Raw genomic sequence first — 230,686 nt, 5'->3', positions numbered from 1 at the left:
TCAAGATCAACATGGTGGTCAAGCGCGGCCAGAACGAGCACGACATCGTGGCCATGGCCCGGCACTTCCAGGGCACGCCGTACATCCTCCGGTTCATCGAGTTCATGGACGTCGGCTCGAGCAACGGCTGGGAGATGGGCGCCGTGGTGCCCTCCCGCGAGGTGATCGACCTGATCAACGCCGAGCTGCCCCTGGACGAGGTGGCGCCGAACTATGACGGCGAGACCTCGAGGCGCTGGCGGTACCGCGACGGGAGCGGCGAGATCGGCGTCATCTCGAGCGTCACCCAGTCGTTCTGCCATTCCTGTTCCCGGGCGAGGGTCTCCACCGACGGCAAGCTGTTCACCTGCCTGTTCGCGACCGAGGGCCATGACCTGCGCGCCCTGATGCGCGGCGGCTGCACCGACGAACAGCTCGCCACCGTGATGGCGCAGATCTGGCGGGAACGCACCGACCGGTACTCGCAGCTGCGCAGCGCGAAGACGATCCAGCTTCGTGCCGCAGGCAAGAAGAAGATCGAGATGTCCTACATCGGTGGTTGAGGCCGGGGCGGTTGAGCCCGCGGCACTCGAACGACCGGCACGACGAAGAAGGGGCAACGACTGATGAGCAGAATCACCGCGCGACGCAAGGTCGTCCGCCTGACCGTCGGGCACCCACCCACCACCCGCGAAGACGTGCTCGCCGTGGAGGAGCCGCTGGAGATCCGGGTGAACGGCCGTTCCCTGGCCGTGACCATGCGCACCCCGGGCAACGACTACGACCTCGCGGCCGGCTTCCTCGTCTCGGAGGGGGTCATCACCAGGGGCGAGCACTTCTTCACCGCCCGCTACTGCGCCGGCGCCACCGACGAGGGCCTCAACACCTACAACGTGCTCGACGTGTCCCTCGCGCCGGGGGTCAGGCCCCCCGACCCGAGCCTCGAACGGTCGTTCCTCACCACCAGCTCCTGCGGCCTCTGCGGCAAGGCGAGCATCGACGCCGTGCGCACCAAATCCTCCTTCCCGGTAATGGATGACCCGGTGCGGGTCGACGCGGAACTGCTCACCTCGTTCCCCGACCTGTTGCGCACCCGGCAGACCGTGTTCGAGAAGACCGGCGGACTCCACGCCGCCGCGCTGTTCGACGGCGCCACCGGGGAGATGCTCGTGCTGCGCGAAGACGTCGGCCGGCACAACGCGGTGGACAAGGTGATCGGCTGGGCGCTGAAAGAGAACCTGCTGCCGCTGACCGGCACGGTGCTGATGGTGTCGAGCCGGGCCAGCTTCGAACTGGCCCAGAAGGCGATGATGGCCGGCATCCCGGTGCTCGCCGCCGTCTCGGCGCCGTCGTCGCTGGCGGCCGAATTCGCCGCGGAGGTGGGCATGACGCTCATCGGTTTCCTCCGCGGCAACTCGATGGTGATCTACGCCGGGGCCGAGCGGATCGTGGAGCCTGCTGTGGACCAAATAGAGACCGAGCGCGGCGAGGGTCAGCGCACCACGGCGTAGCGTTCCTGGACCATGCCGCCGCCGATCTGAGCGACGCCCAGGGTCTCGAGCCGGACATCCGCCGGGGGCGCCCCGAACAATGGAATGCCCTCGCCCAGCAGCACGGGAACCCGGGTGATCACGAGGTCGTCGATGAGGCCCGCCGCGAGGCAGGACTGGATGACCCGGCCGCCGTCGGTGTACACGCGCCCGGCGCCCGCGGCGGCGAGGGTGTCGATCGCCTCGGGGAGGCTGCGCACCACCGTGATGCGGTCGTCGGCCGCGGCGAGGGTGCTGCTGAGCACGATCACCTTCATCCGGGTGTACGGCCACAGATCGAACGCCGCCACCGTTTCATAGGTGCCTCGGCCCATCAGCATGTGGTCGATCGTCGCCGTGAACTCGGTGTAGCCGCCGTCGCCGGAGGGCCCCGGCCGGTCGGTCAGCCAGTCGAGGCCGCCGTCCAGCCGGGCGATGTAGCCGTCGACGCTCGTCGCGATGAAGACGTGGCCGGTCCAGGGGCGCTGCTCGGTCATCGGCGACACCTCAGCTCAGCTGCGGCACGCCGGCCGGTTCGTGCGCGATGAAGCGCACGGCCATCGCCTTGTAGCCGGGGGTGTTCGACTCCCGGGCCACGAGCTCCCGGTGCATCAGGGCGTTCGCCTCGGGGAAGTATGCCGCCGCGCAGCCCCGCGGCGTCGGGTAGACGACCAGTCGGAACTCGTTCGCCCGGCGTTCCTCGCCCCGGAACGTGCTGATCACGTCGACGAGGTCGCGGTCCTTGAACCCCAGCTCGGTGACGTCGTCCTCGTGGATCAGGATGACCCGGCGGCCGCCGGAGATGCCGCGGTAGCGGTCGTCCAGCCCGTAGAAGGTGGTGTTGTACTGGTCGTGGCTGCGCATGGTCTGCAGGATCAGGTGCCCGGGCGGCGGGGTCAGGTACTCGAGCGGGCTGACCGTGAACCGGGCCCGGCCGATGTCGGTGGCGAAGCTGCGGGTGTCGCGCGGCGGGTTGGGCAGCACGAAACCATTCTTCGTCTTGAGCCGCGTGTTGAAATCGGAGAAGCCGGGGATCACCCGGGAGATGCGGTCACGGATGACGTCGTAGTCGTCGGCCATGGCCTTCCAGTCGATCACGTGGTCCTCGCCGAGGGTGGCGACGGCCATCCGGGCAACGATGACCGGCTCGGCCAGCAGGTGCTCGGAGACCGGGTCGAGGCGCCCCTGCGTGGTGCGCACGACCGACATCGAGTCCTCGATCGAGAGCACCTGGCGACCGCCGGGGTGCTTGTCGTCGGTGTCCGTGCGACCGAGAGTCGGCAGGATCAGGGAGGTCTTGCCGTGCATGATGTGCGACCGGTTGGGCTTGGTCGACACGTGCACGGTCAGGCCGACCCGCTGCATCGCGGCCTCGAGGGCCTCGGTGTCGGAGCAGGCGAGGGCGAAATTGCCGCCCATCGAGACGAACACGTCGACGTCGTCGTTCTCGAACGCTTCGACCGTGTCGACCGAGTCGAGGCCGTGCTCCCGCGGGGACCGGATGCCGAACTCAGCATCCAGCGCGGCCAGCATCGACTCCTTCGGCTTCTCCCAGACGCCCATCGTGCGGTCGCCCTGCACATTGGAGTGGCCGCGCACCGGGCAGGCGCCGGCACCGGGCTTGCCGAAGTTGCCCTGCAGCAGGAGCAGGTTGATGATCTCCTTGAGCGTGTTCACCGAGTGCGGCTGCTGGGTCAGGCCCAGGGCCCAGCAGATGATCGTGGCCTTCGACTCGGCCATCATGCGCGCCACGGTGGAGATCTGCGTCACGTTCAGGCCGGTGGCCTTCTCGGTCTCGGCCCAGTCGATGGTCTTGCGAGCGGCCCGGTACTCTTCGATTCCCTGGGTATTCTCCGCGACGAACTCCGCGTCGACGACCGAGCCGGGCACGCGCTCCTCCTCCTCGAGCAGCAGGTGGCCGAGCGCCTGGAACAGGGCCAGGTCGCCGCCGACCCTGATCTGCAGGTATTCGTCGGCGAGGGCGGTGCCGTCGCCGATCAGGCCCGACACCGACTGGGGGTCCTTGAAGTTGAACAGCCCGGCCTCCGGCAGCGGGTTGACGGCGACGACCCGGCCGCCGTTGTCCTTGCACTCCTTGAGGGCCGACAGCATCCGCGGGTGGTTGGTGCCCGGGTTCTGGCCGACGACCAGGATCAACTGGGCCTGGTGGATGTCCTCGAGCGAGACGGTGCCCTTGCCGATGCCGATCGTGGGGTTCAATGCCGAACCCGACGATTCGTGACACATGTTGGAGCAGTCCGGCAGGTTGTTCGTGCCGATCGAGCGGGCGAACAGCTGGTAGAGGAACGCCGACTCATTCGCGGTGCGACCCGAGGTATAGAACACGGTGCGGTCCGGAGTCGTCGCCCGGATCTTCTCGCCGATCAGTTCGAACGCGTCGTTCCAGGTGATCTGCGAGTAGTGCGTGTCACCGGGGCGGATGACCACCGGATGCGTGATCCGGCCCTGATTGCCCAGCCAGTACTCGGTCTTGGTGGCGAGCTCCTCGATCGAGTGCTCAGCCCAGAACGCCGGGGTCACCGTGCGCAGGGTGCTCTCCTCGGCGACGGCCTTGGCGCCGTTCTCGCAGAACTCGGCCGTCTTGCGGTGGCCCTGCGACTCCGGCCAGGCACAGCCGGGGCAGTCGGTGCCGTCGCGCTGGTTCAACCGCAGCAGCGCGCGGGCGGTGCGGGTGACGCCGGCCTGGGCGATCCCGCGTTCGAGGGCGACCGCCACCGCTTCCAGCCCGGCCGCGGACTTCTTCGGCTTCTTGACGCGCAGGTTGTTCTCGTTGATGTCTTCGATCGGTGCACGACGTGTCATGCATCCATCCTGCCCCCTGAGACCGGCAAGTAAACCCGTCGGCGGAGTCTCGGCGGATTCCCAGCCGGTATCTGCCCGCTGGTCAGGCCTATAGCGTTGACTCGACCGGGAGCGGATTCGCCGCCGGCGATCCGGACGGTTTCGCGTTCCGAAGTATCATCGGCAGCACGCAGACCGCACGTGACGCCCGCCCGCCCCGACGACAGGGAGAACACCCCGTGGGAACCCATACGACCCTGGACACCATGCGCCAGTCGCGTTCGATCCTGGACGGCATCCGGGCCGCCGATGACCTGACCGTCGCCGCGAGCCGGGACGGCGGTGTGCGGGCTGTGCGCCTGCTCGCCCAGGCCGCGGTCGACCCGGGAGACCAGCTCACCGCGATCGCGGCGATCCACTCGCTCGCCCAGGTCTTCGACGAATCGGCGGACGATGTGCTGGTCACCCTGCTCGGCCATGACACCCTGTTCATCCGCGAGCACACGGCCTGGGCCTTCGGAGCCCGCCTGCCTCGCCTCGACGCCATCTCCGGGCTGGTGACCATGGTCGTCGCCGGCGGCTTCCCCGGGATGATCGCCCAGCGCACCCTCGAGCAGTGGGCGTCGTCGGTGCCGGAACATGTGGGGCTCGCCCTTGAGGGTGCCCTGGTCGGCGTCGTCGATGCCGGGGCCCGGTCCCGCCTGGTCGAGACGATCGGCCTGGTCGCCGGCCGCATCCCTGAGCGCCTGCTGCGCCGCATCGCCGTCGACCCGGCGGAATCGACCGAGGTGCGCGTGGCCGCGATCGCCGCCCTCGGCGACCTCGGCCCGAACGACGCCACCATCGCGATCGTCACCGAGCTTGCCCGGGGTGACGACGTGCTCGCCGCGGTGGCCCGGCTCGCCCTGGTCGACCTGACCGTGCCGAGCTACCCGCGCGCGCCGTGGAGCCAGGGAGCGACCATCGCCCAGCTCTTCCTGCACGCCGACATCGACCGTGAACTCAGCCAGGTCGGCGCCGGCGACAACGGCGGCATCGCGACCCTGCTCGTGCGCCTCGGCGACGCCCTGGTCGCCGGCCCGACACCGGGCGAGCACGCCGTCCTGCCCGGACGCGAGGATGCCCCCACCGAGCAGCGGGTCGAACGCGTGCTCACGCTCTCCCGGGGCGGGTTCGAAGGTGCCCTGGCCTGCCTCTCCGAGGTCGGCTCCACCCTGGCCGGTCACGCCTTCGCGACCGTCCCGTTCCTCGGCGAGCCGGTCGCGTCGGTCGACGCCTGGCCGCGCCGGATCGCCACCCAGCGCGGCATCCGGCGCATCCTCCGCGCAGCGGGAACGGTCGACGCGATCCACCTGCGGATGGCGGATGTCGGCACCCTCGCCGCCTCCACCGTCGCCCGCGAACTGGACATCCCCATCGTGTTCACGGTGGCACCCGACCCGCACAGCGTCATCCACTCGCTGGATGCGGCCGGCGCCCTGACCCGTGCGAACTTCGGCACGGTGGACGAGGCCGAGCATTTCTGGTTCCGGGTGCGGCTGGTGCAGCGGCTGGCAGCGGATGCCGCGCACACCGTGCTCTTCCCCCGGCCCGAACTGCAGCGCGACATGCGCGAGCTCGTCGGAATCGACATCCGGCAGCACCCGGAACGCCACTCGGTGATCGCGGAGGGCATCGACCTGGCCGTGATCGAGCGTTCCCTCGCGGACGCCACGGCATCCCTCGACGGCTCCGCCGCCGTTGACCCGGATCGGCTGACCGCGGCCGGCGCGGTGGCGTTCGCCGAGCTCGACGACCTGCTCGCTGCCCTCCCGCCCGAGCGACGCGGACTGCCGCTCGCCGTCACCGTGGGCCGGCTGCACCGGGTCAAGGGCATGGCCGCGCTCGTCGAGGCCTGGTCGGCCGACCCGGCGCTGTCCGCGGCCTGCAACCTGCTCATCGTCGGCGGGGACCTGCTCACCCCGTCGGCAGACGAGCGCGCACAACTGGACCGAATGAACGCGGCCGTTCCGCCCGACGGGGCCGCCGAACGGGGACTGCTGCTCGCCGGGCACCGCAGCAACGACACCGTGGCCCGCTGGCTCGCGGCCGCGCGCACCGGCCGGCCGGGCCTGGCCGGACCGAACGGCGTGTATGTCTGCGCGAGCGTGAAGGAAGAGTTCGGGATCGCCCTGCTCGAGGCCCTCGCCACCGGCCTCGCCGTGGTCGCGCCGCACTCGGGGGGACCGGCCACCTACGTGGAGGAAGGGGTGACGGGTTTCCTCGTGGACACCGGCAACCCGGCCGCGCTGGCCGGCGGGATCACCGCTGCCCTCATGGTCGCCGCCGGCCCGTTCGGACCGGAGTTCGCCGGCCGTGCCCGCGAGATGGTGGCCCGCGGTTTCACGATCCAGGCCATGGCGTCCACCCTGGCCGCCGTCTACCGGGAGGTCTCCGTCACCGACGGACCGAACGCCTGGGCGCTGAGCCTCTCCTGATGCGAGACCTGACCTGAGGAGGAACCTGATATGACCCTGCTGATCATCAGCCCCGACTACGCCTCCCACCTCTTTCCCCTGGCCACCCTCGGCACCGCCTGGCAGGAGGCCGGCGAACGCGTCGTCGTGGCCAGCGGCCCGGCGACGGCCGACATCGTGCGCGCGTTCGGTTTCGAGCGGGTCAACCTGCAACTGGGCCGCGGCTCGAACCCCGGCACGATCCGGGCCGAGCAGCAGCCGACCGGCGAAGACGACGCCCTCCGCGGATTCTTCGCCGCGACCCGCCGCGGCATGGTCGAGACGCTCCTGTTCCAGGCCGAGGCGCGCAGCAACGACCTGCTCTGGAACCCGGTCGAGGTCGCCCGGGAGGTGCAGCGGATCGTCGCCGAGGTGCAGCCCGACCACGTGATCGTCGACCACCTCGCGTTCAGTGCGAGGCTCGCGCTGCAGAGTGCGGGCATTCGTCACGCCGACGTCGTGCTCGGGCACCCGTCCGCGCTGCCGGTGGGTGACGAGGTCTACGGTTATCCGCCGGAATGGCCGGTGGCGTTCCGGCCCCGCCCGGCCGCGCTCGAGGCCCTGCACCTGGCCTGCGACGACGTGAGCGCCGCATTCACGGCCCAGTGGAACGACGCCCTGATCAGCCTCGACCCCGCGGCCACCCCCAGCGGCGACGCCTTCATGGAGGCGGGCGATGTGCTCCTGCTCAACTACCCGGCCGAACTGCACGACCCGGCGCGCACCGCGCTGCTGCCGCCGCACGCCTTCCTCGGCTCCGCTGTGCGCGAGGAGGCCGCCGACGACGAGGTCGACCGGTGGCTGGCCGCCGGCGAGTTGCCGGTCGTCTACGTGAGCTTCGGCAGCTTCCTCTCCGTGCGCGGCGACGTGCTCGCCCGGGTGGCGGAGGCCCTGCACGGGCTCGACGTGCGGGTCGCCATCGCGACCGGCGCGACCGACCCGGCCGAACTCGGAACAACCCCCGGCTCCTGGCTCGTGCGCGCTTTCCTGCCCCAGGTCACCCTGCTGGGCCACGCAGCCCTAGCCGTCACCCACGGTGGCAACAACAGCGTCACCGAGGCGATGACCGCCGGGGTGCCGCTGCTGGTGCTCCCGTTCTCCACCGACCAGTTCGCCGGCGCCGCCGCCGTGGAGACGGCCGGTTTCGGGCTGTCCCTCGACCCGAACGTCGTGACGGCCGACGAGTTGCGCGTGGCGGCCGAGGCCCTGCTCGCCCTCGACGGCGCGGCCAGGCTGCGCCTGGACCGGCTCCGGGCATCCCTCGCCGACGGCGAGGGGCCGCGCCGGGCCCGGGAGGCACTGCTGGCCGTTCCCGTGGTCGGTTGAGCTCCCGCGCGCTCGCGTGAGCCGGCGCGATCAGACGTCGATGGCGTAGACCAGGGACTCCTGCACCATCCCGAACCACTCGTAGACGTCCCGCAGGAACGGGGTCTCCTCGTCCTCTCGCTGCGGCCGGCCGTCCGGCCCGATTTCGAGACGCTCGGCCAGCGTCAGGCGCAGGTCGGTGAGGGTGCGCAGCCACGACTGCACGTCGGGCGGGTCGAGCACGATCGCCAGCGGGGCGTCGTCCGGCGCGTCGTGGAGCAGCGCCTCGTCCGGTTCGTCGGAGATCGGGTCGAGCGGCTCCTCGCCCAGGGTCGCCAGGACCACCTTCGCATTGAGCACCTTGCGGTCGAGGAGATCGCCGGCGGTGAAGCGACGGAACTCCGCCGCGGCCCCCGGGTCGTCCAGGTAGGCATCCGGGAGCAGCCGTTTCAGGGCAGGGTCGGCGGCCGTGCCGGGCGTGGGGGCATCGGCGGCCTCGAGCAGTTCCACCAGCTGGCTGGTGGCCAGGCGGAGCAGGCCCACCTCGACCAGTTCGAAGTGCGCGGACACGCGGCCTTCCGCGGACGGTTCAAACTGCATCACGAGTCTGCCCTGGTCAGCGTCGCCCACAGGCCGTAGCCGTGCATGGCCTCGACGTGGCGCTCCATGGCTTCCCGGTTGCCGGTGGCGACCACCGCGCGGCCGGTGTTGTGCACCTGCAGCATCAGGCGCTCCGCCTCCTCGGCGGTGACGCCGAAGTAGCTGCGGAAGACGTAGGCCACGTAGGACATCAGGTTCACCGGGTCGTCCCAGACGATCGTGATCCACGGACGGTCCAGTGACACCGCCTCCTGCAGATCGGGGCGTTCGACAGTCTTCGGCACCCCTCAAGGTTCCCACGACGGGGACCGGAATTCCACCGGGTCCGGCCCGGTCAGCCCCGCGGCGTCGGGGTCGGGGCCGGTCAGGGCGCGTGGTGCGGCCGGCCGGCGGCGTGCCCGAGCGCGGTGACGACGAGGGTGATCACCGCCGACAGGGCGACCCCCCAGCCGATGTGTGTCATCAGCAGCAGCGCGCCGACCGCGGCGCCGGCGCCGATCAGCACGATCGCGGCGATCCGGCGGAACCAGGGCTGCCCCTTGCCGCCGCCGAGCCGCGAGTCGGCGGCGAAGCCCGTGATGGTCGAGGTGACGACCACCGTGGTCACGTCCTTCACCCCGATGTGGCGGGCGATCGACGCCTGCAGGCCCATCACCGCGGCGAGGAAGCCGGTGATCACGAGGTCGAAGGGTGCCGGTGGGCGGCCACCGCCGAGGAACAGGGCGACCGAGAGGGCGGCCATCACCAGTCCCTGCACGCCGAAGAGCACGCTGGCGTGAGTGGTCCAGCCGATCGCGACCGGGCGCAGCACCCGCCCCCCGACGGCGGCGCCGAGCATGAACGTGAACAGCGCCAACAGCGGGCCGGCCACCGGCAGGTTGTTCGCCCCGGCGAGGGCCATGCCGAGGATCACGACGTTGCCCGTCATGTTGCCGGTGAACACCCGGTCCAGGCCGAGGTAGCCCACGGCATCCGCCACGCCGGTGGAGAAGGTGAGCGCGAGCATGAGCCCCAGGTGCAGGTTCGCGGGGTGGCGGCGGAGTGTCTCGAGCACGGGATCCTTCGGAAACGGTGACGGCCGGTGGGCGGCGGAGGGCGCGGAAACCCCATGATTCCACGGATGGCGCTCGGCGGTCACCGATCGGGCGGATGCCCGGTCGTCCCGCCGCGGCCGGTCTCCCGTGCGACGCCGGCGTCGGTGTTCACGTCGGTGTTCACGTCGATGTCGGCGCCGGTCTCCAGGTCGCCGCATTCCACCGGCCCGGCCTGGTGCGCGAGCAGGTAGGGTCTGGCCCCGGTGTCCCCGCTGACCGAGGCGATCAGGCCGGCCCAGTGCGCGCGCCCGATCACGACCGGATGCCCCGGCCGCCCCTGGAAACAGGCCTGTCTCAGGGTGTCGGGCCCGAGCTCTGCCGGGCCGATCAGCCGGCGGACGGTGGCCTCGGTCAGCCCGGGCACGTCGACCGGGACGACGGCCACGGCGAGCGGACCGGGGCCGAGCGCCGCCGCCGTTCGCAGCCCCGCCCGGAGTGAGGCGGAGAGCCCGTCGGCCCAGTCCTCGGCCCGGGAGACCACCAGCTCGCCCGGATGGTAGTCGCCGAGCAGCGCCTCCGCCTCGTCGGCGCCGGCCCCGAGAACGACGATCACCGGGTGGCAGCCCGCGGCGGCCAGGGTGTGCACGGCCCTGACCAGCCAGGACGTGCCCTCAGGGGTTGTGGCGAGCGCCTTCGGGCGGCCGTACCGGGAGCCGGCGCCGGCCGCGAGCACGAGACCGGCAACGGGGGGAGGGAGGGGCGTCATGCCTGCCATCGTAGGGCGACCTGCCCGTCGCCTGCCCGGACCGCGGCCGGAGAACGGTGGCAGACTGGCTTCATGCCTGAGCGCACGCTGATCCTGTTGCGGCACGCCAAGTCCGATTGGTCGGGTGACGAGGCCGACATCGACCGCCCCCTGAACGGCCGGGGCCGCCACCAGGCGCCGCGCGCCGGGAAGTGGCTGGCCCGCAGCATCCTGGGCATCGACCTCGCCGTCGTCTCGTCGGCGAACCGGGCGCGCAGCACCTGGGACCTGGCCTCGGCGGAACTCGACGCCGTGCCGCCGACCGTGGTCGAGGACCGCGCGTATGCCGCCTCGGCCGGGCAGCTGCTCGGCGTGCTGCGCGAGCTGCCCGACGACGCGGGCACCGTCGTGCTGGTCGGCCACAACCCGGGGATCGAGAACCTCGCGGCGCTGCTGACCGGGGAGTCCGTGCCGATGCCGACCTCGGCCATCGCGGTGATCGGCCTGGCCGGCCCGTGGTCGGACGCCGGTCGTTCCCCGGCGGTGCTGCGCGCCGCGGGCAGACCCCCGGCGGACTAGAGTCGGCACCAGCGTCGGCGGTGGCCGGCGCAGTCGAAGGGGGAACACATGCTCAACAACCTCACCGGTTGGCACGTCCTGATCATCCTCGCGGTCGTGGTCGCCCTGGCTGGAGTCGCCCTGCTGATCGTTGTCGTGGCCCTGCGCCTCAGCCGAGGATCGTCGCGGGCGGGGCAGCCCGCCCCCGGCACGGATCCGGTCGCAGCGTTGCAAGCGCTGGCCGGGCTCCGGGACGAGGGCCTGCTCTCCCAGACCGAGTATGAGGCGAAACGGCAGGAACTGCTCGGCAGGATCTGATGATCAGGAGCGGGGCCCTACGCCCTGAGCCTCACACGCTGAGCCTCAGGCGCGTTCGGTCCGCCCGGCCAGGCGCGCGGATGCCGGCGACCGGTACTCGGGTTCCGGCGCCACGACCCGGCGGCCGCGCACGAAGACGCCGGTGATCGCCGGCTGGCGCAAGGCCAGCAGGAGGGCGAACAGGGTCTGGTCGGTGGCCATCTCCGCGTCGTCGGCGCGGATGCCCCGCTCGAGCACGCTCGCGAGCGGCTCCCAGCGGTCCGGTTCGATGAGCAGGAAGTCCGCGTCCTTGCCGACGTCGAAGTTCCCGAATCGCGCCTCCATGTCGAGGGCGCGGGCGCCGGCCAGGGTGCCGGTGAAGAGCAACGCGGCCGGGTCGATCGACAGCCCGGCGTCGCCCGGCTCGGACAGGTGCACCTTGAAGCAGTCGTTGAGCACCCGGGAGACCAGCCACTCGTCGCCCGCGCCGATGTCCGAGCCGATCGCCACGTTCACCCCGAACCCGGTGGTGCGCAGCCACGGCATGGTGCCCGAACCGAGGAATTGCTGCGAGGTCGGGCAGTGCGCGACGGAGGTGCCGGTTTCGGCCAGCCGGGCGAGTTCGGCATCCTCGCAGTGCACGGCGTGGGCCAGGATGCTCCGGCGACCGAGCAGGCTCGACCCGCCGCGCACCGAACCGGGCAGGAACCGGCCGTCGTAGGTGTCGAGGTAGGTGTCGACCCGGTAGATCGCCTTGACCGCGTCGATCTCACCGGTGCCCGGCCGGTTGTTCTCGTTCAGGTGGCTGTGGAAGTACACGCCCCGGCCGCGCACGTCGTCGTAGAGTTCGCCGAGCCCGGCGAGCGTGGTCGGTGTGACAGACAGGCTGAACCGGGGAACGACCGCGACCTGCAGCAGAGCCGTGGCCGGGTCGCCGGTATCGACCGCGTGCCAGCGGTCGATCTCCGCCGTGACGAGGTCGAGCGCCTCAGCCTCGCCGGTGAGCAGCGCCCGCGACGACTCGGAGCCGATGGTCTGGATGCCGCGCCCGCTGACCAGGCGCAGGCCGGCCCGCTCCGACTCGGCGAACAGGGCGTCCTGCGCGGGCGGGAACGCCGACCCGAAGACGAGGGCGCTCGTGGTGCCCGCCGCAATCCGTCGGCGGGTGAAGTCCCGCGCGATCCGGGCGCCGAACTCGGGGTCTTTCAGCCTGGATTCGGCCGGGAAGACGCAGTTGTCGAGCCACTCCAGCAGCTGCCCGCCGCCGTAGGCATCCGTGGAATAGGTCTGCGGGAAGTGCAGGTGGGTGTCGACGAAGCCGGGCAGGATGAAGCCGCCCCGGTTGTCGGTCACCGGCAGGCCGGCGAACTCCGAGGGGAGATCGGCGAAGTCGCCGACCCAGTCGATCTGGCCCTCCCGGCCGGTGACGAGGGCGCCGTCGGGCAGGGAGACGAGATGGCGCCTCGCCTCCGACACGGTGGGCGAGCCGGCTATGTGGAAGACGTGACCGCGATAGACCTGCGCGGCTCCACGAATCGAAGTCATGCCTCCTGTTTAGCACCTCTGTCTTGGAAGAACTGTTGCAAGCGTTTACACAGCGGGGACCGGTCCGATCGGAACGATTTGGCTCTCCAACGAGGGTGGTTTTGGGGCACTTCGGCCGATCGAGCCCGATTGACGCCAAATTGTGTGTAAACGCTTGCAGGAATGTCGGGGCGCGGAGTAGCGTCTCAGCTGTTGTTCATCGCGCGACACCGCGCGGGACTGGGGGAGTCAATGCTGACCGAACGCACCATCGCACGCCGCATCCTGGCCACGATCGGCGCCGGGGCGATCATCGTCTCCGGGCTCGTCTTCGCCCCGGTCGCGGCGGTGGCGGCCACGCCGACCGTCGCCCTCGTCGGCAGCCTCCAGAGCGAGCTCGGCTGCTCGGACGACTGGCAGCCGGCCTGCGCCGCCACCGAACTCGCCCCGACGGGCGTCGACGGCGTCTGGTCCGCTGATTTCACTCTCCCGGCCGGAAGCTACGACTACAAGGTCGCACTCGACGACGGGTGGGACCAGGCCTACGGGCTCGACGGCGGGGCGGACAACATCCCGCTGACCATCGGCGGCGAGAGCACCCTGCGGTTCACCTTCGACCTCGCGAAGAAGCGCGTCGGACTCGAGGCGCTCAGCCTCGCCGGCCCCTACTCCGAGGCGGATGCCGCGCTCGCGGCCGACCCCATCCGCGAACCCGGCAGCGACGAGCAGTTCTACTTCGTGATGACCGACCGGTTCAAAGACGGCGACCCGTCCAACAACACGGCCGGCCTCGGCGCAGATCCCCAGGTCTCCGGCTTCGACCCGACCAACAAAGGCTTCTACAACGGCGGCGACCTCGCGGGCCTCCGCTCCTCCCTCGACTACATCCAGGGGCTCGGCGCGAGCGCCCTCTGGCTCACGCCATCGTTCATGAACAACCCGGTGCAGGGCGTCGGCGTGAATGCCTCGGCCGGCTACCACGGCTACTGGATCACCGACTTCACGAAGATCGACCCGCACCTCGGCACGAACGCCGAACTCGAGGCGCTGATTGCCGACGCGCACGCCCGCGGCATCAAGGTCTACTTCGACATCATCACCAACCACACCGCCGACCTGATCGACAACGCGGAGAAGAAGTACGGCTACATCGACAAGGCGACCTCGCCCTACACGACCGCGGCCGGAGACGCCTTCGACCCGGCTGACTACGCCGGAAAAGCCGACTTCCCCGCGCTGGACACCACCTCGTTCCCGTACACGCCGACGCTCAGCGCCGAGAACGCGAACCGCAAGGTGCCGGCCTGGCTGAACGACCCCACGCTCTACCACAACCGCGGCGACTCGACCTTCGAGGGAGAGAGCGCCCTCGACGGCGACTTCTCCGGCCTCGACGACCTGATGACCGAGAACCCCGCCGTCGTGAACGGCTTCATCGACGTCTACAAGACCTGGGTCGACCTCGGCATCGACGGCTTCCGCATCGACACCGTCAAGCACGTCAACCTCGAGTTCTGGCAGACCTGGTCCACCGCCGTGCGCGACTATGCCCGGGCCAACGGCAAGCCTGACTTCTTCATGTTCGGCGAGGTCTTCGACGCGGATGCCGCCAAGACCTCTCCCTACGTGCGCAAGACCGACCTCAGCTCGGTGCTCGATTTCGGCTTCCAGTCGCAGGCCACAAGCTTCGCGGCCGGCAACTCGGCCAAGGGTCTCAGCCAGCTCTTCGCCAGCGACGACCAGTACACCACCCCCAACTCCAACGCCTACGCCCTGCCCACCTTCCTCGGAAACCACGACATGGGCCGGATCGGCTCGTTCCTGAAGAGCACCGATTCGCCGGTGCAGCGCGACAAGCTCGCCCACGACCTGATGTATCTCACCCGCGGCCAGCCCGTCGTCTACTACGGCGACGAGCAGGGCTTCGCCGGCACCGGCGGCGACAAGGACGCCCGCCAGTCCCTGTTCGCCAGCCAAGTCACCGACTACCAGAACCAGCCGCTGATCACGGGCGAGACGGCCGGGTCGGTCGACCGGTTCGGCACGGACGTCCCGCTCTACACCCACATCAGCGCCCTCTCCGCACTCCGCAAAAACAACCCGGCCCTGGCCACCGGCGCCCAGATCGAGCGCTACACCGATACCGGAGCCGGCATCTACGCGTTCAGCCGGGTCGACCGCACCGCGAAGATCGAGCACCTCGTCGCCGTCAACAACTCGGCCCTCGCCAAGACCGTGACCGTGCCGACCCTCACGGACAACGCGGCCTTCTCCGTGCTCTACGGTGCCGGAACGCCGGGCACCGCGTCGGCAACGGGTGACCTCTCGGTCACCGTTCCCGCGCTCGGCTCGGTCGTGCTCGTCGCCGACCGCCCGGTCACCGCGCCTGCCGCGGCCACCGCGATCACGGTCGCCGCCCCGAAGGCCGGCGCCGGTGTATCCGGAGTCTCACCCGTGGCCGCCACGGTCGACGAGGGTACCTGGGCCGAGACCGGTTTCGCCTGGCGCGTGGTCGGCTCCCCGGACTGGACAGCCCTCGGCACCGCGGAGGACACCACCCCCCGGGTCTTCCACGACACCGCAGGCCTGGCCAAGGGCACCCTGGTCGAATACCGCGCGGTGACCACGGATGCCGCCGGCCAGCGCGCCGCCGCCTCCACCTACGCCTCGGTCGGCAACACCGTTTCCGTTGCCGACACCGCTCCGCCGACGCCGGCCATCGACCTGGTCACGGTCGCCGGCAGCCTCGACTCGGAGATCGGCTGTGCGGGTGACTGGCAGCCCGGCTGCGAGGCCGCGAAGCTCACCAAGCGCGCCGACGGCGTCTACGCCGGCACCTTCGATCTGCCGGCCGGCGCCTACGACTACAAGGTCGCGATCAATGGCTCCTGGGACATCAACTACGGCGCCGGCGGAGTGCCGAACGGCGCGAACGTGGCCTTCACCGCGCCCGGCGGCCCGGTGACGTTCTATTTCGACCCGCGCAGCAACTTCTTCCAGAACACCGCGCAGGGCCCGATCGTCGTCGCCGCCGGCTCCTTCCAGGAGGAGGCAGGGTGCCCCGGAGACTGGAAACCCGACTGCCTCGCCACCTGGCTGCAGGACGTGGACGGTGACGGCATCCTCACCTGGAGCACCAGCACCCTGCCCACCGGCAGCTACGAGGGCAAGGTGGCGCACAATCTCAGCTGGGACGAGAACTATGGCGCGAACGGCGTGCCGGGCGGCGCCAACATCGGCTTCAGCGTGACCGAAGGCAAGCAGACCACGTTCAGCTACGACCTGGCCAGCCATGTGCTCACGATCGAAGCCACCGACCCGCCGCTCGCCGGAACCGGCCAGCAGCGCGCCCACTGGCTCGGCGAGAAGACGCTGGCCTGGCCGCGCGACCTGCTGCCGGTGAACATTGACCCGGCCGACCTCGGCTACGCCCTGCACTCCTCACCGAATGCGACCCTTTCCCTCGTCGACGGCGCCGTCACCGGCGGCGACACCGTGAAACTCGCCTACGACAAGGCCGGGCTGACCGATGCCCAGAAGAAGGCGTTCCCCGCTCTGGCGAACTCCGTCGTGCTGCGCCCGGTCGGCACCGACCGCGCCGCAATAGAGCGGTTGCTCACCACCCAGCTGCAGGTCAGCCAGGCCGGCGACGTGCTGACCGCGCTCACCGGGGTGCAGCTGCCCGGCGTGCTCGATGACCTCTACGCGGATGCCGCCGCCGCCCGGCCGCTCGGCGTCTCCTGGTCGAAGAAGCGGCCGACCGTCTCGGTCTGGGCGCCCACCGCGCAGAAAGTGGACCTGCTCGCCTGGACCGCCGGGGACGCCGCCGAACCCGAACGGGTCGCGCTGAAGCGCCAGACCGACGGCACCTGGACGGCGACGGGCCAGAAGAGCTGGGCCGACGCATCCTTCGCCTTCGAAGTCACCGTGTTCGCACCGACCACCGGCAAGATCGAGGTGAACCAGGTCACCGACCCCTACTCGGTGGCCCTGACCACCAACTCGACCCGGTCGGTGTTCGTCGACCTCGCGAACGGGGACTTCCGGCCGAAGAAGTGGGAGCGGGCCGAGTCGCCCGAGATCGAGAACCCCGTGGACCGTTCGATCTACGAACTGCACGTGCGTGACTTCTCGATCTCCGACCAGAGCGTGCCGGCGGCGCTCCGCGGAACCTACGGCGCGTTCGGCGTGGACAGCGCCGGCACAAAGCACCTGAAGGAGCTGGCGGATGCCGGACTCAACACTGTGCACCTCCTGCCCACCTTCGACATCGCCACCATCGAGGAGGACCGCAGCAAGCAGGCCGTTCCGGCCTGTGACCTCGCCTCCTTCGGGCCGGCCTCGCCCGAGCAGCAGGCCTGCGTGCAGGCGGTGGCCGACACCGACGGCTTCAACTGGGGCTACGACCCGCTGCACTTCCAGGCGCCGGAAGGCTCCTACGCGGTGAACGCGCGTGGCGGAGCCCGGGTGGCGGAGTTCCGCAGCATGGTCGGCGCCCTGCACGACGACGGCCTGCAGGTCGTGCTCGACGAGGTCTACAACCACACCGCGGCGAGCGGCCAGACGGCCAAGTCCGTTCTCGACAAGGTTGTGCCCGGCTACTACCACCGGTTGAACCCGCTGGGCGCGGTCGAGACCTCGACCTGCTGCCAGAACGTGGCGACCGAGCACCGGCTGGCCGAACGGCTGATGGTCGACTCGGTCGTGCTCTGGGCCAGGGAGTACCGGGTTGACGGCTTCCGATTCGATCTGATGGGTCACCACTCCAAGGAGAACCTGCTGAACGTGCGGAAGGCGCTGAACACTCTCACCGAGAAGAAGGACGGCGTGGACGGCAAGGCCATCTACCTCTACGGCGAAGGCTGGGACTTCGGTGAGGTGGCGAAGAACGCGCTGTTCGAACAGGCGAAACAGGGCCAGCTCGGCGGCACCGGAATCGGCACCTTCAACGACCGGCTGCGCGACGCCGTGCACGGCGGCAGTCCCGTCGACGGCGGCACGGTTCAGCAGCAGGGCTTCGGCACCGGTCTCGGCACCGATCCGAACGGCGCGGCGATCAACGGCACCCCGGAGCAGGCCCTGGCCAAGCTGGCCCAGACGACCGACCTGGTGCGGCTCGGGCTGGCCGCGAACCTTCGGGACTTCAGCTTCGTCACCGGCGACGGCACGGTGAAGCGCGGCGACCAGCTCGACTACAACGGGTCCCCGGCCGGCTACGCCGACCAGCCGGCCGAGGTGATCAACTATGTCGACGCTCACGACAACGAGACGCTCTTCGATCTGCTCGCCCTCAAGATGCCGGCCGACTCCGCGATGACTGACCGGGTGCGGATGAACACCCTCTCCCTGGCCACCGCGACCCTCTCCCAGGCACCGTCGCTCTGGCACGCGGGCACCGATCTGCTGCGCTCCAAGTCGCTCGACCGGGACAGCTACAACTCGGGTGACTGGTTCAACCGGATCGACTGGACCGGCCAGACGAACAACTTCGGGGTGGGTCTGCCGTCGGCGGCCTCGAACACAGACAAGTGGGACATCCAGCGGCCGCTGCTCAAGGACCCGGCGCTCGCGCCGACCCCGGCCGACATCGCGTCCGCGTCGAGCCAGGCGCAGGATCTGCTTCGGCTCAAGCAGTCGACTGAGCTGTTCCGGCTCGGCGATGCGAAGCTGATCAAGCAGAAGCTGACCTTCCCGGCGGGTGGTCCGACTGAGATTCCCGGTGTCATCGTGATGCGCCTCGACGACACCGTCGGTGCCGACGTCGACCGCAAGCTGGACGGTGTGCTCACAGTGTTCAACGCGAGCCCCGAGCCGCAGACGATCGTGCTGAAGGAGCTGGCCGGCAAGACCTACAAGCTCAGCCGCACCCAGGCGACGGGCACGGATACCGTGGTCAAGACCACGACCTGGGACAAGGCCACCGGCACGGTCACCGTTCCCGCCCGCACCGTGGCCGTGCTCGTCGACGACCAGAACCGGCGGGGCAGGTAACCCCAGTCCATCGCACCCCGAGCGGGCGACCCCTTGCCGGCCTACCCTGTTCCGAATTCAGGAGAATTGCCTGAGTGAGGGGCGCCGGCTGGCATCCGTCGCACTGGTCCGGGCTGCGCTCCTGAATTCGGAACAGGTTCACCGATGGTCGGAGCTGGTGGTTTGAGCTCGGGGGCAGAGCTCGGGGGCAGCGCTGAGGGCCAGGGGGATGCTCAGGCGCCGGGGTGCATCAGCCGCCAGATCCGGTCGCGCGACATCGGCAGCTCGTAGGGGCGGATGCCGATGGCGTCGCGCACCGCGTTGGCCAGGGCCGGGGCGACCGGGTTGTAGGGCGACTCGCTCATCGACTTCGCGCCGAGCGGGCCGAGCGCATCCGTCGTCTCGGCGAAGTACACCTCGGTCACCGGCAGGTCGGCGAGCAGCGGGATGTGGTAGTTGCGCAACACGCTCGTGGTGACCCGGCCGACCCCGTCGAGGATGACCTCCTCGAACAGCGACGAGCCGATCGCCTGGGCGACGCCGCCCTCGATCTGGCCGCGGCACTGGTCGGGGTTCATCACGACCCCGGCATCCGCGGCCTGGATCGACTGCAGGATGCGCACCTCTCCGGTGAGGGTCGACACCGCCACCCGGAACGCCTGCACGTTGAACGCGACCGAGCGCCTCGCGCCGTACTCGTCGGCTTCGGCGCTCACGGGCGCCGGCCCTGCGGTCCCGGCGCGGAGCTTCTCCGCCAGCAGCGTCGCCGCACGCAGCACGGCCTTGCCGGCGACGACGACCCCGGCCGAGCCGTACGCGCCCGTGTCGTACCCGGATGCGTCGGTGTCGGAGTGCAGGATGTCGATCAGCCCCGGGTCGATGACCAGCGCCGTCGCCGCGAGCTGGGCGTGCACGGTGGTCGTGCCGTTGCCGAACTCGGCCGTGCCGACCCGCACCGTGTACCGGCCGGTCGGTTCCAGGGTCACCGAGGCGTGCGCGAAGTGCCCGCGCGGCGGCATGGTGGCGATCATCGCGGTGGCCATTCCCTCGCCGATCTGCCACTCCGGGCCGTCGGGCGCCGCGACGCCGTTGCCGCGCGCGAGAGCGGCCTGGGCCAGGTCGAGGCACTGGTCGAGGCCGTAGCTGCCGAAGATCAAGTCATCGCCCTCCACCTGGGTGACCACCAGCGGGTCGGTCGGGCCGACGCAATTGAGTCGCCGCAGGTCGAACGGGTTCATCCCCAGGTCGCGGGCGAGGTCGTCGACGGCGGACTCGATCCCGAAGATCACCTGGCCGAGGCCGTAGCCGCGGAACGCGCCGGAGGGGAGGTTGTTCGTGTACACGCTCTGGGCATCCACCCGCTTGTTCGGCACCGAGTAGAGGCTGACCGACTCCGAGGTGCCGTGGAACATCACCCCGGGTCCGTGGTTGCCGTAGGCGCCGGTGTCGGAGAGCACGCCGACCTTCAGTGCGGTGAGCCGGCCCTCGTCGGTCGCGCCGAGGGTGACCTTCACCCGCATCGGATGGCGCAGCGGTGCCGCGGTCAGTTCGTCGGTGCGGCTGAACTCGTACTGCACCGGCCGCCCGGTCTTCAGCACGGCGAGCGTGACGACATCCTCGGTGAGGATCTCCTGCTTGCCGCCGAAGCCGCCGCCGACCCGGGCGGTGAACACGCGCACGCCGGCCGGATCCAGGTCGAACAGGCGGCAGATCTCCCGGTGCACCAGGAAGGGCACCTGGGAGCTCGTGCGCAGCACCAGCCGGTCGTCCTCGAGCCAGCCGATCGTGGCATGGGTCTCCAGCTGGGTGTGCGCCACCCGCTGGGTCTGCCAGTCGCCGGTGACGAGGCGGGTGGCCTCGACCAGGCCGGCTTCGAGGTCGCCGTACTCGCCGTGTAGTTCGGCGACGAGGTTGCGCCCCGGGTCGGCCAGGCGGCTTTCAGCGGCGTTCTTGTCGCCGTGCACGAGGGCGGCGCCCGGGAGGAGCGCCTCGGCGGGGTCGAAGACGGCGGGCAGCAGCTCGTACTCGACGGAGATCAGCCGGCAGGCGGCCTCGGCGATCGCCACGGTGTCGGCGACGACGGCCGCGACCCGCTGGCCGCGGAACCGCAGCACCCGGTCGAAGACGAGGGTGTCGTCCGGGTCGTCGAGCCGGTCCTCGTGCCGGCCGGTGGAGTAGAGGGTGGCGGGGGAGTCGGCGTGGCTGAGCACGGCGTGCACGCCCGGCAGGGCGTCGGCCTCGCGGGTGTCGATCGAGCGGATGCGCGCGTGGGCATGCGGGCTCCGCAGCACACTCAGGTGAGTGAGGCCGGGCACGGCGACGTCGAGCGTGTACGGTTCCTGCCCGCTCACGATCCGTTCACTCGCCGGGGCGCGCAGCGAGGTGCCGACCTTGCCGGTGCGGATCACCCGGCCCAGAGTGGCGGCGGGGGCGTCAACGGGAGTGCCGACGGGGGCGCACGCCGATCCGTCCGCGGGGGTGTGCGTGCCGCGGATGGCGTCCGCGATCGAGCGGTAACCGGTGCAGCGGCAGAGGTTGCCCTTGAGCAGGCGCGGCAGGTCGTCGTGGTCGTGCTCGGTCAGGGTGGAGGCGGTGATGACCATGCCGGGGGTGCAGAAGCCGCACTGGAAGCCGCCGGCGTCGACGAATCGCTGCTGCACCGGCGCGAGGGTGCCGGGCAGGCCCAGCCCGGCCGCCGTTGTGACGTCCGTGTCCTCGGCGCGGAAGGCCGGGAAGACACAGGAGTGCACCGGGGTGCCGTCGACCAGCACCGAGCAGGCGCCGCAGTCGCCCGTGTCGCAGCCCTTCTTCACTTCGAAGTGCTCGTGCTCGCGAAGGAAGGAGCGCAGGCACTGCCCGGGGGCGGCCGGGGCTTCGACCGGTGACCCGTTCACGGCGAGCCTCATGCCCGCACCTCGTCGCGCGCGTCCTCCCAGGAATAGCCCGGGTTGGACTGGCCCTGCGCGAGTTCGGCCCGGATCTCCTCGCCCAGCACGCCGCTCACGGCGCGGCGCCAGTCGGCGGCGCCATGGGCATCCGTGAACCAGGAATCGATCGCGGCGATGTCACGGGCGAGCGCGCTCGCCGAGGGCGCGGAGTCGTAGCGGAGCTGCACCGGGTGCACGGTGCCGGCCGTGACGGTGAGCACGAAGCCTCCGTCGGCGTCGGCGCGGCCGATCAGCAGGGTGCCGGAGCGGCCGAGCGGGGAGAGGGCGATCCGGCGGAAGGCCGTGCGGGAAACCAGTGTCGACCCCGGGAGGAAGATCGAGCGCAGCACATCGCCGGGTTCCAGCCGGTTGGCCTGGTTGCCCGTCACGAAGTCCACGGCCCGCAGGCGCTCGTCGCTGCCGTCGGCGCGCCAGAGGAGCACCTCGCCGTCGAGGGCCCCAGCCAGCGCCGTCATCGGCCCGGCCGGCAGCGATGCGCACAGGTTGCCGCCGACCGTGGCGACGTTCCAGATCTTGAACGAACCGTAGAGCGCGGCGGCGCACTGGAAGAAGAGTGGATGCGCGGCCAGGCCGATCGCTTCCGGCAGCCGGGACAGCTCGGCGATGGTGCAGGTGGCGGCGATGTCGAGGCCGTCGGCGGTGACCGTGAGCGGTTCCCAGCCGAGGGTCTGCAGGTCGACCAGCCCGGTCAGGTGGGTCTGCGGTTCGCCGAACAGGTCGCTGCCGCCGGCCAGCGGCACGACCGTCGGCCCGAGCGCGGCCAGGTCGTCGCGGCTGCGGGCAGAGCTGACAGTCAGAACGGTGTTCAGATCCATCGCTTATCCCCAATGAACTAAGTTGCTAAGTTTCCAAGATAAAACCTAGCGGGGGTCACGCTCGGTCGCCTACCCCACAGGCATCCTCACGGGCTCTTCACACCAAAGGCGTCGGAGCCGGCGGTGTGCAGGCACGATAGCGCGAAAGTCAGGCGGAGTGGTCGACGCCATGCAATTGATCCAGGATGTGGTCGAGCACGTCGCCGAGGAGGGTGAGGCCGTCGCGCACCCCGCCGCTCGAGCCCGGCAGGTTGACGATCACGGTGCGGCCGCGGGCGATGCCGGCCCGGCCGCGGGAGAGCACGGCCAGGGGAGTCGAGGCGGCGCCCCGGCGGCGCAGCTCCTCCATCAGGCCCGGCAGCTCCAGGTCGAGCAGCGGTGCGGTTTGCTCGGGGGTGTGGTCGTGCGGGCTGACGCCGGTGCCGCCCGTGGTGATCACGAGGTCGTAGCCCGCGTCGACGGCGGTTCGCAGCGCAGCTCCGACGGGGTCGCCGTCCGGCACGACGTGGCGGCCGAGCACGGTCCAGCCGCGGTCGATCAGCCAGGCGTCGAGGACGGGGCCGGTGCGGTCGGGATAGATGCCCGCCGCCGCGCGGGTGGACGCCACGATGACCTGGGCGGTGCGTTCCGGATGCGGGACGCTGATCGGGGTTGTCGCGGGTGCGTTCACGCCTCCATCCTGCCCCACCGGCCCGGCCTGACCACTCCGGCCGGTCCGAACGGGCATCGACTGGGCAAGCGAAACCGTAAATACGGTAATAAGATGCGTTTCATGTCGCAGATACGGATCAAAGACGCCGCCGGGTATCTCGGGGTGAGCGATGACACCGTGCGCCGCTGGATCGACAACGGCACCCTGGCCGCGTCCACCGACGACGCGGGGCGGATGGTCGTCGACGGCCTCGACCTGGCCACCCTGGTCCGGGAGAACGCGCTGGCGCCGGCCGACCCGGCCGACACCGCCAGCTCGGCCCGCAACCGTTTCATCGGCCTCGTGACCAGCGTGCTCAGCGATCCGGTCATGTCCCAGGTCGAATTGCAGTGCGGCCCGCACCGGGTCGTCTCGCTGATGAGCACGGAGGCAGTGCGGGAGCTGGGCCTCGTGCCTGGATCCGTCGCCGTCGCCGTGGTCAAGGCGACCACTGTCATCGTCGAGACGCCGAGGGGGCACCAGTGAAGGTGGGTCGCCGGCCGGCCGCCGCCCTCGTGCTGGTCCTGGCCACCGGCCTCACCGCGGGCTGCGCCGGTCAGGCCGGCTCGGGTGCCCAGGCCACCGCAGGTGCGCCATCCGACACCTCCGGAACGCTCACCGTGTTCGCCGCGGCGTCCCTGACCGGCACCTTCACCGCGCTGGCCGACCGGTTCGAGGAGGCCCACCCCGGGGTCACCGTCACGCTCAACTTCGCCGGCTCGGCCGACCTCGTCACCCAGATCACCGAGGGTGCCCCGGCCGACGTCTTCGCGTCCGCGGACACGAAGAACATGGCGCGGCTGACCGACGCCGGCCTCGTGACCGGGAAGCCGGCCGTCTTCGCGACCAACACGCTCGAGATCGCGGTCCCTCCCGGCAACCCGGCCCGGATCGAGTCGTTCGCCGACCTGGCCCGCCCCGGAGCCGCCGTGGTGACCTGCGCGCCCCAGGTGCCGTGCGGAGCCGCGGCCGCAATGATCGAGGCGGCGACGGGCGTCAACCTCACCCCGGTCAGCGAGGAGAACGCCGTCACCGACGTGCTCGGCAAGGTCTCGTCCCGGGAAGCGGATGCCGGGCTCGTCTACGTGACCGACGTCGCCGCGGCAGGCGACTCCGTGCAGGGCATCCCGTTCCCCGAGTCCGACCGGGCCGTGAACAGCTACCCGATCGGGGTCGTGGCCGGCAGCACGCAGGCGACGCTCGGGGCATCCTTCGCCCGGTTCGTCACCGGCGCGGCCGGCCGGAAGATTCTCGAGGCGGCCGGTTTTGGCGCTCCCTGAGCTGTCGGGCCGACCGGCCCGCGGGTCTGGAACTGCTGGGCCGACTCGGCCGACCGGGCCGGCCGGGCCGGTCACGCTCGGCGTGCCGCGCTGGATCCTCGCCATCGCCGCGCTCGGCGCGCTCTTCATCGTGCTGCCGATCGCCGGCATGACGGGCCGGGTGGACTGGGCACACTTCGGCAGCCTGGTCACCTCTTCGTCCGCGGTCACCGCTCTGCTGCTGAGTCTTCGCACCGCGGCCGCGAGCACCGTGCTCTGCCTGGTCCTCGGGGTGCCGATGGCGCTGGTGCTGGCCCGGAGCCGGTTCCCCGGCCAGCGGCTGGTGCGCGCCGCCGTGCTGCTGCCCCTCGTGCTGCCGCCCGTCGTGGGCGGCATCGCCCTGCTGTCGACCTTCGGCCGCCGGGGACTGCTCGGCCAGAGCTTCGAGGTTCTCGGCGTGCAGATCGCCTTTTCGACCACCGCCGTCGTGCTCGCCCAGACCTTCGTCGCCCTGCCGTTCCTCGTGCTCAGCGTCGAGGCCACCCTCCGGGCCTCCGGCGCGCGCTACGAGGCCGTCGCCGCGACCCTCGGCGCCACCCCCAGCGTCGTGTTCTGGCGGGTGACGCTTCCGCTCGTGCTGCCCGGGCTGGTCTCCGGCGCTGTGCTCGCCTTCGCCCGCGCCCTCGGTGAGTTCGGGGCGACCCTCACCTTCGCCGGCAGCCTCGAGGGAGTCACCCGCACCCTGCCGCTGGAGATCTACCTGCAGCGGGAGACCGACCCGGATGCGGCGGTGGCGCTGGCACTCGTGCTCGTCGCCGTGGCCGTGGTGGTCATGGTCGCGACGCACCGGCCGCGGGTGCTCTCGTGACCTTCGGGCCGGCGGGCGTGGCCGTGGTGGTCCTGGTCGCGACGCACCGGCCGGGGTTGCTCTCGTGACCTTCGAGCTGGCGGCCGTGGTCGCCCGGCGTGGCCTCGACGTCTCGTTCGCCGTGGCCCCGGGGGAGACCGTGGCCCTGCTCGGCTCCAACGGGGCCGGCAAGTCCACCGTGGTCGAGATCAGCGCCGGGTTGCTCCGGCCCGATGCCGGACGGGCCGGCCTGGACGGCCGGGTCCTGTTCGACCTCGGCCCTGGCCGGCCGGGCGTCTGGCTGCCGCCGCACGCCCGCGGCACGGCGCTGCTCGCCCAGGAACCGCTGCTCTTCCCGCACCTCTCGGTGCGGGACAACGTGGCGTTCGGCCCGCGTAGCGCGGGGGAGTCCCGGGCCAGGTCGCGGGAGGTCGCCGACGAGTGGCTGGTCGCGGCCGAGGTCGCGGATCTCGCCGACCGCCGGCCGACCGCACTCTCCGGCGGGCAGGCGCAGCGGGTGGCCGTGGCCAGGGCCCTCGCGGCGGACCCACGGCTGCTGCTGCTCGACGAGCCGATGACCGCGCTCGATGTCGCCGCGGTGCCCGCGCAGCGCCGGCTCCTGCACCGGGTGCTGGCCGGCCGGTCGGTCATCCTGGTCACCCACGACCCGCTCGACGCCCTGGCCCTCGCCAGCCGGGTGATCGTGCTCGACCGGGGCCGGATCGTGGAGGAGGGCCCGACCCGCGCGGTGTTCGCGCAGCCGCAGACCGAGTTCACCCGCGCCCTGACCTTCGGCCTCGACCTCTCGGCCGGCCCGGCCACCTAGTTTCCGGCTCCCGCCCTGTCTCCCGCCTCCCTGTGTCCCGATTCCCTGTGCCGAATTCAGGAGAAAACGGATGCCCGCGGCCGGGCTTCCGCGTGATTCCGGGGGCCGGCCCGCGGCATCCGGTCAGTTCTCCTGAATTCGGCACGGTGCGGAGGTGTGACGTCACGCGGTGCGCAATCCGCGGGCAAAGGAATACGCTTAAAGAATGACCGTTCCCGCAACCTTGTCCACCCGTGCGACCGCTCGCCCGTTGACGGACGAGGAGGTGGCCCGGATCCGCAACGACTTCCCCATCCTGGAAACCCGGGTCAACGGGCATCCGTTGAACTACCTGGACTCGGGGGCCACCTCGCAGAACCCGGTGAGCGTGATGGAGGCGGAGCAGGAGTTCTACGAGCAGCGGAATGCCGCAGTGCATCGCGGGGCGCACACCCTCGCCTTCGGCGCCACCGAGACGTTCGAGGCCGCCCGGGCCACGGTCGCCGCCTTCATCGGCGCCCGGGCCGACGAGGTCGTCTGGACCTCGAACGCCACCGAGGCGGTCAACCTGGTCGCCTATTCCCTCTCCAACGCGTCGCTCGGGCTCGGCGGTGAGGCTGCGAAGCGGTTCCGGCTCGGCGCGGGCGATGAGATCATCGTCACCGAGATGGAGCACCACGCCAACCTGATCCCGTGGCAGCAGCTCGCGCTGCGCACGGGTGCGACCCTGCGGTTCATCCCCGTGCAGGATGACGGCACCCTCGACCTGGCGGCCGCGGCCACCGTGATCGGGTCCCGCACCCGACTGCTCGCCTTCACCCACACGTCCAACGTCGTCGGCACGATCAACCCCGTCGCCGAACTCGTCGCCCTGGCCCGCGCGGTCGGCGCGCTGGTGCTGCTCGACGCCTGCCAGTCGGTGCCGCACCTGCCCGTCGACGTCGCCGCGCTCGACGTGGACTTCGCCGTATTCTCCGGCCACAAGATGCTCGGCCCGACCGGGATCGGAGTGCTCTACGGCAAGGCCGGCCTGCTCGCCGACCTGCCGCCGTTCCTCACCGGCGGCTCGATGATCACGACCGTCGATATGCACACGGCCGAGTTCCTCGCCCCGCCGCAGCGGTTCGAGGCCGGCACCCAGCGCATCTCCCAGGCGATCGCCCTCGCCGCCGCCGTGGACTACCTGACCGAGACGGGAATGGAGCGCATCGCGGCCCGGGAGGCGGAGCTCGGCCAGCGCCTCCTCGCGGGGCTCAGCGACATCCCCGGCGTGCGCGTGCTGGGGCCGGGCCTCGGCGTGGAACGGATCGGCCTGGCCAGCTTCGACCTGGCCGGCGTGCACGCGCACGACGTGGGCCAGTACCTCGACGAGGCCGGAATCGCGGTGCGGGTCGGTCACCACTGCGCCCAGCCGCTGCACCGGCGCCTCGGCGTCACCGCGTCCACGCGCGCGAGCACCTATCTCTACACGACCACCGACGAGGTGGACCAGTTCCTGGCAACCCTGCGCGAGGTTGCGCCGTTCTTCGGAGTCCGTTCATGACCAGCACCGCGATGCAGCAGCTCTATCAGCAGATCATCCTCGACCACGCGAAGGCCAGGCACGGCGCCCCGGCCGAGGGACTCCCGGCGCTCCTGGCCGTGCCTGCGCCGACCGTGAATGGGCCTGACGTGACTGGACCCGACGCGCGGCGGGTGGGCGAGTCGCACCAGGTGAACACCACCTGCGGCGACGAGGTCACCGTGCGGGTCGGCGTGCGCGGCCCCGGTGACGAGGCCGTGATCGAAGAGTTCGCCTGGAGCGGCGACGGATGCTCCATCTCGATGGCGTCGGCATCCGTGCTCCACGACACCGTGCGTGGCGTGACCGTCGCCGAGGCCAGGGCAATGCTCGACCTTTACCGGGAGATGCTGCGCTCCCGAGGAACGATCGAACCCGACGAGGAGATCCTCGGTGACGCCGCCGCCTTCTCCGGTGTTTCCCGTTACCCGGCACGGGTCAAGTGCGCGATGCTCGCCTGGGTAGCATTCGAGGCCGCCCTGCTTTCCGCCGCCGAATAGCATCGCCTGCCCGGGCGAACCGGTGGTCGAGTCGCCCGGTGGTCGAGTCGCCCGGTGGTCGAGCCAGCCCGGTGGTCGAGCCGACCCGTTGGTCGAACCTGTCGAGACTCGGGAATGAATCTTCGAATAAGTTATCCACAAGACGTGACAAACGCTCACATTTGTGTTCATGTTTTGGTATCTTCGTGGCATGAACCCAGCAGAGCAGCTCAGAGAGGCGGCGGAGGCCGTCGCCCGACTGGGCTGCTCCAGCGCCGAGTACGAGGCCCTGACGGATGCCGCGGCGCTGGCCGGTCAAAAAGACATCGCCACCGCACGCCGGCTCCTGGAAACCCGGGCCGCGTGGATGGCCGCGACCATCGCCCGCCGCTCCCGCCCGGAACTGGGCCACTCCGGCCTGGCCGCGCAGCAGGGTTTCCTCTCCCCGGAGGCGATGATCCAGAAAGTCACCGGCTCGAGCAAGAACGAAGCGTTCAAGCTCGTCGCGGTGGGCACGATGCTCGCCCAGGCGGAGGCCGCCGACCGGCAGACCGCAGAGGCGCGTGGGACGCTCGGTACTGATGGAGGTGACGGGACTGGTGTCGGTGTGGGTTCGGGCGACGACTCGGGCGGCCTCGGCGGCGGCGCTGACGATTCCGGAGCCGGAGCCGGAGCCGGAGCCGCGAACGTCCCGTCCGATCCGGCCGGGGCCGGGTCGTGGCAGGCGCCGATCGCCCGCGCCGTGACCGCCGGAACCCTCTCCGTCGACGCCGCCGAATCCATCCGCAAGGGCCTGGGCGACATCGACACCGCCGTCACCGCCGACAAACTCGCCACCGCCCTCACCCAACTTCTCGCCGAGTCCGCGACGCTCAACGCAGACCAATGCTTCACCCGGGCCCGACGGATGCGCGACGACCTCGACCAGGCCGGCATCGCCGCCCGCGAGAAGCAGGCCTACGACGACCGGTTCCTCAAGGTCTACCGCCTCCCCGACGGCAAGGTCCGCCTGCACGGCCTCTTCGCCCCCGAAGACGGCGAGTTCGTGCTCTCCACCTACGACTCCATCACCAGCCCGAGACGCGGCGGGGTGCGCTTCGTCGACAAGAAGCGCACCGCCTGGGCCAAAGCCATCCAGGACGACCCGCGCAGCACCGCGCAGATCGCCGCGGACTCCTTCGTGCAACTACTCAAAATCGCCGGCGAAGTCGACCCCGGCCAGATGCTCGGCGGCCGCCGCCCCGCCGTACGCATCATCGTCACCCAAAAAGACCTCACCGACGCCGCCGCCCGCACCAACGCCGGTACCGGCAGTGCACCCCCGGTGCCGGCTGGCAGAGCCCCTTCCACACCATCAACACCCCACGCCACCGGAGCACCTGAGGCACCGAGAGCGCCGGAGACTTCAGATGCCCGGACCATTGGGGCGGGCAGAGCTGACACAGCCGCTCCCTCGAGTCAACCCGGCCAACCCGGCAATCCAGGCCAACCCGGACAGCCCGCCGAGCCCGGCCCGCCCGACCAATCCAGCCGACCAGGCCAACCCGACCTGTTCAGCCGACCCGGGCAACCCGCCATATCCAGCAGACCAGGCCAACCAGGCCAACCCGGTATATCTGGCCAACCCGGTATATCTGGCCAACCCGATCAACCCGATCAACCCGATCAACCCAGCCAACCCAGCCAACCCAGCCAACCCAGCCAACCCAGCCAACCCAGCCAACCCAGCCAACCTGACCGGCCGGGGACGGCCGTGGTCCTGGCGGCCGGGCACGGGTCCATCGAAGGCAGCCCTGCCCCGATCTCCATGGCCGCTGTCAAACGGCAGCTCTGCGACACCGGCTACGTCGGAATCCTCTTCGACAACACGGGCCAACCTATCGACGTCGGCCGCGAACAACGTCTCTTCACCCCGGCCCAACGCACCGCGATGGGCGCCCGCGACGGCGGCTGCGTCTGGCCAGAGTGCGACCGGCCCCCGTCCTGGACCGAAGCCCACCACCTCAAGGAGTGGCTCCTCGAAAACGGCTACACCGACCTCGCCGACGGAGTCTGCCTCTGCCACCCCCACCACCTGCTGCTCCACAACAAGGGCTGGACCATCATCCGCGACGGCGACCAGTACTGGCTGAAACCACCCGTCTCCGTCGACCCGGCGCAGACGCTCATTCCCCTGCCCAGCAAGACCTCACGGCAACTCGACCCGGGCACGCCGACACGGGACACGGACTGACCGGCCGGTCCTGCGGGGCCCGACCGGCAGCGCCGCCGGCGAGTGAGCCCGCTGAACTCATGGCTCCGGGTCTCGACAGGCTCGACCACCGCGGGTTCACGGGGTCTCGACGGGCTCGACCACCGGGGCGCGCTCGACCACCGCGGGTTCACGGGGTCGCGACGGGCTCGACCACCGGCGATTGAGTTTGCCGAAATCGTGCCGCCCGGTCTCGACAAAGTCCACCACCGCGAGTTCTGAGGTCTCGTCGAGCTCGAGCACCGCAAGTTCCGGTTTCGGCGGACTCGACCTCCGGAGCCTGCCCTAATCCGCGTTCGAGGAGACGGAGACCGCAACCCGGTCGCGGAGGGCGCTCTGCGGGGAGAGGCGAGGGAGGAGCGCGGCGCTCTCGAGCGCGGTGGCCAGCGGCGGGCGGATATCAACGGCCGGCCAGAGGGCACGGAGGCCTTGCTCGAACGGCAGGCTGATCTCGGGGGCCCGCAACACCCCGCCGAGGCCGCAGACGACCGGAGACTCCCCGGATCCCTCCCCGACGCGGCGCAGCCCGGCCGCGACCGAGAGCACCAGTTCGGCGGCCGCGGCGGCGCAAATGGCGGCGGCGATGGCATCCGTCGGGGCCAGTGCGGTGACGTGCCGGGAGTACGCCGCGATGCGGCTCACCCGGCCCGGATCGCCCTGCAACTCGAGGTAGGCCGTCTCCAGGTTGGGGAAGTCCTCGCGCACCGCGTCGGTCAGTGCCGAGCGCGGACCGCGCCCGTCGTAGTCGCGCATGACCGCGTCGAGGGCGGCGCGGCCGATCCAGTAGCCACTGCCGGCGTCACCGATCAGGTTGCCCCAGCCGTCGATCCGGGTGACCGCGAACTCGCCGACGGCGAGGGTGACCACGCCGGTGCCGACCGCGATCACGGCGCCCAGGCTGTCGCCGAGCGCGCCGAGGTAGGAGGTGACCGAGTCGTGGGCGAGGCACACCTCGCGCACGCCGAGGGCGTCGGTCGCCGCGCGCAGACCGTCGGCGTCGGCGGGGGAGTAGGTGAAGCCGGAGATCCCGGCGCTGACGGTGTGGATGGACGCACCGGATGCCCCGGCCACCCGGGCGACCACGTCGACCAGTTGCGGGATCAGGTCGGTGTCGGTGAGGATCCCCGCGAACTCGAAGGTCTCCTCGGCCGTTTCCGGGCCGCTGAGCAGCGCCCGGATGCCGGTCTGGCCGGCATCGATCGACAGGGAACGGGGTCGGTCACTCATGAGAGGTCAGTCCTTGCAGGGCACGGTAGTGCTGGGTCAGGAACGCCCCGGCCGGTTTGCCGTAGACGCAATAGTCGTCGTTGCGGGATGCCTCGGCGGCCGGGTAGAGCCGGGCCGGCCAGTCCCAGAGCATGAAACCGAGCATCCACTCCCGCTCGTCGGCGGCGGCGAACATGTCCTCGTAGTATCCCAGTTGTTCTGCCCCGCTCGGGGAGCCGGGCAGCGCCCAGTCGTTCGGCCTGGCGGCGGAGCCGGTGCGGCTCGGACAGCCGGCCTCCATGAAGAAGAACGGTTTGCCGGCCCGGGCGACGACCCGTTCGATCCGGTCGAGTTCGGCCGGGAAGGAGCCCTGCGGGTAGTAGCCGCTCGAGCTGATCACGTCGACCGCGTCCCACCAGTCGATGTGATCCTCCTGATACTTGTCGCAGTTGTAGGTGACCAGCCCCGAGTAGACCTCGCGCACCGCTGCGATCAGGGTGCGCCAGCGGGCACCCTGGCCGTCGGCGCGCACCATCTCGCAGCCGATGCAGAGCATCTCGCAGCCCTCGGCCTCGGCCAGCCGGGCCGCGTGCAGGATGAACGCCGTGTACGACTCGAACCAGTCGGCCCAGCCGGGCTCGCCGGGCACTTCCCAGTCGAAGAAGCCGATATAGGCCCGCCAAGTGCCGTCGGCGCAGTTGACCACGGGCTTCAGGCAGACCTTGAGCCCGAGGGCCTTCGCCTCGCGGATCGCCCAGCGCACCTCCTCGTCGGTGACGGTGGGTTCCCGGTTGAACGGGATCTCGGTCGACTGCGCGTTCTTCTGCACGGCCGCGTAGGCCAGGGCGGTCCAGTTGACGCCGTGCTCGCTCATCCGGGTCATCGAGTTCCGGGCCTCGTCGGTGGCCCAGTACCCGCGCACCCCTGTCCAGCCCCAGGTCATCCCGCAGACCGGGCCGTCGAGCGCCGCAGCGGGGGCGGCGGCGGTCATGGCTTGACCAGCTGGTTTCCGCTGCGCAGCACCGTCGGCGCCGACAGGGCCGCCAGGTCGAGTTCCGCGGCGGAGGTGACGGTGAAGACCGCGCTCTCGCCCGGCAGCAGCGTCACGAGCATGTCGTCCACCGTGCCGCCCGGGTCGACCTTGTCGACCAGCAGGGCCAGGTCGCGGGTCAGGGTGTGTGCGGTGACGGTGAGCCGGTAGCCGCCCTCGACCCGGTCGAGCCGGGTGTCGAGCGCGGGGGCGCCGAGGTGAGAGTCCCTGGCTTCGGCGAAGAACCAGTGGCCGCGCACGCCGGCGAGGTCGGCGCGCAGGAGCTCGGCCGCGGCATCCGCCGGCCGGCCCACGGATGCCGGCAGCGGCACAGTCACGGCGGACCGCGCCGGCAGGGTGACCTGCTCGGTGTGCTCGGCGAGCACGGTGCCCGTGTCGGTGAGCCGTGCCACCGCCAGTGGACCGGTCCAGGCCTCGGCCGAGTCGTTGACGACGATCACGGCGAGCCCGCCGTCTCGCGGCTGGACCGTGACGAGCCGGTCGGCGTAGGCGTGCCGGAGTGCGTAGAGCAGCGGTTTCGGCCGGCCGTATCCGTCGACGGCCGCCCAGGAGGTGACCGGCCAGCAGTCGTTGAGCTGCCAGACGATGCTGCCCATGCAGTGCGGCTGCAGCGACCGGAAGTGCTCGATCGCGGTGCTGATGGCGTTCGCCTGGTTCAGCGACATCGCCCAGTGCCAGGCGTCGATCTCGTCCGGCAGCGGGTAGTGCGCGAGCAGGCCGTCGGTGAGCTTGACATTGCCCTCAGCCGCCTTCTGGTGCACGAGCATGCCGGGCGACTCCGGGGTCAGTGGGGAGTCGCCGATCGAACTGGTCATGGTCGACCAGGTCGGCGGGCCCTGCCAGCCGAACTCGGCCACGAACCGCGGCGTGTACTCGCGGTAGTCGGGGTAGTCGCGCTGGTTCCAGAGGTCCCAGATGTGCATGGTGCCGTGGTCCTGGTCGTTGGGCGTGTGCCCGCCGTCCTCCGGCGCGGGGCCGGGGGAGAACGGGCTGCCCGGCGTGTAGCCGATGTGCGGGGCGAGCTCGGCGACGATTCGCGGGAACACCTCGTAGTAGTAGCCGGCACCCCAACTCTTGCCGTCGAGGCGCTTCTTCCAGTTCCACTCCTCGTGGCCCCAGATGTTCTCGTTGTTGCCGTTGAAGATGACCAGCGACGGATGCGCAGCCAGCCGGGCGACGTTGTCGCGGGCCTCGGCCTCGATCTCGTCGCCGAGCGGCGCCTCCTCGGCGTAGGCGGCGCAGGCCAGCAGGAAGTCCTGCCAGGTCAGCATGCCGCGCTCGTCGCAGAGCTCGTAGAAGTCGTCGGCCTCGAAGATGCCGCCGCCCCAGACCCGGATCAGGTTGATGTTGGCGAACTCGGCCTGTTCGATCCGGTCCAGGTAGCGGGCCCGATCGACCCGGTGCGGGAAGGCGTCGTCGGGGATCCAGTTTGCGCCGCGCACGAAAACGGGCGAGCCGTTGACCACGATGGTGAATGGCGTGCCCGCGTCATCGGGCGTGGTGTCGAACTCGACCGTGCGGAAGCCGATCCGCTTGCGTGCGGCGTCGAGTTCGGTGGCGCCGCCGCTGAGGGTGACGTCCACGTCATAGAGCGGCTGCTCGCCGTAGCCGCGCGGCCACCAGAGCGAGACCTCCGGCAGTTCGAGGCGCACGACCGCGGTCGTCTCCCCGGCCGCGAGCTCGACGGTCGCCGACACTCCGGCGACGGATGCCCTGACGGCCAGCGGCTCGTCGCCGGCCCGGGCGACCTCGACGTGCACGTCGACCATCCCGCCGGTCGAGCTGCCCACGGTGGCCGAGCTTGTCGAGACCCGCCCGACCGTGGCGATCGGCCGCACGCTCTCGATCCGTGCCACCGACCAGCTCTCCAGCGTCACGGGGCGCCAGATTCCGCTGGTGCTCGTGTCGATGCCCCAGTCCCAGCCGAAGCTGCAGGCCATCTTGCGGATCGAGTTGTAGGGGTGGTGGTTCACGTGCGGGCGGTAGCCGAGGTCGAGGCTGGCGGCATCCGCTGCGCGCACGGGGGAGCGGAACGTCACCGTCAGCTCGTTCAGCCCGGCCTTGAGTCTCGGCCGCAGGTCGAAGCGGTAGCGGCGGTGCATGTTGCGGGTCTCGCCGATCGAGTGCCCGTTGAGTTCGATCGAGGCGATGGTGTCGAGGCCGTCGAAGACCACCTGGGTCTGCGTGCTGCCGCCCGGCTGCCACGCGAACGTCTTGGTGTAGCGCCAGTCGGTCAGGCCGATCCAGGCGAGCAGGTGCTCGTTGTCGTCGAGGTAGGGGTCGGGGATCAGCCCGGCGGCCAGCAGGTCGGTGTGCACCGAGCCGGGCACGGTGGCCGGGATCACGGCCTGGCGCACCTCGCGAGGCACCGGCCCGTCCAGGGCGGCGACGGTCCAGTCGGTGCCGAGCGAACGGCGGATCGGGTGGGCCTGCGCCGGGGCGTCAGTGGCCACGGTCTGGTCGATGTGGATCGTCATTACTTGGTAGCTCCCGAGGTCACGCCGTTGTAGATGAATCGTTGCAGGAAAAGGAAGATGATGAGCGTCGGCAGGATCACGATCATGATGCCGGCCGCGATGACCTCCCACTGGGCGCCATACGGGCCCTGGAAGCGGAAGAGCGAGGTGCTGATCACGGCCAGGTCCTGGCCGGGCATGTAGAGGTAGGGGATGTAGAACTCGTTGTAGATCGCGATCCCCTTGATGATGACGACCGTGGCGATGGCCGGGCCGAGCAGCGGCAGGATGATCCGCCAGTAGATGCCGAGCCGGCTGGCGCCGTCGAGCATGGCGGCTTCGTCGAGCGAGCGGGGGATCGACTGCATGAACTGGATGAAGATGTAGATCGAGAGGATGTCCGTGCCCATGAACAGGATGATCGCCGCACCGTGGGTGTTCACGAGGTGGAACCAGTTGACGACCTGGTAGGTGGCCACCTGGGTGGTCACGGCGGGCACGAGGGTCGCGATCAGGAACAGGGCGAAGACGAGCTTCTTGAACCGGAACTCGAACCGGTCCAGCACGTAGGCGGCCATGGTGCCGATCAGGATGGTGCCGGTCACCGAGACGACGGCGATGAAGGTCGTGTTGAGGAAGCCGGTCAGCATCCGTCCCTTGACGAACGCGGTGACGAAGTTGCCGAAGTTCAGCCAGTTCTCCGGCGGCACGAGTGGGCCGGAGGTGGCGTATTCGGTGTTGGTCTTGAGCGAGGCGAACACGATCACCACGATCGGCACGAGGGCGACCAGCGAGCCGAGCACGAGGGAAGCGTACTTCCCGGTGGTCCAGAGGGTACGGATCATGAGGACAGGGTCACTTTCTCGTCGGGGACGACCTTGCGCTGGATCCAGGTGACGAGCAGCACGATGATGAGCAGGATCACGGCCATCGCCGAGGCGAGCCCGACCTTGCGGAACACGAACGCCGTCTGGATCGTCTGGATCACGAAGGTCGTGCTGCCGTTGGCCCCGCCGGTGATGATGAACGGCAGTTCGAAGGCCGACAGGCTGCCGGCGATGGCGAGGATGAAGGACAGGCTGATGATGCGCTGGATGCCGGGGGCGATGATGTAACGGAACTGGTGCCACTTGTTGGCGCCGTCGAGGTCGGCCGCCTCGTAGAGTTCGCCGGGGATCGACTGGATCGCGCCGAGGAAGAGCACGAAGTTCAGGCCGATGTAGCGCCAGATGGCGACGCCGGCCAGGGAGTAGTTGACGACATCCGGGTTGCCGAGCCACTGGGTGGACAGGCCGCCCATGCCGAGGAAGCCGAGGACCGCGTCGAGGGTGCCGCCGGGCCGGAAGAAGAACAGGAAGATGAACGCGATGGCGACCGCGTTGATCAGGTACGGGAAGAACAGGATGCCCTTGAACAGGCTCCGGAACCGGGTCTTGAAGCTGAGGATGGTGGCGAAGTAGAGCGCCAGGGCCATCTGCAGGAACGACGCGGCGAAGTAGTAGAGGCTGACCGCGAACACCTGCCAGTACTGCGGCTGGGTGAAGATGCGGAGGAAGTTGTCGAAGCCGACGACCTTCTTGGTCTGGTCTAGGCCGTCCCAGGAGGTGAAGCTGTACCAGATCATGTTGCCGACCGGGACGTAGGTGAAGGTCAGCAGCAACGCCAGCGGGATGGCCAGGAACAGCCAGGGCATGACGATGGCCGTGTGGGTCCGGCCGCCGCGCACTTCGGTGCGTACGAAGCGGCTGGTGATGGTGCGGAGAGTATCCCCGGGCGTCCGGCGAGCCAGTTGTTGCGACATCCGGTGTCCTTTCTTCGGGGATACTCCCCACGGTGCTGCTGGGTGGAAACGGTCGTGCTGGGGTGGAAACGGTCCTGCAGAGTGCTGCTTAGCCGATCGACTTGACCGCGTCGGCCCACTTCTTGTTCAGCTCGGCGAAGTAGGAGGCCTTGTCGCCCTGGGCTGCGCCGCGGGCGATGTCGACGAGCTTCGCCCGGTAGATGTTGCCGGTGAGGTCGATCTCGGAGGCGCTGACGATGTCGTTCTCGAGGGTCTCCTTGCCGGCCGGGGCCGGGGTCAGCTCGAGGTACTCGACGCCGGCCGTGGTGAAGTCGGCGAGGATCGCCGGCACTTCACCGTCGACGAGCGGGGAGAGCCCGCCCTGAGCGGCCGCGTAGCCGGACTTCTGGGCGAACCAGTCGATCCAGGCGCGGGCGGTCGCCTTGTTCTCGGATTTGGCGCTGATGCCGTTCTTGTAGTCGCCGGCAACGGTCGAGTGGAACTTGCCGTCGACCTGGTACGGGAAGGGCATGTAGCCGATGTCTTCCTTGGCGCCGCCGGCGGTCACCGCGGCATCCTGCATCTGGGTGATCGACCAGGAGCCGAGCACCATCGAGGCGACCTTGCCGCTGCCGAGGGAGCCCTTCGAGGTCTCCCAGTCGGTCGTGGTGGGGTCTGCCTCGCTGAGGCCGTCCTTGACGATGTCGAAGAGCAGGCCGTCGGTGATCTCGTGGTACTGGCCCTTGGCCCAGGGGGCGTCGGAGGCGATCAGCTTGTTGGACTCGTCGGCGTCGCCGGTGATGGCGCGGTTGCCGTCCCACTGGCTCAGCGGCCAGCCGTCCTTGTAGTTGGTGTAGTACGGGACGGCGTCGGTCTTGTCCTTGATCAGGGTGAGGTCGGCGAGGAACTCGTCCGGCGTCTTCGGGAGGTCGGTGATCCCGGCCGCCTTCCAGACCTTCTTGTTGTAGACGATGCCCTGGGCGTTGCCGGTCTGGGCGACGCCGTAGGCCTTGCCGTCGTAGGCGGCCTCGTTGACGAACCGGTAGGTTTCGCTGAGCTTCTTCACGCTGTCGAGGGGCTCGAAGAACTGGGGGAGCTGCGCCTTCGTGACGGTGTTCGGGATGAGGAGCACGTCGCCGTAGCTGCCGCTCGACATGCGCGTGGCGACGTCGGTCTCGTACTTGGCGATCGCCTCGAACTTGACCTTCGTGCCCGGGTACGCCTTCTCGAACTGGGCGGCGTAGTCCTTGAACGTGGTGTCGACGATGTCGGTGCGGTTGGTCAGCACGGTGATTTCGCCGGTGACCTTGCCGGTGCCGGCCGACCCCGATGCGCCGGACGAGCATCCGGCGAGCAATGCGGTGGCCGCGAGAACGGCCACTCCTGCGATGAGCTTCTTTGCCATCTGTTTTTCTCCTGTTCGGTGTCACCCTTGACCCGCTGAGGCACGACCGCGACTTCGCGACTCGTGAATCTCCGGTGCTGCTGTTGGGCCTACGTTAGGTGACTTAAGAAAGCCCTGTCAAGCACGAATGTCAGCGCTGTCTTATCGTGTCCCCTCTGTGCTCGCCGCCCGAGAATCCAGTCATTCATTGGGGGGCAGGGGTGCGCATCTCCTCGGATGTACGGAGAATGTCTACCAAAATGTCCTACGTTGACATAGGGTGTTTTCGTGCCCAGGAATCCCGAATGACCACCCAGTCCCGCGCCACCCTGGCCGACGTGGCCCGGCTGGCCGGGGTGAGCTCGAAGACCGTGTCCCGGGTGTTCGCCGGGGCAGGCAACGTCAGCGCGGAGACCAGGGAACGCGTGCTCGGCTCGGCCAAGCGGCTGCGTTTCCGGCCGAACAACCTTGCCCGGAGCCTCCGCCGCGGCGGGGTCTCCAACACCGTCGCCTTCGTGATCGGCGATCTCACCAACCCGTTCTACTTCCACGTGGCCGCCGGGATCGAGCGAGAACTTGCCGCGAGCGGGCTCACCATGGTGCTGGCGACCACCGACGACACCCCCGAGAGCGAGGAGGTCGTCGTCGACGCGCTGCTCGCCCAGCGGGTGCGCGCTTTGCTGCTCATCCCGGTCGCCGACGACCAGTCCTACCTCGACGGCGAACGGCAGCTGGGCACGCCCGTGATCAGCGTCGATCGCCCTGCCCGCAATCTGCTCGCCGACTCGGTGGTGCTGGCGAACCGCCAGGGCATGGCGGATGCCGTGCGGTCGTTGACGGCGCTCGGTCACCGCAAGATCGGCTTCGTCAGCAACCCGTCCGCGATGTACACGCTGCGCGAGCGGCTGGGGGGCTACCGAGAGGCGCTGCAGGAGGTGGGGGTCACGGACACGGCACGGTGGGAGCGGGTCGACGACGACCCGGCCATCTCGGCGGAGCAGGCCGTGCGCGACCTGCTCGACCGGGCGGACCCGCCGACGGCGATCGTCGCCGGCAACAACCGGGCGAGCGCCGGGGCGGTGCGGGTGCTCCGCGACCGGGAACCGGCGGTTGCCTTCATCGGCTTCGACGACTTCGAGCTGGCGGATGCCCTCGGCATCACCGTCGTCGGCTACGACACCATGGAACTCGGCCGCACGGCCGCCCGGCTCGCGCTCGAGCGGCTCGCCGACCCGTCCGACTTCACCAAGCAGCTCGAGATCCCGACCCGGTTGATCCACCGCGGGTCAGGCGAGATCCGGCCCCCGCTCACCTGATTTCGACAAGCTCAATCACCGGTGGTCGAGCCTGTCGAGACCCCGTGCCTGCCGTGATGTCGGCAAGGTCGGTCACCGGGCCAGCACGCGCCCCAGCCACGCGGCCTGGCGCACCCAGTGGTGCCCGCCACCGCCCTCGTGCTGGTTGAACGGGTACACCTCGATCTCTGCGTCGCCGGCGTAGCGGTTGAACGCGGCGAACACCGTCGACGGCGGGCAGACCGGGTCGAGCAGCCCCACCGAGAACAGGGCGGGCGCCGTGGCCCGGGCGGCGAAGTTCACCCCGTCGAGATAGGACAGGGTGCGGAAGACCTGCTCCGTGGCGTCCCGGTGCACCGAGAGGTAGCGCACGATCTCCTGGTACGGGTCCTCCTCGGTCATCCCGACGGCCCGCTCGAAGTGGGAGAGGAACGGCACCTCCGGCAGCACGCCGACGAGCCCGTCGGCGAGCCCGGCCGCGGCCAGGGCGATGCCGCCGCCCTGGCTGCCGCCGCAGACCGCGACGAGAGCGGGGTCGACTCTGTCCAGGGTGCGGATCGCGTCGATGGCGCGCACGGCATCCGTGTACACCCGGCGGTAGTAGTGGTCCTCCGGCCGCTCGATGCCCCGGGTCATGAACCCGGGCACGGATGGCCCGGTGCCGTTCGGGTCGGGGGTGTCGCCGCCGGAGCCCCAGACGCTGCCCTGGCCGCGGGTGTCCATGAACAGGTAGGCGTAGCCCGCGGCGACCCAGGCCAGGCGCTCGTGGGGGAGGCCGCGCCCGCCGCCGTAGCCGTTGTACTCGACCATCGCGGGCAGGCGCCCGGTGGTGCCGGCCGGGAGCAGGTACCAGGCGTGCACCGGCTGGCCGCCGAAGCCGGGGAACACCAGGTCGTAGACCTCGACCTGGGTCAGCGGTGACTCCTGCCGGGTCAGCCGGGGTTCGGTGGGGAAGCGACGGGCCTCGGCGAGCGTGCTGTGCCAGAACTCGTCGAAGTCGGCCGGTTCGGCGACCTGGGGGCGGTACTCCCGGAGTTCTGGGAGGCTGAGGTCGAAACGGGGCATTGCGGGGCCTTTCAACGGGGTGGGCAGGGTCAGGTGGTCTGGCGGGAGACGATGCGGGCGTAGCGGTTGCCGAGGGCCATCAGCTCATCGTGGCTGCCGAGCTCGACGATCCGGCCCTTCTCGATGTAGGCGATGCGGTCGGCTTCCCGGATGGTCGAGAGCCGGTGGGCGGCGATCAGGGTGGTGCGGTCCCGGAACAGGGTGGCGAGGGCATCCTTCACCCTGCCCTCCGAGTCGGCGTCGAGAGCGCTGGTGGGCTCGTCGAGGATGAGGATGCGCGGGTCGCGCACGAGGGCGCGGGCGATCGCTAGGCGCTGCCGTTGCCCGCCGGAGAGGCCGGAGCCGCGGGTGCCGACGATGGCGTCGAGGCCGGCCCCGCCTTGGGAATCGGCGGGGCCGAGGATGTCGAGCGCGTTCGCGCCGCGCAGGGCGCTGAGGATGCGCTCGTCGTCTACCCCGGTGAGGCCGTAGGCCACGTTGTCGCGGATCGTGCCTTCGAAGAGCACGGACTCCTGCGGCACGATCGAGACGTGGCTGCGCACGCTGCGCATGTCCAGCGTGCTCATGTCGTGGCCGTCGAGCAGCACCCGGCCGGTGGTCGGGCGCACGAAGCCGAGCACGAGGTTGAGCAGGGTTGACTTGCCGGAGCCGGAAGGCCCGACCAGGGCGATGGTCTCGCCGGCCCGGATCGACAGGGAGATGTCGGTGAGGGCCGGGCGCCCGCCGAGATATCGGAAGCTGACCCCGTCGAGCTCGACCGCGCCGGAGACGGAGGCGACCAGGTCGCGGCCGTCGTTGACCTCGACGTCGGGTTCCTCCATGATCTCCGCGATCGAGCGCATCGACTCGAGGCCGCGGGAGACCACCGGCGTGACGTTGAGCAGGTTGACGATTCCCCCGGTCAGCACCGTGAAGTAGGTGCTGAGCAGCACCACCTGGCCCGGGCTGATGGGGATCAACTGGGTGATCGAGGCAGCGGATGCCCCGACCAGGCAGGCCACGCCGAGCACCTGGTAGGAGACCCAGGAGAACGCGCCGAACCGGCCGTTGAGGGTGTCCAGTTCCTGCCCGGCGACACTGACGCTGCGGGCCTGCCCGGCGACCCGCTTCGAGGCCACCAGCTCGAGCCCGTGGCCGCGGGTGATCGGGATGAGCGCGGCCATCTCGCCGACGCCGGCCGAGAACCGTTCCACCTCGAGGCGGAAGTTCTCGTTGCGCGCGCCCGCCCTGGTGCGGATGTAACGCACGAGCAGGGCGGCAACGGGCACGGTGATCGCGAAGACGCCCACGAACGCGGGCACCGCGATCGCCGTGATCACGATCGCCCCGGTGAGGGTGAACACGGTCGACAGCACGGTCGGGAACGCCTGCTGCATCATCAGCTCGAGGTTCTCGACGTCGCGCACCACCTTGGTCTGCACGATCGAGGCGCTCTGCCGGTTGTGGAACCCGATCGACAAGCGCTGCAGCCGCTCGGTGAGGGCGTTGCGCACATCCACGGCCATCGACCGGGTGGCGCGGCTGGATCCGCGCACGTAGAGCATGTGGAACGGGTAGTTCAGGGTGAGCAGCACGGTCGCCAGCCCAGCCAGCGACCACAGGCTGGGCAGGGGGCCGCGCGCGACGACGATGTCGATGATCGCCGCGGTCAGCGGCGGGAGCACCCAGGCCGGGCTGTCCTTGACCAGGAAGGCGAGGGTGGAGAGCGAGAGCCGGCCGCGGTAGGGCCGGAGCAGGCGGAGGAACGACCGGAACGGCTCGGTCTTGACGACACCCTGCTCGATCGCGTTCGTTCGGGACGGGTCACCCATGGCACACCTCTTCGACGGCCGCGCGGGGGCGCGGCGATAACGACTCGGCCGTCGGCCTCAAGCGGGCGGCGGTCGAATCGTTGACGGGGTGCGTCCTCTGCCCTGGCGTGTTCGGCACGCCGGGGCTGTCGCGGTGCGAGGTCGCTGACACCGGTGAGGGTGTCAGCGACCAGCCTAGCGGCAGCGGCGTGCGCCGGTCAGCGCCTGCGGTAGTAGTCCCGCCAGATCAGCCGGTGCACCGGGATCCAGCGCGGGATGTCCCGGAGGCCGGGGATGAACGGCACCAGCGTCAGCAGCACGCTGAGCACGAGCATCATCAGCACGACCAGCAGGTCGGCGTTCGGGGCGGAGGCGAACGGCTCCACCTGGTACCAGAACGAGAACAGCCACAGCCAGGACTGGCCCGGCGTGTTCCCGGTCTCGTTCATCATGCCCCACTGGTCGCCGGTGAGGTGCTGGGCGGTGGCCAGGTCGCCGAAGTACGCCCCGTCGCCGAGGAACAGCGTGCCGCGGGTGTAGTCGAAGTTGTAGAACTTGTCCTTCGCCGTGAGCACGCCGTCGAGCGCGCCCTGCTTCGCCGTGGTGAGCAGCGAGTCCGTCAGCACCGGCACCGGTCCGTAGTCGCCGGCCGCCACGTTGGCAGGGTCGTTGTCGGTGGCCTTGGTGAGGGCATCCGAGTAGGCGGTGGTCCAGGTGGTGCGCTGGGCGTCGCTCGCGGTGACCCAGTCGGCCAGTTCGGGCGGCGGCGAGTTGAGGGTGGTGAGCGGGTCGATCACAAGGTCGTTGGCCGTGTCGATCGGGAGCTGAACCCCGGAGAAGCTCTGCAGGTCGAGCGGGCCGAGGGTCTGGGTCGCATCCGCGGTCTTGTTATAGGGCGGTCCGTAGCCGGCGGTCTCACTGGTGCCGCCGAGTTCGGCGGTGGCGGTGGCGACGAAGTCGGCGGGGGCGGCGATCGCCCAGGACTTCAGGGTGACGCTCGGCTCGTCGGGCGACCCGAAGACCGCGGACAGGCCGAGGGTGATAATGCCCATGACGACGAGGGCCACCGTGAGTTCCTTGAACAGGTCGTATTCGCGCACGGTGCCGCGCCAGGGGCGGCGAGCCAGGCCGTCCTTGTCGGCGCGGGATGCGCGCAGGTTCGTGGTGCTCATCGCCCGGCCTCCCCGGTGTCGCCCTGCGCGCCGCGTTGAAGCTGCGCGTCGGTCTCAGCGGCCTCGAGCGGCGGAACCACGCCGTGCATCCGCACCAGCACGACGTGCAGGGCGACGACAGCGCCGACGGCCAGCGGCAGCAGGATGATGTGGAACATGAAGATCTGGCCGAGGTTGGCCACGTTGAACCAGGCGCCGATGCCAGCGGCGTTCAGCGCATCCTTGCCCTCGAACGCGATCCACTGCGAGTCGAAGTTCGTCTGCAGCAGGTAGCCGGTGAACGCGGTCACGATCGAGACCAGGAACGCGCCCATCCCGGTGATCCAGGTCAGTGCGCGCCCGCCGCGCCAGGCGGCCATCCAGTATTTGCCCCAGAGGTGCACGACCATGGTCATGAAGAAGAGCTCGACGCTCCACAGGTGCACGCTGTTCACGAAGTGGCCGAGGTCCGACACGTGGTACCAGGCCGGGCCGTTCAGGCCGAGGATGACGCCGGAGGCGAGGATGAAGACGAGGGAGACGATCGCGCCCATGCCGAACACGTAGATCCAGGATGCGACGTAGCTGGGCTGGTCCTCGGGGAGGAGCTTGTCGGCGGGGAGGCGCCGCAGCAGCCAACCCCTCGCCTTGCCGGTCCAGGTGTGGTAGTCGGCATCCTCGGGGGTGGCGCCCGGGTCGGTGTTCGTGCCCGGGTGCTCGCGGAGGCTCATTTGCGCTTCCGACCACTCGGGAACGGCAGGAAGAGGGCCAGGACGAAGAGCAGGATCATCACGAGGATGACGATCAGGTTGCCCAGCTGGATCTGGAAGGCGCCCCACCCGAGGTAGATCCCCGGACTGTCGAGACTGGCTAATATGCTGACGAAATCGTGCATGATCGGCTCCATTACCTGGAGGACCTGCCCCGGCGAATCGTTCAGCGGCACCTGGTCCTATACCCGCAACGGTATTCCCGTCATGGGCATCGGACGCCATGGTTGACCCCGAAAAACTCTGAGACTATACACAGGGAAGCGGCGCCGGTGGTCGAGCCTTGCCAGTGGTCGAGCCTGTCGAGACCCGATCGAGCAACCTAGGCCGAGCGAGCCCCCAGCTCGGCGCGGAGCGGCCAGTCCTGGCCGTCGAGGATGATCTGGGCGCAGCGTCCGGTGAGCGAGTTGACCACGATCGGAGCCATCAGGTTCACGGTGGTGCCGCTCTCGCCCGGGTTGGTCACCACGAGCACGAGGGCGTCGGCCGGGTCGGACAACTCGAGCGAGCCGGCCTGGTCGTCGCTGATCACGGGGGAGTAGTCGGGAAGGTAGACCGAGGCATCCAGCACGAACAGCCGGGTGCGCTGGTCGGTGGCCGACTGCAGCGTGAAGAGGCCGGCCGCGCCGGGGATCTCGATCAGCGCGAACTCGGTCAGCGGCGCGAGCCCGGGAGGCGGGGAGACGAAGGTGAGGGTGGCGTTCATCGTGGCTTTGCTCGCTCGGTTCGTAGTCATCGGAGGAAGTCCATCAGGGTCGGCTGGAGCACCTTGGCGGTCACAGCGAGGGCCGACTGGTAGGTGACTTCCTGGAGCTTGAGGTCGAGGATCGCCTGGCCGAGGTCGACGTCCTCGATCGAGGCGCGCTGCACCTCGAGGGCGCCTTTCTGCTTCACTAGGGTGTCGCCGGCCTTCTGGATCTGGCCCTGGCGCACGCCGACGTCGGCCTGGGCGGTGAGCACGGTTTTCATCCGGGCGTCCACATCGGTGAGGAAATGACCGATGTTGGACGGCAGCGTGGGTGGCGTGGTGGCCGTGCCAGGGGTGCCGCGCAGGGCGGCGCTGATGTTGTCGATGAGCGTGAACACCGAGGTCGCGTTCGTCGCGTTCACGCCGAAGACCTCGCCGCCGTCGACGTCGACCTTGATGGTCGTGTCCGCGTCGATCCGGCGCCCGACGGTGGAGCCCGCGGCGCCGTTGAACGTGGCCACCTTGGTGGTCGGGTCGACGGTGAAGGCGACGCCGGCATCCGAGTTGCCGGCGAACACGGTGCGGCCGAGGTAGCTCGAGTTGGCCTGGCTGAGCAGGTCCTGCTTGAGGCCGTCGAGGCGCACGGCGATCGCCTCCTTCGCGGTCTGCGAGAGGGAGCCGTCGTTGGCGCCCTGCACGGTGAGGTCGCGCACCTGGTTCAAGATGTCGGTGCTGTTCGAGAGGGCGGAGTCGGCGGTGGTCAGCCAGCTGTTGCCGTTCTCGGCGTTGCGGCTGTACTGGGCGACGGCACGCTGGTCGGCGCGCACGGCCAGGGAATCGGCAGCCTTGGACGGGTCGTCCGAGGGCCGCTCGATGGCCTTGAGCGAGGATGCCCGCTCCTGCAGCTGGGCCATCCGGGCGAGGTTGGTCTGTAGATTGCTCTGTGCCGAGCGCATCTGGGTCTGGGTGGTGACGCGGGAGATCATGGCTTACCTTCCTACCAGTCCGGTGCGGTTGATCAGGGTGTCCAGCATCTCGTCCACGGCCGTCATCACCCGGGCGGCGCCCTGGTAGGCGTGCTGAAACATGAGCAGGTTGACGTTCTCCTCGTCGAGGTCGACCGAGGCGTTCGAGAGCTGCGCGCCGACGGCGGCGGTCGACGTGATGTCGGCGAGCGAGGCGTGCTGGAGTTCGGTGCGCGTGGTCACGGCGAGGCTCGTGACGAAGTTCGACCAGTCGGTCGAGGGCGATTTCACGAGGACGGGAGGCGGACCGGCGGATGCGACGGCCTTGCCCGCGCCGAGCTGGGCGAGCTCGTCGGCGACGGAACCGTCGAGGGCGCCGATCGCGGCGAGGCCGGTGGAAAGCTCGGACGCGTTCGTCGGGATCACGCCGAGGCCGAGTGCCGCGGGGACGCCGGCCGCGACCCGGAAGAAATCCCCGCCCGGCAGGGTCGAGTTGGTGCCCTTGTTGTAGATCAGGTTGACCTTGGTGGCCAGGTCCGTGGCGAACCGGTTGTACGACTCGGCGGTCTCGGCCAGGGCGCCGCCGGTTCCCGCGCCGGCACCGGAGGTTACGGCGGGGGCGAGCAGGGAGATCGCACCGGCCAGTTCGCCGCCGTCGACGGCGACGGCGCTGCCCGGGTGGGCCGCCCATTCGACGTGAGGGGTTGCGCCGGCTTCGGTCATCGACTTCGCGCCGATGGCCACGAGCTTCTGGGCCGAGTCGCCCGTGACGAGGGCGTTGCCGCCGACCAGCACGTCGACGGTGCCGTCGCCCCGGTCGACGACGGTGCCGCCGGTGAGGGCGGCAAGAGTCGTGGTGAGGGTATTGCGCTTGTCAAGGAGTTCGTTGGCGCCGCCGCCGGCGGTCTGGGCGTTTCGGATCTGCACGTTGAGCGCGGCGACCTGGGTGGCCGTGCTGTTGATCTCGCTGACCATGCCGTCGACGCTGGTGCGGGTGGTCGACCACTGGTTGGCGACGGCCTGGTAACCCTGGGCGATCTGTGTCGTGACCACGGCGGCCTGGCCGAGGAGCACTCCGGCGGGGGCGGCGTCGCCGGCGGAGTTGGACACGTCGTGCCAGCCCGCCCAGAATTCATCGAGCTGGGCGGAGAGGCCGTTCTTGCCGGGCTCATTCATCGACGCTTCGACCGCGGTCAGCGCGTTGGAACGAACGGCGGAGTATCCGGCGACGGCCGCGGAGGAGCGCACCTGGGCATCCAGCTGGGCGCTGCCGAGGCGGGCGACGCCGTCGACGTTGACGCCCTGGCCGGCCTGCACGCCGGCGCTCATCAGGCCGACCCGGCTGATCGCGTCGACGGACGATGTCGTGATGCGCTGGCGGGTGTAGCCCTGGGTGTTGGCGTTGGCGATGTTCTGGCCGACGACTTCGAGGCCCTTGCGGGCGGCGATCAGGCCGGTGTACGCGGTGTTCAGTCCGCCGAAGGTGCTCATCGCGGCATCCTCACAGAATCTGGTCGAACAGTCGGGATGCGGCGGTGCGCACGTCGGACGTGCCGCGGGAGTCGTAGGTGTTCGTGCTGGTGCGCACGTCGGCAAGCGTTTCCTGGCTGGAGCGTGCGGCGGCCCGGAGCAGCTGCTCGTTGACGTCGCGCAGCTCCTTGATCTGGGTGGTCAGCTCGCCGAGCGCCTTGAGGTGCGAGGCCATGATCTCGGTCCAGGGGCCGACGGGGGCGTGGGCGACGAGTTCGCGCAGGGTGGCGTCTTCGGCGGTTCCCCATTCGGCGGCCAGGGCGGACACCTCGACGGAGCGGGCCAGGCCGGCCTCGCGCACGTGGCCGAGAACCTGTTCGACCTCGCGGGTGCCCTGCTGGAGCCAGCGGGTCTTGCCGTTGGTGAGCAGGAGTTGTTCCTCGTCGAGCTTGAAGATCAGCAGTTCGAGGAGTTCTCGTTCGCGCCACAGCAACGCTGACAATTCATTGGCGCCCACGTGTCCTCCACCTGCCTCTCGATTCCGTGCCGGGTGACACGCTTCAACGCGTGGACTCCGGCTTCTGAGAGGCACTATCGGCACGGTGGCAGCCACGGTTAGTGATGAATGGGAAACAGACTGTCAGCCCGGCCCCGTGCGTGTCCACCAAAAGGAGGACAAAATCCGCGGACCAGCGCGGCGAATGTGCCCCGTTACGGGGTGATCCGCCCCGTATTGGGGGTCTTTTTTCCCATAGTGGGGGGAGCCGCTCCGGTTCTCTGACGTGCCGCCCCAATACGTTTTAACCAGCGGGAGAGAAATCCTCTCGCCGGGGCCCCGAAACCCCGCTCCACAGCTCCATACAGTCCCCGTGCTTACCCGGCAAAACGCGCTCGACCTGGCCCGCCAGTCTCGATCCGTACCCCGTCCGTTTGAGCATCCAGGGAGGTCCGTTGTGAATCGGGCAGAACGCAACCAGCTGGTGATTGAGAACCTCCCACTCGTGGGCTACCTCGTCTCCGAAGTGTGGGCCAAGGCGCGCCACCTCTCCCGTGACGACCTGGCCTCGGCCGGAGCCCTCGCCCTCATCACCTCAGCGGATGCCTTCAACACCGAACTCGGCGTTCCCTTCGGCGCCTTCGCCCGTCGTCGCATCATCGGCGCCTTCGCCGACGAGATGCGCTCGAACGACTGGGCCACCCGGATGGCCCGCCGCCGCATCAAGGAAACCCGCGCCGTTCAGGAGACTCTCGCCGCCGCCCTCGGCCGCGCCGCCTCGGTCGACGAGGTCGCAGCAGCCCTCGGCGTCGACCGCGAGACCGCCGCCGCCGGCCTTGCCGACTCCGAGCGCACGCTCTCCACCCTCGACGACGCCACGGCCGAGTTCCTGGTCTCCGGCACGGAACTGCCCGAGGAGTCCCTCCTCTCCGCCGAACGCCTGGCCTTCCTGCGCGCGGCGATCGACGCCCTGCCGGAGAAGATGCGCGAGATCGTCCAGCAGGTCTACTTCGATGACCGCTCGGTCAAGGAGATCGCCGCCGAGCTGGGGATCACCCACTCGGCCGTGTCCCAGCAGCGCGCGGAGGCCATCCGTTTGCTCCGTGACGGCATGGGCACCCATTACGCCGACGACGCCGACGCCGAGTACGTGCCGGAGTCCCGCATCGCGCCGGCCCGTCGCAGCGCCTACCTGGCCCGCCTCGCGGACCAGTCGATGTTCGGCCTGGCCACCTCGGCCGGCTCGCTCTATGCGGCCGAGTCCGCGTAGCCCGAAAGTTTTTTCGCTGAACGGCTAACGCGATCCCGCCCGGGGCCGATAGCTCAAGGTGTCAACCCATGGATGGGTCGGCGCACCACCACCCACATCACGGAGGAACTCATCATGGGTATGCAGATCAACACCAACCTCGCGGCAAACAACACCTACCGCAACCTGGCCGCAACGCAGAACGACATGTCCAAGTCCCTGGAGAAGCTCTCCAGTGGTCTCCGCATCAACCGCGCAGCGGATGACGCAGCAGGCCTGGCCATCTCCGAGGGCCTCAAGTCGCAGGTCGGTGGCCTCACGGTCGCCAGCCGCAACGCCCAGGACGGTGTGTCGGTCATCCAGACCGCAGAAGGCTCCCTGAACGAGGTCACCTCGATCCTGCAGCGCGTTCGTGACCTTGCCGTCCAGGCCGGTAACGACTCGAACAACGCTGACTCTCGCAAGGCGATCGCCACCGAGGTCACCGCGCTGGGCAAGGAGCTCACCCGGATCAGCGAGTCCACGAACTTCAACGGCACCAAGTTGCTTGCAGCGCCGGTGGCTCCTGCGTTGAAGACGACGCTGACCTTCCAGGTTGGCGCCGGAAGCTCCGCAACCGCGGACCAGATCGCGGTGGACTTCACCGACGTCGCCGCAATCGGCACGACTGTCTCGGGCCTCGCTGCCGCGGGCTTTGCAGACAGCGCCGCGGCACTGACGACCATCAGCACCTTGGACACGAACATCAAGGCAGTCTCCACGTCTCGCGCTGAACTCGGTGCCAACCAGAACCGGTTTGAGAGCGTCATCAAGAACCTGGCCGTCTCCAAGGAGAACCTCACCGCTGCCGGCTCGCGAATCCGCGACACCGACATGGCCGAGGAAATGGTCAAGTACACCCGTTCCAGCATCCTCTCGCAGGCCGGTACCGCCATGCTCGCGCAGGCCAACCAGTCCGCCCAGGGCGTTCTGTCGCTCCTCCGCTAACCCGGCGTAGCTGAACCTTTCGGGAAACCGCACGGTGAACTATGGCTGGTGGTGACCGAGAGATGAACTGGACCTCATCCCTCGGCCACCACCAGCCATTCACGTTTGCACCAGTACAACGCACCACAGCATCATCCCAGCAGGAGAGGACACCATGACCAGCGGAATCGACGGCCTCGTCAGTGGGCTCGACACGACCTCTCTCATCAACAGCCTGATGAAGATCGAGGCAGGACCGCAGACCCAGCTGAAGGCGAAGGTCGCCACTTCCCAGAACTTCATCACCGCGCTCCAGGGCCTCAACGCCCAGGTTGCGTCGCTGGCCACGAGCGCCACGAGCGCCACGAAGCCGGCAGCCCTCGATCTGTACTCCGCCACCAGCAGTTCCGCCGGCGTCGTCGTCACCACTTCGACCGGTGTGCAGGCCGGCCAGCTCGACCTTGTCGTCGGCAAGCTCGCCCAGAACCAGGTCACCGTCTCCGGCGCGGTCACGGCGTGGCCCGACACAAACTTCACCATCACCGGTACCAACGGCACCGTCACGACGGTCACCGCCGCATCCACCTCGCTCGACGACGTCGTCTCGGCGGTCAACCAGGCCGGGGCCGGAGTGACGGCAACCAAGGTCGCAGTCGGCACGGCGGGTTTCCGCCTCCAGTTCACGGCGACCGCGCCGGGAGCCGCGGCGGGCTTCACCCTGTCGGGTACGACCGTGCCGATGACGGAGATCAAGGCCGCGCAGGACGCCGAGATCACCCTCTGGGCCGGCACAGCGGCCGAACAGAAGGTCACCTCGGCGACGAACACGTTCGCGGGGATCCTCCCCGGAATGTCGCTCACCGTCTCTTCCGTGTCGGCCACGCCGGTGAGCATCACCGTCGCCCAGGACGACGCGAAGATCAGCACCGTCGCGAGCGACCTCGTCGGCTCCCTCAACGCAATATTCGCGAGCATTTCCACGAAGTCCGTCGTCGTCAACAGCACCAATGCCTCGGGCGCTGCGGTCGTGTCGGCCGGCGTGTTCACGGGCGACACCGGGGTGCGCGACGTGAAGCAGAAGCTTCTGACGGCCGCATCGGCTCCGATCAACGGTCACTCCCCGTCGGAATACGGCATCAGCATCACCAAAAGCGGCACCATGGAATTCGACCCGGCGAAATTTGCCGCGGCCCTGGCCAAGGACCCCGTCACCGTCAAGGCGGCCGTTCAGGAGATCGCGACCCGCGTCGCCACCGCGGCCACGGATGCCTCAGACAAGTACTCCGGGCAGCTCACCACCAAGATCACCGGCCAGCAGACCTCGGTCCGTGACATGGGCAATCGCATCGACGCCTGGGATCTCAGTCTCGCCAGCCGACGCGCCACCCTGCAAAGCACCTACACCGCTCTGGAAACCCAGCTCAGCGCCATGAAGGCCCAGTCGACATGGCTGAGCGCACAGGTCGCCGGGCTCAGCAGTTCAACTTCGACAGGATGATGATGGCCGTAATGAGCATGATGGGCGGAACCCAGGCACGGCGGGCGCAGTTGAACCGCGAGGCTGTGCTTTCCGCGACCCCCGTTCGACTGCTGACGATGCTCTACGATCGTCTCCTGCTCGACCTGAACCGCGCGGAAGCCGCGCAGGTGGTCGAGAACTGGCAGGTCGCATCCGAGAACCTGCTGCACGCGCAGGCGATCGTCTCCGAGCTGTCCACGTCGTTGAACGTTGCGGCGTGGGAAGGCGGCGAGGGCCTGTTCGCGATCTACACCTACGTGTCGAACTCGTTGATGAGCGCGAACATCCACCGCGACGTCGACCGCACCCGCGAGAGCATCGCGCTGCTCGAGCCGCTGCGCCAGACCTGGCACGAGGCAGCAGAACTCGTTCCGGCCCAGACCATGTCCGCTCACCTCGGTGGGGAGCTCGGAATTGCCTAGGCAGTCGAGCAGCGCCGACGAGTGGCTCGAGGTGCTGAACCAGCTCGAGACGAGCCTCGGTTCCGGCGCCCGCGACGCGGTGCTCGTCGCGCCGGGGGAGAAGCCCTACCCGGGCGTGCAATGGCTCGCCCCTGAGCACCTCGGCCAGATGCCCGCCGAGTTCGAGGCACGCGCCCGGCGCCTGCTCGCCGGCCAGCTCGAACTCATCCGCGAGCTCGAGGATGCCCGGCGTTCGGCCAGCGTGCACCTCGCCGCCGTGCGCAACATCCTCTCCACCCAGCACACCGAGCACGCGGTCTACCTCGACGTAGCCGGCTGACCCGCCGGCCCATCCCGCTGGTGACGCCTCTCGGCGGTCACGCCTCTCGGTGGTCGAGCCTGTCGAGACCAGGTGTGTCCCGCGAGCCGTGCCGGTGGTCGAGCCTGTCGAGACCAGGTCCGGCCCAGCCCGCACCCGTTTCCGCAACCCGCACCCGCGGGCGCGGTAGCGTGCTGCCGTTCTCGTAGCGGCGACGGCGGCCCTCCGCGGAACACCGGATGTCGCCCCGCGGCCGCGCCCTTGTCCTCCACATTATAGGTTTGATCAGCTTATCCACAGTTGATCCGTGGTGATTTTCCACGCCCGGGAATGTCGGTGGGTGCCCGTAAAGTGACTCGCATGACAGCAGCATTCATTGCCCGGCAGGAGGCGCTCGGCATCCGTTTCGATGCCATCGCGGCGGCCGAGCGTGAGATTGCGGCCGCGTGTGCGCGGCGGGCGGCGCTGGTGGATGAGGCACGTCAGTTCAGCGAGGCCACGGCCGCGAGTCGGGCCGTGCCGGGCGGCCGGTGGTCGGCGGCGATGGTCGCGCAGCGGGAGTTCGTCAGCGAGCTGGCGGTGACCTTGCGGTTCCCGCAGCGCACCGCGGAGAACCTGATCGCGGAGAGCCGCGCCCTGGCCAATGAGTTGCCGGCGACCCGGGCCGCGCTGCAGTCTGGGGAGATCAGTTACCGGCACGCGCAGGTGCTTATCGGCCAGGCGTGGACGGTACCGCCTGCCGGCAAACCTGCGTTCGAGGCCGCACTGCTGCGCACGGCCGGGCACCTGACCGCGTCCAAGCTCAAGTACAAGGCGCGGGTGCTTCGGGAACGGTTGCACCCGGAGACGGTCCTGGCCCGGCACACGGTGTCCGTCCTCGACCGCGCGGTGATGATCGAGGCCGAAGCCGACGGAATGGCATCGCTCTGGCTCTACGACTCCGCCGAACGAGTGCAGGCTGCCTACCTCCGGCTCACGGTCGCGGCGCTCAGCCTGCAAGGCGCCGAAGAAACCCGCACTCTCAGCCAACTCCGGGCGGACGTGCTCACCGACCTGCTCCTCGACGGAGTCACCCCCGCCGGCGTGGGTGCCGGGATCCGGGCCACGGTCAACGTGACCGTGCCGGTGCTCACCTTGATGGGCCGGTCAGAGGAGCCCGGCCACCTCGAGGGGTACGGGCCGATCGATCCCGACACGGCTCGGCGACTCGCCGGCGGAGCGGCCGGGTTCACCCGGCTGCTGACCCACCCCGAGACCGGCATCGTGCTCTCCGTCGGCCGGGACCACTACAAGGTGCCGAAAGCGTTGAAGCGGTGGCTCCGACTTCGCGACGAGACCTGCCGATTCCCCGGCTGCAATAAACCGGCCGCCCACTCCGACCTCGACCATTCCCTCGATTGGCAATTCGACGGCCTCTCCGCGCACGATAACCTCGCCCACCTCTGCCCCGGCTGCCACGGCCTCAAGAGCGAAACCGGCTGGACCGTGACCCACCTGGAGAACGGGAACCTGCAATGGACCTCTCCGACCGGGCGCACCTTCACCACCGAGCCCGCCACCAACATCCACACCACACCTTCGCCCACGGATGCGTCGACACCGGCCCCGGCCGCACCCGCTGCCTCGGAACCGCCACCGAACGAGCCTCCCGAGCCAGATCCCGCCCCCTTCTGACCCGGCCGGTCGCCGCCGGGGTGCTGGAACAGGTTTCGAGGCGCCTCTCACACATCCCCCAGAATGAGGCACACCGCCCAATGAAACAGCGGGATCGGGGTATTGTCCACAATTTCTTCCTAAGAATCCCCTTACTTTGCTAACGCGGTGGTCGATAGCTAGGAACGAGCAGGGATAGCTCAACCTCAGGCCACGGATCGGCCGTCTTCATTTGACGACGAATCGGGAAACCGTGCTCGAATCCGTGACCGCCACCGCGCTCTCCAGCGCACTGGACGGACTGGCCCTGCGCCAGCGCACCATCGCGAACAACATCGCCAACGTCAACACCCCCAACTACCACGCCAAGCGCGTCGCCTTCGAGGCTGCCCTGGCCAAGTCGGTCGAAGCGGGCGACGGTCGCACGAACGCGACCACGGCGAGCTCGCTCGAGCCCACCCGGCTCGACGGCAACAACGTCAACCTCGACACCGAGACGCTCTCCAACACGGAGACGGTGCTGCGCTACCAGTTCGCGGCCCAGGCCGTCAACACCCCGTTCGCCGCCATGCGTTCCGCGATGCGGACCAGCTGATGGCCATCGACGCGATCGGCATCGCCGGCACCGGCCTCACCCTGCACCGCAAGTGGCTCGACGCGGTCGCCGACAACATCGCCAACGTCAACACGGTCACGCCCACCAGCGGCAAGGCCTTCCAGGCCCGCTACATCGTCGCCCAGGAGGGCCAGGGGGTCACCGGCGCCTACGTCTCCGGCACGGCGCTCGGCTCCGAGACCGGCATTCTGACCAATGACCCCAGCAACCCGATGGCGGATGCCGATGGCAACGTCCGTCGCCCCGACATCGACCTCGGCGAGCAGATGGGCGAGCTGATCATGGCCCAGCGCGGCTACCAGGCCAACGCCGCCGTCGTCGACCGCGCCAAGACCAGCTACGAGGCAGCACTTCAGATCGGACGTGGCTGATGGCCATCGGCGCAATCCCCATGGTGCAGTCCGTGGCCGGCACCGGCTACCTGCCCAGCGTGCAGAACAGCCAGCCCGCCGACGGCGCGGGCTTCGGCTCCGCCCTTGCCGGCGCGGTCGACAACCTGCAGGCCCTGCAGTCCAGCTCCAACACCCTCGCGGTGCAGGCGGTCACCGGCAACCTCAATGACATCCACTCCGCCACGATCGCGTCGACCAGGGCGCAGGTCTCCCTCGAACTGGTCGCCGCCGTGCGCAACAAGGGTGTCGACGCGTTCAACGAGATCATGAGGATGCAGGCCTGATGCCCCGCCCCATTACGTCGGCCTTCCAGAACATCGCCCGCAACATCCGCGAATTCACCGTCGCCCAGCGCACGGTCGCCATCATCGGGGTCGCCGTGCTCGCGCTCGGCATCGCCGCCCTCACCATGTGGGCCACCAAGCCGGCCTACACGCCCTTGTTCTCGGGCCTCAGCGGCTCCGACGCGAACACCATCGTCGACCAGCTGCGCACCGACAACGTGCCCTACGAGCTCAGCGACGGCGGCGCCACGATCATGGTGCCGCAGGAGAACGTCTACGACGAACGCCTCAAGAGCGCCGCGGCCGGCCTGCCCTCCTCGACCACCGGCGGCTACTCACTCCTCGACAAGATGGGCGTGACCGCCTCCGAGTTCCAGCAGTCGGTCACCTACAAGCGGGCGCTCGAGGGCGAACTGGCCAACACCGTGCAGGCCATGAAGGGCGTCAAAACCGCCTCCGTGCGCCTTGCGATCCCCAAGGACACCGTGTTCGCGTCGGAGAAGACCGACCCCACCGCATCCGTCTTCGTCGAAACTCAGACCGGCGTCACTCTCAACTCCGACCAGGTGCAGGCCATCGTGCACCTGACCAGCGCCTCGATCGACGGCATGAAGCCCACCGACGTGGCCGTCATCGACGCCAAGGGCGTCGTGCTCTCCGCCGTCGGCGTCGGCGCCACCGGCTCCTCCGACCAGCAGGCCGGCGACTACGAGCAGCGCGTGCGCGGCGCAGTGCAGGCCATGCTCGACAAGGTCGTCGGACCGGGCAACGCCACCGTCGTCGTCGCCGCCGACATGAGCACCCAGTCCGCCCAGCGGGTCGAAGAGTCCTTCACGACCCCCACGGGCGCGCCCGCGCTCAACGAGGCCGTCAAGACCGAGACCTACTCCGGCGCCGGTGCCAGCGGTGCCGCGGCCGGAGTGCTCGGCCCCGACAATATCGCCGTGCCGGCCGGCACCGGCAAAGACGGGTCATTCACCTCCGCCGACACCACCAAGAACAACGCCGTCAACAAGGTCACCGAGACCCGCACCATCCCGGCCGGCCAGATCAACCGCCAGACCGTCTCCGTCGCCGTGAACGCCGACACCGTCGGCAAGCTCAACGTCGCCGACGTCACGTCCCTGGTCTCCTCGGCCGCCGGCATCGACGCCAAGCGCGGCGACGCCGTCACCGTCGAGGTCGTCAGCTTCAACGCCGCCGGCGCCACGGATGCCGCCACCGCCCTGAAAGCGGCCGACGCCTCCGCCGCCGCCGATCGTTTCGCGGAGATCGTGCGCATCGGCATCATCACCGCCGGCATCGTCATCACCTTCGTGCTCGGCCTCATCCTCTATGCCCGTCGTTCGCGCCGGCAGAGCCGGGAAGCGATCGAACTCGACGAACTGCTCGAGGCCCGTCCGGTGCTCGCCGCGGCGAACGTGCCGTTCGGGATCACCGCCCAGAACAGCCCGATCATGATCGACCCGACCCCCACCGTCGCCTACGGCGTCAGCGGCGCCACCGGCGAAGCCGACCGGATGCGGGTCGAGATCGACTCCCTCGCCCAGCGCGACCCGGCCCGCACCGCCGAGTTCCTCCGCGGCCTGATGGATGACCGGCAGCCCGCATGATCGAGGTGAAGGTTCCCCTCACGGGAACGCAGAAGGTCGCCGTCGTCCTGATGAACATGGACCGCCAGCGCGCCTCCGAAGTGATGAAGCAGTTCACCGAGGCCGAGGCCGCCGACATCGCCGCCGAGATCGTGCAGCTGCGCCGGGTCGACCCCGAGGTCACCGAGACGACGGTGCTCGAGTTCCACGACATCACCGTGAAGGGCGCCCGCAACCCGCGCGGCGGCCATGCGTTCGCGGTCGGCCTGCTCGAGGCATCCTTCGGCGCTGAGAAGGCCGCCGGCGTGATGACGAGGGTGGCGTCGTCGATGGCCGGCAAGGCCTTCGAGTTCCTTGACACCGCCGAACCGCTCCAGGTGCTCACCCTGCTCGACGGCGAACTGCCGCAGACCATCGCCCTGGTGCTGGCTCACCTGCGCCCCGAACACGCCTCCGCCGTGCTCGCCGGCCTCGACGGTTCCCTGCCCGCCGAAGTCGCCCAGTGCATCGCCACCATGGGCACCGCCACCCCCGAGGCGATCAAAGTCGTCACCGACACGCTCAAGGGCCGGGTCGGCGCCATCTCCTCGTCGAGGGACACCACCGCCGTGGTCGGCGGCATCCAGCCCCTCGTCGACATCATCAACCGCGCCGACGTGGCCACCGAACGCGCCCTGCTCGAGGCACTCGACGCGAGCGACCCGATCCTGGCCGAAGAGGTGCGGTCCCGGATGCTGACCTTCGCCGACATCGTCAAGCTCGAGAGCCGCGACGTGCAGCAGGTTCTCCGCGGCATCGACGCCGCCGTGCTCGCCGTCGCGATGAAGGGCTCCACCGAGGGAGTCGTCGAGACCATCCGCACCAACCTGTCCGAGCGCAACCGCGAGATCCTCGACGACGAGGTCAAGGCCATGGCGCCCGTGCGGGTGTCGCAGGTCGAAGAGGCCCGCGCCACCATCGTTCGCGCCATCCGCGACCTGGCCGCGCAGGGCAGCATCACCGTGCAGCGAGCAGACGAGGATGACTATGTCGTCTAACTCCGGATTCTCCACCCTGTCGTTCCCCGCCCTCCGCGACGTCAACCGGGACACCACCGGCAACCAGGACGACGATCGGTCTCGCGCCCGCGGCCACGCCGCCGGCTACGCCGCCGGGCTCCGCGCCGCCGCGGAGGAGGTCGCCGCCAGGGCGGCCCGCCTCGAAGCCGAGCACGCCGCGGCCGTGAGCCACGGCCAGGCCCGGGTCGACCACGCCGTCGCCGTGCTCGGTGCCGCCGCCGCCGCCCTCGACGAGCGCACGGTCCCGGTGCTGCGCGACGCGGAGAACACCCTCGTCAGCACCGCCCTCGACCTCGCCGAAGCGATCATCGGCCACGAACTCGACGACGCCGAGAACTCAGCCCGGTTCGCCCTGGGCCGCGCCCTCGACCACTCGACCGCCGCCCAGCCGCACTCCGTGCGGATGAACCCCGATGACCTGGCCGTACTCGACCCGGCCACCCGCGCCCAGGCCGGCGTCGACTTCGCCGCGGACCCCACCCTTGCCCGCGGCGACGCGATCACCGAGTTCCCCGACGGGTTCCTCGACGCCCGCATCGGCACCGCCCTCGCCCGGGCAAAGGCCGTGCTCCTCGGCGGCGCCTCATGACCCTCACCTGGCAGCCGCACGCCGCCAAGCTCGGCTCGGCCCTGGCCGCGGCCCGGCCGCAGCGCGTCGGCGTCGTCTCCTCCATCGTCGGCCTCGGCCTCGAGGTGCGCGGCCTCAACTCCGCCATCGGCGACCTCGTCACCATCGGCGAGCACGGCGAGGTCGATGCGGAGGTCGTCGCAACGACCCGTGAGGGCATCCGCTGCATGCCGCTGGGCCGGATGACCGGCATCCGGGTCGGCGCCCCGGCCCGTTCGGACGGCGCCCCGAACTTCGTGCCGACCGGCACCGGCCTCTTCGGTCGCGTCATCGACGGCCTCGGCCGCCCGATCGACGGCAAGGGACCGCTCGTCGTCGCCGGCCGGGTCTCCCTCGACCACGACAGCCCCTCCGCCATGGCGCGCTCCCGCATCGTCACGCCGCTCCAGCTCGGCGTGCGCGTGCTCGACACCCTCACCACCGTCGGAAAGGGCCAGCGGATGGGCCTGTTCGCCGGCTCGGGCGTCGGCAAGTCGTCGCTGCTGTCCATGATCGCCCGGGGCACCGATGCCGAGGTGTCCGTCATCGCCCTGGTGGGGGAGCGCGGCCGCGAGGTGCGCGAGTTCCTCGAGGACGACCTCGGACCGGAAGGCCTCGCTCGCTCGATCGTCGTGGTGTCCACCTCCGACGAACCGGCCATGATGCGCCTGCGCGCGGCCTTCGTCGCCACCCGCATCGCCGAGTCGTTCCGCGACCAGGGCGCCGACGTCATGCTGATGATGGACTCGCTCACCCGCGTGGCCATGGCCCAGCGCGAAATCGGCCTGTCGGTCGGCGAACCGCCGGCCACCCGGGGCTACCCGCCCTCCACGTTCTCCCTCCTCGCCCGGCTGCTCGAGCGCGCCGGCACCGACGAGACCGGGTCGATCACCGGCGTGTACACGGTGCTCGTCGACGGCGACGACCACAACGAGCCGATCGCGGATGCCGCCAGGTCCATCCTCGACGGCCACGTCGTGCTCGACCGCAAGCTCGCGGTGACCGGCCATTTCCCGTCCGTCGACGCCCTCGCCTCGATCTCCCGCGTTGCCTCCCGGGTCAACAACCCGCGGCAGAACGAGGTCGCCGGCTTCCTTCGCAAGGTGCTGGCGGCTCGCCGCAGCGCCCAGGACCTGCTCGACGTGGGTGCCTACCGCACCGGCACGAACCCGCTCGTCGACGCCGCCGTGGCCCATGAGGGCGCGATCAACGCGTTCCTCCAGCAGCGGATGGACGACCAGACCTCGGCTGCCCTCGCCTGGGACCAGCTCACCACCCTCACCGGGCAGCTCGGAGGCCTCTGATGGCTCGCACCTTCGCACTCGCCGGACTCCTTCGCCTCAGGCACCTCCAGCAGGACCAGGCCGCCGGCGACCTTGCCGCCGCCAACGCCGTCGCCAAGGCCAACACCCTGCGCCGGGCTCAGGCCCGCGCCACCCTCGAGGTGCTGCCCAGCAGCGTCACCGGAGCCGACACCCTCTACGCGGTCGCCGCGGCCCGCGCCTCCACCCGCAGCATGCTCGCCGAAATGGATGCCCTCGGCCGCAACCACCAGGTTGCCGTCGGCGAGGCGCAGGCCGCTTACGACGCCACCCGTGCGGAGTCGGTGAGCCTCGAGAAGCTCGAGGGTCGGCACGGCGAGCTCGTCAGCGCCGAAGACCTGCACGCCGAACAGACCATCCTCGACGAGATCGCGTCCACCTCCTGGCACCGCAACCGCAACGGTATGTTCCGATGACGATGGTCGCGATGCTGAGCCGGGTCAGTGACATCCGCGCCACCCTGGACCAGTTGTCGACGGTGGCCGCCACGGCCAAGGCGACGAGGGCCACCGCCGCGGGCAGCGCCTCCTCCAGCACGTTCGCCGACGCACTGGCCTCCGCCTCCGGCACCGCGGCGACCGGCACTGCCGCCGCGAATCCCGGCAGCGCCACCGGCGAGGGCGTCGTGAAGGCCGCGGAGAAGTACCTCGGCGTGCCCTACGTCTTCGGCGGCGAAGACCAGAGCGGAATGGACTGTTCCGGACTCGTGCAGAAGGTCTACGCGGACATGGGCATCACGGTGCCGCGGCTCGTCTCCGGTCAGATGAAGATCGGCACCGAGGTTGCCTCGCTGGCCGAGGCCAAACCGGGCGACCTCATCGTCACCGGCGGCGGCGAACACATCCTCATCTACGCCGGCGACCACAAGGTGATCCACGCGCCCTACGAGGGCCGCACGGTCAGCAAGGTCGAGGCCTACATGGACGACTCGGAGATCACCACGATCCGCCGCGTCATCCCGGATGCCCCGGCCGCCGCGGCAGGCTCGACCGATCTGGTCAACGCCGCCTTCGCCTCCCTGCTGAAGGGCGGTTCCCGATGAACACGTCCCTGCTCCGCTCGGCCGTTCCGGCCGCGGCACCCGCGCCGTCCCGCGGCCAGGCCGGCACCCCGTCCGGTGCCGCGGCAAGAGGCGCCGGCGCGTTCGCGCAGGTCATGCAGGGCACCCTCGACGCCCGCGGCGCGGCGGCCAATAGCGGCGCCCGTCACGAGCCGGCCACGGATGCCGCCCCCGACCGGTCAGCGAATCGCACTGCGGTTCGCGCTGTGGACCGCGCTGCGAATTCTGCTTCGCCGGCCAAGCGCCCCCAGCCGGACGCCGGCAAGCTCGACGCAGGCAAACCGAGCCACCGCGGGGGAGCAGCCGCTGCAGCGACGACGCCGTCCACGATCTCGCCCGCTTCCGTTGGCAGCCCAGCTCCGGACGTCGCGCCCGTGCCGGTCGCCACCGGTACAGACACGCCCGCTGACGCGGCCGCGTCCCGTGATTCCTCGGGCGACCCGGCTCTGGCCTTCCGGGCAATCGTCCCGGCGACCGTCGTGACGGTGACGCCCACGGCCGCCGACCTTGTCCTGTCCGCCCAGTCACGCCCCGCAGGCACCACGTCGGAGGACACTGCTTCGGGCACCGGGTCGGACGATGCCGGGGGCCTCGGCGCTTCCGCCGCGATTCCCGTCGGCAATGCGGGCACGAGCGCAGCCACGGCTGCAGCCACCGCGGCTGTCGCCGCCGGAGCCGTTCCGGCCCTCCGCACCGCTGCCGTCCCGACGTCCACCGCCGCGGCAACGAAATCGGCCGAAACCACGGGAGTCGACGCTGCTGCAGGCTCGACCGCAGCAGGCAGCATCGACGCGACCGCTGCCGCGACCGCGACCGTGGCCGCGGCCGGTGCGGGAACGGCTGCGCCGGGAACGGCAGCGGGAACACCGACCGGCACCGGGCCCCTGAACGGTTCACCGGCCGCGACCGGCACTGTCACCGGGGCCACGGCTCCCGGCGCCACGGCCGCCCTTGCCGGGCTCGTTCCGGCCACCGGGGCCGCGCCCTTCGGTGCGGCCGTGGCCGTCGCCACTGCCCGCCTCCGAACCGGCACCGAAGCCGCGGCTCCGGTCGACGAGGCCGCTGCCGCCCCCGCAACCGTGGCGGTTCCGGCCGGCGCCGTCGTCACCACAGCTCCGGCAGCGGCGCCCGCCACGGCCGCCGCCGCATCGGCGCCCGCCGCGCCCACCCCGGCCGCACCGCTGGCCGCGCAGGTCGCCCGACCGCTGTTCAGCCTGGCCGGAGCCGCCAACGGCAACCACGTGCTCACGATCAGCGTCAGTCCCGACAACCTCGGACCCGTCACCGTGCGCGCCCATGTAAACGGCGACAACATCCGGGTCGAACTCTTCGCCCCGACCGACCTGGCCAGGGACGCCCTGCGCGCCATCCTGCCCGACCTGCGCCGTGACCTCTCGGGAGGCGGGCTGAACGCCCACCTCGACCTGTCCGCACACGACTCGCCCTCCGATCCCTCCGCGAACCGGCAGGACCGGCCGCAGCCCGAGGCTCGCACCGAGCGCGGCCGAGGCGCCGGCGACAGCACCCCGAACCAGTTCCGTGCCCCCGTTTTCGGAAGCACGCACACCATCGACATCCTGGCCTGAGCAGAAGAGAGACCATCGTGACCATCGACGCAGTTGCCGCCCCGGCAGCCACCGGCATGTACACCACCACGCCCACCCGGGCGCCGAAGCAGACCCTCGACTCCGAGGCGTTCATGTCGCTCCTGGTCACGCAGCTGCGCAACCAGGATCCCAGCTCGCCCATGGACACCAACCAGATGATCTCCCAGACGACTCAGCTGGCCATGATGGAGAAGCTCTCAGCCCTGTCCACCACAGCCGACGAGAACTTCTCACTGCAGATGCGCGTGGCCGCGGCCGCCCTGGTCGGCCAGGACGTCACCTACACCAAGGCCGACGGCACGAGCGCAACGGGCACGGCCTCTGCCGTCTCCTACGCCGGGAAGGTTCCGCAGGTCACCATAAATGGCACGAGCATCGCCCTCGATGCGATCTCGGGCGTGACCGCGCATCCGGCGGCGACCCCCACGGCCACCGCCTGACCTCGGCCCGCACGGCCGGGCCCCTCACACTGCACAGCTCTCCACCCCTTTTCCAGATTTCTCAGGCTCACTCCCTTTCAGAAAGGCAGCATCCCATGCTTCGCTCCCTGTACTCCGGCATCTCCGGCCTCCGCTCGCACCAGACCATGCTCGACGTCACCGGCAACAACATCGCCAACGTCAACACGACCGCGTTCAAGGCCTCGGCCACCCAGTTCCAGGACACCCTCTCGCAGCTGAGCCAGGGTGCCGGTGGCCCGCAGGCCGAAGTCGGCGGCACGAACCCGGCCCAGGTCGGCCTCGGCGTCAAGGTAGCGGGTATCTCGACCAACTTCGCCCAGGGTTCCTCGCAGGCCACCGGCAAGGCGACCGACATCATGATCTCGGGCGACGGCTTCTTCGTCACCCAGCTCGGCGGCGAAACCCTTTACAGCCGGGCGGGCGCGTTCGACTTCGACGCCCAGGGCCGACTGGTCTCCCCGGCCGGCGCGATCGTGCAGGGCTGGAACGGCGTCAACGGGGTCATCAACCAGGGCGGTGCCATCGGCAACATCACGCTGCCGCTGCAGTCGATCATCCCGGCGAACCCGACGACGAAGGCGTCCATGGGCGGAAACCTGCCGTCCGATGCCGCTACCGGTACCACGCTCCTTCGCGACGTGAAGATCTACGACGCATCCGGAGCCGCCAGCACCCTGTCGCTCACCTTCACGAGTGCCGGCGCGGGCGCCTGGAACGTGTCGGGCGTTGCCGGCGGCGCGACAGCAACCGGATCAATCTCCTTCACCGATGGCAAGCAGACTGTTCCTGCTGCTGACCTGACTGTCACGACCGCAACCGGGGCAACCGTTGCGGTCGAGATAGGCAAGCTGGAGGGCTTCGCCGGGCTCACCACCGCCACGATCAACTCTCAGAACGGCGCGGAGGCCGGGACCCTCAAGTCCTTCACCCTCGGCAAGGACGGGACCCTGGTGGGCCTGTTCAGCAACGGCGGCCAGGCATCCATCGGCCGGATCGCCCTCGCCACCTTCGCCAACCCGGGCGGCCTCGAGAAGGCCGGCTCGTCCGAGTACCGCGCCACGTTCAACTCGGGCAACGCCGCCCTCGGCGCCCCCGGCAGCGGCGGCCTCGGCTCGCTCACTGGGGGAGCGCTCGAGATGTCGAACGTCGACCTCTCCCAGGAGTTCACCAACCTGATCGTCGCCCAGCGCGGCTTCCAGGCCAACGCCCGCATTATCACCACCTCCGACGAGGTCCTGCAGGAGCTCACCAACCTCAAGCGGTAGCAGGGAATGATTGGCGGGCCGGATCGGTCCTCGTGAGAGGATCCCGATCCGGCCCGCAGTCTGCCCCCCCAAGTGTGAATCCTCGCCGAGCTGTGAGTTCTACAGGGTTTTCGGGCGGCAAAGTCAAGTGGTCGAGGCAACGCAGGGGTTTATGCCGCGAGAAGCAGCTGGTTCAGCCGGTTGGCTGGGGTCTCGAGATCGAGGGTGGGGCGAGGCCGGCGGTTGAGGGTGGCGGCGACGCGACGGAGGTCCTCGGGGGTGTGGATGGAGAGGTCGGAGCCTTTCTCGAACCAGAACCGCAGGAGACGGTTCGTGTTCTCGTTGCTGCCGCGTTGCCAGGGTGAGTGCGGGTCGCAGAAGTAGAGCGTCGTCTCGAGCGCGGTTTGGATCCGGGCGTAGTCGGCGAGCTCTGTGCCGCGATCCCAGGTGATTGAGCGCCGCAGGTGGCCGGGAAGGTCACCCATCTCGCTGATCATCGCGGCAGCGACCGTATTCGCGCTGTGATCGCCTTCCAGGTGGAGCAGAATCACGAACCGGGTCGACCGCTCCACGAGGGTGCCGATCGCGGTGCCATCACAACCGATGATGAGGTCGCCTTCCCAGTGGCCAGGGACGGCCCGGTCGGCCACCTCGGCCGGCCGGTCACTGATCTTGAACGCGTCCTTGTAGGGGCTGTTCTTGCGGCGGTCCGCGCCGTTCGAAACTCGCTTCTTCCGCTTCAGACTGAGCTTCTCGGCCAGGTCCGCCCGCAAGTTTCCGCGGGTTTGGACATATAGCGCCTGGTAGATCGTCTCGTGGCTCACCTGCATAGTCTGATCCTCAGGGCAGTAGCGCGCCAACATCTTCGAGATCAGTTTCGGGCTCCACCCGTCATCCATCCAGACCGCGATCAGCCCGCACAGCACCTCATTCTCGACCAGCTTCAACGGCTTCGGCCAATGCCGGGCCTGATGCGCTTTCGTATGCGCGACCGACGCGTAATACACCCCGTCCGAGCTCGTGTTCCGGTTCACTTCGCGCCAGACGACGGACTTGTTCCGGCCGATCGCCTCGCCGATCTCGGCATAGCTGAGCCCGCTGCGCCGACCCATCTGAATCATGCCTCGATCCGCCAAGCTCAACGCCCGACCCGGCCCCTCCGCAGAAGGAGCCGGATCGGACAGGCCACCCTCGTGGCCCATATATACTCTCATCTGACCAGACTGGGACCACCAACTCGTCCCAGTCGCTCCAGCCGCTCCAACACGCCGGGCGGCGCGATCAACAGACATCCCCCCACACACCAGATCCAGGAACTCAGTACGGGTATTCGGGGGAAACAACTTGACCATGAAACGCTCCTTGAATCAGAGCGTTGCTACGACCGTATGACTTTGCCGGCCGGAAATGGTGCTCAAGTCACCGTTCGGCGAGGGGCACCGCTCCGTGCGCGGGCAGACGGCCCCGGCCGGCAACTAACGGCCCGGGCAGGGCGACCGACAGTGGTTCACGACGGTTACTTGAATCGTCCGGAGACCATGGATGGGCCCGATGATTGTTGTGACGCGGCTGAACGACAGCCAGTTTGCGATCAACCCTGATTTGATCGAGCGGATCCACGCCAGCCCCGACACGACCCTGGTCATGGTCGACGGCGCGAAATTCATCGTCACGGAGGGCCTCGATGAGGTCATCGAGAAAATCGCCCGCTTCCGGGCGCACGTGATCTCCCTGGCCTATCTGACCTCGGATGCCGACTACAGCAGCGGCGCCAGACCGCTCGAAATCGTCAGCGGTCCGCACGCGATTGAAGACCCCCCCGCGCCGGGGGCCGTGCAGCCCCAGCGCCCGCGGAGGCTTTGATGGATCCCGCAACCTTGATCGGAATCGCCCTCGCCTTCGGCTCGCTTTTCGCGATGATCACCATCGAGGGGGGCCACGTCTCCTCGATCCTGCTTCCGGCCCCGATGGTGCTCGTCTTCGGTGCGACCATCGCCGTCGGCATCGCCGGCGGAACGATCCGGGACGCGATCTCCGCGTTCAAGGCCGTGCCCGGCGCGTTCGTCGGCAAGACCACCCCGCCGCAGCAGGTCATCGATCAGATCGTGGGTCTCGCCGAGAAGGCCCGCAGCGCCGGCCTGCTCGCCCTGGAGCAGGAGGCCGACAACGTCGACGACCCGTTCCTGCGCGGCGCGCTGCAGAACATCGCCGACGGCACCGACGGTGACGAATTGCGCATCCTGCTCGAAGACGAACTGGCCACTCGGACCAAGGCCAGCCGCAACGCCTCCAAGTTCTTCACCAGCCTCGGCGGCTACGCACCCACCGTCGGCATCATCGGAACGGTGATCTCGCTCACCCACGTGCTGGAGAAGCTCGACACACCCTCCACCCTGGGCCCCCTGATCGCCGCTGCGTTCGTCGCCACCCTCTGGGGTCTCCTCTCCGCGAACTTCCTCTGGCTCCCGATCGGCAACCGCCTCAAGCGCCTCTCCGACATCGAGGTGGAGCGGATGACATTGCTCCTCGAAGGCGCCCTCGCCGTGCAGGCCGGAAGCCAGCCTCGCCTCCTCGGCGAACGGCTGCGGGCCATGGTGCCGGCGGAATCCTCGAAGTCGACGAAGGCGGGCAAGGCAGACAAGGCGGCCAAGTCCCTGCCGAAGGCGGCATGAGCGGGCACGGCCGGGGACGCGGCCGCAGCCGGGGCCTCGAAGAGGAGCACGTCGAGCACGTCGACGAGCGCTGGATGGCGTCCTACATGGACATGGTCACCGTGCTGATGTGCATGTTCATCGTGCTGTTCGCCATGTCATCGGTTGACCAGTCCAAGTTCGTGCAACTGAAGAACTCCCTCGCGACCGGGTTCGGCGCCACCGACGTCGGCAAGGTCGACACCGCCAAGGGCGTCGTCGTCACCAAGGACAAGGTCAAGCAGGGCGAGGCGACCGGCTTCACCAACCTGGACCTCGCCGTCGCAGAGGTGAAGAACCTCAGTTCGGCGCAGAAGGCGATTCAGGATGCCGTGGACGCCAAGGGGATCGGCAGCATGGTGCAGTTCGTGATCGACTCGCGCGGCCTGACCGTCGGCCTGGTCGGTTCGGAGGCCTATTTCGCGCCCAACCTCGCCGACCTCAGCCCCCAGGCCCTCCAGGTGCTCGACACGATCGCGCCGATCCTCGCCTCGCAGCCCAACGAGGTGAAGATCGAGGGTCACGCCGACCGGCACGGCATCACGGTCAACTACCCGACCGACTGGGAGCTGTCCTCCGCCCGCGCGACCGCGGTGCTGCGCCGGCTGGTCGAGTTCGGCGGGATCGCCCAGGAACGCATCTCGTCCGTCGGCTACGGTTCAGCGAGGTCCGTGGCGACCGGCTCAGACCTTGCCGCGATGGCCCAGAACCGCCGGGTCGACGTGGTGATGCTCTCCAGCCAGCCGGAGGCCGTCCGGGCGCTCATCCCGTCGGTGCTCGACGGCACGGCGGTCATCCCCGCCCCGGCGGCCTCGGCCGAGCCCCCGGCGGCACCGGCGGCATCCGCAGATTCGACGACCACGACCACCAGGACGCCGACGTCCACCACGACCACCACGACGGGGAAGACCACCACCAAGACGGGGCACTGATCACGCAAGCCGGCGGGGAGGACCCCGCAACACAAGTTTCGCGTCGGTACTGCTAACGCGCGCAGTCCGTCGACCGATAGTCCTTGTCGTGACGGTCCAGGAACAAGCAGTGATTGGTGTGCCCGCTTCGGCGGCGCGCACGGTCGAGGTGTACGACTTTCGTCGCCCGACGACGCTCGCCCGCGAGCACTCGCGCGTGCTGGAGCTCGCCTTCGAAACCTTCGCCCGCCAGTGGGGCACCCAGCTCACCGCCAAGGTGCGGGTGCTGTCGCAGGTCACCTGCGAACACGTCATCATGCGCACCTACGACGAATACGCGTCGTCCCTGCCGGCGACGACGGCGATGGTGCTCTGCCCGGTGACCGGGTTCAGCGCCAAGGCCGTCATCCAGTTCCCCGCGGCGGCCGCGCTGTCCTGGGTGAGCCACATGCTCGGCGGCTCGGGCAGCACTTTCGCCCCGGAGCGCGTCTTCACCCAGATCGAGCAGGCCCTCGTGCGCCGGCTGATGGACGACGCCCTCGAGGACCTGCGCTACTGCCTCGGCGCCCTGCTCGTGGCGCCGATCGTCGTCGGCGGCATCCAGTACAACTCGCAGTTCGCCCAGGCCGCGGCCACCGGCGACCTGATGATCGTCGCCACCTTCTCCATGCGGGTCGGCGAATCGACCGCCACCGCGACCCTCGCCCTGCCGGCAGACACGCTCCTGCCCCAGCTCGGCGAAGCCAACCCGACCAACAACGCCGCGAACCCCGAGGACCTCCTGCACGCGCAGCTGGCCTGGGTGCCGGTTGACGTGTCCCTGCAGCTCACCCCGATCCGGGTGCTGCCGAGCGTCATCCTGGGCCTCGCCGTCGGAGACGTCCTCGCCATTCCCCATTCCAAGCACCGCCCGCTCGACGTCGTCGTCGACGGCCAGCCGCTCGCACGCGCCGCCGTCGGTTCCAACGGCTCCCGCCTGGCCTGCATCGTCATCGACACCGAGGAGACCTTCGCATGACCCCCACCTCCACCGCCCTGCCCGCCGCCGCCGTCGACGCCCTGATCGGGCTCCTGCCGACCCCGACGTCGCTGCAGGCCTTGCCGTGCTCCGGCGCGACCCTGGCCGGCCGGCTGGGCGCCGCCGTCGTCGCCTCCTTCGTCGGGGCGACCTCGGCGGACATCGCCATCGTGCTGGCCGACCCGGCGTCGCTCGACGCCGCGGCCGGAGCGGAATCCGCCCTGGTCTCCAGCCAGGACGTGTTGCGCCCGGCGCTCGAGGGTGCCTCGGGCGTCTTCGGGGTCGGCGTGCTGGGGGAGACCAGGGTCGAGGACGCGACCGCCCTGTTCGCGGATGCCGAAACCGTCGTCTACGAACTCAGCGGCGGCGGCGCCGTCACCGGCTGGTTCGCGATCCGCCTGCGCGACAACGGAACCATCGGCTCCACCGGCCGCGGGACTGGCTCGGTGGTCGGCAAGCTCGGCCGAATCAACAGCGTCGAAATGGCCCTCACCGTCGAAATCGGGCGCACCCGGATGTCCGTGCGCGACGTGCTCGCCCTCGAACCCGGCGCAGTCATCGAGCTCGACCGCTCGGCCGGGGCCCCCGCGGACATCCTGCTGAACGGCCGGCTGATCGCGCACGGCGAGATCGTCGTCGTCGACCAGGACTACGCCGTGCGCATCACCCAGATCCTCGACGTGGCCGAGAGCCTGACCTAGGTGGACACCCTCCTCGTCGCTCTCCGGGTTGCCCTCTCCCTGGCCGCCGTGCTCGGGTTGCTCTGGGCGCTCCAGCGACGCCTGACCCGCGGCTCCCGGGCGACGCGCAGCCAGAACCTCGTCACCGTGGTCGGCCGCCAGGGCCTCGGCCAGAAGGCATCCGTCGTCGTCGTCGACATCGACGGCCGCCGGTTCGTGCTCGGCGTGACCGAGCAGAACGTCAACGTGCTGCACGACTGCGACGCCCCGCCTGCCGACGCCGATGCCGCGGCCGGCGACTCGGTCTTCGCTCGGTCGCTCGACGCAGCGGCCACCGGTGCCGTCGTGAACGCGGTAACCGACCCCGACCCCGAATCCGAGCTGGCCCCGCCGCTCATCCTGCGCCCGCGCCACGGTGTGGCCGCCCGGTCCGCCCAGACCCGCACCGGCCAGGCCAGGCCGAACCAAAGCCGCCTGGGCGGCTCCATCCTCTCGCCGGCGACGTGGCAGCAGACCGCAGCCGCCCTCCGGCAGGGACGGTGAACCCCGCAGCCCTCCGGGCAGACCGGCGGTGGCGCATCGCCAGGGCATTCGTGATGGCGGCACTGCTCGTCGTGATCGTGGCGGCGATCGTGCTCGTCATCGCCCCGGCCGGGCACGCCGCCCCGGTCGACCCCACCCCGCCGACCGACCCGGCCGCCCCGGCCACGCCGGCCGGCGGCGGACTGAACGTGTCGATCAACGGGCCGGACGGTTCACCGTCCTCGGCGATCGTCACCCTGATCGGCATCACGCTGCTGTCGGTCGCACCGGCGCTGCTGCTGATGATGACCTCGTTCACCAAGATCTTCGTGGTGCTGGCGATGACCCGCAACGCCCTCGCGCTGCCGTCCATCCCGCCGAACCAGGTGCTCGCGGGCCTGGCCCTGTTCCTGTCGCTGTTTATCATGGCGCCGATCCTGACCGACATCAACGAGCACGCCCTGCAGCCCTACCTGAACGGCACGCTGTCTTTCGATGACGCGGTAAGCATCGGTTCCGGACCGTTGCGCACGTTCATGCTCGCGCACACCCGGGAGGAAGACCTCGCCCTGATGACGAGGGCCGCCGACCAGGCCAACCCGGCGAACGCCGACGCGGTGAACCTGCTCACGCTGATCCCCGCCTTCATGATCTCCGAACTTCGCGCCGCGTTCATCATCGGCTTCGTCATCTTCGTGCCGTTCCTCGTGATCGACCTCGTCGTCTCCGCCGCCCTGATGTCGATGGGCATGATGATGCTCCCGCCGGTGATGATCTCCCTGCCGTTCAAGATCCTGCTTTTCGTGCTCGTCGACGGGTGGGGTCTGATCATCACCACCCTGATCAGCAGTTACCGGGGTGGCTGATGGACACCAACGCCGTTCTCGACATCGGGCTCCAGGGCATCCTCGTGGCCGGCATGCTGTCGGCCCCGATCCTGATCACCGCCCTCGTCGTGGGTTTCGCGATCTCCCTGCTGCAATCGATCACCCAGATCCAGGAAGTGACGCTCTCCTTCGTGCCCAAGGCCATCGCCGTGGCCGTGGCCCTGATCGTCTCCGGCCACTGGATGATCTCCGAGATCGTCTCGTTCACGCACATGCTCTTCGACAAGATCCCCTCCCTCATCGGCGGAGGCTGATGAACATCACCCTGGACTTCGCGTGGATCGAAGCGGTCATGCTCGCCGGGGTGCGCATGGTCGCCTTCCTCGTCGTGGCGCCGCCGTTCTCCTACAATGCGATCCCGCTGCGGATCAAGGGGATGCTGGCCCTCGGCCTGGCCCTGGCCGTGTCGCCGAAGGTGACCCCCGGCTACGTCTCGCCCGACACGGCCGGTTTCATCGGCGCCCTGATCCTGGAGATCCTGGTCGGCGGGGTGCTCGGCTTCCTGGTCCTCGTCGTCTTCTCCGCCATCCAGTCCGCCGGCAACCTGATCGACATGTTCGGCGGGTTCCAGCTGGCCCAGGGCTTCGACCCGCAGGCGATGGTCAACGGCGCCATGTTCACCAGGCTCTACCAGATGACCGCGCTGGCGCTCCTGTTCGCCTCCGGTGGCTACCAGCTGATCATCGGCGGACTCGCCCGCACCTTCGCCGCGCTCCCGATCGGCGGCGGCATGAACCTCGCCGTGCCGATGCAGGCCGTGACCACCGCGGTCGGCCAGATGCTGCTCGCCTCGGTGCAGATCGCCGGACCCCTGATCGTCGTGCTCTTCCTCGCCGACGCCGGCCTCGGCCTGCTCACCCGCGTGGCGCCCGCCCTCAACGCGTTCGCGCTCGGCTTCCCGCTCAAGATCCTGATCACCCTGTCGCTGGGCGCCGCCGGTTTCGTCGCGCTCCCGCGCATCGTCTCCTCGCTGACCGGCGACGCCGTCGGCACGATGATGGGGGTGAACTAGATGTCGGACTCCGGCGAAAAGACCGAGCAGGCGACCGACAAACGGATGCGCGAGGTGCGCTCCAAGGGCCAGCTCTCCAAGTCCCAGGACCTCACCGCGTGGCTCGGCATCGGCGCCGCCGCCATCATGACCCCCGTCACCATCTCCCTCGGCGCCCAGGCCGGAACCAGCCAGATGATCAGCATCCGCTCGCTCGTCGCCCGGCCGGACCCCGAATTGGCCGTGCAGATGCTCGGCGAATCGCTCGGCTCGATGGCCGGCGTGCTCACCCCGATGCTCGCAGCCGTGTTCGTCACCGTGCTGGTCGGCGCGGTCGCCCAGGGTGGTGTGCACTTCAAGAAGGTCGCCGGAAAGTACGAGCAGTTCAACCTGGTCACCGGGTTCGCCCGCACCTTCGGCGGCCAGGCGGTCTGGCAGGGCGTCAAGGCGCTGCTGAAGACCGTCGCCGTCGGGCTGGTGCTCACGATGGTGATCCAGGGCCTGATGCCCATCCTGATGACCGCGGGCGGCCTGCCCGTGATGGCGCTGATCGGCGCGGCCGGCGGGGGCGCAGCCTCCCTGGTGCAGTCCGCGGTGATCGCGGGCCTCGTGCTCGCCGCCGCCGACGTGTTCGTCGTGATCCGCCGCAACCGCAAGCGCACCCGGATGACGAAGAAGGAGGTCAAGGACGAGAACAAGAGCTCGGAAGGTGACCCCCAGGTCAAGTCCCAGCGCCGGTCCCGGCAGCTGGCCATGAGCCGCAACCGGATGATCGCCTCCGTCGCCACCTCGGATGTCGTGCTGATCAACCCCACCCACTTCGCCGTCGCCCTGAAGTACGAGCCGGGCAAGTCAGCACCGCGCGTCGTGGCGAAGGGCGCCGGAGTGATCGCCGCCCGCATCCGCGAGCAGGCCGAGACCGACCACGTCCCCATCGTGCGCGACATCCCGCTCGCCCGCGCCCTGCACGCCGAGTGCGAGATCGGCCAGGAAATCCCGGTCGAGCTCTACAACGCCGTCGCCCGGGTGCTGGCCTTCGTGATGGCCCTGAAGACCCGTGGCTCCGGCGCCGGGTCCGGCGTGCACACCGTAACCGAACCTGCCCTGACGGCCGGAGGCCACCGATGAACCGCAACCTCGCCAAACTCGCCGTGCCGATCGGCGTCGTCGGCATCATCCTCCTGCTCGTCGTGCCGGTGCCGGCGGTGCTCCTCGACTTCCTCATCATCATCAACATCCTGCTCGGCCTGGTCACGCTGCTGACCACCATGTTCGTGAAGAAGCCGCTCGACTTCTCGGTCTTCCCCTCGCTGCTGCTGGTGGCCACCCTGTTCCGGCTCGGCCTGAACGTGGCCTCCACCCGTCTCGTGCTCGGCGACGGTTACGCCGGCCAGGTCATCGCGTCCTTCGGCCAGGTCGCCGTCGGCGGGTCGATCATCATCGGCGCGGTGATCTTCCTGATCCTCGTCGTGATCCAGTTCGTGGTGGTCACCAAGGGCGCCGAGCGCGTCGCCGAGGTGGGGGCCCGGTTCACCCTCGACGCCATGCCGGGCAAGCAGATGGCGATCGACGCAGACCTGAACGCCGGCCTGATCACCGACACCCAGGCCAGGGAGCGCCGCGCCGAGGTCTCCGCCGAGGCCGACTTCTACGGCGCCATGGACGGCGCCTCGAAGTTCGTCAAGGGTGACGCGATCGCCGGCATCATCATCATCATCATCAACCTGGTCGGCGGCATCGCGATCGGCATGATCCAGCGCGGCCTCGAAATCGGCGAGGCGATGAGCACTTACTCGCTCCTGACCATCGGCGACGGCCTCGTCACCCAGATCCCTGCCCTGCTGATGGCCGTGTCCACCGGCATGATCGTGACCCGCTCCAACGCGGAGTCCGACATCGGCTCCACCGCGTCCGCCCAGCTCACCCAGTCCCGCAACGCCCTGATGATCGCCGGGGCCGCCGCCCTGCTGATGGCGCTCATCCCCGGCATGCCGATCATCCCGTTCGTGGTGATCGGGGTGGCCCTGATCCTCTTCTCCCGGCGGATCAAGGCCGGCGAAGAGCGCGACCAGGCCGGAAAGGATGCCGCGGTCGCCGCCGAGAGCCTCGCCCCGCGGTCGGACACCGCCGAAGACCTGATCGAGACGATGCGGGTGCACGCGCTCGAGATCCTCCTCGCGCCCGACCTCGTCGACCTCGTCTCCGGAGCCCAGGACGACCTCCTCGCCCGGGTGCGATCCCTGCGCCGCAAGATCGCGATGGACCTCGGCGTCGTCGTGCCGCCCGTGCGCACCAGGGACAGCGTCGACCTGCCCTCGGCGACCTACGTCATCCGCATCGCCGGTGTCGAGGCCGGCCGTGGCACGGCGCCCGCCGGCAAGGTCCTCGCCCTCGGCGATGCCCTCGACCTGCTGCCCGGCACTGCCACGGTCGAACCGGTCTTCGGGCTGGCCGGCAAGTGGGTGCCGAGCGAGATGCGGCACAGCGCGGAGATGACCGGCGCCACCGTGATCGACCGGGTTTCCGTGCTCGTCACCCACCTCTCCTCGATCATCACCGGCAACGCGGCCCGGCTCCTCACCCGGGAGGACGTGCGCGTGCTGACCGACGGGGTCAAGCAGGTCAACCCGTCGGCCGTCGACGACCTGATCCCCGGCCTGCTCTCCCTCGCCGAGGTGCAGCGCGTGCTGCAGGGGCTGCTGGTGGAGCTGATTCCGATCAATGACCTGCCCCGCATCTATGAATCCCTCTCGCTGCGGGCCAAGGTCTCCGCCGACCCGGAGGGCCTCGTCGAGGCCGCCCGCCAGGCGCTCGGCCCGGCCCTCACCGCCCAGTACCTCGACGACGGACTGCTCCGCGTGATCATGATCGAGCCGGGGCTCGAACAGTCCATGCTCGAGGGGATGCGTCCCTCCGAGCAGGGCACCCAGATCATGCTCGACGCTGCCCGGATCGACGCCATCCTCGGTTCGCTCAAGGAGGCGCTGGCGAACGTCGAGGCGAGCGGGCTGACCGCGGTGCTGGTCTGCGCGCCCGCGCTGCGACCGGCCATTCGCCGTCTCGTCTCCGCGCACGCCGGTGGGCTGCCGGTGCTCTCCTACCAGGAGGTGACGTCCGCGAACGTCGCCATCGAGACGGTGGGAGTGGTTCGTGGAACCGAATCGATTTCTGCTTGAGGGTGCCACGCTCGAGGAGCTGAAGGCGCGCATCCTCTCCGAGCACGGGGCGGATGCGCGTATCGTCGCCGCCGAACGCGTCACCGTCGGCGGCATCCGGGGCTTCTTCGCCAAGCGGCACTTCGAGGTCACCGTCGAGGTGCCCGAGCGTCGGCGACGCGGGGCCCATTCCCGACTCGACCTGCAGGCCAGGCTCGGCATCGCCGCCCTCCTCGACGACGCCGACGCGGCCGAGGCCCGGCTCCAGGCCGACCTGCAGCCGACGCTGTCGACCGACTCCGCCGACTTCGCCTACCTGATGGACGAGCTCACCTTCCAGGCCGAGCCGGAACCCGCCCCGATCGTGCTCACCTCGACGCGCGTGCGCGACGCGGACACCGGGCCGATGCCCGTGCAGTCGGCGATGCCGCCTTTCGTGCCGTCGGCCCCGAAACCGGCGCCGGCGACCCAGGTGCCGCGGCCCCTCTCCGGGCACGGCGACCTGGTCGTTCTGGTCGGGCTCCCGGATGCCGCGCTCCAGGTGGCGCGATCGATGGCGCTCACCGGGGCCGGCGAGGTACTCGTCGCCGGGGCGGCCCGTTCCGGTGATGCCGAACGCGCCGACGACCGCCGCACCGCGCTCTCGGCCAGGGCCAGGGGAGTCGAACGCGGCCAGACCGGTTTCGTGGCCTTCGGCCTGGGCGGCAACCTGGCCGACTCGATGGCGCTGGTCGCGGCCCTGGCCGACACGCTGGCGCCGATCGGCGCCGACCAGGTCTGGCTGGTGGTGGAGGCCGGCCGCAAACCGTCGGACACCGGTCGCTGGGCGGCCGCGCTGGCCGCCATCACGCAGATCGACGCGGTCGCCGTCGTCGGGGCAGCAACGACCGGCACGCCGGGCACGGTCGACGAGCTGGGCCTGCCGATCGGCTGGGTGGACGGAGCCCCGGCGACGGCCACGACGCTGGCGGCGGTGCCGAGCCTCCCGGGCCTTGCAGACGGGTCGCGCTAGGCTGGGCTGGTGCTGGTACTTACACGCAAACAGGGGGAGAAGATCCTCATTGGTGACGACATCGTCATCACCATTCTCGACGTGCGCGGCGACAGCATCCGGATCGGGATCGACGCCCCGCGCGGGGTCGGGATCCAACGGGACGAGGTCGTGCGCGCGGTCACCGAGGCGAACATCGCCGCCAGCAACGCCGACAGCGAAGCCGAGGCCCGGATCAAGGCGACCCTCGGCCTCCTCGCTCCCGGCACACCCCCGGCACCTCCGGCCCCTGCCCCGGCCCCGTAACCCGTCCCTCGCCCGTCCCGGTCATCGTGCCGGTCGAGACCCTCGCCTGCCCGTCCCGGTCGCCGAGCTTGTCGAGACCCTCGCCTCCCCGTCCCGTTCGCCGAGCCTGTCGAGACCACGCCCGCCCGGTCCCGGTGGTCGAACTTGTCGAGACCCCGACTGCACCAGGCCCGTGCTCGTCGACGACCAAAACCGACCGGGGGCAGTAGCCCCCGGTCGGTCGCAAACGAGCAGTCATGCCTGTTCCGAATTCAGGAGAACAGCCCGAGTTCGGGGCGCCGGCGGGCATCCGTCGCACTGTTCTGGGCCACGCGCCTGAATTCGGTACGGGGCCGGGCTCGACCCCCGGGGTCGGGTTCGACCCCGGGGTCAGCGCCGCGGGTCTCAGGCCGGGACGTGGTCCAGGCGGGCGACGCCGATCTTCGAGTCGGCCATGCCGTAGAACACGAAGCGCACGCCGTCGATCTCCTCGATCGCGGTCGGGAAGACCACGTTCGGAACGATTCCGCTGATCTCGTCCGGCGTCTCCGCCTTGAGCAGCGGCTCGCTGGTGCGTGCCAGCACAATGGTGGGGTCGTCGGCGTCGAGGATCATCGCTCCGGCCGAGTAGTTCACCTTCTGCTGCTGGGAGAACGCGCCGTCGATGGTACCGGTGACGCCGTGGTGCATCAGCAGCCAGCCCTCGGGGACGCGCAGCGGGGCAGGCCCGCCGCCGATCTTGAGCGCCTCGAACGGGAACTCCGGTCCGGCGAGGAAGCGGTGACCGCTCCAGAAGGTCAGCTTCGTGATGTCGGCCAGCACGTCGGCGACCGGGATGTAGCTGATCCAGATGCTCTGCCGGGTGTCGGTGACACCGGCCGGAACGCGGATGCCCTCGCCCGGCTTGACCTCGCCGAGGTCCCACATCGGGCGGTGCAGCACCGCGAAGCTCTCGACTCCGTCCGGGCCGGTGACCGGCTCGGGGAAGAAGACGGTGTCCTTGTTGTGGAACAGGTTGAGGTCCATGTCCAGTGCCTCGTCGTACTTGAACAGTACCGGGCCGAGCCGGCGCCAGTCGCGCAGGTCGCTGGAGACGGCGACCGCCGTGCGGGGGCCGAGCGGGCCATAGGCGACATACGTCATCACATGCAGTCCGAGCCGGGGGATGAAGGTGACCCGGGGGTCTTCGACGCCGGCGTTGTTCGCGCCGCGTTCCCAGCCCTGGTGCGGTTCGAGCACCACGCCTTCACGTTCGACGCCGGTGGGCACGCCGTCGGTGATGACGACCTTCGCCAGGCCGACCCGGGAGACGTTTCCGGTGGCAACCAGGCGGGGGAGCAGGTACAGGGTGCCGTCGGGGGTGTGGCCGCTGCCCGGGTTGAGCACGCCTTCGGCCTCGAGGTCGTTGCCGTCTTCGGGCGTCATGATGACGCCCATTCTGGTCAGGGTAAAGGGGAATTTCACGGGGGTAGACATTTCTAACCTTTCACGCCGGAGCCGATATCAGTGGAGACAAAGTGTCGCTGGAAAACGATGAAGAGCAGGACTGCCGGGGCTGCGAGCACGCAGGCTCCGGCGAGGACGGCTCCGAAGGGATTGGCCGCGGTGGCGGCCACATTGCTGATGTAGTTGGCCAGCGCAACCGCGAGGGGCTGCATCGACGCCTCCTTGGTGACGAGGAACGGCCAGAGGAACTCGTTCCACGGTCCGATGAACGTCAGCAGCACGACGGTCAGGATCGCCGGCCGCACGAGCGGGATGGCGATCTTCGTCAGCACGGTGAGCTCGCCCGCCCCGTCGATCCTCGCAGCGTCGAACAGGTCCCGGGGAACCTGGAGGAAGTACTGGCGGAAGATGATGACGGCGGTCGAGTTGATCGCGAACGGGAGGATCATGCCCAGGTAGTTGTCGGCGAGGCCGTAGTCCCGGGCGATCATGACGTAGAGCGGGATCATCAGCAGCTGGAACGGCACGACCTGCACCAGGAGCACGAGGGCGAAGGTGACTCCGCGACCGCGCCACTGCAGCTGGGCCAGCGCGTAGCCGACGAGAACCCCGAACACGAGGGTGCCGACGATGACTCCGCCGGTGAAGATCCCCGAGTTGAGCAGGCCCCGCATCAGGTTGATCCGGCTGTTGATGTCGGTGTAGTTCTCGAGGGTCAGGTTGGCCGGGTTCGGGAACGCACCGCCCGGGGTCGAGTCAGGCGAAGCCTGCAGCGAACCGATGATCATGTAGTAGAACGGGAACAGGAACGCGACCGCGCCGACCGTCAGGACGACGCCGCGGAGGATGTTCTGACCGCGGCTCATGACTCGTCACCGCCCGCGAACTTACGCTGGAGGAACGCGATGATGAGAACTCCGATCACGAGCACGATTCCAATCGCCGAAGCAGTGCCGGGGTGGCCCTGCTCGATGCCCTTCTGGTACATGAGCAGCACGGGCGAGGTGGATGCCCCGTTCGGGCCGCCGCCGCCGGTGAGCAGGTACGGCTCGGTGAAGAGGTTCGCGCCGGTCACCGTCGAGAGCAGGAGAACGAGCACCGTCGCGGGTCGCACACCGGGGATCGTGACGGAGAAGAAACTGCGCACGGCGCCGGCGCCATCGGTCGACGCGGCTTCGTAGAGTTCCTTGGACACGCTCTGCAGTGCGGCCAGGTAGAGCAGGATGTAGAAACCGAGCTGCTTCCAGGTGACGAACAGGGCGATCGTGGGCATCGCCCAGGTCGGGCTGATCAGCCAGGACGGATCAGGGGCGAGCGGGCCGAGCAACTGGTTGACCAGGCCGCTCCCGCTGAACAGGAACAGCCATACGCCGACGACAGCGACGCTCGCCGTCACGTACGGCACGTAGTAGGCCACGCGCAGGAACGTGCGGCCGTGGACGGCCTTGTTGAGGGCAGTCGCGAGCACAAGCGAGAGCACCACGGTCAGCGGCACGTTGATCAGCAGGAAGACGCCGACGTTGCCGAATGAGCGAATCACGGCCGGGTCGGAGAGCACCTCCTGGAAGTTGGCGAGGCCGACGAACGGGCGGTCGACCTGGGCGCCGGGGGCGGCGAAGAAGTAGTCGTGGAAGGCCATGTACACGGCGAAGACGAGCGGATACGCGAAGACGACGATGACGAAGACGAGGTACGGCGCGCTGAGCAGGAGCCCGATCGGGTTCTTGCCCAGGAGCGCGCGGCGGCGGGGGCCCCGCCCGCCGGGAGATCGAGTGGATCTCCCGGCGGCCGGGTTCGCTGTTGCGGTGGTGGACATTGGCAGACGCTACTTCGTCGCGACCAACTGGTTGATCTTCTCGGCTGCGCCGGCAAGGGACTTCTTCACGTCACCCTCGCCGAAGATGACCGACTTGGAGTAGGCGTCGCGGAAGTCCTGCCACACCTCGACCGAGTTGGACACGTTGGGAACCTCGACCGTGCGAGCGGCCTGGTCACCGAACTGCAGGTAGGCCGGGTTGGCCTTGAAGTACTCCGGGTACGCGGTCGGCAGGTCGGCGCGGATAGGCATCTGGCCGGTCAGGTCGAGGAGCTGGCCGTCCTGCGCCTTGCTGGTCGAGAACTTCAGCACGTCCCAGGCGGTGGCCTGGTTCTTGCACGACGAGTACATCGCGACATTCTTGGCATCACTGAAGGTGTAGGTCTTGTCTGCCGCAGTGCCCGCGCTGGTCGGAACGGGAACAGCACCCCAGTTGACCTTGTCCTTGTAGACCGGCACGGCCCACGGGCCGACGATCGACATGGCGGCGACGCCGTCAGCGAAGGAGTCGCTCTGGTACTTCTCCTTGCTCGCGAGACCCTCGGTGTACAGGGTCTTCCAGAACTCGGCGACCTTCACGCCGGTGGCGTCATCGAAGGTGGCCTTGCCGTCCTTGACCAGCTGCTTGCCGCCGCTCTCGGCGGCGTACAGCGGGTAGAAGTCAAACCAGCTCTGGTAGAACTCGCTCGTCGGCGACGGGAAGATCGCGTTCTTGGCCGCGCCGCTGGAGACGAGGGTGCGGGCAGTGGCCAGGAATTCGTCGTAGGTGGCCAGCGACGGGTTCTCGGCGTCGAGCCCGGCCTTGGTGAACATGTCCTTGTTGTAGAAGATCATCACAGGGTTGGACTTCCACGGCATCTGGTAGAACTTGCCGTCATCGCTCTTGTACTGCGCGGCGTTCTCGCCGCTGCGGTCCTCGATGTAGGAGGCGCCGTCCTTGAAGCTGCTCAGGTCGACGAGTCCACCCTGCTTCTGGAACTGCGGCACGGCCACGGGGGCGGTGTTGTAGATCAGGCAGGGAGCGTTCCCGGCGGTGATCGCAGCGCCGATGACTTCCTCGCTGCTCTTTCCGGCCGGGATCTCCTGCGCCTTGACCTTTTCGTCCGGGTGGTCGGCGTTCCATGCCGTCACCATCTGCTTGCCCCACTCGATCTCGCTCGAATTGTTCGAGTACCAGATCGTGATCGGGCCGCGCGCCGTGCTGGCGTCGCCGCTCGTCCCGCCGGAGGCGCAGGCGCCGAGCGCCAGCACCACGGTGGCCGAAGCGGCCGTGACGGCGAGGATCCGCCGGGTCAATCCCTTGCTGTGCATTTCTTTCTCCATTTCCTAGGATCGCAGCAGCCCTGCTGCGGGTGAGTTCTGGCAAAAAATCGGTCGGTCAGGGGCGAAGGGGCGGGGCGGCCGAGCCTCGGATGATGAGCCGGGCTGCCGGCAGGTCCACGTCATCGGCGTGGCCGTGCTCCATGAGCTGCAGCAGGGTCGTCGCGGCGGCGCGGCCCCACACCGCCGGCGCCGCACTGACGGTGGTCAGCGGCGGGAACACGTAGCGGCAGAAGTCGATGTCGTCGAAACCCGTGATCGAGAGATCCTCCGGAACCCGGATTCCGAGCTCGTGCGCCACGCCGAGCCCGGCGATCGCCATGGGATCGTTGGCGTACACGATGGCGGTCGGCCGGATCGCCTGGCCGAGCAGTTGACGGGTGGCGTCGGAGCCGGCCCCCACGGAGAAGTCCGTCTCCACGGTCTGCCCCTCAGGCAGGCCGGCCGCTGCCATCGCTGCGGCGAACGCCTCGCGGCGGCGGGTGCCGTGCAGCAGGTTCGGGCTGCCGGCGACGTGCGCGATGCGGCGGTGACCGAGCTCGGCGAGGTAGCGAACGGATGCCGTGACCCCCGGCGTGTCATCGACCGTGACCGCGGGGAACGGGCTGTCACCGTCGGGGCGGCCGAGGGTGACCGCGGGCAGGCCCAGTTCGGTGAGAAGCGGGATGCGGGCGTCATTGTGGCGCAGGTCGCTGAGGAAGACCCCGTCCACCCGCCCGTCGGCGACCAGCGAGCGGTAGGTCTGCAGCTCGGTCTCCTCGTCGGGCACCACGCTGAGCACGAGCGCGCGGCGTTCGGCGGCGAGGATCGATTCGACGCCGGCGATGAACGACGGGAAGAACGGGTCGGAGGCGAGAACCTCCGGGTTCCGGGCGATCACGAGGCCGAGCGCGAAGGAACGCTGGGTGGAAAGCGAGCGAGCTCGGAGTGACGGCTTCCAGCCGAGGTCCTGGGCAACCTGGAGGATGCGCACCCGGGTTTCCGCGCCGACGCCTGGCCGGTTGTTCAGAGCGAAGGAGACGAGGCCCTTGCTCACGCCGGCCGTCCTGGCCACATCGGCGATGGTCACCTTCTCAGCACTCACGGGGGTCTCCTCATTGATCGCCAGCCGCGGATTGCCACCGCCAACTGAACCGGTTTAGCCAACTATACCGGTTTAGTCAGTTGAGTCAATATATTTTCGGCAGTCGTCGCCCACGGGAGGCCCATGGTCGCACCTGACGATTTCTCAGTGTATTTTCATGGGCAGCCATCACGGTTTTCCCATCCATCAGAACCTCAGGAGTCAAGATGAAAACCACTGTTCGCTCTCACCCGGTACATCGATCCACGCCCGGCCGCATCGCCATCGCTGCGGCCGCGATCGGGCTCACTTTCGCCATCGCGTCCCCGGCACGTGCCGACGATTCGAACGACTCACCGGCGCGCTTTCCCGAAACCATCACCCTGCCCAACGACGCCGTTGCCGGCGATCTCGGCTTCCAGCCGGAGGGAATCGTGGTGAAGGGGAAGACGGCCTATGCCGGCTCCCTGGTCGACGGCACGATAGTCACCGCGAACCTCCGAACCGGTCAAACCGCACCCCTGGTCGCGGCCGACGGCGACCCGGCGGTCGGCCTCAAGATCGCCGGTCCTCTGCTCCTCGTCGCCGGCGGGCCCTCGGGCGAACTCCGCGCCTACGATCGCCGGTCCGGCGCGGAGGTCGCCGTTCGCGACATCCCGGGAGCCGGATTCGTGAACGACCTCACCGTCGCCGACGACACCGCCTACTTCACCGACTCCCAGCGGGCCGTGATCTATGCGCTCCCGGTGCACGGAGACACCGTCGGCGAGCCGCGGGAGATCCCGCTCGGCGGTGACTTCGTGCTCGCGCCTCCCGGCTCGTTCAACGGCAACGGCATCGCCGCGTTCGATGACGACACTCTCGTCCTTGGACAGTCCGCTGATCCGGACGGGTCGGGCAGCGCCCTGTACCTGGTCGACGTGTCCAGCGGTGAGGCCACCCGGATCACAATCACGGGTGGTGACGTGACCGCCGCCGACGGGTTGCTGCTCAAGGGCCGCACGCTCTACGTCGTGCAGAACCGCGAGAACAGCATCGCCGAACTCCGCCTGTCCTCGGATGGAACGGAGGCGACGTTCGTGCGCACGCTGACGGACCCTGATTTCGAGGTCCCCACCACCATCGACTTCGGGCCGTGCGGTGCCCTGTACGCCGTCAACGCTCGGTTCGGAACCCCGGGCACAGACGCCGTCCCGTACAAGATCGTGCAGGTTCAGCGCTAGGGCCCGCCCGGGCGGGACCAGGGAGTACGCCCTCGACCCGCCCGGGCCTCGGAACCCATTGAAGGCCGGTGCGGGCGGGCCTATGGTGAATCCACCATGGACTGGTTCAATGCGGGAGATTACGAGATCGCGCGGCAGGTGCTGCAGCGCGGCGTCGCCGCGTGCTACCTGATCGGCTTCATCTCGGCCGTCAACCAGTTCCCGGCCCTGCTCGGAGAGCACGGTCTGCTCCCGGTGCCGGCCTTCGTCGCCCGCATCAGGTTCCGCCAGTCGCCGAGCCTGTTCCACTGGCGGTACTCCGACCGGATGCTGCGGATCCTGGCTTGGTCGGGCGCGGCCCTGTCCGCCGCGCTGGTGGTCGGCCTGCCGCAGCTCGGACCGCCCTGGCTGCCGCTGGTCGCCTTCCTGCTGCTCTGGGCCGGATACCTGTCCATCGTCAACGTCGGCCAGACGTTCTACTCGTTCGGCTGGGAGAGCCTCCTGCTCGAGGCCGGCTTCGTGATGGCCTTCCTCGGATCGAACGAGGTCGCCCCGCCGATCACCATGATCATCTTCTGCCGCTGGCTGCTGTTCCGGCTCGAATTCGGCGCCGGGATGATCAAGATCCGCGGCGGGCGGGAGTGGCGGGACCTGACCGCACTGTTCTACCACCACGAGACCCAGCCGATGCCGAACCCGGTCAGCTGGTACGTGCACAACCTGCCGAAATGGTTCCACCGCGGCGAGGTCATCGGCAACCACTTCGCGCAACTCGTGGTGCCGTTCTTCCTCTTCGCGCCCCAACCGGTCGCATCCGTCGCGGCCGTGATCATCGTGCTGACCCAGCTCTGGCTCGTGTTCACCGGCAACTTCGCTTGGTTGAACTGGATCACGATCGTGCTCGCCTTCTCCGCCATCGACGACAACGCCTTCCGGGCCGTGCTGCCCGGGATCCCGGCGGCGGGGCAGTCCCCGGCCGCACCGATCTGGTTCGAAGTGGTGGTGCTGGCCGCGACGCTCTTCCTGCTGGTACTCAGCTACCGGCCCTTCCGGAACCTCTTCGCCCAGCGGCAGCTGATGAACGCGAGCTTCAACCGCTACCACCTGGTGAACGCCTACGGTGCCTTCGGCACGGTCACCAAGGAACGGTTCGAGGTGGTCGTCGAGGGCAGCGACGCGGCCGACCCTCGCGACGAGGCCGGCTGGCTCACCTACGAGTTCCGGGGCAAGCCGGGCGCACCGGGGCGGCTGCCGCGCCAATTCGCTCCCTACCACCTGCGCCTGGACTGGCTGATGTGGTTCCTCGCCCTAGGCGCACGCGACACCCGCTGGTTCGAGACGTTCCTGGTCCGACTGCTCGAGGGCGACCGCCCCACCCTGCGGATGCTGCGGGTGAACCCGTTCCCGGATGCCCCGCCCCGGCAGATCCGCGCCCGGGTCTACCTGTACCGGTTCTCGACCCCGGCAGAACGCCGGGCCTCCCACGACTGGTGGATTCGATCGGAGGTAGGCCTCCTCGTCGCGCCGGTGTCCCTCGCCGGTCGGGCCCGTGCCTGACGTCAACGTCGTGGGGGCCGGGCCCAACGGGCTCGCCGCGGCGGTCGTGCTGGCCAGGGCGGGACTCTCGGTGCACGTCACCGAGCTGGCCGGAACGGCCGGAGGGGCGCTCCGCACCGAGGAACTGACGCTTCCCGGGTTCCGGCACGACGTCGGCTCGGCGGTGCACCCGGCCGCGCTCGCCTCCCCGTTCTTCCTGGCGTTCGGGCTCACCGCACGGGTGCCGTTCATCATCCCGGAGGTGTCCTACGCGCATCCCCTCGACGGCGCGCGGGCTGCCGTCGCCTATCGGAGCCTGGACCGCACGGCGGACGGCCTCGGCCGGGACGGCCGGGCCTGGTCCCGGTTGTTCCAGCCGGTGCTCAACCGTCTCGACGGCGTCGTCGCCCTGACCGGGAACCAGCTGCTCCGCTGGCCCGACGATCCGGTCGCGGCCCTCGTCTTCGGACTTCGGGTCGCGGGACTCGGCACGGAATTCCAGCGGGGGATCCTCCGCGGCGAGCCGGCGCAGGCGCTGTTCGCCGGGGTGGCCGCGCACGCGCCCGGGCGCCAGCCGTCGCTGGCCACCGCCGGCGCCGGGCTGCTGCTCGCCGCCCACGCCCATGGGGCCGGCTGGGGCTACCCGGTCGGCGGGTCGCAGGCCATCGCCGACGCCATGGTCGCCGACATCATCGCGCACGGCGGCCGGCTCGACCTCGGCCGGGAGGTGCGGGTCCCCGGCGACCTGGAGCCGGCCCGGGTGACCCTGCTCGACACGTCACCGGCCTTCCTGGACCGGTTCGCGGGGGACGCCCTGCCGACCGGGTACCGTCGGGCGCTGGCACGCTTCCGCTACGGCAGCGGGATCGCCAAGCTCGACGTCGCCCTGTCCGGCCCGGTGCCGTGGGCGAACCCCGAGCTGGCCCTCGCACCGACGGTGCACCTCGGCGGCAGCCGGGCCGCGGTGATCGGAGCGGAACGAGAGGTGGCGCTGGGGCGGCTGCCGGAGCATCCGTTCGTGCTGGTCACCCAGCCGAGCGTGCTCGACTCGACCCGGGCGCCGAACGGACAGCAGGTGCTCTGGGCGTACACTCACGTTCCGCCGGGGTCGGACGCCGACCGGTCGGAGGCCATCGTGCGGCGGATCGAGGAGTTCGCACCCGGGTTCCGGGACACCATCCTGGCGACCGCATCCTCCACAGCGCGGGGGATGAGCCAGGTCGACCCGAACCTCGTCGGCGGGGACATCCTCGGCGGGCAGGTCACCCTGCGGCAGCTCGTCAAACGGCCCGTCGTCTCAACCCGGCCGTGGAAGACCCCCGTGCCCGGCCTCTACCTCTGCTCGGCGTCGACGCCGCCCGGACCGGCTGTACACGGCATGAACGGCTGGCACGCCGCCACCCTCGTGCTGCGCGACGAGTTCGGCATCCGGGAACCGCCCGCCCTGGCGCCCTGAGCAGCCGCGCGCCGGTCGTCAGCGCGCAGTCGTCACCGCCCAGCCGTCAGCGTTCAGTCGTCGTCGGGCAGCCAGGAGGCCTCGCCCGGCTCGCCGTGCCGGGTGGCGCGCAGTTTGTCGATGTCCCGCCGCTCGCGCTTCGTCGGCCGCCCGGCGCCGCGGTCGCGCATCGGCACCAGGGCCACCTCTTCGCGGGGCGGCGGCGGGGGAGTCTGGTCGACGAAGCACTCGGCGGCCACCGCGGCGCCGACCCGCTTACTGACGATCCTGGAAACGATCAGGATGCGGTCGAAACCGTTGCTGCGCACCCGCACCTCGTCGCCGATCCGCACGGGTTGCGCGGACTTGGCGCGGTCGCCGTTCACCCGCACGTGCCCGGCTCGGCAGGCGGCCGTGGCCGAGGAGCGGGTCTTGAACATGCGCACCGCCCAGGTCCAGCTGTCGACGCGGGCGGTCATCACGGGGTCCATCCCTCGACTCTACGACCACGGGCTCTGCGACCCTGCCGAGGGGCCGCAGCGGGCCGGTTCAGCGGCCGACCAGCACCCAGCCGATGAGCAGCATCGTGACGAGGAAGCCGGTGACGAAATTGAGCCAGAGGAACCGCTTCCAGCCGGCATTGGCGGCCTCCGCGCGGGCGTCCGTGATCGACCGGAACGGCCAGGCCGCCACGATGTAGGGCACCGCGAGCACGACGGCGAGGGCTCCCGGCCAACCGGAGCCCAGCATCAGCAGGCCGGCGACGGCCCAGAGGGCGATCGCGAGCCGCACGGTGCGAGCCGCCCCGAGGGCGGTGGCGATCGAGGCGATCCCGCCCTCCCGGTCCGGCACGACATCCTGCACCGCGCCGAAGGCGTGGCTGGCCATGCCCCAGAAGAAGAAGGCCACGAGGAGGGCCAGCAGGCCGGGGGTGACGGTGGCTCCGGCGACGACGAGGCCGTACACCGCCGGGCTCACGAAGTGCGTGCTCGAGGTCATCGAATCAACAAACGGACGCTCCTTGAACCGAAGCCCGGGCACCGAATAGGCCACGACCGCGAACAGGCTGATCGCCAGCACGAGCCAGGACCACGGATGCTGCGCCCCGGCGAGCACGAGCATCGCGCCGAGCACGGGCACCGCCGTCAGCACCCCGGCCGAAAGCACGGTGCGGTGCAGGCCCGGGTCGAGCATCGCCCCCTCGACACCGCCCTTGCGCGGGTTGCGCAGATCGGATTCATAGTCGAAGACGTCATTGATGCCGTACATCAGCAGGTTGTAGGGGATCAGGAAGAATAGGGTTCCGACCATGAGGAGGGCATCCACCCGCCCGGTCGTCACGACGTAGGCGGCCGCGAACGGGAACGCGGTGTTGATCCAGCTCAGCGGGCGGGAGGACAGCAGCACCTGCCGGGTCTTCCACAGCGTGGACGTGGCCATCTCAGTCATCCGTTCTCCCCAGCAGTGCCCAGAGCGCCGGCAGCAGGAGCGCCGCGGCGACCGGGTAGGCGAAATCCTCGATCGGGGCAAGGCCGAGGCGGAGCCCGTTGATCCGGTCCGGATCGTAATCGACCAGCCCGATCCCGATCATAATGTTGTCGAAGACCGCGGTGAGCACCAGCACGCCGAGGAGTGCGATCCCCAGCGACGGCAGGATCCGCCGGTACGCCGGCCGGAACCGGACGGCGAGGGCGGCGACCGCGGCGGAGACGAGGAGGAACACGGCGTTCAGCAGCAGGTAGGTCACCGGTGCGGCCTCACCCTCGCGGTGCGCGCGTCCCGGAGCAGCCGCGCGCCCTGCACGGCGTTCATCGTGAGGTAGCAGAGGAAGGCGAGGAAGAAGAACTCCTCCAGCGGCAGCTCAGGGGCCAGCTGCAGGCCCGTCATCAGCGTCGTCTCGCCGCGGTAGAAGATGCCGAGGCCGATCCCGGCCAGGTCCCAGGCCAGGAACAACGCCAGGCCGGCGGCCAGCACGATCGCGGCGCGTGTCGGTCCGCGCCAGAAGAAGAGCCGGAAGCGCCGGTCGAGCAGCACCATCGCCCCGAGCGACACAAGCAGGGTGAGCAGGTAGGCGAACGTCACGGCGTTTTCGACGGCGCCTTCGGCACCGCTGCCGGCCGAGACTGCGCGAGCGGTTCCGGCAGCGGCCCCGTGCTCGTGTCCGCCCGAACCCGCTTGAGCAGGATCTCGGCACTGATCAGGCACATCGGCAGGCCGATCCCGGGGATCGTCGTACCGCCGGCGTAGAACAGGCCGTCGATCTTCGAGGAGGCGTTCGAGCCGCGCAGGAACGCGCTCTGACGCAGGGTGTGCGCGGGGCCGAGTGCCCCGCCACGCCAGGAGTTGAGGTCCTCCGCGAAATCGCCCGGGCCCACCGTACGCCGCACCACGATCCGTTCGGCCAGGTCGGGGATCCCCGCCCACTCGCTGAGCTGGGCGATCGTGTCGTCGGCGATCTTCTCGATCGCCGCGGAGCCGGCGCCGTCGACGCCGCCGCGGCCGAGGCCGGGGTCGGCGGGGATCGGCACCAGCAGGAACATGTTCGAGTATCCCTCCGGGGCCACTCCGGGGTCGGTCACGCTGGGCAGGCAGGCGTAGAACGACGCCGGCGAGGCGACGCTCGGCTTCTTGCCGAAGATCCGGCCGAAGTTCTCGCCCCAGTCCCTGGTGAAGAAGAGCGTGTGGTGCTCGAGCTGGGGCAGTTCGCCCCGGATGCCGAGCATCACCAGCACGGCGCCCGGCCCCGACACCCGCTTCTGCCACCAGCGCTCGGGGTAGGTCTGCTTGCCGGCCGGCACGAGCTCGGTCTCGGTGTGGTGCAGGTCGGCGGCGGAAATCACCTGGTCGGCGTCCAGCTCGATGATGGTGCCGTCGATGGTCTGATAACTGACCCCGGCCACAGCGCTCTTCGCGCCGGCGGTGGTGCGGATCCGGGTCACCCGGGCGCCGGTGATCACCTGGACCCCCTCCGCCACGGCGATGTCGGCGATGCTGTCGATCAGCCTGGTGAAGCCGCCCTGCGGGTAGAGCACCCCGTCGGCCAGGTCGAGATGGCTCATCAGGTGGTACATCGACGGGGTCTGGTCGGGGGAGGAGCCGAGGAACACGGCCGGGTAGCCGAGGATCTGCCGCAGCCGCGGGTCCTTCACATAGCCGGCCGCGAACTTGTCCAGCGGCTGGAGGAGCAGGTGGGCCAGCCGGCCGAGCCGCGCCAGCACATCCGGCACCAGCAGGGGCCGGAACGACGCGAAGCTCGTGTAGAGGAAGCGTTTCACGGCCATCTCGTAGGTTTCCTTCGCCGAGACGAGGTAGCGGTCGAGCGCCGCGCCCGCGCCGGGCTCCAGGCGTTCGAAGAGACGGATGTTGTCGGCCCGGTCCGCGGCGATGTCCACCGGCTCCGGCTGGTCCTCGAAGTAGACCCGGTAGCCGGGGTCGAGCCGGGTGAGGGTGAACTGCTCGGCCGTGCTCGTGCCGAAGAGGCGGAAGAAGTGGTCGAACACCTCCGGCATCAGATACCAGCTGGGCCCGGTCTCGAACCGGAAGCCGTCGACGTTCCAGGAGCCGGCCCGTCCGCCGAGGCTGTCCTGCGCCTCGAGCAGGGTGACGTCGTGGCCGTTCCGGGCGAGCAGGGCGGCGCTGGCGAGCCCCGCGATGCCACCGCCGATGACAACGGTGTGCGGGGTACCTTTCGTCATCGTTTCCACGCCTGGGGGCCGAACGACGCGCCGAGGGCAATCATGAACTTCTCCGGATCCGGCACCCGCACGCGGGCGCTCATCAATTCTCGTGCGGGGGTTGCCCGCAGTTTGGTGGACAGGCGGGCGAAGAGCCCGTGGGCCGCGGTCACGGCGCGCCGGCTTCCCCGTGGAAGCATGGGGAGCACCCGTTCTGCAGCGGCGAGGTCCGCGTCCATGTCATCGAGGAGCATGTCCTTCTCCTCGTCCGTCATCGTGAGCATGCTCACACCGGGAAAGTAGTTGCGGCCGAGGGCGTCCCGGTCCGCGGCCAGGTCCCGGAGGAAGTTCACCTTCTGGAACGCGGCGCCGAGGCTGCGGGCGCCGGTCTCCAGCACGGCGAGGTCGGCCTCCGTGCGCGGCGTGTCCTGGATGAAGCAGCGCAGGCACATCAGTCCGATCACTTCGGCGGAACCGTAGATGTACTCGGCCACGCCGGCCGCGTCGAACGGGGTCTGGTCGAGGTCCCGGCGCATCGATGCGAAGAACGGGGCGATGAGACCGGTTTCGATCCCGGCCTCCCGTGCGGTGGCGGCGAACGCGTGCACGACCAGGTTGGTGCTGAAACCGTGGCTGATGGCTTCGGTCGTTTCCCGTTCGAGGCCGTCGAGCAGCGCCCGCTGCTCATCGACGCTCAAGCCGGCCTGGCTGGCCGCGCCGTCGACGATCTCGTCGGCGATCCGCACCAGGGCGTAGATGGTTCGGACCTGGCTGCGCACGCGGGGCTCCAGCAGGCGGGCGGCCAGGCCGAACGAGGTGGAGTAGTGGCCGATCACTGTCGCCGAGCTGGCGCGGGCCGCCCGGTTGTAGATGCCGATCTCGGTCTTCGGTGCGGGGATGCGGCGGTTCATCGCGTGCGATTCACTGCCGTGCCGGCCAGCTTCGTGAGGTGGCTGCGCAACGGCTCCGGGATGACCGGGGTGTTGAGGACGGCGACGGCGCGGTCGGCGTGGCTCCGGGCCAGATCGTCCGCGGCGTCCAGCGCCCCGCAGTCCCGCAGTCGCTGCCTCACTTCGGCTCCCTCCTCCTCGGAGAGGTCGGCTTTGCCGATGAACGGCGCGATGTCGGGCCAGGCCGAGGTCGTGCCGGCGTGGGCGATCAGGGCGGTCTGCTTGCCCTCGCGCAGGTCGGAGACCACGCTCTTGCCTGTCTTCGCCGGGTCGCCGAACACGCCGAGGATGTCGTCGGTCAGCTGGAAGGCCACGCCGATCAGCCGGCCGAAGTGCCCGAGCACGTTGACAGCCTCCGTCGAAGCGCCGGCCAGCACGGCCCCGGCCTGCAGCGGCGCCTCGAACGAGTACACGGCCGTCTTCTGCTCGAGGGTGAACACAACCTGTTCGACCGACAGCGGCACCTTCGACGTCGTGTTCGTCACGTCGGCGAGCTCGCCCGCGGCGCTGACGAACACGGCGCGGTCGAGCAGGTCGAGCAGCCGGCCGCGCAGTTCCCGTTCGACCGGCAGCATGGCCAGGGCCCGATGTGCCTCGCTGAGGGCGAGGTCGCCGGCAAGGATGGCGGCGGTGGCGGCCCAGGTGTCCGCCTGGGTGCTCGCGGCCCCGTGGGCGATCGCCCGTTCGGTGAATCGCCCGGCGACGTTGGCCACGCCGCGCCGGGCCAGGTCGCGGTCGATCACGTCGTCGTGGATGACGAAGGCGGTGTGCAGCAGCTCGAAGCTCACCGCGACCGGTGTGGCGAGGCTGAGGTCGGTGCCGCCGAGTCCGGTGAACGCGGCCAGGACCAGTGCTGGTCGCACCCGCTTTCCGCCCGTGCTGGCCTGCTCCAGGCAATCCCAGAGCGCGACGTAGTGCTCGCCGTAGTCGCTCGCGCGCAGCCGGGACGCGGCGAAGAACCTCTCCAGTTCCGTGCCGACCCCGATGGTCGCGATGTCAGGTACCAAAGCCGGTCAGCTCCTTCAATTGGAGTCCCAGCCAGGGGCTGAACGCCCACGGAAGGTCAAGGACCGAGCGGCGGAGTGTGGCCGGGTCTACCCAGGCGAACTCGACGACCTCGTCGGGGTTCGGTACGGGGTCCCCGCTCACGGTGGCGAGGTAGACCGGGCAGATCTCGTTTTCGACGATTCCGCTGCTGTCCACCGCGCGGTAGCGGAAGTCGGGCAGTGTCACCGTGACCTCGTCGAGGTCGAGGCCGAGTTCGAACCGGGCACGGCGGTCGATGGCGTCGGGGATCGATTCATCGGGGAGCGGGTGGCCGCAGAAGGAATTGGTCCACACTCCAGGCCAGGTCTTCTTGGCCAGGGCCCGGCGGGTGATGAGCACCTGTCCGAGCGGATTCAACACGTAGCAGGAGAACGCGAGGTGGAGCGGGGTGTCGGTGCCGTGCATGGTGCTCTTCGGGGCCGTTCCGATGGCTGATCCGGACTCATCGACGAGCACAACGTCTTCCGCGAGCAGTTCGATCTGCGCCATGACCGCCCCTTCTGTCCTTGGATCCACGATACCCGGAAAAGTATCTAACTAGGTTAGCTAGTTCTGAGGCTAGCATGGAGCAATGTCATCCCCAGCAGCCTCGCCACCGCCGGGCGCCTATTGGGACGGAATGCACGGTGACGGCCCCGACAGCGCCACTGCGGTGCTGAAAGCGGTTCGCGATTTCCGCGGAAAGGACGCCTCCATGCGTCGCCGCACGCAGGCCGCACTGGCCATCAACGAGACGGATCTGCTCGCCATTCGCCACCTGATCAGGGCCGAGCGCGCGGGAGAGTCGATCGGCCCGACCGAGCTGAGCGCCCGCCTCGGGATCACCTCGGCCGCCACGGCGAAGCTCCTGTCCAGGCTGGCAAGCTCCGGTCACATCAGCCGTGAACCGCACGCGGTCGATCGGCGAGCCCAGGTTGTGCACGTGACGCCGCGGGCCCACCAGGAGGTCAAGCGGGCGCTGGGTGAGGTGCATCAGCGGATGATCGAGGTCGCCGACGAGTTGAGCGTCGCCGACCGGCGTGCCGTCATCCGTTTCCTGCGGGAGATGAGTGCAGCGATGACGCCGACCGAGTCCTCCGCGCCCGCGCGGCCGCACCAGCCCGACCGGCATCGCCTACGCTGATCCAGTGCCAACTCCCGCAGCAACCCATGTCAATACCCTCCTCGCCTCCTACCCGAACTTCCCTCAGCCGGGCATCCTGTTCCGCGACCTGAACCCCGTCTTCGCCGACGCCGCCGCATTCCGCGCCCTCATCGATGAACTCGCCGGCCGGTTCGCGGGGGAGTTCGACGCCGTCGCCGGCATCGAGGCGCGCGGCTTCCTGCTTGCCGCGGCCGTCGGCTACGCGGCCGACGTGGCCGTGCTCGCCGTGCGCAAGGGCGGCAAACTTCCCGGCGCCGTCCTGACCGAGGAGTACGACCTGGAATACGGTTCGGCCTGCCTCGAACTCGAAATCGGCCAGCTCGCTGCCGGCTCCCGGGTGCTCGTCCTGGACGACGTGCTGGCGACGGGCGGCACCATCGCCGCGACCTCCCGCCTGATCGGGCGCGCCGGCTATGCCCTGGCCGGCGTGGGCGTGGTGCTCGAGCTCACCGAGCTCGAGGGCCGCGGCCGCCTCGGCGACGTCGCGGTGCATGCCATCGTGGCTCTCTGACCTGACCGGCCCCGCAGTCGTGGATACGCTGGAGGGATGACGAACACAGCGCAACACAGTCTCCACTCCGGCTTCGGCCCGGGCTCCACCGCGGCTGAGGTCCTTGACGGGATCGACCTGGCCGGTCGCGCCGCGATCGTCACCGGCGGCTACTCCGGTCTCGGCATCGAGACGGTCGCCGCCCTCGTCGGCGCCGGAGCGCGCGTGACCGTTCCCGCTCGCCGACCCGACGTGGCCAGGGCCGCCCTCGATGCGCGCGGCCTGGGCGCAGTCGCCGTCGAAGAACTCGACCTGGCCGACCTGGCGAGCGTGCGCGCCTTCGCCGACCTTTTCCTGGCGACCGGTCGCAGCGTCGACATCCTGATCAACAACGCGGCCATCATGGCGGCCCCCGAGGCCAGGGTCGGTGACGGCTGGGAATCGCAGTTCGCCACCAATCACCTGGGCCACTACGCGCTCACCAACCTGCTCTGGCCCGCGCTCGTCGCCCACGGCGGGGCCAGGGTCGTCGCGCTCTCGTCTACCGGTCACAAGCTGTCCGGCATCCGGTTCGACGACCCGCAGTTCAGCTCCGGCTACGACAAGTGGGTGGCGTACGGCCAGGCCAAGACCGCCAACAGCCTGTTCGCGGTCCAGCTCGACCTGCTCGGCGCCCCGCAGGGTGTGCGGGCGTTCGCCGTGCACCCCGGCGGCATCATGACGGACCTCCAGCGCCATCTGCCCAGGGCGGAGATGGTCGCGTCGGGCTGGATGACCGAGGACGGCGTCGTCAACCCGCGGTTCAAGTCCCCGGCGCAGGGGGCGGCGACCTCGACCTGGGCTGCGACATCGCCCCTGCTCGCAGGCCTGGGCGGGGTCTACTGCGAGGACTGCGACATCGCTGAAGCGACCGTGCCGGACGGCCCGGACGCCCGGGTGTCCGGGGTGAACGCGCACGCCATCGATCCGGATGCCGCAGCCTGGCTCTGGGCCTACTCCGCCCGTCTCACCGGCATCAACGCGTTCGCCTGAGTCGAGGCTGCAGCGGCCAGCGGGGACTGCTCGCCCGGATCCACCGTGCCTGGAAGAAAGACCCCGACGGATGTCGTTCGGCCGGCGCCGCCCTCGACTTCGACGCCGTGGCGCGCGGAGGGGCGGCCGCCGTCAACCGGATCCTGGCGAAAATCCCGGAGCAGGTCAGCTTCGCGAGTCTGTGCCGCGGGCCGACGCTCAGCAGGCGCCCCACATGCCGGATCCCGCCGTCGTGGCGGCATCCTCCGCGGCCCGAAGCAGGGGATAGTAGGCGTCGTTCGGCGGGATGACCAGGGATTCGGCGGCGCCGTCCTCGACGAGCTCGTAGTTGACGAACCGTCCGTCGTCACTCCAGAGGTAGAACAGGCTGCGGCCGAACCTGTCGGTCGGCTCGCGGTCCGCGGTGATCCACACGGTGCTCCCGTCGGGCACCAGGGCGCGCAACGCCAGCGTGGCCTCGTCGCCGTAGCACTCGGCGCCGTCGCCGACCTCCGGAGTGTCGATCCCGATCAGGCGCACCTTGACGGCATCCGTCGACGGCACGAGGGCATTGGGCTGGTCAGCGCGGAGGAAGAGCGTGTCCCCGTCGTGCACGTGCTCGACCGTCATCGCCACCGCGCCGACCGGGCGCGCCGGCACACCGGCCGGCGCCGTCCCTGCCGCGTCGGACTGGACGGAGGGGGCGACCGTCGTGCCACGGCCGGTGACATCCACCAGCGAGCCCAGTGGGCCGCCCGGCTGGAACGCCAGCAGACCGAGAGCACCGACAGCGACGACCGCCAGCAACAGCCCGGCACCGCGAAGCATCGTCCTGACCATGTCTCGAGACTAGGGCAGGAGCGCGCGGGGGCCGCAACGATCCGGGCTCCCTGTGACCGCTGTCCCCTTTCATGCCGACTGCGGCAGGACGGGGCAACTGCTAGCTTGACGGCAGACGACCTCGGTCGCCCGGCAGACGATCCTGCATGATCGGGATGGAGGAGCTGCCCCAGCACGGGGGATCCAGCCATGCACATCACCTGCCCGTATTGCCAGTCGAACGCGACCCTCGCCCCGAATCCCGCCCATGAGCTCCAGGCCACAGTGCCCCTCTACCTCCTGGACTGCACGGGTTGCTCCCAGACCACCGTGCGCCACGACAACCAGGAGCATCTGGTCGCGGCACTCGTCGGCACGCGCCACGGGAACGGCTGCCACGAGCTGACCGTCTCCGCGGACGCGATCGGCCACACGAGTTTCCACACGGATCCCACGGGCCGCACCACCCCGAGCATCGGCTATTCGGAACTGCTCGAATACGTCACCTGCCGGATCAGCGCCGCCGACACCTTCAGTCTCATGCTCCACACCGTCGAGATGGGCACCCGCTACCTGTCGCCGGAGGGCGGCGTGCCCTACCAGGCCGTGCGCGGCTGGGTCGTGACGAACGGAGAGATCCACGCCCTGTCCGGGCAAGAGGTCTGGGAGGCATCCTGCCGCGATTCCGCCTCCGGCCTGCCGCTCGACCCGGAGGGAGGCATCCACTACGTCGACGCGGACGACATCCCCCGGCCGTACCCGTGGTGACTCGCGAACCGGGCCTCTGATCTGGCAGTCTGGGTCTGTGGCGTCACCGGTCTCCTCCCCGCTCATCGTCGCCCGGCTGCGGGCGGCCGGCTGTGTGTTCGCCGAGGACGAGGCCCGTCTGATCCGGGCCGCCGCGCGCACGACGGGCGAGGCCGACGCGATGGTCGAGCGCCGAGCTGCCGGTGAACCGCTCGAGTACATCCTGGGCTGGGCCGAGTTCTGCGGACTGCGTGTCGCAGTCGAACCCGGGGTGTTCGTGCCGCGCCGCCGCACCGGCCTGCTGGTGCGGGAGGGCGTCACACGCTGCGGCGCCGGATCGACCGTCGTCGACCTGTGCTGCGGCTCCGGAGCGGTGGGGATGGCCGTGGCCGCCGTCCATCCCGAGGCCCGGCTCTACGCGGCCGACATCGACCCGGCCGCCGTCCGCTGCGCCCGGCGCAACCTCGGCGCGGACCGGGTGTTCGAGGGGGACCTCTTCGACGCGTTACCCCCAGCGATCAGGGGGAAGGTGGACCTGCTGCTCGTCAACGCGCCCTACGTGCCCACGGCAGCCATCGACACGATGCCGCGGGAGGCGCGCCTGCACGAGACCCGCACGGCCCTGGACGGCGGCGCCGACGGGCTCGCGGTGCATCGCCGGGTGGCCGCCGGCGCACCGGACTGGCTGGCAGCCGGTGGCCGGCTGCTCATCGAGACCAGCCGCGCGCAGGCCCCGGGAACGGCGGCCATCCTCGACGGGGCCGGGTTCGCCGCTCGGGTCGTGACCTCGGTGGCGCTGGGCGCCACCGTCGTCATCGGAGCGGTGCGGTGACCCGTTGGCCGGTTCAGGCGGAGTAAAGCACCACGCCGACCGCGTAGGGGAGCAGGGCGAAGACCGCCCAGGCCGGATGCGCACGGCGGGTGGTGTTCTGCGGGTCCCAGCCGAAGAGCACAACTGCCAGGCCGAAGGAGATCGTGCCTCCCGCGAGCAGGATGGCCAGGGACCCGGGCGGCGTCCTGACCCATTGCCAGGCCGGCGAACGCGTCCATCGCGTAGCCCGTCGGGAGAATCCGTGAGACCCGGGCCAGGGTGTCGGGGAGGATGCTGACCGGCAGCATGAGCCCGCCGAGGATCATCGACGGAATGAAGACCAGTTGGGACAACAACACGGTCATCCTCGTGTTCGCCGACACGACCCCGATCAGTGCGCCCGCTCCCGCAAGCGCGAAGGCCGCCGCGGCGAACACGAGGAGGAAGCCCGCCCAGTTGCGGGGCGCCGCACCGCCGAACAGGGCCGGCGCGCTCGCCGCGATCACCAGGGCCACGACCAGCGCGTGCATCATGCTGGTGAGCACGGGGATCACCAGCAGCGACAGGGCGGGCACACCGTTGATCTTGTAGGAGCGGAAGATGCCCGCGTTGCGTGCGCTCACCAGGGTGTCCGGCATTCCGAGGAGTGCCCCGCTCATGATCGCGAAGACCGACATCGCCGGCACGATGACGGCCAGGAACCCTGGGTTGACCTGGCCGAGCAGCGCCCCGAACAGCACGTAGCAGCCGAGGGGGAAGAGGTAGTTCATCAGCATCAGGGTCTTGTTGCGGATGCCGATCCGGAACTCGAAGCCGAGGTGTAGCGCGAAGGCCCTCATCGGGTGGCCCCTTCCGTGGTGATCTCGAGGAACGGGTCCTCCAGGCTCGGGCGCTCGACGCGGAGGTCGACGAGGGGATCGGACTGTGCAGCCAGGTAGGCGATCACCGCGGACACGGTCGGCCCGACATCCGTGCTGAAGTACACGGTGTAGTCGCCGCGCCGGGACGAGCGGCTGACGGCGGGGAAGACGGCTCCGGGCCGGCCGAGGGAGTCGTGCTCGGTGCGAACCGAGACCCGGGTGTGACCTCCGCCGGCCGCGGCGGTTCCAGCGGCGTCCCCGTCGCCGCGATCGCCCCGCGGAGCAGGATCGCCACCCTGGTCGCCAGCTCGGATGCCTCCGCCATGTCGTGCGTGGCCAGGAGCACCGTGGTGCCGGCAGCCTGCAGCTCCCGGATGAGCTCGTGCAGCATGGTCCGTGACGCCACGTCCAGGCCGGAGGTCGGCTCGTCGAGGATGAGCGCGGCCGGGTCGTGGGCCACGGCCAGGGCCAGGGCCAGCCGCCGCTGCTGCCCGCCGGACAGTTCGTGGTGCTGCGCGCCGCTCCGGTCGCCCAGGCCGACCCGGTCGAGGAGATCCAGCCGCGGCGCGATCCCGTGGTACGCGCAGAAGAAGCGCATGGCCTCGCCGACGCGGAAACTGTCTGGCAGGGCGGATGCCTGCAGCTGCACCCCGATCAGCGCGCTGAGCCGGCGCCCCGCGCGCGTCGGGTCGACACCGGCGACCCGCAGCGTGCCGCCGTCCGGCCGCCGCAACCCCCCCCAGACTTTCGAGGGTGGTCGTCTTTCCGGCACCGTTGGGTCCGAGCAGCCCGAAGACCTCGCCGCGGTGCACGTCGAAGCTGATCCCGTCGACCGCGACGAATCCCCGGTACACCTTGCGGAATTCCCTGACCTGGATGACGGGGGCATCCATCGAACCACCTCCGCTGCCTCGCGTGGCGATGACCCGGGAACTCGCCACTGGCTCGGAAGTGAAACCCCGCGCGGACGAGTCCACTACGGACGGAGGACCCACGGGACCTTCGTCCCTATGCCCTGCGCGCAGGGTGGAGTGCCATGGGGGCATGACGGCAGGCATAGAGTCCGGCACGCGCTGGCCCACGATCCGGAAGGACCTGGCCGCGCTGACGGTGCGGCCGAACCTGGTCGACTACGACGCCACCTGCGCCGGCTTCACCTGGGACGAGGCCCGGCGCGGGCTGTCGGGGCTTCCGGGTGGCCGGGGGCTCAACATCGCCTTTGAGGCGGTCGACCGGCACGCGGCCGGCCCGAACGCGGAACGGGAAGCCCTGCGGTTCGTGCGGGCCGACGGCAGCGCCCACTCGCTCAGCTACGCCGCGCTCGCCGAGGAGAGCAGCCGGTTCGCCGGCGTGCTGCGGGAGCTCGGCATCGGACGCGCCGACCGGGTGTTCTCGCTGATCGGCCGCGTCCCCGAGCTGTACGTGGCGGTGCTGGGCACCTTCAAGAACGCGAGCGTCTTCTGCCCGTTGTTCTCCGCCTTCGGCCCCGAACCCGTGCGGCAGCGCCTGCACCTGGGCGGCGGCCGGGCCCTGGTGACCACCCGGGCGTTGTACCGCAAGAAGGTCGCCCCGGTAAGGGACAGCCTGCCCGAGCTGCGCCACGTGCTCCTGGTCGATGCGGCGGGCGATCCTGAGCCGGGCACCCTCGACCTGGCCGCCCTGATGAGGGATGCCCCGCCCTACGGTGAGATCGCCGCGACCGGGCCAGAGGAGATGGCGCTCTTGCACTTCACGAGCGGCACCACCGGCACCCCGAAGGGCGCCATCCACGTGCACGACGCGGTCACCGCGCACTACGCGACCGGGCTGTTCGCGCTCGACCTTCACCCGGACGACGTCTACTGGTGCACCGCCGACCCGGGCTGGGTCACCGGCACCTCCTACGGGGTGATCGCGCCGCTCGTCCACGGGGTGACCGCCATTGTCGACGAGGAAGAGCTCGACGCCGATCGGTGGTACCGCTCCTCGCCGAGCAGAAGGTCACCGTCTGGTACACCGCCCCCACCGCCCTGCGGATGCTGATGAAGGCCGGCGCCGACCGGGTGGCCGCCCACGACCTCTCGGCCCTGCGCTTCGTCGCCAGCGTCGGCGAGCCGCTCAATCCCGAGGTCGTGGTGTGGGGTCAGGAGGCGTTCGGCCTGCCCGTTCACGACAACTGGTGGCAGACCGAAACCGGTGGGATCATGATTTCCAACTACGCCGCCGCGGAGATCCGGCCCGGCTCGATGGGCAGGCCGCTGCCCGGCGTCGAGGCGGCACTGGTCGCCCGCGACGTCGAGGGCAAACCGGTACTGCAGGGCGCAGACGCGGTGCTCGTCACCGAACCGGATGCCCTGGGCGAGTTGGCCCTGCGCCCCGGCTGGCCGTCGATGTTCCGCGGCTACCTCAACGAGGAGGAACGCTACCGCCGCTGCTTCGTCGGCGGCTGGTACCTCACCGGCGACCTCGCCAAGCGGGACGCCGACGGCTACTACTGGTTCGTCGGCCGCGGCGACGACGTGATCAAGTCCTCCGGGCACCTGATCGGCCCGTTCGAAGTGGAGAGCTCGCTGATGGAGCACGAGGCCGTCGCGGAGGCGGCGGCCATCGGCATCCCCGACCCCGTCGCCGGAGAAGTCGTCAAGGCGTTCGTGGAGCTGAAGGCGGGATTCGAGCCCACCGAGCACCTTCGCCTGGAGATCATCGGTTTCGCCCGCAAACGGCTCGGACCCGCCGTGGCACCCCGGGAGCTCGAGTTCACCACGGCCCTGCCCAAGACCCGCAGCGGCAAGATCCTGCGCCGCCTGCTCAAGGCCCGCGAGCTCGGCCTGCCCGAGGGGGACACGTCGACCGTGGAGGTGCCGCGATGACCGGACAGCCGACCGAGCGGAGAACCGCCGCCGACCCCGAGCACTCCCGCCGGCTGCTGCGGGACATGCTCAGGGTCAGGCGCTTCGAGGAGAAGTGCGTCGAGCTCTACAGCGCGGCGAAGATCCGCGGGTTCATGCACGTCTACATCGGCGAGGAAGCGGTCGCGGCCGGCGTGCTGGGCGTGCTCAGCCCCGACGACGCCGTCCTGGCCACCTACCGGGAGCACGGCCACGCCCTGCTCCGCGGCGTCTCCGCCGGAGCCATCCTCGCCGAGATGTACGGCTTTCAGGAGGGTTGCTGCCGGGGGCGGGGCGGATCGATGCACCTCTTCGACGCGGCCACCCGCTTCTACGGCGGCAACGCCATCGTCGCCGGCGGACTGCCCCTCGCGGTGGGCCTCGCCCTCGCCGACAAGATGGCGGGCCGCTCCCGAGTCACCGCATGCTTCTTCGGCGAGGGCGCGGTCGCCGAGGGCGAGTTCCACGAAAGCGTGAACCTGGCCGCGCTGTGGCAGTTGCCGGTGCTGTTCTGCTGCGAGAACAACCTCTACGCGATGGGCACCGCGCTGGGACGCTCCGAATCGCAGACGGACATCGCGCTGAAGGCATCCGCGTACGAGATCCCGGCCTGGTCGGTGGACGGGATGGACGTGCTCGCCGTCGACGAGGCGGCCGGGCGGGCCGTCGACTCCATCCGCGGCGGCGGGGGACCGCATTTCCTCGAGCTGCGCACCTACCGTTTCCGGGCGCACTCGATGTACGACCCCGAGCGCTATCGGGACAAGGCCGAGGTCGCCCGCTGGGTCGAACGCGATCCGATCGACCTGTTGCGCGAGACCCTGGAGGCCGCCGGAGACCTTCCGGAGGAGACCTGGACGACTATTCAGGGCGAGGTGGATGCCGAGGTGCAGGCGGCCGTCGATTTCGCCGAGGCAGGCACGATCGAACCGGTCGAGGAACTCACCCGCTTCGTCTACAGCGAGCAGGCCGGCGGAACCGACAAGACCGGCAGAACCGGGCGGGCCGGGACATGAAGACCACCTACCGTGAGGCGATCCGAGCCGCGATCCGGGACGCCATGCACCGTGACGACCGGGTGTTCCTGATGGGCGAGGACGTGGGCAGCTACGGCGGCTGCTTCGCGGTGAGCCTCGGCCTACTCGAGGAATTCGGCCCGGAGCGCATCCGGGACACCCCGCTGTCGGAGTCCGGGTTCGTCGGCGCCGGGATCGGTGCGGCCCTCGGCGGCATGCGCCCGATCGTCGAGATCATGACCGTCAACTTCAGCCTGCTCGCCCTCGACCAGATCATGAACAACGCCGCGACGCTCTCGCACATGTCCGGCGGGCAATTCAGCGTGCCGCTCGTGATCCGGATGACGACCGGCGCCGGGCGCCAGCTCGCCGCCCAGCACTCTCACAGCCTCGAGGGCTGGTACGCCCACATCCCCGGCCTGCGCATCCTCACCCCGGCGACCCTCGCGGACGCCCGCGGGATGCTGTGGACCGCACTCCAGGAACCCGACCCGGTGCTCATCTTCGAGCACGGTTCGCTCTACAACCAGGCCGGGGACCTCCCCGACGTCGCCGGGGCGGTCGACATTGACACCGCCGCCGTGCGGCGCCAGGGCGGTGACGTGTCGCTGATCACCTACGGCGGCACCCTCGGCCTGGTGCTCGAAGCGGCGGACCGGCTGGCCGGCGACGGGATCGAGGCGGAGGTGCTCGATCTGCGCACCCTCCGCCCGCTCGACGACGCGGCCATTCTCGCCACGGTTGCGAAGACGCACCGGGCCGTCGTGGTCGACGAGGGGTGGCGCAGCGGCAGCCTCTCCGCCGAAATCAGCGCCCGGATCACCGAACACGCCTTCTACGACCTGGACGCGCCCGTCGGCCGGGTGTGCAGCGCCGAGGTGCCCGTGCCCTACGCCAGGCACCTCGAACAGGCGGCGCTGCCGTCGGTCGAACGCGTCGTTGCCGCGGCCAGGGAGGCGGTGGGTGCGCATGGGTGAGTTCCGGATGCCGGCCCTCGGGGCGGACATGGAGGAGGGCAAGCTGGTCGAGTGGCTGGTCAAGCCGGGGGACTACGTGCACCGCGGCGACATGGTTGCCGTCATCGACACCGACAAGGCCGACATCGACGTCGAATCGTTCGAGGACGGCGTGGTCGCCGAGTTGCTCGTCGAGGTCGGCACGACGGTGCCGGTCGGCGGCGTTCTCGCCCGGATCACCCAGACCCCGGCGGCCGGGGTAGCGCCTGCCGGCCCCCCGGTCGCCGGTCCTGCCCATGCGGCAGCGGCACCGACGCGAGCCGGCGCCGAACCGATGAGGCCGTCGCGCCCCGCACCGAAGCATCCGCCGGCCGGCCGAACCGCCGGGGCGCCGGTCCCCGAGGCACAGCCGGTCCCCGAGGCGCCCACGGTCGCTGAGGCATCGCTGGAGCCGTCCGGATTCATCTCCCCGCCGGTTCGGCGCCTTGCCCACAGCCTCGGCGTCGACATCACCCGCCTGCATGGAACCGGCCGGAACGGTGCGGTGACCCGGGCGGACGTGGAGGCGGCGGTTCGAGTTCAGGTTCCGGGGGAGCCCTCGGTTCACCGGGTGCGCTCCTCACCCCGGGCCCGCCGGCTCGCCGCGGAGCTCGGCGTCGATCTGGCCACGGTGCGGGGGACCGGCCCGGAGGGAGCGGTCACCGAGACGGACGTCCGCAGCTCCGCCGGCGCGGCGGCCGTGCGGCCCGCTGCCGAGGAGCCCGCTGCCGAGCAGGCGGCCGCTCAGCCTGCCGCACAGCCCGCCGAGCGGCCCGCTCCGGGCAAGACGCGGCCACCTGGCCGGGAACCGCGTGAGGCCGCCGACCGGGCCGAGAGCCTGCGCCGCGCCATCGGCACGTTGATGACGCGGTCCAAGAAGACCATCCCGCACTACTACCTGAGCACCACCCTCGACCTCGGAGCCGCCCTGGCCTGGATGGAGGAGGCCAATCTGGCCCGGCCGATCTCGGCCAGGCTGGTCCCGGCCGCGCTGCTGCTGAAGGCGGCGGCGCTGGCCGCCAGGGAAGTCCCGGAGGTGAACGGGTTCTTCACCGACGGGTCGTACCACCCGAGCGCGGCCGTGCACCTCGGGGTTGCCGTGGCGCTCCGCCGGGGCGGCCTCGTCGCGCCGGCCATCCATGACGCCGACACCCTGGCCCTCGACCTGCTGATGGAACGGCTCAGGGACCTCGTCGGCCGAGCCCGCGCCGGACGCCTGCAGCGCGCGGAGATGGCCGACCCGACGATCACGGTGACCAACCTCGGCGACCTCGGGGTCGAGAGCGTCTTCGGCGTCATCTACCCGCCGCAGGTCGCGCTCGTCGGCCTCGGCCGGGTGCTGGAACAGCCCTTCGCCCGAAACGGGCTGATCGGCGTTCGCCCGATCGTCACGGCCACACTCTCGGCCGATCACCGGGTCAGCGACGGCCTGCGCGGCGGGCGTTTCCTCGCCCGAATGAATGAACTGCTGCAGAAGCCGGAGGAACTATGCGTACAGGACGCCCGCGAGGCGGTGCGTGCCGCGATCGGCCAGGTCGCGCCCGATGTCGACCTCGACGCGGAAGACGAGACGGCCAGGTTGCGCCAGGACCTCGAACTCGATTCCCTCGACTTCCTGCGCCTGATCGAGACGATCGCCCAGGCGACCGGGGTGGACACGCCGGAGCGGGACTACGGCCAGGTCGCGACGGTGAAGGGACTCGTCGACTACGTCGCCACCCACGGCTGACCCGGTCCGGGCACGTGGATCCGACGCTGGCGCACTCGTGCGAGTGGTGTCAGTATTGTTCGAGCGGAAGGACGTCCGATGCGATACTCACTCCTCGTCATCAGCAAGGAACCCGGCGACGCCGAGGTCAGCGAAGAAGCCATGACCTGGGGCCGGGCCGCTTTCGACGCCTACGCGAAGTCGCTGGATGCCGCGGGTGTGCTGGTCTCCGCCGACATCCTGCAGCCCGTGGCGGCGTCGACCACGATCTCGGTTCGCGACGGCGCCCTCCGGGTGCAGGACGGTCCGTTCGCGGACACACAGGATCGGCTCAACGGCACCTTCGTCATCGACGTTCCCGACCTCGATGCCGCCATCGACTGGGCCCGGCAGTGTCCGGGCGCGCTCTACGGCGCCGTCGAAATCCGCCCGTCCGCGATCATCTTCCGCGACGGTGAATGGCACAGCCAGCCGTGACCGCCCGAACGCCGGCGAGGGGAGAACCATGGCCAAGCTGATCTACGCCGGCATCACGTCGCTCGACGGGTATGTCTCGGATGCGGACGGCAAGTTCGACTGGAGCGCGCCCGACGCGGAGGTGCACGCCTTCGTCAACGACCTCGAGCGGGACATCGGCACCCAGCTGTTCGGGCGCCGGATGTACGAGGTGATGGCCGCCTGGGACACCATCGACGACACCGATGAGCCGGAGGCCATCAAGGACTTCGCGGCACTCTGGCGGGCGACCGACAAGATCGTCTACTCGACCACCCTGGAATCGGTCAGCGCTCCGCGTACCCGGCTCGAACGGGAGTTCGACCCTGCCGCTATCCGGCGGCTCAAGGACAGCGCGCCACGCGACCTGTCCGTGGGCGGCCCGGGGCTCGCCAGACACGCGATCGAGGCCGGTCTGGTCGACGAATACCATCAGTTCGTGTCGCCCGTTCTCGTGGGCGGTGGCACCCGGTTCTTCCCGGCCGGCGTGCGGCTGCGGCTTCAGCTGGTCGACGAACGCCGCTTCGGCAATGGCGTGGTTCACCTGCACTACCGCGCCCTGCCACCCGGCGACGTTCGGTGACGATCCACGGCTCTCTGATTTCACGGCTCTGACATCGTGGCTCTGTGACATTTCACGGCTCGGTGACGCATGCTGGGCAGATGAGCGGTAACGGCGACACCTGGGTCTACGGCCCCGACGGTCGGAAGTTCTGGGGGCGATTCGGTGCGGCCGGTCTCCTCGTCCACCACCTGGAGCGGGGCGTGCTGCTGCAGCACCGCGCCCTCTGGAGCCACCAGGGCGACACCTGGGGGCTGCCCGGGGGAGCGCGGTACGAGCACGAGACCGCGCTCGAGGCCGCCCTGCGCGAGGCCGGCGAGGAGGCCGGGGTGCCGGCCGACCTGGTCAGCGTGCAATTCAGCTCGGTGCTCGACCTCGGGTTCTGGTCCTATACCACCGTGGTGGTGCGCGCGAACCGGCCGTTCGAACCGGTGATCAGCGACCGGGAGAGCATCGCACTCCGCTGGGTGCCGACCGACGAGGTCGACGCGCTCCCTCTGCATCCGGGCTTCGCCGCGGCGTGGCCGGCGCTGCGGCTCCGGCTGGGCTGACCTCTGGGAGCGGCTACCGTGGTTCCGGAGGCACCATGAACCTGGAACCCATGTTTCTCGCCGTCGACCGGGTGGCGGGAGGCCGGAGCGTCGACTACACGATCCCGCCGGAAATGCGCGACCACCCGCGCACCCGGCGCGCTTTCGTCGCGATCGCCTGGCTGCTCGCTGCGGAACTCGTGCTCGGTGCTGCGGCAGCGGTCGTGGCGGTCGTGCTCGCCCTCGGCGGGTCCGCCGTGCCGTTCTCGGTCTGGATGCGCACCTTCGTGGTGCTCGCGATGACCCTCACGCTGTTCTACTTCGCCTGGCGCGCCCAGAAGGGGTTTTACTGGGCCTACTCCCGCCTGCGGCTGTTCAGCAAGCTCTTCCCCGTGATCACCCTGGTCCTCGCCGCGATCCCCGGTCTCTACCCGTTCTGGATGGTCACCGAACAGATCCTGTTCAGTCTGATCATGATCGGCGTCGGCGATTACCTCTCCTCAGACCACATGAGGGATGCCTTCCCCAAGCCGCCCAGGCAACCGCGCCGCGCCTGAGCTAAGACCCGGCCTGTCGGGAGCCTTCTCTCACCACGTCGGCGGGCGCCTTGTCCGGGCGCCACCCGCGCCAGACGGGGTGCCGGAGCCGCCCCGACTCCGTCCACTCCGCGAACTCCACCTCGCCGACGAGGATCGGCCGCACCCAGTTCGCGTCACCGGCGTCGGCCGAGGGAACCTCCGCGAACGGGCTCTCGTCCGTGGCGAGCGGCGCGAGCCTGTCCATGATCTCGTCCAGGTCGCGGTCCCGGAACCCTGTCCCGACCCGGCCGGCGTAGGCGAGGGAGCCCCCTTCCGGAATTCCGACCAGCAGTGATCCGATCGAGCCTGCCCGGTGGCCCTTGCCGGGGCGCCATCCGCCGACCACGACCTCCTGGGTCGCATGATGCTTGATCTTGATCCAGGACCGGGACCTGCGGCCCGGTTCATAGGGGCCGTCCAGTCGTTTGGCGACGATGCCCTCCAGGCCGAGCTCGCGGCTCGCCCGAAGGGCCGCCGCCGCATTGCCGTCGAAGGCCGGCGGCACCTGGACCTCGGCGTTGCCGTGCACCACCTGGCCAAGGATCTCCCGCCGCGCCGAATACGGCTGCCCGGTGAGGTCCTGCCCGTCCCGCTCGAGCAGGTCGAAAACGAGGTAGTTCACGCTCGTGCCGTCTGTCCGGTTCTGCAACAGACCGAAACTCGGCCGGCCCGCGGCGTCGAGGACGACGACCTCCCCGTCGAGCACGGCCGATCCGGCCCTGACGACCGACGGCAGGGTGCGCACCAGCTCGGGGTAGGCATCCGTGACGTCGTTGCCGTTCCGGGTGACCAGGCGAACCGTGGCCCCGGGGTGGTCCGTCGCAACAGGGTCGTCCATCGTCACGGAGGCGAGCAGTCGGATCCCGTCCCACTTCATCTCGCACGCCCAGGCTCGGCCGTCCGCGTCGGCCAGGTCGGCCAGGGTGCCGAGCGTGGCGAGCATGGGGGAGTGGCGGATGCGCGAGGTCGCCGCCCGAAGCGGTGCCGGCGCCACCCGCTCACGGCGGTTCGTCGCCTTCATCAAGTGGATCAGCCAGTTGTTCTCGGCCCGGTCGTGGCCCTTCGTGTGGATCAGGGCGAACCGCCGCGCCCCGCCGAGCCCGCCGCCCGGTTCGCCGTGCAGGGTGGCGATCACCTCGTCGTCGCGCCACTTCTCGAGCTCGTAGCTGCCGCTGTCCCAGATCCTGACCGTGCCCGCACCGTATTCTCCGGCCGGAATGTCTCCCTCGAACGTGCCGTACTCGAGCGGGTGGTCTTCTGTGCGCACGGCGAGATGATTCTTCGTCGGCTCGGTCGGCACCCCCCGCGGCAGAGCCCAGGCGGCGAGTACCCCGTCGTGCTCGAGCCGCAGGTCGTAGTGCAGGTTGCGGGCGTGGTGCTCCTGGATCACGAAGGAGCGACCCTCCGCTGTGCCGGTGATCTCGGCCGGCACCGGTTCCGGCGTGCGCGCGCTGTTCCTCTTGCTGCGGTATTCGGACAGCCGGTCGGCTGCCCCCGAGCCCGAGCCCGGGTCCGACCCGCCGCCGATGTCTGTCCGCACACCAGGGTGGGCGGCGAGCAGACCGGAAAGCGGGTCGCCGTTCCGTTCCACCCGGTGCATGGCCTGGCGGTAATGGACCTGGGCCAGCCCGGGGGAGGCCAGCTCGCGCCAGGTACGGGGCATGGCGACCATCGGCAACGAGGTCCCGCGCAACGAATACGGTGCGATCGTGGTCTTGGCGGCGTTGTTCTGGCTCCAGTCCACGAACACCCGGCCGGCGCGTCTGGCCTTTTTCATGTCGCTGACCACGAGGTCAGGATGGTCGGCCTCGAGCGCCCGCGCCAGTTCGTGTGCGACTGCCGATACCTGATCCGAGGTGTGGCTGAGGTCCAGCGCCGCATACAAGTGGATACCCTTGCTGCCGCTGGTCACCGGGAAGGCATCCAGGCCCATGTCGCGCAGGATGGCCCTGGCCAGCCTGGCGACGTGGGCGCACTCGGCAAGGGTGACGCCCTCGCCGGGGTCCAGGTCGAGAACGAGCCGATCCGGGTTGCGCGGATGCCCGTTTCGGCCGAACTGCCATTGCGGCACATGGATTTCGAGGGCCGCGATCTGGCCGAGCCAGGTCAGTGCGGCCAGGTCGTTGACCAGCGGATACACGTTTACGTGGTCGGAGTGCTCGATCGACCGCCGGGCCACCCAGCTCGGGGTCGACGCATCGAGATTCTTCTGGAAGAACATGTGGCCGGGTTCCGCGGCCGTGCCGACGCCGTGCACCCACCGCTTCCTCGTGGCGGGCCGGTTGGCCGCATGGGGGATCAGCACGTCGGCGACGGCCGCGTAGTAGGCGATCACGTCGGCCTTCGTCGTGCCGGTCTCCGGGTAGAGCACCTTGTCGAGGCTGGTGAGCGTGATCCGGTGGCCGTCGACAATGACGACCTGGCTGGCCGAATGGTCCGGTCCCTGATTCATGGCACCAGCATGCACTTGCGCCCCGTCCGCGGCTAGTGTTCCGATGCTGGGCCGGAACCCGCGGTGGTCGAGCCTGTCGAGACCCCGCCCGCCCCGGTGGTCGAGCCCGTCGCGACCCGGTCCCGCCCCAGTGTTCGAGCCTGTCGACACCTGGTTCCCCGCGGTGGTCGAGCCTGGCGAGACCCGGTGAGCCCGCGGTGGTCGAGCTCGTCGAGACCGGACGGCATGATTTCGGCACGCTCAATCACCGGCGGTCGAGCCTGTCGAGACCCAGAGCCATGAGTTCAGCGAGCTCACTCGCCAGCGGCACGGCCGGTAGAGGCCCCGCAGGGCGGGCCGGTCAGTCCGTGTCCCGGTCCACGGTCGGCGTGCCCGGGTCGAGCTGCCGGTGGGTCTTCTTGGGGAGGGCGATGCGCGTTTGTGCCGGGTCGACCGACACCGGTGGTTTCAGCCAGTGCTGGTCGCCGTCGCGGAGGATGATCCAGCCTGTGTTGTGGAGGAGCAGGTGGTGGGGGTGGCAGAGGCTGACGCCGTCGGCGAGGTCGGTGTGGCCGTGTTCGAGGAGCCAGGTTTTGAGGTGGTGGGCTTCGGTCCAGGAGGGTGGCCGGTCGCAGTCGGGCCAGATGCAGCCGCCGTCGCGGGTGCCCATGGCGGTGCGTTGGGCGGGGGTGAAGAGGCGTTGTTCTCTGCCGACGTCGATGGGTTGGCCGGTGTTGTCGAAGAGGATTCCGATGTAGCCGGTGTCGCAGAGTTGTCGTTCGACGGTGGCGAGGGAGACCGGGGCAGGACTGCCCTCGATGGAGCCATGCCCGGCCGCCAGAACCACGGCCGTCCCGGGCTGGCCGGATAGCTTGGAGGGAGCGGCTGTGTGAGGTCCGACCGCCGGAAGGGGTTGGGGGCCTGACGACTCCGGTGCTCCCGGTGCTTCAGATGCCGTGGTGGCGGGGGTTGTTCTTGGTGTTGAGGGGGACGTGTCGGCCGGTGCCGGGGTGGCAGTCCCGGCACCGGCGCCGGTTTCATCACCGGTGCCCGTGCTGGTGCGGGTGGCGTTGGTGAGGTCTTTTTGGGTGACGATGATGTGCACGGCGGGGCGGCGGCCGCCGAGCATCTGGCCGGGGTCGACTTCGCCGGCGATTTTGAGTAGTTGCACGAAGGAGTCCGCGGCGATCTGCGCGGTGCTGCGCGGGTCGTCCTGGACGGCCTTGGCCCAGGCGGCGCGCTTCTTGTCCACGAAGCGCACCCCGCCGCGCCTGGGGCTGGTGATGGAGTCGTAGGTGGAGAGCACGAACTCGCCGTCTTCCGGGGCGAAGAGCCCGTGCAGGCGGACCTTCCCGTCGGGGAGGCGGTAGACCTTGAGGAACCGGTCGTCGTAAGCCTGTTTCTCGCGGGCGGCGATGCCGGCCTGGTCGAGGTCGTCGCGCATCCTGCGGGCCCGGGTGAAGCACTGGTCCGCGTTGAGCGTCGCGGACTCCGCCAGCAGCTGGGTGAGGGCGGTGGCGAGTGTGTCGGCGGTGACGGCGGTGTCGATGTCGCCGAGCCCCTTGCGGATGGATTCGGCGGCGTCGACGGAGAGGGTTCCCGCGGTCACGGCGCGGGCGATCGGCGCCTGCCACGATGCGGCACCGGCAGGAGCGGGCGAGAACCCGCCCGGGCCGCCAGGGTCGCCGAGGCCGCCCGAGTCGCCGCCAGAGCCCGCCCCGTCAAAGCCCGTCCCGTCGACACCGGTCCCGTCAACGCTCGTCCCGTCGACACCGGTCCCGTCGTCACCGAGCGCCCCACGCGCCTCTGCGGCCTGCCGGTCGGCGGCCTCCGCCCGGGCGAGCATCGTGCCCACCGCGACGAGCTTGAACGCTTCGTTCTTGCTCGAGCCGGTGACCTTCTGGATCATCGCCTCCGGGGAGAGGAAACCCTGCTGCGCGGCCAGGCCCGAATGGCCCAGCTCCGGGCGGGAGCGGTCGGCGATGGTCGCGGCCATCCACGCCGCGTACATCTCGAGCAGGCGGCGAGCCTCCGCGATCTCCCGCTGACCGGTCAGCACCGCCGCATCAGGAAGGGCCGCCAGGTCGGCGCTGGAGCAACCCAGGCGGGCGACGGCATCCGCCGCCTCTCTGAGCTGCTCTGCTGGGTTCATGCCACGAAGATACCAAAACACGAACACAGATGTGAGACATTGTCACGCTTGTGGATAATTTATTCGAATATTCATTCCCAGGTCTCGACAGGCTCGACCAACGGGTCGGCTCGACCACCGGGCGGGCTGGGGCGCCGCAGCCTGCCCGGACGCTAGCCTCGCGCGGTCAACCGGTGTTCACTGGGGTGCATGAGATCGATCTGGAAGGGCGCGATCACCTTCGGACTCGTCAATGTGCCCGTCAAGGTCTACAGCGCCACCGAGGACCATGACGTCGCACTGCACCAGGTGCACGACAAGGACGGCGGGCGCATCCGCTACCAGCGCCGCTGCGAAATCTGCGGCCAGGTCGTGGACTATGCCCACATCGACAAGGCCTGGGACGACGGCGACCGCACGATGATCCTCACCGACGCCGACCTGGCCTCCCTGCCGGCCGAGCGGAGCCGTGAGATCGACGTGGTCGAATTCGTGCCGAGCGAGCAACTCGACCCGATGAGCTACGAACGCAGCTACTACCTCGAACCGGACGGTTCATCGCCCAAGGCGTATGTGCTGCTGCGGCACGCGTTGCAGGCGACCGACCGCACCGCGATCGTTCGCTTCGCCCTGCGCCAGAAGACCCGGCTCGGGGCTCTCCGCGTGCGCGGCGACGTGCTGCTGCTGCAGTCCCTGCTCTGGGCGGACGAGATCCGGGTGGCGGATTTTCCGGCGCTCGACGCGGAGGTGCGCATCTCGGCCCAGGAACTGGACCTGTCGGCGGCGCTGGTCGAATCGTTCGCTTCCGATTTCTCGCCCGGAGACTTCCGGGACGACTACCAGGACCAGCTACGGGAGCTGATCGAGGCGAAGCTCGCGGCCGGTGACACGGTCGACACCAGCGTCACCTTCGGCCGCGCGCCCGGAGAGGGCGAGGGGGGCGCGGAAGGCGGCGGGGAAGTGCTCGACCTGATGGAGGCCCTCCGGCGGAGCGTCGAGCGCAGCCGTGCAAAGTCCGAAACGGGCAGCCGTTCACGGTCGGAGCGAGGCGATGCGGAGCCCCGCACCGGCGCATCCGCGGGTTGACGGGATGCCGCGCTCCGCTTCGGGGAGCGCCTCGGTAGACTCGGGAATTGTGAGCGGGGCAGAGGAACGACAGGTCAGTTCGAGGGTGGTCACGCTGCCCAACCTCCTGAGCATGCTGCGGCTGGCCCTGGTTCCCGTCTTCCTCGTCCTGTTGATCCGTGGCGAGGATTCCTGGGCCCTGCTCGTGCTCGTGGTGGCTTCAGCCTCCGACTTCCTCGACGGGTTCCTCGCCAGGCGGTTCGACCAGGTCACCCGCCTCGGTCAACTGCTCGACCCGGCCGCCGACCGCCTCTACATCTTCGCGGCGCTGCTCGGGCTCGCTTCCCGCGGACTGGTTCCCTGGTGGATCGTGCTCGTCGTCGTCGGCCGGGATGTCTTCCTCCTCGGCCTCGGAGTCGTCCTGGCCAACTTCGGTTTCGGGCCGCTTCCCGTGCATCAGCTCGGCAAACTCGCCACCTTCTGCCTGTTCTACGCGCTGCCCATGATCATGCTCGGTCAGGCCTTCCCGATGCTGGCCTGGTGGTCCGGCCCGGTGGGCTGGGCGTTCGGCATCTGGGGAGCCTTTCTTTACTGGTGGGCGGGGATAATCTACGCAATTGAAGCTGCCAGGGTGATTCGGCTTTCGCGGGCGAAATCGTCCGCTCAATCCGATACGCTGGAGAAGTAGGAGGTGTACGGTGATTGATTCCAAAAAGACGAATGAACCCCAGCGCAAGGGCACGCCCGAAAACTTCGCCAACACCGACACGACGATGACGTTCAGCCAGGAGTTCGCGGCGCAGTTGGCCGCGCTTGACGGCGATGTCACGACCGAGGAGCAGGAGGCCATTGCGGCCCTTCCCTCGGGGTCGGCGCTGCTCGTGGTGCGTCGTGGACCGAATTCGGGGGCGCGCTTCCTGCTGGACGCCGACGTCACCACTGTCGGCCGCCATCCCAATGCGGATATCTTCCTTGACGACGTCACCGTTTCACGGCGGCACGCCGAGTTCCTCCGCCACGGTCGCAAGTTCGAGGTGAAAGACCTCGTTTCGCTCAACGGCACCTACTTCGATGGTGTCCGGATCGATTCGGCGCTGCTGCACGACGGCGCCGAGGTTCAGGTCGGCAAGTTCCGGCTGACGTTCTACGCCTCGCGGCTCGACCTTTCGCCACTGGCGAGCGACTAGTGCCCGCGTCCTCCGCCCAGGCACGGCAGCCGGGCGCGACGTCACTCTTGAGCATCGGACAGGTGCTGGCCCGGCTGACCCCGGATTTCCCCGAACTCACGCCATCCAAGCTGCGTTTCCTCGAGGAACAGAAACTCGTCTCCCCGGCCCGGACCGAATCCGGATACCGAAAGTTCTGCGCGGGGGACCTCGACCGCCTGCGGTTGATCCTGTCGATGCAGCGCGATCATTACCTGCCGTTGAAGGTCATTCGCGGCTACCTGGAAGACATTGACAACGGCCTCACCCCCACCCTGCCCGGCGGGGTGACCCCCGGCCCCTCGATGCTGTCCAGCGTGCGCCGGCTGAGCAGGGACGAACTCCTGCGCGAAGCAGGGGCCGCCGCCACGCTCTTGCACGACGCCGTCTCGGCCTCGATCATCCTCCCGGCTGACGTCTACGGGGAGGACGCGCTCGGTGTGCTGCGTGCCCTCGTGGAACTGCAGCGCAGCGGCATCGAGCCGAGGCACCTCCGCGGTTTCCGCGGCGCCGCCGAGCGGGAACTCGGCCTGATCGAAAGCGCCCTGGTGCCGTTGTCGCGCCGGAAAGACGCCTCCAGCCGGGCGAAGGCTGCCGAAATGGCGGTCGAAATCGCAGGCCAACTCGAGGTGATTCGCGGGAGTCTGATCCGTTCCGCGCTCGGGCGCCTGACCAAATAAGCCATACACTGGAGACCGACGCCGCTCACTGAGTGCCGCCGCGATCGACCCGAGTTCTCCTCGCATCCGACACGCCGATTTTGGTCGAGCGGATGTCATTGATCAGGGTGGTTCGCCTCGGTAGCGTTGACACAGCGATCATCGGCATCGCAGACACCCCCGAGAGGCGATCGTATGAGTGAGCTCAACCAACGAGACGACGCCTCCCGCTACGGACTCGGTCTCCTCTTCACCGACGGGATGCCGGAACTCGACGAACATTCCGGGTACCGCGGCGCCGTGGCAGCCCGGGCCGCGGGCATCAGCTATCGCCAGCTCGACTACTGGGCCCGCACCGAACTGGTCCAGCCGACGGTGCGTGGCGCCGCCGGATCGGGTTCCCAGCGTCTCTACGGCTTCCGCGACATCCTGGTCCTGAAACTCGTCAAACGCCTGCTCGACACGGGCATCTCCCTGCAGCAGATCCGCACCGCCGTCAACCAGCTGCGCGAATCCGGCGTCAGCGACCTGGCCCAGACCACGCTGATGAGCGACGGTGCGAGCGTCTACCTCTGCACCTCCAACGACGAGGTCATCGATCTCGTCAGCCGCGGACAGGGTGTCTTCGGCATCGCCGTCGGCAAGGTGCTTCGTGAGGTCGAGACGAGTCTCGTCGAACTGGACACCCAGACCATCGACCCGTCCGACGAACTCGCCGCCCGCAGGACCAGCCGCAAGGTCTCCTGACCCGTTCCGCAGCACGTCTGCACGCGCACGTCCCGCCGCCTGGCACCGCCGCCGGGCGGTTTTTTGCGTTCCGGCTCGCTAGCGCTGTTCGGCGTACTCGCCGATGCGCGCGGTGCGCAGCACCCGCTCGAGCAGCTGGTCGAAGTATCGCGCCATCTCCTGGGCGCTGTCACCCGGCCAGGTGTGCAGCGGCTTCGCGGCGCCCTGCGCCTGCTGGAGCGAGGTGCGCTCGGGGAGCTGGGGGCTGAGCACGAGCGGACCGAACATGTCGCGGAGTTCCTTGATCCGGAACTGGTGCTCGAGCGAGGCGGTCCTGGCCCGGTTGACGATGATGCCGAGGGGCTGGAGGCGAGGACTCAGGCCGCGGCGGATCTCCTCGATCGCCCGCAGCGCGCGGTCAGCCGCCGCGACGGAGAACAAGCCGGGTTCGGTGACGACGGCGACGCGGTCGCTGGCCGCCCAGGCGGTGCGGGTCAGGGCGTTGAGCGAGGGGGCGCAGTCGATGAGGACGAGGTCGTAGTCCTTTTCGACCGTGGACAGCGCCTCTTCCAGCTTCCAGATGTCACGGATGCTGGGGTGCGGCCCGTCGAAATTGATCGCTGACGGGCTGCCGATCATCACGTCGATCGTGCCCTGTCGGCCGCGGGTCCACCCGCTCGGCACGATGGCCGCGCGCACGACCTTCTCCTTGGGCGACGCGAGGACGTCGGCGATGTTCAGGTGGCCGGTCACCTCGATGTCCATGCCGGTCGAGACATCCGACTGGGGATCAATGTCCACAACCAGGGTTCGTACGCCGCGGGCGAAGGCAGCAGACGCCAGACCAAGGGTCACCGTGGTCTTGCCTACTCCTCCCTTGAGGGAGCTAACGCTTAGTACGTGCACAAGTAGATACGTTACCTTCACTAGTCTGGGAGAACCTAACCGTCAGCTGTGTGCGGCTCCACGCTCGAAAGGTCTGCATGTTCACGAAAATTCTTGTTGCCAACCGCGGGGAAATCGCGATTCGTGCGTTTCGTGCGGCCTATGAACTCGGCGCCAAAACGGTGGCCGTGTTCCCGTTCGAAGACCGCAACTCCCTCCACCGGCTGAAGGCCGACGAGGCGTACCAGATCGGCGAGCCCGGGCATCCGGTGCGGGCGTACCTCACCGTGAGCGAGATCATCCGGGTGGCGAAGGAGAGCGGCGCCGACGCCATCTACCCCGGCTACGGATTCCTCTCCGAGAACCCCGAACTGGCCCTCGCCGCCCGTGAGGCCGGCATCACCTTCATCGGCCCGGGCGAGCACGTGCTCGAGATGGCCGGCAACAAGGTCACCGCCAAGGAACACGCGATCGCTGCCGGCGTGCCGGTCCTGGGATCCAGTGCGCCGTCCCGCGACGTCGACGAGCTCATCGCCGCGGCCGAGGCCATCGGCTTCCCCATCTTCGCCAAGGCCGTCGCCGGCGGTGGCGGGCGCGGCATGCGTCGGGTCGCCAAGATGAGCGAGCTCCGCGGCTCCCTCGAGGAGGCGATGCGGGAGGCCAACAGTGCCTTCGGTGACCCGACCATGTTCCTCGAGCAGGCCGTGCTGCGGCCCCGCCACATCGAGGTGCAGATCCTCGCCGACACGACCGGTGCCACCGTGCACCTGTTCGAACGCGACTGCTCGGTGCAGCGTCGCCACCAGAAGGTCATCGAGATCGCCCCGGCGCCGAACCTCTCCGACGAGATCCGCCAGCGCCTCTACGCGGACGCCGTCGCCTTCGCCAAGTCGATCGGCTACGTCAACGCGGGAACGGTCGAGTTCCTCCTCGACACCGTCGGCGAACGGGCCGGCCAGCACGTGTTCATCGAGATGAACCCGCGCATCCAGGTCGAGCACACCGTCACCGAAGAGGTGACGGATGTCGACCTCGTCGTCGCCCAGATCCGCATCGCCGCGGGGGAGACCCTGGCCGACCTCGGCCTGACCCAGGACAAGATCCAGCTCCGCGGCGCAGCGCTGCAGTGCCGGATCACGACAGAAGACCCCACCATGGGATTCCGGCCGGACACCGGCAAGATCACCACCTACCGCTCGCCCGGCGGCGCCGGTGTGCGCCTCGACGGCGGAACCATCAACCCCGGCGCGCAGATCAGCCCGCACTTCGATTCGATGCTCGCCAAGCTCACCTGCCGCGGCCGGGACTTCACCTCCGCAGTGACCCGGTCCAAGCGCGCCCTGGCCGAGTTCCGCATCCGCGGAGTGTCGACGAACGTCTCCTTCCTGCAGGCGGTGCTCGACGACCCCGACTTCGCCGCCGGCAATCTGAGCACCTCCTTCATCGACGAGCGGCCGGAACTGCTCCGCGGCCGGGCCTCGAAGGACCGCGGCACGAAGATCCTGAACTGGCTCGCCGACGTCACCGTCAACAAGCCCAACGGCGTGCCGATCACGCTGCTGAACCCCGCGGAGAAGCTGCCCAAGCTCGACCTCTCCGTCGCGGCCCCGGCCGGCTCACGCCAGCGCCTCCAGCTGCTCGGTCCGGCGGGCTTTGCCGCCGACCTGCGCGCGCAGAAGGCACTCGCCGTGACGGACACGACCTTCCGTGACGCGCACCAGTCGCTGCTGGCGACGCGGGTGCGCACCCGCGACCTCGTCGCGGTCGCCCCCTACGTGGCACGGATGACCCCGGAACTGCTCTCGATCGAGGCCTGGGGTGGAGCCACCTACGACGTGGCCCTGCGCTTCCTCGGCGAAGACCCGTGGGAACGCCTCGCGTCGCTGCGCGAGGCCCTGCCGAACATCAACGTGCAGATGCTGCTCCGCGGCCGCAACACCGTCGGCTACACGCCGTACCCGGTCGAGGTGACCCACGCCTTCGTGCGTGAAGCCGCCGACACCGGCGTCGACATCTTCCGCATCTTCGACGCCCTCAACGACGTGTCCCAGATGCGCCCGGCGATCGACGCCGTGCTCGCGACCGGCACCAGCGTGGCCGAAGTGGCCCTCTGCTACACGGGCGACCTGCTCGACCCTGCCGAGCCCCTGTACACCCTGGACTACTACCTGCGGCTCGCCGAACAGATCGTGGAGTCCGGCGCGCACATCCTCGCGATCAAGGACATGGCCGGGCTGCTCCGTCCGGCGGCCGCCGAGAAGCTCGTCGGCGCCCTCCGCGAGCGGTTCGACCTGCCGGTGCACGTGCACACCCACGACACGCCGGGCGGCCAGCTGGCCACCCTGCTCGCCGCGGCCCGCGCCGGCGCCGACGCGGTCGACGTCGCCAGCGCTCCGATGGCCGGCACCACCAGCCAGCCGTCCGCCTCCTCGCTCGTCGCCGCGCTCGCCCACACCGAACGCGACACGGGCATCTCGCTCAAGGCCGTCTGCGACCTCGAGCCCTACTGGGAGGACGTGCGCCGGGTCTACCACCCCTTCGAATCGGGCCTCCGTGCCCCGACCGGCCGGGTCTACACCCACGAGATCCCGGGCGGCCAGCTCTCCAACCTGCGCACCCAGGCTGTCGCGCTCGGCCTGGCGGACGACTTCGAACTGATCGAGGACATGTACGCCGCGGCCAACAACATCCTCGGCCGCGTGCCGAAGGTCACCCCGTCGTCGAAGGTGGTCGGCGACCTCGCCCTCTACCTCGCCGCGGTGCGGGCCGACCCGGCCGACTTCGCCGAGAACCCCGGCAACTACGACGTGCCGGACTCCGTGATCGGCTTCATGGCCGGGGAACTGGGCGACCTGCCCGGCGGCTGGCCCGAACCGTTCCGCAGCAAGGTGCTCGCCGGGCGCAACATCCGCATCGGCGTCACCGAACTCACCGCCGACGAGCGTGAGGCGCTTGGCAAGGACAGCCTCACCCGGCGGGCGATGCTCAACCAGCTGCTGTTCCCCGCACCGACCCGCCAGTACGAGCAGATCCGCGAGCTGTTCGGGGACCTGTCCGTGCTCGACACCGTCGACTACCTCAACGGCCTCCAGCAGGGCACGGAGCACGCCGTCGAGATCGCCAGGGGCGTGCGGCTGTACGTGGGCCTCGAAGCCATCAGCGAGGCGGACGACAAGGGCATGCGCACCGTCATGACCACGCTCAACGGGCAGCTCCGCCCGGTCTTCGTGCGCGACCGCAGCATCACCGTCAGCAGCAAGGCGGCGGAGAAGGCGGATGCGAACCGGCCCGGCCAGATCGCGGCCCCGTTCTCCGGGGTGGTCACCCTGCAGGTCGAGGAGGGTGACACCATCGAGGCCGGCCAGAGCGTGGCCTCGATCGAAGCGATGAAGATGGAGGCGGCGATCACGTCTCCCATCAGCGGCGTCGTCGACCGGGTCGCGATCCCCAAAACCCAGCAGGTGGATGCGGGCGATCTGCTCGTGGTGGTGCGACCGCGCTAGGATTGGGGCCGATCTATCGACGAAGGGACGGGTCTTTTGTCAGATAAGCGCACAGGCAATGAGGTTTCCGGCCAGGAACCCTCTGTGTCGCCTGGCACCGTTCCCGGCGAAGAGTACAACAGCGAACTGCCGCCGCACACGATCCAGAACCTGGCGGCCGCCCTTCCGGGCAACCTGAACGGGCGGGCGGATGCGTCGTTGTCCGCCCGCCCGGCGGTCGGCACCCGTCCGGGTCTGTCCGGGCCCAGGGCGGCGGAATCCGCCGCGCACCCGGCCACGCACACGGTCGAGATCAGCACGCCGGGCGTCGCTCGCGCCTCCCGGCCGGCGACGGGCGTCGTCGCCGCGCCATCCGTCCCGGCCGCCGATTCGTCCGCCGCCGCCCACTCCCGTCGTGAGCGTCTCCGCACCGAGAGCGGCCCGGCGCCGGAGTCGGCGTCGATGCTCACCTCCGACCGCCTGCTGGCGGTCAACCGCAAGACCAAACCGCCGCCGCACGGCACCTGGAACAGCTTCGTCTACGCGGCGACCCTGCACCTGGTCAACCTCGGCGATTCCGCCAAGGTTCGCGCCCACAACGCGATGGACGAGCGCATTCGCCGCGAGTTCAAAGGCGGAACCCGGTTCGTGCCGATCCTCACCCGCAAGGGCGGCGTCGGCAAGACCACCGTCACCGCGCTGCTCGGCATGGCCCTGGCCGATGCCCGCGAGGACCGGATCATCGCCGTCGACGCGAACCCCGACCGCGGCACCCTCTCCGAACGGGTCAGCAAGCAGACCAGGTCGACCGTGCGGGACGTGGTGTCGAAGGCCGCGTCGATCGGAGGCTTCACGGACTTCTCCGCGCTGGTCTCCCGCGACGCCACCCGGCTGGACATCCTCGCCTCCGACACCGACCCGCTCCTGTCCGAGGCGTTCGACGAGAACGACTACAACGTCGTCGCCGACCTCGCCGCCCGGTACTACTCGATCATGCTCACCGACTGCGGCACGGGGATCGTCCACTCGGTCATGCGCGCCACCCTGCAGCGCGCGGACTCGATCGTCATCGTCTCCGGCGGCAGCGTCGACGAGGCCCGCCTCGCCTCGGAGACCCTCACCTGGCTGGAGGCCAACGGCTACGGCGACCTGGTGCGCAACGCCATCGTCGCCCTCAACACGGCGACGCAGGGCACCAACCTGGTCAAGCTCGAGGAGATCGAATCGCACTTCCGGTCGAGGGTGCGGGAGATCGTGCGGATCCCGTATGACCCGCAGCTGGCTGCCGGGAGTGTCATCTCCTACAACGACCTCAAGCCGATCACCCAGCTGGCGGCCAGAACCCTTGCTGCCCTGGTGGTGGAGGGTCTGCCGGCCGATCGCGCGGTCTGACCCACCTGCGGACCAGCACCAGCACCACCACCAGCGCCACCGCCACCGTCACCGCGGCCATCACCGCAAGAACCGACTTGGAGTCTTCCCTGTGCCCGAGCGCCAGATCCGACTATTCGGAGATCCCGTACTCAAGACCGTCTCCGACCCGATCGGCATCATCGATGCCCGGGTGCGTGCCCTCGTCGACGACCTGGTCGACAGTGTGCGCCTCCCCGGACGGGCCGGCGTCGCCGCGTCCCAGATCGGTGTCAACCTGCGGGCCTTCAGCTACAACGTCGACGGCGTGATCGGCTACATCCTCAACCCGGTCGTCGTCGAGGTGACCGGCGAGTCCGAGCTGGTCGAGGAGGGCTGCCTCTCGGTGCCCGGCCTGTGGTACCCCACCAAGCGCTTCCCGTTCGCACGCGTCTCCGGCATCGACCTCGACGGCAACCCGGTCGAACTGTCCGGGACCGGCATCATGGCGCAGGCGCTGCAGCACGAGACCGACCACCTCGACGGTCTGCTCTACCTCGACCGGCTCGACAAGGAGAACCGGCGGGCCGCCATGAAGGAGATCCGCCAGTCCACCTGGTTCTGAGCCGTTGAGCTGCCCGGCTCAGGCTCGCAGCGGGTTGCTCTCGGTGATCGGTGAACCCGCGTACATGCCCTCGATGACGTCGGCGAAGTCCTTGAGGATGAGGTCCCGCTTGATGCTCAGCTTCGGAGTCAGGTAGCCGTTCTCCTCGGTGAGCTCGGTGGTGAGCACGATGAACTTGCGGATCGACTCGGCCCGGGAGACGTGGTCGTTGGCGTGGTCCACCGCACGCTGAACTTCGGCGACCACCTTCGGATTCACGGCCGCCTCGGCCAGCGACATGCCGGCATCCTCGCCATTGTTGTTCAGCCAGACCGCGAGCATGTCGGGGTCGAGCGTGACCAGTGCCGCGATGAACGGCTTGCGGTCGCCGACCACGACGACCTGCCCGATCAACGGGTTGGAGCGAATCGGGTCTTCGAGGGCGGCCGGGGCGACGTTCTTGCCGCCGGCTGTGACGATGATCTCCTTCTTGCGCCCGGTGATGGTGAGGAATCCCTCGCTGTCGAAGTCGCCGATGTCCCCCGTGCGGAGCCAGCCGTCGTGGAACGTGGCGGCGGTCGCGTCGGGGTTCTTCCAGTACTCCTTGAAGACGTTGACGCCCTTCACCTCGATCTCGCCGTCGTCCATGATCCGCACGGAGACGCCGGGCAGGGGCGGGCCGACGGTGCCGATCTTGAACTTGGTCGCGAGCCCGACGCTGGTCGGGGCGGTGGTCTCGGTGAGGCCGTAGCCCTCGAGGATCTTGATCCCGAGGCTGTGGTAGAAGTGCCCGAGGTGCGCGCCGAGGGGCGCGGATCCTGACACGGCGTACTTGACGTTTCCGCCCATCGCCGCACGCAGCTTGCTGTAGACGAGGCGGTCGAAGATGGCGAACTTGATCTTCGTCATCAGCGGAACTGGTTTACCCTGGTCGACGAGCATCGAGTGGTCGACGGCGATCTGCGCCGCCGCCTCGAAGATCTTGCCGCGGCCGGCCGCCTCGGCCTTCTGCTCTGCCGAGTTGTAGACCTTCTCGAACACGCGGGGGACGGCCAGCAGGAACGTCGGCTTGAACGTGCCCAGCGCGGGCAGCAGCTGCCGGGTATCCGGCTGGTGGCCGACCCGCACGCCGGACTGCACGCAGAGCACGGCGATGAACCGGGCGAAGATGTGTGCGGTCGTGATGAAGAGCAGCGTGGACGCTCCGTGCTCGTCCTCGAGGACCTCCTTGAGCGCGACCGAGGCGTTGCGGGTCGTTTCCACGAAGTTGGAGTGGGTGAGCACGCAGCCCTTCGGGCGGCCCGTCGACCCGGAGGTGTAGATGAGCGTGGCCATGTCGTCGCCCACGGCGAGGTTGCGGCGACGTTCGATCTCGGCATCCGTGACGCCGGTGCCGGAGGCGGCGAGCTTGTCGAGGTCGCCCAGACCGATCTGCCAGACGGTCCGGATGCTCGGCAGGTCGGGGTGCACCTCGTCGAACCGGGAGAAGTGATCTGCCGTTTCGAGGATCACGGCTGTGGCGTCTGAGTCGCCGAGGATCCACTGGATCTGCATGGGGGAGCTGGTCTCATAGACCGGGACGAGCACGGCCCCGGCGTACCAGGCAGCGAAGTCGACCAGCGTCCACTCATACCTGGTCTTGCACATCAGGCCGATCTTGTCGCCGGGTTCGATTCCGCCGGCGACGAGGCCCTTGGCCAGCGCCACCACCTGGCGGTGGAACTCACTGGTCGTGACCGGGGTCCACTGACCGTTGACGGGCAGGGAGAAGAGCACGGAGTCCGGCGTGGCCGCGACGCGGGCGGCCAGGAGGTCGGTGACGTTGGCCTGAGGGTCGGCGGGAACGATTGCGGGCTGGTCGAACTGTTTCACGGTAACTCCTTTGGCACCGGACGGGTTTGCGCCCACTCTATCCGCGTGGGCCGGCGGTCGTGGACGTTTCGTCTGGCAGGGTGCTGGTTCACTACACTCTAGAGGGGACGCCCCGGCATCCCTGATCGCCCCGCGGCGCATTTCCCCCGGCCACACCTACGAAAGAAGTTCGCTGTGCACGCGATTGGGATTGATATCGGTGGCACCAAGATCGCCGCCGCCCTCGTCGACGAGTTCGGGACGATCATCCGTTCCGATCGCCGCCCCACCACGGCCAGCGACCCGCGCGGCATCGAGGATGCCGTCGTCGAGATGATCACCGGCCTCGCCGAAGGCGAAGAGGTCGTCGCCGCCGGAATCGCCGCCGCCGGGTTCATCGACGCAGCCCAGTCGGTCGTCTACTACGGCCCGAACGTCAACTGGCGCCACGAACCTCTCCGGGCCACCCTCGAAGCTCGGCTCGACATGCCGATCCTGATCGAGAACGACGCCAACGCCGCCGGCTGGGCGGAGTTCTGCTTCGGCGCCGGCCAGATGTACAGCGACATGGTCATGCTCACCATCGGCACTGGAGTCGGCGGCGCGATCATCTCCGAGAACCGGCTCTTCCGCGGCGGCTTCGGCTGCGCCGCCGAACTCGGGCACCTGCGGATCGTCCCGAACGGGCGCTCCTGCGGCTGCGGAGCCCAGGGTTGCATCGAGCAATACGGTTCCGGCCGGGCCCTGCTGCGGATCGCCAACGAACTGGCGGATGCCGGCGGCATCGGCCAGGGCCTCGCCGCCGCCCGCAAGGGAAAGGGCAAGCTCACCGGCAAGGACGTCGGCCGGTTGATCCAGGACGGCGACAACGGCGCGCTGGCCGCGCTGCGCCAGCTGGGCAGTTCGCTGGGCCAGGCCTGCGCCAGCCTGGCCGCCGTGCTCGACCCGCAGATCTTCGTCTTCGGCGGCGGGGTAGCCGACGCCGGCGACCTGCTGCTGGAACCGATCCGCGCCGCCTACCTGGAGAACCTCCCAGCCCGGGGCTACCACCCCGAGGCGGAGTTCGCCATCGCCCAGCTCGTGAACGATGCCGGCGTGGTCGGTGCGGCCGACCTCGCGCGAAAGCACGTTTTCACGAAGTAGGCTCAGGGAGTCCAACGGAGGGAGCCCAATGTTTTATTGGTTCATGAAAAACATTGTCATCGGTCCGCTGGTGCTCGGAATCTTCCGGCCCTGGGTGGTCGGGCTGGAGAACATCCCCAAAGTGGGCGGCGTGATCCTCGCCAGCAACCACCTGTCCTTCATCGACTCGGTGTTCCTGCCGCTGGTCGTGTCGCGGCGGGTCGTCTTCCTGGCCAAGAGCGAGTATTTCACCGGCAAGGGTCTCAAGGGCTGGGCCACGCGCCAGTTCTTCAAGGCCACCGGGCAGCTCCCCATCGACCGGTCGGGCGGCAAGGCCTCCGAGGACTCCCTCAACACCGGCCTGCGCGTGCTCGCCGGCGGCGGCGTGCTCGGCATCTACCCGGAGGGCACGCGCAGCCCCGACGCGAAGATGTACCGCGGTCGCACCGGGGTGGCCCGGATGGTGCTCGAGGCCGGCGTGCCGGTGATCCCGGTCGCGATGATCGACACCGAGAAGGCCATGCCGACCGGGACCCGCATTCCGAAGGTGCGCCGGATCGGAGTCGTCATCGGCAAGCCCCTGGACTTCAGACGGTTCGAAGGCATGGAGGGTGACCGGTTCGTGCTCCGATCGATCACCGACGAGCTGATGTATGAACTGCAGCGGCTCAGCACCCAGGAGTACGTGGACGTCTACGCCACCAGCGTGAAAGAAAAGCGGGCAAGTCTTTCGCGATAAGATCGCGTCATTGGTTTCGCCCGGATTCCGAGGCCGTAACCGCCACAAACCCACCCCCGGCAGGCAGCGTTCCCGCGTGCCGCGTAAGAGAAAACAGGACTAGCCCAGTGGTAGACCCTACCGAACCAGTCGTTGTCGCAGATCGATCTGTGATCGCTGGCCTGGACTATTGGCGCACGCTTCCGATCAAGCAGCAGCCGACCTGGCCCGACGCCGAGGCCGTCGCCGCGGCATCCGCTGAACTGTCGACGCAGCCGCCGCTGGTCTTCGCGGGCGAGGTCGACATCCTCCGCGACCGGCTGGCCCAGGCCGCCAACGGCGAGGCCTTCCTGCTGCAGGGCGGCGACTGTGCCGAGACCTTCAGCGGCGCGACCGCCGAGCAGATCCGCAACCGGGTCAAGACCGTGCTGCAGATGGCCGTGGTGCTCACCTACGGCGCGTCCATGCCCGTGATCAAGATGGGGCGGATGGCCGGCCAGTTCGCCAAGCCGCGCTCCAGCGACTTCGAGACCCGGGGCGGCGTCACCCTGCCGGCCTACCGCGGCGACATCGTCAACGGCTACGACTTCACACCCGAATCGCGCGAGGCCGACCCGGCCCGCCTGGTCAAGGGCTACCACACCGCGGCATCCACCCTCAATCTCATCCGCGCGTTCACCCAGGGCGGTTTCGCCGACCTGCGCCAGGTGCACAGCTGGAACCAGGGCTTCGCCGCGAACCCCGCCAACCAGCGCTACGAGAAGGTGGCCAAGGAGATCGACCGGGCCATCAAGTTCATGATCGCCTGCGGCGCCGACTTCGAGGCGATGCGGCGCACCGAGTTCTACACCAGCCACGAGGGTCTGCTGATGGACTACGAGCGCCCCATGACGCGGATCGACTCCCGCACCGGCACGCCGTACAACACCTCGGCGCACTTCATCTGGATCGGCGAACGCACCCGGGAACTCGACGGGGCGCACGTGGACTTCCTCTCGCGGGTGCGCAACCCGATCGGGGTCAAGCTCGGCCCGACCACCTCGGCCGAAGACATGCTGCGCCTGGTCGACAAGCTCGACCCGAACCGCGAGCCTGGACGCCTGACCTTCATCACCCGGATGGGTGCCGGCAAGGTGCGTGACGCGCTCCCGCCGCTGCTCGAGGCGATCAAGGCCAGCGACGCCAAGCCGCTCTGGGTCACCGACCCGATGCACGGCAACGGCGTCACCACCCCGACCGGCTACAAGACCCGTCGCTTCGACGACGTGGTCGACGAGGTGCGCGGCTTCTTCGAGGCCCACCGCAGCGTCGGCACCCACCCGGGCGGCGTGCACGTGGAGCTGACCGGCGATGACGTCACCGAGTGCCTCGGCGGCTCGGAGCACATCGACGAGGCTGCCCTGGCGACCCGCTACGAGTCGCTCTGCGACCCGCGGCTCAACCACATGCAGTCCCTCGAGCTCGCGTTCCTGGTGGCCGAGGAGCTCGCCGCCCGCTAGCCCGGCGCCGCGCCCGCGCTCGCACTCGCCCGTCGGACATCTCCGACGGGCGAGTGCGTTGCATCCGTGTCGAGTCCGACCGTTCCGGTCGAGGCCGTCAGGTGCGCGGGTCGGGCTCGACCGAAAAGGTCGATCTCGGCGGAACAACAAAACTGGCAGCGTCGGGGAGTTATCCGAACGGGTTGGTCGGCTTGAGGGCGATCGTGCTGCCCTTGGGGGCGGACGTGCCCGCCACTGGATCAGTTGACTGCACCTTGAGGAGCGCCGAAATGGCGTCTGCTCCGGGGTTGTAGCTGAGTGCGAAGCCGAGGTCGGTGAGGGCCTTCTTGCCGTCGTTCCACGACATGCCGATCACATTCGGAACCACGACGGGCTCCGGCCCGCGGGAAATCGTGAGGCTGAAGGTGTCGCCGACCCGCACGGGGCCGTCGCCAGCCGCGGAGGCCTTGATCACGTCGCCCTCCGGCACCGTGTCGCTGTAGGTCTGTTCGCCGGGCTTTGCCACCAGTCCCTTGTCAGTGAGGATCGCGGTGGCGTCATCGACCGACTTGCCCGCGACATCCGGGATCGGGCCGAGCGAGACGACCAGGTTCACCTTCAGGCCCTCGAAGTAGCCGCCGCCCTGGGACACGTCGCCCGCGTCGCTCTCCCGGCTGGCGGAGATGACGGTGCCGGCGGCGACATCGCCGTCGAAGACCGAGTCGGTGGCGCCGACGGATGCCTTCAGGTCGGTGATCGCGGCGGTTGCCGCCTCCGTGGACAGGCCGGCCAGCACCGGCAACGTGATCGGCTGGGGTCCCTGGGACACCCGGAGCGTGACCGTGCTGCCCTTGGCGACGCGCGCTTGTGCGCCGGGGTCGGTACTCGCGACGAGGCCGGCCGCGATGGTTCCGCTGTACTGGGTGCCGAGTTTGGCCTCCAGGCCCAGTTTGGTGAGCTGGCCGGTCGCGTCTTCCGGCGATGCCGAGACGAGCTGCGGAACGGCGATGAGCGAACCGGGCCCCGAGCCGAAGTACCAGCCGGTGCCGCCGGCGAGGGCGGCGAGCAGAATGACCAGCGCGAACAGCCAGTACCCCTTGCGTTTGCGCTTGCGAGCCTTGTCGGTGAGCCGGGCCGCATTGTCCGGCGTCGCGGGCGGCGTCGGCGTCCGGGGCTTGGTCGCCGTGGCGAGGGGCTTCGCGCCGAGGATCTGGGTCTCCGCGTCGGCGACGGCGCTCGGCAGCCCGGTGGCGAGGATCATCGTGGGCTGGAGCGCGGTCTCGTCGGCCGAGGATGCACGCACGGTCATGTCGACGTCCTGGAGCTGGTCGAGCATGACCCTGGCGTCCCGCGGGCGGTTCTCCGGGTCGCGGGCAGTGGCCCAGCTGACGAGCTCGTCGAGTTCGTGCGGGATCGTCGGCACCCGGGTGCTCGGCATCGGCACGGTGTCGTTCGCGTGCTGGTACGCGATCTGCATGGGAGCTTCGCCGACGTACGGCTGCTCGCCGGTGAGCATCTCGTAGGTCATGATGCCGAGCGCGTAGATGTCGCTGCGCGCGTCGGCGATCCCGCGGGTGACGAGCTCGGGGGAGAGGTAGGCGATCGTGCCGAGCAGGGCCTGGCCGGTCGCGGTGTTGTTGTTGACCGCGCGGGCGAGGCCGAAGTCGCCGATCTTGATCCGGCCGTCGTCGGCGAGCAGCACGTTCTCGGGCTTCAGGTCGCGGTGCACGATCCCGGCCTTGTGCGCCGCGGCGAGACCGGACAGCACAGCCTCGAGGATGTCCATGGTCTGCTCGCTCGTGAGCCGGCCGTAGTCCTTGAGCAGGTCGCGCAGCGTGATGCCCGGCAGGTACTCCATCACCAGGTAGGCCATGTCGGCATCCTGGCCCTGGTCGTACACGTTGACGACGTTCGGGTGGGCCAACCGGGCGGCGGAGCGGGCCTCCTGCACGAAGCGCGCCTTGAAGGCGTTGTCGTCGGCGAGGTGGCCGTGCATGATCTTGATCGCGACCCGGCGTTCGAGGCGCAGGTCGGTGGCGAGGTAGACGGTGGCCATGCCGCCGCGGGCGATACGCGAGCGCACCTGATAGCGGCCGTCAATCAGACGGCCGATCATCGGATCGGCAGGGGTATCGCTCACCAGTCGAGTCTAGGGAAGGATGCGGCGATCACCGGTGCAGGACACCCGGAACTCGGGGGATTTGCGGGCAAGTCGGGCCCAGTTCGGGGCGCAGGTCAGCCCAGTTCAGGCAGCCACGCCCTGGCCGACGTCTCCCACTTGGCGTAGTAGTCCGGGAACGCGGAGATCTGCACGGCCTGCGCTGCCTGGGTCACGGTCATCGCCTCCCAGCCGGGAATATCGAGCAGACCTCGGGTGACCCCGCGGTTGGGGTTGCCGGTTCCGCCGAAGAAGGCCTGGCTGGCGCGCACCGGGTCCATGACCTGCTCGGCCGATCCCCAGCCTGCGCTCGGCCGCTGCTGGAACAGGCCGAGCGAGTCCCGGTCGCCGTGTCGCACGTTGCGCAGGCCGGACTCCTGGGCGGCGGCGGCCAGCGCGATGACGAGGCCGGTGTCGCCGACGCCGACGGCACGCCCGGCGGAGACGATGATGCGCGCGTTCTGGCGCATCTCATCGGTCAGCGGCGTGACGACCCCGGCGGTGGCGGTCGGCTCGGGGCGGACGGGATCAGCGGCCGGCGCGGAGGCGACCGACGACACCTGGGCGATGGCGAGTGACGGCACGGTGAGAACCTGGCCCGGGTAGATGATGCTGGACCAGCCGAGCCCGTTGGCGTCGAGCACCGCCTGAACGGACACCCCGGCCGCTGCCGCGATGGCCCCGATCGTGTCCCCGGCGACGATGGTGTGCGTCCCGGCCGCGGGAGCCGGGGCAGCCTGAGGTGCGGGTGCGGGTGCGGGCGCGGGTGCGGGTGCGGCGGGTGCGGCTGCCGGCGCGGCCGCGCCGGGCAGCACGATGGCCTGCCCGGGGAAGATGATGCTGCCCCGGTCGAGGCCGTTCGCGCTCAGGATATCGCCCGCCGACAGGCCGTGGGCGGCAGCGATGCCGCTGATGGTGTCACCGGCCACGATCGTGTAGCGGGTGATCTCGGCGGCGACCGGGGTCGGTGCGGCGGCGACCGGTGCAGCCTGGCCGGCGAGGGTGAGGCTCTGGCCGGGGAAGATCACGGCCGACCAGCCGAGGCCGTTCAAGGCGAGAACGGATGCCGTCGACAGGCCGAACCGGCCGGCCACCGCGCTGACGGTGTCGCCCTCGACCACCGTGTACTGGGTCGGCGGTGTCTCGCCGGATGCGCGCGCGACCTGGCCGCGGACCGCGGTCGCCGGGACCGTGCCCGGCAGGTTGCTCCGGCTCTTCAGCGGCTTCTTCGCAATCGTCGCGGCATCCGCCGGTGAGGCCAGGTTCAGGGTGATCGCAATGGTGCTGATGATCACCAGGGGGATCGTGGCGAGGCGCCCGAACGAACGGCGTTCCCCGGACCGGCCGGTGCTGTGCCGGCCGCCATCCGCCGGCGGCCCTGTCTGTGTTCCGATTTTGCTGGCTTTTGCCGACATGGCGCTCCCCGTCCAGATTGCATACAACGACCAACGCTGACACAGATGATTAAGAGAGTCAACCAGCGTGCCTCCTGTTATAGGCGTCAACACGCGGGAAAACGGACAGGGGGTTTGTCGAGGTTCGGGAATCATGGAATGCTGGTGCCGTGACCGAATCGTCTTCAGATCAGCAGTGGCTGTCCATCCCCGACCTCGTCCAACTCCTCGGCGTCAGCCAGAGCAGAGTTCGCCAGCTGATCGACGACAAGCAGCTGCTGGCCGTGCGCCGCGCCGGCGGCCCCCTGCAGGTCCCGGCCCTGTTCATCAAGGACGGCGCCCCACTTCCGGAGCTGCGCGGCACCCTGATCGTGCTCGCGGACGACGGCTTCACCGACGAGCAGGCGATGGACTGGCTGCTCGAGGTGGACAGCAGCCTGGGCGTTCCGCCCATCGTCGCGCTGCTGGCCGGCCGCAAGGCCGAAGTGCGTCGCGTCGCGCAGGCCCTCGCCTAGGCACGCGCCCTTCCTGCAGGCCGTCGGCGGACCGCTGACCGCCGGTCCCCGACCCTAGAAGACCCTCCGGGTGACGGTCTCGGCGAGGATGCCCAGCTGCTCGGCGATCTCTGCTTCGATCGGCGACCCGGCCAGTGCGGCCAGCGCCTCGGCCACCTGGGACTGGATCAGGTCCTCGACGCGGAGCACCGCCCCGCTGTCCAGGATCAGCCGCTGCAAGCCGGTGATCTGCTCCGCCGTGAGCGCGGGGTCTCCGAGCAGCGTGTCGAGCAGGTTCCGGTCGTCCTCGGCCAGGGCCTGCCGGGCCAGGGCCACGAGCACGGTGCGCTTGCCCTCGCGCAGGTCGTCGCCGCTGGGCTTGCCCGTCACCGACGCGTCGCCGAAGACGCCCAGGAGGTCGTCCCTCAACTGGTAGGCGATGCCGAGCGGCAGCCCGAAGGCCCGGAGGGCGTCGAGGTGCTCCACGCCGGCGCCCGCCACGGCGGCACCGATCACGAGCGGAGCCTGCACGCTGTACTTCGCCGACTTGAACACGATCACCCGCATGGCCCGGTCGAGCAGCTCGGACTCCGGCTTGGTGAGCCAGGCCCGTTCCTCCAGGATGTCCAGGTATTGCCCCGCCGTGACCTCGGTGCGCATCCGGTTGAATTCCGCCCTCGCGGCCTGGGCCGAGGCCCGCGCCACGCCGGCCAGCCCCTCGTCGAGGAGTTCGTCGCTCCAGCCGAGCAGGAGGTCTCCGAGCAGGATCGCCGCGGCCTGACCGAAGTCCTCGCGGCTGCCGGCCCAGCCGCTCGACGCATGCATCGCTTCGAAGAGCCGGTGGGCGGATGCCTTGCCTCGCCGCGTGTCCGACTTGTCGATGATGTCGTCGTGCACGAGCGCCGCCGCATGGAAGATCTCGAGCGCTGCGGCGACGGCGACCACCGGGGACAACCGCGCCCGGGGGTCGTCGGCGGCCGCCGGTTCGGCGGGGGACCGGGCACCCTCGACGCTCTTCCAGCCCCAGTAACAGAACAGGGCCCGGAAGCGCTTGCCACCGCTGAGAAACTGCCGTGAGAAGTCCACCAGCGGCGTAAGATCCGGGCTGATAGTAGTCACAATTGGTTGACGGGTTTCGATGAATTCGTCGATCCGAGAATGAACCAGTTCGACCAGTTGATTGCTTTCAGCCACGTGCCTAGCCTAGCCATCACAGCGGGGTTAGAATTGGGAGTCAGGCGCCGGTCCAAGTAGGAGGAATGAGATGCCGCTTTCGGAACAAGAGCAGCGACTCCTCGAAGAAATGGAGCGCGGTCTCTACCACAATGACGCCGACTTCGTGTCGACCGTCGGCGGTTCACCGCTCCGACCGAATTACCGCTCCATCGCCATCGGCGTCCTGGCCGCAGTCGCCGGCATCGGAGGGTTGATCGCCGGTGTGGCGGTTCAGCAGCTCTGGATCGGCATCCTCGGATTCATCGTCATGTTCGCCGGTGTGCTCATCGCGACCACCCCCGGCAAGTCCGCCCGCCGGATGGGTGCCCCGCCCCTTCGTCGCCCCGCGCAGCAGCGGTCCGCCGACAAGGGATTCATGGACCGGCTGAACGAACGCTGGGATCGTCGCCAGGACGGCCAGCAGTAGACCGGTGAGGCTTCACCCCTAGTTCCATCCGCACTTGGTTCCACACGCACGTTTTTTCCCGAGAATTTGGGCCGATCATCCGATCGGCCCTTTTTTGTGCCCGGAATCGCGCGTTTCGGCCGCCGGCCCGGAATTTCCCTCCACTGGTCTTTCCCGCTCGCAGTGGGGCAACTGGGGTAAAAAACCCCGAAAGGGGGCCTGTTTTCATTGTTTGGTGGAGCGAAGTGGAGTAAAGTGGAGTAACACCTGAACCTGGCCGGAAGGGGTGATGAATGTTCCTCGGGACCTATGCCCCCAAGCTCGACGAAAAGGGACGCGTCATCCTTCCCGCGAAGTTTCGCGACGAGTTGTCGCCGGGGATCGTCATGACCCGTGGCCAGGAGAACTGCCTCTACGTCTTCACGACCCGTGAGTTCGAGGCATTCGCCGAGAAGATCGGCCAGGCCCCGCTCACCGACAAGGCAGCCCGCAGCTATGCGCGGATGACGCTCTCCGGTGCCAGCGCCGAAATGCCCGACAAGCAGAACCGGGTGACCATCCCGGCCAACCTGCGCAGCTACGCCGGCCTGGACCGTGACCTCACCGTCATCGGCGCCGGAACCCGGGTCGAGATCTGGGACAGCGCGGCGTGGGACAGCTACCTCGCCGAACAGGAAACCTCATTCGCAAACACTTCGGAGGAGGTGATTCCGGGACTCATCTAGCACCTGGCGCCTGACTCCCAGCCGTTCTCCCTGACACACTTCCCCGGTGCCAGGAAGGAATGGATGGGGATCAGGAACCAGGAACTACACCCGGGACTATATGGCCATCAACGAAATCCACACCCCCGTCATGCTCGACCGCTGCGTCGAACTGCTCGCACCCGCGCTGGAACAGCCGGGCGCGGTGCTCGTCGACGCCACCCTCGGCATGGCGGGGCACGCGGAGGCCATCCTCCAGCGGTTCCCGAACCTCGTCCTGGTCGGCCTCGACCGGGACCTCGAGGCCCTCGCGATCGCCGAGGAGCGGCTCAAGCCGTTCCGCGACCGTGTGCACCTGGTGCACACCGTCTACGACGGCATCCGCGAGGCGCTCGACGGCCTCGGCATCCGCGAGGTGAACGGCATCCTCTTCGATCTCGGCGTCTCGTCGCTCCAGCTCGACCGGGTCGAGCGCGGGTTCTCCTACTCGAAGGACGCGCCGCTGGACATGCGGATGGACAGCACCAGCGAACTCACCGCCGAACGCATCCTCGCCAGCTACAGCGAAGCCGACCTGCGGCGCATCTTCCACGACTACGGCGAAGAGAAGCTCGCCGCCCGCTACGCGAAGGCCATCGTCGAGGCTCGGGCCACGACACCGTTCACCCGGTCGGCCCAGCTGGTCCAGGTGATCACCGCGGTCACCCCCGTGGCGGTGCAGCGCACCGGGCACCCGGCGAAGAGGGTCTTCCAGGCGCTCCGGATCGAGGTCAACCAGGAACTGGCCGTTCTCGAGCGGGCCATCCCGGCCGCCCTCGACGCGGTCGCCGTCGGCGGCCGGATCGTCGTGATGGCCTACCAGTCGCTCGAGGACCGCATCGTCAAGAAGCTTCTCGCCGCCGCGTCGGGCTCGACGGCCCCCGCCGGGCTGCCGATCGAGCTGCCCGAACACAAACCACTATTCAAATTGCTCATCAGAGGCGCGGAACTGGCCTCCGAAGAGGAAAAGGCGAGTAATCCGCGCGCGACGTCAGTCCGACTTCGCGCCGCCGAGCGACTGAGGAGAGCCGCATGAGTGACAACCTCGCACGCGTCCTGCGACCGAACTGGGACAACACCCCCGACCCGGTGCAGGCGCCCGACACCCGCCACATCGAAATCGTCTCGACCCGCAGCCAGCGCCGGGCCAGGCCCCGGATCGTCTACGCGCTCTCCGCCGTGGCAGGGATGGCGACCATCGTCATCGTCCAGCTGCTGCTGAGCGTGGGGATTTCCCAGGGTGCCTATGAGGTGTCCCGGCTGCAGGCCAGCCAGGTCGAGCTGGGACGCACCGCCGAGAGCGTGACCGAGGACCTCGTGCGGATCTCCTCCCCGCAGAGCCTCGCCGCCAACGCCGAGGCGCTGGGCATGGTCAGCAACTCGAACCCCGTCTACCTCCGCCTGTCCGACGGCGCCGTACTGGGCGCGCCGGCCTCGGCCACCGGAAGTCAGGGCGGCTCGGCGAGTCTCGTGCCGAATGCGCTGCTCGCCGGCGTACCTTTGGTCACGCAGCTGCCGCAGGGCACCGGCCAGGGTGCCGGCGTCGGCGGTGCGGCGGCCGAACCCGCGGCGAAGGTCGCGGACGTCGCGCCGAAGGCAGCAACCCACGGCATCCCGACCCCCGCAACCCGTTAGCCCGGCAGCAGCACGCACCGCACCCGTAAGCCCAGCACCCGCCAACCCCGTGGCCCCGGCCACAGTAAGGATCAGACGGTGGCGACGAACACCCGGTCAAGCAGGCGCCGCATCGCGGGAACGATCGTGCTCCTCTTCGCGATCATCGCCATGTTCGTGGTCAAGCTCGTCGACATCCAGATCGTGCGCGCCGACACCCTGAACGCGGAGTCGCTGGGCAACCGGTCGGTCGAACAACCCGTGTACGGCTCGCGCGGGGACATCCTCGACGCCAACGGCGTCGTGCTGGCCGGAACGGTGATGCGGTACAACATCACCTTGTCGCCCCGCAACGCCGCCGAGTTCACCCGTACGACCGACGCCGGCGAGGTCACCGTGACGGTCGCCCAGGCCGCGGCGGAGGTCGGCGCGCTCACCGGCAAGACCGGGGACTCCATCCTCGCGATCATCTCCGGCGCCCTCGCCAAGGACAAGAGTTCGGACTACGCCTTCGTGGCCAAGGCCGTGGACGTGGACGTGTTCCGGGCGGTCGACAAGCTCGAGATCCCGTGGATCTACTTCGAGAAGAACCCGAGCCGGGTCTACCCTGACGGCGCCGTCGCCGGCAACCTGGTCGGCTTCGTCTCGTCAGGGGGAGAGGCGCAGGCAGGCCTCGAACTCGGCCAGGACTCCTGTCTGGCCAGCACGAACGGCATCGAAACCTATGAGAAGGGCGCCGACGGGGTACGCCTGCCCCAGAGCACCGTCACCACCAGCCAGGCCCAGAACGGCGGCGACGTCGTCACCACCATCGACTCCGACCTGCAGTGGTACGTGCAGCAGGTCCTCGCCAAGCAGGCCAAGGCCACCGGCGCGGCCTGGGGAACCGTCGTCGTGCAGGAGGTGAAGACCGGCAAGCTCGTCGCCGTGGCCGACTACCCGTCGGTCGACCCCAACAACGTGAACGGCACCGAGAAGGCGGACGACCGCGGCTCGAGAGCGTTCACGGCCTCCTTCGAACCCGGCTCGACGTTCAAGGCGCTCACCGCGGCATCCGTGCTCGACGCGGGCCTGGCCACCCCCGGCAGCAAGATCGTGGCGCCCTACCGCTACCTGCCGCCCAACGGGGCCAACGTCAACGACAGCTCCGGCCACGCCGACCTCAACCTGACCCTGACCGGCGTGCTGATCGAATCCTCCAACACCGGGATGTCGAAGTTCGGCGAGTTGCTCAGCGACCAGCAGCGCTACGACTACATGACCAAGTTCGGCCTCGGAAAGGCCACCGAGGCGCAATTCCCCGCCGAGGACAGCGGCATCCTGCATGCCTGGGAGAACTGGGACAGCCAGACCAAATACGCCACCATGTTCGGCCAGGGCCTGACCACCACCGCCCTGCAGGTTTCCAGCATCTACCAGGCCATCGGCAACAACGGCGTGCGGCTTCCCGTGCAGCTGGTCGAGGGGTGCCGCCACGCCGACGGCACGATGACCGAGGTGCCGGCCACGGCCGGCAACCAGGTCGTTTCGGCCTCGGCCGCCCGCGACACGGCGGACATGCTCGAGATGGTGTACCAGAAGGGCTGGCTGGCCGCGAAGTGGAACATTCCCGGCTACCGGGTCGCCGCCAAGACCGGCACCGCGCAGATGCCGGACGGCCACGGCGGGTACACCCACGGCTACCTGGTTTCCGTTTCCGGGTTCGCTCCGGCCGACGATCCTGAGTACGTCGTTTCGGTCAGTCTCGCCGATCCTGTTAAACTGAACTCTTCTGCTGCATCTGCTCCGGTCTTCCAAGAGGTCATGAGCCAGGTGCTGAAGAAGTACCGGGCAGTCCCATCGGGCGCCGCCGCGCCTGCGCTTCCCGGTACCTGGTAAGAAAGCGAGCCCCGTGACCGAATTGGCACCCTCGGCTCTCCGTCCTCAGCATCCGGTCCCGCGATCGTTGTCGGGCCTGGTCGATGAATTTGAACTGTTCCTGCGCGGAGACATCGATGGCTTAGAGGTGACCGGTGTGAGCCTGAGCTCACGCACGGTCCAACCCGGAGACCTGTACGTCGGAGTACCCGGACGCGCCAGCCATGGCGCAGCCTTCGCGGCAGCGGCCATGGAGGCGGGCGCCGTGGCGATCCTGACCGACGAGGCCGGGGCGCTCCTCGCCGCCGGCAGCGGCCTGCCCATCCTGGTGACCCCGGATGCCCGCGCCGCCCTCGGCGCCGTCGCCGCCTGGATCTACCGCACCGACGAGAACCCGGCCACCCTGTTCGCCGTCACCGGCACCAATGGGAAGACCAGCGTCGTCTACCTGCTCTTCGCGATCCTCACCCAGTTGGGCGTCGTCTCAGGGCTCACCTCGACCGCGGAGCGCCGGATCGGCGACCTGGCCGTCGTCAGCGCCCTGACCACCCCGGAGGCCACCGAACTGCACGCCCTGCTGGCCCGCATGCGGGAGGCCGAGGTGCGGGCCGTCGCCATCGAGGTATCCGCCCAGGCCCTCACCCGTCACCGGGTCGACGGCCTCGTCTTCGACGTCGCCGGGTTCACGAACCTCAGCCACGACCACCTCGACGACTACGCCGGCCTGGACGAGTACTTCCAGGCCAAGCTCGAACTGTTCCAGCCCGACCGCTCCCGCCGCGGAGTGGTCACGGTCGACTCGGACTGGGGCCGCCGCATCGTGGACGAATGCCGCATCCCGGTCACCACCCTGAGCAGCCGGCCCGACGTCGAAGCCGACTGGCACATGACCATCGTGTCCGAGAGCGCCCTGTACACGGAGTTCGTGCTCGAGGGTCCGGAGGGCCGTCGCCTTCAGACGAGGGTGCCGCTGCTCGGCTGGTTCATGGCCGCCAACGCCGCCCTGGCCATCCTGCTGCTCGTGGAATCCGGCTACGACCTCGAGGCGATCGCGCACACCCTGGACCGTGACGGCGGAATCGACGTGTACATCCCGGGCCGCGCCGAACGGATCTCCGGCGACCGCGGACCGCTCGTCTACATCGACTACGGCCACAGCCCCGACGCCTTCCTCAACACCCTCGCCGCGATCCGCAAGTTCACTCCCGGCCGGGTGATCATGGTCTTCGGCGCCGACGGCGACCGCGACACCACGAAACGAGCCGACATGGGCGCCATCGCCGCCCGGGGCGCCGACGTCGTCGTCGTCACCGACTTCCACCCCCGGTTCGAGGACCCGGCCGCGATCCGGGCCACCCTGCTCGCCGCAGCCAGGGAAGCCGTGCCGACCGGCGAGTTCTATGAGGTCGCCGACCCGCACACCGCCTTCCGGAAGGCGCTCTCCCTTGCCGAAGAGGGCGACGCGATCCTCTACGCCGGGCCGGGCCACGAGAACTACCACGAGGTCGCCGGCGTCAAGATCCCGTATTCCGCCCGGGACGATTCTCGGCTGGCCCTCCGCGAAGCGGGGTGGTTGTAAGTGATAGCGCTCAGCCTTCGCGAAATCGCCCAGGCGGTCGACGGCGAACTGCACCTCGACGGCAGCACCCTCACGCCCGAATCGCGCATCGACGGCGCCGTCAACACCGACTCCCGCGAGATCGGACCGGGCGCCGTCTTCGTGGCGAAGCCCGGTGACGTCACCGACGGGCACCTGTTCGCGCCGACCGCCGTCGAGCGCGGCGCCGTGCTCCTGATCGTCGAACGCCTGCTCGACCTGCCTGTCGCCCAGATCGTGGTCCCGGATGCGGTCACCGCCCTCGGCGACCTGGCCACCGACGTCGTGGCCCGGGTCAGGGCCGCCGGCCGACTCCAGATCATCGGCATCACCGGTTCCAACGGCAAGACCACGACCAAGAACCTGCTCAAGGCCGTGCTCGAACGGGTCGGCCCCACCGTCGCCGCCCGGGAATCCTTCAACAACGAGGTCGGCGCACCGCTGACCATGCTCGGGCTGACCCTCGAGACCCGTTTCCTGGTCGCCGAAATGGGCGCCAGCGCGGTCGGCGAAATCGCCCGGCTCATCCGGATGGCCCGACCCGACATCGGGATCGTGCTCAAGGTGGGCCTCGCCCACGCCGGCGAGTTCGGCGGTATCGACGCGACCGTCCGGGCCAAGACCGAAATGGTCACCGACCTGCTCGAGACGGACGTCGCCGTGCTCAACGCCGACGACCCCCGGGTGGCCGGGATGGCCGGGGCGACCCGGGCCCGGATCGCCTGGTTCGGCCAGAACGGAACCGAGGGTGTGCGGGCGACCGACGTCGTCGCCTCCGCCGCCGGCACGTCCTTCCAGCTGCACCTGGCCTCGGGGGAGACCCGACCGGTGGCCTTCCGGGTGCTCGGCGAACACCACGTGATGAACGCGCTGGCCGCCGCGACCGCCGCCGAACTGCTCGGCGTGGACATCGACCTGATCGTGTCCGCCCTCGAATCCGTGCACACCGCCGAGCGCTGGCGGATGGAGGTGATGGGCGGCCGCGACGGCGTGACCGTCATCAACGACGCCTACAACGCGAGTCCGGACTCGATGACCGCCGCGCTGAAGACGCTCGCGCAGATCCGCCGGCCGGGCCAGCGCACCATCGCCGTCCTCGGCGAGATGAGCGAGCTCGGCGACCTGGCGGGGGAGGAGCACGACCGGGTGGGACTCCTCGCCGTGCGCCTGAACATCTCGCAGCTCGTCGTGGTCGGGCGGGCCGCCCGCCGCATGCACATCAGCACGATCAACGAGGGATCCTGGGACGGTGAATCGGCTTTCGTCGAGACACCCGACGAAGCCTTCGACCTGCTCCGGGGAACGGTGCGGCCGGGGGACACCGTGCTGGTCAAGTCGTCGAATTCGGCCGGCCTACGATTCCTCGGCGACCGACTAGGAGAGTTCTTCTCGTGATTGCACTACTGAGCGCCGGGGCCATGTCGCTCGTCTTCACCCTGGCCTTCACCCCGCTGTTCATCCGGCTGTTCAAGAAGCTCGGCTGGGGCCAGTTCATCCGCGATGACGGTCCGCAGAGCCACCACGCCAAGCGCGGCACCGCCACCATGGGCGGTATCATCATCATCATCGGCACGCTGGTCAGCTACTTCCTGGCCATGTTCATCGCCCACCGGGCCATCCCGGCATCCCCCCTGCTCGTGCTGTTCATGATGGTGGGACTCGGACTGGTCGGCTTCGTCGACGACTTCCTCAAGACCCGCAACCAGCGCAGCCTCGGCCTCGGCGGCTGGGCGAAGGTGGTCGGGCAGGTCCTGGTCGCCGGCACCTTCGGCTACCTCTCCCTGCAGTTCCCCAACCGGCACGGCCTGACCCCGGCCTCGACCCAGATCTCCTTCATCCGGGACCTGCCGCTGGACTTCATGGAGCTCGGCACCGTGATCGGGATCGCCGTCTTCATCGTCTGGATCTGCCTGATCGTCGCCGCCACCTCGAACGGGGTCAACGTGACCGACGGTCTCGACGGGCTCGCCACCGGGTCCTCGATCCTCGCGATCGGCGCCTTCATCGTCATCGGGTTCTGGCAGTCCAACCAGGCCAGGTTCGGCGGCGCGGATGTCGGCGACCTCTACCGGTCCTACGACACCCGCGACCCCCTCGACCTGGCCATCGTCGCGGCGGCCATCGTCGGCGGCCTGATCGGCTTCCTGTGGTGGAATACCTCGCCGGCGAAGATCTTCCTCGGCGACACCGGGTCGCTCGCGATCGGCGGCGCCCTTGCCGCCCTGGCGATCCTCAGCCGCACCGAACTCCTGCTCGTGCTGCTCGGCGGCATCTTCGTGATCGAAACCGGTTCCGTGATCGTGCAGCGCGCCTACTTCAAGGTGACCCGCGGCAAACGGATCTTCCTGATGAGCCCGATCCACCACCACTTCGAGCTCAAGGGCTGGGCCGAGGTGACCGTCGTCGTCCGGTTCTGGATCATCGGCGGCCTACTCGTCGCCGCCGGCGTCGGAACGTTCTACCTCGAATGGCTGTCGGCGGTGCCCAATTGAGCCGTCTTGACGACCTGACCAGCTGGCACGCCGACTGGCGCGGCCTGCGGGTCGCCGTGCTCGGGCTCGGGGTCACCGGCTTCGCCGCCGCCGACACCCTCGCCGAACTGGGCGCCGACGTCCTCGTGGTGGCCGGTCCGGTCCCCGCGAACGGGACCCCCGCCGACCGCGCCAGGCTGCTCGGCGTGATCGGCGTGCGCCTCGTGCAGGCCGATCTGTCCGCCGACCCCGACGCCGACCCCGCCGTTCTGCCCGACCTGGTCCTGCACCGACCGGAACTCCTCATCGTGTCGCCCGGGTTCCACCCCGACCACCCGCTGCTCCTCTGGGCCGCCCGGAACGGCATCCCCGTCTGGGGAGACATCGAACTCGCCTGGCGCCTGCGCGACAAGGTCGGCGCGCCGGCAGAGTGGATCCTGGTCACCGGCACCAACGGCAAGACCACGACCGTGCAGCTGACCGCCACCATGCTCGCGGCGGCGGGCCTGCGCGTCGCCCCGTGCGGCAACATCGGCGTGCCCGTGCTCGACGCCGTGCGCGACCCGCAGGGGTGGGACGTGCTCGTCGTCGAACTCTCCAGCTACCAGCTGCACCATCTCCCGCAGAGCGGACCCGGCGCCCTGGTCCCGTGGGCCAGCGTCTGCCTCAACATCGCCGACGACCACCTCGACTGGCACGGGTCGGCGGAGGCCTACCGCGCCGCCAAGGCCACCGTCTACGCCAACACCCGCGTCGCCTGCGTCTACAACAAGGCCGACGACGCCACGAGGCGGATGGTCGAAGACGCCGAGGTCCAGGAGGGCGCACGGGCGATCGGGTTCGGCCTCGGCGTGCCCGGGCCCAGCGAGGTCGGCATCGTCGACGGCATCCTCTGCGACCGCGCCTTCCATGAGGACCGCTTCGAAACCGCACTCGAGATCACCACCGTGCCCGAGCTCCGGGCACGCGGACTGGCCGCCCACCATCTGCTCGCCGACATCCTCGCCGCGGCCGCGCTCGCCCGCTCGTTCGGCGTGCCGCCCGAGGTCATCCATGACGCCCTCGAGACCTTCCACCTCGACGCGCACCGGATCGAGGTCGTCGCCGAGTCCGCCGGCATCCGCTGGATCGACGATTCGAAGGCCACCAACCCGCACGCCGCGGACGCCTCCCTCGCCGCGTTCGAATCGGTGGTCTGGCTGGTCGGCGGGCTGCTCAAGGGCGTCGACATCGACCAGCTGGTCGCCAGCCACGTGGGCCACCTCCGCGGCGCCATCATCATCGGGACCGACCGGGAGGCACTCAGGGACGCATTCCGGCGACACGCGCCCCGGCTGCGCGTTTTCGAGATCAACGCACAGGACACTGGTCAGGTGATGCCGGACGCCGTTCGACTGGCCGCCGACCTCGCCGAACTCGGCGACGTCGTGCTGCTCGCGCCTGCGGCCGCATCCATGGACCAGTTCACCGACTACGCGCAGCGCGGCCGGTTGTTCGCAGAAGCCGTACGGGACTACTTGGGAGGTGAGGCGGCTGACGAATCCGCCTCGACTCCGCCCGCCTAGGCCGGTCGCGCCCTCGGCGGCGAGCGACCGGGCCGACGGTTCGTCGGCCCGGATCCACCTCGGCCGGGTGTTCAAGGCCGAGTCCGCGAGCTACTTCCTGCTGCTGGGCACGACCCTGTTCCTGGTCGTCTTCGGGCTCGTCATGGTGCTCTCCTCGTCGTCGGTCGACTCCTACCTCGAGAACACCGGGTTCTTCGGGACGGTACTGCGCCAGGGCGGGTTCGCCCTGATCGGGGTTCCGCTGCTGCTCGTCGTCAGCCGGATGCCGCTGAAGTTCTGGCGGCGGATCGCCTGGCCGATGCTCGTGGTCTCCTGCCTCATGCAGTGCCTGGTCGTCTTCACCCCGCTCGGCATCACCGTGGCCGGGAACACCAACTGGCTCTCCCTCGGCGGAATCCAGTTCCAGCCGTCCGAGGCGATCAAACTGGCGCTCGTGGTCTGGCTGGGCATGATCCTGTCCCAGAAGAAGGACAAGCTCGACGACTGGCGGCACGTGTACATCCCGGTCTTCGGCGTGGGCGGCGGCGCCGTGCTCCTCGTCATGATCGGCGGTGACCTCGGTACCGTGATGATCATGGCCGGGATCCTCTTCGGCACTCTGTTCTTCGCCGGGGTCCGGCTCCGGCTGCTGGCGGTCCCACTCGTGATCGGGATCGTGCTGGCCCTCCTCGTCGCGGTCTCGAGCTCCAACCGGATGACCCGGATCCTCAGCTTCCTCGGCACCGGCTGTGACGCGGCGGACGGCACCATCTCCGCGGCCTGCTGGCAGCCGCTGCACGGCACCTGGGCCCTCGCCAACGGCGGCATCTTCGGCGTCGGCCTCGGCAATTCCAAGGCCAAGTGGTCGTGGCTTCCCGCCGCCGACAACGACTACATCTTCGCGATCATCGGCGAGGAACTCGGCCTGATCGGCGCCATCGTCGTCCTGTGCATGTTCATCCTGCTCGCGTTCGCGTTCATCCGGATCATGCGCACCAGCCCCAGCCTGCAGGCCAAGGTCTCCACCGCCGCCGTCCTGGTCTGGGTGATCGGCCAGGCCCTGGTCAACATCGGCGTCGTGCTCGGGGTGTTCCCCGTGCTGGGCGTGCCACTGCCGCTGGTCTCCGCCGGCGGCACCGCGCTCCTGTCGACACTGGTCGCGATCGGAATCGTTCTCTCCTTCGCCCGCGGCGACCACGAGGATGCCGCCGCCCCGCCCGAAGAGAACGAGTGAGTCCCGCGTGACCACCTACCTGCTCGCCGGCGGCGGCACCGCCGGCCACGTCAACCCGCTGCTCGCGGTCGCCGACACGATCCGGAGCCGGGAACCCGACGCCACCCTGATCGTGCTGGGAACAAGCGAAGGCCTCGAATCCCGGCTCGTTCCGGCCCGCGGCTACGAACTCGTGATCGTGCCCCGGCTGCCGTTCCCGCGGCGCCCGAACCGGCAGGCGCTCACCTTTCTCGGTCGCCTGAACCACGCGGTAGCCGACCTCACCGAACTGATCCGCGCCCGCAAGGTCGACGTGGTCGTCGGTTTCGGCGGCTACGTCTCCACCCCCGCCTACCTCGCCGCGCGGCGTGCGCGCGTGCCGATCGTCATCCACGAGGCCAACTTCCGGGCCGGCCTGGCCAACCGGCTCGGCGCCTGGTTCACCGGTTTCGTCGGGGTGGCCTTCCCCGGCACCCGGATCCGCCACGCCCGGGTCGTCGGGATGCCGCTCCGCCCCGAAATCGAACGGCTCGACCGTGCGGCGGCACGCCCGGAGGCGCTGGCGGCCTTCGGCCTGGACCCCGACCGACCCACCCTGCTCGTCACCGGCGGGTCGCTCGGCGCCCGCCGGCTCAACAACACGGTCCTGCAGTCCGCCCCCGACCTGATCACGGCCGACTGGCAGGTGCTTCACATCACCGGGGAGAAGTCAGAGGTGGCCGACCCGGGGCTGGACCACTACCGGATGATCGCCTACTGCGACCGGATGGACCTCGCCCTGGCGGTGGCCGACTTCGCCGTCTCCCGGGCCGGGGCCGGCACGGTCTGCGAACTGAGCGCCCTGGGGATCCCGGCCGTCTACGTGCCGTACCCGGTCGGCAACGGCGAGCAGCGCTTCAACGCCGCCGACGTCGTCAGGGCCGGGGGAGGGATCCTCGTCGACGACGCGGACTTCGTCCCCGTGTGGGTGCGGGCCGAGCTCCTGACGGTGCTCACCGACCGGGCCAGGGTCGCGCGGATGGGCGCCGCCGCGGCATCCGTCGGCGGACGCGACGGGTCGGCCCGGATGGTCGACTTCATCCGGAGCGCCCTCGCCTGAGCCTGGGCCGACCCCGGCCATCGTCAATCCGGCATTCGACGGCGACGGCGCGTAACGTAGTTCCCGCACACCCAGCATTTGTCTCCAACCGAGAAGAGCGCAGCAACCGTGATCAAGCCCGACCTGACCCTCACCATTCCCCAGGACCTCGGAACGGTGCACTTCGTGGGCATCGGCGGCTCCGGGATGAGCGGGATCGCGCGTCTGTTCCTCGACGCCGGCCATACCGTCACCGGATCCGACGTGCGCGAGTCGGACAACGTCCTCGCCCTTCGGAAGCTCGGCGCGCGCATCGCGATCGGGCACGCCGCCGAGAACGTCGGCGCCGCGGACACCCTCGTCGTCACCGGGGCGCTCTGGCAGGACAACCCCGAATACGTCCTGGCCAAGGAACGCGGGCTGCCGGTGCTGCACCGGTCGCAGGCCCTCGCCTGGCTCATCCAGAAGCACCGCCTTGTCGCCGTCGCCGGCGCGCACGGCAAGACCACCTCCACCGGCATGATCGTGACCGGCCTGCTCGGCATCGGCCAGCACCCCAGCTTCGTGAACGGTGGCGTGATCGAATCGCTCGGCGTGTCGGCGGCCAGCGGCACCGATGACCTCTTCGTCGTCGAGGCCGACGAGTCGGACGGGTCGTTCCTGCTCTACAACACCGCAGTCGCGCTCGTCACCAACGTCGACCCCGACCACCTCGACCACTACGGGTCGCTGGAGGCGTTCGAGGCCGCATTCGTGGAATTCGCCCAGAAGGCCACGGAGTTCGTCGTCATCTCCTCCGACGACGACGGGGCCGTCAGCGTCACGGGCAAGCTCGAGGGCAAACGGGTCATCACCTTCGGCGAGGCCGCGGACGCCGACGTGCGGGTGCACTCCGTGGTCACCGACGGGCCGGTGCGCTTCGGTGTCGCCTGGGCCGGGCAGGACTACTTCGCCACGCTCCGGATCCCCGGCCGGCACAACGCCATCAACGCGGCCGGCGCGTTCGCGGTGCTCGTCGGCCTCGGCTTCGAGCCGGCCTCCTCCCTGGCAGCGATCTCCGAATTCGGCGGCACGGAACGCCGGTTCGAACTGCACGGCATCGTCAACGGGGTCAGCGTCTACGACGACTACGCGCACCACCCGACCGAGGTGGCCGCGGCCCTCGCCGCCGCGCGCACCGTGGTCGGCACGGGGCGCATCATCGCCGTGCACCAGCCGCACCTCTACAGCCGCACCCGGCTGTTCGCGCGAGAATTCGCCGACACCCTCGAGAAGTTCGCGGACCAGACCGTCGTCCTCGGCGTCTACGGCGCCCGCGAGGACCCGGAGCCCGGAGTGACCGGGGCGCTCGTCTCCGAGAAGTTCCACGACCCGTCCCACGTCGCCTATGTGCCGGACTGGCAGGAAGCGGCCGACTACGTCGCCAGCATCGCCCGCGACGGCGACTTCGTCGTCACCCTCGGCTGCGGCGACGTGTACCGCATCGTTCCCCAGCTCCTCGGCTCGCTCGAAGCGGTCCGCGGATGACCCGCACCTCGGCATGAAGCGGCCCCAGGGCTTCGACCAACCGGCCGCGCCCGAACCCGCCGGTCCGGCCGCCGCCCGCGCCCGCGGCCCCCGGCGCACGACGAAACCCGGGACCGGCACCGCTGGCCGCGCGACGGACGCCCGTCCCGCACCCGGCCGGACGCCCGGCTCCCCGGCCGCCTCCGACCAGACCTCGACCGACCCGATCGTGCTGCCCGGGCCGGGCACCCGGCGCGTCGCCCCCGTCTGGCCGCTCCGACGCCCGACGGAGACGGTCGACCCGCCGGCGACCCCGGGAATCACCCGACCGGATGCCGCGCCCGCGCCCGGCCTGCCCGCCGCGCCGGCCGAGGCACCCCCCGCCGAGGCGCCGCTCACCCCGGCCGGCGCCCGCCGGAAGTTCCGTGCCGCGCGCCGGGCCCGCAAGCTGTATGAGCGTGAGGAGGTGCGCCGCTTCACCTGGCGGTCACGCCGTCGCCGCACCATCTGGCTCGTCTCGCTCGGCATCACCGCGGCACTGGCCGCATTCGTCCTGATCGGTGCGTATTCGCCGCTGATGGCTCTCAAGACCATCGAGGTCGTCGGTGCCAACCGCGTCCCCGCGGCCGAGGTACAGGCGGCGCTCGGCGAACAACTGGGCACCCCGCTGCCGCTGGTCGATTTCACCAAGGTGAAGAAGGAACTGTCCAGGTTCACCCTGATCCGCAGCTACGTCACCGAGAGCCGCCCGCCCGGGACCCTCGTCGTGAGGATCGTCGAACGTGAGCCGATCGGTGCCGTCGTCACCCCGGCGGGCTTCGACCTCGTCGATGCCGCGGGCGTCGTCATCCAGAGCGGGACCGAACGGCCGGCCGGCTATGCGACCATCAACGCGCGCTCCGGTGCCGGCAGCACCGGCTTCCAGGCGGCCGCGGCCGTGATCATGGCGCTGCCGGACGGCATCCGCGGCCAGCTGGACACCGTCACCGCCGCGACGAAGGACGACGTCACCCTCACTCTCGTCGGCGGCGCGCGCGTCGTCTGGGGGAGCGCGGAGAAGTCCGAGTACAAGGCCGTCGTGCTCGCCGCCCTGGTCGTGAGCCACCCGGTCGGCAGCGTCGGCGAATACGACGTGTCCTCGCCCGACAGTGCCGTTCTGCGCTGACTTTTCGCGACACGCGGGCGCGCCTCCCCGAGCCGTGCGAACTGGCGCATAACTTCGAGATCAGGAATTGCATACTCAGCATAACTTTAAACTTCGAGTAAAGGTTTAGAGTTCCACCGGAGGCCGGACGTGTCAACAACAAATCAGAACTACCTCGCAGTCATCAAGGTTGTTGGAATCGGTGGCGGCGGTGTCAACGCCGTCAACCGCATGATCGAGCTTGGCCTCCGCGGGGTCGAGTTCATCGCCATTAATACGGATGCCCAGGCCTTGCTGATGAGCGACGCCGACGTCAAGCTCGACGTCGGTCGCGACCTCACCCGCGGCCTCGGCGCAGGAGCGGACCCCGAGGTCGGCCGCCGTGCCGCCGAGGACCACGCCGAAGAGATCGAAGAGGCGCTGGCCGGCGCCGACATGGTCTTCGTCACGGCCGGTGAGGGCGGCGGAACCGGAACCGGCGGCGCCCCCGTCGTCGCTCGGATCGCCAAGTCCATCGGCGCGCTCACCATCGGTGTCGTCACCAAGCCGTTCGGCTTCGAGGGCAAGCGCCGCCAGGCCCAGGCCGAGGCCGGCGTCGCCTCGCTGAAGAACGAGGTCGACACCCTCATCGTCGTGCCGAACGACCGGTTGCTGGAAATCAGCGACCGCGGGATCAGCATGCTCGAGGCCTTCGCAACGGCCGACCAGGTCCTCCTCGCCGGCGTGCAGGGGATCACCGACCTGATCACCACCCCCGGCCTGATCAACCTCGACTTCGCCGACGTCAAGTCGGTCATGCAGGGCGCCGGTTCGGCGCTCATGGGCATCGGGTCCTCCCGCGGCGCCGACCGCGCGATCAAGGCCGCTGAACTCGCCGTCGCCTCCCCGCTGCTCGAAGCCTCGATCGACGGCGCGCACGGCGTGCTCCTCTCCATCCAGGGTGGCTCCAACCTCGGAATCTTCGAGATCAACGACGCCGCCCGGCTCGTGCAGGAGGCCGTCCACCCCGAGGCCAACATCATCTTCGGTGCGGTCATCGACGACACCCTCGGCGACGAGGTGCGGGTCACCGTCATCGCCGCGGGCTTCGACGGCGGCGAGCCCGGCGCCAAGGCGGTCGAGGTCCGCCGCGCCGACCTGGTCGCGGCAGGCGTGGCAGCCGGCGTGAACTCGTCGGCCGGCGGGGCATCCGTCGGCTCCGGCAGCGACTCGGCGCAGTACGAGGTCGACGAGGCGGCCGGTTCCTCGGTCTGGTCCGGCGTCGAGCCCGGTGCGGCCGTGGCCGACCCGGCCTTCGAGGAAGACCCGGACGACCTGGACATCCCCGACTTCCTCAAGTAAGAAGACGGCGACCAGCTAGATGAACGAGCCGGACGTGGTTTCCGGGGCCCCGGCCGAGCCGGGTCTCCGGGAGCGCCTCGCCCTCGTGCGGGGGAAGATCGCCCAGGCGGCCGCCTCCGCCGAACGTGACCCCGCTGAGATCACCACCATCGTCGTCACCAAGTTCCACCCCGTCTCGCTGATCGAGGAACTGCACAGCCTGGGCGTGAACGACGTCGGCGAGAACCGGCACCAGGAGGCCCAGGCCAAAGCCGCGGCGCTGGCCGGACTCGGCCTGACCTGGCACTTCGTGGGCCAGGTCCAGGGCAAGAAGGCCAAGCAGGTGCGGGCCTACGCGCAGGTCATCCACTCCGTCGACCGTCCGTCGCTGGTCGACGCCCTTGCCTCCGACGAGTCCACGGTCGACTGCTTCGTGCAGGTGAACCTCACGGACGACCCGGCCCGCGGCGGCGTGGCACCCCCCGACCTGGACGCCCTCCTCGAGCGGGTGCAGGCCACCGCGGGGCTGCGACTGCTCGGCCTGATGGCCGTGGCTCCGCTCGGCGTCGAACCGCGCCGGGCGTTCGCCCGCGTGCGTGAGCTCGCCGAGCAGGCCAGGCGCGTCGCTCCCGAGGCCAGGTACCTCTCGATGGGGATGTCCCAGGACTACCCCGACGCGATCAGCGAAGGGGCGACACACCTTCGAATTGGCACGGCAATCACCGGGAATCGCCCGGTACTCGGTTAATCTGAGAACGTAAGAATCATCAACCCGGAGGTCGAGATGTCCAACCCGCTCAAGAAAACCATGGTTTACCTGGGTCTGGCAGACGAAGAGCTGGAATACGAGGCGCCTGCGGCTGCCCCGGCCGCCAATTCGAACTCCGCTGTGGCACACTCCGCCAACGCGCACTCCGCCGCTCCGAAATCCGCCGCGCCCCACTCCGCCGCCGGGGGGTCGTCGCACTCCGGCGCCACCCACGGTTCGGCCGGCCGTGCACCGGTGACGCCGCTGCGCAAGACCTCCACTCCCAAGAATGTGGCTGCCTCAGAAATGAATGAAATCCTCACCGTCCACCCGCGCCAGTACAAGGACGCCCAGGCGATCGCCGAGTCCTTCCGAGACGGGATCCCGGTCATCATCAACCTGTCGCAGATGAGCGATGCGGATGCCCGGCGCCTGATCGACTTCGCCAGCGGCCTCTCGCAGGGCCTGTATGGCAAGATCGAGCGCGTCACGGCCAAGGTCTTCCTGCTCTCCCCGTCGCACGTCGTCGTCTCCGGGGACAACGCGGGTGAAGAGCCCGACGCCGAGGCGTCGTTCTTCGCACAGTCGTAAACCTCCCCGTGTTCGTCGTTTCACTGCTCGGCACGGTCGCGTACTACGCCCTGTTGCTGTATTTCTTCATCATGTGGGGTCGGTTCATCGTCGACCTGGTCCGCAGTGTCAATCGGGCGTGGCGGCCGACGGGGTTCGTCCTCGTGCTCGTCGAGCTGGTCTACTCGGTCACCGACCCGCCGGTGCGCTTCTTCCGCCGGATCATGCCCCCGCTCCGACTCGGCCCGATCGCGTTCGATTTCGGCTGGAGCCTGACCATGCTCTGCGTCATCGTCGGAATGTGGATCGCCGGGGCCCTCGTTCGGGTCTGAATACCGCCCGCCACCGTCAAGGCATGTATTCTTGACCGGTGGCGTGCCGGGCCGACGCGGAGCGACATGGGTCGGTCCTTGGTACGTTGGAAGAACTCAATCAGAAATGTTCGCAAACTCAAGTTTTAAGGGTGGAAAGCCATGGCGCTAACTCCGGAAGATGTAGTCAACAAGCGGTTCCAGTCGACGAAGTTCCGTGAAGGATACGATCAGGACGAAGTAGACGACTTCCTCGACGAGGTCGTTGTCGAGCTGCGTCGCCTCACCGCGGAAAACGAGGAGCTCCGAGCTCGCGTCTCCGGTGGCGGAACGGCCGAGCCCGTTGTCCTGGCCGAGGCCGTCAAGGCTCCTGAGGTCGCCGCTGAGCCCACCCCGGCTCCCGTCGCCGCTCCGGTCGTCCCGGTTGTCGCCGCGGTCGCCGAGCCGGTCGATGAGACCGCCGGCACCACCAACCTGCTGCAGCTGGCTCGCCGCCTGCACGAGGAGCACGTCAAGGAGGGTGCCGAGAAGCGTGACGCGCTCATCGCCGAAGGCCACGCCACTGCCGCGCGTCTGGTCGCTGAGGCCGAGGCCAAGCAGCGCGCCCAGATCAACGCCCTCGACAAGGAGCGTTCGGTCCTCGAGAACAAGATCGAAGACCTGCGCACGTTCGAGCGTGAGTACCGCCAGAAGCTGAAGAGCTACATCGAGAGCCAGCTCCGCGACCTCGACGCCACCTCCCCGGTCGGCGCGAACGCCGGCAGCGATTCGGGCAACGCCCCGAAGCCGAGCTTCCAGGGCTTTGGCGCCTAAGGACGGAGCGAAGAAGCGCTCCAGCGCGCTTGTCGTTCTGGTCCTCGTCGCGCTGGGCATCTACGCGCTGGACCAAATCAGCAAGTATCTTGTCGTCACCGGTCTTGCCGAGGGTGACACCGTCCGGGTTCTGAACGATGTGCTCCAATTGCACTTCGTCCGGAACCCGGGCGCTGCGTTTTCCCTGGCAACCGGGATGACCTGGATCTTCTCGATCATCGCGGTCGCCGTGGTGGTGTTCATCGTCTGGTTCGCGGGGCGCATCCGCTCCCTGGCCTGGGGCCTCGTCTTCGGACTCCTCCTGGGCGGCGTGCTCGGAAACCTGACGGACCGGCTGCTTCGTGAACCGTCCTTCGGTCTCGGCCACGTGGTGGACTTCATCTCGACCCCGTGGCTCATCCCGGCCATTTACAACGTCGCGGACATGTCGATCGTGACGAGCATGATCATCTTCATGTGGCTCACCATCCGGGGCGTCGGCCTCGACGGCCGCCGGGGACCTGCCCCGGAAGCCGCAGCGCCGGAAACCGCAACCCCGGCATCCGGAACCCCCGATTCCCCTGCTCCGACCCCCACCCAGTTAGCACCCTGACTCACCCATGGAAACACGCTCTCTTCCCCTTCCCGACGGCCTCGACGGCGTTCGCGTCGACGCCGGCATCGCGAAGCTGTTCGGGTTCTCCCGGAGCTTCGCGGCCGAGGTCGCCGAGGCCGGCGGGGTGGAGCTGAACGGCGCCGTCGTCGGCAAGTCCGACCGGCTGCACGGCGGAGCGTGGCTCGAGGTCAACTGGCAGCCGCGTGAGGCCCTCACCATCGTGCCGATCCCGGTGCCGGACCTGTCGATCGTGCACGACGACGAGAGCATCGTCGTCGTCAACAAGCCCTCGGGCGTTGCCGCGCACCCCAGCGTCGGCTGGACCGGGCCGACCGTGCTCGGGGCGCTCTCGGCCGCCGGCTACCGGATCGCGACCTCCGGCGCCGCCGAACGCGCGGGCATCGTGCACCGGCTGGACGTGGGCACCAGCGGGCTGATGGTCGTCGCCAAGTCGGAGGCGGCCTACACGGCCCTCAAGCGGGCCTTCCACGACCGGGAGGTCGAGAAGATCTACCACGCGGTCGTCCAGGGGCACCCTGACCCGCTCGCCGGTACCATCGACGCCCCTCTCGGGCGCCACCCTCGCTCGGACTGGAAATTCGCCGTCGTCGCCGGCGGCAAGGATTCGATCACCCACTACGAGACCCTCGAGGCGTTCCGCTCGGCCTCACTGCTGGAGGTGCATCTGGAGACCGGGCGCACCCACCAGATCCGGGTGCACATGGCCGCCCAGCGGCATCCGTGCGTCGGCGACGCCATGTACGGGGCCGACCCGTCGATCACCGCCCGTCTCGGCCTGACCCGGCAATGGCTGCACGCGAAACAACTCGCCTTCCACCACCCCGACTCGCGCGAGTGGGTCACCTTCAACGCCGACTACCCGGACGACCTCGCGCACGCGCTCGACGTGCTGCGGGACGCCTAGCCCGCAGCGACCACTCTCAACACCTCGGAGCCGTTTTGTCCCCTCAGAATAAGTCGGGTGGATCGAAGGATTCGTTCGTCCACCTGCACGTGCACAGTGAGTACTCGATGCTGGACGGTGCGGCGCGGGTCAAGCCGCTGATCAACGCGGCGGTCGAGCAGGGGATGCCCGCCGTCGCGATCACCGACCACGGCAACGTGTTCGGTGCGTTTGATTTCTGGCGCACCGCCACCGAGGCCGGCATCAAGCCGATCATCGGCACCGAGGCGTACATCACCCCCGGCACCGACCGCCGGGACAAGACCCGGGTGCGGTGGGGCACCAACGGGCAGAACCGGGACGACGTCGGCGGTGCCGGGTCGTACACGCATATGACGCTTCTGTCCGAGACCACCGCGGGAATGCACAACCTGTTCCGGCTGTCGTCGAAGGCCAGCCTGGAGGGCTACTACTTCAAGCCCCGGATGGACCGCGAGCTTCTCTCCGAGTTCTCCGCCGGGCTGATCGGAACGACCGGCTGCGTCGGTGGCGAGGTGCAGACCCGCCTGCGCCTCGGCCAGTACGAGGAGGCCAAGAAGGCCGCCGGCGACTTCCAGGACATCTTCGGCAAGGAGAACTTCTTCTGCGAGATCATGGACCACGGCATCGACATCGAGCGCCGCACCATGACCGATCTGCTCAAACTCGCCGGCGAACTCAAGCTTCCGCTCGTGGCCAGCAACGACCTGCACTACACCCACGCGCATGACGCGACCGCCCATGCGGCCCTGCTCTGCGTGCAGTCGGCCTCGACCCTCGACGACCCGAACCGGTTCAAGTTCGACTCGGACGAGTTCTACCTCAAGACCGCCGCGCAGATGCGGCACATCTTCCGCGACCACCCGGAATCCTGCGACAACACCCTGCTCATCGCCGAACGCTGCCAGGTGGAGTTCAACACCCAGGCCAACTACATGCCCCGGTTCCCGTGCCCGGAGGGCGAGAACGAGGAGAGCTGGTTCGTCAAGGAGAACGAGATCGGGCTGGCCAAGCGCTACCCGAACGGGATCCCCGCGGACGTGCGCAAACGCGCCGACTACGAGATCGGCATCATCATCCAGATGGGCTTCCCGGGCTACTTCCTGGTCGTGGCCGACTTCATCATGTGGGCCAAGCAGCAGGGCATCCGGGTGGGGCCCGGCCGTGGCTCGGGCGCCGGTTCCATGGTGGCCTACGCGATGGGCATCACGGACCTCGACCCGCTCGTGCACGGCCTGATCTTCGAGCGGTTCCTGAACCCCGACCGCGTCTCCATGCCCGACTTCGACGTGGACTTCGACGAGCGCCGCCGCGGCGAGGTCATCCACTACGTCACCGAGAAGTACGGCGAGGAGCGCGTCGCCCAGATCGTCACCTACGGCACGATCAAGGCCAAGCAGGCGCTGAAGGACGCGTCCCGGGTGCTGGGATTCCCGTTCGGCATGGGCGACAAACTCACCAAGGCCATGCCGCCGGCGATCATGGGCAAGGACGTGCCGCTCACCGGCATGTTCGACAAGGACCACCCGCGGTACCGGGAGGCGGCCGACTTCCGCGCCGTGATCGAGTCCGACCCCGAGGCCCGCACCGTCTTCGACACGGCCCTCGGGCTGGAGAACCTCAAGCGCCAGTGGGGAGTGCACGCCGCGGGCGTGATCATGAGCTCCGACCCTTTGATCGACATCATTCCGATCATGAAGCGTGAAGCGGACGGCCAGGTCGTCACGCAGTTCGACTACCCGGCCTCCGAGGCCCTCGGCCTGATCAAGATGGACTTCCTCGGGCTGCGCAACCTCACCATCATCGACGACACCCTCGACAACATCGCGGTGAACCGCGGCCATCGGCCCGTGCTCGAGGAGCTCGGGCTCGACGACCCGGCCGCCTACGAACTGCTCGCCCGCGGCGACACCCTGGGCGTGTTCCAGCTCGACGGCGGGCCGATGAGATCACTGCTGCGACTCATGAAGCCTGACAACTTCGAAGACATCTCCGCCGTGATCGCCCTGTACCGGCCTGGCCCCATGGGCGCCAACTCCCACACCAATTACGCGCTCCGCAAGACCGGCCAGCAGGAGATCATCCCGATCCACCCTGAGCTCGAGGAAGCGCTCCGGGACGTCATCGGCACCACCTACGGCCTGATCGTGTACCAGGAGCAGGTCATGTCCATCGCCCAGAAGTTGGCCGGCTTCTCCCTCGGCCAGGCCGACCTCCTGCGGCGCGCCATGGGCAAGAAGAAGAAGTCCGAGCTGGACAAGCAGTTCGAAGGCTTCTCCGCCGGGATGAAGGCCAACGGCTACTCGATGGACGCCGTGAAGACGGTCTGGGACATCCTGCTGCCGTTCTCCGACTACGCCTTCAACAAGGCCCACTCGGCCGCCTACGGGGTGCTCTCCTACTGGACCGCCTACCTCAAAGCCAAGTACCCGGCCGAGTACATGGCGGCCCTGCTCACCAGCGTCGGCGACTCCCGCGACAAGCTGGCCCTCTACCTCAACGAATGCCGGAGGATGGGCATCCAGGTCCTGCCGCCCGACGTGAACGAGTCGATCGGCTACTTCGCGGCCGTCGGCACCGACATCCGGTTCGGGATGGGGGCGGTGCGCAACGTCGGCTTCAACGTCGTCGACGCCATCCGGCTCACCCGCACGGACAAGGGCGCGTTCGAGTCGTTCCACGACTTCCTGCGCAAGGTTCCGATCCAGGTGGCCAACAAGCGAACGGTCGAATCGCTGATCAAGGCCGGCGCCTTCGACTCGCTCGGCGCGACCCGGCGCGGCATGGTCGAGATCCACGAGGCCGCGGTCGAGTCCGCTGTCAAGATCAAGCGGGACGAAGAGCACGGAATGGTCGGCTTCGACTTCGACAGCCTCTTCGACGACCCGCAGGAGACCGAGCAGGTGCCCGACCGCCCGGAGTGGAGCAAGAAGGAGAAACTCGCCTTCGAGCGCGACATGCTCGGCCTGTACGTCTCCGATCACCCGCTCGCCGGGCTCGAAATCCCGCTGGCCAAGCACGCCAGCACCACCATCGTCGACCTGATGGCCTCCGACCAGACCCAGGATGCCGACACCGTCACGATCGCCGGCCTGATCACCAGCGTGCAGCACCGGATCGCGAAGAAGTCGGGCAACCAGTACGGCATCATCCAGGTCGAGGACTTCGGCGGGGAGATCGCCGTGATGTTCATGGGCAAGGCGTACCAGGAGTTCGCCCAGGACCTGATCAGCGACTCGATCGTTGTCGTGCGAGGCCGGGTGAGCATGCGGGACGACGGAATGAACCTGCACGCGTACAGCATCTTCGCGCCCGAGCTGGGACAGGCCTCCGACTCCGGACCGCTGGCCATCACGGTGGCCGAAGCCCGGGCGACGACCGACACGGTCACCGCGCTCGGCGAGGTGCTCGGGCGCCACGGCGGCAGCTCGGAGGTGAGGCTCAAACTCGTCAAGGGCACGACCGCCCGCGTGTTCGAGCTGCCGTTCCGGATCACGATCAGCGCCGACCTGTTCGGGGAGCTGAAGAGCCTGCTCGGGCCATACTGCCTCACCTGACGCAGGGTTGTAGCCTTGGACCATGACAAGGCGCGCCAGGGAACCGATCTACAGCACGGCCATCGGGGCAGGGCGGGCCGTGTTCTCTCTGCTGCGCCTCAAGCCGTCGGTCACCGGGCTCGCCAACCTTCCGGACACCGGGGGAGCAGTCCTGGCCATCACCCACTTCGGCTATGCGGACTTCGCCCTCGTCGAGTGGATGACCTGGCACCGGAACCGCCGGCACATCCGCTTCCTGGCCAAGAAGGGCGCGTTCGACCAGCCCCTCGTCGGCCCCCTGCTGCGCGGGATGCGCCACATCTCCGTCGACATGAAGGCCGGGGCGGCAGCCTATGTCCAGGCGGTCGAGGCACTCCGCGCCGGTGAACTCCTCGGCGTGTTCCCGGAGGGCGGCGTGAACGCGTCCTTCACGGTGCGGTCGCTCAAATCGGGTGCCATTCGGATGGCAGCGGAGGCAGGGGTCCCCGTCGTGCCGATCGCGGTCTGGGGTGGGCACCGCCTGCTCACCAAGAACCACAAGCCCTCACTGCGGGACGCCTTCCGGGCGCCGATCGCCTTCGCGATCGGCGAACCGATCCAGGTGCCGGCCGACGCGGATGCGCATCAGCTCACCCTGCTACTGCACGAGACCCTGCAGCTGCTCGTCGACGGACTGCAGGAAAGCTGTCCGGAGGACGGCGCCGGGGCCTGGTGGCAGCCCAGGCACCTGGGTGGCAGCGCCCCGACCCCGGAGGAGGCCGCGATCGTCGAGGCGGAACGCCGCCGGTTGCGCGGCCTGCCGCCGGTCTGAACCGCCGGTCTGAACCGCCGGCCCGGTTCGCAGGGTCAGCTCGTCAGGGTCAGACCTCGGCGCCCGGCACCCGGTAGGCGCGCTCGTGGTAGAGCAGCGCGTCGTCGTTCTCGCCCATCCCGCCCTCTTCGATCTGCACGATCACGACCGCGCTGTTGTGCACGAGTACCCGGTCGACGATCCGGCCGACCATCCACGACGTCACCCCGGTGAGCACAGGCAGCCCGTGCGGGCCGGGCGCCCAGTGGTCGCCGACGAAACGCTCTTCCTGCGGCCCTGACAGCTTCTGGGCGAGGGCACGGTTGCGTGCCCCGAGGATGTGGATGACCACCCGGTCGTTCGCCGCGATGGCCGGCCAGGTGCTGGCCGAACGCGCCATGTTGAACGTGGCCAGCGGCGGCACGGACGCCAGCGACGCCAGCGACGTGGCGGTGAACCCGACCGGGGTGCCGTCCTCGCTCAGCGAGGTGATGACCGCGACCCCCGCTGCATGGCGCCGGAACGCGTGTTTGAAGGCCGCGAGGTCCTGGGGCGCGTTCGGGTCGCCCTCCAGGGGAGGTGCCGCGGTGGCGGGAGTGGTGGCCGGTGATGTCTCTGGTGCCTCGGTGTCGTTCATGGTGTTTGAATCAAGCTCCTCGCCAGCCAGCCTATTCCCGTACACGGGGAGGTTCGTCGCTAGGCTGGTCAGAGATGATCCAGACTATTGACCTTCGGGGCACCAGGCCCACTCCCGCCGAACTGCTGGCCGCCGTGCCGCGCGCGGCCACCAGCGTGACCGTCGCCAGCGACGTCGCCGCTGCCTTGATCGACGATGTGCGCGCCAGGGGAGAGGCAGCACTGCTCGACCAGGCCGAGCGCCTGGACCGGGTGCGTCCCGCCCACGTGCGGGTTCCGGCGAGCGAGATCGCCGAGGCCGTGGCCGGGCTCGATCCCGACGTGCGCACCGCCATCGAGGAGACGATCCGGCGGGTGCGGATCGCGAGCGCCGCGCAGGTGCCGCCGCGCGTCACCACCACGATCGCCGACGGCGCCGTCATCACCCAGCGCTGGCAGCCGGTCAACCGGGTGGGGCTCTATGTTCCCGGCGGCAAGGCCGTCTACCCGTCCAGCGTCGTGATGAACGTCGTGCCGGCCCAGGTCGCCGGCGTCTCGTCGCTCGCGCTGGCCTCGCCGCCGCAGAGTGACCACGCCGGCCGGGTGCACCCCACGATCCTCGCCGTCGCCGGGCTGCTCGGCGTGCACGAGATCTACGCCATGGGCGGCGCGGGCGCCGTCGGCGCCTTCGCCTACGGCGTCCCCGGGCTCGGCCTCGACCCGGTCCAGCTCGTCACCGGCCCCGGCAACGTCTATGTCGCCGCAGCGAAACGCCTCGTGCGAGGGGTCACCGGGATCGACTCCGAAGCCGGGCCGACCGACATCCTGGTGATCGCGGATGCCGCCGCCGACCCGCGGCTGGTGGCGGCGGACCTGGTCAGCCAGGCCGAACACGACGAGCTGGCGGCAGCCGTGCTCGTCACCGATTCCGCCGCGCTGGCGGATGCCGTGTCCGCCCGCCTCGACGACCTGGCCACGACGGCCACCCACAGCGTGCGGGTCACCGCAGCGCTCTCCGGACGCCAGTCCGCGATCGTGCTCGTCGACGACCTGGCCGCGGCCGCCGCGTTCAGCAATGCGTTCGGACCCGAGCACCTGGAAATCCAGACCGCGGACCCGCAGGCCGTGCTCGAGCTGATCGACAACGCCGGGGCCATCTTCCTCGGCCCGTATTCCCCGGTCAGCCTGGGCGACTACGTCGCGGGCTCGAACCACGTGCTGCCGACCGGCGGCCAGGCCAGGTTCTCCTCAGGCCTGGGGGCGTACACCTTCCTCCGGCCGCAACAGGTCGTCGACTATAGCCGGGAGGCGCTGCTCGCGGTCGCCTGCCACATCGCGGCCCTCTCCGACGCCGAGGCGCTGCCCGCCCACGGCGACGCCGTCACGGCACGGTTCAACGCCGGCGCGGAACGGTAGGCTAGGCCAAATGTTCTGCCCGTTCTGCCGCCACCCGGACTCCAGGGTCATCGACTCGCGCACGAGCGACGACGGGCTGTCGATCCGGCGCCGGCGCCAGTGCCCCGAGTGCGGGCGCCGGTTCAGCACCACCGAGACCGCGAGCCTGAACATCATCAAGCGCAGCGGGGTCGTCGAACCGTTCAGCCGGGACAAGATCGTGTCCGGGGTGCGCAAGGCGTGCCAGGGGCGACCGGTCACGGACTCCGACCTGGCCATGCTCGCCCAGAAGGTGGAGGAGACCATCCGCCAGACCGGTGCCTCCCAGGTGGACGCGAACGACATCGGCCTGGCCATCCTCCCGCCGCTGCGGGACCTGGACGAGGTCGCCTACCTGCGCTTCGCCAGCGTCTACCAGGGCTTCGACTCGCTCGAGGATTTCGAATCCGCGATCGCCCAGCTGCGCACCGGGCACGTCGAGGGGCTCGGCACCGACCCGGCCGGCCCGCCCGCCGGCTCGCCGTCCGGCACGCCAGAAGACTAGGCCGGCACACGACCGTGTACCCCTTCTTCTTCAGGACCGTGCTCTCCCGGCTCGACCCGGAACGCGCGCACCATCTCGCCTTCAGCGTGATCCGGGCACTGCCCGTCCTCGGTGTCGGACGTCTCGTTCGCAGGTTCACCGCGCCGGCGCCCGGCCACGGTGTTGACGCGCTCGGGTTGCACTTCGACTCGCCGTTCGGCCTGGCCGCCGGGTTCGACAAGGACAGCAAGGCCGTGATCGGCCTCGGCCAACTCGGTTTCGGCCATGTCGAGGTCGGCACGATCACGGCCGTCGCCCAGCCCGGCAACCCGAAGCCGCGGCTCTTCCGCCTGATCGCCGACCGTGCCGTGATCAACCGGATGGGCTTCAACAACGACGGCGCGGCGGCGGCGCGGGTGCGCCTCGCCCGGGTCCTGGCCGTTCCCGGCCGCCCCGTGCTCGGCATCAACATCGGCAAGAGCCGCGTCACCGCGGTCGACGACGCCACCGCCGACTACCTGGCCAGCGCCGCGCTCCTCGCGCCCCTGGCCGACTACCTGGTCGTGAACGTGAGTTCACCCAACACGCCGGGCCTGCGCGGGCTCCAGGAGCTCGACCAGCTGGCCCCGCTCCTGCGCGCGGTGCAGGCGGAAGCCGCCGGAACGCCGCTGCTGGTCAAGATCGCCCCCGACCTCAGCGACGAGGAGGTCACCCGGATCGCCGAACTCGTGGTCGGGCTCGGCCTCGACGGCATCATCGCAACGAACACGACCATTTCGAGGGAGGGTCTGGTCGCGGATGCCGCCACGGTCGCCGCCGCCGGGGCCGGCGGCCTCTCCGGGGCCCCGCTCCACGCCAGGTCCCTGGCCGTGCTGCGCCTGATCCGCGCCTCCGTGCCCCGGGAGCTGTGCGTCATCTCGGTCGGCGGCGTCGAGACGGCGGAGCAGGTCGCCGAGCGCCTCGCGGCCGGAGCGACCCTGGTGCAGGGCTACACCGCGTTCCTCTATCGTGGCCCGCTCTGGGCCCGCCAGATCAACCGCGGGCTGGACCGCATCCGCGCCGCGGAAGCAGGCTGGACGCCGGCAGGCTAGAGCAGGCCCTGCTCGGCCAGCTGGGCGGCCAGGCTGGAGCCGTCGGGTCCGTAGATCCACCGAGGATCGTGCTTCTCCTCGACGGCGTCCTTGGCCCGTCGTCCGGCGAGGACGGCCTCACTCGGGGAGAGCTGGCGGATCAGGACGGCCTCGACGCTGCCGGGGAAGTCACGCTGGAACTCGCCGTAGATGGCCTCGTCGTGCTGGCCGTCGTCCCCGATCAGGATCCAGCGGATCTCCGGGAACTCCTGGGCGAGCCGGCGCAGGTTGGCGCGCTTGTGCTCGCGCCCGCTCCGGAACCAGCGGTCGTGGGTGGGACCCCAGTCCGTGAGCAGGAGCGCCCCGGCCGGGTAGAGGTTGCGGGAGAGGAAACGGGTCAGCGTGGGGGCGACATTCCACGCCCCGGTCGAGAGGTAGATCATCGGGGCGCCGTCGGAGGTGGCCGCCAGCCGGTCGAGCAGTACCGCCATCCCGGGGGTGGGGACCCGGGCGTGCTCGTCGAGCACGAACGTGTTCCAGGCCGCCAGCAGGGGGCGGGGGAGCGTCGTGACCATGACGGTGTCGTCGACATCGGAGATGATCCCGTGGTGCACGGTCGGGGCGACGATGAAGAGGGGCGCTTCGACCGGGGTGGACGCATCCGCGTGCACCTCCGTGTGCAGCCGGGCCACATGCCAGCCGGGGGTCAGGCTCACCCGCACCACGGTGTCCACGACTCCGCCGCGGTCCGCCTGCACCCGGTGGACCTGGCCGTTGATCTCAATGGTCACGGTCACGTCGTTGACAGGCACGCTGGTGAAACTGCGCCAGCCGCGGATGCCGGCGTCACGCCGGTCGGAACGCCAGCGGAGCCGGGTGCTCGCCGGCTTGGCCGGCCTGGCCGGTTTGGCCAGGAGCACACGGCAGAGGATCCGCACCCATTCGGTGGACCCGTAACCGGTGTACGGAATGACCGTGGGCAGGTAGCCGCGCTTGCGGGCGAATCCTTCGCGGGTCCCGTGCAGCCAGTCCTCGATGCGCGCCGCACGGTGCATCATCATCGCAGGGGTGACCGTGGTCGGTACTCGGGATGACTTCGGCACAGTCCCTAGTCTGGCATGCGCCACGGCCGCACGGCGTGGCGCGGCCCCCATTCCGGGGCTGATGCCCGTCGCTGGCAGGCGAGCGGGACTCAGCAACGTAGGATTGGGGCTTACTTCAAGGAGGACAAGTGTCACTCAGTGACCTTTTCGGTGGGGATCCTGTCGTGTCGGGCCAGCAGGTGCGGATCGAACCCACCCAGCAGCGCAGCACGGCCCGTCTGTCAGGGCTGCTCGATGCAGCCGCCGTCGTCGTGGACGAGGTGGGGTTCGACCGCATCACGACCGCGATGGTCGCTGAGCGCGCGGGGGCGTCGATCGGCACTGTGTACCGGTACTACCCCGACCGGGTGGCGGTATTGCAGGCCCTGCGCGAACGCGCGGTGCTGCGGTTCCGGCAGCGCGTGGTCGAGCAGCTTCGCAGCAGCGGGCCGGAGAACTGGTGGGATGCCGTGGACTGCGCCGTCACGGCGTTCGTCGACCTGTACCGCTCAGAGCCCGGTTTCCGGATCGTGCATTTCGCCGACCGGGAACGCACCCCGATCAGCGGCAGCGAGGAACTCGAGTCGGGCTACTTCGCCCGTCAGCTGGCGGGCGTGCTCGCCGAGGAGTTCGGCCTGCACGGTGGCCCTGAGCTGATCTTCCGGCTCGAGGTGACGGTCGAGATGGCGGACTCGATCCTCTCCCGCGCCTTCCACAGTGACCCGAACGGCGACGAACGCTTCATCGCGGAGTGCCGCCGGGTCATGCGCGACTACCTGGTCGGCTATTACGGGCCGGTCGCGGCCAGCGTCTGACCACCCAGCGTCTGACCGGTCGGCGCCGACCGTTTCGCCGTCAGCGGATAACATTCTGCAATCCACTGTGCCGTTCGGCGACGAAGGATGGTTGTGTTAACCCTCTGGCACGTGTTGATCCGACTTCAGGCGAGGAATGAGCCACTTCTATGATCGAGTTCCGCTCGGTGAGCAAGCAGTTCCCGGATGGCACCCTGGCCGTCGATGACTTCAGCCTCACCCTCCCATCGCACCGGACCACGGTGCTGGTCGGATCGTCCGGGTCGGGGAAGACCACCCTGCTGCGGATGATCAACCGGATGGTCGACCCCACGGCCGGCTCGATCGAGATCGACGGGGTCGACATCGCCTCCCTCGAACCGGTGAAGCTCCGCCGCAGCATCGGTTATGTGATGCAGAACTCGGGCCTGCTCCCGCACCGCAAGGTGGTCGACAACGTTGCGACGGTGCCGTTGCTGCGCGGCGTGCCGCGGAAGAAGGCCAGGGCCGACGCCCTGGCCATGCTCGACACGGTCGGTCTCGACCGGGGCCTCGCCGATCGGTACCCGAGCCAGTTGTCCGGCGGTCAGCAGCAGCGCGTGGGCGTGGCCAGGGGGCTCGCGGTCAATCCCAACATCCTGCTGATGGACGAGCCGTTCGGCGCCGTAGACCCGATCGTGCGCGCCGAGCTGCAGCAGGAGCTCATCCGGCTGCAGACCGAGCTCGGCAAGACCGTGGTCTTCGTCACCCACGACGTCGACGAGGCTTTCCTGCTGGGCGATCAGGTCGTCATCCTGCAGGAGGGCGGCCGGATCGCGCAGATCGGCTCGCCCGCCGACATCCTGGCCCATCCGGCGAACGACTTCGTCGCCAGCTTCATCGGCGCCGACCGCGGCAAGCGCGCGCTGCACGTCGAACGACATGACGGTCGTGACGTGCTCGTCGACAGCGACGGCCGCCTGGCCGGCGTGCTCGTCGGCGACTCCGCCCCAGGGCAGGTCGGGTTCTCCCGGTGACCTGGGTCTGGGAGAACCTCGACCTCATCTGGGATCGCACCCTCGATCACCTCATTCTCAGCGTGCCCCCGATCATCCTCAGCTTCGTGATCGCACTGCCGCTCGGCTGGCTGGCCAACCGCTACCGGCTCAGCCGGGGCGTGATCCTGACGGCGAGCGGGCTCCTCTACGCCATCCCCTCGTTCCCGATGTTCATCGTGCTTCCGGCCCTCGTCGGCACGACGCTCCGGTCCCCGCTCAACCTCGTCATCGCCCTCACCATCTACGGCGTGGCCCTGATGGTGCGCGTGGTCGCCGACGGCCTCGCCTCCGTCGACGCCGACGTGCAGCGCTCGGCCGTGGCGGTGGGGTTCTCCGCCTGGACCAACTTCTGGCAGGTGGAGCTGCCGCTGTCCGGCCCGGTGCTGTTGGCCGGGCTCAGGGTCGTGGCGGTCAGCACGGTGAGCCTGGCCACGGTGGGTGCGGTGATCGGGGCGCAGAGCCTCGGCTCCCTCTTCACCGACGGCTTCCAGCGGGGGATCCAGGCCGAGATCATCACCGGCATCGTCGCGACCGTACTGCTCGCCCTGCTGCTCGACGCGGCGCTGGTCGCCGCCGGAAGGCTGGCCCTGCCCTGGACCCGCGCACGGAAGGCCGTCAAGGCGGATGCGCGGCTCCGGCCGCCCGTCGAGGTCACCCCATGAACATCTTCGGCGACGCCCTCGGCTGGATCCTCGACCCCGCCAACTACGCCGGACCGGGAGCGATCCCCGTGCGCGTGCTCGAGCACCTCGGCTTCACCTTCCTCACCCTGGTCGTCGCCTCGGCCATCGCCATTCCGTTCGGCTTCGCGATCGGGCACACCGGGCGGGGACGCGGCCTGGCCGTGGCGACGTCGGGCGGGCTGCGCGCCATCCCGACCCTCGGGCTGCTGACCCTGGTCGCGCTCTGGATCGGAATCGGCCTGGGTGCCCCCTACGTCGCCCTGACCGTGCTCGCGATCCCCCCGATCCTCGCCGGTGCGTACGCCGGGTTCGAGGCCATCGACCGGGGCGCGATCGACGCCGCCCGGGCCGTCGGCATGTCGGAGGCGCAGATCCTGACCCAGGTCGAGATTCCGCTGGGCCTGCCCCTGCTGATCGGCGGTCTACGCTCCGCCGCGCTCCAGGTCGTGGCCACCGCCACCCTCGCCGCCTACGTCGCGGACTTCGGCCTCGGCCGTTACCTCTTCTCCGGGCTGAAGACCCGCGACTATGCCGAGATGCTCGGCGGCTCCATCCTCGTCATCCTGCTCGCCCTCGCACTCGAGGCCGTCTTCGCCACGATCCAGCGGGTCGTGGTCCCACGCGGTGTCGCCACGACCCGCCTCCCAGTCGACCGGGCCAGGTCAGCCAGACCGCGCCCGGGGATGGAACCCGCCATCACGAAAGGAAACCCCTAATGTTCACAGTGAAAAGAGGCCGGCTCGCGGCAATCGCCGCGGTCGCGGTTGGGGCCGTCGTAGCCCTTGCAGGGTGTGCGTCCGGCGATCCGCTGGGCGCCGGAAGTACCACGTCGGGCGACTCGAAGACCCTTGTGGTCGGCTCGCAGGACTACTACTCCAACGAGATCATCGCCGAGATCTACGCCCAGGCACTCGAGGCCAACGGCGTCACCGTCGACCGGCAGTTCCGGATCGGCCAGCGCGAGGTCTACCTGCCCGACATCACCGGCGGCAAGATCGACGTCTTCCCCGAGTACACCGGCAGCCTGCTGCAGGCCCTCGACAAGAAGGCGGCCGGCGGCACAGCAGATGAGACCTACGCCGAACTCCAGAAGGCACTGCCGTCCGGCCTGAGCGTGCTCGACCAGGCCGCCGCGAGCGACCAGAACTCGTGGACCGTCACGCAGGCCTTCGCCACGAAGTACAAGCTCACCGACATCGCTTCGCTGAAGAACGTCACCGAGCCCATCACGGTCGGCGGAAACTCCGAGCTGGAGACCCGTCCCTACGGCCCGACCGCGCTCAAGGAGAAGTACGGCATCGTGACCGCCGGATTCAAGCCGGTCGAGGACAGCGGCGGACCGCTCACCGTCAAGGCTCTCGTCGACGGAGACATCCAGCTGGCGAACATCTACACCGCCGACCCGAACATCAAGTCGAACAAGCTCGTCGCCCTCGCCGACCCCGACGGGTTGTTCTTCCCGGACAACGTCGTACCCGTCGTGTCGAAGAAGGTCGACGACAAGGCCGCAGCAGTGCTCAACAAGGTCAGCGCCGCCCTGAGCGCCGAGGACCTGGTGAGCATGAACTCGGAGAGCAAGAACGACCAGAAGTCCGCGAAGGCGATCGCCGCCGAGTGGCTGGGAAAGGCGAAACTCTTCTAGCCTCTGCGGCTCCCGGTCAGGCGAGCAGCAGCACCGTCGGCAGGGCGAGCAGCCCTGCCGACGCGGCCAGAACAGCGAAGCCCTGGTGACCGCGCAGCCGCGGCGTGGCCACCACGAGGCGGCGAAGGCGGGGAGTCAACAGGTCGAACGGATGATCCGGCCCGGCGAAAGTCGTGGCATCCGTGCCCTGCGGCCCCGTCTCGCCCGCCCCCGTGTCGGCCGCCCCCGTGTCGCCTGCCCCGGTGACCGGCCCGTGTGCCGAACCCACGAGCGCGATCGCCATCGCGAGCGTGCGGTCGTCGACCTGCCGGCGGGCCTCGTCGTCGGCGAGCATCTCAACCAGCAGGCCCACTGCGGTCTCCGCCCGGGTGGCGATCGGGAACCACGGCAGCGCGCTGCGCCAGGACCGGAACGCGAGCAGCACGACATGGTGGCGCTGCAGCAGGTGCGCGCGCTCGTGGGCCACCACCGCGCGGAGCTGATCGGCCTCGAGCAGGCTGATCAGCCCCCGCGACAACACGGTCGCCGACGTCGTCGCGCCGGGCAGGCAGTAGGCGACCGGGGCCTCATGGTCGATGACGCGGGTGCCCGGACGGTCGGCCGACGGCTCGCTGAGCAGCGCGACCAGGTGCCGGTGCCGGCGCAGCTGCACCCGGGCGCGGAGGAACGTGGCCGCCAGATTGAGCAGCAGGTGCCCGGCGAGCAGGAACGCGGCGGCGAGCGCGAGCACCTGGCCGAACGTCACCCCGGCGGGGACCGCTCCGGAGCCGGCGTGCACCGACAGGGACCGGATGCCCGCCAGCGCATTGGTCCCGAACCCGAGCAGTCCGTAGGCGAACAGGGCCCCGATCATCGACAGGCCGCCGGCGAGGGCGATCGACTGCCAGAGCACCAGCGCGAGGCCGGGGGAGCGGGCCGGCCACCGAGCCCGGGAGAGCAGGATCGGAAGAGGCCACGCCAGGGCGAGGGCGAGCGCCCCGAGGGCTAACGCGGTCGCCGGCATGGTGCCGCATCTCGCGTCGCTCGTTTCGTCACTCGCGCCGCGTCACTCGCCGGCCGCGGGGCTGAGCAGGAGCCGGAGGCTTTCGGCCTCCTGCGGGGTGACGTTGCCGATGAACCTGGCCAGCGCCGCCTGGCGGTCGGGCGCGGAACCGAGCACCTCGTGCATCAGCTCGGCCGTGTGTTCGGCGCGGGTCCGCACCGCCCGGTACAGGTGCGGGCGGCTGCCGCGGTCCCGGGTGACGAAGCCCTTGGTCTCGAGCCTGGACAGCACCGTGAGCACCGTTGTCGTCGCCAGCGGCTTGCGGCTCGCGGCCACTGCGGCCGGGGTGAGCAGACGGTCGCGCAGCTCGTTCGCGGGCAACGCCTGACCGGAGTCCCAGAGGACATCCATCAGCAACCGCTCCAGCACACCCAGATTCCCCATGCGGCCAGTTTACCGCTGCCGACTGCAGTCTTCTACGGGGCGTAGAAGTGTAGTCTTCTACGTATCGTAGAAGAGTGGCTCTGTTGGAGGACGCATGAACGAGTGGCTGGATCCGTTACTCCTGTCGAGGTGGCAATTCGGTCTGACGACCGTGTACCACTTCCTCTTCGTTCCGCTCACGATCGGGCTGGCCCTCACGGTCGCGATCTTCCAGTCCGCGTGGGTGCGCACCGACAAGGCGAAGTACCTCCAGCTGACCCACTTCTTCGGCAAGATCTTCCTGATCAACTTCGCCATGGGCGTCGTGACCGGGATCGTGCAGGAGTTCCAGTTCGGCATGAACTGGTCCACCTACTCCCGCTTCGTCGGCGACGTGTTCGGGGCGCCGCTCGCCTTCGAGGGCATCGTGGCGTTCTTCCTCGAGGCCACCTTCATCGGGCTGTGGATCTTCGGCTGGGACAAGCTTCCCCGGGGGCTGCACCTCGCCACGATCTGGCTGACGACGGTCGGCTCGATCGCCTCCGCCTACTTCATCCTCGCCGCCAACGCGTTCATGCAGAACCCGATCGCGTTCCGGATCAACGAGGCCAGGGGCCGGGCCGAGCTCACCGACATCGGCGAGCTGCTCACCAACCCGATCGCGCTCGCGTCCTTCCCGCACACCATCTTCGCCTGTTTCATGGTGTCGTCCGGCCTGATCATCTCCGTCGCGGCCTGGCACCTCTACCGCAAGCAGCACGCCGACACCATGCGTCCGGCCCTCAAGTTCGGCATGTGGATGATGGTCATCTCCGGCGCGCTGACCACCTTCTTCGGCGATTCGCTGAGCCTGGCCATGACCGCCGCCCAGCCGATGAAGATGGCCGCGGCCGAGGCGATGTACAAGACGGCGACCGGTGCGAACGCATCCTTCTCGCTCTTCACCCTCGGCACCCCCGACGGCGTGAGCGAGCTGTTCTCGGTGCGGATCCCGTACCTGCTCTCGTTCCTCTCGACCCACACCCTCGACGGCACCGTCGAGGGCATCAACAACCTGCAGGCCCAGTACGCGGCGCTCTACGGCCCCGGCGACTACACGCCGACCATCTGGATCACCTACTGGGCGTTCCGCTGGATGATCGGCCTCGGCATCGCGCACATCCTCGTCGCCGTCGTCGGCCTGTGGCTCACCCGCGGCGGGCGCACCCCGGCCGCCGCCTGGGTCTGGAAGGTCGCCATCTGGTCGTTCCCGTTCTCGCTCGCGTCGATGAGCGTCGGCTGGATCTTCACCGAGATGGGACGGCAACCCTGGCTCGTCTTCGGGTTGCTGAAGACCGAGTCCGGCGTGTCGCCCAACGTCTCCGGGCTGGAGATCCTGATCTCCCTGATCGCGTTCACCCTCATCTACGGCGTGCTCGCGGTGGTGGAGTTCCGGCTGATCCTGCGCGCGGTCCGGCAGGGCCCGGAGGATGCCCCGGTGCCGGATCCGCTGACCGGTGAAACCCCCCAACGTGTCACGGTCTACTAGGAGCGTCTGATGGAACTCAACATCCTCTGGTTCTGGATCATCGCCGCGATGTTCATCGGCTACTTCGTACTCGACGGTTTCGACTTCGGCGTCGGGATGTCCCTGCCGTTCCTGGGCCGGGACGACACCGACCGCCGGGTGCTGATCAATACGATCGGCCCGGTCTGGGACCTCAACGAGACCTGGGTGATCGTGGCCGGCGCCTCCCTCTTCGCCGCGTTCCCCGAGTGGTACGCCACCATGTTCAGCGGGTTCTACCTCGCCCTGCTGCTCATCCTGCTCGCCCTGATCGTGCGCGGGGTGTCGTTCGAGTACCGGCACCAGCGGCCGGAATCGGAGTGGAAGAAGTGGTTCGACGGCATGATCGTCGTCGGCAGCGCCGTGCCCGCCCTGCTCTGGGGCGTGGCCTTCGCCAACGTCGTGCAGGGAGTGCAGCTCGACGCCGGCCACAACTTCACGGGCAGCTTCTTCGACCTGCTCAACCCTTACGCGCTGCTCGGCGGCCTGACCACGCTGCTGCTCTTCTTCACCCACGGGATCGTCTTCGTCTCCCTCAAGACCGAGGGCGACATCCGCGAGCGAGCCAGGAAACTCGCCGTGCGGTCCGGGCTCGTGACCATCGTTGTCGCGGCGTCGTTCCTGCTCTGGACGGTGCTCGCCTTCGGGAGCCTGTTCACCGCCGTGTTCGCCGCCCTGGCCGCCGTCGCCCTGATCGGGTCGTTCCTCTTCAACCTGAAGGGGTCGGAGGGATGGGCGTTCACGCTGATGGCCGCGACCATCGGGCTGGCGGTGCTGACCCTGTTCGCCTCGCTGTTCCCCGACGTGATGCCGGCGAGCAACGACGCCGCGAACAGCCTGACCATCGCGAACGCGTCTTCGACGCCGTACACCCTGCAGGTGATGAGCTGGACCGCCCTGATCGCCGCCCCGGTGATCTTCCTCTACCAGGGCTGGACCTACTGGGTGCTGCGCAAGCGGGTCAGCCGCGGCACCATCGAAGCCGCCGCGCACTAGCCTCCCGAATCGTCCATGCGCCCCCTCGACCCTCGGCTCCTCCGCTACGCGTCCGCTGCCCGGTGGTTCCTGCTGGTCGGGGCCGCGCTCGGCCTGGCCCAGACCCTGGTGGTGATCGCATTCGCCTGGCTGCTGAGCCGGGCGATCAGCCTCGCCGTCGCCGGGCACGGCCCGGCCGAGCTCGCGCCGACGCTGGGCGCACTCGTCGTCGTCGTCGTGGCCAGGGCGGCCTTGGTCTGGCTGCTCGAAGTGGCCGCGAGCCGGGGCGCCGCGTCGGTGAAGAGCCAACTGCGCGCACGCGTGCTCGGGCGCCTCGCCGAGCGGGGCCCAGACTGGCTGGCGGGCACGCAGAGCGCCGGCGTGGCCACCCTGGTCGGGCAGGGCCTCGACGCGCTCGACAACTACTTCGCGAGGTACCTCCCGCAGTTGCTGCTGGCGGGCATCGCGACCCCGATCCTCGTGCTCGTGATGCTCTGGCAGGACCTGCCGAGCGGCATCACCGTGATCGTGGTGCTGCCGTTCATCCCGCTGTTCATGGTGCTGATCGGGCAGGCGACCCAGGCCGTGCAGCGCGCGCAGTGGGACGCGCTCCAACGGCTCGGCGCCGGCTTCCTCGACCTGGTCGGCGGGCTCGCCACGCTCAAGATCTTCGGCCGGGAGGCGCGCCAGGCCGACCGGGTGCGCACCATCACCGAGGACTACCGCGGCCGCACGATGAAGGTGCTTCGGGTCTCCTTCCTCAGCGGCTTCGTGCTCGAGCTGGGTGCCAGCCTGTCGGTCGCGCTCGTCGCCGTGTCGATCGGCCTCCGCCTGGTCGACGGCTCCCTCCAGCTCGGCGTCGGCCTGTTCGTGCTGCTGCTCGCCCCGGAGGCGTTCCTCCCCGTGCGGCAGGTCGGGGCCCAGTTCCACGCCGCTGCCGACGGCCTCGCCGCGGCCGAGGACGTCTTCGCGATCCTCGACGACCCGCAGGCCCCCGCCGCGCCCGGGGCTCCTACCCTCACCGGGCCGCCGGGTGCCGTCCGGCCCGACCCGGACGCCCTGCGCTTCGACCGGGTCAGGGTGCGCCGTTCTTCCGACCGCGCCGGCCGGGCCGCCCCGGAGCTCACCGCCGTCTTCCTCCCGGGCCGGCTCTCCGTCATCCGCGGCGCGAGCGGCGCCGGCAAGTCGACCCTGGTCGCGGCCCTGCAGGGGTTCGTTCCCTTCGACGGAGCGATCAGTCTGGGCGACGCACCCGTCGTCCCCGGCACGCCGCGGCCCTGGCTGGCCTGGGCCGGACAGCGCCCGGGCCTGCTGGCCGGAACGATCGCCGACAACGTCGCGCTGGGGGAGACATCCGCCGACCCGGTGCTGGTGCACCGGGCCCTCCGCGAGGCCGGGGCGGGCGAACTGGACCCGGCGACCCGGCTGGGCGTCAACGGCGACGGGCTCTCCGGCGGGCAGGCCCAACGGGTCGCGGCCGCGCGCGCCGTCTACCGCGCCCGGCTGCACGGGTGCCGCGTGCTCGTTCTCGACGAACCCAGCTCGGCGCTGGATCCCGAAGCCGAGGAACGCCTGGTCTCCGGGCTCCGCCGGCTCGCCGCCGAGGGTCTCATCGTGATCGTCGTGAGCCACCGGTCGATGCTGCGCGACGCCGCGGACCAGATTGTCGAACTGGACGGGGCCGCGCATGTCTGAGCCGACGTTCGGGGCCGCTAGCGGCACCCCTGCCGCCACCGCGCCGGCGCGCACCGGGCGCCTCAGCACCGCCACGCGGGCGATTCTCCGGTTGGCCCAACCGCGGGCGCGCTGGTTCGTGCCGGGCCTGGCGGCCGGGGTGGCCTCCCTGCTCTGCGCCGTGGCGCTGCTCGCCACCTCCGCCTGGCTGATCACCCGGGCCGCCGAGCAGCCGCCCATCCTCTACCTCTCGATGGCGGTCGTCGGCGTGCGGGCCTTCGCCCTGGGCCGGTCGGCCTTCCGCTACCTCGATCGGCTGACCAGCCACGACGCGGCCTTCCGGCAGCTCTCCCTGCTTCGGGTCGGCGTGTTCTCCCGGATCGTCCCGCTGGCGCCTGCCGGGCTCGCCGACACCGGCAGGGGCGAGCTGCTCACCCGGCTCGTGCGCGACGTCGACGCCCTGCAGGATCTCCCGCTGCGGGTGGTCCAGCCGCTCGCGACCGCGGGCATCGTCGCCGCTCTCTCGGTCGCCGGGGTGTGGAGCGTGCTGCCGGCCGCCGGGCTCACCCTGCTGCTCGGCCTCGTCGTCGCGGGGGTGCTGGGCGCGCTCGGCTCCGGTGTGCTCGCCGCCCGCGCCGAGCGTGAACTGGCGCCGCTGCGTGGCAACCTCATCGGCCAGGTGCTCGAGGTCGTCGAGAATCTCGACGTGCTGACCGCGTTCGGAGCCCTGCCGGGGAGACTCAACGCCCTTCGGCAGGCCGACGAACTCCTCAGACGGGCGACCCTCCGCCGGTCGCTCGGCGTCGGCGTGCAGGGAGCCCTGCTGTCGCTGTTCGCGGGCGGCGCCACGGTCGCCGCGCTGGCCGTCGGCATCCCCGCCCTGGCCGCGGGCGGCGCCGCGGGCAGCCTGGCCGGCCCGGCCTTCGCCGTGATCGTGCTCGTGCCGATGGCCGTCTTCGAGGTGTTCGGCACCGTCCCGGCCGCCCTCGGAGCATGGCGCGAGGTGCGCTCCAGCGCCGAGCGCGTCGCCACCGCGGTGCCGACGGTGATCCCGGCCGAGATTCCGGTCGAGGTCCCGGTCGAGGTCTCATCCGGGGGCGCCACCGGTGCGACCAGTGCCATCGGTGCGACCAGGGGGCAGCGGGCGCGCGTCGTCGAACTGACCGACCTCGGTGCGCGCTGGCCGGGCGCGGAGACCCCGGCCGTGACCGGTGTCACCCTGCGGCTGGCGCCCGGCGACCGGGTGCACCTGGCCGGGCCGAGCGGCGCGGGCAAGACCTCGCTGGCGCAGGCCCTGGTGCGTTTCCTCGACTACACCGGGTCGTACACCCTCGACGGCGTCGAGGCCCGGCTGCTGCCCCAATCCGAGGTGCGCGCGGTGGTCGGGCTCTGCGAGCAGCGGCCCTGGCTCTTCGACGACAGCATCCGCCAGAACCTCCTGTTCGCCAGGGACACCGCGACCGACGAGGAACTACTGGCCGTGATCGACCGGGTCGGCCTGGCTGAGTGGGCGGCGGAGCGCGGCGGCCTCGACGCCAGAGTCGGCGAACGCGGCGCCCTGGTTTCCGGCGGGCAAGCCCAGCGGATCGCCCTCGCTCGGGCGCTGCTGGCCGACTTCCCGGTGCTCGTGGTCGACGAACCCACCGCCAACGTGGACGAGGAACAGGGTGACCGGCTCGTGCGGGACATCCTGGTCACGGCCGCCGAGGACGGCCGGGCCGTGCTGCTCATCTCCCACACCCCGGTGCCCGACGAGCTCATCACGGCCCGGGTGACCCTCCCCGGTCGGGCCCCCGGATTGCGGCGCGCCGGCGGAGTCCTTCCCGCCTAGGCTGGGGGCGTGCCTGCTCCGATCCGACGATTCCCCCTGCCCGGGTGGTGGGACCCGGAGTTCGTCTACCTCACCCTCCACCGGTCCTGCTCCCATTCCTTCTGGCTCGACGCGGGCGTCGCCGCCGAAGGCGGCTTCAGCTACCTCGGCGCCGCGGATGCCTCCTCCCGCTTCGTGACAGCGTCGGTGCAGGAGGGCACCGTGACGGTGACGCTCCCGGGACCCGGTCCTGGCGCAGGCGCAGGCACCGGCACCGGCACCAGCGCCGTGACCCTGCCGGAGACCATCTTCGAGTTCCTGCGGGAAGACCTGGCCGCGGCCGAATCCGCAGCCGAGTCCCCGGCCGAGTCCGAGCCAGAGGACGATGCGGGGACGGATGCCACCAGCGGCGGGAACGAGACCCGGTTCCGGCTCGGCTGGGTCGGCTGGCTCGGATACGAGCTCGGGGCCCAGACCGTGGGCGCCGGCGTGCACGAGTCCCGCTACCCCGATGCTGCGCTGCTGCAGGTCGACCGCGCGATCGAATTCGACCACGCCCAACAGACCGTCACCCTGCTCGCCCGTACCGGGCCGGGCCGGACGGGGGCCGGCGCACCCGAGCAGTGGGCGGCCGAGGTGCTCGCCGCCCTTCGGGTCGCGGCCGGGACATCCGCCTCTCGGACGCCGTCCCAGTCCCCGGTGAGCGTCCGGGCCGAAGCTCCGGTCGCGGCGCACTGGCGGCACGACCCGGAACGCTACGACGCCCTGATCCGGCAGTGCCAGGACTCGATCACCGCGGGTGATGCCTACCAGCTCTGCCTGACCAACGAGATCCGGGTCGCCGCGCATCCCGACCCGGTCGACGCCTACCTCCGGCTCCGGGCGGGCAGCCCCAGCCACCACGGCGGCCTGCTCCGGTTCGGCGACACCGCCCTCCTAAGCGCGTCGCCCGAGCAGTTCCTCGCCGTCTCCCGCGCCGGCCGGGTCAGCACCCGGCCGATCAAGGGCACCCGCCGCCGCTCCACCGGATTGGCCCGCGACCTGGCCCTCCGCACCGAACTGGAGACCAGCGACAAGGAACGCGCCGAGAACCTGATGATCGTCGACCTCATGCGCAACGACCTGGGCCGGATCGCCGAACTCGGCTCGGTCGCGGTCACCCAGCTGCTCGACGTGGAAAGCTACGCGCACGTGCACCAGCTGGTCAGCACGGTCGAGGCCCGGCTGGCGGCCGGCCTCACCGGCGTCGACGCCGTGGAATCCTGCTTCCCGGCCGGCTCCATGACCGGCGTGCCCAAGCCGAGCGCCATGGGCATCCTCGACCGGCTCGAAGCCGGACCGCGCGGCATCTACTCCGGCGCGTTCGGCTACTTCGGCTTCGACGGCGCCGTCGACCTGGCCATGGTCATCCGCAGCATCGTCATCGACCGCGACGGTGCGTCCATCGGCACCGGCGGCGGAATCACGGCGCTGTCCGACCCCGCCGAGGAGATCGAGGAGACCCGGATCAAGGCCGCAGCCCTGCTGGACGCGCTCGGCGCCCTGAAAACCCACCCCGCGATACCGCCCGCAACCCCGCCCGCAACCTCGCCGGCAGCGCCGGACGGCCAGGGTTTAGTAACCTAGAAGCCTGGACGACGCCTGCGGGCGCCCTTTTGCCTGAGATGGCGCAATCCCACCGCAACGAAGAGAGTCACGTGGCACACGAGCACGACCACACGCCCACCGGCGCCCACCGCGACGAAGAAATCTACGATTTCGCCGCAATCCAGGCCAAATGGCAGCCGATCTGGGAAGAACTCGAGCCGTTCCGCACGGACGACCCCGACGACACCCGCCCGCGCAAGTACGTGCTCGACATGTTCCCGTACCCGTCCGGTGACCTGCACATGGGCCACGCCGAGGTCTACGCGCTCGGCGACATCGTCGCCCGGTACTGGCGCCAGCAGGGCTTCAACGTGCTGCACCCGATCGGCTGGGATTCCTTCGGCCTGCCCGCCGAGAACGCTGCGATCAAGCGCGGCATCGACCCTCGCGGCTGGACCTACGACAACATCGCGCAGCAGAAGAAGAGCATGAAGCTCTACGCGGCGTCCTTCGACTGGTCCCGCGAACTGCACACGAGCGACCCCGAGTACTACAAGTGGAACCAGTGGCTCTTCCTCCAGCTCTACAAGAAGGGCCTCGCCTACCGTAAGGACAGCTGGGTCAACTGGGACCCGGTGGACCAGACCGTGCTCGCCAACGAGCAGGTGCTCGCCGACGGCACCTCCGAGCGCAGCGGCGCCGTGGTGGTCAAGAAGAAGCTCACCCAGTGGTACTTCAAGATCACCGACTACGCCGACCGCCTGCTCGACGACCTCAACCAACTCGAGGGCACCTGGCCGGCCAAGGTGCTGAACATGCAGCGCAACTGGATCGGCCGCTCGATCGGTGCCGACGTCGACTTCGTGATCGAGGGCCGCGAGGAGCGGATCAGCGTGTTCACGACCCGGCCGGACACCCTCCACGGCGCGACCTTCATGGTCGTCGCCCCCGACGCCGATCTGGCCGCAGAGCTCGTCGCCGATTCCTCACCCTCAGTCAAGGCGCGGTTCCAGGAATACCTGGTGAGGGTACAGAACAGCACCGAAATCGAACGCCAGTCCACCGACCGGGAGAAGACCGGCGTCTTCCTCGAGCGCTACGCGATCAACCCCGTCAACGGCGAACGGATGCCGATCTGGGCCGCCGACTATGTCCTCGCCGACTACGGCCACGGCGCGGTGATGGCCGTGCCCGCCCACGACCAGCGCGACCTCGACTTCGCCCGCCGCTTCGACCTTCCCGTGATCGTCGTCGTCGACACGACCGCCCCCGTCACCGGCGTGATCCCCGTGATCACGCCGGAGATGCTCGACGGCTCCGAGGAGCTGCCCACCCTCGACCCGGCCGCGACCGGCATCGCCCTGGCCGGCGAGGGCCGCCTGATCAACTCGGGGGCGCTCAACGGGCTGAGCAAGAACACCGCCATCAAGCGCATCATCGACCAGCTCACGCTCGACGGAACCGGCCGCGCGGCCAAGAACTACCGGCTGCGCGACTGGCTGATCTCGCGCCAGCGCTACTGGGGCACCCCGATCCCGATCATCCACGGCCAGGACGGCGCCGAGATCCCCGTGCCGGAAGACCAGCTGCCCGTGCTGCTGCCGCCCACCGATGGCCTCGACCTCAAGCCCAAGGGGACCTCGCCGCTCGGCGGGGCGACCGACTGGGTCAACGTGCCCAACCCGATCGACGGCACCCCCGCACGCCGGGACGCGGACACCATGGACACCTTCGTCGACAGCTCCTGGTACTTCCTCCGTTTCCTCAACCCGAACGACGACACCCGGGCGTTCGACCCGAAGGAAGCCGAGAAGTGGGCGCCCGTCGACCAGTACGTCGGCGGCGTCGAACACGCCATCCTCCACCTGCTCTACGCCCGGTTCATGACCAAGGTGCTCTTCGACCTCGGCTATGTCTCCTTCACGGAACCCTTCACCGCCCTGCTCAACCAGGGCATGGTCATCCTCGACGGCGCGAAGATGTCCAAGAGCAAGGGAAACCTCGTCTACTTCACGGAGGAAGTCGACCGTTTCGGAGTCGACGCCGTGCGCCTCACGATGGCATTCGCCGGGCCGCCCGAAGACGACATCGACTGGGCGGATGTCTCGCCCGTCGGCTCGGCGAAGTTCCTCGCCCGCGCCTGGCGCATGGCCAGGGACGTGACGAGTGAGCCGGACATCCGTTGGAAGACCGGGGACGCGGGCCTGCGCCGGGTCACCCACCGGTTCCTCGCGGACGCGCCGGGCCTGATCGAGTCGTTCAAGTTCAATGTGGTCGTGGCCCGGCTGATGGAGCTCGTCAACGCCACCCGAAAGGTCATCGACACGGGTGCCGGCCCGGCCGACGCCGCCGTGCGTGAAGCTGCAGAGGCCACGGCGATGGCTCTGAACCTCTTCGCGCCGTACACCGCCGAGGACATGTGGCAGCGGCTCGGCTACGAGCCCTGTGTCGCGCTCGCCCAGTGGCGCAAGGCCGATCCGACCCTGCTCGTGGAGGAGTCGGTGACGGCCGTCGTGCAGGTCGACGGCAAGGTGCGGGAGCGACTGGACATCTCGCCGAAGATCCCCGGCGACGAGCTGGAACGCCTCGCGCGCGCGTCGGCACCGGTGATCAAGGCGATCGGCGACCGCGAGATCGTGAACGTGATCGTGCGGGCACCCCGCCTGGTCAGCATCGTGACCCGCGCGGTCTGACCCGGGCGGTCTGACCCCGTCTGAGGCGCATGGTCTGAACCGCGTGGTCTGGCCTCGCGGTCTGGCCTCGCCTCCACAGGGCCGGGATCCGGCGGTCTCGTACCGTCTGATCCCGGCCGCCCGGCCCGCCGAGCCGCACGGTCTAGCCTGCCCGGATGGAGCCTGACCCGGCCACAGCGGCGCTCTCGCGCCTGGCCCGCCCCGCGCGCCCCGCCAGGGGTGTCCGGATGCGGATCGGGGTCGGCGCCGCAGTCGTGCTGCTTGTCGCGGCCCTGGCCACCGCAGTGGTCGTCTCGGCGATCGGCGGGCAGGCCACCCACCAGGTGATCACGCCGGGTGGAGGAGCCTCTCAGGGCGGGGCTGCGGGCGGCGGGGCATCACCCGCCACCGGCGCCGCCGCCACCGGCGCCGACGCGTCCGGCAGCAACCCGTCCGACCCGGCGCCCGGCGCGATCATCTTCGTTCACGTGCTCGGGGCGGTGCGCCGGCCCGGGCTGTTCGAGCTCAGCGTCGGTGCGCGGGTGATGGACGCTGTGGCAGCCGCCGGGGGTCTGACTGAGACGGCCGACCCGGCCGGGACCAACCTGGCCAGGCGGCTCAGCGACGGAGAGCAGCTCTATCTGCCCCAGGTCGGCGAGGTTCCGGCCGGGCCGCCGCCGGCATCCGGGGGAGCCGGAGCGGCCGGGGGTACCACGTCCGGGGCGAAGGTGAACCTGAACTCGGCCACGGTGGCCGAACTCGACACCCTCCCGCGGATCGGTCCGCTGATGGCCCAGCGCATCATCGACTACCGCGAGGCGAACGGGCCGTTCGCGGCCGTCGACGACCTCCGCAGCGTCACCGGGATCGGCGACAAGACCTTCGACGGACTGAAAGACCTGGTCACGGTGTGACCGTCGACTTACGCCTCGCCGGCGCCGCTGCTGCAGCATGGCTGGTGGGCTGGTTGCTCACCGGGGCGCCTGACTGGGCGGCGGGCAGCCGGCTCCCGCTGTGGACGGCCGCTGGGGCGGCCCTGGCCCTGGTCGTCACCGCCGGCGGGCCGCGGTCGCGAACGGCGGGGACGCGAGTGGCTTCGGCGCGCCGGGTTTCGGCACGCAGAGTCTCGGCACGCAAGGTGTCGGTGCGCACGGTCCTCGCCCAGCTGACCGTCTGCTGTGCGGGCGGCGCGCTCGTGGCATCCGCGGTTGCCGTGGCCGCCCCCGCGCGGCTGCCTGCCGAGGTGCGGGACGCGGCGGCCAGGCACGCCGTGGTCACCGCGACTCTCACGGTGTGGTCGCGGCCGGTGGAGACCGCCTCGTTCGGAGGGTTCGGCGGCGCCGGTGGGGGAGGCGGCTCGAGCCGGGTGCGGTTCACCGGCACCATCGGCTCGGTCAGCCAGGGTGGCCGCACGGCCTGGGTATCGGTGCCGGTCGTGGTCTTCGCCGAGGCCCCGGCGGGCCCCGCGCTCCAGATCGGCACCGTCATTCGCCTGCCCGCGCGGCTTCGGCCGGCCGAACCGGGTGACGCGGCGGCGGCGCTCGTCTTCGGCCGGGATCCGCCGGCCGTGGTCGCGGCGCCACCCTGGTGGCTGGCGTGGGCGAACGATCTCCGGGCCCGTTTCGCGGATGCCGCGGGGAGGCTGCCGGGGGAGGGCGGCGACCTGCTCCCGGGACTGGCAATCGGTGACACCAGCGCCGTGGGACCGGCCCTGGACGGCGCGATGAAATCCAGTTCACTCAGTCATCTCACTGCGGTATCCGGGGCGAACTGCGCCGTGGTGACGGCCGGAATGCTGCTGCTCGCCGGCTATCTGAGGCTGCGCCGCCTGGCTCGCCTGGCGCTGGCCCTCGTCACCCTGGCCGGGTTCGTGGTGCTGGTGACCCCTGAGCCGAGCGTGCTCCGCGCCGCCTTGATGGCCACCGTGCTCCTGTTCTCGATCGCGACAGGCAGGCGAGGTCGCGGGTTGCCGTTGCTCGCCCTCGTGGTGATCGGGTTGCTCGTCTTCGACCCGTGGCTGGCCCGCAGCTACGGCTTCGCGCTCTCGGTGCTGGCGACGGGCGGACTGCTGGTGCTGGCCGGGCCGCTCGGCCGGGTTCTCGGCCGCTGGATGCCCGCCTGGCTCGCCGGGGTGATCGCGATCCCCCTGGCCGCGCAGCTGGCCTGCCAGCCGGTGCTCGTGCTGCTCAGCCCGACCCTCCCGCTCTACGGGGTGCCGGCGAACCTGCTTGCGGGGCCGGCCGCCCCCGTGGCCACCGTGATCGGCCTGATCGGATGCCTGCTGCTCCCGTGGCTGCCCGGTGTGGCGTGGGGGATCCTGCAGCTGGCCTGGCTGCCCTCGGCCTGGATCGCCGCCGTCGCCGGGACGTGTGCTGCGCTGCCCGGCAGCCGCCTCCCGTGGCTGGGAGGAGCCTTCGGGGTGGCGGCCACCGCGGTGCTCACGCTGCTGGCCCTCGCACTCCTGCTCGGATCCGCGCGGAGGCCCGGCTCGACACGGTTGCCCGGCTGGCGGATCGTCGCGGCGGCCGTGCTGATCGTCGCCGGGGGCGGCTACGCGGGAAGCCTGATCGGCGCGGGCCTCGGTCGGGCGGTGGCGTTCCCGGCGGACTGGCAGATCGCGGCCTGCGACATCGGCCAGGGCGATGCGGTCGTCGTGCGCGACCGGGAACGCTACGCCCTGGTCGACGTCGGCCCGGATCCTGCGCTGTTGACTTCCTGCCTGCACACCCTCGGGATCGAGCGGATCGACCTGCTCGTGCTCACCCACTACGACATGGACCACATCGGCGGGATCGAGGCCGCGATCGGGCGGGTCGGCACGGCCCTGGTCGGGATACCGGAGAACGCCCAGGACGAGCACCTGCACGCGCGGCTCGCCGAGGGCGGTGCGGACGTGCGCATCGCGGCCCGCGGCGACCGGGGCACGCTGGGCGGGCTGCGCTGGGAGATCTTCTGGCCCGTGCGCGGCTCGCCGGTGATGCAGACCGGAAACCCGGGGAGCGTGACGATCGGCTTCGACGGGCGGGGCATCCGCTCGATTTTCCTCGGCGACCTCGGCGAGGAGGCCCAGGACGCGTTGAGTCGTGTCTCGGAGCCCGGCCGGGTGGACGTCGTCAAGGTGGCGCATCACGGTTCGCGGGACCAGAGCCTCGACCTCTATGCCGATCTCCGGGCGACGGTGGGGCTGATCTCGGTCGGCGCCGACAACGGTTACGGCCATCCGACCGACCGTCTGCTGGACATCCTCGCCTCGGTCGGCACCGTCGCCGTGCGCACCGATCGGCAGGGACTGGCCGTGGTGGCCCTCGACCCGGGCGGGCACGGTGCGCTGACCGTCTGGACCGAGAATGCGGCGACCGGACCGGCCCGCACGGGGCGCTCGCCTGCTGCCCCCGTCGGCGGCCCGGGCTAGGCTTGACCCACGCAATCGAAGGGAACCGAGTGGCCGCACGAACCGCATCCTCTGTTCGGGCCGCAACGGGCCGATCAACTCCGAGCAAGTCCGCATCGAGCAAGGCCGCATCGAGCAAGTCGGTCGCCATTCCGCAGCTGTCGTGGCACCAGGTGCGTCCTGCCCCGGTCGTTCTGGTCTCCGGCACCGAGGTGTTCCTCGCGGAGCGGGCCATTCGTCAGTTGCGGGACTTCCTGAAACTCGAAGACCCGAGTCTCGAGATCAGCGATATACAGGCCGACAGCTATGCGCCGGGGGAGTTGCTCACCATGGCCAGCCCCTCGTTGTTCGGTGAGCCTCGGCTGATCCGGGTGAGCTCGGTCGAGAAATGCAGCGATACCTTCCTCATCGAGGCTCTCGCGTACCTCGAGAACCCGGCGGAGGACACCTACGTCGTGTTGCGACATGGTGGCGGGGTGCGCGGCAAGAAGCTGCTCGACACGATCCGCTCCGGAGTCGGCGGCGCCGTCGAGGTCGTCTGTGCCGAGCTCAAAAAGGACTCCGACCGGCACGACTTCGCATCGGCGGAATTCAAGGCGGCCGGCAAGCGGGTCACGCCGAGTGCCCTTCGATCTCTTGTGGCGGCCTTCTCCGGCGACCTCGCCGAGCTGTCCGCGGCCTGCCAGCAGCTGATCGCCGATTCGGCGTCCGAGGTGACCGAGACGACGGTCGACCGGTACTACGGCGGACGCGTCGAGGCGAACGCGTTCAAGGTTGCCGACTCCGCGATCGCGGGGCGCCATGGTGAGGCCCTGGTCATCCTCCGACACGCGCTGTCCTCGGGCGCCGACCCTGTTCCCGTCGTCGCGGCCTTCGCCATGAAGATCCGCACGATGGCGAAGCTCTATGGTGTGCGCGGCGGCTCCGGGCAGCTCGCGTCGCAGTTCGGGCTCGCGCCCTGGCAGGTCGAACGGGCCCAGCGTGACCTGACCGGCTGGTCGGACGAGGGCCTGGCCCGGTGCATGGTGATGCTCGCCAAGACGGATGCCGCGGTCAAGGGTGCCGGGCGCGACCCGGTCTTCGCCCTGGAACGCCTCGTCGGCGTGATCGCCCGCCGCGGCCAGGACTGAACATCCGCCTGCGGCTGGAGGTCTGGTTCGACCCCGGCGTCCCGGCACATAGAAGAAAGCCCCCGCCATAAGGCGAGGGCTTTCCTTCACACCGGTTCAGTTCCGAACATCGGCCTCAAACCAGGTCTGGTGGTGACTAGACGAGTGCGCCGACCGACTTCGCGATGGCCGACTTCTTGTTTGCCGCCTGGTTCTTGTGGATGACGCCCTTGCTGACGGCCTTGTCAAGCTTCTTCGAAGCAATGGCGAGACTGGCAACGGCCTTGTCCTTGTCACCGGCGGTGACGGCGAGGCGCGTCGCACGGATAGCGCGCTTGAACTCGCTCTTCACCGACTTGTTGCGCTCCTGGGCCTTCTTGTTGGTGCCAATTCGCTTGATCTGCGACTTGATATTTGCCACGTTTATACGCTTTCGTTAGGTTCTTGTTCGGATGGGCCGCTTGGCGGTAGAGGGCGCCGTACGGCAATGATCGTGTGGGGTGGGACCCAACACGCAAGCCAACAGGAAACGATACCAGTTATTCGACCGGGTCGACAATCGGCCGCGGGCGGTCGGCGGCGACCTCGTCGAGGATGCCTCGCAGCACCTCAGCGAACCGCTCAGGCTGGGCGAGGCTGACCAGGTGCGAGGCCCGCGGCACGATCACGAGGCGACCGTTCCGGCTCGCGCCGAGAAAGCGGCGCTCGTGCAGCCTGAACTGGTCGAAAGCGCCGTTGACCAGCCAGATCGGGCCCGGATACCGGGACAGGGCCTCCAGCGGACGGAGCGTTCCGGTGGCGCCCAGCCCGGCGTCCATCACATTCAGTGGAACCCCGCCGGCGAGCGTGTCCGAAGCTCCCTGTGGCGGCAACAGCACTCGCACCAGGGTGGTGTGGAGCCAGAGTCCCTGATCGGGCAGCAGTCGGATCAGCCGGGCCAGGCCCCGGTAGGCGTCGAGTGGCCACCCGGACGGGATTGCACAGCAGCCTGCGGCCATGAGCCCGGCCACCCGCTCGGGGTTCCGAGCGGCGTACTCGATGGCGTAGTAGCCGCCGAGCGAGAGCCCGACCAGCACCACCGGGGCGCCCAGCGCGACGACCCCCTCGTCGATGGCAGCCAGTGCGCCCTCGACGGTGAATCGCTCTTCGATTCGTGAACCGTGGCCGGGCAGATCGACCGCCAGCGCGGGATGCCCGTCCTCGCCCAAGATCGCGAGCTGCCGCCGCCACATGGTGGCCGAGGTTCGGATCCCGTGCACGAAGAGAACGGGTGTGGTCGATGTCATGGGTACCCTCCTGCCTGGGCAATGCTCGGGCTTGTGGCAGTTCTCTGCTGACGGTGTGTCGGGGTTGACGGCGATTCGGTGCCGATTCAATGCAGAGATTCTGCTCGTCATCCGTCTGCTCGACCAGCGGCTTCTGGTCGCGGTCGTGGGTCGTGCAGGTCGCAGTCGGCACGGAGGGGTTGGCGTCGCGCCCGTTTGCGCAGCGCGCGACCGCGCCCGCGGTCGCGGTCTGCCGCATCAGGAGCGGCCTCAAGACCGGCATCGGCCCGGCGAAACCGGCGGCCAGCCAGCTATGGGAGAATTGCCAGACCATGTCACCGAGACCCCTCACTGCGCTTGAACCGGCCGCAACACCTCCCGAGTTCATCCGTAACTTCTGCATCATTGCCCACATCGACCACGGAAAGTCGACGCTGGCCGACCGGATGCTGCAGATCACCGGGGTCGTCGATGACCGGGCCATGCGCGCCCAGTACCTGGACCGGATGGATATCGAGCGCGAGCGCGGCATCACCATCAAGAGCCAGGCCGTGCGCATGCCGTGGGAACTCGACGGGCAGACCTACGCTCTGAACATGATCGACACCCCCGGCCACGTGGACTTCACCTACGAGGTCTCCCGCAGCCTGGCAGCCTGCGAGGGCGCCATCCTCCTCGTCGACGCCGCACAGGGCATCGAAGCCCAGACGCTCGCCAACCTCTACCTGGCGCTCGAGAACGATCTCACGATCATCCCCGTGCTCAACAAGATCGACCTCCCGGCAGCCGACCCCGACAAGTACGCGAAGGAGCTCGCCAGCCTGATCGGCGGCAGCCCCGACGACGTGCTCCGCGTTTCCGGCAAGACCGGCGTCGGCGTCGCCGAACTGCTCGACCGGGCGACCCGGTTGATCCCGGCCCCCGTCGGCGACCCGGCCGCCCCCGCCCGTGCCATGATCTTCGACTCGGTCTACGACAGCTACCGCGGCGTCGTCACCTACGTGCGCATGATCGACGGCAAGCTGAACCCGCGCGAGAAGATCCAGATGATGTCCACCCGGGCAACCCACGAGATCCTCGAGATCGGCGTGACGAGCCCGGAACCCACCGTGAGCAAGGGGCTCGGCGTCGGCGAGGTCGGCTACCTGATCACCGGGGTCAAGGACGTGCGCCAGTCCAAGGTCGGCGACACCGTCACCACCGCCCTGCGCCCCGCCACCGTGGCCCTGCCCGGCTACACCGAGCCCAAGCCGATGGTGTTCTCCGGCCTGTACCCGATCGACGGCAGCGACTACCCGGCCCTGCGCGAGGCCCTCGACAAGCTCAAGCTGTCGGATGCCTCCCTCGTCTACGAACCGGAGACATCCGTCGCCCTCGGCTTCGGGTTCCGCTGCGGCTTCCTCGGTCTGCTGCACCTGGAGATCATCACCGAACGCCTCGACCGCGAGTTCGGGCTCGACCTGATCACCACCGCGCCCAGCGTGATCTACGAGGTCACCACCGACGACAAGAAGACCGTCACCGTCACCAACCCGAGCGAGTTCCCCAACGGCAAGATCGCCAAGGTCGAGGAGCCCATCGTCAAGGCCGCAATCCTCGCGCCCAAGGACTACGTCGGCGTGATCATGGAGCTCTGCCAGAGCCGGCGCGGCACCCTGCTCGGCATGGACTACCTCGGCGAGGACCGGGTCGAAATCCGCTACACGATGCCGCTCGGCGAGATCGTCTTCGACTTCTTCGACAACCTCAAGAGCCGCACCGCCGGTTACGGGTCGCTCGACTACGAGCCCATCGGCTCGCAGGAGGCCGACCTGGTCAAGGTCGACATCCTGCTCCAGGGCGAGCAGGTCGACGCGTTCAGCGCGATCGTTCACCGTGACAAGGCCTACGACTACGGCGTGCTGATGACGGGCAGGCTGCGCAAGCTCATCCCGCGCCAGCAGTTCGACGTGCCGATCCAGGCCGCCATCGGCGCCCGCATCATCGCCCGCGAGTCGATCAGTGCCATCCGCAAGGACGTCCTGGCCAAGTGCTACGGCGGCGACATCTCCCGTAAACGCAAGCTGCTGGAGAAGCAGAAAGAGGGCAAGAAGCGCATGAAGATGGTCGGCCGGGTCGAGGTTCCCCAGGAGGCCTTCATCGCCGCGCTCTCCGGCGACGAGCCGCCCAAGAAAGAGAAGAAGTAACCGGATGCGACGCGCCACCTTCACCGACACGGCCGTGAGCTACGCGGCCATCGGCGGCACCCTCGCCCCCGACCTGCTCCGCTACCCGCCGAAGGGCTACCGGCCGATCGAGCGCACGGTGCGCCTCGGCAGCGGCGAGGAGCGCTTCCAGCTGGCGTCCAAGTCGCTGATGACCTGGGGCGTGCAGCGGGGGAGCGGGATGACCGTCACCGACCTGCTGAGCAGCACCGGGGAGCAGTACACCGGGCTCGTCTTCAACGCCGACGGCCAGGCCGCCCGGGACCAGAAGAGCGCGGCGAACGAGGCGACGTTCGGCGACGACGGCACCCCGTACATCGTCAACGGCATGTCGGCGCACCTGACCGTCACGGCCGGGCCGTTCACCATCGACGCCCCCGTGCGGGTGGTCTACGTGATCGACGAGCCCGACCGGGTCGGCTTCGCCTACGGCACCATGGTCGGGCATCCCGCCAGCGGCGAGGAGTCGTTCATCGTCGACAAGCGCGACGACGACTCCGTCTGGCTGACCATCCGGGCGTTCTCCCGGCCGAGCACCTGGCGCTACCGGCTCGGCTGGCCCGTGGTTCGGCTGCAGCAGGCGAAGTTCACGAAACGCTACCTGCGCGCCCTGCACCCGATCGGCGCGGCCTAACCCGATGGGCAGCGCCCTTCCCCTCGGCGACCCCGCACCCCGCGACGGCCTGCTGCCCGGCTCGGCGGCGGCCGGCGCTGCCGAACGCGACTTCGGCGTCTACCTGCACGTGCCCTTCTGCCGGGTTCGCTGCGGTTACTGCGACTTCAACACCTACACGGCCACCGAACTTCGCGGGGCGTCCCAGCACGACTACGCCGGCCAGGCGATCAGCGAGGTCGAGGCGGCCGGGCGCATCCTCGACGCCTCAGGGGTGCCCGCCCGCGAGGCGGCCACCGTCTTCTTCGGCGGCGGCACGCCCACCCTGTTGCCGGCCGACGACCTGATCCGGATGCTGGACTCCGTGCGCAGCACCTGGGGTCTCGCAGCCGGCGCCGAGGTCACCACCGAGGCGAACCCCGACTCCGTCGACGCGGCCTACCTCGTCCGGCTGGCCGCCGCCGGGTTCACCCGGGTGTCGTTCGGTATGCAGTCGGCCGTTCCGCGCGTGCTGGCCACCCTCGAGCGCACGCACGACCCGGAGAAGGTGCCGCTCGTCGTGCAGTGGGCCCGTGACGCCGGGCTCGACGTGAGCGTCGACCTGATCTACGGCACGCCGGGGGAGTCGCTCGACGACTGGCGGGCCAGCCTCGAGCAGGCCATCGGCCTGGCGCCGACCCACATCAGCGCCTACTCGCTGATCGTCGAGGAGGGCACCAAGCTCGCGAGGCAGATCAAGCGCGGCGAGCTCGTTCCGGTCGACGAGGACCAGCAGGCCGAATTCTACGAACTCGCCGACGAGCTGCTCGCCGACGCCGGCTACGGCTGGTACGAGGTCAGCAACTGGGCGACGGATGAGGCCCACCGGTCCCGGCACAACCTCGCCTACTGGACCAGCCAGGACTGGTGGGGCGTCGGACCCGGCGCCCACAGCCACGTCGGCGGGGTGCGCTGGTGGAACGTCAAGCATCCGTCCGCGTACGCCGACCGGATCCTCGCCGGGGATTCCCCGGCGGCCGGCCGGGAGACCCTCGACGCCGCCACCCGGGAGGTCGAGCGCGTGCTGCTGCTCACCCGGATCCGGGAAGGCATCCCGATCGCATCGCTGTCCGTGCCGGGCCGACACGAGGTCGCCGGGCTGATCGCGGATGGGCTCATCGACGCGAAAGCCGCCCTGTCCGGGTCGATTGAGCTGACCCGGAGAGGACGGTTGCTCGCGGATGCGGTCGTGCGCCGGTTGCTGACCGACTGAGCCTGATTTCGACGGGCTCAATCACCGGTGTTCGGCCTGTGGAGACCCCGACCTAGCTGATGAACTTGATGGTGAGCGGGTACGTGTAGTACTCGCCCTTGTTGGCGGCCAGGGCCGCCATGATCCCGAAAACGATCGTGAGGATCCACGCGGCGAACAGAATCAGGAAGCCGACCAGGACCAGGGTCAGGATTCCACCGACGACATAAGCGATGAGAAGCGTGATCTGGAAGTTCAGTGCCGTCGCGGTGTGCGCACGGATGAACGGCCCGCGGTCCTTGAGCACCAGGTAGCCGATCAGCGCCGGCAGGAAGCCGAACAGGATTCCACCGATGTGGATCAGGGTGGCCCAGAGTTTCTCGTCGGACGGATTCATGGGGGTCGGCGCCTGGTAAGGGCTGGCCGGTGGGGGCATGGCGGACATTCGAACTCCTTCTATCAGTGACGGTCGACGGGCGTCGGCTGGACTACTTGATCAGGCGGAGGGCGAACGGGTACTGGTAGTGCTGACCGTCCTTTGCCTTCAGGAAGCCCATGATCGAGAAGATCACTCCGACGACCCACAGCACCCACGCTAGTCCTGCGAGGACTCCGCCGATGCCGAACGTGACCATGGCGATGAAGGTCGCGAGGATGTTGATGGCGACATAACCGATCAGCAGGGTGATCTGGAAGTTCAGTGCCTCCTTCGCCTCCACCGCCGTGAACCGGCCGCGGTCCTTGAACACGAGCCAGATGATCAGCGACGGCAGGAAACCGAGCACTCCGCCGAGGTGGGCGAAGGACGCCCACTGGCGGTCATCGACGTCGGAGAGCGGTGCCGCGGCCACCGGGGTGGAGGCTGCCGGCTGGTACGGAGCTTGCGGGGGCCGCTGGCCCAGGTTCGGGTCTTCGGGGGTGTGGCCGGTGGAATCGCTCATGATCGTGCCTTTCAGCGCGCAGGGGGAGGTGCATTACATGCCTAAGCTACTGCGCCTATTCCTCACGGGGCAATGGGACGCGCCCAGCGGCTGGCGGTATGATTGGCAGTCAAACACCCCGAGTGCCAGCCGAGTCCGGCGCTCGCGACCGACTGAGGAGGCGATTCGCATGGTGTCAGATCGCAGTCTCGAAGTTCTACGCGTGATCGTGCAGGACTATGTCGCGTCGAGGGAGCCCGTCGGGTCCAAGTCCATCGTCGACCGCCACTCTTTCGGGGTCTCCGCGGCCACCATCCGCAATGACATGGCCATCCTCGAGGAAGAGGAGCTGATCGCAGCCCCGCACACCTCGTCCGGCCGGATCCCCACCGACAAGGGCTACCGGGTGTTCGTCGACCACCTCGCCGACCTGCGTCCCCTCTCTGCAGCGCAGCGCCAGGCCATCGAGACGTTCCTCGGCCAGTCCGCCGACCTCGACGAGGTGCTGTCCCGCAGCGTGCGGCTCCTGTCCCAGCTCACCCACCAGGTCGCGCTCGTGCAATACCCGTCGCTGTCCCGGGCCAGGGTGCGGCACATCGAACTCGTGCCGCTTTCCGACACCCGGCTCCTCTCAGTCCTCATCACCGACGCGGGCCGGGTCGAGCAACGCGTGATCGAGTTGCCTCGCCCGCTAGAAGAACCGGTCCTCGTCGACCTCCGGGCCCGGCTCAACGCGGCGGTCATCGGACTGAGCATGACCGAGGCCGCGGCGGCGCTGGTCGCGACCGACCTCGCCGGTGCCTCCGGCCCCGCGCCGCAACAGGAGGCCGTCGACCTGATCAGGGACACCCTGCGGGATCAGATCGGCGCCAACCGGCAGGACCGGCTCGTGATGGCCGGGGCGGCGAACCTGGTCAGGACCGAGGAGGACTTCACCGGGAGCATCTACCCGGTGCTGGAGGCCATCGAGGAGCAGGTCGTGCTGCTGCGCCTCTTCGGCGAGATGGCCACCGACCAGCACGGCGTGTCGGTGAGCATCGGCCGCGAAAACGCGCCGTTCGGCCTGGCCGAGACCTCCGTGCTCACCAGCGGGTATTCCTCGCAGGGCGGGGACCTCGCCCGGCTGGGCGTACTCGGCCCGACCCGGATGGACTACTCGAACAACATGGCCGCCGTGCGCGCCGTCGCCCGCTACCTGTCCCGCCTCCTCGAATAAGCCCCAGATCGAATAAGCCCAGACTCCATACCGAACACACCCACAGATCGAAACCCGAACAGACCTAGGAGAGCCAGCTTTGGCTGACCATTACGAAGTACTCGGTGTCGCCCGCGACGCCACGACCGATGAAATCAAGAAGGCCTACCGGCGCCTCGCCCGGCAGCTGCACCCCGACGTGAACCCCGGTGCGGATGCCTCGGAGCGGTTCAAGTCGGTGACCCACGCCTACGACGTGCTCAGCGACGCGAAACAGCGCGACAACTACGACCGCGGTGGCAACGGCCGCTCCGGCGGAGGGTTCGACGCGGGCAACTTCGGCAACTTCGGCGACATCTTCGAGACCTTCTTCGGCGGGGGCGGCACCAGCCGCGGCCCCAAGTCCCGCCGCGACCGCGGCCAGGACGCGCTGATCCGGGTCGAACTCGACCTCGACGAGATCATCTTCGGCACCCACCGCGACCTCGAAGTCGACACGGCTGTCCTCTGCGCGAGCTGCAGCGGCACCTGCTGCCAGCCGGGAACCTCGCCGGTCACCTGTGACATCTGTCACGGCACCGGCAGCATCCAGCGTGCCGTGCGTTCGCTGCTCGGCAACGTGATGACCTCCAGCCCCTGCGGCTCCTGCCGCGGCTATGGCACCATCATCGCCACCCCGTGCGTCACCTGCCAGGGCCAGGGGCGCGTGCGCGCCCGTCGCACCGTACCGGTCGACATCCCGGCCGGCGTCGACACCGGCCTGCGCCTGCAGATGCCCGGCAGCGGCGAGGCCGGTCCGGCCGGCGGCCCGAACGGTGACCTGTACCTCGAGATGAAGGTGCGCCACCACGACGTCTTCAGCCGCGACGGCGACGACCTGCTCGCCACCCTCGAGGTGCCGATGACGGACGCGATCCTCGGCACCACCGCCACCGTCAAGGCCCTCGACGGCGACATCGAGGTGGAGGTGCGGGCCGGCGTGCAGAGCGCGGAGGTCATCACCATCAAGGAACGCGGCGTCACCCGGCTGCGCGGCAACGGCCGCGGCGACCTCAAGATCGGCGTTCACGTCGCCACCCCCACGAAGCTCGACCACAAGGAGCGGGAGCTGATCGAAGCCTTCGCCGCCCGGCACAAGTCCCCGGCGCCCACGCTCAGCGCGGTGCAGCAGGGACTCTTCTCGAAGCTTCGCGACCGGTTCCGCGGCTAGAACCCGTGGCGCATTTCTTCATCGACGATTCCCTGCGCGCCGGCTCCGCCGTGCCGGGCACCGTCCTCTCTATCGACGGCGCCGAGGCGAGGCACGCCGTCACGGTGAGCCGGGTCAAGCCGGGCGAGCGGCTGCGGATCGGGAACGGCGCCGGCCTGATGCTCGACGTCACCGTGACGGGCGCCGACGCGGGCCGGCTCACCTTCCGGGTGGATGAGGCCGCCGTGGTCGAACCCGGCACGCCGCGGATCCTGCTCGTGCAGGCCCTGGCCAAGGGCGACCGCGACGAGATGGCCGTGCAGGCCGCCACCGAACTCGGCATCGACGGCGTCGTCCCGTGGGCCGCGTCCCGGTCGGTCACCCGCTGGGAAGGACCCAAGGTCGCGAAGGGCCAGGCTCGCTGGTCGAGCATCGTCCGGGAGGCATCCAAACAGTCGATCAGGGCGTGGCTGCCGGAGGTGGCCGGGCTGACGAGCACCAGGCAGCTGGCCGCCCTGGCGGGAAGCACCCGGATGCTGCTGCTCGAGCCGACCGCGGAGCTCCGGCTCACCGAAATCGCCGCCCCCACCGATGACCGGGACATCCTGCTCGTCGTCGGGCCCGAGGGCGGCATCTCGACGGCCGAACTGGACCAGCTCGAACAGGCCGGTGCCACCCGGGTGCGGCTGGGCGAGACCGTGCTGCGCACCTCGACCGCCGGACCGGCGGCCCTCGCCATCCTCAACGCAACCCTCGGCCGCTGGTAGCGCCGCTTAAGATAGAACTATGACTTCCACCGGCCAGGAACCGTCCATCTTCAGCCGCATCGCCGCGCGCGAAATCCCGGCGACCATCGTCGCCGAAACAGACCGGATCATCGCCTTCGAGGACATCGCCCCGCAGGCACCGGTGCACGTGGTGATCACGACCCGCACCCAGCAGTATCGCAACGTGGTCGAGCTCGCGGCCGGGGATCCCGGGCTGCTGGCGGAGCTCGTCTCGGTCGCGGCCGGGATCGCGGCCGAGCGCTCGAACGGCCAGTTCCGCCTGGTGTTCAACACGGGCGAGGCCTCCGGGCAAACCGTCTTCCACGTTCACGCCCATCTTCTCGCCCAGCCCGGGCCCGGTTCGCCGGCCGGGGACGACTCGCTCGGGGAGGGGTCCCTTGCGTTCCGCTGACGCCGGCGATGACGCCGAGAACACGCTCGAGAACCAGGTCGAGGAACGGGTGTCGGTCGACGGTATCGCCATGGTCCGCCTGCTCGGCGCCCAGGACCGTCTTCTCAGCACCATCGAACGGGAGCACCCCGGTGTCTCGGTGCACGTGCGCGGCAACGAGATCACCCTCGCCGGGCAGGCCGGCCCGGTCGAGGCTGCCCGCCGGCTGATCGATGAGCTGCTGCTGATGATCCGCGGCGGGCGCGACCTGGCCGAAGCCGAGGTGACCTCGTCGTCGCGGATGCTCGGCGCCGACAGTTCGACCAGCCCGTCCGAACGTCTGGGCCCGGCCATCCTCTCCTCCCGGGGCAAGAGCATCCGGGCCAAGACGCTCGGCCAGAAGGAGTACGTCGACGCCATCGACACGGCGACGATCGTGTTCGGGATCGGCCCGGCCGGCACCGGCAAGACCTACCTGGCGATGGCCAAGGCGGTCCAGGCGCTGCAGCGCAAGGAAGTCGACCGGATCATCCTGACCAGGCCGGCCGTCGAGGCCGGGGAACGCCTCGGCTTCCTCCCCGGCAGCCTGACCGAGAAGATCGACCCGTACCTGCGGCCGCTCTACGACGCCCTGAACGAGATGATGGACCCGGAACTGGTGCCCAAGCTCCTCGCCTCCGGCACGATCGAGGTGGCGCCGCTCGCCTACATGCGCGGGCGCACCCTCAACTCCTCGTTCGTCGTGCTCGACGAGGCGCAGAACACCACGCCCGAACAGATGAAGATGTTCCTGACCCGCCTCGGGTTCGGCTCCAAGATGGTCGTCACCGGCGACATCACCCAGATCGACCTGCCCGTCGGGTCGAGCGGGCTCCGGCTCGTCACCCGCGTGCTCGACCAGGTCGACGACATCCGTTTCGTGCGGCTGACCAGTGCCGACGTCGTGCGTCATTCCCTCGTCGGCCGGATCGTCGACGCCTGGACCGAGTACGACGCCCAGAAGCAGGCCCAGCGCTACGAGAGCGAGCAGGCCCACGAATTCGCCAAGCGCGGACCCCGCTCCGGCACCCCACGCGACCGCCTTCCGAAACGGAGCACCTCTTGAGCATCGAAATCAACAACGAATCCACCATCCCGGTCGACGAGGCCGTCATCCTCCGGCTGGCCGCCTACGCCCTCGACTCGATGCACGTGCACCCGGATGCCGAGCTCGCGATCGTTCTCGTCGATGAGGGCGCCATGGAGCAGCTGCACGTGCAGTGGATGGACGAACCGGGTCCCACCGACGTGCTCAGCTTCCCGATGGACGAGCTCCGCCCGGGCACCGAAGACGAGGAGACTCCGCCCGGCCTGCTCGGCGACATCGTGCTCTGCCCGCAGGTGGCCCAGGCCCAGGCCGAGACGGCCGGGCACAGCACCCTCGAGGAACTCCTGCTCCTCACCACCCACGGCGTGCTGCACCTGCTGGGGTTCGACCACGCCGAACCGGCCGAGGAGAAGGAGATGTTCGGCATCCAGCGTGACATCCTGATCGGCTTCGCCCTGCAGGAACGCCTCCGCAACCGATGATCATCGGGTGGTTTCTCACCGCAGCCGTCTTCCTGGTGGCCTTCGGCGGCCTGATGGCCGCAGTCGACTCCGCCATCACCGCGCAGTCCCGCGCCGACATCGCCGACCTGGCCGAGACGTCCCGGGCCAAACGGTCCCTGGCCGCGATCGCCGCCGACACTGGCGCGCACCTGAATGCGATCAGTTTCATGCGGATCATCGCCGAGACCACCGCGGCGGTGCTCGTGACACTGGTATTCGCGACCACGATCGACCAGCTCTGGCTGGCACTGGTGCTGTCCGCCGCGCTGATGACGGCCGTCTCGTTCGTGCTGGTCGGCGCGAGCCCGCGCAGCGTCGGCCGCGCCCACCCGAAGCAGCTCCTGGCCGGCACGGCGCCGCTGGTGCATTTCCTCCGGGTGCTCCTCGGTCCGATCGCCAACGCCCTCGTCGCGCTCGGCAACCGGGTCACCCCGGGCCGCACCCGGCTCGCCACGTTCACCTCGGAGGACCAGCTGCTCAGCATGGTCGATGAGGCAACCGAACTGGACGTGCTGGAGGAGGAGGACCGGGAACTCATCCACTCCATCTTCGAGTTCAACCAGACCGTCGTGCGCGAGGTGATGATCCCCCGCACCGACATGGTCACCATCGAGGCCGACGCGTCGATCGGCGCCGCCATGGGCCTGTTCCTGAGCAAGGGCATCTCCCGGGTGCCGGTGATCGACGGCGAGGTCGACGACGTCACGGGCATCCTCTACCTGCGCGACGTCGCCCGGCTGGTCTACGAACGGCCGCCGAATGTGGAGACCCTGACCGTCGCCGAGCTCGAACGCCCGGCCGTGTTCGTGCCGGAGTCCAAGAAGGCGGACGACCTGCTGCGCCAGATGCAGCTCGAGTCGAACCACCTCGCAATGGTGGTCGACGAGTATGGTGGGATCGCCGGGCTGGTCACGCTCGAGGACCTGATCGAGGAACTCGTCGGGGACATCTCGGACGAATACGACCGGGACATCGTCGAGGTCGAAGACCTCGGCCACGGACGCTTCCGGGTGAGCGCCCGGCTGCCGGTCGACGAACTCGGCGAGTTGTTCGACCTGGAGCTGGACGACGACGAGGTCGATTCGGTCGGTGGGCTGCTGGCCAAGGCACTCGGCCGGCTGCCGGTGGCCGGTTCGGTCGCCCGCACCAGCGGGCTGGTCCTCACCGCGGAACGCACCGAGGGCCGCCGCAAACGAATCAGCACTGTGCTGGTGGAACGAGACGAAGCGCTGATTGACGCGCAGACCGCATTCCTCGGAGTGTCGGACGACGAGGGAGAGAACGGTCATGACGACAGAAAATGAATTCCGCGCGGGATTCGTGTCCTTCGTGGGGCGCCCGAACGTGGGCAAGTCCACCCTGACCAATGCGCTGGTGGGCGAGAAGGTCGCGATCACGTCGTCGAAGCCGCAGACGACCCGCCGTGCGATCCGCGGAATCGTGCACCAGAAGAACGGCCAGCTGATCCTGGTGGACACGCCGGGCATCCACAAGCCGCGCACCCTGCTCGGCGAGCGCCTGAACAGCCTGGTCCAGTCGACCCTGGCCGGCGTCGACGTGGTGGGACTGTGCATCCCCGCGAACGAGCCGATCGGCCCGGGGGACCGGTTCATCAACGAGCAGCTCGACAACTTCCCGCGGGCACGCAAGGTCGCCATCGTGACCAAGATCGACGCGTCGTCGAAGACCAGCGTCGCCAACCAGCTGCTCGCGGTCTCAGAACTGCGCGACTGGGAGGCGATCGTGCCGATCTCGGCGACCAGCCGCATCCAGCTCGACATCCTCACCGCGGAACTGCTCCGGCTGCTGCCGCATTCGGACGCCCCGCTCTACCCAGCCGACGCGGTCACCGACGAGAGCCTGGAATCGCGCATCTCGGAATTCATCCGCGAGGCCGCGCTCGAGGGTGTCACCGACGAACTCCCGCACTCGATCGCCGTGACCATCGACGACATCATCGAGCGCGACGACCAGGAACTGGTCGAGGTCTACGCCAACCTCTTCGTCGAACGCGACAGCCAGAAAGGCATCATCATCGGCAAGTCGGGCAGCCGGCTGAAGGATGTCGGCATGCGTGCCCGCAAGCAGATCGAACCGCTCGTGGGCAAACGGGTCTTCCTCTCGCTCCGGGTGAAGGTCGCCAAGGAATGGCAGCGCGACCCGAAACAGCTCGGACGCCTCGGCTTCTAGGCGTTCCCATGTCCCAGCCGGCCGGGCCTGATCCCCGCCGGCGTCGCGCGCCACGCCCTCCGAACCGCGTGAGCTTCGGCCTATGCGCCTGCAGTGAGTTTGCTGTGGCCTGGCCGACCCGAGTCTGAGGCCTCGCTCAGAACCGGGCATTTCGCGTGCGGCGGGGCCGTCCCGGTGTGAGAGTGGGCACGGAGGAATCGAATGAATGCGCTGCTGGACACCAGCCTCGTCGGAGGTCCCTTCCTGATCGGGCTGTACGCCCTCGCCGCCCTGTGCGCCGCCGGGCTGCTGCTGCGACGTCTGCGCGTGCGCACCGCCGCCCTGACCCTGATCCTCGTTTTGGCCGGCGCCCTTGTCGGCTGGGTCCTGGTCTGGCTGGTGAGCGACATCTGGGACCTCTTCGGCGTCTCCATGTCCACGCCCACCCGGCTCTGGACGGCCGGCCTGGTCGGCGCCCTCGTGCTCGCCGTCACCAACCTGTTCGGTGCCCGGCCCCGGCGCCGGGTGCTCGCCGTCGTCGCGATTCCGCTCTTCCTGCTCACCGCCGCCGCTGGGATCAATGCGGAATTCGGCCAGTTCAACACCGTGCGCGCCGCCCTCGGCATCCCGCTCTACGGGGCGCTCACGGATGCCCTCTCCGGCCCGGTCCCGCCCATCACCGACACCAGGGGCACCGTCGGCACCGTGACGATCCCGGCGACCGTGTCGGGTTTCGCGGCCAGGCCCGCCATGGTCTACCTCCCGGCGGCGGCGCGGAGCGCCAACCCCCCGGTGCTGCCGGTCATCGAGATGCTCTCCGGGCAGCCGGGGAGCCCGTCCGACCTGTTCACGGCCGGCCGGCTGGCCGGCATCCTCGACGCCTGGGCGGCCACCCACCACGGCCTGGCGCCGATCGTGGTCGTCCCCGACCAGCTCGGCGCCCCCGACCGGAATCCGATGTGCGTCGATTCGAAGCTGGGCAACTCGGCCAGCTACCTCACCATGGACGTGCCGGCCTGGATCCGCGGCCACTACCGGGTCGCGGCGGCGCCGGACGGCTGGGCCATCGGCGGGTTCTCCCAGGGCGGCACCTGCTCGATCCAGCTCGGCGCCGCCCATCCAGAGCTCTACGGCACTGTTCTCGACATCTCCGGGGAACTGGCACCCAAGGCAGGCAACCCGCAACAGACCGTGCAGGCAGGATTCGCGGGCAGCGCGGCCGCCTACGCCGCCGCAGCACCCAGTGCCATCCTGGCCGCACACGCGCCCTACCAGGCCCTCCACATCATCTTCGCGGTCGGCGGCGACGACACCAGGTACATCGCCTGGACCAACACCCTCAAGGCGGCGGCCGAACGGGCCGGGGCGACCACCGACCTGCTCGTCTCCCCGGGCACGGCCCACGACTGGCACACGGTCGTCTACGCCCTGACCCGGGCGCTGCCCCTGCTGGCCGCGCACACCGAGTTGACGGTGAACCCGTGACCGCGCAGCAGTCCGCGACGTCACCGCGCCGGGCGGCACCTCGCTGGGACGCCCTGGGCCGGGCAGCCCGGCGCCAGGCGGCGCGTCAACCGGTCTCCCTGGCCTACGCGCTCCTCCTCCTGGCGCTGGCCATCGCCACCGGCCCGCTCCACGGCCCCTCCCGGCAGGTGCGGCTGCTGCTGGGAACGGGCTACGAATCCGTCGTCGAGACGGGCCACTGGTGGACGCCGCTCACGTCCGTCTTCCTCGTCGACAACGGCGCCGAGCTGCTGCTCACCCTGGCCGGCGCGGTCATCCTGCTCGGCTATGCCGAACGATTGATGGGAAGCGGCCGCACCATCATCGTCTTCGCCGGGACGGCCGTGCTGGGCGCCGCCGGCGGCATCCTGCTCCAGGACGCCGGAGTCGCCGGCGGCGAACTCTGGTCCCGCGGGGTGAGCGAGCTCTTCGCGCTGGACCCGTTCACTCCGATCTTCGGCACCATCATGGCCGCAAGCTGTTACGCCGGCCCCCTCTGGCGACGACGCATCCGGGTGCTCACGATCTCCGCGTCCCTGGTCCTCTTGCTCTACTCCGGTCAGCCCTCCGACGTCTACCGGTTGATCGCCGCCCTCGTCGGCCTCGGCATCGGGGCACTGTTCCGACCCAGCCGGATCGACTTCACCTGGCGGCGCAGCTCGCACCACGAGACCCGCACCCTGCTCGCCGCGGTCGCCGGCGTGCTCGCCGTCGGCCCGCTCATCACCATCTTCTCCGGCGCCCGGTTCGGCCTGCTCGCCCCGCTCGGCCTCCTGCTCACCCAGGACGTGCCCGCCGCCACCGACGTCGTCGACCGGTGCCTGCTCGGCAACATCACCCGGCAGTGCGTGCACGAGCTCACCCTCGAACGCGTAGGCGGCGCCGGCCCGGTGCTGGTCAGCCTGCTGCCGCTGCTCACCCTCCTCGTCGCCGCGTTCGGCCTGGCGCGCGGCCGTCGCTTCGCGGCGTGGCTCGCGATCGTCGTCAACGCCGGGATGGCGGTGCTCGGGGCCTGGTACTACGGTCTGCTGCCGGTCTCCGGCCAGCCGTACGTGTGGCGCTGGCACTCCGCCCACTACTGGGAGATCGCCCTGGTACTGGTGGTGTCGGTGCTCGTCCCCCTCGCCACGGCGATCGTGCTGGCCGCCAATCTCCGCCGGTTCCCGGTGCGGGGCAGGCCGGGGCGCCGCCGCCGGTTCGCCCTGACGGTGGTGCTCAGCTTCGTCGGGCTGGCCTCGCTCTACGTCGGCGGCGGCTGGCTGCTGCGCGACAGCTTCCGGCCCAGGGTCACTCTGATCGACCTGGTCACGGATGTCCCCGAGCGCTTCATCCCGGTCGGCTTCCTCCGGCTGGAGCGGCTGTCCTTCCTCCCGACCGACTGGATCTCGGCCGCCCTGTACCAATGGGTCGGCCCCGTGTTCTGGATCATCGTCATCGTCGGCGCCATCCTCAGCCTGCGCAGCGGCACCGCGGGCGTGGGCCGGGACGACCAGACCCGGTTGCGGGAGATCCTCACCCGCGGCGGTGGCGGCTCCCTGGCGTTCATGGCGACCTGGGAGGGCAATTCGATCTGGTTCAACCGAGCCGGTGACGTCGCCATCGCCTACCGGGTGGTCAACGGCGTCGCGATCACGACGACGGAACCGATCGGCCGGGCGGAGCGGGGAGCACAGGCGATCTCCGACTTCGCCACCATGTGCGACGATCACGGCTGGATCCCGGTCTTCTACAGCCTGCACGGCAGCTGGCAGGCGACGTTCAGCCGGATGGGCTGGCAATCGATGGGCATCGGAGAGGAGACTGTGCTGCGCCCCCGCAGCTGGGACCCGACGGGCAAGAAGTGGCAGGACATCCGTTCGTCGATCAACCGGGCCGACCGGGCCGGAGTGCGAGCGGTCTGGACGGACCACAAGGCCCTCGGCATGCTCCAGTCCCTGCAGATCACCGAGATCTCCGAACTGTGGGTGCAGGAGAAGGAACTCCCTGAACTCGGCTTCACCCTCGGCGGACTCGACGAGCTGCGGGACCCGGCCGTGCGCCTCATGCTCGCCGTCGACGCGGACGAGCGGGTGCACGCCGTGACCAGCTGGATGCCCAGCTACCGCGACGGAATCGTCGTCGGCTGGACCCTCGACTTCATGCGCCGCCGGCCGGACAGCATGAACGGGGTGATGGAGTTCCTGATCGCCCGCACCATGGCGATGATGAGCGAACAGCCGGAGATCGAATTCCTCAGCCTGTCCGCCGCCCCACTCGCCCAGACCGGTGCGCAGCCGGGTGCACAGGCAGGCCAGGAGCGCGCCGGCAGCCTGGCGGCGCGGATGCTGGACTTCCTCGGCCGCAGTCTCGAACCCGTCTACGGCTTCCGATCCCTGCTGGCCTTCAAACGCAAATTCCAGCCCGAATTCCAGCCCCTGTTCATGGCGTACCCCGACCCGGTGGCGCTGCCCGCCATCGGGATCGCGCTTGCCCGCGCCTACCTGCCGACGCTGTCGATGCGGGAGGCGCTGGTCTTCGTTCGCGGCCTCGGCTAGCGGGCCGGTGCGCCCGCATCCGTTGCCGAAACGCAATCGATACCGGGGCGAAACGATGCTAAGTTAAAAATGTGTTTCCCGGTGTGCTCCTCCTTAGCTGCCGCGACGAGTCCTACTGAGGCCTCCCTCGTCGCGGAGTTTGTCGTTGGCTGACCACCAATTCGCGAGGAGATGAAGGATCATGAAGAACAACCAGACTGCGTCGGCGATGCCGATCCACAAGTACCGTCCCTACCACGAGCAGTTCCGGGTTGACCTGCCCGACCGCACCTGGCCGACGAAGCACATCAGCCAGGCACCGCGCTGGTGCGCCGTCGACCTGCGCGACGGCAACCAGGCCCTGCTCGACCCGATGAGCCCCGAGCGCAAGCGGATCATGTTCGACATGCTCGTGCGCATGGGCTACAAAGAGATCGAGGTCGGCTTCCCGTCCGCGAGCCAGACCGACTTCGACTTCGTGCGCAGCCTGATCGAGCAGAACGCCATCCCCGACGACGTGACCATCCAGGTGCTCACCCAGGCCCGCGAACACCTGATCCGCCGCACCTACGAATCGATTGCCGGCGCCAAGCAGGCGATCGTGCACCTGTACAACTCCACCAGCGTGCTGCAGCGCGAAGTGGTCTTCCGGGAAGACAAGCAGGGCATCATCGACATCGCCCTGTTCGGGGCGCGCACCTGCCGCGAGATGGAGAAGACCGTCCCTGGCACCACCGTTTACTACGAGTACTCCCCGGAGAGCTACACCGGCACCGAACTCGAGTTCGCCGTCGACGTGTGCAACCAGGTGATCGAGATCCTCGAACCGACGCCCGAGCGCAAGGTCATCATCAACCTGCCGGCCACGGTGGAAATGACCACCCCCAACGTGTATGCCGACTCGATCGAGTGGATGGGCCGTCACCTCGCCCACCGCGAGAACGTGCTCATCTCCCTGCACCCGCACAACGACAGGGGAACGGCCATCGCGGCCGCCGAACTGGGCTACCTGGCCGGCGCCGACCGCATCGAAGGCTGCCTCTTCGGCAACGGCGAGCGCACCGGCAACGTCGACCTGGTCGCCCTCGGGGTGAACCTGTTCACCCAGGGCATCGACCCGCAGATCGACTTCAGCAACATCGACGAGATCAAGCGCACCGCCGAGTACTGCAACCAGCTGCCCGTGCCCGAGCGCAGCCCCTGGGCAGGCGACCTCGTCTTCACCGCGTTCAGCGGGTCGCATCAGGACGCCATCAAGAAGGGCTTCGAGGCCATGGCCGCGGATGCCGCGGAGCGAGGCTGCTCCGTCGACGACCTGCCCTGGGCGGTTCCCTACCTGCCGATCGACCCGAAGGACCTCGGCCGCAGCTACGAGGCCGTGATCCGGGTCAACTCGCAGTCCGGCAAGGGCGGAGTGGCCTACCTGCTCAAGACCGACCACGCGCTCGACCTGCCGCGCAAGCTGCAGATCGAGTTCTCCGGGGTCGTCCAGTCCAAGACCGACGCCGAGGGCGGTGAGGTCACCAGCGAGCAGATCTGGGAGATCTTCAACGACGAGTACCTGCCGGCGAGCCACACCACGCCCGACGCCAAGTGGGGGCGCTTTGAACTGCACGCCACCCGCACGTCGAGCGACCTGTCCGGCACGGTCGAGCTCTCGGTCGACCTGCGCGACGACACCACTGTGGCCAGCGCCGTCGGCTCGGGTAACGGCCCGATCGCGGCGTTCCTCGGCGTGATGGCCGAACGTGGAATCGCGATCACGCTGTACGACTACGTCGAGCACGCCATGTCGGCCGGCGGGGACGCCCTCGCGGCCGCCTACGTCGAACTCGACGTGAACGGCAAGCGGTTCTGGGGCGTGGGCATCGATGCCGACATCTCGACCGCCTCGCTGAAGTCGGTCGTCTCGGCGGTCAACCGCGGCATCCGAGCCGAGGCCGGCAAGCGCAGCCTCGCCGACGCATCCGTCTGATTGGGTGCACAACGCCTGGCTGCACAACGCACGCTGGCTGCACGACGCATGCCATAACGAATCCGCCGGGAGCCGCCCCTCGTGGGCGACTCCCGGCGGATACCGTTCGGTCAGACTGTTCCGGGCCGCTCAGCCGCGGGCGTCGACCGACTCGCGCAGCCGTGGCCGCGCCGCTTCCATTGGAGCCTCCGCCGCTGCTACCGGTCGTTCCGGCGCCTTCCTGGCCGCCGACGTCCGGCTGAGCACGCCGACGCAGTCGTCGATCGATCCGGCGAGCAGGTCGTACAACCGTGCGTCGGGGTCGGGCGTGCACGCCTCGGCGATGCCCTGAACGGCCACCCGGATGATGGTCTCGGCGGTGCGATCGGTGAACTTCGAGCGGGACCAGGACCCCATCGAGGCGATGAAATCCCGTGCCCAGCGTTCGGCTTCGGGCACTTCGTCGAATGCTTCCCGGATCCGCACGGCGAGGCCCTCAGGCAGTTCGCCGGTGTCACCGGCCAGGTGCCGTTCGCAGTTCAGGATCCCGACCGCGAGCGCGTGCTGGTGTTCGGCGCTGGTCACGGACAGCGCCGACGTCGCGGCGCGGACGGCGATCAGCAGGCGCACCCGGGGATCGTCGCCGCGGAGGCCGATCACCGACGGGATGAGCGGAACCAGTCGAGCCCGGGCCGTGTCTGAGGTGCAGTCGTTCACCATCCTGGCCAGGGAGGCCAGCAGCGGGTGGGTGCAGGTGGGGTGGTCGGTCCAGGCTTCGCCGGCGAGGTAGGAGGCGAACTCCATGAAACATGCGCCCGACCGAGGGTTTCTATGCTTCCCTCTGGAAAGCACGGGCATGAGGTCTGGCACCGGCATCGGGCCGGGCGTGTTTCCTTTCAGTAGATTCATGAGCATCCTCCTAGCAAGGTGAATTCTTCTCACTAGTGTCACCCCGCGCGGCGGGAAAGGCGAGAGTGAATTCGCCCTTGTGTGGGGGATTTCACAGGGTTCCGGTCACGCCCCGCGGTTGCGGCGGCGGCGGAAGGCGACGATGTTCTCACTTCGTCGCCACCGCGGCCAGCTGCCGATCGCCCGCTGCTGGGGGAGGCTCCAGCCGTAACGGGCCGCGAGCACGCGGATGACGGTCGTCACCACGACGCAGCTGATCCCGGCGATCGTGATCGGCACCTGGAGCACGAACAGCACCACGAGCAGCCCGCTGCCCACCCCGGCGGCGACCGCGTAGAACGAACCGACGTGCATCACCGCGATCGGCACGTTCAGCATCATGTCCCGGAGCGCCGACCCGCCGACGGCCGTGATCACTCCCACGAACAGGGCGGGGATCTCCGGCAGCCCCTGGGCGAGCGCCTTGCTGGTGCCCAGGGCGCCGAACAGGCCGATCGTGACGGCGTCGAGGGTGATGATGAGCGGGCCGAGCCGGTTGAACAGGCTCTGCAGGAGCATGCCGAGCAGGGCCGCCCCGGCCGACACCGGCAGGTACCAGTTGCTCTGCAGCGCGGCCGGCACGCCGTCGAGCATGATGTCGCGGAGCAGGCCGCCGCCGAGCCCGACGGTGATGCCGATGAACGCGATCCCGAGCAGGTCGAAGCGGCGGTCGGTGAAGCGCCCGGCGAACATGGCGCCCTGGATGGCGCCGATCGCGACGGCCGTGAGGTCGAGCCACAGCGGGATCGTGAAAGAAGTTGTGGGCACACCCAATGAAACCACTGAAACGCGCGCTGCGGCGCGCACGCAGGCATCCGTCGCCGCAAGTGGGACAATCGTGGTGTGCCTGTCTACCGTGATGAAGCCGTCGTGCTGCGCACTCACAAGCTGGGTGAAGCCGACCGCATCGTCACCATGCTCACCCGCAAGCACGGCAAGGTGCGCGCGGTGGCCAAGGGAGTGCGGCGCACCGCGTCGAAGTTCGGGGCGCGGCTCGAGCCGTTCATGGTCGCCGACGTGCAGCTCTACGAGGGCCGCAGCCTCGACATCATCACCCAGGCCGAGTCGATCGGGTCGTACGGGGCGCAGATCACCGCCGACTACCCCAGCTACACCGCGGCCAGCGCCATGGTCGAAACCGCCGATAAGCTGACCGAGGCCGAGGGCTCTCTGCAGCAGTACCTGCTGCTGGTCGGGGCGTTGAGGTCGCTGTCCCGCCAGGAGCACGGCGCCGGTCTCACCCTCGACTCCTACCTGTTGCGCGCCCTGTCGATGGCCGGCTGGGCGCCCAGCTTCCAGGACTGCGCCCGGTGCGGCGCCCCGGGCAGCCATTCCGCCATCGTCGTGCAGGTCGGCGGGATCGTCTGCGACGACTGCGCCGCGCCCGGCTCGCCCAGGCTCGACGCCCAGACGATCGCCCTGCTCAGCTCCCTGCTCACCGGTGACTGGGACCATGCCGAATCAACCCCTGAGAAGACCAGAGCCCAGGCCACCGGGGTGGTCGCCGCGTACACGCAGTGGCACCTCGGCCGCGGCCTCCGATCGTTGGAGCATGTCAGTCGATGACCCCGAATCCGTTCGCGCCCAAACCGTTCACCCACAAGGACGCGATGCCGTTCAAACCCCTGGATTGGACCGGGCTCTACCCGCCGAACCTGCCGCTGAAGGTCGTCCCCGAGCATGTCGCCGTGGTGATGGACGGCAACGGCCGGTGGGCGAATGCCCGCGGACTGCCACGGGTGGAAGGCCACAAGGCGGGGGAGGCTGCGCTGCTCGACGTCGTCGCCGGCGCCATCCAGATCGGTGTCAAGCACCTCAGCGTCTACGCGTTCTCCACCGAGAACTGGAAGCGCTCGCCCGACGAGGTGCGTTTCCTGATGGGGTTCAACCGGGACGTGCTGCACCGCAGGCGTGACCAGCTCAACGAATGGGGGGTGCGCGTGCGGTGGGCCGGGCGGAAGCCCCGGCTCTGGGCATCCGTCATCAACGAGCTGCAGTTCGCCGAACGGCTGACCGCCGGCAACGACGTGCTCACCCTGACCATGTGTGTGAACTACGGCGGGCGCACCGAAATCGCGGATGCTGTGCGCGCCCTGGCCGAGGACGTCGCCGCCGGCCGGTTGAAGCCGTCTGGCATCACCGAGAAGTCGATCCAGCGGCACCTGTACACGGCCGATCTGCCCGACGTCGACCTGTTCGTGCGCAGTTCGGGGGAGCAGCGCACCAGCAACTTCCTGCTCTGGCAGAGCGCCTACGCGGAGATGGTCTTCCTCGACACCCTGTGGCCGGACTTCAGCCGGGTCGACCTGTGGCGGGCGATCGAGCTCTACGCGACCCGGAACCGCCGCTACGGCGGCGCCGTCGACGCCCCCTCCGCCTGACCTGCCCCGTTCGCCCCGCCCCGTTCGCCCTGCCCCGTTCGCCCCGCCCCCTCCCGTTCCGCCCCCTCCGCGCCCGAGTGCGTTCCGAATTCAGGTGAACAACCCCATTCCGGGGCGGCGGCGGGCAGCTGCCGCACTGTTCCGGGCTGCGCACCTGAATTCGGGACAGGATGTGGGGGCCTGGACCGGGGCGGGGCGGGGCCGCGGCCGGGACCGGGTTGGGGGAGGACGGGGGTGAAGGAGATGCCGGGGTGGGAATACTGGGGCGCGCCGCCGGTTGGCTTCAGAGTGAGCGAAACCATCAAAGTAGACATCTGGTCCGACGTGCAGTGCCCCTGGTGCTACATCGGAAAGCGCAAATTCGAGGCCGGTGCGGCCCTCTTCGACGGTGACGTCGAGGTCGAATACCACAGCTTCGAACTGGCGCCCGATACCCCCGTCGACTTCGACGGCAGCCCGGTCGACTACCTCAGCCAGCGGAAGGGCCTGCCCGTGGCGCAGGTCGAGGAGATGCTCGAGCGGGTCACCGGAATCGCCGAGAGCGTCGGCCTGCACTACGACTACGACTCCGTGCACCAGACGAACACCGTCATCTCGCACGAGTTGCTCCACTACGCGAAGGCGCACGGGCGCCAGCTCGAGATGAAGGAACGACTGCTCAAGGCCTACTTCGTCGACGGCCTGCACGTGGGCCGGATCGAAGACCTCGCCGACCTCGCCGCCGAAATCGGCCTCGACCGCGCCGACGTCGTCAGGGCGCTCACCGGGCACGACTACCTGGCCGACGTCAAGGCCGACGTCGCCCAGGCCAACGCCTACGGCATCCAGGGCGTTCCCTTCTTCGTCATCGACGGGAAGTACGGGATCTCCGGAGCCCAGGACCCTGATACCTTTGCGCAGGCTCTCCGCCAGGCCGCCACCGAGAAAACCGAGGAGAAGAACAAATGACCGAACAGACCAGCACCGCCGAGGCGACCACCCCGGTCGGCACCACGGCAGCGGCCCCCGTTCCCACCATCGAACTTCTCGGCGACGCCGGCGGCGGATGCTGCGGCGGCGGCTCCTGCGGCATCTGAACACCCCGCCCGGCGACACCACTTCACGCCGCTTCTGCGGACGTCGAGCGGTGTCGCCCGGGTCTGGGAGAATTGAACGAAATGACTCCTGAAACTGTGGCCAGCAGCGCCCCGCCGCTCTCGATCGGCCCCCTCACGCTGGATGTCCCCGTCGTCCTCGCGCCGATGGCCGGCATCACCAACACCGCCTTCCGCAGGCTCTGCCGGGAATTCGGCGCCGGGCTCTACGTCAGCGAGATGATCACCTCCCGGGCGCTCGTCGAGCGCACGCCCGAGTCGATGCGCCTGATCAACCATCACGAGAGCGAAACCACCCGGTCGATCCAGCTCTACGGGGTCGACCCCAGGACCGTGTCCGATGCGGTGACCATGCTCGTCGCGGAAGACCGGGCCGACCACATCGACCTCAACTTCGGCTGCCCGGTGCCCAAGGTCACCCGCAAGGGAGGCGGAGCTGCCCTGCCGTGGAAGCTCGGCTTGTTCCGGCAGATCGTCGAGGCCGCCGTCACCGCGGCCGGCGCCGTCCCGGTCACGGTGAAGATGCGCAAGGGCATCGACTCCGACCACCTCACCTACCTGGAGGCAGGCAAGGCCGCCGAAGGGGCCGGCGTCTCGGCGATCGCGCTCCACGCGCGCACCGCATCCGAGCATTATTCCGGCGTGGCCGACTGGTCGGCGATCACGACCCTGAAGAACACCATCACCAGCGTGCCCGTGCTCGGCAACGGTGACATCTGGTCGGCCGACGACGCCCTGCGCATGGTCACAGAGACCGGCTGCGACGGCGTTGTCGTCGGCCGCGGGTGCCTCGGCCGGCCGTGGCTGTTCGGTGACCTTGCGGCGGCCTTCCGCGGCCAGTCGACCGGAGAGCAGACCGCATTGATCCAGCCGAACCTCGGCCGGGTCGCCGAGACCTTCCGGCGGCACGCCGAACTCCTCACCGAGTTCTTCGACAGTGAAGAGCGGGCCTGCCGCGACATCCGCAAGCACGTCGCCTGGTATTTCAAGGGCTATCCGGTCGGCGGCGACCTGCGCGCGAGCCTCGCCTCGGTCGTGTCCCTCGCGCAGCTCGACGACCTGCTCGGCACCCTGGACTGGGAGCAGGAATACCCCGGCGCCGGCGCCGAGGGTCCGCGCGGCCGAGCCGGGAGCCCGAAGAAGACGTCGCTGCCCGAACACTGGCTCGACTCCCGTGAGATCGCCGGCGCGGAACGGGCCAACCTGACCGAGGGCGAAGGGGATACCAGCGGTGGCTAACGAAACCGGGTACAGCAGTAACGACGAAGAACGCTGGCTGCCGGAGGTGCACGGCTCGCGCCGCAGCGACTTCGCCCGAGACCGGGCCCGGCTCCTGCATTCCAGCGCCTTGCGCCGTCTCGCGGCCAAGACCCAGGTGCTCAGCCCCACCGCCGGCCTCGACTTCGCCCGCAACCGGCTCACCCACTCGCTCGAGGTCGCCCAGATCGGCCGGGAGCTCGCGCTCCGGCTCGGTCTCGACCCCGACATCGTCGACACGGCCTGCCTCGCGCATGACATCGGGCATCCGCCGTTCGGGCACAACGGGGAGAAGGCGCTCAACGCGTGGTCCCTGGACATCGGCGGCTTCGAGGGCAACGCGCAGACCCTGCGCCTGCTCACCCGGCTCGAGCCGAAGGTCTTCGGCAACGACGGCCGCAGCTACGGGCTGAACCTGACCCGGGCCAGCCTCGATGCGAGCTGCAAGTACCCGTGGCCGGAGGACTCCTCCGTCGCCGATCCCAGCGGCCGGGCCAAGTTCGGTTTCTACCACGACGACGTCGCCGCCTTCGAGTGGATGCGTGCGGGCGCGCCGGAGCGTCGCCTCTGCATCGAGGCCCAGGTGATGGACCTGTCCGACGACATCGCCTACTCCGTGCACGACTTCGAAGACGCCGTCGTCAACGGCTACCTGGACATCGCCGAACTCGGCGGGCGGGCCAGCACCGAACTCGTCTCCTCGATGCACTCCTGGATCGGCGGCGCCGTCTCGCACGCCGAATTGGCGCAGGCCTACGACCGGCTGGGCGCCCTCGACTACTGGTTGCACGGCTGGACAGCCGGGCGGCGCGACCAGGGGCGCTTGAAGAACCTCACCAGCCAGCTGATCGGCCGGTTCTCCGGCGCAGCGGTGAGGGCCACCCGTCAGGCGTACTCGGGGGAGCAGCTCATCCGCTTCGGCGCCCACGTGGTCGTTCCTCGCGAGGTCCAGGCGGAGATCGCCGTGCTCAAGGGCATCGTCGCCGCCTTCGTGATGTCGAAGAACACCCGCCAGCCGATCTACCAGCAGCAGCGGCAGGTGCTCACCCTGCTCGCCGAGCGCCTGCACGCCACCGGCGACGAGCACCTCGACGCCGGCTTCAGCGAGGACTGGCACGCGGCCGCGGATGACGCAGCCCGCAAGCGCGTCGTCGTCGACCAGGTGGCCAGCCTCACCGACCAGTCCGCACTGGCCTGGTACGAACGTCTCGTGCAGAACTGACAATGGGCAGGACTAGCATTCAGCTATGGCTGGCCTGATTCGACAAAACGATATCGAAGAGGTCAAGGCCCGCACGAACATCGCGGACATCGTCGGCGACTACGTCACCCTGAAGTCGGCCGGAGTCGGCTCGATGAAGGGCCTGTGCCCCTTCCACGACGAGCGCAGCCCGAGCTTCCACGTGCGCCCCCAGGTCGGTTTCTACCACTGCTTCGGCTGCGGCGAGAGCGGCGACGTGTACTCGTTCCTGCAGAAGATGGACCACGTCTCCTTCAGCGAGGCCGTCGAGCGACTCGCTGCCCGGGTCGGCATCGAACTGCACTACGAGGGCGGCGGCGACGCCCCCGACCACACCAACCGGTCTCGCCTCTATGCCGCCAACCAGGCGGCCGCCGAATTCTTCGTCGAACGTCTCGGCAGCGCCGGCGCCCTCGTCGGGCGCAACTTCCTCGGCGAACGCGGCTTCGACTCGCAGGCCGCGGCCCTCTTCGGGGTCGGATTCGCGCCCAAGAGCTGGGACGAACTGACCAACCACCTCCGCGGCAAGGGCTACACGACCGAGGAACTGACCCTGGCCGGCCTGGTCTCCAGCCGTGAGGGGTCAACCGGGGTGTACGACCGTTTCCGCGGGCGTCTCGTCTGGCCGATCCGCGACATCACCGGGCAGACCATCGGCTTCGGCGCGCGCAAGCTGCTCGACGACGACAAGGGCCCGAAGTACCTCAACACGCCGGAGACACCGATCTACCACAAGGCCCAGGTGCTCTACGGCCTCGACCTCGCCAAACGCGACATCTCGCGCAACCACCAGGTCGTCGTCGTCGAGGGCTACACCGACGTGATGGCCTGCCATCTCGCCGGCGTGACCACTGCCGTCGCCACCTGCGGGACCTCCTTCGGCGTCGACCACATCAAGGTGCTGCGCCGCGTCCTCGGTGACGACAGCGGCGTCGGCGAGGTCGTCTTCACTTTCGACCCGGATGCCGCGGGCCAGAAGGCCGCGATGCGCGCCTTCAGCGAGGAGCAGCGCTTCTCCGCCCAGACGTTCGTCGCCGTCGCCCCCGAGGGCCTCGACCCGTGCGACCTGCGCCTGCACCGCGGCGACGACGCGGTACGCCGACTCGTCGATTCGAAGAAGCCGATGTTCGAGTTCATGATCCGGCAGTTGCTCGGCCAGTACAACCTCGACACCGTCGAAGGGAGGGTCGGGGCGCTGCGCCAGGCCGCTCCGCTCGTCGCCGACATCCGCGACCCGGCCCTCCGCCCCGGCTACACGCACGAACTGGCTCGCATGCTCGGCATGGAGCTGGGCGAGGTCGCCAGGGCCGTCTCGACGTCGCTGTCGCGCACCCGCTCCGCCGGCGCCGGCAACTCCGCGGGGCAGGGCCACGACGGTGCACGGCGCGACGGCACCGACGAGGCGCCGCGCGAGCAACCGTTCTCGATGACCAACCTGTCCACCGACCCGGTCACCCGGCTGGAACGGGACGGGCTGATGGCAATGCTCCAGCGCCCCGTGCTGGTCGGCGCGGACCTGATCCAGCGCGCGGTGCTGACCAGCTTCGCCCAGCCCTCACTCGCGGTCGTGCGGGATGCGATCGCGGCCAACCTCGAACACCACGACGCGCCCGACTGGCTCGACCGGATCGTGGCGGACGTGCCGCCACCGCTGGAGAACCTGGTCAAGGAGCTGGCAATGGCCCCGCTGCCCGAGCGCAGCGAACGGGAGATCAGCCGCTACGTCCGCGACATCACGGTCGCCCTCGTCGACAAGGACCTGCTCCGCCAGAAGGCAGAACTGCTCGGCCGGCTGCAGCGCGCGGACGCCGCCAACCGGGAGGTCTACGTGGCGCTCCAGCGGGAACTGGTGCGGGTCGAAGCCGAACGGCGCAACCTCCGCGAAGACTAGCCACGGCGGTCCGGCAGGGCCTGCCGCGAGGTTCCGCGCTACATTGCAGCTCGGTAAAGATGCCCCGTCCTTGCCGGACGAACCGCGCATTCTGTGCTATTTCTTTCCTTACAGCTATGCCGGGTGACGCGATTGTCGGCGCCCGTGCCTGGATTTTTCAGAGGAAGAGGCTCACGGATATGGCATTCTCATCCACTCCCCGCGCTCGAGGGCTCAGCGCCGCAGCAGTAGTCGCTGTCGCCGCGCTGGCCATGACGGGTTGCTCCGCAGGTGGAACCACCGGCGGGACGACCGGCGGCGCGATCACGATCGGCACGACCGACAAGATCACCACGCTCGACCCGGCCGGTTCGTACGACAACGGCTCGTTCGCCGTGCAGAACCAGGTCTTCCCGTTCCTGATGAACACCCCGTACGGCAGCCCGGATGTCCAGCCGGACATCGCGACCAAGGCCGAGTTCACCGCGCCGACCGAGTACACGGTCACCCTCAAGAAGGGCCTCAAGTTCGCCAACGGCAACGACCTGACGAGCTCGGACGTGAAGTTCAGCTTCGACCGCCAGCTCAAGATCGCCGACGACAACGGCCCATCGTCGCTGCTGTACAACCTCGACAGCACCGAGGCCAAGGACCCGACCACCGTCGTGTTCCACCTCAAGGCCGCTGACGACCAGATCTTCCCGCAGATCCTGACCAGCCCCGCCGGCCCGATCGTCGACGAGGAATCCTTCTCGGCCACCGCGATCACGCCGGACAACGACATCGTCAAGGCCAAGGCGTTCGCCGGCCAGTACATGCTGACCAGCTACGACTTCAACAACCTGCTCTCCTACAAGGCGAACAAGGACTACAAGGGTCTCCTCGGCCCGGCCAAGACCGACGTCGTCAACGTCAAGTACTACTCCGACTCCTCCAACCTGAAGCTCGACGTGCAGGAAGGCAACATCGACGTCGCGTTCCGCAGCCTCTCGGCAACCGACATCGACGACCTCCGCGGCAACAAGAAGGTCAAGGTCGTCGACGGACCCGGCGGCGAAATCCGCTACATCGTCTTCAACTTCGACACCCAGCCGTACGGTGCGAAGACCCCGGAGGCCGACCCGGCGAAGGCCCTCGCCGTTCGCGCCGCAGTGGCCGACGTCGTCGACCGCGCCGAGATCGCCGACCAGGTCTACAAGGGCACCTACACGCCCCTGTTCTCCTACGTTCCGGACGGACTGACCGGCGCCACCGAGTCCCTCAAGGGGCTCTACGGAGACGGTTCGGGCAAGCCGGATGTCGCCAAGGCGAAGGCGTCGCTCGCCGCCGCGGGCGTCACGACCCCGATCACCCTCAACCTGCAGTACAACACCGACCACTACGGCCCGGGTTCGAGCGACGAGTATGCGCTGATCAAGGACCAGCTGGACGCATCCGGCCTGTTCACGGTCAACCTGCAGTCGACCGAGTACGTGCAGTACGTGAAGGACCGCACCGCCGACGTCTACCCCGTCTACCAGCTCGGCTGGTTCCCGGACTACTCCGACGCCGACAACTACCTGACGCCGTTCTTCCTCACGGAGAACTTCATCAAGAACCACTACAGCGACCCTGAGGTCAACGACCTGATCCTGAAGCAGGCCGTCACCGTCGACCCGACTGAGCGCACCACCCTGATCAAGGAGATCCAGGACAAGGTCGCGGCGCAGCTGCCGACCGTGCCGCTCCTCCAGGGTGCCCAGGTGGCCGTCACCGGAACGAACGTCACCGGAACCCAGACGACGCTGGACGCGTCGTTCAAGTTCCGTTACGCCGCACTGGCGAAAGGTTAGTCCGCCAAACGGCTAGAGTTTCTCTAATTTGAAATCCGGGGGCATCCAGCAGTTCGATCGCTGGGTGCCCCCGACCCTTTCCAAGCGTTAGGCAGGCATGACAACTGTGGCAGCGCGCCCACCGGCCCAAAAAGCCGCTCGGCGCAAACGGACTTCCTCGGGTGGGGGGATCGGGCGGTACATCCTCATCCGCTTCACCCTCATCTTCCCCACCATCTTCATCCTCGTGTCGATGGTGTTCTGGCTGATGCGAGCCACCGGCGACCCGATCACGGCCGCCCTCGGCGGTCGCCTCGGTCCGGAGCAGCTCGCCGAGCGCATCCACGCGGCCGGCTACGACCGGCCGATCCTGGTGCAGTACTTCGAGTACCTGGGGAACATCTTCACCGGCAACTTCGGCACCACGATCAGCACCAACAAGCCCGTCACCGAGGTGCTGCTCACGTACGGCGTCGCCACCGCGGAACTGGTCTTCTACGCGCTCATCGTCGCGTTCATCGTCGGCATCCCGCTCGGCCTCGTCGCCGCGTACTGGCGCGACAAGGCGCCCGACGCGTTCCTGCGGATCTTCGCGATCCTCTGCTACGCCACCCCCGTGTTCTTCTCCGCGCTGCTCTTCAAGCTCGTCTTCTCGGTCTGGCTCAAGGTCCTCCCGGTCGCCGGGCGCGCGTCGACCGGCTCTGAGCTGCAGATGCAGTTCCTGCCCGGCAAGACGGGCATCTACACGATCGACGCCCTCCAGACCGGCGACCCCCAGATCCTCCTGGACGTGGTGTCGCACGCCGTCCTTCCGGCGCTCGCGCTCGGGCTGCTCACCGCCGGCGTCTTCCTCCGCCTCGTCCGCACGAACGTCATCGGCACCCTCGGCGCCGACTACGTCGACTCAGGGCGCTCGCGCGGCGTGAGCGAATACCGGCTCGTCACCAAGCACGCGTACCGGCCGGCCCTGATCCCGATCATCACCGTGATCGGACTCCAGATCGCCTTGCTGCTCAGCGGCGCGGTCCTGACCGAGACGGTCTTCGAGTGGAAGGGCCTGGGTTTCGAACTCGCCCAGTTCCTCACCGCCCGCGACTTCGTCGCCGTGCAGGGCATCGTCGCCCTGCTCGCCGTGATCGTCGCCCTCTCCAACTTCGTCGTCGACATCATCGCCGCGCTCATCGACCCGAGAGTGAGGTACTGACAATGACTGGTAGTGGCATGACCGATACCGAAATGATCGCCACGTCCACTGCGACGGGCTCGAACAAACACGGCCTCTGGAGTCGCCTGCCCGTCGTGCACCAGCTCCGCCAGAGCGTCGGGCTGCAACGTGGGATGCTCGTCGTCGGCCTCGTCATCACGGGGCTCTTCATCCTCACCGCCATTCTTGCGCCGCTGGTCTCGCCGTTCGGCTACAGCCAGCTCCGCGACGCGAGCGGCGCATTCGGCGCCCAGAAACCCCCGGGCGGGTCGCACCTGCTCGGCACCACTGTCGGCGGCTACGACGTGCTGTCACGGGTCATCTGGGGTGCCCAGACGGCCCTGATCGTCATCGTCATCGCCGTGATCCTGTCCATCTTCGCCGGGGTCATGCTCGGTCTGGTCTCCGGATACTTCGGCGGCTGGCTCGACCGAGTATTCGTCGTCGTCTTCGACGCCGTCTACGCGTTCCCGTCGTTGCTGCTGGCCATCGTGATGTCCATCGTGATCTCGGGCGGCCGGTCGAACCTGATCGGCGGTGTCCTTGCCGCGGCCATCTCCATCACCACCGTGTTCATCCCGCAGTACTTCCGGGTGATCCGGGCGGAGACGGTGCGGATCAAGGCGGAGGCCTACGTCGAGTCGGCCCGTGTGCTCGGGGCGAGCAACGCGCGGATCATGTTCCGCCATGTGCTCCGCAACGCCACCCGCACGCTGCCGCTCATCTTCACGCTCAACGCGTCTGAGGCCATCCTGACCCTCGCCGGCCTGGGCTTCCTCGGCTTCGGCATCGAACCGTCGGCGGCCGCCGAGTGGGGCTATGACCTCAACAAGGCGGTGTCGGATGTCTCGAGCGGCATCTGGTGGACGGCGCTCTTCCCCGGCCTCGCCATCGTGCTCGCCGTGCTCGGCATGACCCTCGTCGGTGAGAGCCTTAACGACCTGGCCGATCCCCGTTTGCGCGGCCGCCGATCGGTGGCGAAGGCATCCGGCCTGGTTGCCGAAACATCAGTGGTGCCCGGCGGCACCCTGAAAGACGAATTCGAGGTTCCCCAGTGAGCGACGTCCTGACCATAACCGACCTGGGGATCTCGTTCTCCACGGACGCGGGCGCCGTGCGGGCCGTCGACGGCGTGAGCCTGCGCGTCGCCCCCGGTGAGGTCCTCGCCATCGTCGGTGAGAGCGGCAGCGGCAAGACCGTGACCGCCAAGACCATCCTCGGCCTGCTCCCGGAGACGGCCACCGCCTCCGGCGTGGTGCTGCTCAGCAGCAAAGACGGCTCGAGCGAGCACGACGTCCTCTCCATCGGCAAGCGCAAACTGCGCCAGGTGCGCGGCACCGACGTGTCGATGGTGTTCCAGGAACCGTCGACCGCGCTCAACCCGGTCTACACGGTCGGCTGGCAGATCGCCGAGGGCATCCAGGCGCACGGCCAGTTCAGCCGCAAGGAAGCCAGGGCCAAGGCCATCGAGATCCTCGGCCGGGTCGGCATCCCCGACCCGGAGACCCGGGTCAACTATTTCCCGCACCAGTTCTCCGGCGGCCAGAAGCAGCGCGTCGTGATCGCCATGGCGCTCGTGCTCGACCCCGGCCTGATCGTCGCCGATGAGCCGACCACAGCCCTGGACGTGACCGTGCAGGCCGAGATCCTCGACCTGCTCCGGCGCTGCCGCGACGAATTCGGCACGGCCATCGTGCTGATCACCCACAACATGGGGGTCGTCGCCGACCTCGCCGACCGGGTGGCCGTGATGTACCAGGGCAAGGTGGTCGAGGAGGCCGACGCGCAGACGCTCTTCTCGTCGCCGCAGAACGACTACACCAAACGCCTTCTCGCCGCAGTGCCGCACGTGGGCCAGGGGATCGCGCATGCCGCGGTGCGCGCGGAGGCCAGGGAGCCGGCCTGGCTGGAACTCCCGCCGGTCGTCGTGGCCGACAATCTCACCATCGAGTACCCCGGCCGGTTCGGCCGGGCGGGCTTCACCGCCGTGGACGGGGTGAGCTTCGTCATCCGCCCGGGTGAGGTTCTCGGCCTCGTCGGCGAGAGCGGATCGGGCAAGACGACGACGGGCCGGGCCATCGCGGGCCTGACCCGGGTGACCGGCGGCTCGCTGACGGTGCTCGGGCACGAAATGCACGGGTTCAAGGAGCGTGAGTTCAAGAAGCTTCGCAGCGACATCGGCTTCGTGTTCCAGGACCCGGCGTCGAGCTTCAACCCGTTGCTCACGATCGCCGAATGCGTGGCGGAGCCGCTGGTGGTGCACGGTCGGGCCGCGAACCCGGCCGGGGCCCGCACCCGCGTCAACGAGCTGCTCGAGGCCGTTCAGCTGCCTCGGGCCTACGGCGACCGCTACCCGCATGAGCTCAGCGGCGGGCAACGCCAGCGGGCCAGCCTGGCCAGGGCGCTGGCGCTCGAACCGAGCCTGCTCATCGCCGATGAGCCCACGTCGGCCCTCGACGTGTCGGTGCAGGCGAGGGTGCTCGAGCTGTTCGCCGAGCTGCAGGCGGAATTCGGTTTCGCCGCCCTGTTCATCAGCCACGACCTTGCCGTCGTCGACATCCTCGCGGACCGGATCGCGGTGCTGTACAAGGGCAAGCTGGTCGAAGAGGGCACCGGCGCCGAGGTTCTGGGGGCGCCGAAGGACCCGTACACGCAACGACTGCTTGCCTCGCTTCCGGTTCCCGACCCGGCAGAGCAGGCCGACCGACGGGAGAAGCTTCGCCGGCTGCGTGCGGCAGGATAGAACGCATGACTCGCGGCGCCAAACCGATTTTCCCGATCTCGACCAGCGATCTCACGGTCGAGTATCCGCCGCACGGAGTGAGCCCGGCCCACGTCGCTGTGCACGGGCTCACCCTGCAGATCAAGCCGGGCGAGGTGCTCGGGTTGCTCGGGGAGAGCGGTTCGGGCAAGAGCACCCTCGCCAGCGTGCTGTCCGGCGCGGCGTTCGCTCCCGGCCTCGGCAGCGCCCGGCCGATCATCACCGGGGGAGAGGCGACGGTGCTCGGCTTCCGGATGCGCCGGATCGGCCGCCGCAAGCTCGCCCGCCTCACCTTCGGGGTCGGGCTGCTCGAACAGAACGCGGCCGACACGCTCCCGTCGACGATGACGGTGGCGGAGATCGTGGCGGAACCGGTGCTGGAACGCGACCGGCGCTACAACCGCAAGGCGCTCGACGCGCGCGTGGCGACCATGGTCGACGCCGTGCGGTTGCCGCTCGCCGTGCTGCCTCGCTACCCCTACGAACTGAGCAATGGGCAACGCCAGCGGGTCGCCCTGGCCCGTGCCCTCGTCTTCGGTCCATCCCTGCTGATCGCGGACGAGCCGACCGCCGGGGTCGACGTGACGGTGCGCGACGCGGTGATCGACCTGCTCGGCGAATTGCAGCGTGAACGGTCATTCTCCGCGCTCGTGATCAGCTCGGACCTCACCGTGCTTCGCCGGGTGGCGAACCGGATCGGCGTGCTGTACCAGGGGGTGCTCGTCGGCCTGGGAACCATCGACGAGGTGTTCGAGGACCCGTGGCATCCGTATGTGGCCGGGCTGGCCGCGGCGTTGACCGGGCCAGAGGCAGACGACGAGCCGGACGATGAGATGAACGACAGCCCGGGCGACGACCCCGGCGATGAGGCGGGCGGCGACCCGGCCGACGACCCGCACGACCGCGAAGGAGACGACCGTGCCGACGAATCCTGAGCGCCGCGTCACGGACGGCCCGGGGCCTGCCGGGCAGCACCGGGCCGTGCTCGCCGACGAGGTGGCGCCGATCCCCGAGGGGATGCGCCCCGCCCGCGGGCCGATCGCCGTGCTGCCGCGGCCCGCCGAGGTCTTCACGGCGGCCGTCCGCGCCGCCCAGGGGGAGGTAACGGAGTTGTCGCCCGCGACCCGGGGGCTGATCTGGCTCTCCTACGCCCAGGCCGACCTGCTCGGGTCCACCCTGGCCGCCAACCCGCAGATCCAGTGGGTGCAGCTGCCCTGGGCCGGCGTCGACGCGTTCAGCGCCGTCCTGGCCGAGCAGGCCCGTCCGGACCTCCTCTGGACCAGCGCCAAGGGCGCCTACGCCCAGCCCGTGGCCGAGCACGCGCTGGCGCTCTCACTGGCCCTGCTCCGCGTTCTGCCCACGCGGGTGCGGGCCTCGACCTGGTCGACCGTACCGGAGGGCCGCTCGCTGTACGGCCGTTCCGTCGTCATCATCGGCGCCGGAGGGATCGCCCTCGAGCTCATCCGGCTGCTCGAGCCGTTCGGAACCCGCATCACCGTCGTGCGCCGCAGCAACCGGCCGGTGCCCGGCGCGGCCCGCACAGTGCCGACATCCGGCCTGGCGGACGTGCTTCCCGAGGCCGACCTGGTCATCGTCGCCGCAGCGCTGACGGAGACCACCAGGCACTTGATCGGGGCGGCCGAGTTCGCGCTGATGCGTCCGGAGGCGAACCTCGTCAACATCGCACGGGGGCCGCTGGTCGACACGGAGGCGCTGGTGGCGGCCCTGGCCGCCGGCTCCATCGCCGGCGCGGCCCTGGACGTGACCGACCCGGAGCCGCTGCCCGACGGGCATCCGTTGTGGAGCGAACCACGCTGCCTGATCACACCGCACTCGGCAGACACGCCCGAGATGACGGCGCCCCTCCTTGCCGAACGCATCCGGTTGAATGTGAGAGCGTTCCTTGACGATGGGCGGTTTGTCGGCGTCGTCGACGCCCGGATCGGCTACTGAAAACAGGCCCCGATTTGGCGGATGCCGAACTTTTGATAAAGTAACAGAGTTGTTCAAGCATTCCTCGATAGCTCAATTGGCAGAGCAGCGCACTGTTAATGCGCAGGTTCTTGGTTCGAGTCCAAGTCGGGGAGCTAAAGGCCACCTAGGGCTCCACCCCGGGTGGCCTTTTTTGCACCCGGGGCGCAGGCCGCCGCACGAAAGGCGTAGTCCATGGATTTCTGGTTGATCGCGAGCACCGTGCTGGCAGTCCTCTCCGTGCTCTTGCTCGTTCTGTGGCTGCGAGCGCGGCGAGTCGCCGTCAACCAGTCCGCGGCCGAGCAGCTGCGGATCGACCTCGAACTGAGCCTCGCCGAGCAGCAGGGCCGACTCGGAATCATCCACGAACTGCAGGACATTGCCGTGCTCGCCGTCTCCCGCCTGGTCACCGGGGCCGAGGCGGCCAGGTACACGGCCGAGACGGACCCGTCCAGTGCCGTGCGGGCCGCCACGGCCCTCGCCGAGGACGGGCGCGGCGCCCTCGCGGACATGCGCCGGGTGCTCACCATCGTGCGCGAGGGCGAATCCGTCGCCACCGCGCAGCCCGGACTCCAATCGGCCAGGGACCTCTTCCGAGTCATGCGCGACGCCGGCCTCGTCGTGGGCTTCGCCGAGGCGGGCGAGCGATTCCCGCTCAAGCCAGGCGCTGAACTGGCCATCTTCCGGATCCTCCAGAGCGCGCTGGCCAACTCCCTCAAGCACGGCGGCCCGGGCACGGAGGCGAAGATCACCTTCACCTGGACCCAGGACGGCCTGCAGCTGCAAGTCGACGACGACGGCATCCGTGCCACCGCCCGGCGTTCAAGCGCCGACGAGGGGGAGTTCGCCGCCCGCACCAGTTACACGATCGACGACGACCTCAAGGCGCTCATTGAGAGCGTCAGTGGCGCGGGGATCACTCAGATGCGGGAACGGGCCGAGTTGTTCGGCGGGGTCTTCAACGCCGGCACCGTGCCGGGCGTCGGATTCTCGGTGTCCGCGATCTTCCCGTCGCTGCGGTTCCACAACGGCGTGCACGGCGTCAACCTTTCCCGCTGAGCGGGAAGGCGCCGCCGATATCCCGGTGGCTCAGTCCTCGAGGTTGTCGACCCCGGGGACCCAGCTGAGGTCGGGGACGCCCCAACCGCGTTTGCGGGTGACCTTGGTGGCGATCTTCGCGTAGAAATGCTCGAGACGGTCCACATAGAGCGTGCCGTCGAGGTGGTCGTATTCATGCTGGAAGATCCGGGCCAGCCAACCCTCGGCGTGGATCTCGAACGGCTTCTGGTCCAGGTCGACCGCGCGCAGGATCGCCGACGGGGAGCGCAAGAGCGGGAAACGCTCGCCCGGGTAGGACAGGCAGCCTTCGACGTCCTCGTCCTCGTCCGCTTCGCCGGCCGGGACAGGGGTGATCCACAGCTCAGGGTTGATCGCGACACCGCGCCATGACCGGTCGTCATCGTCGAGGTAGCTGTAGGTGAAGAGCCGCAGCGGCACGCCGACCTGGGGCGCGGCGAGGCCGACGCCGGGGGCGGCATCCATCGTCTCGTACATGTCCTGTACCAGGACGCGCAGGTCATCGTCGAATTCCTCGACGGATGCTGCGGGGGAGTGGAGAACAGGATCTCCGGAAATAACAATTGCTCGCACGGCCATTCAGCAAGGATATCGGGCTGGTTCTCGATAGGGTCATTGAGTGACCCTCGACCTGACTGAATTGGCTGTGGACCTCACGATCGATCCCCGCCAGGCCATCGGAATCCCGCTCGCCCTGGTCGGCGCGGTCTTCCTCTCCCTCGGAGCGCAGTTCCAGCACCGCGGGGTGACCAAGGTCGAGGCCAGGACCGTGGAGGTCACCGGCGGACTCAACCCGCGCCAGCTCGCCCTCCTGCTGGGCCGGCCCTCCTGGGTGTTCGGCACGCTGATGCTCGGCCTGGCGATCCTCTTCCAGTTGTCCAGCCTCAACTTCGCCCCGATCATCGTGGTCCAGCCCCTCGGTGCGGTGGCCCTCGTGATCACCTCGATCCTCAACGCGCGTGTCTCCGGCGTGAAGGTCAACCGGGCGTCCAAGATCGCCATCGGCATGTGCGTGGGCGGGGTCGGCCTGTTCGTCACGGTCGCCGCCTTCACCGCCGTCGACAAGCCGGTCACCGATGCGAACCTCGTCACGATCCTGATCATGCTGGGCGGTGTCCTGCTCGTGTTCGGGGGTCTTTTCGGCTTTCTGCGCACCCGCTTCCAGGCGATCCTTTACATCATCGGCGCCGGCGTTCTCTATGGATTCGTCGCGACCCTCGCGAAGGTGATCATCAACCGCACCCAGAACGGCAACTTCGAGTGGCTGACGCTGACCTGCGTGGCCGGGCTGCTGCTCGGCGCGGCCCTCGGGGCCTACTTCGTGCAGAACGCCTACGCGTCCGGTCCTCCCGACCTGGTGATCGCCGGCCTGACCGTGATCGACCCCCTGATCGCGGTCGGCATCGGCATCGTCGTGCTCGGCGAGGTGGCGCAGGCGCCGGCCTGGGCGGCCGTGGCCTTCATCGTCGCCGGTGCCATCGCGATCTACGGCGTCTTCCTGCTCGCCCGCTATCACCCGCAGGCCGCCGGATAGCATCCGCCGTCACCCTTTTTCCGCTCCTGTGGTGCCTCTCCACGGTTCGGCCGAGTGACGCGCCGGTGCCGGGAATGGCCGTAGACACGGCGGTTTAGAATAGGGTGCTAGAAGACCTCGTCGGCGTGCGCGCCGATGAATCCTTGATTTCTTGCCGGATGACGACCTCCGGCTCACTTACGTTGGGACAATTTCACTTGTCAGATTCGACCGATTTGCCGAGCGACGCCTCCCGCGTGGTACCGGCAACGAAGAAGCCGATTCGGGTTCTCATCGCCGCGGACACCTTTGCCCCTGACGTCAACGGTGCGGCCCGCTTCGCCGAGCGACTCGCCGCCGGCCTGGTCGCCCGCGGCCACGAGGTGCAGATCATGGCACCTGCGCCGTCCCGCAAGCACGGCACCTGGACCGAAATCCACGAAGGCCAGCCGATGGTCGTGCACCGCCTGAAGAGCTGGCGCTGGTACCCGCACGACTGGCTGCGCTTCGCCCTGCCCTGGCTGATCCACGCTGAGAGCCGCCGCATCCTCGACACCTTCAAACCGGATGTCGTGCACTTCCAGTCCCACATCAACGTGGGCCGCGGTGTCACCATCGAAGCCGCCAAGCGCGGGATCCGCATCATCGGCACGAATCACTTCATGCCGGAGAACATGCTCGAATTCACCCTCCTGCCCAAGTGGCTGCATGAGGGCATGGTCAAGGGTGCCTGGAAGGCCGCGCGCCGCACCTTCGGCCGCGCCGAAGCCGTGACCACGCCGACCGTGCGAGCCGCCGAGTTCCTCGAGCGCTACACCGGGCTTGAGGGCGTCCTGGCGATTTCGTGCGGCATCGACGCGCACAACTACGCGCCGAGCTTCGAACCGCGCACCGAGAACCGGATCCTCTTCGTCGGACGCGTCACCGGGGAAAAGCAGATCGACGTGCTGCTGCACGCCGTGACCCTGCTGTCACCCGACCTTGACGTCAAGGTCGAGATCGTCGGCGGCGGCGACCAGAAACGCAACCTCGAGCACCTGGCCCAGACGCTCGGCATCCGCAACCGGGTCACCTTCACCGGGTATGTGACCGACGAGGAGTTGCGCGCCGCGTACACGCGATCGACGGTCTTCGCGATGCCGTCCATTGCGGAGTTGCAGAGCATCGCCACGATGGAGGCCATGGCCTCCGGGCTCCCTGTGGTCGCCGCGAACGCGATGGCCCTGCCACACCTCGTGCATGACGGGCAGAACGGGTACCTGTTCGAGCCGGGCAGCGCCAAGGACATGGCCGCCAAGCTCACCCAGGTGCTCACTGCGTCTCCGGACGAGCTCACCGCGCTCAAGCGCGAGTCGCTGAGGCTGATCGGTGTGCACGATATCAACCGCACCCTGAACACTTTCGAGTGCCTGTATCGTGGGGAACCCGTGGTCGACACGATCACCTCCGAAGCTGCCGCACATTCCCCGGAGTGACCGCGGTTTTGGGGCGGTAGCTCAGCTGGTTAGAGCAGCGGACTCATAATCCGTCGGTCCCGGGTTCAAGTCCCGGCCGCCCTACTGTAAAAGTGACGTTGATCGGGCTGTTTAGTTGCCGTCGGAGTGGCGAGACTTGAACCTATTGTCATGCGGACCTGGGTTCAAGTCATTCGCGCCCATTCGAAGTTACGGTTGATCAGGATTTCTTGTTTTGATTTCCGGTGCGATATTTGATGTGGTCACCGTTTATTCACCGTTTATTCGGCCGCACCTGCCTGGTCTTGTCCCTCGTTGACGAGGTGCACGTCCCGGTTGGGATGGTCTGGGAAGACCTCGAGCGCCTTCGACCTTGTTGCAGTACAATGCAACACAGGAGGAATGAGATGTCGACAACGATTGCAGACACGCGCCGGTCAGTCGGGTGGACGGTTCGTGATCTCGCTGAGAATCTGGGTGTTGCACCCAGTACGGTCACGCGGATGGAACAGTCCGAGCGGGACGACCGGATTCAGCTCGGAACGCTCAAGCGTGCCCTGGCTGTGATGGGGCGACGTCCCCGCGTGGAGGTCGTCAACACTCGTCGTGAAGAGAGGGTGACGATGGAACTGCATCGCGCTCTCGCGAACAGGCTCAGGACCGATCCGAAGGCTGTGCTTGATGTGGTGCCGGACAACCTCGTCCGCCTTCGGGCTCGGCTCCGTTCCCCGATCGGGCAGAAGTGGGTGGATCGTTGGGCCGAGCTTCTGGATAGTCCTGTGGACCTACTCATCCTGGGCATGCTCGCGGACACTCCGGAGGGTCGGGAACTCCGACAGAACTCGCCGTTCGCTGGCGCTCTCACTCAGGGCGAGCGGGTCGCAGCAATCGAGCGGGCTAACCAAGAATGAAACGCAGGGAGCTCGAGGAGGCGATCCGGCACGCCGCCAGGGTCACTGAGCAACGTGAGGTACTCGTCATCGGCAGCCAGGCCATCCTCGGTTCCTATGATGAAACGCAGCTGCCCGAACGCGCCACGCTCTCTGAAGAGGTCGACATTGCACCGATCACGGACGATGCGGACTACACCCTGGCTACCCTCATCGACGCCAATCTGGGTGAGTGGTCGCAGTTTCACATCGACCACGGCTTCTACGTGCAGGGTGTCAACGCCACGACAGCTGTGCTCCCGAATGGCTGGGAGACCCGCACGGTTCAGCTGGCACCAGACGGTCCCAGCGGCGCACTGGCCCGATGCCTCGATCCTCACGACCTGTGTGCCGCGAAGCTGGTTCGTGGTGACGAAAAGGACCTGGAGTTCGTGGACGCGCTAGTCGAAGCCGGGCTCATCGATCCCGTCTCCCTGGTGCGGATCTGCAGGAAGCTCCCCGTCACCGATACCCGACGCAACATTACGATCCAGCGCGCGCAGGCCTTCTTGCCTGGATAGTTCGTCATGGACGCCCGCAGGAACCATCAATGCGGCGTTGGTCGCGATCAACCGATCGGTTCGGTACTCCTTGGCCACGCGAGAATTCTCCCTCCAGTAATTGCGTCGTCTTCCCGGCTCGGCCGCTTGATTTCGTTCCGGGAGACGAACCCGCGCCGCGCCACGCGCTGAACGATCACCGAAGCGGGTTGATCGTGGCCGAGGATGCAGACACTGGGCTCGTCGGGTTGTACTCGCAACGAAACCGGGTTCGGGTCTGGCCAGTGATCCACCAGACTCGCCTGTCATCGGTCTTCTCGCTGTCGCTCCCGGCGTCCAGGGGCCCGGGTTGGCGACGCACTTCTAACTGGAGCAACAGCCGCCCTTGCTCAGCATGGCCATCAGCGGTCTGTCCTTCACGTTCTTGCCGATCATCACGGAGCCGTGCACCTCTAAGAAAAGAACGGCTGGCGGCCGCGGGGAGAGCCATTCCCGCATTCGCTGTTGGGCCGTCCGTCGCAGACGTATGTCCTGGACCTAGATCTGCCGTGCGCCCGTTAGAGGGACCCTGAACGCGTACTGCCCCGAATTCAAGGGCGACGAACATGTGGAGTTCGGCGTTCTTTGGCGGTGTTCTGTGATCGCTCCGTGTCGCACCAATTCTCGCGGCGGGCGTGATCAGGACGAGATTTCTCCTGCACGGCGGTAGAAGGTGGAGCGCGAAATCCCCAGGTCCCGGACGACCTGAGCGGTGGTTTCGCCGTTATGGATGAGTTTGAGGGCGCTGCGTATCTGGCTATCGTTCGGGGGCTGGTGAGGCGGTGGGGGTGGACTGGTTGTGCAGGGTCTTCGCAATCCTCTCCCGGGGCGCGGGCGGTGTCTGAGTTGGTCAATGACGGCCGGCGTGTCGAGCTCTTTCTTCTGATTGTCGGGCTTGTTCTAGAGGTCGATCATCGACTCCTCGGACAAGCAGCGCCGGTCGGACAATAGCCACTTCAGCAAGCAAAGCGGACTCCGGCACGCACGAAGTCGGCGGCGCCGAAAGAATCTCAAAGAAAAGTCGGGCTGACTGTCGATTTGGCGGCAGGTTGTTCGCTGTCACTATGACGGAGCCGGGCAGGCCGGCCCGCGAATGCAGGAGGTAATTTCATGACCCAGTACGCGATCCTCATCTACGAAGCCCCTTCCTATTACGAGACCATGCCGCCCGAGGGGTGGGGCGCGGTGGTCGACGCGCACAACGTGTTCACCAAGCAGGTCGTCGAGCACGGTGGGTCCATCACGGGCGGGGGCGCGCTCGCGCCCGTGACGAGGGCCACCACGATCAAAGTCGGCACGGTGACGGACGGCCCGTTCGTCGAATCCACAGAGGCCCTCCTCGGCTACTACACCGTCGAGGCGCGCGACCTCGACCACGCCATCGAGCTCGCCAAGCTGTGCCCGGCCACCGGCGGCGGCGTCGAGGTTCGCCCGATCGTGGACCCGTCAACAAGCCCGTTCTGATCGCTCCCAGCGACGAGCCGACCGCGTCCGCCATACGGGCGGACGCGGTCGCTGCCGCGCTGGCCAAGGCCCACCGCTCCGAGTGGGCCTTCGTGCTGTCCGCCACAGTGCGCGTCACCGACGACCTGGACGTCGCCGAGGAAGTGCGCGCAGGAGGCGTACGTCAGTCTCGCTCTGAGACGCGAGCACCAGACGCACAGCCCTCTCCTTCAACTCCTCCGGGTACTTCTTATTCACCATGATTCTCAACCTTTCAGGGGATCAAGAACCTCCATTAAACCCAGGGCGCAACACACAGCGTGGTGGTGATCGCGCTGATCGGAATGGGCGCCATCCTGATCCTGGCCGCCATCTTCAGCCCGCTATCGCTCTTCGGACGCGGATTCCGCGGATCGTGTCGAATTCGGGCTTGCCCGTTCGCTGGAGGGATGAAACAGTTCCCATAACGAAAGGACACGACCTTGAAGTACGTCATCATGTTCACAACCACGCCCGAACTCGACGCAGCGGTGTCGCCTGAGCACGCCGAGCAGGTCTATGGCCGCACCTACGACTGGTTCGGTACGAACCGCGAGGTGATGACGGAGTCCGGCGCCCAGCTGCAGCCGGTCACCACCGCGACCACGGTCACGTACGGCGGCGACGGGCCGGTCGTGGCCGACGGTCCGTTCTCGGAGGCGAAGGAGGTCATCGGCGGATTCCAGGTGATCGACGTGCCCGACCTCGACGCGGCGATAGCCATAGTCAAGACGTGGCCGCTGCTCGAGCTGCCCGGAGTTTCGGTCGAGATCCGCCCGATCATCGTCTACTAAAGCCACATCGAGCCGTGAACGAAACGGATGCCGCGGCAGCGGAGTCGGGGCGGGCCCGCGCCGCGGCATCCGATCGACTTCTCGCGAGGGTGATCCGCGAGGAGTCCGCGCGGATCGTCGCGGCGCTCACGCGTTGGCTCGGGAGCCTCGACCTTGCAGAGGAGTCGGTCGCCGAGGCGATCGAGGAGGCCGTGCGCCAGTGGCGCACGGCCGGGGTGCCCCCCAACCCCGGGGGATGGCTGACGCAGGCGGCCCGCCACAACGCCCTCGACCGGCTGCGGCGCGAGAAGCGGTACCGCGAGAAGCTGGCCCTGCTCGCCGATCCGGCCGAGGCCGCACCGCTCTCCGGCACCGGTGAGCCCGACGAGCGACTGCCGCTCCTGTTCGGCTGCTGTCACCCCGATATCTCCCCGGACGCGCAGCTCGCTTTGACGCTCCGCGCGATCTGCGGCCTCACGACCACGCAGATCGCGCGTGCCACCCTGACCCCGGAATCGACGGTCGCGCAGCGGATCGTGCGAGCCAAGCGAAAGATCGGTACCGCCGGCATCCCCCTGCGGATCCCCGAGGGATCCGAGCGGGCCGCGCGCCTGGATATCGTCCTGACCGTCGTCTCCGTGATGTACAGCGAGGCCCACCTCGTCGCGGGCGGAGACGCGGCCGCGGACCGCGATTTCGCCGACGACGCCCTGTGGCTCGCGCGCGTCGTCGCACACGAACTGCCGCGCGAGGCGGAGGCGCAGGGACTGCTCGCACTGTTGCTGTTCCACCGAGCACGCGAAGGGGCACGCGCCGTCGATGGAGAGCTCGTCCTGCTCGCCGATCAGGACCGGGCGCGGTGGGATCGCCGACTGATCGCCGAGGCGCAGGCCGTGCTCGAGAAGGCGGCGATGCTACGACGCCCGGGGCGCTGGCAGCTACACGCGGCGATCGCCGCATGCCACTCCGACACACGCGACGGCGGCGACACCGACTGGCTCCAGGTGCTCACGCTCTACAACATGTTGCTGGCGTACGACCGCTCGCCGATCGTACGGCTGAACCGCACGGTGGCGCTCGCTGAGGTCGATGGACCGCAGGGGGCACTGGACGAGGTGGATGCGCTCCGAGGCGCCCTCACGGGGTACCACCTCTGGCACGCCGTGCGCGCGCGGATGCTCCGGCACCTCGGCCGCCGGGACGAGGCGATGGCCGAAGACCTGCGCGCCCTGGAACTCACGGCGAACGACGCCGAGCGGCGCCTTCTGGAGGCGCGGGTCGATCGCTGAGGCGGACTCGCCTCGACGCGTTCGCTCCCTCTTGCCATACGGGTCCAAACCGATGGGCATCGCTCCGAAGAGTCCCTCGAGGCGAAGCAACACTGCCTATTGGTTCTCGGAGGACATCAGCGCGAAGCCGTGAGCAGACAAGGTCTGCGGGCTCCTGCCGGGCGACCGAGATTTGATGCGCGCACGTTTATGCACCGATTATTGCGCCGAACTAGGCCGAGGTATGTCGAGGTGTGTCGATGGAATTGAACCCGAAATTGCAAGGAACTCCCGGTCAGATCTAGATCAGTCGAGGTCGCGACGCTTGGGTCGAGACGTTTAGCGGGGCCGTCGGAATCCGTCGGTCCTGGGTTCAAGTCCCAGCCGCCCTACTCGTAAATTGATCTGATCAGGGTTTCTTGTCCTCATTGAAGGGGCAAGACTTGATACATACATTGTTTATACATTGTTTATTGCTCAGCGACCGCCTTCTTTGGGGGCTCGTAGAGAAGGTGCACGACCCGGTTCGAGTGAGCTGGGGTGACCTCGAACACCTACGAGTTATGAATGCGGAACTACTCTCCGGGCTCGGCCTCGAGCCAGTACTCACCACGAGCGAGCTCGCCGAATATCTTGGCGTGCACGTGCAGGCCATCTATGATCTGCGCACCGACGGCCGCGGCCCCCCCCCCCCGGCATTCGAGTCGGCCGGGAGATCCGCTACCGCGTCTCCGATGTTGTTCACTGGCTCGACGGTCTCCACGAGCCAGTAGTGTCGTTGGGCGCCCAGCGGGGCGACCGATGATGGCCGGACGCCCGCGACTGCCGATCAGTACGTTCGGCTCGATCACGACGACGAAGGTCGGTCCGGGAAGGTTTCGGGCGACGACTGTCTTTCGCGATTGGGACGGTCAGACGCGGCAAGTCGGCGCTACCAGGTCCAGCAGCAACGCCGCGCAGGCAGCTCTCAAGGTTGACCTGGCTGAGCGGATGCGCGCCGGTGGCGCGGGAGACTCGTTGAACGCGAGTTCACCGTTTCCGTTACTCGCGGCGGCCTGGCTGGAGGACGTGAAACTCGACGTAGACCGCACCCAAGGGACCAAGGACACCTACCAGCGCTCGCTGCGAGTTCTCGTGCTTCCGTTCTTTGACAACTTCACGGTTCGCGAGGTGACCGTGGGCCGCATCGAGAAGTTCCTGAAGGTGCAAAGGGAGAAGTCGTTCACGCGGGCGAAGCACTCCAAGACGATTCTCAACATGATCATGGCGTTCGCGGTGCGGCGTGAGATTATTTCGCGCAACCCTGTCAAGGAAACTTCTCGGATGAGAACGCCCCCGCACACACCAAAGGCGCTCACGCCGGAACAAATAGCCGCAATCCGCCTCGCGGCCCGCGAATGGCGAACAGGGGAGGGCACGCACGGACCGAAGTCAGACGGGCAGGTGCGCGACATCATCGAGGTGATGCTCGGCAAAGCGACGCGCATTGGCGAGGCACTCGCAATTCGCCAGTGCGATGTAGACCTGGCCGCGGACCCGCCGCGGGTGAGTATCACCGGAACGCTCGTCGTGCACAACGGCGCCAGCGTTTTTCGTCAGGAGCATCCCAAGACGCACGAGTCGAACCGTGTCATTGCCCTGCCGCAGTTCGCGGCCGATGTGATCCGCGGACGCTTGGAGCTCATCGACCCGGAGGACGAAGAGCACCTGCTGTTCTTCACACGGAACGGCACGCCGCTCACGCCGTATAACGTCAGGCGCACCTTCCGAGCGATTCTGCGGAACGCCGGCCTTGGGGGCATGGACATCACTCCTCACGCGTTTCGTCGAACGGGCGCGACGCTCCTTGCCCACGAACTCGGTATGCAGACTGCGGCCGATGTGCTCGGACACACCTCGACGTCGACGACAAAGGCGCACTACGCGGAGCCCGACCATACGGTGAAGTCGGAGACAGCGACGGTGCTGCAGCGGCTGGCGCCGCCCTTGTAGACAACCTTGTGCTTATTGCGCCCGGTCATGTAGCTCAATGTCGGAACAGTCAAACTGCACCGTGGCCATTCCGCACGTTGGAACGTGTCACTTCCGCACGCGCCCGCGCGGCTCATCCACTGACGTCGGCCTTTTCTGTCGTCCCACAAGGGAACCCTGACCGGGACAGCAGGCTCGGGCGATCAGCCGAGAGCGTCGGCTTCACCCTTCGGACGTAATGGCCAGGGGGACCACGGACCGGCAGGCGGTAGCGCGGTTCGCGCGGACTTGACCCGGTCCACGGGCATGTCCTCGGTGCGGCTGCGTCCGGATCGCATACCGACCCCTGGCTCCTCGAGCCGGTATTCAATCCAGTCACCACGCCCGGCATCGAATCGCTCAGAATAACCACCTGACACGACGGTGCGGGTGGTCCATTCGAGCTCTTCCGTCAGATTCAGGACATCTTCGTCACAGGCATCACAGCCGCACACCGGGAAGTGGAAGTCGTTGAGCAGGCCCGCGTGAACGTAGACGCCCGGGAACGGCGTAAGGACAAATGTCAGCGGTGCCGCTGTCGGGTTGCGAGGCACGACGCGTACGGCACGGACGACCTCATTTGGCATGTGGAGAAGATCTGCAGCGGCGTTTGGGGCTTCGTCGACGGCAACGTCGAACGTGGTATGCAGCCACTCGATCAGTGCGTCAGCGACGTCGTGCAACCGCGCGAACCGCTGCAGATTACTAACACGGGAATACGCGTCTTCGGGCGGAGACGCTCCTCCCCAGCGATTGCCGTAGTCAATCGGACGGCCCTGCTCATCCCGGTAGATCTCCACTGGGAACATGGGGCGTCGATACTCTGTCATGGTCACAAATTATCCGTCCAGTGTTCGGTTCACCAAGAAGTTCGTCGGCCCGCAATCGGGGATCTATCGATGCTCGGTTGTTGTGAGCTGGGGAGTGCCTTGGTGCTCGCACTCAGGGATCGCAGACGAACCTATTGCGAGACCTGCTCATAGCGATAGCTTTGGTGTCGTCGCCCACTCCCCTCCGGTGCTGATCTCTTCCCTCGGTTTCTCGACTCCCTGGCAAACGCTGCAAGTGTAAACAATCGGACGGTCTTGAGGAACAATTGTCGAATCGGGTCGATCGTGTTCGTTGAAGTAGTGAAGCCGCCACCAGAGGTGACTCGGAACGAGGGAGCAACACCATGAATCTCACGATCTCGATCCAGGTCAGCGTTGACGGTGTCATGCAGGCAAACGGCGGCAACAATGACGAGCTCGATCCCGGTTTTACGCGCGGCGGCTGGGCAATCCCGACCGGCGATCAGGAGTCGGCCGCGTACATCGCTTCAACGTGGCAGCGCGCGGACGCGTTTCTGCTCGGCCGCAGGACGTACGGACTGTTCGCACGATATTGGGGCGGTCAGGCCGACGACTCGAACCCGTACTCAGGCGCGATGAATCCTCGGCCGAAGTATGTCGTGTCCAACACCCTGACCAATCCGGCCTGGAAGAACACGACGGTGATCTCGGGGGATATCGCGGCGGGCATCAGGGAGCTGAAGGCGCAGCCGGGCGGCGAGCTGGTGGTCGTGGGCAGCGGCGTGCTGGCGCGCTGGCTGCTCGAAAACGAACTCGTCGACGAAATCAACCTCATCGTGTGCCCGGTCATCGTGGGCGAGGGGCTGCGGCTGTTCCCGCAGCACGGCAAGGACTTCGGGCTCGAACTGGTCGACACGCGGGCGTTCCCGACCGGTGTCCTCGCTCACACCTATCGGCCCACTGGCCGCCCCAACTACGCCTGAGAGAGGATCGAGCCAGGCAGTACTTGATCAACGTCATCGACTACCGAAGCGAATCGGGAACCTTCTATGGGACGCCGAAGGCAGCCTGTCAGCGCTGGGCCTCGCTCCGCGTGGTGTGACCTGATCGAGCTGGCGAGGCTCGTTGGACTGGTGCCAGGTCAGTGGTTTGAGGTCAGTGCCTGGCCGATGATGCGGGCTCCGTCGGCGAATGCGCCGGGGTTGGGGCCGGAGTAGTTGAGTCTGATGAAGGGGCCGGTGGGTTCGGCAGGGAACCAGCTGGACCCTGCGGCGATCATGACTCCGGCGGCTTCGCAGTCTGCGACCAGGCGCTCGAGGTTGGTTGCGTCGGGGAGTCGGGCCCAGAGATTGAGGCCGCCGGTAGGGAC

210 protein-coding genes, 2 tRNA genes and 5 pseudogenes (1 of these 217 cut by a window edge) are annotated in these 230,686 nt (G+C 69.1%); 152 read left to right on the top strand and 65 right to left on the bottom strand.

The genetic code is table 11. The features are described from left to right. Window positions 1–542 carry the 3' portion of a GTP 3',8-cyclase MoaA gene (gene moaA / locus IWX89_RS09610; RefSeq protein WP_374220506.1) on the top strand. 475 nt of this gene lie to the left of the window's left edge, so 542 of the gene's 1,017 nt are visible here — the last part of the coding sequence; its start codon lies beyond the left edge, outside the window; its stop codon occupies window positions 540–542. Between the two features lie 63 nt (window positions 543–605). Next, a complete protein-coding gene (gene fdhD / locus IWX89_RS09605) occupies window positions 606–1,490 on the top strand; it encodes a formate dehydrogenase accessory sulfurtransferase FdhD (protein WP_196903316.1) in 885 nt (294 codons plus the stop codon). Here the strand turns inward: fdhD and IWX89_RS09600 are convergent. Together IWX89_RS09600 and IWX89_RS09595 are read right to left on the bottom strand one after the other, a co-directional pair. Further along, a complete protein-coding gene (locus tag IWX89_RS09600; protein ID WP_196903315.1) occupies window positions 1,472–2,005 on the bottom strand; it encodes a dihydrofolate reductase family protein in 534 nt (177 codons plus the stop codon). The two genes, fdhD and IWX89_RS09600, sit on opposite strands and share 19 nt — an antisense overlap. 10 nt (window positions 2,006–2,015) lie before the next feature. Next, a complete protein-coding gene (locus tag IWX89_RS09595; protein ID WP_196903314.1) occupies window positions 2,016–4,331 on the bottom strand; it encodes an FdhF/YdeP family oxidoreductase in 2,316 nt (771 codons plus the stop codon). A 218-nt stretch (window positions 4,332–4,549) separates the two neighbouring features. On the opposite strand from IWX89_RS09595, the gene IWX89_RS09590 reads away from it, so the two are divergent. Next, complete coding sequence (locus IWX89_RS09590) at window positions 4,550–6,787, top strand: glycosyltransferase (RefSeq protein ID WP_196903313.1); 2,238 nt, start codon at window positions 4,550–4,552, stop codon at window positions 6,785–6,787. Window positions 6,788–6,817: 30 nt separating this feature from the next. Beyond that, window positions 6,818–8,131 (top strand): glycosyltransferase, encoded by a 1,314-nt coding sequence (locus IWX89_RS09585; RefSeq protein WP_196903312.1) that lies wholly within the window; start codon window positions 6,818–6,820, stop codon window positions 8,129–8,131. A 30-nt stretch (window positions 8,132–8,161) separates the two neighbouring features. Here the strand turns inward: IWX89_RS09585 and IWX89_RS09580 are convergent, their stop codons facing one another. The 4 genes from IWX89_RS09580 to IWX89_RS09565 all read right to left on the bottom strand — a co-directional run bounded on the left by IWX89_RS09580 (window position 8,162) and on the right by IWX89_RS09565 (window position 10,510). Beyond that, on the bottom strand, window positions 8,162–8,710 hold the full coding sequence (locus IWX89_RS09580; protein WP_231383121.1) for a DUF2017 family protein: 549 nt from the start codon (window positions 8,708–8,710) through the stop codon (window positions 8,162–8,164). After that, complete coding sequence (clpS, locus tag IWX89_RS09575; protein WP_307836487.1) at window positions 8,710–8,994, bottom strand: ATP-dependent Clp protease adapter ClpS; 285 nt, start codon at window positions 8,992–8,994, stop codon at window positions 8,710–8,712. The genes IWX89_RS09580 and clpS overlap by 1 nt, the downstream gene beginning before the upstream one ends. 80 nt (window positions 8,995–9,074) lie before the next feature. Next, window positions 9,075–9,764: a YoaK family protein gene (locus IWX89_RS09570; protein WP_307836486.1), complete on the bottom strand. Its 690-nt coding sequence runs from the start codon at window positions 9,762–9,764 to the stop codon at window positions 9,075–9,077. 80 nt (window positions 9,765–9,844) lie between these two features. Beyond that, window positions 9,845–10,510 (bottom strand): NTP transferase domain-containing protein, encoded by a 666-nt coding sequence (locus tag IWX89_RS09565; RefSeq protein ID WP_196903310.1) that lies wholly within the window; start codon window positions 10,508–10,510, stop codon window positions 9,845–9,847. Window positions 10,511–10,582: 72 nt separating this feature from the next. On the opposite strand from IWX89_RS09565, the gene IWX89_RS09560 reads away from it, so the two are divergent. Next, the gene (locus IWX89_RS09560; protein WP_196903309.1) at window positions 10,583–11,068 is read left to right on the top strand and encodes a histidine phosphatase family protein; all 486 of its coding nucleotides are present in this window, start codon (window positions 10,583–10,585) and stop codon (window positions 11,066–11,068) included. A 48-nt stretch (window positions 11,069–11,116) separates the two neighbouring features. Next, window positions 11,117–11,365, top strand: a complete 249-nt coding sequence (locus IWX89_RS09555; RefSeq protein ID WP_196903308.1) for an SHOCT domain-containing protein — start codon at window positions 11,117–11,119, stop codon at window positions 11,363–11,365. Between the two features lie 45 nt (window positions 11,366–11,410). On the opposite strand, the gene IWX89_RS09550 is transcribed toward IWX89_RS09555, so the two are convergent. After that, window positions 11,411–12,889: an amidohydrolase family protein gene (locus IWX89_RS09550; protein ID WP_196903307.1), complete on the bottom strand. Its 1,479-nt coding sequence runs from the start codon at window positions 12,887–12,889 to the stop codon at window positions 11,411–11,413. Between the two features lie 231 nt (window positions 12,890–13,120). Between IWX89_RS09550 and pulA the strand changes: the two genes are divergently transcribed. Then, entirely contained in the window at window positions 13,121–18,859 is a 5,739-nt protein-coding gene (gene pulA / locus IWX89_RS09545) for a pullulanase-type alpha-1,6-glucosidase (RefSeq protein ID WP_196903306.1), read from the top strand. Between the two features lie 212 nt (window positions 18,860–19,071). On the opposite strand, the gene IWX89_RS09540 is transcribed toward pulA, so the two are convergent. The 3 genes from IWX89_RS09540 to IWX89_RS09530 form a co-directional block, all read right to left on the bottom strand. Next, a complete protein-coding gene (locus tag IWX89_RS09540; protein WP_196903305.1) occupies window positions 19,072–21,744 on the bottom strand; it encodes a molybdopterin cofactor-binding domain-containing protein in 2,673 nt (890 codons plus the stop codon). Beyond that, window positions 21,741–22,601, bottom strand: a complete 861-nt coding sequence (locus IWX89_RS09535; RefSeq protein ID WP_196903304.1) for an FAD binding domain-containing protein — start codon at window positions 22,599–22,601, stop codon at window positions 21,741–21,743. The genes IWX89_RS09540 and IWX89_RS09535 overlap by 4 nt, the downstream gene beginning before the upstream one ends. A 148-nt stretch (window positions 22,602–22,749) precedes the next feature. Continuing rightward, window positions 22,750–23,271: a MogA/MoaB family molybdenum cofactor biosynthesis protein gene (locus IWX89_RS09530; protein WP_307836485.1), complete on the bottom strand. Its 522-nt coding sequence runs from the start codon at window positions 23,269–23,271 to the stop codon at window positions 22,750–22,752. Between the two features lie 102 nt (window positions 23,272–23,373). Between IWX89_RS09530 and IWX89_RS09525 the strand changes: the two genes are divergently transcribed. The 7 genes and pseudogenes from IWX89_RS09525 (at window position 23,374) to IWX89_RS09495 (ending at window position 30,476) form a co-directional block, all read left to right on the top strand. Then, window positions 23,374–23,778 carry a molybdopterin-binding protein gene (locus tag IWX89_RS09525; RefSeq protein ID WP_196903302.1) on the top strand — a complete coding sequence of 135 codons (405 nt, stop codon included), beginning with the start codon at window positions 23,374–23,376 and terminating at the stop codon, window positions 23,776–23,778. Next, window positions 23,775–24,572 (top strand): molybdate ABC transporter substrate-binding protein, encoded by a 798-nt coding sequence (gene modA / locus IWX89_RS09520; protein ID WP_196903301.1) that lies wholly within the window; start codon window positions 23,775–23,777, stop codon window positions 24,570–24,572. Before IWX89_RS09525 ends, modA begins: the two co-directional genes overlap by 4 nt. A gap of 82 nt (window positions 24,573–24,654) precedes the next feature. Beyond that, window positions 24,655–25,419, top strand: coding sequence for an ABC transporter permease (locus IWX89_RS09515; protein ID WP_307836484.1), 765 nt, complete (start codon window positions 24,655–24,657; stop codon window positions 25,417–25,419). A gap of 64 nt (window positions 25,420–25,483) precedes the next feature. Next, window positions 25,484–26,212 (top strand): annotated as a pseudogene (locus IWX89_RS09510) (sulfate/molybdate ABC transporter ATP-binding protein); the annotation flags it as partial. Between the two features lie 217 nt (window positions 26,213–26,429). Next, the gene (locus tag IWX89_RS09505; RefSeq protein ID WP_196903299.1) at window positions 26,430–27,746 is read left to right on the top strand and encodes an aminotransferase class V-fold PLP-dependent enzyme; all 1,317 of its coding nucleotides are present in this window, start codon (window positions 26,430–26,432) and stop codon (window positions 27,744–27,746) included. Continuing rightward, window positions 27,743–28,264: a Fe-S cluster assembly sulfur transfer protein SufU gene (sufU, locus tag IWX89_RS09500; protein WP_196903298.1), complete on the top strand. Its 522-nt coding sequence runs from the start codon at window positions 27,743–27,745 to the stop codon at window positions 28,262–28,264. The genes IWX89_RS09505 and sufU overlap by 4 nt, the downstream gene beginning before the upstream one ends. Window positions 28,265–28,454: 190 nt before the next feature. Then, entirely contained in the window at window positions 28,455–30,476 is a 2,022-nt protein-coding gene (locus IWX89_RS09495; protein ID WP_196903297.1) for a DUF222 domain-containing protein, read from the top strand. 96 nt (window positions 30,477–30,572) lie between these two features. Here IWX89_RS09495 and IWX89_RS09490 read toward each other — a convergent pair whose 3' ends face one another. The 7 genes from IWX89_RS09490 to IWX89_RS09460 form a co-directional block, all read right to left on the bottom strand. Then, a complete protein-coding gene (locus IWX89_RS09490; protein WP_196903296.1) occupies window positions 30,573–30,737 on the bottom strand; it encodes a hypothetical protein in 165 nt (54 codons plus the stop codon). A gap of 42 nt (window positions 30,738–30,779) precedes the next feature. Then, window positions 30,780–31,721 (bottom strand): N-acetylglucosamine kinase, encoded by a 942-nt coding sequence (locus IWX89_RS09485; protein ID WP_196903295.1) that lies wholly within the window; start codon window positions 31,719–31,721, stop codon window positions 30,780–30,782. Continuing rightward, complete coding sequence (locus IWX89_RS09480) at window positions 31,714–32,691, bottom strand: 1,4-beta-xylanase (protein WP_196903294.1); 978 nt, start codon at window positions 32,689–32,691, stop codon at window positions 31,714–31,716. The genes IWX89_RS09485 and IWX89_RS09480 overlap by 8 nt, the downstream gene beginning before the upstream one ends. Further along, entirely contained in the window at window positions 32,688–35,228 is a 2,541-nt protein-coding gene (locus IWX89_RS09475) for a glycoside hydrolase family 2 protein (protein WP_196903293.1), read from the bottom strand. The genes IWX89_RS09480 and IWX89_RS09475 overlap by 4 nt, the downstream gene beginning before the upstream one ends. Beyond that, window positions 35,228–36,052: a carbohydrate ABC transporter permease gene (locus IWX89_RS09470; protein ID WP_196903292.1), complete on the bottom strand. Its 825-nt coding sequence runs from the start codon at window positions 36,050–36,052 to the stop codon at window positions 35,228–35,230. Before IWX89_RS09470 ends, IWX89_RS09475 begins: the two co-directional genes overlap by 1 nt. Next, window positions 36,049–37,008 carry a carbohydrate ABC transporter permease gene (locus tag IWX89_RS09465; protein ID WP_196903291.1) on the bottom strand — a complete coding sequence of 320 codons (960 nt, stop codon included), beginning with the start codon at window positions 37,006–37,008 and terminating at the stop codon, window positions 36,049–36,051. The genes IWX89_RS09470 and IWX89_RS09465 overlap by 4 nt, the downstream gene beginning before the upstream one ends. Window positions 37,009–37,096: 88 nt before the next feature. After that, entirely contained in the window at window positions 37,097–38,392 is a 1,296-nt protein-coding gene (locus tag IWX89_RS09460; RefSeq protein ID WP_196903290.1) for an ABC transporter substrate-binding protein, read from the bottom strand. A gap of 284 nt (window positions 38,393–38,676) precedes the next feature. Here IWX89_RS09460 and IWX89_RS09455 point away from each other — a divergent pair, with 284 nt between their 5' ends. Further along, window positions 38,677–39,687 (top strand): LacI family DNA-binding transcriptional regulator, encoded by a 1,011-nt coding sequence (locus tag IWX89_RS09455; RefSeq protein ID WP_196903289.1) that lies wholly within the window; start codon window positions 38,677–38,679, stop codon window positions 39,685–39,687. Window positions 39,688–39,759: 72 nt separating this feature from the next. Here the strand turns inward: IWX89_RS09455 and IWX89_RS09450 are convergent, their stop codons facing one another. The 9 genes from IWX89_RS09450 to IWX89_RS09410 form a co-directional block, all read right to left on the bottom strand. Next, entirely contained in the window at window positions 39,760–40,731 is a 972-nt protein-coding gene (locus IWX89_RS09450) for an acetylxylan esterase (RefSeq protein ID WP_196903288.1), read from the bottom strand. A gap of 29 nt (window positions 40,732–40,760) precedes the next feature. Next, window positions 40,761–42,542, bottom strand: a complete 1,782-nt coding sequence (locus tag IWX89_RS09445; RefSeq protein WP_196903287.1) for an ABC transporter ATP-binding protein — start codon at window positions 42,540–42,542, stop codon at window positions 40,761–40,763. Between the two features lie 197 nt (window positions 42,543–42,739). Next, entirely contained in the window at window positions 42,740–43,693 is a 954-nt protein-coding gene (locus IWX89_RS18870; RefSeq protein ID WP_304505285.1) for a hypothetical protein, read from the bottom strand. Then, entirely contained in the window at window positions 43,690–44,403 is a 714-nt protein-coding gene (locus IWX89_RS09435; RefSeq protein WP_196903286.1) for a cytochrome b N-terminal domain-containing protein, read from the bottom strand. Before IWX89_RS09435 ends, IWX89_RS18870 begins: the two co-directional genes overlap by 4 nt. Further along, the gene (locus tag IWX89_RS09430; RefSeq protein WP_166790852.1) at window positions 44,400–44,567 is read right to left on the bottom strand and encodes a hypothetical protein; all 168 of its coding nucleotides are present in this window, start codon (window positions 44,565–44,567) and stop codon (window positions 44,400–44,402) included. Before IWX89_RS09430 ends, IWX89_RS09435 begins: the two co-directional genes overlap by 4 nt. Before the next feature lie 197 nt (window positions 44,568–44,764). Continuing rightward, window positions 44,765–45,178 carry a flagellar assembly protein FliW gene (locus IWX89_RS09425; protein WP_231383079.1) on the bottom strand — a complete coding sequence of 138 codons (414 nt, stop codon included), beginning with the start codon at window positions 45,176–45,178 and terminating at the stop codon, window positions 44,765–44,767. Next, on the bottom strand, window positions 45,175–46,116 hold the full coding sequence (flgL, locus tag IWX89_RS09420) for a flagellar hook-associated protein FlgL (protein ID WP_196903285.1): 942 nt from the start codon (window positions 46,114–46,116) through the stop codon (window positions 45,175–45,177). The genes IWX89_RS09425 and flgL overlap by 4 nt, the downstream gene beginning before the upstream one ends. Before the next feature lie 3 nt (window positions 46,117–46,119). Continuing rightward, a complete protein-coding gene (flgK, locus tag IWX89_RS09415) occupies window positions 46,120–47,586 on the bottom strand; it encodes a flagellar hook-associated protein FlgK (protein WP_196903284.1) in 1,467 nt (488 codons plus the stop codon). A 10-nt stretch (window positions 47,587–47,596) separates the two neighbouring features. Continuing rightward, a complete protein-coding gene (locus IWX89_RS09410; protein ID WP_196903283.1) occupies window positions 47,597–48,082 on the bottom strand; it encodes a flagellar protein FlgN in 486 nt (161 codons plus the stop codon). A 436-nt stretch (window positions 48,083–48,518) separates the two neighbouring features. Here IWX89_RS09410 and IWX89_RS09405 point away from each other — a divergent pair, with 436 nt between their 5' ends. From IWX89_RS09405 to IWX89_RS09320, 18 genes are all read left to right on the top strand, one after another. Further along, window positions 48,519–49,331, top strand: a complete 813-nt coding sequence (locus tag IWX89_RS09405; protein WP_196903282.1) for a sigma-70 family RNA polymerase sigma factor — start codon at window positions 48,519–48,521, stop codon at window positions 49,329–49,331. A 114-nt stretch (window positions 49,332–49,445) separates the two neighbouring features. Continuing rightward, on the top strand, window positions 49,446–50,297 hold the full coding sequence (locus IWX89_RS09400; RefSeq protein WP_196903338.1) for a flagellin: 852 nt from the start codon (window positions 49,446–49,448) through the stop codon (window positions 50,295–50,297). Window positions 50,298–50,451: 154 nt separating this feature from the next. Continuing rightward, a complete protein-coding gene (gene fliD, locus IWX89_RS09395; RefSeq protein ID WP_196903281.1) occupies window positions 50,452–51,774 on the top strand; it encodes a flagellar filament capping protein FliD in 1,323 nt (440 codons plus the stop codon). Then, a complete protein-coding gene (gene fliS / locus IWX89_RS09390; RefSeq protein WP_307836482.1) occupies window positions 51,723–52,217 on the top strand; it encodes a flagellar export chaperone FliS in 495 nt (164 codons plus the stop codon). Before fliD ends, fliS begins: the two co-directional genes overlap by 52 nt. Then, complete coding sequence (locus tag IWX89_RS09385; protein WP_196903280.1) at window positions 52,210–52,536, top strand: hypothetical protein; 327 nt, start codon at window positions 52,210–52,212, stop codon at window positions 52,534–52,536. Before fliS ends, IWX89_RS09385 begins: the two co-directional genes overlap by 8 nt. A 339-nt stretch (window positions 52,537–52,875) precedes the next feature. After that, on the top strand, window positions 52,876–54,189 hold the full coding sequence (locus IWX89_RS09380) for an HNH endonuclease signature motif containing protein (protein WP_196903279.1): 1,314 nt from the start codon (window positions 52,876–52,878) through the stop codon (window positions 54,187–54,189). A 232-nt stretch (window positions 54,190–54,421) separates the two neighbouring features. Then, the gene (gene flgB, locus IWX89_RS09375; protein WP_196903278.1) at window positions 54,422–54,763 is read left to right on the top strand and encodes a flagellar basal body rod protein FlgB; all 342 of its coding nucleotides are present in this window, start codon (window positions 54,422–54,424) and stop codon (window positions 54,761–54,763) included. Further along, on the top strand, window positions 54,763–55,155 hold the full coding sequence (locus tag IWX89_RS09370; RefSeq protein WP_196903277.1) for a flagellar basal body rod protein FlgC: 393 nt from the start codon (window positions 54,763–54,765) through the stop codon (window positions 55,153–55,155). Before flgB ends, IWX89_RS09370 begins: the two co-directional genes overlap by 1 nt. Continuing rightward, a complete protein-coding gene (gene fliE / locus IWX89_RS09365; protein ID WP_196903276.1) occupies window positions 55,155–55,460 on the top strand; it encodes a flagellar hook-basal body complex protein FliE in 306 nt (101 codons plus the stop codon). The genes IWX89_RS09370 and fliE overlap by 1 nt, the downstream gene beginning before the upstream one ends. Continuing rightward, entirely contained in the window at window positions 55,460–57,073 is a 1,614-nt protein-coding gene (fliF, locus tag IWX89_RS09360; protein ID WP_196903275.1) for a flagellar basal-body MS-ring/collar protein FliF, read from the top strand. Before fliE ends, fliF begins: the two co-directional genes overlap by 1 nt. Further along, a complete protein-coding gene (gene fliG / locus IWX89_RS09355) occupies window positions 57,070–58,089 on the top strand; it encodes a flagellar motor switch protein FliG (RefSeq protein ID WP_196903274.1) in 1,020 nt (339 codons plus the stop codon). Before fliF ends, fliG begins: the two co-directional genes overlap by 4 nt. Then, a complete protein-coding gene (locus tag IWX89_RS09350) occupies window positions 58,079–58,699 on the top strand; it encodes a FliH/SctL family protein (RefSeq protein ID WP_196903273.1) in 621 nt (206 codons plus the stop codon). The genes fliG and IWX89_RS09350 overlap by 11 nt, the downstream gene beginning before the upstream one ends. Next, window positions 58,696–60,021 carry a FliI/YscN family ATPase gene (locus IWX89_RS09345; protein WP_196903272.1) on the top strand — a complete coding sequence of 442 codons (1,326 nt, stop codon included), beginning with the start codon at window positions 58,696–58,698 and terminating at the stop codon, window positions 60,019–60,021. The genes IWX89_RS09350 and IWX89_RS09345 overlap by 4 nt, the downstream gene beginning before the upstream one ends. Then, a complete protein-coding gene (locus IWX89_RS09340) occupies window positions 60,021–60,455 on the top strand; it encodes a hypothetical protein (RefSeq protein ID WP_196903271.1) in 435 nt (144 codons plus the stop codon). Before IWX89_RS09345 ends, IWX89_RS09340 begins: the two co-directional genes overlap by 1 nt. Continuing rightward, a complete protein-coding gene (locus IWX89_RS09335; protein ID WP_196903270.1) occupies window positions 60,452–61,081 on the top strand; it encodes a C40 family peptidase in 630 nt (209 codons plus the stop codon). Before IWX89_RS09340 ends, IWX89_RS09335 begins: the two co-directional genes overlap by 4 nt. Continuing rightward, on the top strand, window positions 61,078–62,685 hold the full coding sequence (locus tag IWX89_RS09330; RefSeq protein ID WP_196903269.1) for a flagellar hook-length control protein FliK: 1,608 nt from the start codon (window positions 61,078–61,080) through the stop codon (window positions 62,683–62,685). The genes IWX89_RS09335 and IWX89_RS09330 overlap by 4 nt, the downstream gene beginning before the upstream one ends. A gap of 17 nt (window positions 62,686–62,702) precedes the next feature. Continuing rightward, the gene (locus IWX89_RS09325; RefSeq protein WP_374220505.1) at window positions 62,703–63,146 is read left to right on the top strand and encodes a flagellar hook assembly protein FlgD; all 444 of its coding nucleotides are present in this window, start codon (window positions 62,703–62,705) and stop codon (window positions 63,144–63,146) included. A 95-nt stretch (window positions 63,147–63,241) separates the two neighbouring features. Beyond that, a complete protein-coding gene (locus IWX89_RS09320; protein ID WP_196903268.1) occupies window positions 63,242–64,432 on the top strand; it encodes a flagellar hook protein FlgE in 1,191 nt (396 codons plus the stop codon). 149 nt (window positions 64,433–64,581) lie between these two features. Here IWX89_RS09320 and IWX89_RS09315 read toward each other — a convergent pair whose 3' ends face one another. Continuing rightward, on the bottom strand, window positions 64,582–65,763 hold the full coding sequence (locus IWX89_RS09315) for an IS30 family transposase (protein ID WP_196903267.1): 1,182 nt from the start codon (window positions 65,761–65,763) through the stop codon (window positions 64,582–64,584). Between the two features lie 190 nt (window positions 65,764–65,953). On the opposite strand from IWX89_RS09315, the gene IWX89_RS09310 reads away from it, so the two are divergent. From IWX89_RS09310 to csrA, 13 genes are all read left to right on the top strand, one after another. After that, entirely contained in the window at window positions 65,954–66,274 is a 321-nt protein-coding gene (locus tag IWX89_RS09310) for a flagellar FlbD family protein (protein ID WP_307836481.1), read from the top strand. Continuing rightward, window positions 66,274–67,083, top strand: coding sequence for a motility protein A (locus IWX89_RS09305; RefSeq protein WP_196903266.1), 810 nt, complete (start codon window positions 66,274–66,276; stop codon window positions 67,081–67,083). The genes IWX89_RS09310 and IWX89_RS09305 overlap by 1 nt, the downstream gene beginning before the upstream one ends. Next, window positions 67,080–68,033, top strand: a complete 954-nt coding sequence (locus IWX89_RS09300; protein ID WP_196903265.1) for a flagellar motor protein MotB — start codon at window positions 67,080–67,082, stop codon at window positions 68,031–68,033. The genes IWX89_RS09305 and IWX89_RS09300 overlap by 4 nt, the downstream gene beginning before the upstream one ends. A gap of 109 nt (window positions 68,034–68,142) precedes the next feature. Beyond that, the gene (locus IWX89_RS09295) at window positions 68,143–69,030 is read left to right on the top strand and encodes a flagellar motor switch protein FliM (protein ID WP_196903264.1); all 888 of its coding nucleotides are present in this window, start codon (window positions 68,143–68,145) and stop codon (window positions 69,028–69,030) included. Continuing rightward, the gene (gene fliN / locus IWX89_RS09290; protein WP_196903263.1) at window positions 69,027–69,731 is read left to right on the top strand and encodes a flagellar motor switch protein FliN; all 705 of its coding nucleotides are present in this window, start codon (window positions 69,027–69,029) and stop codon (window positions 69,729–69,731) included. The genes IWX89_RS09295 and fliN overlap by 4 nt, the downstream gene beginning before the upstream one ends. Then, on the top strand, window positions 69,732–70,253 hold the full coding sequence (fliO, locus tag IWX89_RS09285; protein WP_196903262.1) for a flagellar biosynthetic protein FliO: 522 nt from the start codon (window positions 69,732–69,734) through the stop codon (window positions 70,251–70,253). A 53-nt stretch (window positions 70,254–70,306) separates the two neighbouring features. After that, window positions 70,307–71,098 (top strand): flagellar type III secretion system pore protein FliP, encoded by a 792-nt coding sequence (gene fliP / locus IWX89_RS09280; RefSeq protein ID WP_196903334.1) that lies wholly within the window; start codon window positions 70,307–70,309, stop codon window positions 71,096–71,098. Beyond that, window positions 71,098–71,373, top strand: coding sequence for a flagellar biosynthesis protein FliQ (gene fliQ / locus IWX89_RS09275; protein ID WP_134508566.1), 276 nt, complete (start codon window positions 71,098–71,100; stop codon window positions 71,371–71,373). The genes fliP and fliQ overlap by 1 nt, the downstream gene beginning before the upstream one ends. Beyond that, complete coding sequence (locus IWX89_RS09270; RefSeq protein ID WP_196903261.1) at window positions 71,373–72,131, top strand: flagellar biosynthetic protein FliR; 759 nt, start codon at window positions 71,373–71,375, stop codon at window positions 72,129–72,131. Before fliQ ends, IWX89_RS09270 begins: the two co-directional genes overlap by 1 nt. Next, window positions 72,132–73,238 carry a flagellar biosynthesis protein FlhB gene (locus IWX89_RS09265; RefSeq protein ID WP_196903260.1) on the top strand — a complete coding sequence of 369 codons (1,107 nt, stop codon included), beginning with the start codon at window positions 72,132–72,134 and terminating at the stop codon, window positions 73,236–73,238. Continuing rightward, window positions 73,235–75,286 carry a flagellar biosynthesis protein FlhA gene (locus IWX89_RS09260; protein WP_196903259.1) on the top strand — a complete coding sequence of 684 codons (2,052 nt, stop codon included), beginning with the start codon at window positions 73,235–73,237 and terminating at the stop codon, window positions 75,284–75,286. Before IWX89_RS09265 ends, IWX89_RS09260 begins: the two co-directional genes overlap by 4 nt. Beyond that, window positions 75,261–76,277, top strand: a complete 1,017-nt coding sequence (locus IWX89_RS09255) for a hypothetical protein (protein WP_196903258.1) — start codon at window positions 75,261–75,263, stop codon at window positions 76,275–76,277. Before IWX89_RS09260 ends, IWX89_RS09255 begins: the two co-directional genes overlap by 26 nt. A gap of 9 nt (window positions 76,278–76,286) precedes the next feature. Continuing rightward, window positions 76,287–76,562 carry a carbon storage regulator CsrA gene (gene csrA / locus IWX89_RS09250; protein WP_196903257.1) on the top strand — a complete coding sequence of 92 codons (276 nt, stop codon included), beginning with the start codon at window positions 76,287–76,289 and terminating at the stop codon, window positions 76,560–76,562. Window positions 76,563–76,946: 384 nt separating this feature from the next. Here csrA and IWX89_RS09245 read toward each other — a convergent pair whose 3' ends face one another. From IWX89_RS09245 to IWX89_RS09225, 5 genes are all read right to left on the bottom strand, one after another. After that, on the bottom strand, window positions 76,947–77,978 hold the full coding sequence (locus IWX89_RS09245) for a glycosidase (protein WP_374220504.1): 1,032 nt from the start codon (window positions 77,976–77,978) through the stop codon (window positions 76,947–76,949). Between the two features lie 41 nt (window positions 77,979–78,019). Then, on the bottom strand, window positions 78,020–78,853 hold the full coding sequence (locus IWX89_RS09240; protein WP_196903255.1) for a carbohydrate ABC transporter permease: 834 nt from the start codon (window positions 78,851–78,853) through the stop codon (window positions 78,020–78,022). Further along, window positions 78,850–79,803, bottom strand: coding sequence for a carbohydrate ABC transporter permease (locus IWX89_RS09235; RefSeq protein WP_196903254.1), 954 nt, complete (start codon window positions 79,801–79,803; stop codon window positions 78,850–78,852). Before IWX89_RS09235 ends, IWX89_RS09240 begins: the two co-directional genes overlap by 4 nt. Window positions 79,804–79,812: 9 nt before the next feature. Continuing rightward, window positions 79,813–81,114: an extracellular solute-binding protein gene (locus tag IWX89_RS09230; RefSeq protein WP_374220503.1), complete on the bottom strand. Its 1,302-nt coding sequence runs from the start codon at window positions 81,112–81,114 to the stop codon at window positions 79,813–79,815. 67 nt (window positions 81,115–81,181) lie between these two features. Continuing rightward, window positions 81,182–82,207, bottom strand: a complete 1,026-nt coding sequence (locus tag IWX89_RS09225) for a LacI family DNA-binding transcriptional regulator (protein WP_196903253.1) — start codon at window positions 82,205–82,207, stop codon at window positions 81,182–81,184. A 206-nt stretch (window positions 82,208–82,413) separates the two neighbouring features. On the opposite strand from IWX89_RS09225, the gene IWX89_RS09220 reads away from it, so the two are divergent. The 3 genes from IWX89_RS09220 to IWX89_RS09210 all read left to right on the top strand — a co-directional run bounded on the left by IWX89_RS09220 (window position 82,414) and on the right by IWX89_RS09210 (window position 86,380). Further along, window positions 82,414–83,409, top strand: a complete 996-nt coding sequence (locus IWX89_RS09220) for a hypothetical protein (RefSeq protein WP_196903252.1) — start codon at window positions 82,414–82,416, stop codon at window positions 83,407–83,409. A 96-nt stretch (window positions 83,410–83,505) separates the two neighbouring features. After that, window positions 83,506–84,945 carry a lipase maturation factor family protein gene (locus tag IWX89_RS09215; RefSeq protein WP_196903251.1) on the top strand — a complete coding sequence of 480 codons (1,440 nt, stop codon included), beginning with the start codon at window positions 83,506–83,508 and terminating at the stop codon, window positions 84,943–84,945. Next, entirely contained in the window at window positions 84,938–86,380 is a 1,443-nt protein-coding gene (locus IWX89_RS09210; RefSeq protein ID WP_196903250.1) for an NAD(P)/FAD-dependent oxidoreductase, read from the top strand. Before IWX89_RS09215 ends, IWX89_RS09210 begins: the two co-directional genes overlap by 8 nt. Before the next feature lie 53 nt (window positions 86,381–86,433). Here the strand turns inward: IWX89_RS09210 and IWX89_RS09205 are convergent, their stop codons facing one another. Genes IWX89_RS09205 through idi form a run of 8 tightly spaced genes read right to left on the bottom strand, consistent with a single transcriptional unit; the run spans window position 86,434 to window position 92,519 of the window. Continuing rightward, entirely contained in the window at window positions 86,434–86,850 is a 417-nt protein-coding gene (locus IWX89_RS09205) for an RNA-binding S4 domain-containing protein (RefSeq protein ID WP_231383076.1), read from the bottom strand. 58 nt (window positions 86,851–86,908) lie between these two features. After that, the gene (locus tag IWX89_RS09200; RefSeq protein ID WP_196903249.1) at window positions 86,909–87,808 is read right to left on the bottom strand and encodes a prenyltransferase; all 900 of its coding nucleotides are present in this window, start codon (window positions 87,806–87,808) and stop codon (window positions 86,909–86,911) included. Next, window positions 87,801–88,106, bottom strand: a complete 306-nt coding sequence (locus IWX89_RS09195) for a lycopene cyclase domain-containing protein (RefSeq protein ID WP_196903248.1) — start codon at window positions 88,104–88,106, stop codon at window positions 87,801–87,803. Before IWX89_RS09195 ends, IWX89_RS09200 begins: the two co-directional genes overlap by 8 nt. Then, window positions 88,103–88,441, bottom strand: a complete 339-nt coding sequence (locus IWX89_RS09190) for a lycopene cyclase domain-containing protein (protein ID WP_196903247.1) — start codon at window positions 88,439–88,441, stop codon at window positions 88,103–88,105. The genes IWX89_RS09195 and IWX89_RS09190 overlap by 4 nt, the downstream gene beginning before the upstream one ends. Further along, window positions 88,438–90,054, bottom strand: a complete 1,617-nt coding sequence (crtI, locus tag IWX89_RS09185; protein WP_196903246.1) for a phytoene desaturase family protein — start codon at window positions 90,052–90,054, stop codon at window positions 88,438–88,440. Before crtI ends, IWX89_RS09190 begins: the two co-directional genes overlap by 4 nt. After that, window positions 90,051–90,944: a squalene/phytoene synthase family protein gene (locus IWX89_RS09180; protein WP_196903245.1), complete on the bottom strand. Its 894-nt coding sequence runs from the start codon at window positions 90,942–90,944 to the stop codon at window positions 90,051–90,053. Before IWX89_RS09180 ends, crtI begins: the two co-directional genes overlap by 4 nt. Then, on the bottom strand, window positions 90,941–91,990 hold the full coding sequence (locus IWX89_RS09175; protein WP_231383075.1) for a polyprenyl synthetase family protein: 1,050 nt from the start codon (window positions 91,988–91,990) through the stop codon (window positions 90,941–90,943). The genes IWX89_RS09180 and IWX89_RS09175 overlap by 4 nt, the downstream gene beginning before the upstream one ends. Then, on the bottom strand, window positions 91,980–92,519 hold the full coding sequence (idi, locus tag IWX89_RS09170; RefSeq protein WP_196903244.1) for an isopentenyl-diphosphate Delta-isomerase: 540 nt from the start codon (window positions 92,517–92,519) through the stop codon (window positions 91,980–91,982). Before idi ends, IWX89_RS09175 begins: the two co-directional genes overlap by 11 nt. Before the next feature lie 82 nt (window positions 92,520–92,601). On the opposite strand from idi, the gene IWX89_RS09165 reads away from it, so the two are divergent. The 3 genes from IWX89_RS09165 to IWX89_RS09155 are packed head-to-tail and all read left to right on the top strand — an operon-like array spanning window position 92,602 to window position 94,696. Continuing rightward, a complete protein-coding gene (locus IWX89_RS09165) occupies window positions 92,602–93,153 on the top strand; it encodes a MarR family winged helix-turn-helix transcriptional regulator (RefSeq protein ID WP_196903243.1) in 552 nt (183 codons plus the stop codon). A 4-nt stretch (window positions 93,154–93,157) separates the two neighbouring features. Then, window positions 93,158–93,685, top strand: coding sequence for an adenine phosphoribosyltransferase (locus IWX89_RS09160; protein WP_196903242.1), 528 nt, complete (start codon window positions 93,158–93,160; stop codon window positions 93,683–93,685). A gap of 36 nt (window positions 93,686–93,721) precedes the next feature. Beyond that, on the top strand, window positions 93,722–94,696 hold the full coding sequence (locus tag IWX89_RS09155; RefSeq protein ID WP_196903241.1) for an SDR family NAD(P)-dependent oxidoreductase: 975 nt from the start codon (window positions 93,722–93,724) through the stop codon (window positions 94,694–94,696). Window positions 94,697–94,894: 198 nt separating this feature from the next. On the opposite strand, the gene IWX89_RS09150 is transcribed toward IWX89_RS09155, so the two are convergent. Then, window positions 94,895–95,515: a thermonuclease family protein gene (locus tag IWX89_RS09150; protein WP_196903240.1), complete on the bottom strand. Its 621-nt coding sequence runs from the start codon at window positions 95,513–95,515 to the stop codon at window positions 94,895–94,897. 189 nt (window positions 95,516–95,704) lie between these two features. Here IWX89_RS09150 and IWX89_RS09145 point away from each other — a divergent pair, with 189 nt between their 5' ends. Then, a complete protein-coding gene (locus IWX89_RS09145) occupies window positions 95,705–96,262 on the top strand; it encodes a hypothetical protein (protein WP_196903239.1) in 558 nt (185 codons plus the stop codon). A gap of 37 nt (window positions 96,263–96,299) precedes the next feature. Further along, entirely contained in the window at window positions 96,300–97,073 is a 774-nt protein-coding gene (locus IWX89_RS09140) for a putative protein N(5)-glutamine methyltransferase (RefSeq protein ID WP_307836480.1), read from the top strand. Between the two features lie 242 nt (window positions 97,074–97,315). Here IWX89_RS09140 and IWX89_RS19120 read toward each other — a convergent pair. From IWX89_RS19120 to IWX89_RS19115, 3 genes and pseudogenes are all read right to left on the bottom strand, one after another. Continuing rightward, a pseudogene (locus IWX89_RS19120) lies at window positions 97,316–97,822 on the bottom strand (ABC transporter permease); the annotation flags it as partial. Window positions 97,823–97,994: 172 nt separating this feature from the next. Then, on the bottom strand, window positions 97,995–98,645 hold the full coding sequence (locus IWX89_RS18795) for an ABC transporter ATP-binding protein (RefSeq protein ID WP_196903238.1): 651 nt from the start codon (window positions 98,643–98,645) through the stop codon (window positions 97,995–97,997). A gap of 16 nt (window positions 98,646–98,661) precedes the next feature. Next, window positions 98,662–98,805 (bottom strand): annotated as a pseudogene (locus IWX89_RS19115) (ATP-binding cassette domain-containing protein); the annotation flags it as partial. A 151-nt stretch (window positions 98,806–98,956) separates the two neighbouring features. Between IWX89_RS19115 and acsA the strand changes: the two are divergent. The 8 genes and pseudogenes from acsA (at window position 98,957) to IWX89_RS09085 (ending at window position 106,642) form a co-directional block, all read left to right on the top strand. Next, a pseudogene (gene acsA, locus IWX89_RS09120) lies at window positions 98,957–100,761 on the top strand (acetate--CoA ligase). Beyond that, window positions 100,758–101,795, top strand: coding sequence for a pyruvate dehydrogenase (acetyl-transferring) E1 component subunit alpha (pdhA, locus tag IWX89_RS09115; protein WP_196903237.1), 1,038 nt, complete (start codon window positions 100,758–100,760; stop codon window positions 101,793–101,795). Before acsA ends, pdhA begins: the two are co-directional and overlap by 4 nt. Further along, the gene (locus IWX89_RS09110; RefSeq protein WP_196903236.1) at window positions 101,792–102,772 is read left to right on the top strand and encodes an alpha-ketoacid dehydrogenase subunit beta; all 981 of its coding nucleotides are present in this window, start codon (window positions 101,792–101,794) and stop codon (window positions 102,770–102,772) included. Before pdhA ends, IWX89_RS09110 begins: the two co-directional genes overlap by 4 nt. After that, the gene (locus IWX89_RS09105; RefSeq protein ID WP_196903235.1) at window positions 102,765–104,519 is read left to right on the top strand and encodes a 2-oxo acid dehydrogenase subunit E2; all 1,755 of its coding nucleotides are present in this window, start codon (window positions 102,765–102,767) and stop codon (window positions 104,517–104,519) included. The genes IWX89_RS09110 and IWX89_RS09105 overlap by 8 nt, the downstream gene beginning before the upstream one ends. 78 nt (window positions 104,520–104,597) lie before the next feature. Continuing rightward, the gene (locus IWX89_RS09100; RefSeq protein WP_196903234.1) at window positions 104,598–104,975 is read left to right on the top strand and encodes a YciI family protein; all 378 of its coding nucleotides are present in this window, start codon (window positions 104,598–104,600) and stop codon (window positions 104,973–104,975) included. A gap of 28 nt (window positions 104,976–105,003) precedes the next feature. Next, window positions 105,004–105,576: a dihydrofolate reductase family protein gene (locus IWX89_RS09095; protein ID WP_196903233.1), complete on the top strand. Its 573-nt coding sequence runs from the start codon at window positions 105,004–105,006 to the stop codon at window positions 105,574–105,576. A gap of 80 nt (window positions 105,577–105,656) precedes the next feature. Beyond that, the gene (locus tag IWX89_RS09090; RefSeq protein WP_196903232.1) at window positions 105,657–106,106 is read left to right on the top strand and encodes an NUDIX hydrolase; all 450 of its coding nucleotides are present in this window, start codon (window positions 105,657–105,659) and stop codon (window positions 106,104–106,106) included. Between the two features lie 35 nt (window positions 106,107–106,141). Next, a complete protein-coding gene (locus tag IWX89_RS09085; RefSeq protein ID WP_196903231.1) occupies window positions 106,142–106,642 on the top strand; it encodes a hypothetical protein in 501 nt (166 codons plus the stop codon). Between the two features lies 1 nt (window position 106,643). Here the strand turns inward: IWX89_RS09085 and IWX89_RS09080 are convergent, their stop codons facing one another. Then, the gene (locus tag IWX89_RS09080; protein WP_196903230.1) at window positions 106,644–109,115 is read right to left on the bottom strand and encodes an ATP-dependent DNA ligase; all 2,472 of its coding nucleotides are present in this window, start codon (window positions 109,113–109,115) and stop codon (window positions 106,644–106,646) included. A gap of 340 nt (window positions 109,116–109,455) precedes the next feature. Beyond that, a complete protein-coding gene (locus IWX89_RS09075) occupies window positions 109,456–111,246 on the bottom strand; it encodes a DUF222 domain-containing protein (RefSeq protein WP_196903229.1) in 1,791 nt (596 codons plus the stop codon). Window positions 111,247–111,435: 189 nt separating this feature from the next. Here IWX89_RS09075 and IWX89_RS09070 point away from each other — a divergent pair, with 189 nt between their 5' ends. From IWX89_RS09070 to IWX89_RS09050, 5 genes are all read left to right on the top strand, one after another. Then, complete coding sequence (locus IWX89_RS09070; RefSeq protein ID WP_196903228.1) at window positions 111,436–112,311, top strand: Ku protein; 876 nt, start codon at window positions 111,436–111,438, stop codon at window positions 112,309–112,311. A gap of 49 nt (window positions 112,312–112,360) precedes the next feature. Next, the gene (locus tag IWX89_RS09065) at window positions 112,361–112,978 is read left to right on the top strand and encodes a CDP-alcohol phosphatidyltransferase family protein (RefSeq protein ID WP_307836479.1); all 618 of its coding nucleotides are present in this window, start codon (window positions 112,361–112,363) and stop codon (window positions 112,976–112,978) included. Between the two features lie 85 nt (window positions 112,979–113,063). Then, window positions 113,064–113,477, top strand: coding sequence for an FHA domain-containing protein (locus IWX89_RS09060; RefSeq protein ID WP_196903329.1), 414 nt, complete (start codon window positions 113,064–113,066; stop codon window positions 113,475–113,477). Continuing rightward, window positions 113,477–114,175, top strand: coding sequence for a MerR family transcriptional regulator (locus tag IWX89_RS09055; RefSeq protein ID WP_196903226.1), 699 nt, complete (start codon window positions 113,477–113,479; stop codon window positions 114,173–114,175). The genes IWX89_RS09060 and IWX89_RS09055 overlap by 1 nt, the downstream gene beginning before the upstream one ends. 174 nt (window positions 114,176–114,349) lie before the next feature. Further along, a complete protein-coding gene (locus IWX89_RS09050) occupies window positions 114,350–114,901 on the top strand; it encodes a MerR family transcriptional regulator (RefSeq protein ID WP_134508499.1) in 552 nt (183 codons plus the stop codon). A 78-nt stretch (window positions 114,902–114,979) separates the two neighbouring features. Here IWX89_RS09050 and IWX89_RS09045 read toward each other — a convergent pair whose 3' ends face one another. Beyond that, window positions 114,980–115,786, bottom strand: coding sequence for a ParA family protein (locus IWX89_RS09045; RefSeq protein ID WP_196903225.1), 807 nt, complete (start codon window positions 115,784–115,786; stop codon window positions 114,980–114,982). A 77-nt stretch (window positions 115,787–115,863) separates the two neighbouring features. On the opposite strand from IWX89_RS09045, the gene IWX89_RS09040 reads away from it, so the two are divergent. The 3 genes from IWX89_RS09040 (at window position 115,864) to IWX89_RS09030 (ending at window position 121,222) form a co-directional block, all read left to right on the top strand. After that, complete coding sequence (locus tag IWX89_RS09040) at window positions 115,864–119,268, top strand: pyruvate carboxylase (RefSeq protein ID WP_196903224.1); 3,405 nt, start codon at window positions 115,864–115,866, stop codon at window positions 119,266–119,268. Window positions 119,269–119,352: 84 nt separating this feature from the next. Next, window positions 119,353–120,639 (top strand): MinD/ParA family protein, encoded by a 1,287-nt coding sequence (locus tag IWX89_RS09035; protein WP_307836478.1) that lies wholly within the window; start codon window positions 119,353–119,355, stop codon window positions 120,637–120,639. Between the two features lie 91 nt (window positions 120,640–120,730). Continuing rightward, complete coding sequence (locus IWX89_RS09030; RefSeq protein ID WP_196903223.1) at window positions 120,731–121,222, top strand: peptide deformylase; 492 nt, start codon at window positions 120,731–120,733, stop codon at window positions 121,220–121,222. 18 nt (window positions 121,223–121,240) lie between these two features. Here IWX89_RS09030 and IWX89_RS09025 read toward each other — a convergent pair whose 3' ends face one another. Next, window positions 121,241–123,073 (bottom strand): long-chain fatty acid--CoA ligase, encoded by a 1,833-nt coding sequence (locus tag IWX89_RS09025; protein ID WP_196903222.1) that lies wholly within the window; start codon window positions 123,071–123,073, stop codon window positions 121,241–121,243. 174 nt (window positions 123,074–123,247) lie between these two features. Here IWX89_RS09025 and IWX89_RS09020 point away from each other — a divergent pair, with 174 nt between their 5' ends. The 3 genes from IWX89_RS09020 (at window position 123,248) to IWX89_RS09010 (ending at window position 126,391) form a co-directional block, all read left to right on the top strand. Beyond that, window positions 123,248–124,195 carry an ROK family glucokinase gene (locus IWX89_RS09020; RefSeq protein ID WP_196903221.1) on the top strand — a complete coding sequence of 316 codons (948 nt, stop codon included), beginning with the start codon at window positions 123,248–123,250 and terminating at the stop codon, window positions 124,193–124,195. 28 nt (window positions 124,196–124,223) lie between these two features. Continuing rightward, complete coding sequence (locus tag IWX89_RS09015) at window positions 124,224–124,913, top strand: 1-acyl-sn-glycerol-3-phosphate acyltransferase (RefSeq protein WP_196903220.1); 690 nt, start codon at window positions 124,224–124,226, stop codon at window positions 124,911–124,913. A gap of 149 nt (window positions 124,914–125,062) precedes the next feature. Then, window positions 125,063–126,391, top strand: coding sequence for a class II 3-deoxy-7-phosphoheptulonate synthase (locus IWX89_RS09010; RefSeq protein ID WP_196903219.1), 1,329 nt, complete (start codon window positions 125,063–125,065; stop codon window positions 126,389–126,391). Between the two features lie 169 nt (window positions 126,392–126,560). Here the strand turns inward: IWX89_RS09010 and pknB are convergent, their stop codons facing one another. Next, window positions 126,561–128,510 (bottom strand): Stk1 family PASTA domain-containing Ser/Thr kinase, encoded by a 1,950-nt coding sequence (pknB, locus tag IWX89_RS09005; RefSeq protein ID WP_196903218.1) that lies wholly within the window; start codon window positions 128,508–128,510, stop codon window positions 126,561–126,563. A 95-nt stretch (window positions 128,511–128,605) separates the two neighbouring features. Next, window positions 128,606–129,943, bottom strand: a complete 1,338-nt coding sequence (locus IWX89_RS09000; RefSeq protein WP_196903217.1) for a LysM peptidoglycan-binding domain-containing protein — start codon at window positions 129,941–129,943, stop codon at window positions 128,606–128,608. A gap of 149 nt (window positions 129,944–130,092) precedes the next feature. Here IWX89_RS09000 and IWX89_RS08995 point away from each other — a divergent pair, with 149 nt between their 5' ends. Continuing rightward, the gene (locus IWX89_RS08995) at window positions 130,093–130,437 is read left to right on the top strand and encodes an Rv2175c family DNA-binding protein (protein ID WP_196903216.1); all 345 of its coding nucleotides are present in this window, start codon (window positions 130,093–130,095) and stop codon (window positions 130,435–130,437) included. Between the two features lie 54 nt (window positions 130,438–130,491). Here the strand turns inward: IWX89_RS08995 and IWX89_RS08990 are convergent, their stop codons facing one another. After that, the gene (locus IWX89_RS08990) at window positions 130,492–131,610 is read right to left on the bottom strand and encodes a polyprenyl synthetase family protein (protein WP_196903215.1); all 1,119 of its coding nucleotides are present in this window, start codon (window positions 131,608–131,610) and stop codon (window positions 130,492–130,494) included. Between the two features lie 70 nt (window positions 131,611–131,680). On the opposite strand from IWX89_RS08990, the gene IWX89_RS08985 reads away from it, so the two are divergent. From IWX89_RS08985 to IWX89_RS08880, 22 genes are all read left to right on the top strand, one after another. Continuing rightward, window positions 131,681–132,058, top strand: a complete 378-nt coding sequence (locus tag IWX89_RS08985; protein ID WP_196903214.1) for a DUF3040 domain-containing protein — start codon at window positions 131,681–131,683, stop codon at window positions 132,056–132,058. Window positions 132,059–132,330: 272 nt separating this feature from the next. Beyond that, window positions 132,331–132,762 (top strand): division/cell wall cluster transcriptional repressor MraZ, encoded by a 432-nt coding sequence (gene mraZ, locus IWX89_RS08980; RefSeq protein WP_134508475.1) that lies wholly within the window; start codon window positions 132,331–132,333, stop codon window positions 132,760–132,762. Between the two features lie 100 nt (window positions 132,763–132,862). Further along, entirely contained in the window at window positions 132,863–133,816 is a 954-nt protein-coding gene (gene rsmH / locus IWX89_RS08975) for a 16S rRNA (cytosine(1402)-N(4))-methyltransferase RsmH (RefSeq protein WP_196903213.1), read from the top strand. Further along, window positions 133,813–134,415, top strand: coding sequence for a hypothetical protein (locus IWX89_RS08970; protein ID WP_196903212.1), 603 nt, complete (start codon window positions 133,813–133,815; stop codon window positions 134,413–134,415). The genes rsmH and IWX89_RS08970 overlap by 4 nt, the downstream gene beginning before the upstream one ends. A gap of 78 nt (window positions 134,416–134,493) precedes the next feature. Then, window positions 134,494–136,272, top strand: coding sequence for a penicillin-binding protein 2 (locus tag IWX89_RS08965; RefSeq protein WP_307836476.1), 1,779 nt, complete (start codon window positions 134,494–134,496; stop codon window positions 136,270–136,272). A 13-nt stretch (window positions 136,273–136,285) separates the two neighbouring features. After that, a complete protein-coding gene (locus IWX89_RS08960) occupies window positions 136,286–137,830 on the top strand; it encodes a Mur ligase family protein (protein ID WP_196903211.1) in 1,545 nt (514 codons plus the stop codon). Next, window positions 137,831–139,243 carry a UDP-N-acetylmuramoyl-tripeptide--D-alanyl-D-alanine ligase gene (murF, locus tag IWX89_RS08955; protein ID WP_196903210.1) on the top strand — a complete coding sequence of 471 codons (1,413 nt, stop codon included), beginning with the start codon at window positions 137,831–137,833 and terminating at the stop codon, window positions 139,241–139,243. Beyond that, a complete protein-coding gene (gene mraY / locus IWX89_RS08950) occupies window positions 139,240–140,340 on the top strand; it encodes a phospho-N-acetylmuramoyl-pentapeptide-transferase (protein ID WP_196903209.1) in 1,101 nt (366 codons plus the stop codon). The genes murF and mraY overlap by 4 nt, the downstream gene beginning before the upstream one ends. Next, window positions 140,316–141,884, top strand: a complete 1,569-nt coding sequence (gene murD / locus IWX89_RS08945; RefSeq protein ID WP_196903208.1) for a UDP-N-acetylmuramoyl-L-alanine--D-glutamate ligase — start codon at window positions 140,316–140,318, stop codon at window positions 141,882–141,884. The genes mraY and murD overlap by 25 nt, the downstream gene beginning before the upstream one ends. After that, window positions 141,844–143,097, top strand: a complete 1,254-nt coding sequence (ftsW, locus tag IWX89_RS08940; protein ID WP_196903207.1) for a putative lipid II flippase FtsW — start codon at window positions 141,844–141,846, stop codon at window positions 143,095–143,097. Before murD ends, ftsW begins: the two co-directional genes overlap by 41 nt. A 7-nt stretch (window positions 143,098–143,104) precedes the next feature. Continuing rightward, the gene (locus IWX89_RS08935) at window positions 143,105–144,175 is read left to right on the top strand and encodes a glycosyltransferase (protein ID WP_196903206.1); all 1,071 of its coding nucleotides are present in this window, start codon (window positions 143,105–143,107) and stop codon (window positions 144,173–144,175) included. Window positions 144,176–144,283: 108 nt separating this feature from the next. Further along, a complete protein-coding gene (gene murC / locus IWX89_RS08930; protein WP_196903326.1) occupies window positions 144,284–145,681 on the top strand; it encodes a UDP-N-acetylmuramate--L-alanine ligase in 1,398 nt (465 codons plus the stop codon). A 13-nt stretch (window positions 145,682–145,694) separates the two neighbouring features. Beyond that, on the top strand, window positions 145,695–146,825 hold the full coding sequence (locus tag IWX89_RS08925) for an FtsQ-type POTRA domain-containing protein (protein WP_196903205.1): 1,131 nt from the start codon (window positions 145,695–145,697) through the stop codon (window positions 146,823–146,825). Between the two features lie 129 nt (window positions 146,826–146,954). Next, window positions 146,955–148,145, top strand: a complete 1,191-nt coding sequence (ftsZ, locus tag IWX89_RS08920) for a cell division protein FtsZ (RefSeq protein WP_196903204.1) — start codon at window positions 146,955–146,957, stop codon at window positions 148,143–148,145. A gap of 19 nt (window positions 148,146–148,164) precedes the next feature. Continuing rightward, on the top strand, window positions 148,165–148,872 hold the full coding sequence (locus IWX89_RS08915; RefSeq protein WP_196903203.1) for a YggS family pyridoxal phosphate-dependent enzyme: 708 nt from the start codon (window positions 148,165–148,167) through the stop codon (window positions 148,870–148,872). A 36-nt stretch (window positions 148,873–148,908) separates the two neighbouring features. Further along, complete coding sequence (locus IWX89_RS08910) at window positions 148,909–149,463, top strand: cell division protein SepF (protein WP_196903202.1); 555 nt, start codon at window positions 148,909–148,911, stop codon at window positions 149,461–149,463. 8 nt (window positions 149,464–149,471) lie between these two features. Then, on the top strand, window positions 149,472–149,774 hold the full coding sequence (locus tag IWX89_RS08905) for a YggT family protein (RefSeq protein ID WP_134537172.1): 303 nt from the start codon (window positions 149,472–149,474) through the stop codon (window positions 149,772–149,774). Window positions 149,775–149,915: 141 nt separating this feature from the next. Then, window positions 149,916–150,566 carry a DivIVA domain-containing protein gene (locus tag IWX89_RS08900; protein WP_196903201.1) on the top strand — a complete coding sequence of 217 codons (651 nt, stop codon included), beginning with the start codon at window positions 149,916–149,918 and terminating at the stop codon, window positions 150,564–150,566. Further along, on the top strand, window positions 150,556–151,158 hold the full coding sequence (lspA, locus tag IWX89_RS08895) for a signal peptidase II (protein ID WP_196903200.1): 603 nt from the start codon (window positions 150,556–150,558) through the stop codon (window positions 151,156–151,158). The genes IWX89_RS08900 and lspA overlap by 11 nt, the downstream gene beginning before the upstream one ends. Window positions 151,159–151,165: 7 nt before the next feature. Then, window positions 151,166–152,086 (top strand): RluA family pseudouridine synthase, encoded by a 921-nt coding sequence (locus tag IWX89_RS08890; protein WP_134508445.1) that lies wholly within the window; start codon window positions 151,166–151,168, stop codon window positions 152,084–152,086. A 35-nt stretch (window positions 152,087–152,121) separates the two neighbouring features. Then, window positions 152,122–155,661: a DNA polymerase III subunit alpha gene (gene dnaE / locus IWX89_RS08885; RefSeq protein ID WP_255548545.1), complete on the top strand. Its 3,540-nt coding sequence runs from the start codon at window positions 152,122–152,124 to the stop codon at window positions 155,659–155,661. Between the two features lie 22 nt (window positions 155,662–155,683). Then, window positions 155,684–156,451: a 1-acyl-sn-glycerol-3-phosphate acyltransferase gene (locus tag IWX89_RS08880; RefSeq protein ID WP_196903198.1), complete on the top strand. Its 768-nt coding sequence runs from the start codon at window positions 155,684–155,686 to the stop codon at window positions 156,449–156,451. Window positions 156,452–156,500: 49 nt separating this feature from the next. Here IWX89_RS08880 and IWX89_RS08875 read toward each other — a convergent pair whose 3' ends face one another. Continuing rightward, window positions 156,501–157,067: a flavin reductase family protein gene (locus tag IWX89_RS08875; protein WP_196903197.1), complete on the bottom strand. Its 567-nt coding sequence runs from the start codon at window positions 157,065–157,067 to the stop codon at window positions 156,501–156,503. A gap of 74 nt (window positions 157,068–157,141) precedes the next feature. Here IWX89_RS08875 and hisD point away from each other — a divergent pair, with 74 nt between their 5' ends. Genes hisD through IWX89_RS08860 form a run of 3 tightly spaced genes read left to right on the top strand, consistent with a single transcriptional unit; the run spans window position 157,142 to window position 160,054 of the window. Beyond that, window positions 157,142–158,461, top strand: a complete 1,320-nt coding sequence (hisD, locus tag IWX89_RS08870; RefSeq protein ID WP_196903196.1) for a histidinol dehydrogenase — start codon at window positions 157,142–157,144, stop codon at window positions 158,459–158,461. Between the two features lie 10 nt (window positions 158,462–158,471). Then, window positions 158,472–158,984 carry a transcriptional regulator NrdR gene (gene nrdR / locus IWX89_RS08865; protein ID WP_231383071.1) on the top strand — a complete coding sequence of 171 codons (513 nt, stop codon included), beginning with the start codon at window positions 158,472–158,474 and terminating at the stop codon, window positions 158,982–158,984. A 14-nt stretch (window positions 158,985–158,998) separates the two neighbouring features. Then, window positions 158,999–160,054, top strand: coding sequence for a quinone-dependent dihydroorotate dehydrogenase (locus tag IWX89_RS08860; protein WP_196903195.1), 1,056 nt, complete (start codon window positions 158,999–159,001; stop codon window positions 160,052–160,054). Here the strand turns inward: IWX89_RS08860 and IWX89_RS08855 are convergent. Next, entirely contained in the window at window positions 160,051–161,091 is a 1,041-nt protein-coding gene (locus IWX89_RS08855; protein WP_231383092.1) for an App1 family protein, read from the bottom strand. The genes IWX89_RS08860 and IWX89_RS08855 overlap by 4 nt on opposite strands. 173 nt (window positions 161,092–161,264) lie before the next feature. Between IWX89_RS08855 and IWX89_RS08850 the strand changes: the two genes are divergently transcribed. The 5 genes from IWX89_RS08850 to IWX89_RS08830 all read left to right on the top strand — a co-directional run bounded on the left by IWX89_RS08850 (window position 161,265) and on the right by IWX89_RS08830 (window position 165,271). Continuing rightward, window positions 161,265–161,930 (top strand): TetR/AcrR family transcriptional regulator, encoded by a 666-nt coding sequence (locus IWX89_RS08850; RefSeq protein WP_196903194.1) that lies wholly within the window; start codon window positions 161,265–161,267, stop codon window positions 161,928–161,930. 149 nt (window positions 161,931–162,079) lie between these two features. Then, complete coding sequence (locus IWX89_RS08845) at window positions 162,080–162,925, top strand: ABC transporter ATP-binding protein (protein ID WP_196903193.1); 846 nt, start codon at window positions 162,080–162,082, stop codon at window positions 162,923–162,925. Then, the gene (locus IWX89_RS08840; RefSeq protein WP_196903192.1) at window positions 162,922–163,608 is read left to right on the top strand and encodes an ABC transporter permease; all 687 of its coding nucleotides are present in this window, start codon (window positions 162,922–162,924) and stop codon (window positions 163,606–163,608) included. The genes IWX89_RS08845 and IWX89_RS08840 overlap by 4 nt, the downstream gene beginning before the upstream one ends. Beyond that, entirely contained in the window at window positions 163,605–164,345 is a 741-nt protein-coding gene (locus IWX89_RS08835; RefSeq protein ID WP_196903191.1) for an ABC transporter permease, read from the top strand. Before IWX89_RS08840 ends, IWX89_RS08835 begins: the two co-directional genes overlap by 4 nt. Next, entirely contained in the window at window positions 164,345–165,271 is a 927-nt protein-coding gene (locus IWX89_RS08830) for an ABC transporter substrate-binding protein (RefSeq protein ID WP_196903190.1), read from the top strand. Before IWX89_RS08835 ends, IWX89_RS08830 begins: the two co-directional genes overlap by 1 nt. A 16-nt stretch (window positions 165,272–165,287) precedes the next feature. Here the strand turns inward: IWX89_RS08830 and IWX89_RS08825 are convergent, their stop codons facing one another. Both IWX89_RS08825 and IWX89_RS08820 read right to left on the bottom strand, forming a co-directional pair. Beyond that, the gene (locus IWX89_RS08825; protein WP_196903189.1) at window positions 165,288–166,274 is read right to left on the bottom strand and encodes a M56 family metallopeptidase; all 987 of its coding nucleotides are present in this window, start codon (window positions 166,272–166,274) and stop codon (window positions 165,288–165,290) included. Between the two features lie 42 nt (window positions 166,275–166,316). After that, a complete protein-coding gene (locus IWX89_RS08820; RefSeq protein ID WP_196903188.1) occupies window positions 166,317–166,697 on the bottom strand; it encodes a BlaI/MecI/CopY family transcriptional regulator in 381 nt (126 codons plus the stop codon). A gap of 94 nt (window positions 166,698–166,791) precedes the next feature. Here IWX89_RS08820 and IWX89_RS08815 point away from each other — a divergent pair, with 94 nt between their 5' ends. The 9 genes from IWX89_RS08815 (at window position 166,792) to holA (ending at window position 181,461) form a co-directional block, all read left to right on the top strand. Next, entirely contained in the window at window positions 166,792–168,204 is a 1,413-nt protein-coding gene (locus IWX89_RS08815; RefSeq protein WP_196903187.1) for a cytochrome ubiquinol oxidase subunit I, read from the top strand. Window positions 168,205–168,213: 9 nt separating this feature from the next. Next, on the top strand, window positions 168,214–169,218 hold the full coding sequence (cydB, locus tag IWX89_RS08810; RefSeq protein ID WP_196903186.1) for a cytochrome d ubiquinol oxidase subunit II: 1,005 nt from the start codon (window positions 168,214–168,216) through the stop codon (window positions 169,216–169,218). 15 nt (window positions 169,219–169,233) lie between these two features. Beyond that, entirely contained in the window at window positions 169,234–170,892 is a 1,659-nt protein-coding gene (gene cydD, locus IWX89_RS08805; RefSeq protein ID WP_196903185.1) for a thiol reductant ABC exporter subunit CydD, read from the top strand. Continuing rightward, entirely contained in the window at window positions 170,885–172,702 is a 1,818-nt protein-coding gene (gene cydC, locus IWX89_RS08800) for a thiol reductant ABC exporter subunit CydC (protein ID WP_196903184.1), read from the top strand. Before cydD ends, cydC begins: the two co-directional genes overlap by 8 nt. 9 nt (window positions 172,703–172,711) lie before the next feature. Further along, window positions 172,712–174,307: an anthranilate synthase component I family protein gene (locus tag IWX89_RS08795; protein WP_196903183.1), complete on the top strand. Its 1,596-nt coding sequence runs from the start codon at window positions 172,712–172,714 to the stop codon at window positions 174,305–174,307. Window positions 174,308–174,378: 71 nt separating this feature from the next. Then, a complete protein-coding gene (leuS, locus tag IWX89_RS08790) occupies window positions 174,379–176,961 on the top strand; it encodes a leucine--tRNA ligase (RefSeq protein WP_307836475.1) in 2,583 nt (860 codons plus the stop codon). A 155-nt stretch (window positions 176,962–177,116) separates the two neighbouring features. Continuing rightward, window positions 177,117–177,854, top strand: a complete 738-nt coding sequence (locus tag IWX89_RS08785) for a helix-hairpin-helix domain-containing protein (RefSeq protein WP_196903181.1) — start codon at window positions 177,117–177,119, stop codon at window positions 177,852–177,854. Beyond that, a complete protein-coding gene (locus IWX89_RS08780) occupies window positions 177,851–180,352 on the top strand; it encodes a ComEC/Rec2 family competence protein (protein ID WP_196903180.1) in 2,502 nt (833 codons plus the stop codon). The genes IWX89_RS08785 and IWX89_RS08780 overlap by 4 nt, the downstream gene beginning before the upstream one ends. A 128-nt stretch (window positions 180,353–180,480) precedes the next feature. Beyond that, window positions 180,481–181,461, top strand: coding sequence for a DNA polymerase III subunit delta (holA, locus tag IWX89_RS08775; RefSeq protein ID WP_196903324.1), 981 nt, complete (start codon window positions 180,481–180,483; stop codon window positions 181,459–181,461). Window positions 181,462–181,597: 136 nt separating this feature from the next. On the opposite strand, the gene rpsT is transcribed toward holA, so the two are convergent. Next, the gene (rpsT, locus tag IWX89_RS08770) at window positions 181,598–181,861 is read right to left on the bottom strand and encodes a 30S ribosomal protein S20 (RefSeq protein WP_134508407.1); all 264 of its coding nucleotides are present in this window, start codon (window positions 181,859–181,861) and stop codon (window positions 181,598–181,600) included. Between the two features lie 118 nt (window positions 181,862–181,979). Beyond that, a complete protein-coding gene (locus IWX89_RS08765; RefSeq protein WP_196903179.1) occupies window positions 181,980–182,726 on the bottom strand; it encodes an alpha/beta fold hydrolase in 747 nt (248 codons plus the stop codon). A 311-nt stretch (window positions 182,727–183,037) separates the two neighbouring features. Here IWX89_RS08765 and lepA point away from each other — a divergent pair, with 311 nt between their 5' ends. The 3 genes from lepA to hemW are packed head-to-tail and all read left to right on the top strand — an operon-like array spanning window position 183,038 to window position 186,774. Beyond that, the gene (gene lepA, locus IWX89_RS08760) at window positions 183,038–184,891 is read left to right on the top strand and encodes a translation elongation factor 4 (RefSeq protein WP_134508630.1); all 1,854 of its coding nucleotides are present in this window, start codon (window positions 183,038–183,040) and stop codon (window positions 184,889–184,891) included. Between the two features lie 4 nt (window positions 184,892–184,895). Beyond that, window positions 184,896–185,543, top strand: coding sequence for a DUF1990 family protein (locus tag IWX89_RS08755; RefSeq protein WP_196903178.1), 648 nt, complete (start codon window positions 184,896–184,898; stop codon window positions 185,541–185,543). 4 nt (window positions 185,544–185,547) lie between these two features. Beyond that, a complete protein-coding gene (gene hemW, locus IWX89_RS08750) occupies window positions 185,548–186,774 on the top strand; it encodes a radical SAM family heme chaperone HemW (RefSeq protein WP_196903177.1) in 1,227 nt (408 codons plus the stop codon). A gap of 52 nt (window positions 186,775–186,826) precedes the next feature. Here the strand turns inward: hemW and IWX89_RS08745 are convergent, their stop codons facing one another. Next, entirely contained in the window at window positions 186,827–187,198 is a 372-nt protein-coding gene (locus IWX89_RS08745) for a DUF4870 domain-containing protein (protein ID WP_231383070.1), read from the bottom strand. 43 nt (window positions 187,199–187,241) lie between these two features. Continuing rightward, on the bottom strand, window positions 187,242–187,694 hold the full coding sequence (locus IWX89_RS08740) for a DUF4870 domain-containing protein (protein ID WP_196903176.1): 453 nt from the start codon (window positions 187,692–187,694) through the stop codon (window positions 187,242–187,244). Window positions 187,695–187,863: 169 nt separating this feature from the next. On the opposite strand from IWX89_RS08740, the gene hrcA reads away from it, so the two are divergent. The 11 genes from hrcA to leuA all read left to right on the top strand — a co-directional run bounded on the left by hrcA (window position 187,864) and on the right by leuA (window position 200,965). After that, window positions 187,864–188,889 carry a heat-inducible transcriptional repressor HrcA gene (gene hrcA / locus IWX89_RS08735; RefSeq protein ID WP_196903175.1) on the top strand — a complete coding sequence of 342 codons (1,026 nt, stop codon included), beginning with the start codon at window positions 187,864–187,866 and terminating at the stop codon, window positions 188,887–188,889. A 79-nt stretch (window positions 188,890–188,968) separates the two neighbouring features. Further along, window positions 188,969–190,078 carry a molecular chaperone DnaJ gene (gene dnaJ / locus IWX89_RS08730; protein ID WP_196903174.1) on the top strand — a complete coding sequence of 370 codons (1,110 nt, stop codon included), beginning with the start codon at window positions 188,969–188,971 and terminating at the stop codon, window positions 190,076–190,078. 5 nt (window positions 190,079–190,083) lie between these two features. After that, window positions 190,084–190,824 (top strand): 16S rRNA (uracil(1498)-N(3))-methyltransferase, encoded by a 741-nt coding sequence (locus IWX89_RS08725; protein ID WP_196903173.1) that lies wholly within the window; start codon window positions 190,084–190,086, stop codon window positions 190,822–190,824. Between the two features lie 19 nt (window positions 190,825–190,843). Next, window positions 190,844–191,236 carry an HIT domain-containing protein gene (locus IWX89_RS08720; RefSeq protein WP_196903172.1) on the top strand — a complete coding sequence of 131 codons (393 nt, stop codon included), beginning with the start codon at window positions 190,844–190,846 and terminating at the stop codon, window positions 191,234–191,236. Window positions 191,237–191,306: 70 nt separating this feature from the next. Then, entirely contained in the window at window positions 191,307–192,320 is a 1,014-nt protein-coding gene (locus tag IWX89_RS08715) for a PhoH family protein (protein ID WP_196903322.1), read from the top strand. Continuing rightward, complete coding sequence (gene ybeY, locus IWX89_RS08710) at window positions 192,317–192,784, top strand: rRNA maturation RNase YbeY (RefSeq protein WP_134508644.1); 468 nt, start codon at window positions 192,317–192,319, stop codon at window positions 192,782–192,784. The genes IWX89_RS08715 and ybeY overlap by 4 nt, the downstream gene beginning before the upstream one ends. Then, window positions 192,781–194,109 carry a hemolysin family protein gene (locus tag IWX89_RS08705; RefSeq protein ID WP_196903171.1) on the top strand — a complete coding sequence of 443 codons (1,329 nt, stop codon included), beginning with the start codon at window positions 192,781–192,783 and terminating at the stop codon, window positions 194,107–194,109. Before ybeY ends, IWX89_RS08705 begins: the two co-directional genes overlap by 4 nt. Then, window positions 194,093–194,995 (top strand): GTPase Era, encoded by a 903-nt coding sequence (gene era, locus IWX89_RS08700; RefSeq protein ID WP_196903170.1) that lies wholly within the window; start codon window positions 194,093–194,095, stop codon window positions 194,993–194,995. Before IWX89_RS08705 ends, era begins: the two co-directional genes overlap by 17 nt. 201 nt (window positions 194,996–195,196) lie before the next feature. Further along, on the top strand, window positions 195,197–196,459 hold the full coding sequence (locus tag IWX89_RS08695) for an esterase family protein (RefSeq protein ID WP_196903169.1): 1,263 nt from the start codon (window positions 195,197–195,199) through the stop codon (window positions 196,457–196,459). Next, entirely contained in the window at window positions 196,456–199,011 is a 2,556-nt protein-coding gene (locus IWX89_RS08690) for a DUF2156 domain-containing protein (protein WP_307836474.1), read from the top strand. The genes IWX89_RS08695 and IWX89_RS08690 overlap by 4 nt, the downstream gene beginning before the upstream one ends. A 181-nt stretch (window positions 199,012–199,192) precedes the next feature. Then, the gene (gene leuA, locus IWX89_RS08685) at window positions 199,193–200,965 is read left to right on the top strand and encodes a 2-isopropylmalate synthase (protein ID WP_196903168.1); all 1,773 of its coding nucleotides are present in this window, start codon (window positions 199,193–199,195) and stop codon (window positions 200,963–200,965) included. A gap of 129 nt (window positions 200,966–201,094) precedes the next feature. Here the strand turns inward: leuA and IWX89_RS08680 are convergent, their stop codons facing one another. Together IWX89_RS08680 and IWX89_RS08675 are read right to left on the bottom strand one after the other, a co-directional pair. Continuing rightward, a complete protein-coding gene (locus tag IWX89_RS08680) occupies window positions 201,095–201,748 on the bottom strand; it encodes a hypothetical protein (RefSeq protein ID WP_196903167.1) in 654 nt (217 codons plus the stop codon). Between the two features lie 210 nt (window positions 201,749–201,958). Next, the gene (locus IWX89_RS08675; protein ID WP_196903166.1) at window positions 201,959–202,660 is read right to left on the bottom strand and encodes a trimeric intracellular cation channel family protein; all 702 of its coding nucleotides are present in this window, start codon (window positions 202,658–202,660) and stop codon (window positions 201,959–201,961) included. 75 nt (window positions 202,661–202,735) lie between these two features. Between IWX89_RS08675 and recO the strand changes: the two genes are divergently transcribed. The 15 genes from recO to IWX89_RS08605 all read left to right on the top strand — a co-directional run bounded on the left by recO (window position 202,736) and on the right by IWX89_RS08605 (window position 218,540). After that, window positions 202,736–203,458: a DNA repair protein RecO gene (gene recO, locus IWX89_RS08670; protein ID WP_196903165.1), complete on the top strand. Its 723-nt coding sequence runs from the start codon at window positions 202,736–202,738 to the stop codon at window positions 203,456–203,458. Beyond that, complete coding sequence (locus IWX89_RS08665) at window positions 203,455–204,273, top strand: isoprenyl transferase (RefSeq protein WP_196903164.1); 819 nt, start codon at window positions 203,455–203,457, stop codon at window positions 204,271–204,273. Before recO ends, IWX89_RS08665 begins: the two co-directional genes overlap by 4 nt. A gap of 288 nt (window positions 204,274–204,561) precedes the next feature. Continuing rightward, window positions 204,562–205,221 (top strand): DsbA family protein, encoded by a 660-nt coding sequence (locus tag IWX89_RS08660; protein ID WP_196903163.1) that lies wholly within the window; start codon window positions 204,562–204,564, stop codon window positions 205,219–205,221. Further along, a complete protein-coding gene (locus IWX89_RS18790; protein WP_255548542.1) occupies window positions 205,218–205,349 on the top strand; it encodes a hypothetical protein in 132 nt (43 codons plus the stop codon). Before IWX89_RS08660 ends, IWX89_RS18790 begins: the two co-directional genes overlap by 4 nt. Window positions 205,350–205,430: 81 nt before the next feature. Then, on the top strand, window positions 205,431–206,606 hold the full coding sequence (dusB, locus tag IWX89_RS08655) for a tRNA dihydrouridine synthase DusB (RefSeq protein ID WP_196903162.1): 1,176 nt from the start codon (window positions 205,431–205,433) through the stop codon (window positions 206,604–206,606). Further along, complete coding sequence (locus IWX89_RS08650; RefSeq protein ID WP_196903161.1) at window positions 206,599–207,846, top strand: deoxyguanosinetriphosphate triphosphohydrolase; 1,248 nt, start codon at window positions 206,599–206,601, stop codon at window positions 207,844–207,846. Before dusB ends, IWX89_RS08650 begins: the two co-directional genes overlap by 8 nt. Before the next feature lie 25 nt (window positions 207,847–207,871). Further along, complete coding sequence (gene dnaG / locus IWX89_RS08645) at window positions 207,872–209,755, top strand: DNA primase (protein ID WP_196903160.1); 1,884 nt, start codon at window positions 207,872–207,874, stop codon at window positions 209,753–209,755. Window positions 209,756–209,934: 179 nt separating this feature from the next. Next, window positions 209,935–211,566 (top strand): ABC transporter substrate-binding protein, encoded by a 1,632-nt coding sequence (locus IWX89_RS08640; RefSeq protein WP_196903159.1) that lies wholly within the window; start codon window positions 209,935–209,937, stop codon window positions 211,564–211,566. Window positions 211,567–211,663: 97 nt separating this feature from the next. Continuing rightward, the gene (locus IWX89_RS08635; protein WP_196903158.1) at window positions 211,664–212,749 is read left to right on the top strand and encodes an ABC transporter permease; all 1,086 of its coding nucleotides are present in this window, start codon (window positions 211,664–211,666) and stop codon (window positions 212,747–212,749) included. A gap of 17 nt (window positions 212,750–212,766) precedes the next feature. Further along, entirely contained in the window at window positions 212,767–213,807 is a 1,041-nt protein-coding gene (locus tag IWX89_RS08630; RefSeq protein WP_374220502.1) for an ABC transporter permease, read from the top strand. Beyond that, entirely contained in the window at window positions 213,804–215,492 is a 1,689-nt protein-coding gene (locus IWX89_RS08625) for an ABC transporter ATP-binding protein (protein ID WP_196903157.1), read from the top strand. Before IWX89_RS08630 ends, IWX89_RS08625 begins: the two co-directional genes overlap by 4 nt. A gap of 5 nt (window positions 215,493–215,497) precedes the next feature. Next, window positions 215,498–216,445 carry an ATP-binding cassette domain-containing protein gene (locus tag IWX89_RS08620; protein WP_196903156.1) on the top strand — a complete coding sequence of 316 codons (948 nt, stop codon included), beginning with the start codon at window positions 215,498–215,500 and terminating at the stop codon, window positions 216,443–216,445. A gap of 82 nt (window positions 216,446–216,527) precedes the next feature. Continuing rightward, a complete protein-coding gene (locus tag IWX89_RS08615) occupies window positions 216,528–217,463 on the top strand; it encodes a D-isomer specific 2-hydroxyacid dehydrogenase family protein (RefSeq protein WP_196903319.1) in 936 nt (311 codons plus the stop codon). Between the two features lie 61 nt (window positions 217,464–217,524). Then, window positions 217,525–217,597: transfer RNA gene (locus tag IWX89_RS08610), tRNA-Asn, on the top strand. A 79-nt stretch (window positions 217,598–217,676) separates the two neighbouring features. Then, window positions 217,677–218,540 (top strand): sensor histidine kinase, encoded by an 864-nt coding sequence (locus IWX89_RS08605; protein ID WP_196903155.1) that lies wholly within the window; start codon window positions 217,677–217,679, stop codon window positions 218,538–218,540. 30 nt (window positions 218,541–218,570) lie between these two features. On the opposite strand, the gene def is transcribed toward IWX89_RS08605, so the two are convergent. Next, the gene (def, locus tag IWX89_RS08600; protein ID WP_196903154.1) at window positions 218,571–219,137 is read right to left on the bottom strand and encodes a peptide deformylase; all 567 of its coding nucleotides are present in this window, start codon (window positions 219,135–219,137) and stop codon (window positions 218,571–218,573) included. A 40-nt stretch (window positions 219,138–219,177) separates the two neighbouring features. On the opposite strand from def, the gene IWX89_RS08595 reads away from it, so the two are divergent. From IWX89_RS08595 to IWX89_RS08575, 5 genes are all read left to right on the top strand, one after another. Beyond that, a complete protein-coding gene (locus tag IWX89_RS08595; protein ID WP_196903153.1) occupies window positions 219,178–220,092 on the top strand; it encodes a DMT family transporter in 915 nt (304 codons plus the stop codon). 236 nt (window positions 220,093–220,328) lie between these two features. Continuing rightward, a complete protein-coding gene (locus IWX89_RS08590; protein ID WP_307836472.1) occupies window positions 220,329–221,546 on the top strand; it encodes a glycosyltransferase in 1,218 nt (405 codons plus the stop codon). 10 nt (window positions 221,547–221,556) lie between these two features. Next, a tRNA-Ile gene (locus tag IWX89_RS08585) sits at window positions 221,557–221,630 on the top strand. A 152-nt stretch (window positions 221,631–221,782) separates the two neighbouring features. Then, complete coding sequence (locus tag IWX89_RS08580) at window positions 221,783–222,436, top strand: helix-turn-helix transcriptional regulator (protein ID WP_307836488.1); 654 nt, start codon at window positions 221,783–221,785, stop codon at window positions 222,434–222,436. Continuing rightward, complete coding sequence (locus IWX89_RS08575; RefSeq protein WP_196903150.1) at window positions 222,433–222,975, top strand: DUF6036 family nucleotidyltransferase; 543 nt, start codon at window positions 222,433–222,435, stop codon at window positions 222,973–222,975. Before IWX89_RS08580 ends, IWX89_RS08575 begins: the two co-directional genes overlap by 4 nt. A gap of 657 nt (window positions 222,976–223,632) precedes the next feature. On the opposite strand, the gene IWX89_RS18475 is transcribed toward IWX89_RS08575, so the two are convergent. After that, entirely contained in the window at window positions 223,633–223,809 is a 177-nt protein-coding gene (locus tag IWX89_RS18475; RefSeq protein ID WP_307836471.1) for a helix-turn-helix domain-containing protein, read from the bottom strand. Window positions 223,810–224,103: 294 nt separating this feature from the next. On the opposite strand from IWX89_RS18475, the gene IWX89_RS08565 reads away from it, so the two are divergent. The 4 genes from IWX89_RS08565 to IWX89_RS08550 all read left to right on the top strand — a co-directional run bounded on the left by IWX89_RS08565 (window position 224,104) and on the right by IWX89_RS08550 (window position 228,508). Beyond that, the gene (locus tag IWX89_RS08565; protein WP_196903149.1) at window positions 224,104–224,457 is read left to right on the top strand and encodes a YciI family protein; all 354 of its coding nucleotides are present in this window, start codon (window positions 224,104–224,106) and stop codon (window positions 224,455–224,457) included. Window positions 224,458–224,918: 461 nt separating this feature from the next. Next, window positions 224,919–225,269: a YciI family protein gene (locus tag IWX89_RS08560; protein ID WP_196903148.1), complete on the top strand. Its 351-nt coding sequence runs from the start codon at window positions 224,919–224,921 to the stop codon at window positions 225,267–225,269. A 14-nt stretch (window positions 225,270–225,283) separates the two neighbouring features. Beyond that, window positions 225,284–226,537, top strand: a complete 1,254-nt coding sequence (locus IWX89_RS08555) for an RNA polymerase sigma factor (protein WP_196903147.1) — start codon at window positions 225,284–225,286, stop codon at window positions 226,535–226,537. Between the two features lie 780 nt (window positions 226,538–227,317). After that, window positions 227,318–228,508 (top strand): site-specific integrase, encoded by a 1,191-nt coding sequence (locus IWX89_RS08550; RefSeq protein WP_196903146.1) that lies wholly within the window; start codon window positions 227,318–227,320, stop codon window positions 228,506–228,508. Between the two features lie 182 nt (window positions 228,509–228,690). Here the strand turns inward: IWX89_RS08550 and IWX89_RS08545 are convergent, their stop codons facing one another. Further along, window positions 228,691–229,356, bottom strand: coding sequence for a DUF6226 family protein (locus IWX89_RS08545; RefSeq protein ID WP_196903145.1), 666 nt, complete (start codon window positions 229,354–229,356; stop codon window positions 228,691–228,693). A 344-nt stretch (window positions 229,357–229,700) separates the two neighbouring features. On the opposite strand from IWX89_RS08545, the gene IWX89_RS08540 reads away from it, so the two are divergent. Continuing rightward, window positions 229,701–230,300 carry a dihydrofolate reductase family protein gene (locus tag IWX89_RS08540; protein ID WP_196903144.1) on the top strand — a complete coding sequence of 200 codons (600 nt, stop codon included), beginning with the start codon at window positions 229,701–229,703 and terminating at the stop codon, window positions 230,298–230,300. A 158-nt stretch (window positions 230,301–230,458) separates the two neighbouring features. Here the strand turns inward: IWX89_RS08540 and IWX89_RS08535 are convergent. Continuing rightward, window positions 230,459–230,686: pseudogene (locus IWX89_RS08535) on the bottom strand (PLP-dependent aminotransferase family protein); the annotation flags it as partial.

This window comes from Cryobacterium sp. MP_M3 (assembly GCF_015752155.1).
Classification (GTDB): Bacteria; Actinomycetota; Actinomycetes; order Actinomycetales; family Microbacteriaceae; genus Cryobacterium.
Note: the sequence above shows the minus strand (reverse complement) of the source record. Positions and strands in the feature narration are given on the sequence as shown.

Coding starts and splice junctions, on each gene's coding strand:
- IWX89_RS09560 (WP_196903309.1), top strand. CDS start 10,583: ATGCCTGAGCGCACGCTGATCCTGTTGCGGCACGCCAAGTCCGATTGG.
- IWX89_RS09245 (WP_374220504.1), bottom strand. CDS start 77,978: ATGGGCGTCATCATGACGCCCGAAGACGGCAACGACCTCGAGGCCGAA.
- IWX89_RS08970 (WP_196903212.1), top strand. CDS start 133,813: ATGAGTGACAACCTCGCACGCGTCCTGCGACCGAACTGGGACAACACC.
- IWX89_RS09105 (WP_196903235.1), top strand. CDS start 102,765: ATGGGTGAGTTCCGGATGCCGGCCCTCGGGGCGGACATGGAGGAGGGC.
- IWX89_RS18870 (WP_304505285.1), bottom strand. CDS start 43,693: ATGAGCACCACGAACCTGCGCGCATCCCGCGCCGACAAGGACGGCCTG.
- IWX89_RS08875 (WP_196903197.1), bottom strand. CDS start 157,067: ATGAACGACACCGAGGCACCAGAGACATCACCGGCCACCACTCCCGCC.
- IWX89_RS09145 (WP_196903239.1), top strand. CDS start 95,705: ATGCACATCACCTGCCCGTATTGCCAGTCGAACGCGACCCTCGCCCCG.
- flgK (WP_196903284.1), bottom strand. CDS start 47,586: ATGAGCACCTTCGGCGGACTGAACACCGCGTACACCGGCCTGATCGCC.
- dusB (WP_196903162.1), top strand. CDS start 205,431: ATGACTCCTGAAACTGTGGCCAGCAGCGCCCCGCCGCTCTCGATCGGC.
- fliF (WP_196903275.1), top strand. CDS start 55,460: ATGCCCCGCCCCATTACGTCGGCCTTCCAGAACATCGCCCGCAACATC.
- fdhD (WP_196903316.1), top strand. CDS start 606: ATGAGCAGAATCACCGCGCGACGCAAGGTCGTCCGCCTGACCGTCGGG.
- murD (WP_196903208.1), top strand. CDS start 140,316: ATGGCTGTCGGCGGTGCCCAATTGAGCCGTCTTGACGACCTGACCAGC.
- IWX89_RS09485 (WP_196903295.1), bottom strand. CDS start 31,721: ATGAGTGACCGACCCCGTTCCCTGTCGATCGATGCCGGCCAGACCGGC.
- leuA (WP_196903168.1), top strand. CDS start 199,193: ATGAAGAACAACCAGACTGCGTCGGCGATGCCGATCCACAAGTACCGT.
- IWX89_RS09580 (WP_231383121.1), bottom strand. CDS start 8,710: ATGCAGTTTGAACCGTCCGCGGAAGGCCGCGTGTCCGCGCACTTCGAA.
- IWX89_RS09165 (WP_196903243.1), top strand. CDS start 92,602: ATGTCATCCCCAGCAGCCTCGCCACCGCCGGGCGCCTATTGGGACGGA.
- fliP (WP_196903334.1), top strand. CDS start 70,307: ATGGCGGCACTGCTCGTCGTGATCGTGGCGGCGATCGTGCTCGTCATC.
- IWX89_RS08635 (WP_196903158.1), top strand. CDS start 211,664: ATGACAACTGTGGCAGCGCGCCCACCGGCCCAAAAAGCCGCTCGGCGC.
- IWX89_RS09240 (WP_196903255.1), bottom strand. CDS start 78,853: ATGAGCCGCGGTCAGAACATCCTCCGCGGCGTCGTCCTGACGGTCGGC.
- IWX89_RS08740 (WP_196903176.1), bottom strand. CDS start 187,694: ATGAGCGATTCCACCGGCCACACCCCCGAAGACCCGAACCTGGGCCAG.
- IWX89_RS09450 (WP_196903288.1), bottom strand. CDS start 40,731: ATGCCCCGTTTCGACCTCAGCCTCCCAGAACTCCGGGAGTACCGCCCC.
- fliD (WP_196903281.1), top strand. CDS start 50,452: ATGACCAGCGGAATCGACGGCCTCGTCAGTGGGCTCGACACGACCTCT.
- IWX89_RS08855 (WP_231383092.1), bottom strand. CDS start 161,091: ATGATGCACCGTGCGGCGCGCATCGAGGACTGGCTGCACGGGACCCGC.
- IWX89_RS09535 (WP_196903304.1), bottom strand. CDS start 22,601: ATGGATCTGAACACCGTTCTGACTGTCAGCTCTGCCCGCAGCCGCGAC.
- IWX89_RS09585 (WP_196903312.1), top strand. CDS start 6,818: ATGACCCTGCTGATCATCAGCCCCGACTACGCCTCCCACCTCTTTCCC.
- nrdR (WP_231383071.1), top strand. CDS start 158,472: ATGTTCTGCCCGTTCTGCCGCCACCCGGACTCCAGGGTCATCGACTCG.
- IWX89_RS09595 (WP_196903314.1), bottom strand. CDS start 4,331: ATGACACGTCGTGCACCGATCGAAGACATCAACGAGAACAACCTGCGC.
- mraZ (WP_134508475.1), top strand. CDS start 132,331: ATGTTCCTCGGGACCTATGCCCCCAAGCTCGACGAAAAGGGACGCGTC.
- IWX89_RS09400 (WP_196903338.1), top strand. CDS start 49,446: ATGGGTATGCAGATCAACACCAACCTCGCGGCAAACAACACCTACCGC.
- cydD (WP_196903185.1), top strand. CDS start 169,234: ATGCGCCCCCTCGACCCTCGGCTCCTCCGCTACGCGTCCGCTGCCCGG.
- IWX89_RS09480 (WP_196903294.1), bottom strand. CDS start 32,691: ATGACCGCCGCCGCCCCCGCTGCGGCGCTCGACGGCCCGGTCTGCGGG.
- IWX89_RS09090 (WP_196903232.1), top strand. CDS start 105,657: ATGAGCGGTAACGGCGACACCTGGGTCTACGGCCCCGACGGTCGGAAG.
- IWX89_RS08880 (WP_196903198.1), top strand. CDS start 155,684: ATGACAAGGCGCGCCAGGGAACCGATCTACAGCACGGCCATCGGGGCA.
- IWX89_RS08755 (WP_196903178.1), top strand. CDS start 184,896: ATGCGACGCGCCACCTTCACCGACACGGCCGTGAGCTACGCGGCCATC.
- IWX89_RS08640 (WP_196903159.1), top strand. CDS start 209,935: ATGGCATTCTCATCCACTCCCCGCGCTCGAGGGCTCAGCGCCGCAGCA.
- IWX89_RS08745 (WP_231383070.1), bottom strand. CDS start 187,198: ATGTCCGCCATGCCCCCACCGGCCAGCCCTTACCAGGCGCCGACCCCC.
- IWX89_RS09070 (WP_196903228.1), top strand. CDS start 111,436: ATGAGATCGATCTGGAAGGGCGCGATCACCTTCGGACTCGTCAATGTG.
- IWX89_RS08580 (WP_307836488.1), top strand. CDS start 221,783: ATGTGGTCACCGTTTATTCACCGTTTATTCGGCCGCACCTGCCTGGTC.
- IWX89_RS09060 (WP_196903329.1), top strand. CDS start 113,064: ATGACGTTCAGCCAGGAGTTCGCGGCGCAGTTGGCCGCGCTTGACGGC.
- IWX89_RS08565 (WP_196903149.1), top strand. CDS start 224,104: ATGACCCAGTACGCGATCCTCATCTACGAAGCCCCTTCCTATTACGAG.
- IWX89_RS08910 (WP_196903202.1), top strand. CDS start 148,909: ATGTCCAACCCGCTCAAGAAAACCATGGTTTACCTGGGTCTGGCAGAC.
- IWX89_RS09425 (WP_231383079.1), bottom strand. CDS start 45,178: ATGACTACGAACCGAGCGAGCAAAGCCACGATGAACGCCACCCTCACC.
- IWX89_RS09085 (WP_196903231.1), top strand. CDS start 106,142: ATGAACCTGGAACCCATGTTTCTCGCCGTCGACCGGGTGGCGGGAGGC.
- pdhA (WP_196903237.1), top strand. CDS start 100,758: ATGACCGGACAGCCGACCGAGCGGAGAACCGCCGCCGACCCCGAGCAC.
- IWX89_RS09205 (WP_231383076.1), bottom strand. CDS start 86,850: ATGGACCCCGTGATGACCGCCCGCGTCGACAGCTGGACCTGGGCGGTG.
- IWX89_RS09235 (WP_196903254.1), bottom strand. CDS start 79,803: ATGTCCACCACCGCAACAGCGAACCCGGCCGCCGGGAGATCCACTCGA.
- IWX89_RS09350 (WP_196903273.1), top strand. CDS start 58,079: ATGTCGTCTAACTCCGGATTCTCCACCCTGTCGTTCCCCGCCCTCCGC.
- IWX89_RS18790 (WP_255548542.1), top strand. CDS start 205,218: ATGACCGAACAGACCAGCACCGCCGAGGCGACCACCCCGGTCGGCACC.
- IWX89_RS08680 (WP_196903167.1), bottom strand. CDS start 201,748: ATGGAGTTCGCCTCCTACCTCGCCGGCGAAGCCTGGACCGACCACCCC.
- IWX89_RS09435 (WP_196903286.1), bottom strand. CDS start 44,403: ATGAGCCTCCGCGAGCACCCGGGCACGAACACCGACCCGGGCGCCACC.
- IWX89_RS09095 (WP_196903233.1), top strand. CDS start 105,004: ATGGCCAAGCTGATCTACGCCGGCATCACGTCGCTCGACGGGTATGTC.
- IWX89_RS09550 (WP_196903307.1), bottom strand. CDS start 12,889: ATGACTTCGATTCGTGGAGCCGCGCAGGTCTATCGCGGTCACGTCTTC.
- IWX89_RS09465 (WP_196903291.1), bottom strand. CDS start 37,008: ATGTCGCAACAACTGGCTCGCCGGACGCCCGGGGATACTCTCCGCACC.
- IWX89_RS09340 (WP_196903271.1), top strand. CDS start 60,021: ATGGCTCGCACCTTCGCACTCGCCGGACTCCTTCGCCTCAGGCACCTC.
- hisD (WP_196903196.1), top strand. CDS start 157,142: ATGATCCAGACTATTGACCTTCGGGGCACCAGGCCCACTCCCGCCGAA.
- IWX89_RS09505 (WP_196903299.1), top strand. CDS start 26,430: ATGACCGTTCCCGCAACCTTGTCCACCCGTGCGACCGCTCGCCCGTTG.
- fliG (WP_196903274.1), top strand. CDS start 57,070: ATGATCGAGGTGAAGGTTCCCCTCACGGGAACGCAGAAGGTCGCCGTC.
- IWX89_RS09265 (WP_196903260.1), top strand. CDS start 72,132: ATGTCGGACTCCGGCGAAAAGACCGAGCAGGCGACCGACAAACGGATG.
- IWX89_RS08985 (WP_196903214.1), top strand. CDS start 131,681: ATGCCGCTTTCGGAACAAGAGCAGCGACTCCTCGAAGAAATGGAGCGC.
- IWX89_RS08550 (WP_196903146.1), top strand. CDS start 227,318: ATGATGGCCGGACGCCCGCGACTGCCGATCAGTACGTTCGGCTCGATC.
- era (WP_196903170.1), top strand. CDS start 194,093: ATGACGACAGAAAATGAATTCCGCGCGGGATTCGTGTCCTTCGTGGGG.
- IWX89_RS08605 (WP_196903155.1), top strand. CDS start 217,677: ATGGATTTCTGGTTGATCGCGAGCACCGTGCTGGCAGTCCTCTCCGTG.
- hemW (WP_196903177.1), top strand. CDS start 185,548: ATGGGCAGCGCCCTTCCCCTCGGCGACCCCGCACCCCGCGACGGCCTG.
- IWX89_RS09100 (WP_196903234.1), top strand. CDS start 104,598: ATGCGATACTCACTCCTCGTCATCAGCAAGGAACCCGGCGACGCCGAG.
- cydB (WP_196903186.1), top strand. CDS start 168,214: ATGGAACTCAACATCCTCTGGTTCTGGATCATCGCCGCGATGTTCATC.
- IWX89_RS09015 (WP_196903220.1), top strand. CDS start 124,224: ATGTTTTATTGGTTCATGAAAAACATTGTCATCGGTCCGCTGGTGCTC.
- IWX89_RS08620 (WP_196903156.1), top strand. CDS start 215,498: ATGACTCGCGGCGCCAAACCGATTTTCCCGATCTCGACCAGCGATCTC.
- IWX89_RS08820 (WP_196903188.1), bottom strand. CDS start 166,697: ATGGGGAATCTGGGTGTGCTGGAGCGGTTGCTGATGGATGTCCTCTGG.
- IWX89_RS09110 (WP_196903236.1), top strand. CDS start 101,792: ATGAAGACCACCTACCGTGAGGCGATCCGAGCCGCGATCCGGGACGCC.
- IWX89_RS09230 (WP_374220503.1), bottom strand. CDS start 81,114: ATGCACAGCAAGGGATTGACCCGGCGGATCCTCGCCGTCACGGCCGCT.
- IWX89_RS08830 (WP_196903190.1), top strand. CDS start 164,345: ATGTTCACAGTGAAAAGAGGCCGGCTCGCGGCAATCGCCGCGGTCGCG.
- IWX89_RS08665 (WP_196903164.1), top strand. CDS start 203,455: ATGACCCCGAATCCGTTCGCGCCCAAACCGTTCACCCACAAGGACGCG.
- IWX89_RS08715 (WP_196903322.1), top strand. CDS start 191,307: ATGGTCCGCCTGCTCGGCGCCCAGGACCGTCTTCTCAGCACCATCGAA.
- IWX89_RS09335 (WP_196903270.1), top strand. CDS start 60,452: ATGACGATGGTCGCGATGCTGAGCCGGGTCAGTGACATCCGCGCCACC.
- IWX89_RS09345 (WP_196903272.1), top strand. CDS start 58,696: ATGACCCTCACCTGGCAGCCGCACGCCGCCAAGCTCGGCTCGGCCCTG.
- IWX89_RS09075 (WP_196903229.1), bottom strand. CDS start 111,246: ATGAACCCAGCAGAGCAGCTCAGAGAGGCGGCGGATGCCGTCGCCCGC.
- IWX89_RS09040 (WP_196903224.1), top strand. CDS start 115,864: ATGTTCACGAAAATTCTTGTTGCCAACCGCGGGGAAATCGCGATTCGT.
- idi (WP_196903244.1), bottom strand. CDS start 92,519: ATGGCGCAGATCGAACTGCTCGCGGAAGACGTTGTGCTCGTCGATGAG.
- IWX89_RS09320 (WP_196903268.1), top strand. CDS start 63,242: ATGCTTCGCTCCCTGTACTCCGGCATCTCCGGCCTCCGCTCGCACCAG.
- IWX89_RS09220 (WP_196903252.1), top strand. CDS start 82,414: ATGAAAACCACTGTTCGCTCTCACCCGGTACATCGATCCACGCCCGGC.
- IWX89_RS08765 (WP_196903179.1), bottom strand. CDS start 182,726: ATGACATCGACCACACCCGTTCTCTTCGTGCACGGGATCCGAACCTCG.
- IWX89_RS09200 (WP_196903249.1), bottom strand. CDS start 87,808: ATGACTGAGATGGCCACGTCCACGCTGTGGAAGACCCGGCAGGTGCTG.
- IWX89_RS09430 (WP_166790852.1), bottom strand. CDS start 44,567: ATGCACGATTTCGTCAGCATATTAGCCAGTCTCGACAGTCCGGGGATC.
- IWX89_RS09155 (WP_196903241.1), top strand. CDS start 93,722: ATGACGAACACAGCGCAACACAGTCTCCACTCCGGCTTCGGCCCGGGC.
- rsmH (WP_196903213.1), top strand. CDS start 132,863: ATGGCCATCAACGAAATCCACACCCCCGTCATGCTCGACCGCTGCGTC.
- IWX89_RS09050 (WP_134508499.1), top strand. CDS start 114,350: ATGAGTGAGCTCAACCAACGAGACGACGCCTCCCGCTACGGACTCGGT.
- IWX89_RS09000 (WP_196903217.1), bottom strand. CDS start 129,943: ATGTCGGCAAAAGCCAGCAAAATCGGAACACAGACAGGGCCGCCGGCG.
- IWX89_RS09080 (WP_196903230.1), bottom strand. CDS start 109,115: ATGAATCAGGGACCGGACCATTCGGCCAGCCAGGTCGTCATTGTCGAC.
- IWX89_RS08845 (WP_196903193.1), top strand. CDS start 162,080: ATGATCGAGTTCCGCTCGGTGAGCAAGCAGTTCCCGGATGGCACCCTG.
- sufU (WP_196903298.1), top strand. CDS start 27,743: ATGACCAGCACCGCGATGCAGCAGCTCTATCAGCAGATCATCCTCGAC.
- fliN (WP_196903263.1), top strand. CDS start 69,027: ATGACCCCCACCTCCACCGCCCTGCCCGCCGCCGCCGTCGACGCCCTG.
- IWX89_RS09315 (WP_196903267.1), bottom strand. CDS start 65,763: ATGGTCAAGTTGTTTCCCCCGAATACCCGTACTGAGTTCCTGGATCTG.
- IWX89_RS08815 (WP_196903187.1), top strand. CDS start 166,792: ATGAACGAGTGGCTGGATCCGTTACTCCTGTCGAGGTGGCAATTCGGT.
- IWX89_RS09600 (WP_196903315.1), bottom strand. CDS start 2,005: ATGACCGAGCAGCGCCCCTGGACCGGCCACGTCTTCATCGCGACGAGC.
- IWX89_RS09540 (WP_196903305.1), bottom strand. CDS start 21,744: ATGAGGCTCGCCGTGAACGGGTCACCGGTCGAAGCCCCGGCCGCCCCC.
- fliE (WP_196903276.1), top strand. CDS start 55,155: ATGGCCATCGGCGCAATCCCCATGGTGCAGTCCGTGGCCGGCACCGGC.
- IWX89_RS09330 (WP_196903269.1), top strand. CDS start 61,078: ATGAACACGTCCCTGCTCCGCTCGGCCGTTCCGGCCGCGGCACCCGCG.
- IWX89_RS09460 (WP_196903290.1), bottom strand. CDS start 38,392: ATGGCAAAGAAGCTCATCGCAGGAGTGGCCGTTCTCGCGGCCACCGCA.
- IWX89_RS09445 (WP_196903287.1), bottom strand. CDS start 42,542: ATGGGTGACCCGTCCCGAACGAACGCGATCGAGCAGGGTGTCGTCAAG.
- IWX89_RS09215 (WP_196903251.1), top strand. CDS start 83,506: ATGGACTGGTTCAATGCGGGAGATTACGAGATCGCGCGGCAGGTGCTG.
- lepA (WP_134508630.1), top strand. CDS start 183,038: ATGTCACCGAGACCCCTCACTGCGCTTGAACCGGCCGCAACACCTCCC.
- IWX89_RS09475 (WP_196903293.1), bottom strand. CDS start 35,228: ATGACGATCCACATCGACCAGACCGTGGCCACTGACGCCCCGGCGCAG.
- IWX89_RS09455 (WP_196903289.1), top strand. CDS start 38,677: ATGACCACCCAGTCCCGCGCCACCCTGGCCGACGTGGCCCGGCTGGCC.
- flgL (WP_196903285.1), bottom strand. CDS start 46,116: ATGATCTCCCGCGTCACCACCCAGACCCAGATGCGCTCGGCACAGAGC.
- hrcA (WP_196903175.1), top strand. CDS start 187,864: ATGGTGTCAGATCGCAGTCTCGAAGTTCTACGCGTGATCGTGCAGGAC.
- IWX89_RS08705 (WP_196903171.1), top strand. CDS start 192,781: ATGATCATCGGGTGGTTTCTCACCGCAGCCGTCTTCCTGGTGGCCTTC.
- IWX89_RS09495 (WP_196903297.1), top strand. CDS start 28,455: ATGAACCCAGCAGAGCAGCTCAGAGAGGCGGCGGAGGCCGTCGCCCGA.
- IWX89_RS09370 (WP_196903277.1), top strand. CDS start 54,763: ATGGCCATCGACGCGATCGGCATCGCCGGCACCGGCCTCACCCTGCAC.
- IWX89_RS09305 (WP_196903266.1), top strand. CDS start 66,274: ATGGATCCCGCAACCTTGATCGGAATCGCCCTCGCCTTCGGCTCGCTT.
- IWX89_RS08785 (WP_196903181.1), top strand. CDS start 177,117: ATGGAGCCTGACCCGGCCACAGCGGCGCTCTCGCGCCTGGCCCGCCCC.
- IWX89_RS09555 (WP_196903308.1), top strand. CDS start 11,117: ATGCTCAACAACCTCACCGGTTGGCACGTCCTGATCATCCTCGCGGTC.
- cydC (WP_196903184.1), top strand. CDS start 170,885: ATGTCTGAGCCGACGTTCGGGGCCGCTAGCGGCACCCCTGCCGCCACC.
- IWX89_RS08575 (WP_196903150.1), top strand. CDS start 222,433: ATGAAACGCAGGGAGCTCGAGGAGGCGATCCGGCACGCCGCCAGGGTC.
- IWX89_RS08915 (WP_196903203.1), top strand. CDS start 148,165: ATGAACGAGCCGGACGTGGTTTCCGGGGCCCCGGCCGAGCCGGGTCTC.
- IWX89_RS08540 (WP_196903144.1), top strand. CDS start 229,701: ATGAATCTCACGATCTCGATCCAGGTCAGCGTTGACGGTGTCATGCAG.
- IWX89_RS09310 (WP_307836481.1), top strand. CDS start 65,954: ATGGGCCCGATGATTGTTGTGACGCGGCTGAACGACAGCCAGTTTGCG.
- IWX89_RS08900 (WP_196903201.1), top strand. CDS start 149,916: ATGGCGCTAACTCCGGAAGATGTAGTCAACAAGCGGTTCCAGTCGACG.
- pulA (WP_196903306.1), top strand. CDS start 13,121: ATGCTGACCGAACGCACCATCGCACGCCGCATCCTGGCCACGATCGGC.
- IWX89_RS08545 (WP_196903145.1), bottom strand. CDS start 229,356: ATGACAGAGTATCGACGCCCCATGTTCCCAGTGGAGATCTACCGGGAT.
- IWX89_RS09260 (WP_196903259.1), top strand. CDS start 73,235: ATGAACCGCAACCTCGCCAAACTCGCCGTGCCGATCGGCGTCGTCGGC.
- IWX89_RS08890 (WP_134508445.1), top strand. CDS start 151,166: ATGGAAACACGCTCTCTTCCCCTTCCCGACGGCCTCGACGGCGTTCGC.
- IWX89_RS09470 (WP_196903292.1), bottom strand. CDS start 36,052: ATGATCCGTACCCTCTGGACCACCGGGAAGTACGCTTCCCTCGTGCTC.
- def (WP_196903154.1), bottom strand. CDS start 219,137: ATGGCCGTGCGAGCAATTGTTATTTCCGGAGATCCTGTTCTCCACTCC.
- IWX89_RS09150 (WP_196903240.1), bottom strand. CDS start 95,515: ATGGTCAGGACGATGCTTCGCGGTGCCGGGCTGTTGCTGGCGGTCGTC.
- IWX89_RS09565 (WP_196903310.1), bottom strand. CDS start 10,510: ATGACGCCCCTCCCTCCCCCCGTTGCCGGTCTCGTGCTCGCGGCCGGC.
- IWX89_RS08925 (WP_196903205.1), top strand. CDS start 145,695: ATGAAGCGGCCCCAGGGCTTCGACCAACCGGCCGCGCCCGAACCCGCC.
- IWX89_RS08835 (WP_196903191.1), top strand. CDS start 163,605: ATGAACATCTTCGGCGACGCCCTCGGCTGGATCCTCGACCCCGCCAAC.
- crtI (WP_196903246.1), bottom strand. CDS start 90,054: ATGACGAAAGGTACCCCGCACACCGTTGTCATCGGCGGTGGCATCGCG.
- IWX89_RS08615 (WP_196903319.1), top strand. CDS start 216,528: ATGCGCCCCGCCCGCGGGCCGATCGCCGTGCTGCCGCGGCCCGCCGAG.
- fliQ (WP_134508566.1), top strand. CDS start 71,098: ATGGACACCAACGCCGTTCTCGACATCGGGCTCCAGGGCATCCTCGTG.
- IWX89_RS09270 (WP_196903261.1), top strand. CDS start 71,373: ATGAACATCACCCTGGACTTCGCGTGGATCGAAGCGGTCATGCTCGCC.
- IWX89_RS08695 (WP_196903169.1), top strand. CDS start 195,197: ATGAATGCGCTGCTGGACACCAGCCTCGTCGGAGGTCCCTTCCTGATC.
- IWX89_RS09525 (WP_196903302.1), top strand. CDS start 23,374: ATGTCGCAGATACGGATCAAAGACGCCGCCGGGTATCTCGGGGTGAGC.
- IWX89_RS08630 (WP_374220502.1), top strand. CDS start 212,767: ATGACCGATACCGAAATGATCGCCACGTCCACTGCGACGGGCTCGAAC.
- fliS (WP_307836482.1), top strand. CDS start 51,723: ATGGCTGAGCGCACAGGTCGCCGGGCTCAGCAGTTCAACTTCGACAGG.
- IWX89_RS08825 (WP_196903189.1), bottom strand. CDS start 166,274: ATGCCGGCGACCGCGTTAGCCCTCGGGGCGCTCGCCCTCGCCCTGGCG.
- IWX89_RS09300 (WP_196903265.1), top strand. CDS start 67,080: ATGAGCGGGCACGGCCGGGGACGCGGCCGCAGCCGGGGCCTCGAAGAG.
- dnaG (WP_196903160.1), top strand. CDS start 207,872: ATGGCTGGCCTGATTCGACAAAACGATATCGAAGAGGTCAAGGCCCGC.
- IWX89_RS09380 (WP_196903279.1), top strand. CDS start 52,876: ATGACAGCAGCATTCATTGCCCGGCAGGAGGCGCTCGGCATCCGTTTC.
- IWX89_RS09180 (WP_196903245.1), bottom strand. CDS start 90,944: ATGAACCGCCGCATCCCCGCACCGAAGACCGAGATCGGCATCTACAAC.
- IWX89_RS08720 (WP_196903172.1), top strand. CDS start 190,844: ATGACTTCCACCGGCCAGGAACCGTCCATCTTCAGCCGCATCGCCGCG.